The sequence below is a fragment of the Frigoribacterium sp. CF331 genome (assembly GCF_057787905.1).
In genome coordinates this window covers 2,038,082-2,265,886 of the sequence record NZ_CM173545.1, presented here as the reverse complement: position 1 = coordinate 2,265,886, position 227,805 = coordinate 2,038,082, and the positions used below count along the sequence as shown (strand labels likewise).

The 227,805-nt window shown below is 72.1% G+C and carries 212 protein-coding genes and 1 pseudogene (2 of these 213 only partly in view); 97 read left to right on the top strand and 116 right to left on the bottom strand.

Annotated features, from left to right (window positions below):
• The 3 genes in view from AC3CCI_RS10535 to AC3CCI_RS10525 are tightly spaced (each overlapping or abutting the next) and all read right to left on the bottom strand, a layout consistent with a single transcriptional unit that may run on beyond the window.
• Positions 1-1,438 carry the 5' portion of an FAD-binding oxidoreductase gene (locus tag AC3CCI_RS10535; protein WP_488627150.1) on the bottom strand. Its footprint begins 260 nt before the window's first position, so only the first 1,438 of its 1,698 coding nucleotides appear in the window; it begins with the start codon at positions 1,436-1,438; its stop codon lies beyond the left edge, outside the window.
• The gene (locus AC3CCI_RS10530; protein ID WP_354594839.1) at positions 1,435-2,394 is read right to left on the bottom strand and encodes a lysophospholipid acyltransferase family protein; all 960 of its coding nucleotides are present in this window, start codon (positions 2,392-2,394) and stop codon (positions 1,435-1,437) included. The genes AC3CCI_RS10535 and AC3CCI_RS10530 overlap by 4 nt, the downstream gene beginning before the upstream one ends.
• A complete protein-coding gene (locus AC3CCI_RS10525) occupies positions 2,391-3,170 on the bottom strand; it encodes an SDR family NAD(P)-dependent oxidoreductase (protein WP_354594840.1) in 780 nt (259 codons plus the stop codon). The genes AC3CCI_RS10530 and AC3CCI_RS10525 overlap by 4 nt, the downstream gene beginning before the upstream one ends.
• A 98-nt stretch (positions 3,171-3,268) precedes the next feature.
• Between AC3CCI_RS10525 and AC3CCI_RS10520 the strand changes: the two genes are divergently transcribed.
• Genes AC3CCI_RS10520 through AC3CCI_RS10505 form a run of 4 tightly spaced genes read left to right on the top strand, consistent with a single transcriptional unit; the run spans position 3,269 to position 7,613 of the window.
• On the top strand, positions 3,269-4,090 hold the full coding sequence (locus tag AC3CCI_RS10520) for a hypothetical protein (RefSeq protein WP_354594841.1): 822 nt from the start codon (positions 3,269-3,271) through the stop codon (positions 4,088-4,090).
• Positions 4,087-6,420 carry an SDR family oxidoreductase gene (locus AC3CCI_RS10515; RefSeq protein WP_488627149.1) on the top strand — a complete coding sequence of 778 codons (2,334 nt, stop codon included), beginning with the start codon at positions 4,087-4,089 and terminating at the stop codon, positions 6,418-6,420. The genes AC3CCI_RS10520 and AC3CCI_RS10515 overlap by 4 nt, the downstream gene beginning before the upstream one ends.
• Before the next feature lie 21 nt (positions 6,421-6,441).
• Positions 6,442-7,269, top strand: coding sequence for a ferritin family protein (locus AC3CCI_RS10510; protein WP_488627148.1), 828 nt, complete (start codon positions 6,442-6,444; stop codon positions 7,267-7,269).
• Positions 7,266-7,613 carry a helix-turn-helix domain-containing protein gene (locus tag AC3CCI_RS10505; RefSeq protein WP_354594844.1) on the top strand — a complete coding sequence of 116 codons (348 nt, stop codon included), beginning with the start codon at positions 7,266-7,268 and terminating at the stop codon, positions 7,611-7,613. Before AC3CCI_RS10510 ends, AC3CCI_RS10505 begins: the two co-directional genes overlap by 4 nt.
• Before the next feature lie 55 nt (positions 7,614-7,668).
• Here AC3CCI_RS10505 and AC3CCI_RS10500 read toward each other — a convergent pair whose 3' ends face one another.
• The 6 genes from AC3CCI_RS10500 to AC3CCI_RS10475 all read right to left on the bottom strand — a co-directional run bounded on the left by AC3CCI_RS10500 (position 7,669) and on the right by AC3CCI_RS10475 (position 13,266).
• Positions 7,669-8,007, bottom strand: a complete 339-nt coding sequence (locus AC3CCI_RS10500) for a biopolymer transporter Tol (protein ID WP_488627147.1) — start codon at positions 8,005-8,007, stop codon at positions 7,669-7,671.
• 41 nt (positions 8,008-8,048) lie between these two features.
• On the bottom strand, positions 8,049-9,215 hold the full coding sequence (locus AC3CCI_RS10495; protein WP_488627146.1) for an RtcB family protein: 1,167 nt from the start codon (positions 9,213-9,215) through the stop codon (positions 8,049-8,051).
• 384 nt (positions 9,216-9,599) lie between these two features.
• Positions 9,600-10,808, bottom strand: a complete 1,209-nt coding sequence (locus AC3CCI_RS10490) for a GAF domain-containing protein (protein WP_488627145.1) — start codon at positions 10,806-10,808, stop codon at positions 9,600-9,602.
• 130 nt (positions 10,809-10,938) lie between these two features.
• Positions 10,939-11,538, bottom strand: a complete 600-nt coding sequence (locus AC3CCI_RS10485) for a hypothetical protein (protein WP_354594848.1) — start codon at positions 11,536-11,538, stop codon at positions 10,939-10,941.
• A gap of 145 nt (positions 11,539-11,683) precedes the next feature.
• The gene (locus AC3CCI_RS10480; protein WP_354594849.1) at positions 11,684-12,250 is read right to left on the bottom strand and encodes a type 1 glutamine amidotransferase domain-containing protein; all 567 of its coding nucleotides are present in this window, start codon (positions 12,248-12,250) and stop codon (positions 11,684-11,686) included.
• Positions 12,251-12,366: 116 nt separating this feature from the next.
• Complete coding sequence (locus AC3CCI_RS10475) at positions 12,367-13,266, bottom strand: sugar-binding transcriptional regulator (RefSeq protein ID WP_354594866.1); 900 nt, start codon at positions 13,264-13,266, stop codon at positions 12,367-12,369.
• 192 nt (positions 13,267-13,458) lie between these two features.
• On the opposite strand from AC3CCI_RS10475, the gene AC3CCI_RS10470 reads away from it, so the two are divergent.
• Positions 13,459-15,207 carry a glycerol-3-phosphate dehydrogenase/oxidase gene (locus AC3CCI_RS10470; protein ID WP_488627144.1) on the top strand — a complete coding sequence of 583 codons (1,749 nt, stop codon included), beginning with the start codon at positions 13,459-13,461 and terminating at the stop codon, positions 15,205-15,207.
• Positions 15,208-15,408: 201 nt separating this feature from the next.
• Complete coding sequence (locus AC3CCI_RS10465; protein ID WP_354594851.1) at positions 15,409-16,068, top strand: GntR family transcriptional regulator; 660 nt, start codon at positions 15,409-15,411, stop codon at positions 16,066-16,068.
• Positions 16,069-16,160: 92 nt separating this feature from the next.
• On the opposite strand, the gene AC3CCI_RS10460 is transcribed toward AC3CCI_RS10465, so the two are convergent.
• The 11 genes from AC3CCI_RS10460 to hxlB all read right to left on the bottom strand — a co-directional run bounded on the left by AC3CCI_RS10460 (position 16,161) and on the right by hxlB (position 29,506).
• On the bottom strand, positions 16,161-17,201 hold the full coding sequence (locus AC3CCI_RS10460; RefSeq protein ID WP_354594852.1) for a hemolysin family protein: 1,041 nt from the start codon (positions 17,199-17,201) through the stop codon (positions 16,161-16,163).
• On the bottom strand, positions 17,198-18,580 hold the full coding sequence (locus tag AC3CCI_RS10455) for a hemolysin family protein (RefSeq protein WP_354594853.1): 1,383 nt from the start codon (positions 18,578-18,580) through the stop codon (positions 17,198-17,200). Before AC3CCI_RS10455 ends, AC3CCI_RS10460 begins: the two co-directional genes overlap by 4 nt.
• Before the next feature lie 161 nt (positions 18,581-18,741).
• Positions 18,742-19,482: a GntR family transcriptional regulator gene (locus tag AC3CCI_RS10450; protein WP_488627143.1), complete on the bottom strand. Its 741-nt coding sequence runs from the start codon at positions 19,480-19,482 to the stop codon at positions 18,742-18,744.
• Positions 19,483-19,498: 16 nt separating this feature from the next.
• Entirely contained in the window at positions 19,499-21,214 is a 1,716-nt protein-coding gene (locus tag AC3CCI_RS10445; protein WP_354594855.1) for a dipeptide ABC transporter ATP-binding protein, read from the bottom strand.
• Positions 21,198-23,141, bottom strand: a complete 1,944-nt coding sequence (locus AC3CCI_RS10440) for a gamma-glutamyltransferase family protein (RefSeq protein WP_488627142.1) — start codon at positions 23,139-23,141, stop codon at positions 21,198-21,200. The genes AC3CCI_RS10445 and AC3CCI_RS10440 overlap by 17 nt, the downstream gene beginning before the upstream one ends.
• Positions 23,142-23,148: 7 nt before the next feature.
• The gene (locus tag AC3CCI_RS10435; RefSeq protein WP_354594857.1) at positions 23,149-24,036 is read right to left on the bottom strand and encodes an ABC transporter permease; all 888 of its coding nucleotides are present in this window, start codon (positions 24,034-24,036) and stop codon (positions 23,149-23,151) included.
• Positions 24,033-24,986, bottom strand: coding sequence for an ABC transporter permease (locus AC3CCI_RS10430; protein WP_354594858.1), 954 nt, complete (start codon positions 24,984-24,986; stop codon positions 24,033-24,035). Before AC3CCI_RS10430 ends, AC3CCI_RS10435 begins: the two co-directional genes overlap by 4 nt.
• A 4-nt stretch (positions 24,987-24,990) precedes the next feature.
• Complete coding sequence (locus AC3CCI_RS10425) at positions 24,991-26,769, bottom strand: ABC transporter substrate-binding protein (protein ID WP_354594859.1); 1,779 nt, start codon at positions 26,767-26,769, stop codon at positions 24,991-24,993.
• A 296-nt stretch (positions 26,770-27,065) separates the two neighbouring features.
• Positions 27,066-27,998, bottom strand: a complete 933-nt coding sequence (locus tag AC3CCI_RS10420; protein WP_488627141.1) for a hypothetical protein — start codon at positions 27,996-27,998, stop codon at positions 27,066-27,068.
• A 168-nt stretch (positions 27,999-28,166) separates the two neighbouring features.
• A complete protein-coding gene (hxlA, locus tag AC3CCI_RS10415; protein WP_354594861.1) occupies positions 28,167-28,790 on the bottom strand; it encodes a 3-hexulose-6-phosphate synthase in 624 nt (207 codons plus the stop codon).
• A 98-nt stretch (positions 28,791-28,888) separates the two neighbouring features.
• The gene (gene hxlB / locus AC3CCI_RS10410; RefSeq protein ID WP_488627140.1) at positions 28,889-29,506 is read right to left on the bottom strand and encodes a 6-phospho-3-hexuloisomerase; all 618 of its coding nucleotides are present in this window, start codon (positions 29,504-29,506) and stop codon (positions 28,889-28,891) included.
• Positions 29,507-29,685: 179 nt separating this feature from the next.
• Here hxlB and AC3CCI_RS10405 point away from each other — a divergent pair, with 179 nt between their 5' ends.
• Positions 29,686-31,608, top strand: coding sequence for a GAF domain-containing protein (locus AC3CCI_RS10405; protein ID WP_488627139.1), 1,923 nt, complete (start codon positions 29,686-29,688; stop codon positions 31,606-31,608).
• A gap of 84 nt (positions 31,609-31,692) precedes the next feature.
• On the opposite strand, the gene AC3CCI_RS10400 is transcribed toward AC3CCI_RS10405, so the two are convergent.
• Both AC3CCI_RS10400 and AC3CCI_RS10395 read right to left on the bottom strand, forming a co-directional pair.
• On the bottom strand, positions 31,693-32,517 hold the full coding sequence (locus tag AC3CCI_RS10400) for a DUF817 domain-containing protein (RefSeq protein ID WP_488627138.1): 825 nt from the start codon (positions 32,515-32,517) through the stop codon (positions 31,693-31,695).
• Positions 32,518-33,049: 532 nt separating this feature from the next.
• Positions 33,050-33,364 carry a hypothetical protein gene (locus AC3CCI_RS10395; RefSeq protein ID WP_488627137.1) on the bottom strand — a complete coding sequence of 105 codons (315 nt, stop codon included), beginning with the start codon at positions 33,362-33,364 and terminating at the stop codon, positions 33,050-33,052.
• A gap of 320 nt (positions 33,365-33,684) precedes the next feature.
• Between AC3CCI_RS10395 and AC3CCI_RS10390 the strand changes: the two genes are divergently transcribed.
• The 4 genes from AC3CCI_RS10390 to AC3CCI_RS10375 all read left to right on the top strand — a co-directional run bounded on the left by AC3CCI_RS10390 (position 33,685) and on the right by AC3CCI_RS10375 (position 38,527).
• Complete coding sequence (locus AC3CCI_RS10390) at positions 33,685-34,473, top strand: DeoR/GlpR family DNA-binding transcription regulator (protein WP_354595622.1); 789 nt, start codon at positions 33,685-33,687, stop codon at positions 34,471-34,473.
• Between the two features lie 82 nt (positions 34,474-34,555).
• Positions 34,556-35,524 carry a 1-phosphofructokinase family hexose kinase gene (locus tag AC3CCI_RS10385; protein WP_488627136.1) on the top strand — a complete coding sequence of 323 codons (969 nt, stop codon included), beginning with the start codon at positions 34,556-34,558 and terminating at the stop codon, positions 35,522-35,524.
• Between the two features lie 33 nt (positions 35,525-35,557).
• Complete coding sequence (locus tag AC3CCI_RS10380; protein ID WP_488627135.1) at positions 35,558-37,624, top strand: PTS fructose transporter subunit IIABC; 2,067 nt, start codon at positions 35,558-35,560, stop codon at positions 37,622-37,624.
• A 126-nt stretch (positions 37,625-37,750) separates the two neighbouring features.
• On the top strand, positions 37,751-38,527 hold the full coding sequence (locus tag AC3CCI_RS10375) for a hypothetical protein (protein WP_488627134.1): 777 nt from the start codon (positions 37,751-37,753) through the stop codon (positions 38,525-38,527).
• 108 nt (positions 38,528-38,635) lie between these two features.
• Here the strand turns inward: AC3CCI_RS10375 and AC3CCI_RS10370 are convergent, their stop codons facing one another.
• Positions 38,636-39,640: a helix-turn-helix transcriptional regulator gene (locus AC3CCI_RS10370; RefSeq protein ID WP_488627133.1), complete on the bottom strand. Its 1,005-nt coding sequence runs from the start codon at positions 39,638-39,640 to the stop codon at positions 38,636-38,638.
• An 82-nt stretch (positions 39,641-39,722) separates the two neighbouring features.
• Here AC3CCI_RS10370 and AC3CCI_RS10365 point away from each other — a divergent pair, with 82 nt between their 5' ends.
• Complete coding sequence (locus AC3CCI_RS10365) at positions 39,723-40,475, top strand: gamma-glutamyl-gamma-aminobutyrate hydrolase family protein (protein WP_488627132.1); 753 nt, start codon at positions 39,723-39,725, stop codon at positions 40,473-40,475.
• A gap of 204 nt (positions 40,476-40,679) precedes the next feature.
• Here the strand turns inward: AC3CCI_RS10365 and AC3CCI_RS10360 are convergent, their stop codons facing one another.
• On the bottom strand, positions 40,680-41,285 hold the full coding sequence (locus tag AC3CCI_RS10360; protein ID WP_354595628.1) for a TetR/AcrR family transcriptional regulator: 606 nt from the start codon (positions 41,283-41,285) through the stop codon (positions 40,680-40,682).
• A gap of 292 nt (positions 41,286-41,577) precedes the next feature.
• Between AC3CCI_RS10360 and AC3CCI_RS10355 the strand changes: the two genes are divergently transcribed.
• From AC3CCI_RS10355 to AC3CCI_RS10315, 9 genes are all read left to right on the top strand, one after another.
• On the top strand, positions 41,578-42,807 hold the full coding sequence (locus tag AC3CCI_RS10355) for an MFS transporter (protein WP_354595629.1): 1,230 nt from the start codon (positions 41,578-41,580) through the stop codon (positions 42,805-42,807).
• A gap of 41 nt (positions 42,808-42,848) precedes the next feature.
• Positions 42,849-44,060, top strand: coding sequence for a family 1 glycosylhydrolase (locus AC3CCI_RS10350; RefSeq protein ID WP_354595630.1), 1,212 nt, complete (start codon positions 42,849-42,851; stop codon positions 44,058-44,060).
• Between the two features lie 52 nt (positions 44,061-44,112).
• A complete protein-coding gene (locus tag AC3CCI_RS10345; RefSeq protein ID WP_488627131.1) occupies positions 44,113-46,386 on the top strand; it encodes a glycoside hydrolase family 3 N-terminal domain-containing protein in 2,274 nt (757 codons plus the stop codon).
• A 42-nt stretch (positions 46,387-46,428) separates the two neighbouring features.
• Positions 46,429-48,966: a glycoside hydrolase family 2 TIM barrel-domain containing protein gene (locus tag AC3CCI_RS10340; RefSeq protein WP_488627130.1), complete on the top strand. Its 2,538-nt coding sequence runs from the start codon at positions 46,429-46,431 to the stop codon at positions 48,964-48,966.
• Positions 48,956-50,242, top strand: coding sequence for a metal-dependent hydrolase family protein (locus AC3CCI_RS10335; protein ID WP_488627129.1), 1,287 nt, complete (start codon positions 48,956-48,958; stop codon positions 50,240-50,242). Before AC3CCI_RS10340 ends, AC3CCI_RS10335 begins: the two co-directional genes overlap by 11 nt.
• Positions 50,243-50,282: 40 nt before the next feature.
• Entirely contained in the window at positions 50,283-51,512 is a 1,230-nt protein-coding gene (locus AC3CCI_RS10330) for an enterochelin esterase domain-containing protein (protein ID WP_488627128.1), read from the top strand.
• 101 nt (positions 51,513-51,613) lie between these two features.
• Positions 51,614-53,086, top strand: coding sequence for a glycoside hydrolase family 43 protein (locus AC3CCI_RS10325; RefSeq protein ID WP_354595635.1), 1,473 nt, complete (start codon positions 51,614-51,616; stop codon positions 53,084-53,086).
• Between the two features lie 76 nt (positions 53,087-53,162).
• Complete coding sequence (locus AC3CCI_RS10320; RefSeq protein ID WP_354595636.1) at positions 53,163-53,936, top strand: SDR family NAD(P)-dependent oxidoreductase; 774 nt, start codon at positions 53,163-53,165, stop codon at positions 53,934-53,936.
• Positions 53,937-54,011: 75 nt separating this feature from the next.
• Positions 54,012-54,248, top strand: a complete 237-nt coding sequence (locus tag AC3CCI_RS10315; RefSeq protein ID WP_354595637.1) for a helix-turn-helix domain-containing protein — start codon at positions 54,012-54,014, stop codon at positions 54,246-54,248.
• 93 nt (positions 54,249-54,341) lie between these two features.
• Here the strand turns inward: AC3CCI_RS10315 and AC3CCI_RS10310 are convergent, their stop codons facing one another.
• From AC3CCI_RS10310 to AC3CCI_RS10300, 3 genes are all read right to left on the bottom strand, one after another.
• Complete coding sequence (locus AC3CCI_RS10310) at positions 54,342-56,573, bottom strand: glycoside hydrolase family 3 C-terminal domain-containing protein (RefSeq protein ID WP_488627127.1); 2,232 nt, start codon at positions 56,571-56,573, stop codon at positions 54,342-54,344.
• A gap of 112 nt (positions 56,574-56,685) precedes the next feature.
• The gene (locus tag AC3CCI_RS10305; protein ID WP_354595639.1) at positions 56,686-57,909 is read right to left on the bottom strand and encodes a glycoside hydrolase family 1 protein; all 1,224 of its coding nucleotides are present in this window, start codon (positions 57,907-57,909) and stop codon (positions 56,686-56,688) included.
• Positions 57,910-57,939: 30 nt separating this feature from the next.
• Positions 57,940-59,337, bottom strand: coding sequence for an MFS transporter (locus AC3CCI_RS10300; protein ID WP_488627126.1), 1,398 nt, complete (start codon positions 59,335-59,337; stop codon positions 57,940-57,942).
• A 139-nt stretch (positions 59,338-59,476) separates the two neighbouring features.
• Between AC3CCI_RS10300 and AC3CCI_RS10295 the strand changes: the two genes are divergently transcribed.
• Positions 59,477-60,049: a TetR/AcrR family transcriptional regulator gene (locus AC3CCI_RS10295; RefSeq protein WP_354595641.1), complete on the top strand. Its 573-nt coding sequence runs from the start codon at positions 59,477-59,479 to the stop codon at positions 60,047-60,049.
• Between the two features lie 866 nt (positions 60,050-60,915).
• Positions 60,916-61,137, top strand: a complete 222-nt coding sequence (locus AC3CCI_RS10290; protein ID WP_354595642.1) for a hypothetical protein — start codon at positions 60,916-60,918, stop codon at positions 61,135-61,137.
• 298 nt (positions 61,138-61,435) lie between these two features.
• Here the strand turns inward: AC3CCI_RS10290 and AC3CCI_RS10285 are convergent, their stop codons facing one another.
• The 4 genes from AC3CCI_RS10285 to AC3CCI_RS10270 form a co-directional block, all read right to left on the bottom strand.
• Positions 61,436-62,215 carry an SDR family NAD(P)-dependent oxidoreductase gene (locus AC3CCI_RS10285; protein ID WP_488627125.1) on the bottom strand — a complete coding sequence of 260 codons (780 nt, stop codon included), beginning with the start codon at positions 62,213-62,215 and terminating at the stop codon, positions 61,436-61,438.
• Between the two features lie 333 nt (positions 62,216-62,548).
• Entirely contained in the window at positions 62,549-63,325 is a 777-nt protein-coding gene (locus tag AC3CCI_RS10280) for a DeoR/GlpR family DNA-binding transcription regulator (RefSeq protein WP_488627124.1), read from the bottom strand.
• A gap of 29 nt (positions 63,326-63,354) precedes the next feature.
• Positions 63,355-64,398, bottom strand: a complete 1,044-nt coding sequence (gene pdxA, locus AC3CCI_RS10275; RefSeq protein WP_354595484.1) for a 4-hydroxythreonine-4-phosphate dehydrogenase PdxA — start codon at positions 64,396-64,398, stop codon at positions 63,355-63,357.
• Positions 64,395-65,693: a four-carbon acid sugar kinase family protein gene (locus AC3CCI_RS10270; RefSeq protein ID WP_488627123.1), complete on the bottom strand. Its 1,299-nt coding sequence runs from the start codon at positions 65,691-65,693 to the stop codon at positions 64,395-64,397. Before AC3CCI_RS10270 ends, pdxA begins: the two co-directional genes overlap by 4 nt.
• A 157-nt stretch (positions 65,694-65,850) precedes the next feature.
• Here AC3CCI_RS10270 and AC3CCI_RS10265 point away from each other — a divergent pair, with 157 nt between their 5' ends.
• From AC3CCI_RS10265 to AC3CCI_RS10220, 10 genes are all read left to right on the top strand, one after another.
• The gene (locus AC3CCI_RS10265; protein ID WP_488627122.1) at positions 65,851-67,428 is read left to right on the top strand and encodes an ABC transporter substrate-binding protein; all 1,578 of its coding nucleotides are present in this window, start codon (positions 65,851-65,853) and stop codon (positions 67,426-67,428) included.
• A gap of 2 nt (positions 67,429-67,430) precedes the next feature.
• On the top strand, positions 67,431-68,366 hold the full coding sequence (locus AC3CCI_RS10260) for an ABC transporter permease (protein WP_488627121.1): 936 nt from the start codon (positions 67,431-67,433) through the stop codon (positions 68,364-68,366).
• Positions 68,363-69,364 carry an ABC transporter permease gene (locus tag AC3CCI_RS10255; protein ID WP_488627120.1) on the top strand — a complete coding sequence of 334 codons (1,002 nt, stop codon included), beginning with the start codon at positions 68,363-68,365 and terminating at the stop codon, positions 69,362-69,364. The genes AC3CCI_RS10260 and AC3CCI_RS10255 overlap by 4 nt, the downstream gene beginning before the upstream one ends.
• Positions 69,361-70,248, top strand: coding sequence for an ABC transporter ATP-binding protein (locus AC3CCI_RS10250; protein WP_488627119.1), 888 nt, complete (start codon positions 69,361-69,363; stop codon positions 70,246-70,248). The genes AC3CCI_RS10255 and AC3CCI_RS10250 overlap by 4 nt, the downstream gene beginning before the upstream one ends.
• Complete coding sequence (locus AC3CCI_RS10245; RefSeq protein WP_488627118.1) at positions 70,241-71,071, top strand: ABC transporter ATP-binding protein; 831 nt, start codon at positions 70,241-70,243, stop codon at positions 71,069-71,071. Before AC3CCI_RS10250 ends, AC3CCI_RS10245 begins: the two co-directional genes overlap by 8 nt.
• On the top strand, positions 71,068-72,063 hold the full coding sequence (locus AC3CCI_RS10240) for an aldo/keto reductase (protein WP_488627117.1): 996 nt from the start codon (positions 71,068-71,070) through the stop codon (positions 72,061-72,063). Before AC3CCI_RS10245 ends, AC3CCI_RS10240 begins: the two co-directional genes overlap by 4 nt.
• Positions 72,064-72,128: 65 nt before the next feature.
• Positions 72,129-72,929: an HpcH/HpaI aldolase family protein gene (locus AC3CCI_RS10235; RefSeq protein WP_354595492.1), complete on the top strand. Its 801-nt coding sequence runs from the start codon at positions 72,129-72,131 to the stop codon at positions 72,927-72,929.
• On the top strand, positions 72,926-74,203 hold the full coding sequence (locus AC3CCI_RS10230) for a sialidase family protein (RefSeq protein WP_488627116.1): 1,278 nt from the start codon (positions 72,926-72,928) through the stop codon (positions 74,201-74,203). The genes AC3CCI_RS10235 and AC3CCI_RS10230 overlap by 4 nt, the downstream gene beginning before the upstream one ends.
• Positions 74,204-74,206: 3 nt before the next feature.
• Positions 74,207-74,929, top strand: a complete 723-nt coding sequence (locus tag AC3CCI_RS10225; protein ID WP_488627115.1) for an SDR family NAD(P)-dependent oxidoreductase — start codon at positions 74,207-74,209, stop codon at positions 74,927-74,929.
• Positions 74,930-75,273: 344 nt separating this feature from the next.
• Positions 75,274-75,546 carry a hypothetical protein gene (locus tag AC3CCI_RS10220; RefSeq protein ID WP_488627114.1) on the top strand — a complete coding sequence of 91 codons (273 nt, stop codon included), beginning with the start codon at positions 75,274-75,276 and terminating at the stop codon, positions 75,544-75,546.
• A 192-nt stretch (positions 75,547-75,738) separates the two neighbouring features.
• On the opposite strand, the gene AC3CCI_RS10215 is transcribed toward AC3CCI_RS10220, so the two are convergent.
• From AC3CCI_RS10215 to tcuA, 7 genes are all read right to left on the bottom strand, one after another.
• Positions 75,739-76,866, bottom strand: coding sequence for a Gfo/Idh/MocA family protein (locus AC3CCI_RS10215; RefSeq protein ID WP_488627113.1), 1,128 nt, complete (start codon positions 76,864-76,866; stop codon positions 75,739-75,741).
• A complete protein-coding gene (locus AC3CCI_RS10210) occupies positions 76,863-77,666 on the bottom strand; it encodes a sugar phosphate isomerase/epimerase family protein (protein WP_488627112.1) in 804 nt (267 codons plus the stop codon). Before AC3CCI_RS10210 ends, AC3CCI_RS10215 begins: the two co-directional genes overlap by 4 nt.
• Positions 77,667-77,867: 201 nt before the next feature.
• A complete protein-coding gene (locus AC3CCI_RS10205; protein WP_354595498.1) occupies positions 77,868-79,424 on the bottom strand; it encodes a tripartite tricarboxylate transporter permease in 1,557 nt (518 codons plus the stop codon).
• 3 nt (positions 79,425-79,427) lie between these two features.
• On the bottom strand, positions 79,428-80,018 hold the full coding sequence (locus AC3CCI_RS10200) for a tripartite tricarboxylate transporter TctB family protein (RefSeq protein ID WP_488627111.1): 591 nt from the start codon (positions 80,016-80,018) through the stop codon (positions 79,428-79,430).
• Positions 80,015-81,058 (bottom strand): Bug family tripartite tricarboxylate transporter substrate binding protein, encoded by a 1,044-nt coding sequence (locus tag AC3CCI_RS10195; protein ID WP_488627110.1) that lies wholly within the window; start codon positions 81,056-81,058, stop codon positions 80,015-80,017. The genes AC3CCI_RS10200 and AC3CCI_RS10195 overlap by 4 nt, the downstream gene beginning before the upstream one ends.
• A gap of 94 nt (positions 81,059-81,152) precedes the next feature.
• Positions 81,153-81,872, bottom strand: coding sequence for a GntR family transcriptional regulator (locus AC3CCI_RS10190; protein WP_488627109.1), 720 nt, complete (start codon positions 81,870-81,872; stop codon positions 81,153-81,155).
• A gap of 3 nt (positions 81,873-81,875) precedes the next feature.
• Positions 81,876-83,408, bottom strand: coding sequence for an FAD-dependent tricarballylate dehydrogenase TcuA (gene tcuA, locus AC3CCI_RS10185; RefSeq protein ID WP_488627108.1), 1,533 nt, complete (start codon positions 83,406-83,408; stop codon positions 81,876-81,878).
• A 138-nt stretch (positions 83,409-83,546) separates the two neighbouring features.
• Here tcuA and AC3CCI_RS10180 point away from each other — a divergent pair, with 138 nt between their 5' ends.
• Positions 83,547-84,485 carry an endonuclease/exonuclease/phosphatase family protein gene (locus AC3CCI_RS10180; RefSeq protein WP_488627107.1) on the top strand — a complete coding sequence of 313 codons (939 nt, stop codon included), beginning with the start codon at positions 83,547-83,549 and terminating at the stop codon, positions 84,483-84,485.
• Position 84,486: 1 nt separating this feature from the next.
• The gene (locus AC3CCI_RS10175; protein ID WP_488627106.1) at positions 84,487-85,188 is read left to right on the top strand and encodes a DUF2238 domain-containing protein; all 702 of its coding nucleotides are present in this window, start codon (positions 84,487-84,489) and stop codon (positions 85,186-85,188) included.
• A gap of 225 nt (positions 85,189-85,413) precedes the next feature.
• Here the strand turns inward: AC3CCI_RS10175 and AC3CCI_RS10170 are convergent.
• Positions 85,414-86,175 (bottom strand): annotated as a pseudogene (locus AC3CCI_RS10170) (glycosyltransferase family A protein); the annotation flags it as partial.
• Here AC3CCI_RS10170 and AC3CCI_RS10165 point away from each other — a divergent pair.
• Positions 86,174-87,280: an ATP-dependent DNA ligase gene (locus AC3CCI_RS10165; protein ID WP_354595505.1), complete on the top strand. Its 1,107-nt coding sequence runs from the start codon at positions 86,174-86,176 to the stop codon at positions 87,278-87,280. The pseudogene AC3CCI_RS10170 and the gene AC3CCI_RS10165 overlap by 2 nt on opposite strands.
• A 274-nt stretch (positions 87,281-87,554) precedes the next feature.
• Here the strand turns inward: AC3CCI_RS10165 and ligD are convergent, their stop codons facing one another.
• On the bottom strand, positions 87,555-88,571 hold the full coding sequence (ligD, locus tag AC3CCI_RS10160) for a non-homologous end-joining DNA ligase (protein WP_488627105.1): 1,017 nt from the start codon (positions 88,569-88,571) through the stop codon (positions 87,555-87,557).
• Between the two features lie 262 nt (positions 88,572-88,833).
• Between ligD and AC3CCI_RS10155 the strand changes: the two genes are divergently transcribed.
• Entirely contained in the window at positions 88,834-91,464 is a 2,631-nt protein-coding gene (locus AC3CCI_RS10155; protein WP_488627104.1) for a lamin tail domain-containing protein, read from the top strand.
• Positions 91,465-91,587: 123 nt separating this feature from the next.
• Here AC3CCI_RS10155 and AC3CCI_RS10150 read toward each other — a convergent pair whose 3' ends face one another.
• Both AC3CCI_RS10150 and aztA read right to left on the bottom strand, forming a co-directional pair.
• Positions 91,588-92,574: a PhzF family phenazine biosynthesis protein gene (locus tag AC3CCI_RS10150; RefSeq protein WP_488627103.1), complete on the bottom strand. Its 987-nt coding sequence runs from the start codon at positions 92,572-92,574 to the stop codon at positions 91,588-91,590.
• On the bottom strand, positions 92,571-93,350 hold the full coding sequence (gene aztA / locus AC3CCI_RS10145) for a zinc ABC transporter ATP-binding protein AztA (RefSeq protein WP_488627102.1): 780 nt from the start codon (positions 93,348-93,350) through the stop codon (positions 92,571-92,573). The genes AC3CCI_RS10150 and aztA overlap by 4 nt, the downstream gene beginning before the upstream one ends.
• 51 nt (positions 93,351-93,401) lie before the next feature.
• Between aztA and aztB the strand changes: the two genes are divergently transcribed.
• The 5 genes from aztB to AC3CCI_RS10120 all read left to right on the top strand — a co-directional run bounded on the left by aztB (position 93,402) and on the right by AC3CCI_RS10120 (position 98,978).
• Positions 93,402-94,283, top strand: coding sequence for a zinc ABC transporter permease AztB (gene aztB / locus AC3CCI_RS10140; protein WP_488627101.1), 882 nt, complete (start codon positions 93,402-93,404; stop codon positions 94,281-94,283).
• A gap of 65 nt (positions 94,284-94,348) precedes the next feature.
• Positions 94,349-95,590, top strand: coding sequence for an ABC transporter (locus AC3CCI_RS10135; RefSeq protein WP_488627100.1), 1,242 nt, complete (start codon positions 94,349-94,351; stop codon positions 95,588-95,590).
• Entirely contained in the window at positions 95,587-96,501 is a 915-nt protein-coding gene (gene aztC, locus AC3CCI_RS10130) for a zinc ABC transporter substrate-binding protein AztC (RefSeq protein WP_488627099.1), read from the top strand. The genes AC3CCI_RS10135 and aztC overlap by 4 nt, the downstream gene beginning before the upstream one ends.
• Positions 96,502-96,530: 29 nt before the next feature.
• Positions 96,531-97,760 carry a zinc metallochaperone AztD gene (aztD, locus tag AC3CCI_RS10125; protein WP_488627098.1) on the top strand — a complete coding sequence of 410 codons (1,230 nt, stop codon included), beginning with the start codon at positions 96,531-96,533 and terminating at the stop codon, positions 97,758-97,760.
• A gap of 183 nt (positions 97,761-97,943) precedes the next feature.
• Positions 97,944-98,978, top strand: coding sequence for a helix-turn-helix transcriptional regulator (locus AC3CCI_RS10120; protein ID WP_354595514.1), 1,035 nt, complete (start codon positions 97,944-97,946; stop codon positions 98,976-98,978).
• Positions 98,979-99,109: 131 nt separating this feature from the next.
• Here the strand turns inward: AC3CCI_RS10120 and AC3CCI_RS10115 are convergent, their stop codons facing one another.
• Positions 99,110-99,559 (bottom strand): VOC family protein, encoded by a 450-nt coding sequence (locus tag AC3CCI_RS10115; RefSeq protein WP_488627097.1) that lies wholly within the window; start codon positions 99,557-99,559, stop codon positions 99,110-99,112.
• 197 nt (positions 99,560-99,756) lie between these two features.
• Between AC3CCI_RS10115 and AC3CCI_RS10110 the strand changes: the two genes are divergently transcribed.
• Positions 99,757-100,815 (top strand): hypothetical protein, encoded by a 1,059-nt coding sequence (locus AC3CCI_RS10110; RefSeq protein WP_488627096.1) that lies wholly within the window; start codon positions 99,757-99,759, stop codon positions 100,813-100,815.
• Positions 100,816-100,821: 6 nt separating this feature from the next.
• Here AC3CCI_RS10110 and AC3CCI_RS10105 read toward each other — a convergent pair whose 3' ends face one another.
• Entirely contained in the window at positions 100,822-101,121 is a 300-nt protein-coding gene (locus AC3CCI_RS10105; RefSeq protein ID WP_488627095.1) for a DUF1905 domain-containing protein, read from the bottom strand.
• A 37-nt stretch (positions 101,122-101,158) separates the two neighbouring features.
• A complete protein-coding gene (locus tag AC3CCI_RS10100) occupies positions 101,159-101,446 on the bottom strand; it encodes a hypothetical protein (RefSeq protein WP_488627094.1) in 288 nt (95 codons plus the stop codon).
• A gap of 334 nt (positions 101,447-101,780) precedes the next feature.
• Between AC3CCI_RS10100 and AC3CCI_RS10095 the strand changes: the two genes are divergently transcribed.
• The 8 genes from AC3CCI_RS10095 to AC3CCI_RS10060 all read left to right on the top strand — a co-directional run bounded on the left by AC3CCI_RS10095 (position 101,781) and on the right by AC3CCI_RS10060 (position 108,116).
• Complete coding sequence (locus tag AC3CCI_RS10095) at positions 101,781-102,386, top strand: hypothetical protein (RefSeq protein ID WP_488627093.1); 606 nt, start codon at positions 101,781-101,783, stop codon at positions 102,384-102,386.
• Positions 102,387-102,426: 40 nt separating this feature from the next.
• Entirely contained in the window at positions 102,427-102,999 is a 573-nt protein-coding gene (locus AC3CCI_RS10090) for a GrpB family protein (RefSeq protein WP_488627092.1), read from the top strand.
• Between the two features lie 183 nt (positions 103,000-103,182).
• Positions 103,183-103,782: a hypothetical protein gene (locus AC3CCI_RS10085; protein WP_354595518.1), complete on the top strand. Its 600-nt coding sequence runs from the start codon at positions 103,183-103,185 to the stop codon at positions 103,780-103,782.
• A 45-nt stretch (positions 103,783-103,827) separates the two neighbouring features.
• Positions 103,828-104,988, top strand: a complete 1,161-nt coding sequence (locus tag AC3CCI_RS10080) for a S26 family signal peptidase (protein WP_488627091.1) — start codon at positions 103,828-103,830, stop codon at positions 104,986-104,988.
• A 122-nt stretch (positions 104,989-105,110) separates the two neighbouring features.
• Positions 105,111-105,791: an SDR family NAD(P)-dependent oxidoreductase gene (locus tag AC3CCI_RS10075; RefSeq protein ID WP_488627090.1), complete on the top strand. Its 681-nt coding sequence runs from the start codon at positions 105,111-105,113 to the stop codon at positions 105,789-105,791.
• 81 nt (positions 105,792-105,872) lie between these two features.
• Entirely contained in the window at positions 105,873-106,613 is a 741-nt protein-coding gene (locus AC3CCI_RS10070) for a ZIP family metal transporter (protein ID WP_488627089.1), read from the top strand.
• Between the two features lie 92 nt (positions 106,614-106,705).
• A complete protein-coding gene (locus AC3CCI_RS10065; RefSeq protein ID WP_354595523.1) occupies positions 106,706-107,176 on the top strand; it encodes a MarR family winged helix-turn-helix transcriptional regulator in 471 nt (156 codons plus the stop codon).
• A gap of 334 nt (positions 107,177-107,510) precedes the next feature.
• Positions 107,511-108,116, top strand: coding sequence for a class I SAM-dependent methyltransferase (locus tag AC3CCI_RS10060; protein WP_488627088.1), 606 nt, complete (start codon positions 107,511-107,513; stop codon positions 108,114-108,116).
• Between the two features lie 6 nt (positions 108,117-108,122).
• On the opposite strand, the gene AC3CCI_RS10055 is transcribed toward AC3CCI_RS10060, so the two are convergent.
• Entirely contained in the window at positions 108,123-108,890 is a 768-nt protein-coding gene (locus AC3CCI_RS10055) for a helix-turn-helix transcriptional regulator (RefSeq protein WP_488627087.1), read from the bottom strand.
• Positions 108,891-109,003: 113 nt separating this feature from the next.
• On the opposite strand from AC3CCI_RS10055, the gene AC3CCI_RS10050 reads away from it, so the two are divergent.
• Genes AC3CCI_RS10050 through AC3CCI_RS10025 form a run of 6 tightly spaced genes read left to right on the top strand, consistent with a single transcriptional unit; the run spans position 109,004 to position 114,139 of the window.
• Positions 109,004-109,975 (top strand): ABC transporter substrate-binding protein, encoded by a 972-nt coding sequence (locus tag AC3CCI_RS10050; protein ID WP_488627086.1) that lies wholly within the window; start codon positions 109,004-109,006, stop codon positions 109,973-109,975.
• A complete protein-coding gene (locus tag AC3CCI_RS10045) occupies positions 109,976-110,968 on the top strand; it encodes an amino acid ABC transporter permease (RefSeq protein WP_488627085.1) in 993 nt (330 codons plus the stop codon). It begins immediately after the preceding gene.
• On the top strand, positions 110,965-111,777 hold the full coding sequence (locus tag AC3CCI_RS10040; protein ID WP_354594457.1) for an amino acid ABC transporter ATP-binding protein: 813 nt from the start codon (positions 110,965-110,967) through the stop codon (positions 111,775-111,777). Before AC3CCI_RS10045 ends, AC3CCI_RS10040 begins: the two co-directional genes overlap by 4 nt.
• On the top strand, positions 111,774-112,901 hold the full coding sequence (locus AC3CCI_RS10035) for an aminotransferase class V-fold PLP-dependent enzyme (RefSeq protein WP_488627084.1): 1,128 nt from the start codon (positions 111,774-111,776) through the stop codon (positions 112,899-112,901). Before AC3CCI_RS10040 ends, AC3CCI_RS10035 begins: the two co-directional genes overlap by 4 nt.
• Positions 112,898-113,314 (top strand): RidA family protein, encoded by a 417-nt coding sequence (locus tag AC3CCI_RS10030; RefSeq protein ID WP_488627083.1) that lies wholly within the window; start codon positions 112,898-112,900, stop codon positions 113,312-113,314. The genes AC3CCI_RS10035 and AC3CCI_RS10030 overlap by 4 nt, the downstream gene beginning before the upstream one ends.
• 9 nt (positions 113,315-113,323) lie before the next feature.
• Complete coding sequence (locus AC3CCI_RS10025) at positions 113,324-114,139, top strand: Fpg/Nei family DNA glycosylase (protein ID WP_488627082.1); 816 nt, start codon at positions 113,324-113,326, stop codon at positions 114,137-114,139.
• An 81-nt stretch (positions 114,140-114,220) separates the two neighbouring features.
• Here AC3CCI_RS10025 and AC3CCI_RS10020 read toward each other — a convergent pair whose 3' ends face one another.
• From AC3CCI_RS10020 to AC3CCI_RS10005, 4 genes are all read right to left on the bottom strand, one after another.
• Positions 114,221-115,474, bottom strand: a complete 1,254-nt coding sequence (locus AC3CCI_RS10020) for a hypothetical protein (RefSeq protein WP_488627081.1) — start codon at positions 115,472-115,474, stop codon at positions 114,221-114,223.
• 55 nt (positions 115,475-115,529) lie between these two features.
• The gene (locus tag AC3CCI_RS10015; protein ID WP_354594462.1) at positions 115,530-116,066 is read right to left on the bottom strand and encodes an RNA polymerase sigma factor; all 537 of its coding nucleotides are present in this window, start codon (positions 116,064-116,066) and stop codon (positions 115,530-115,532) included.
• A gap of 78 nt (positions 116,067-116,144) precedes the next feature.
• On the bottom strand, positions 116,145-117,866 hold the full coding sequence (locus tag AC3CCI_RS10010; RefSeq protein WP_488627080.1) for an endo-1,4-beta-xylanase: 1,722 nt from the start codon (positions 117,864-117,866) through the stop codon (positions 116,145-116,147).
• Positions 117,867-117,994: 128 nt separating this feature from the next.
• On the bottom strand, positions 117,995-118,735 hold the full coding sequence (locus AC3CCI_RS10005; RefSeq protein WP_488627079.1) for an SDR family oxidoreductase: 741 nt from the start codon (positions 118,733-118,735) through the stop codon (positions 117,995-117,997).
• Positions 118,736-118,866: 131 nt separating this feature from the next.
• Here AC3CCI_RS10005 and AC3CCI_RS10000 point away from each other — a divergent pair, with 131 nt between their 5' ends.
• The gene (locus tag AC3CCI_RS10000) at positions 118,867-119,691 is read left to right on the top strand and encodes a helix-turn-helix domain-containing protein (protein WP_488627078.1); all 825 of its coding nucleotides are present in this window, start codon (positions 118,867-118,869) and stop codon (positions 119,689-119,691) included.
• A 149-nt stretch (positions 119,692-119,840) separates the two neighbouring features.
• Positions 119,841-120,551, top strand: coding sequence for an ANTAR domain-containing protein (locus AC3CCI_RS09995; protein WP_488627077.1), 711 nt, complete (start codon positions 119,841-119,843; stop codon positions 120,549-120,551).
• On the opposite strand, the gene AC3CCI_RS09990 is transcribed toward AC3CCI_RS09995, so the two are convergent.
• Positions 120,548-121,261 carry a response regulator transcription factor gene (locus AC3CCI_RS09990; protein WP_488627076.1) on the bottom strand — a complete coding sequence of 238 codons (714 nt, stop codon included), beginning with the start codon at positions 121,259-121,261 and terminating at the stop codon, positions 120,548-120,550. The genes AC3CCI_RS09995 and AC3CCI_RS09990 overlap by 4 nt on opposite strands.
• Positions 121,262-121,433: 172 nt before the next feature.
• On the opposite strand from AC3CCI_RS09990, the gene AC3CCI_RS09985 reads away from it, so the two are divergent.
• The 4 genes from AC3CCI_RS09985 to AC3CCI_RS09970 are packed head-to-tail and all read left to right on the top strand — an operon-like array spanning position 121,434 to position 125,794.
• The gene (locus tag AC3CCI_RS09985) at positions 121,434-122,360 is read left to right on the top strand and encodes a bacteriorhodopsin (protein WP_488627075.1); all 927 of its coding nucleotides are present in this window, start codon (positions 121,434-121,436) and stop codon (positions 122,358-122,360) included.
• Entirely contained in the window at positions 122,344-123,618 is a 1,275-nt protein-coding gene (locus AC3CCI_RS09980; protein WP_488627074.1) for a lycopene cyclase family protein, read from the top strand. Before AC3CCI_RS09985 ends, AC3CCI_RS09980 begins: the two co-directional genes overlap by 17 nt.
• A 59-nt stretch (positions 123,619-123,677) precedes the next feature.
• A complete protein-coding gene (locus tag AC3CCI_RS09975) occupies positions 123,678-124,721 on the top strand; it encodes a Brp/Blh family beta-carotene 15,15'-dioxygenase (protein ID WP_488627073.1) in 1,044 nt (347 codons plus the stop codon).
• On the top strand, positions 124,718-125,794 hold the full coding sequence (locus tag AC3CCI_RS09970) for a sodium:calcium antiporter (protein ID WP_488627072.1): 1,077 nt from the start codon (positions 124,718-124,720) through the stop codon (positions 125,792-125,794). The genes AC3CCI_RS09975 and AC3CCI_RS09970 overlap by 4 nt, the downstream gene beginning before the upstream one ends.
• 115 nt (positions 125,795-125,909) lie before the next feature.
• Here the strand turns inward: AC3CCI_RS09970 and AC3CCI_RS09965 are convergent, their stop codons facing one another.
• Entirely contained in the window at positions 125,910-126,680 is a 771-nt protein-coding gene (locus tag AC3CCI_RS09965) for an SDR family NAD(P)-dependent oxidoreductase (RefSeq protein ID WP_488627071.1), read from the bottom strand.
• Between the two features lie 78 nt (positions 126,681-126,758).
• On the opposite strand from AC3CCI_RS09965, the gene AC3CCI_RS09960 reads away from it, so the two are divergent.
• On the top strand, positions 126,759-127,361 hold the full coding sequence (locus AC3CCI_RS09960; RefSeq protein ID WP_488627070.1) for a TetR/AcrR family transcriptional regulator: 603 nt from the start codon (positions 126,759-126,761) through the stop codon (positions 127,359-127,361).
• A gap of 178 nt (positions 127,362-127,539) precedes the next feature.
• Positions 127,540-128,385 carry an alpha/beta fold hydrolase gene (locus AC3CCI_RS09955; RefSeq protein ID WP_488627069.1) on the top strand — a complete coding sequence of 282 codons (846 nt, stop codon included), beginning with the start codon at positions 127,540-127,542 and terminating at the stop codon, positions 128,383-128,385.
• A 93-nt stretch (positions 128,386-128,478) separates the two neighbouring features.
• On the opposite strand, the gene AC3CCI_RS09950 is transcribed toward AC3CCI_RS09955, so the two are convergent.
• Positions 128,479-129,459 (bottom strand): zinc-binding alcohol dehydrogenase family protein, encoded by a 981-nt coding sequence (locus AC3CCI_RS09950; RefSeq protein ID WP_354594473.1) that lies wholly within the window; start codon positions 129,457-129,459, stop codon positions 128,479-128,481.
• 113 nt (positions 129,460-129,572) lie between these two features.
• On the opposite strand from AC3CCI_RS09950, the gene AC3CCI_RS09945 reads away from it, so the two are divergent.
• The 5 genes from AC3CCI_RS09945 (at position 129,573) to AC3CCI_RS09925 (ending at position 134,026) form a co-directional block, all read left to right on the top strand.
• Positions 129,573-130,181: a cysteine hydrolase family protein gene (locus tag AC3CCI_RS09945; protein WP_488627068.1), complete on the top strand. Its 609-nt coding sequence runs from the start codon at positions 129,573-129,575 to the stop codon at positions 130,179-130,181.
• Positions 130,182-130,205: 24 nt separating this feature from the next.
• Positions 130,206-130,646 (top strand): MarR family winged helix-turn-helix transcriptional regulator, encoded by a 441-nt coding sequence (locus AC3CCI_RS09940; RefSeq protein ID WP_354594475.1) that lies wholly within the window; start codon positions 130,206-130,208, stop codon positions 130,644-130,646.
• A gap of 190 nt (positions 130,647-130,836) precedes the next feature.
• Positions 130,837-131,334: a VanZ family protein gene (locus AC3CCI_RS09935; RefSeq protein ID WP_488627067.1), complete on the top strand. Its 498-nt coding sequence runs from the start codon at positions 130,837-130,839 to the stop codon at positions 131,332-131,334.
• A gap of 195 nt (positions 131,335-131,529) precedes the next feature.
• On the top strand, positions 131,530-133,053 hold the full coding sequence (locus AC3CCI_RS09930; RefSeq protein WP_488627066.1) for an MFS transporter: 1,524 nt from the start codon (positions 131,530-131,532) through the stop codon (positions 133,051-133,053).
• Entirely contained in the window at positions 133,046-134,026 is a 981-nt protein-coding gene (locus AC3CCI_RS09925; RefSeq protein ID WP_488627065.1) for an alpha/beta hydrolase, read from the top strand. Before AC3CCI_RS09930 ends, AC3CCI_RS09925 begins: the two co-directional genes overlap by 8 nt.
• Before the next feature lie 108 nt (positions 134,027-134,134).
• Here the strand turns inward: AC3CCI_RS09925 and AC3CCI_RS09920 are convergent, their stop codons facing one another.
• Positions 134,135-134,908 carry a hypothetical protein gene (locus AC3CCI_RS09920; RefSeq protein ID WP_488627064.1) on the bottom strand — a complete coding sequence of 258 codons (774 nt, stop codon included), beginning with the start codon at positions 134,906-134,908 and terminating at the stop codon, positions 134,135-134,137.
• A gap of 257 nt (positions 134,909-135,165) precedes the next feature.
• Entirely contained in the window at positions 135,166-135,531 is a 366-nt protein-coding gene (locus AC3CCI_RS09915) for a PadR family transcriptional regulator (protein WP_488627063.1), read from the bottom strand.
• A 515-nt stretch (positions 135,532-136,046) separates the two neighbouring features.
• On the opposite strand from AC3CCI_RS09915, the gene AC3CCI_RS09910 reads away from it, so the two are divergent.
• Positions 136,047-136,472, top strand: a complete 426-nt coding sequence (locus AC3CCI_RS09910; protein ID WP_488627062.1) for a hypothetical protein — start codon at positions 136,047-136,049, stop codon at positions 136,470-136,472.
• Between the two features lie 51 nt (positions 136,473-136,523).
• On the opposite strand, the gene AC3CCI_RS09905 is transcribed toward AC3CCI_RS09910, so the two are convergent.
• The 3 genes from AC3CCI_RS09905 to AC3CCI_RS09895 all read right to left on the bottom strand — a co-directional run bounded on the left by AC3CCI_RS09905 (position 136,524) and on the right by AC3CCI_RS09895 (position 139,003).
• Complete coding sequence (locus tag AC3CCI_RS09905) at positions 136,524-137,087, bottom strand: hypothetical protein (RefSeq protein WP_488627061.1); 564 nt, start codon at positions 137,085-137,087, stop codon at positions 136,524-136,526.
• A 65-nt stretch (positions 137,088-137,152) separates the two neighbouring features.
• The gene (locus AC3CCI_RS09900; protein ID WP_488627060.1) at positions 137,153-137,404 is read right to left on the bottom strand and encodes a hypothetical protein; all 252 of its coding nucleotides are present in this window, start codon (positions 137,402-137,404) and stop codon (positions 137,153-137,155) included.
• A gap of 855 nt (positions 137,405-138,259) precedes the next feature.
• Positions 138,260-139,003, bottom strand: coding sequence for an SDR family NAD(P)-dependent oxidoreductase (locus AC3CCI_RS09895; RefSeq protein ID WP_488627059.1), 744 nt, complete (start codon positions 139,001-139,003; stop codon positions 138,260-138,262).
• Positions 139,004-139,080: 77 nt separating this feature from the next.
• Between AC3CCI_RS09895 and AC3CCI_RS09890 the strand changes: the two genes are divergently transcribed.
• Entirely contained in the window at positions 139,081-139,680 is a 600-nt protein-coding gene (locus AC3CCI_RS09890; RefSeq protein ID WP_488627058.1) for a TetR/AcrR family transcriptional regulator, read from the top strand.
• Between the two features lie 308 nt (positions 139,681-139,988).
• Here the strand turns inward: AC3CCI_RS09890 and AC3CCI_RS09885 are convergent, their stop codons facing one another.
• Together AC3CCI_RS09885 and AC3CCI_RS09880 are read right to left on the bottom strand one after the other, a co-directional pair.
• Positions 139,989-140,732 (bottom strand): alpha/beta hydrolase, encoded by a 744-nt coding sequence (locus AC3CCI_RS09885; protein WP_488628683.1) that lies wholly within the window; start codon positions 140,730-140,732, stop codon positions 139,989-139,991.
• 284 nt (positions 140,733-141,016) lie between these two features.
• Entirely contained in the window at positions 141,017-141,613 is a 597-nt protein-coding gene (locus tag AC3CCI_RS09880; protein WP_488627057.1) for a TetR/AcrR family transcriptional regulator, read from the bottom strand.
• A 55-nt stretch (positions 141,614-141,668) separates the two neighbouring features.
• Here AC3CCI_RS09880 and AC3CCI_RS09875 point away from each other — a divergent pair, with 55 nt between their 5' ends.
• Positions 141,669-142,448: an oxidoreductase gene (locus AC3CCI_RS09875; protein WP_488627056.1), complete on the top strand. Its 780-nt coding sequence runs from the start codon at positions 141,669-141,671 to the stop codon at positions 142,446-142,448.
• 117 nt (positions 142,449-142,565) lie between these two features.
• The gene (locus AC3CCI_RS09870; protein ID WP_488627055.1) at positions 142,566-143,345 is read left to right on the top strand and encodes an SDR family NAD(P)-dependent oxidoreductase; all 780 of its coding nucleotides are present in this window, start codon (positions 142,566-142,568) and stop codon (positions 143,343-143,345) included.
• A 153-nt stretch (positions 143,346-143,498) separates the two neighbouring features.
• Here the strand turns inward: AC3CCI_RS09870 and AC3CCI_RS09865 are convergent, their stop codons facing one another.
• Positions 143,499-144,077 carry a TetR/AcrR family transcriptional regulator gene (locus tag AC3CCI_RS09865; RefSeq protein ID WP_488627054.1) on the bottom strand — a complete coding sequence of 193 codons (579 nt, stop codon included), beginning with the start codon at positions 144,075-144,077 and terminating at the stop codon, positions 143,499-143,501.
• A 100-nt stretch (positions 144,078-144,177) separates the two neighbouring features.
• Between AC3CCI_RS09865 and AC3CCI_RS09860 the strand changes: the two genes are divergently transcribed.
• Positions 144,178-145,059, top strand: a complete 882-nt coding sequence (locus AC3CCI_RS09860; protein ID WP_488627053.1) for an NAD-dependent epimerase/dehydratase family protein — start codon at positions 144,178-144,180, stop codon at positions 145,057-145,059.
• Positions 145,060-145,112: 53 nt separating this feature from the next.
• Here AC3CCI_RS09860 and AC3CCI_RS09855 read toward each other — a convergent pair whose 3' ends face one another.
• The 5 genes from AC3CCI_RS09855 to AC3CCI_RS09835 all read right to left on the bottom strand — a co-directional run bounded on the left by AC3CCI_RS09855 (position 145,113) and on the right by AC3CCI_RS09835 (position 148,204).
• Positions 145,113-145,379 carry a hypothetical protein gene (locus tag AC3CCI_RS09855; protein ID WP_488627052.1) on the bottom strand — a complete coding sequence of 89 codons (267 nt, stop codon included), beginning with the start codon at positions 145,377-145,379 and terminating at the stop codon, positions 145,113-145,115.
• A gap of 241 nt (positions 145,380-145,620) precedes the next feature.
• Complete coding sequence (locus AC3CCI_RS09850) at positions 145,621-145,950, bottom strand: hypothetical protein (protein WP_488627051.1); 330 nt, start codon at positions 145,948-145,950, stop codon at positions 145,621-145,623.
• A 373-nt stretch (positions 145,951-146,323) separates the two neighbouring features.
• Positions 146,324-146,710, bottom strand: a complete 387-nt coding sequence (locus AC3CCI_RS09845; RefSeq protein ID WP_488627050.1) for a hypothetical protein — start codon at positions 146,708-146,710, stop codon at positions 146,324-146,326.
• Positions 146,703-147,275 carry a recombinase family protein gene (locus AC3CCI_RS09840; protein ID WP_488627049.1) on the bottom strand — a complete coding sequence of 191 codons (573 nt, stop codon included), beginning with the start codon at positions 147,273-147,275 and terminating at the stop codon, positions 146,703-146,705. Before AC3CCI_RS09840 ends, AC3CCI_RS09845 begins: the two co-directional genes overlap by 8 nt.
• Before the next feature lie 212 nt (positions 147,276-147,487).
• A complete protein-coding gene (locus tag AC3CCI_RS09835) occupies positions 147,488-148,204 on the bottom strand; it encodes a TetR/AcrR family transcriptional regulator (protein ID WP_488627048.1) in 717 nt (238 codons plus the stop codon).
• A gap of 103 nt (positions 148,205-148,307) precedes the next feature.
• On the opposite strand from AC3CCI_RS09835, the gene AC3CCI_RS09830 reads away from it, so the two are divergent.
• Together AC3CCI_RS09830 and AC3CCI_RS09825 are read left to right on the top strand one after the other, a co-directional pair.
• Positions 148,308-149,165: an NmrA family NAD(P)-binding protein gene (locus tag AC3CCI_RS09830; RefSeq protein WP_488627047.1), complete on the top strand. Its 858-nt coding sequence runs from the start codon at positions 148,308-148,310 to the stop codon at positions 149,163-149,165.
• 121 nt (positions 149,166-149,286) lie between these two features.
• Positions 149,287-152,802 (top strand): TIM-barrel domain-containing protein, encoded by a 3,516-nt coding sequence (locus tag AC3CCI_RS09825; protein WP_488627046.1) that lies wholly within the window; start codon positions 149,287-149,289, stop codon positions 152,800-152,802.
• Positions 152,803-152,850: 48 nt separating this feature from the next.
• Here the strand turns inward: AC3CCI_RS09825 and AC3CCI_RS09820 are convergent, their stop codons facing one another.
• Both AC3CCI_RS09820 and AC3CCI_RS09815 read right to left on the bottom strand, forming a co-directional pair.
• Positions 152,851-154,245 (bottom strand): ABC transporter permease, encoded by a 1,395-nt coding sequence (locus tag AC3CCI_RS09820; RefSeq protein WP_488627045.1) that lies wholly within the window; start codon positions 154,243-154,245, stop codon positions 152,851-152,853.
• Positions 154,242-155,069, bottom strand: a complete 828-nt coding sequence (locus AC3CCI_RS09815; RefSeq protein ID WP_354594524.1) for an ABC transporter ATP-binding protein — start codon at positions 155,067-155,069, stop codon at positions 154,242-154,244. Before AC3CCI_RS09815 ends, AC3CCI_RS09820 begins: the two co-directional genes overlap by 4 nt.
• 143 nt (positions 155,070-155,212) lie before the next feature.
• Here AC3CCI_RS09815 and AC3CCI_RS09810 point away from each other — a divergent pair, with 143 nt between their 5' ends.
• Complete coding sequence (locus AC3CCI_RS09810) at positions 155,213-156,541, top strand: PP2C family protein-serine/threonine phosphatase (RefSeq protein WP_488627044.1); 1,329 nt, start codon at positions 155,213-155,215, stop codon at positions 156,539-156,541.
• 107 nt (positions 156,542-156,648) lie between these two features.
• Positions 156,649-157,140 (top strand): hypothetical protein, encoded by a 492-nt coding sequence (locus AC3CCI_RS09805; protein WP_488627043.1) that lies wholly within the window; start codon positions 156,649-156,651, stop codon positions 157,138-157,140.
• 625 nt (positions 157,141-157,765) lie between these two features.
• On the opposite strand, the gene AC3CCI_RS09800 is transcribed toward AC3CCI_RS09805, so the two are convergent.
• Complete coding sequence (locus tag AC3CCI_RS09800; RefSeq protein WP_488627042.1) at positions 157,766-158,665, bottom strand: SDR family oxidoreductase; 900 nt, start codon at positions 158,663-158,665, stop codon at positions 157,766-157,768.
• A gap of 144 nt (positions 158,666-158,809) precedes the next feature.
• Between AC3CCI_RS09800 and AC3CCI_RS09795 the strand changes: the two genes are divergently transcribed.
• Positions 158,810-159,373, top strand: a complete 564-nt coding sequence (locus tag AC3CCI_RS09795) for a TetR/AcrR family transcriptional regulator (RefSeq protein WP_354594528.1) — start codon at positions 158,810-158,812, stop codon at positions 159,371-159,373.
• 39 nt (positions 159,374-159,412) lie between these two features.
• Here AC3CCI_RS09795 and AC3CCI_RS09790 read toward each other — a convergent pair whose 3' ends face one another.
• From AC3CCI_RS09790 to solA, 7 genes are all read right to left on the bottom strand, one after another.
• Positions 159,413-160,393 (bottom strand): intradiol ring-cleavage dioxygenase, encoded by a 981-nt coding sequence (locus AC3CCI_RS09790; RefSeq protein ID WP_488627041.1) that lies wholly within the window; start codon positions 160,391-160,393, stop codon positions 159,413-159,415.
• A gap of 166 nt (positions 160,394-160,559) precedes the next feature.
• The gene (locus tag AC3CCI_RS09785; RefSeq protein WP_488627040.1) at positions 160,560-161,381 is read right to left on the bottom strand and encodes a glycoside hydrolase family 16 protein; all 822 of its coding nucleotides are present in this window, start codon (positions 161,379-161,381) and stop codon (positions 160,560-160,562) included.
• A 71-nt stretch (positions 161,382-161,452) separates the two neighbouring features.
• Complete coding sequence (locus tag AC3CCI_RS09780; RefSeq protein ID WP_354594531.1) at positions 161,453-163,240, bottom strand: hypothetical protein; 1,788 nt, start codon at positions 163,238-163,240, stop codon at positions 161,453-161,455.
• Positions 163,241-163,426: 186 nt separating this feature from the next.
• Positions 163,427-164,194 (bottom strand): amino acid ABC transporter ATP-binding protein, encoded by a 768-nt coding sequence (locus AC3CCI_RS09775; RefSeq protein WP_488627039.1) that lies wholly within the window; start codon positions 164,192-164,194, stop codon positions 163,427-163,429.
• Complete coding sequence (locus AC3CCI_RS09770) at positions 164,191-165,009, bottom strand: amino acid ABC transporter permease (RefSeq protein ID WP_488628682.1); 819 nt, start codon at positions 165,007-165,009, stop codon at positions 164,191-164,193. The genes AC3CCI_RS09775 and AC3CCI_RS09770 overlap by 4 nt, the downstream gene beginning before the upstream one ends.
• 70 nt (positions 165,010-165,079) lie before the next feature.
• The gene (locus AC3CCI_RS09765) at positions 165,080-165,910 is read right to left on the bottom strand and encodes an ABC transporter substrate-binding protein (RefSeq protein ID WP_488627038.1); all 831 of its coding nucleotides are present in this window, start codon (positions 165,908-165,910) and stop codon (positions 165,080-165,082) included.
• Between the two features lie 82 nt (positions 165,911-165,992).
• Positions 165,993-167,276, bottom strand: coding sequence for an N-methyl-L-tryptophan oxidase (solA, locus tag AC3CCI_RS09760; RefSeq protein WP_488627037.1), 1,284 nt, complete (start codon positions 167,274-167,276; stop codon positions 165,993-165,995).
• 98 nt (positions 167,277-167,374) lie between these two features.
• Between solA and AC3CCI_RS09755 the strand changes: the two genes are divergently transcribed.
• Positions 167,375-168,313: a LysR family transcriptional regulator gene (locus AC3CCI_RS09755; RefSeq protein WP_488627036.1), complete on the top strand. Its 939-nt coding sequence runs from the start codon at positions 167,375-167,377 to the stop codon at positions 168,311-168,313.
• A 12-nt stretch (positions 168,314-168,325) separates the two neighbouring features.
• Here the strand turns inward: AC3CCI_RS09755 and AC3CCI_RS09750 are convergent, their stop codons facing one another.
• Entirely contained in the window at positions 168,326-169,444 is a 1,119-nt protein-coding gene (locus AC3CCI_RS09750) for a hypothetical protein (protein ID WP_488627035.1), read from the bottom strand.
• Between the two features lie 207 nt (positions 169,445-169,651).
• Here AC3CCI_RS09750 and AC3CCI_RS09745 point away from each other — a divergent pair, with 207 nt between their 5' ends.
• Positions 169,652-170,986 carry a hypothetical protein gene (locus AC3CCI_RS09745; RefSeq protein WP_488627034.1) on the top strand — a complete coding sequence of 445 codons (1,335 nt, stop codon included), beginning with the start codon at positions 169,652-169,654 and terminating at the stop codon, positions 170,984-170,986.
• A gap of 106 nt (positions 170,987-171,092) precedes the next feature.
• Here AC3CCI_RS09745 and AC3CCI_RS09740 read toward each other — a convergent pair whose 3' ends face one another.
• Positions 171,093-171,695 (bottom strand): hypothetical protein, encoded by a 603-nt coding sequence (locus AC3CCI_RS09740; RefSeq protein WP_488627033.1) that lies wholly within the window; start codon positions 171,693-171,695, stop codon positions 171,093-171,095.
• Between the two features lie 76 nt (positions 171,696-171,771).
• Between AC3CCI_RS09740 and AC3CCI_RS09735 the strand changes: the two genes are divergently transcribed.
• Positions 171,772-172,368, top strand: a complete 597-nt coding sequence (locus tag AC3CCI_RS09735; protein ID WP_488627032.1) for a hypothetical protein — start codon at positions 171,772-171,774, stop codon at positions 172,366-172,368.
• Between the two features lie 25 nt (positions 172,369-172,393).
• Here AC3CCI_RS09735 and AC3CCI_RS09730 read toward each other — a convergent pair whose 3' ends face one another.
• Complete coding sequence (locus AC3CCI_RS09730; protein WP_488627031.1) at positions 172,394-172,963, bottom strand: GNAT family N-acetyltransferase; 570 nt, start codon at positions 172,961-172,963, stop codon at positions 172,394-172,396.
• A 209-nt stretch (positions 172,964-173,172) separates the two neighbouring features.
• On the opposite strand from AC3CCI_RS09730, the gene AC3CCI_RS09725 reads away from it, so the two are divergent.
• Positions 173,173-173,325, top strand: a complete 153-nt coding sequence (locus tag AC3CCI_RS09725) for a hypothetical protein (RefSeq protein ID WP_354594537.1) — start codon at positions 173,173-173,175, stop codon at positions 173,323-173,325.
• A gap of 141 nt (positions 173,326-173,466) precedes the next feature.
• Here AC3CCI_RS09725 and AC3CCI_RS09720 read toward each other — a convergent pair whose 3' ends face one another.
• Together AC3CCI_RS09720 and AC3CCI_RS09715 are read right to left on the bottom strand one after the other, a co-directional pair.
• On the bottom strand, positions 173,467-175,224 hold the full coding sequence (locus tag AC3CCI_RS09720; RefSeq protein WP_488627030.1) for an MDR family MFS transporter: 1,758 nt from the start codon (positions 175,222-175,224) through the stop codon (positions 173,467-173,469).
• A gap of 7 nt (positions 175,225-175,231) precedes the next feature.
• Positions 175,232-175,921 (bottom strand): TetR/AcrR family transcriptional regulator, encoded by a 690-nt coding sequence (locus tag AC3CCI_RS09715; protein WP_488627029.1) that lies wholly within the window; start codon positions 175,919-175,921, stop codon positions 175,232-175,234.
• A 213-nt stretch (positions 175,922-176,134) separates the two neighbouring features.
• Here AC3CCI_RS09715 and AC3CCI_RS09710 point away from each other — a divergent pair, with 213 nt between their 5' ends.
• Complete coding sequence (locus AC3CCI_RS09710; RefSeq protein WP_056261424.1) at positions 176,135-176,398, top strand: hypothetical protein; 264 nt, start codon at positions 176,135-176,137, stop codon at positions 176,396-176,398.
• Between the two features lie 9 nt (positions 176,399-176,407).
• Here AC3CCI_RS09710 and AC3CCI_RS09705 read toward each other — a convergent pair whose 3' ends face one another.
• Together AC3CCI_RS09705 and AC3CCI_RS09700 are read right to left on the bottom strand one after the other, a co-directional pair.
• Complete coding sequence (locus AC3CCI_RS09705) at positions 176,408-176,677, bottom strand: hypothetical protein (protein WP_488627028.1); 270 nt, start codon at positions 176,675-176,677, stop codon at positions 176,408-176,410.
• Between the two features lie 74 nt (positions 176,678-176,751).
• A complete protein-coding gene (locus tag AC3CCI_RS09700; protein ID WP_488627027.1) occupies positions 176,752-177,216 on the bottom strand; it encodes a MarR family winged helix-turn-helix transcriptional regulator in 465 nt (154 codons plus the stop codon).
• 314 nt (positions 177,217-177,530) lie between these two features.
• Between AC3CCI_RS09700 and AC3CCI_RS09695 the strand changes: the two genes are divergently transcribed.
• Positions 177,531-178,829 (top strand): NAD(P)/FAD-dependent oxidoreductase, encoded by a 1,299-nt coding sequence (locus AC3CCI_RS09695; RefSeq protein ID WP_354594542.1) that lies wholly within the window; start codon positions 177,531-177,533, stop codon positions 178,827-178,829.
• A 283-nt stretch (positions 178,830-179,112) separates the two neighbouring features.
• Here the strand turns inward: AC3CCI_RS09695 and AC3CCI_RS09690 are convergent, their stop codons facing one another.
• The 9 genes from AC3CCI_RS09690 to AC3CCI_RS09650 form a co-directional block, all read right to left on the bottom strand.
• A complete protein-coding gene (locus tag AC3CCI_RS09690) occupies positions 179,113-179,826 on the bottom strand; it encodes a hypothetical protein (protein ID WP_488627026.1) in 714 nt (237 codons plus the stop codon).
• 84 nt (positions 179,827-179,910) lie between these two features.
• A complete protein-coding gene (locus AC3CCI_RS09685) occupies positions 179,911-180,657 on the bottom strand; it encodes an NADPH-dependent F420 reductase (protein ID WP_354594544.1) in 747 nt (248 codons plus the stop codon).
• Between the two features lie 209 nt (positions 180,658-180,866).
• The gene (locus tag AC3CCI_RS09680; protein ID WP_488627025.1) at positions 180,867-182,744 is read right to left on the bottom strand and encodes a chaplin family protein; all 1,878 of its coding nucleotides are present in this window, start codon (positions 182,742-182,744) and stop codon (positions 180,867-180,869) included.
• Between the two features lie 98 nt (positions 182,745-182,842).
• Positions 182,843-183,895, bottom strand: a complete 1,053-nt coding sequence (locus AC3CCI_RS09675) for a hypothetical protein (RefSeq protein ID WP_488627024.1) — start codon at positions 183,893-183,895, stop codon at positions 182,843-182,845.
• Between the two features lie 186 nt (positions 183,896-184,081).
• Positions 184,082-184,783: a TetR/AcrR family transcriptional regulator gene (locus AC3CCI_RS09670; protein WP_488627023.1), complete on the bottom strand. Its 702-nt coding sequence runs from the start codon at positions 184,781-184,783 to the stop codon at positions 184,082-184,084.
• Between the two features lie 64 nt (positions 184,784-184,847).
• Positions 184,848-186,248, bottom strand: coding sequence for a LamG-like jellyroll fold domain-containing protein (locus AC3CCI_RS09665; RefSeq protein ID WP_488627022.1), 1,401 nt, complete (start codon positions 186,246-186,248; stop codon positions 184,848-184,850).
• A gap of 44 nt (positions 186,249-186,292) precedes the next feature.
• Positions 186,293-186,898, bottom strand: coding sequence for a hypothetical protein (locus AC3CCI_RS09660; RefSeq protein ID WP_488627021.1), 606 nt, complete (start codon positions 186,896-186,898; stop codon positions 186,293-186,295).
• Positions 186,899-187,080: 182 nt separating this feature from the next.
• Positions 187,081-188,793 (bottom strand): ABC1 kinase family protein, encoded by a 1,713-nt coding sequence (locus tag AC3CCI_RS09655; protein WP_488627020.1) that lies wholly within the window; start codon positions 188,791-188,793, stop codon positions 187,081-187,083.
• A 5-nt stretch (positions 188,794-188,798) separates the two neighbouring features.
• Positions 188,799-189,341: a PadR family transcriptional regulator gene (locus AC3CCI_RS09650; RefSeq protein WP_488627019.1), complete on the bottom strand. Its 543-nt coding sequence runs from the start codon at positions 189,339-189,341 to the stop codon at positions 188,799-188,801.
• Positions 189,342-189,731: 390 nt separating this feature from the next.
• Between AC3CCI_RS09650 and AC3CCI_RS09645 the strand changes: the two genes are divergently transcribed.
• The gene (locus AC3CCI_RS09645) at positions 189,732-192,005 is read left to right on the top strand and encodes an Ig-like domain repeat protein (RefSeq protein WP_488627018.1); all 2,274 of its coding nucleotides are present in this window, start codon (positions 189,732-189,734) and stop codon (positions 192,003-192,005) included.
• A gap of 154 nt (positions 192,006-192,159) precedes the next feature.
• On the opposite strand, the gene AC3CCI_RS09640 is transcribed toward AC3CCI_RS09645, so the two are convergent.
• From AC3CCI_RS09640 to AC3CCI_RS09620, 5 genes are all read right to left on the bottom strand, one after another.
• On the bottom strand, positions 192,160-193,866 hold the full coding sequence (locus tag AC3CCI_RS09640; protein ID WP_488627017.1) for a carbohydrate-binding protein: 1,707 nt from the start codon (positions 193,864-193,866) through the stop codon (positions 192,160-192,162).
• Positions 193,867-193,957: 91 nt separating this feature from the next.
• Positions 193,958-195,883 carry a glycoside hydrolase family 127 protein gene (locus AC3CCI_RS09635; protein WP_488627016.1) on the bottom strand — a complete coding sequence of 642 codons (1,926 nt, stop codon included), beginning with the start codon at positions 195,881-195,883 and terminating at the stop codon, positions 193,958-193,960.
• Between the two features lie 39 nt (positions 195,884-195,922).
• Positions 195,923-196,801 (bottom strand): carbohydrate ABC transporter permease, encoded by an 879-nt coding sequence (locus AC3CCI_RS09630; protein ID WP_488627015.1) that lies wholly within the window; start codon positions 196,799-196,801, stop codon positions 195,923-195,925.
• Complete coding sequence (locus AC3CCI_RS09625) at positions 196,798-197,784, bottom strand: carbohydrate ABC transporter permease (RefSeq protein WP_488627014.1); 987 nt, start codon at positions 197,782-197,784, stop codon at positions 196,798-196,800. Before AC3CCI_RS09625 ends, AC3CCI_RS09630 begins: the two co-directional genes overlap by 4 nt.
• Before the next feature lie 56 nt (positions 197,785-197,840).
• Positions 197,841-199,100, bottom strand: a complete 1,260-nt coding sequence (locus tag AC3CCI_RS09620; RefSeq protein ID WP_488627013.1) for a sugar ABC transporter substrate-binding protein — start codon at positions 199,098-199,100, stop codon at positions 197,841-197,843.
• Between the two features lie 165 nt (positions 199,101-199,265).
• On the opposite strand from AC3CCI_RS09620, the gene AC3CCI_RS09615 reads away from it, so the two are divergent.
• On the top strand, positions 199,266-200,291 hold the full coding sequence (locus AC3CCI_RS09615; RefSeq protein WP_488627012.1) for a LacI family DNA-binding transcriptional regulator: 1,026 nt from the start codon (positions 199,266-199,268) through the stop codon (positions 200,289-200,291).
• 173 nt (positions 200,292-200,464) lie between these two features.
• Here the strand turns inward: AC3CCI_RS09615 and AC3CCI_RS09610 are convergent, their stop codons facing one another.
• The 5 genes from AC3CCI_RS09610 to AC3CCI_RS09590 all read right to left on the bottom strand — a co-directional run bounded on the left by AC3CCI_RS09610 (position 200,465) and on the right by AC3CCI_RS09590 (position 207,146).
• Positions 200,465-201,250: an SDR family oxidoreductase gene (locus AC3CCI_RS09610; protein WP_354594553.1), complete on the bottom strand. Its 786-nt coding sequence runs from the start codon at positions 201,248-201,250 to the stop codon at positions 200,465-200,467.
• 265 nt (positions 201,251-201,515) lie between these two features.
• Positions 201,516-203,867, bottom strand: a complete 2,352-nt coding sequence (locus AC3CCI_RS09605) for a beta-xylosidase/alpha-l-arabinosidase (RefSeq protein WP_488627011.1) — start codon at positions 203,865-203,867, stop codon at positions 201,516-201,518.
• Between the two features lie 47 nt (positions 203,868-203,914).
• A complete protein-coding gene (locus tag AC3CCI_RS09600; RefSeq protein ID WP_354594555.1) occupies positions 203,915-204,820 on the bottom strand; it encodes a carbohydrate ABC transporter permease in 906 nt (301 codons plus the stop codon).
• Positions 204,817-205,851 carry a carbohydrate ABC transporter permease gene (locus AC3CCI_RS09595; RefSeq protein WP_488627010.1) on the bottom strand — a complete coding sequence of 345 codons (1,035 nt, stop codon included), beginning with the start codon at positions 205,849-205,851 and terminating at the stop codon, positions 204,817-204,819. Before AC3CCI_RS09595 ends, AC3CCI_RS09600 begins: the two co-directional genes overlap by 4 nt.
• Before the next feature lie 8 nt (positions 205,852-205,859).
• The gene (locus AC3CCI_RS09590) at positions 205,860-207,146 is read right to left on the bottom strand and encodes an ABC transporter substrate-binding protein (protein WP_488627009.1); all 1,287 of its coding nucleotides are present in this window, start codon (positions 207,144-207,146) and stop codon (positions 205,860-205,862) included.
• 148 nt (positions 207,147-207,294) lie between these two features.
• Between AC3CCI_RS09590 and AC3CCI_RS09585 the strand changes: the two genes are divergently transcribed.
• Genes AC3CCI_RS09585 through AC3CCI_RS09575 form a run of 3 tightly spaced genes read left to right on the top strand, consistent with a single transcriptional unit; the run spans position 207,295 to position 209,725 of the window.
• Entirely contained in the window at positions 207,295-208,302 is a 1,008-nt protein-coding gene (locus AC3CCI_RS09585) for a LacI family DNA-binding transcriptional regulator (protein ID WP_488628681.1), read from the top strand.
• Positions 208,299-209,003 (top strand): hypothetical protein, encoded by a 705-nt coding sequence (locus AC3CCI_RS09580; protein ID WP_488627008.1) that lies wholly within the window; start codon positions 208,299-208,301, stop codon positions 209,001-209,003. The genes AC3CCI_RS09585 and AC3CCI_RS09580 overlap by 4 nt, the downstream gene beginning before the upstream one ends.
• Positions 209,000-209,725: a hypothetical protein gene (locus AC3CCI_RS09575; protein ID WP_488627007.1), complete on the top strand. Its 726-nt coding sequence runs from the start codon at positions 209,000-209,002 to the stop codon at positions 209,723-209,725. The genes AC3CCI_RS09580 and AC3CCI_RS09575 overlap by 4 nt, the downstream gene beginning before the upstream one ends.
• A gap of 313 nt (positions 209,726-210,038) precedes the next feature.
• Here AC3CCI_RS09575 and AC3CCI_RS09570 read toward each other — a convergent pair whose 3' ends face one another.
• Together AC3CCI_RS09570 and AC3CCI_RS09565 are read right to left on the bottom strand one after the other, a co-directional pair.
• Positions 210,039-211,400 carry an SLC13 family permease gene (locus tag AC3CCI_RS09570; RefSeq protein ID WP_488627006.1) on the bottom strand — a complete coding sequence of 454 codons (1,362 nt, stop codon included), beginning with the start codon at positions 211,398-211,400 and terminating at the stop codon, positions 210,039-210,041.
• 132 nt (positions 211,401-211,532) lie between these two features.
• A complete protein-coding gene (locus tag AC3CCI_RS09565) occupies positions 211,533-212,894 on the bottom strand; it encodes a homoserine dehydrogenase (RefSeq protein WP_488627005.1) in 1,362 nt (453 codons plus the stop codon).
• Between the two features lie 169 nt (positions 212,895-213,063).
• On the opposite strand from AC3CCI_RS09565, the gene otnK reads away from it, so the two are divergent.
• From otnK to AC3CCI_RS09550, 3 genes are read left to right on the top strand one after another with little or no spacing between them, the layout of a single operon-like run.
• Positions 213,064-214,341, top strand: a complete 1,278-nt coding sequence (otnK, locus tag AC3CCI_RS09560; protein ID WP_488627004.1) for a 3-oxo-tetronate kinase — start codon at positions 213,064-213,066, stop codon at positions 214,339-214,341.
• Positions 214,338-214,988, top strand: a complete 651-nt coding sequence (locus tag AC3CCI_RS09555; RefSeq protein WP_354594562.1) for a class II aldolase/adducin family protein — start codon at positions 214,338-214,340, stop codon at positions 214,986-214,988. The genes otnK and AC3CCI_RS09555 overlap by 4 nt, the downstream gene beginning before the upstream one ends.
• 20 nt (positions 214,989-215,008) lie before the next feature.
• Complete coding sequence (locus AC3CCI_RS09550) at positions 215,009-215,794, top strand: DeoR/GlpR family DNA-binding transcription regulator (RefSeq protein WP_488627003.1); 786 nt, start codon at positions 215,009-215,011, stop codon at positions 215,792-215,794.
• Here the strand turns inward: AC3CCI_RS09550 and opgC are convergent, their stop codons facing one another.
• The 12 genes from opgC to AC3CCI_RS09490 all read right to left on the bottom strand — a co-directional run bounded on the left by opgC (position 215,795) and on the right by AC3CCI_RS09490 (position 226,139).
• Positions 215,795-218,341 carry an OpgC domain-containing protein gene (gene opgC, locus AC3CCI_RS09545; RefSeq protein WP_354594564.1) on the bottom strand — a complete coding sequence of 849 codons (2,547 nt, stop codon included), beginning with the start codon at positions 218,339-218,341 and terminating at the stop codon, positions 215,795-215,797.
• Entirely contained in the window at positions 218,329-218,748 is a 420-nt protein-coding gene (locus AC3CCI_RS09540) for an ATP-binding protein (RefSeq protein ID WP_354594565.1), read from the bottom strand. The genes opgC and AC3CCI_RS09540 overlap by 13 nt, the downstream gene beginning before the upstream one ends.
• The gene (locus AC3CCI_RS09535) at positions 218,741-219,073 is read right to left on the bottom strand and encodes an STAS domain-containing protein (protein ID WP_055977855.1); all 333 of its coding nucleotides are present in this window, start codon (positions 219,071-219,073) and stop codon (positions 218,741-218,743) included. The genes AC3CCI_RS09540 and AC3CCI_RS09535 overlap by 8 nt, the downstream gene beginning before the upstream one ends.
• A complete protein-coding gene (locus AC3CCI_RS09530) occupies positions 219,070-221,049 on the bottom strand; it encodes a glycosyltransferase (protein WP_354594572.1) in 1,980 nt (659 codons plus the stop codon). The genes AC3CCI_RS09535 and AC3CCI_RS09530 overlap by 4 nt, the downstream gene beginning before the upstream one ends.
• Positions 221,050-221,078: 29 nt before the next feature.
• Positions 221,079-222,158 (bottom strand): PP2C family protein-serine/threonine phosphatase, encoded by a 1,080-nt coding sequence (locus tag AC3CCI_RS09525; RefSeq protein WP_488627002.1) that lies wholly within the window; start codon positions 222,156-222,158, stop codon positions 221,079-221,081.
• Positions 222,159-222,411: 253 nt separating this feature from the next.
• Positions 222,412-222,825, bottom strand: coding sequence for a hypothetical protein (locus AC3CCI_RS09520; protein WP_488627001.1), 414 nt, complete (start codon positions 222,823-222,825; stop codon positions 222,412-222,414).
• Positions 222,825-223,886 (bottom strand): Asp23/Gls24 family envelope stress response protein, encoded by a 1,062-nt coding sequence (locus AC3CCI_RS09515; protein ID WP_488627000.1) that lies wholly within the window; start codon positions 223,884-223,886, stop codon positions 222,825-222,827. Before AC3CCI_RS09515 ends, AC3CCI_RS09520 begins: the two co-directional genes overlap by 1 nt.
• A gap of 97 nt (positions 223,887-223,983) precedes the next feature.
• Positions 223,984-224,586, bottom strand: coding sequence for an Asp23/Gls24 family envelope stress response protein (locus tag AC3CCI_RS09510; protein WP_488626999.1), 603 nt, complete (start codon positions 224,584-224,586; stop codon positions 223,984-223,986).
• A complete protein-coding gene (locus AC3CCI_RS09505) occupies positions 224,583-225,161 on the bottom strand; it encodes an Asp23/Gls24 family envelope stress response protein (protein WP_194596207.1) in 579 nt (192 codons plus the stop codon). Before AC3CCI_RS09505 ends, AC3CCI_RS09510 begins: the two co-directional genes overlap by 4 nt.
• Entirely contained in the window at positions 225,158-225,511 is a 354-nt protein-coding gene (locus AC3CCI_RS09500) for a hypothetical protein (RefSeq protein WP_354594973.1), read from the bottom strand. Before AC3CCI_RS09500 ends, AC3CCI_RS09505 begins: the two co-directional genes overlap by 4 nt.
• Entirely contained in the window at positions 225,508-225,696 is a 189-nt protein-coding gene (locus AC3CCI_RS09495; protein ID WP_054144850.1) for a DUF2273 domain-containing protein, read from the bottom strand. The genes AC3CCI_RS09500 and AC3CCI_RS09495 overlap by 4 nt, the downstream gene beginning before the upstream one ends.
• The gene (locus AC3CCI_RS09490; RefSeq protein ID WP_354594974.1) at positions 225,693-226,139 is read right to left on the bottom strand and encodes an Asp23/Gls24 family envelope stress response protein; all 447 of its coding nucleotides are present in this window, start codon (positions 226,137-226,139) and stop codon (positions 225,693-225,695) included. The genes AC3CCI_RS09495 and AC3CCI_RS09490 overlap by 4 nt, the downstream gene beginning before the upstream one ends.
• A 309-nt stretch (positions 226,140-226,448) precedes the next feature.
• On the opposite strand from AC3CCI_RS09490, the gene AC3CCI_RS09485 reads away from it, so the two are divergent.
• The 3 genes in view from AC3CCI_RS09485 to AC3CCI_RS09475 are tightly spaced (each overlapping or abutting the next) and all read left to right on the top strand, a layout consistent with a single transcriptional unit that may run on beyond the window.
• On the top strand, positions 226,449-226,988 hold the full coding sequence (locus AC3CCI_RS09485) for an RNA polymerase sigma factor (protein WP_488626998.1): 540 nt from the start codon (positions 226,449-226,451) through the stop codon (positions 226,986-226,988).
• On the top strand, positions 226,985-227,599 hold the full coding sequence (locus AC3CCI_RS09480; protein WP_488626997.1) for a hypothetical protein: 615 nt from the start codon (positions 226,985-226,987) through the stop codon (positions 227,597-227,599). The genes AC3CCI_RS09485 and AC3CCI_RS09480 overlap by 4 nt, the downstream gene beginning before the upstream one ends.
• Positions 227,596-227,805 carry the 5' portion of a hypothetical protein gene (locus AC3CCI_RS09475; RefSeq protein WP_488626996.1) on the top strand. 126 nt of this gene lie beyond the right edge of the window, so 210 of the gene's 336 nt are visible here — the first part of the coding sequence; its start codon is at positions 227,596-227,598; its stop codon lies beyond the right edge, outside the window. The genes AC3CCI_RS09480 and AC3CCI_RS09475 overlap by 4 nt, the downstream gene beginning before the upstream one ends.

Here is a 227,805-nt window from a genome sequence, read left to right as displayed (position 1 = left end):
CGTGGTACGAGTGCGACAGGTGGCCCATGATCCAGCCCTGCTTGCCGATCGAGTCGAAGGCCTGGTTCGCCGCGGCGTAGACGCGGGACGAGACGAGGCGCAGCTTCGACCACGGTGCGGCGGTCTCGGAGACGTCCGCCGCGCCTCCGTGGTCCATGAAGAAGTCGCGCAGGTAGGGCGTGTCGAACTTCTTCTGGTCGTAGAGCTTGCCGGGGCCCTTGCCGACGCTCATGCCCTTGTTCGCCTTGACGATCTTGCCGACGATCTTCTGCGTGTGGGCGACGTGCTCGGGGCTGCCCTCGTAGCCGATGAACGACAGGCACATCGCGTCGACGTCCCACCCCTTGGCCTTGAGCACCTTGGGCAGGGCGTCGGAGACGACCTTCGAGATGCCCGTGCTGGCCTTCGAGGTCGCGAACGAGAACGCGGTCTCGTGCGCGTCGCTGACGCGGGTGACCGAGGGGTGCGCGTCGCTCTCGGCGATGGCCTGCATGGCGGCGAGGCCGTCGTGCCAGGACGGGAACAGGTAGGCGAGGATCTCGCGCTTCTCGGGCAGGCGGTGCACCTGGGCCGTGACCTCGGTGATGACGCCCAGGCGCCCCTCGCTGCCGATGATCATCTCGCGCAGCGACGGCCCCGTCGACGCGCTCGGCACGGCGCGGATCGACAGCACCCCACCCGGGCGGACGACGCGCAGGCCCTTGGTGATGTCGGCGATGTCGCCGTACTTGTCGCTCTGCATGCCCGACGAGCGGGTGGCGACCCAGCCGCCCAGCGTCGAGTGGGTGAAGCTGTCGGGGAAGTGCCCGAGGGTCCACCCGCGGGCGTTCAGCTGCTCTTCGAGGTCGGGGCCCTGGCCGCCGGCCTGGATGCGGGCGAGGCCGCCGTCCTCGTCGATGTCGAGCACGCGGTCGAGGCGTCCCATGTCGAGCGACACGACCGTGCGCTCCTCGGTCGGCAGCGGCTCGAGGCTGCCGACGATGTTGCTGCCGCCGCCGAAGGGGATCAAAACGAGGTCGCTGGCCACGGCCAGGTCGACGATGCGCTGGATCTCGTCCTCGTCGGCCGGGTACACGACGACGTCCGGCACGCGCTCGAGGCGGCCGGCGCGGATGCGGATCAGGTCGCGGATGCTCTTGCCGTAGGTGTGCACGACGCGGTCGAGGTCGTCGGTGACGACCTGGCCGTCGCCCACGATCTGCACGAGCGAGTCGAGCACCTCGGTGCCGGCGCGCGAGGCGGGCACGTCGAGGTCGTCGAACGAGAGCCCGGTGTCGTGCCCCTGGGACAGCTCGACGCCGACGATCTTCTTCACGAAGGGAGCGAAGCCCGGCTTGTCGTCGTGGTGGAACGCGACGCCCTCGACGCCCCAGCCCCACCACTTCATGTGCTTGACGCCGTCGACGGCGGCACTCTTCTTCTGCTGGACGTCGGTCACGGGCGTTCTCCTTCGAGCGGGTCTGACGAGCCCAGGATGCGGGCGGTGTTGGCGTCCTTGAGACGCAGGATCTCGGTGCGCACGCGCGTCGAGAAGTCGGCGACGGACTCGCCGTCGCGGGGTCGCATCGGGTCGCCGAACGCGACGCCGACGGGCAGCCGCCCGGGACGGGGCCAGCTGCGGCCCCGGGGCTGCGCGATGTTCGCGCCGATCAGGGCGAGCGGCACGACGGGGACGCCGCAGGCCGACGCGAGCGCCGCGGCACCGGGCTTGAAGGCGGCCACCGTGCCGTCCTTCGAGCGGGTGCCCTCGGGGAAGACCAGCACGGGGTAGCCGCGCTGCAGCAGCGACCGGGCGCTCACGGTCGGCTGGCCGTGACGCCCCCGCGCGGCCGCCTTGGCCGCGGCCCGCCGACGGGCCGAGCTCTGCGGAGTCGACCCTGCCGAGGCCCCGGACGAGGAGGCGCGGGTCGCGTCGACCGCGGACGCCGCCGTCCCCGACCCCCGCTGCACCGGGAACGCGTTGAAGAACAGCTCGGTCAGCTGACGCCGCCACGGCACGTCGAAGAAGTAGTCGGCGGCGGCCCCGGTCGCGAGGTAGCGCGCGAGCTTGCGGGGCAGGGCGCCGAGGATGAGCGGGGCGTCGAGGTGGCTCGAGTGGTTCGCCACCACGATGAAGCCGCCCGTGAGGCCCTCGACGCGGTCGCGGTCGATGACCGTCACGTCGGTGATCGACCAGATGGTCGGCTTGAGCACCATGCGCTGGGCGACGTAGCGCGCCATCGCGTGGCGGCGCGAGCTGAACCGGTCGCGCACGTCGCTGGCCACGTCGCCTGCGCGCTGCGCCACGTCGCCGGCCCGCTGCGCGACGTCGGCGCGGACGTCGTCGACGCGCTGTGCCACGGCGTCGAGGCGGGCGTGTTCGCGGCGCCGGTCGCGGTCGTGCCGCACGCTCACCGTCCCACCGGCTCGCGGCGGCTCGACGAGATCGCCGCGGACGCCGCCCGGACGGCACCCTTGGGGGCGTGCCGGACCAATCCCATCAGCACCTTGTACCGAAGCGTGGGCATGGAGATCACCTTGCCTTTGTCGACGTCGCGCAGGCACGCGACGACCAGTTGTTCGGTGCTGAGCCACAGGGCGTTGGGTATCGACGACGACTTTATGCCGGCACGCTGATGGAACTCGGTCCGCACCCAGCCCGGCAGCAGCGCCGTCACGCCCACGCCGGTGCCCCGGAGCTCGACCGAGAGGCCCTCGCTGTAGGACGTGACCCACGCCTTGATCGCCGAGTAGCTGCCCATCGCCATGAGGCCGGCGGTGCTCGAGACGTTCACGATTCGGCCGTGCCCGCGCTCGCGCATGGCCCGCGCGGCGGCACCCGAGAGCACGAGCACGGCCCGGCACATGACCTCGAACGCGAGGTCGTGTGCGGCGACGTCGGGGGAGGTCAGCGGGGTGTGCATGCCGAAGCCGGCATTGTTCACGAGCAGGTCGACGGGGCGGGTCGGATCGGCCAGCCGCTCGGCGACCCGGTCGACGTCGTGGCGATCGCCGAGGTCGGCGGCGAGCACCTCGACGTCGCGGCCGAGGGCGCGCAGCGCGGTCGCCGTCTCGTCGAGTCGGGTGAGGTCACGGGCGACCAGGACGATGTCCCAGCCGCGCGTGGCGAGTTGGCGGGCGAATTCGGCTCCGATGCCGGACGTGCCCCCGGTGACGAGCGCTACAGCCATGCCGCTTACGATACGGTGCTGAGAGCAGACTGCGCGCATCGAGACACGTTCGAGGCCCTTCTCGCCTCGTCCCTTTCTGCCCCGGAGGTCCACCCGTCATGACGACCAGAGATGCCCCGCGCGCCGACCTCGACTTCGACATCCGCGAGTTCACCAAGACCGCCCAGGGCAACTGGCGTCCCGACCTCGACCTGTCCGGCTTCGTCGACGCCCCTCTCGGGGCGGACGCCCTGCGCCTGGTCCGCCACCTCGGCCGACTCGAGAGCGCGACGATGGAGAACCTGCGCAACCTGCTCGTCACGGCCACGCACAAGGACACTCGGGTGACGGCGTTCCTGGTCACCTGGGCGTTCGAGAAGTTCTGGCTGGCCGACGCCCTCGACGCCGTCCTCGAAGCCCACGACGAGCCCCGCAACCGCGACGTGCCCGAGGGGGCGAAGCGCCACGCCGCCTCCGAGGCGACCGAGCGCCGCGGTCCGATCACCCGGGCCCTGCAGGCCGTCACGGTCGGATCGCCGATCGTCGCCGTCCACACCACCACCGGCGCCGTCGACGAATGGGTGCTCCGAGAGGCATACGACCGTCTCGACGAGCTCGGCGCCCACCCGACGCTGACGACCGTCGTCGACCGGGCACGGGTGGTGAAGGCCCGTCACGAGCGCTTCTTCGCCAGCGAGGCCGACTGGCGCCTGCGCGACTCGCGCCGCGCGGTGAAGATGACCCGCGCCTCCTTGCTGACGGCCGTCTGGCCGGTCGGCGCCGTCGAGCGCGCCGACTCCGAGCGGACCTTCTTCGACGCCACCGTGTTCGGCGGGGCCGAGGGCCACGTGCGGGCCGACCGCGTGGGCGCCCTCGTCGCCGACCTGCCGGGCCTGGACGCCGCCGTCGCGGCGGCCGTGACCAGAAAGCTGACCGCATGAGCTCCACTCCCGGCCTCGCACTGCCCGACCGGACCCCCGGCGCCACCCGGGTCGACCTCGGCGACTCGCACGTCCTGCTGACCGGCGGCACCGGCTTCGTCGGCCAGGCGATCCTCGAGCGGTTGCTCTCGTCGCACCCCGGCACGACCGTGACCCTGCTGATCCGCCCCAAGGCGGGCACGTCGGCCGAGGGCCGCCTGCGGCACCTGCTGAAGAAGCCGGTCTTCGCGTCGTGGCGCGAGGCCGTCGGGCCCGAGGGCGTCGAGGGCGCGCTCACCGCGCGCCTCCGGGTGATCGAGAGCGGGCTCGGCGACCTGCCCGACCTGCCCGCCGACCTCGACGTCGTGATCCACAGCGCCTCGACGGTGTCGTTCGACCCGCCCATCGACCAGGCCTTCGAGACCAACGTGGGCGGCGCGGTCGGGCTGTACGAGGCCCTGGCGAAGACCGGCACCGACCCGCACGTCGTGCACGTGTCGACGGCCTACGTCGGCGGCATCCGCAAGGGCGTGTTCCCCGAGGCGTCCCTCGGCCACAGCGTCGACTGGCGGGCCGAGCGTGCCGCCGCCGCCGACGCCCGCGCCCGCGTCGAGGCCGCCTCGCGCCAGCCCGAGACCCTGCGCGGGTTCCTCGCGCAGGGTCGTGCGGCGCACGGCAAGACCGGACCGCAGGCGGTCGCGGCCGCGGCAGAGGAGGCGCGGGTCGCCTGGGTCAAGGCACGTCTGGTCGACTACGGGCGCACCCGGGCCGAGACGCTCGGCTGGACCGACGTCTACACGTTGACCAAGGCGTTCGCCGAGCGGGCCGCCGAAGAGCTGTGGGCCGGGGCCGGGCACCGCCTGTCGGTCGTCCGGCCGGCGATCGTCGAGAGCGCCCACCGCCACCCCTACCCCGGGTGGATCGACGGCTTCAAGGTCGCCGACCCGCTGATCATGTCGTACGCCCGTGGTCTGCTGCCCGAGTTCCCCGGGGTGCCCGACAGCGTGCTCGACGTGATCCCGGTCGACTACGTGGTCAACGTGATCCTGGCCGTCGCGGCCAACCCGGTCGAGGCCGGCAGCCCGCAGTACTTCCACGCGAGCTCGGGCGGGAGCAACCCGTTCTCGATCCTGCGCATGTTCGAGAACCTCAAGACGTTCTTCACGGCGAACCCGTTGCCCCGCGACGAGCACTCGTCGATCGAGGCCCCGCACTGGAACTTCCCGGGGGTGCGCAAGGTCGAGGGCGCCATCCGCACCGCGAACCGCGTCAACGACGTGCGCGAGGCCGTGCTCAGCCGCCTGCCGAGCACGCAGCGCACCCGCACGGCACTCGCCACGGTGCAGACCCGCCGGGCCGACCTCGAGTCGCTGCAGAGCCTCACCGACCTGTACCGCCACTACGTGCAGTCCGAGATCATCTTCGACGACCGCCGCACGAGGGCGCTGCACGCCGGGTTGCCCGTGGGGTCGCCCGCCGACGTCGGCTTCGACGTCACCGACCTCGACTGGGAGGCCTACTTCCAAGAGGTGCACTTCCCGTCGATCACCTCGATGACGCGGGCCTTCTCGGTGCGCCCCGCCGCGACCGCCGTCGTCGCCGACACCCGGGCCCTGCCGCGACGCGACGACGTCGTGGCCGTCTTCGACCTCGAGGGCACGGTGCTGTCGAGCAACATCGTCGAGCAGTACCTCTGGGTGCGCTCGGCCGGCTTGCGCAAGGCCGCGTGGCCCGGCGAGGTCGCCAGCCTGCTCACCTCGCTGCCCCGCTACCTGCGTGCCGAGGGCCGCGACCGCGGCGAGTTCATCCGCACCTTCTCGCGACGGTACGAGGGCATGCCGGTCTCGCGCCTGTCGGGTGTCGTGCGGTCGAAGGGCTACGCCGAGACCGTCCTGCGCCACACCCTGCCCGACGCGCTGGCACGGCTCGCCGAGCACCGCGCCGCAGGGCACCGCACGGTGCTGGTCACCGGCTCGATCGACACCCTGACGACGCCGTTGGCGCACCTCTTCGACGAGGTCGTCGCCAGCACGATGCACCACCGCGACGGGGTCTACACCGGCTACCTCGCCCAGCCGCCGCTCGTCGACGAGGCCCGTGCCGCCTGGCTGCGCCAGTACGCCCAGGCGAACGACATCGACCTCTCGGGGTCGTACGGGTATGGTGACTCGTTCGCCGACCTCGCCTGGCTCGAGATGGTCGGCCACCCGAACGCGGTCAACCCCGACAGCAATCTGGCACGCGAGGCGCTCCGAAGAAGATGGAGCATCCGCGACTGGACGCGCGGCGGCACCAGCAGCACGAGCGGCACCAGCGGCACCACAGCGAAAGGAGACGGAGGCAGGGCCTGAGCCCGCGCCTCCTGACATCACATGGCCTTCGACATCGACAAGTTCGCCGCGACCTCCGAACGACTGAGCTGGGACGACCTCGACCTCGACCACTTCCGCGAGAACCCGCTGTCGGCCGACTCGCTGCGCACCCTGCGCTACATGGCCGACGTCGAGTACCACACGGTCTGCTACACCCGTGACCTGCTGACGACTCCTTCTCACAAGGAGAACGAGATGACCACGTTCATGACGATGTGGAACCGCGAGGAGTTCTGGCACGGCGAGGCCCTCGCCGCCATCCTCGAGGTGCACGGCATCACGGTCGACTACGACCAGCTGCGGGCCAACCGCCTGAAGCTCGGTTGGCGCGAGCGCCTCGACCCGGTCAAGCAGGGCCTGCTCGGCAAGATCGTCGGCTCGGACTTCGTCGCCGTCCACATGTCGTGGGGTGCCGCGAACGAGTACTCGGCCGTGTCGGCCTACAAGCGCATGGCCGAGCTCGAGAAGGACCCCGTGCTGGCCGAGCTGCTCAAGCGCATCGCGAAGCAGGAGAGCCGCCACGTGGCCTTCTACGTCTCGCAGGCCCGCGAGCGCCTGCTCGCGAGCAAGAAGGCGCAGAAGCTGACGCGCTTCCTGCTGTCGAAGGTCTGGGCGCCGGTCGGCTCGTCGATCATGGAGGTCGACGACGTCAAGTTCGTCTTCGGCCAGCTGATGAGCGGCGAGGAGGGTCGCAAGGCGGCCGTCAAGCTCGACCAGAACATCTCGAACCTGCCCGGCATGAGCGGCCTGACGATCTTCCAGAAGGCCCTCGACGGTCTCGGCATCCGTGCCGACTCCCCCGCCGGCGGTTCGGTCGCCACGGCGTGAAGACGAGTCACCTGCGGCACTTCCTCGTCGCCGCCGAGGTGCTGCACTTCCCGGTGGCGGCCGACAAGCTCGGCATCTCGCGGCAGAAGCTCGAGTCGTCGATCGAGGCGCTCGAGCTCGAGTTCGGGGCCAAGCTCTTCGACCGGGACGTCACGCCCTACCGGCTGACGAAGGCCGGCAAGGCCGCGATCGTCGTCGCGGAAGACGAGCTGGCGAGCCCGTCGACCCCGACCCCGCCGCCACCCCCGCCCGCCGGGGGCAAGGCCAAGGCGTCCAAGGGCAAGGGGCGCACGCCCGCGGTCAAGGGCCAGCCGAAGCCGTTCAAGAAGCGCCAGGGCCGCTAGGCCAGCAGCCCGCCACGAAATGAACACTGCGCCATCGGATTGCGTGGCGCGGTGCTTAGTTCGTGGCGGCGTCAGGCCCGACCGTGGCGAACCAGTCCGCGTAGCGCGTGTTGCGTGCCATGCGGCGGGTCTCGTCGGGGGCGTCGTCCTCCCACCACACCGGGCCGCGTTCGCCGAGCGAGGTCTTCGCGGCGTCGACCCGGGCCCGGGCGGCCTCGACGGCGGCAGCGTCGTCGTCGGCCAGCGCCGTCTTCTTCGCGCGCCGCGCCTCCATCAGCTCGTGGACCAGGGAGGCGCGGGTCGCCTCGTCGAGGCGGGGGTCCGTCCGCCGCCACAGCCGGCCGCGCACCACGAGGTACCGCCCGTCGGGCGTGACCAGCGGTGCAGCACTCACGACCTCGAGTCTGCACCGCCGGCCCGCCCCGGGCGCAGCGGTCAGTCGCCCTTGACGTTGACGATCTGCCGCAGCGTGTGGCGGATCGTCACGAGCGACGCCGCGTCGGCCATCACCTGGTCGATCGGCTTGTACGCCGCGGGGATCTCGTCGAGGAACGCGTCGGTGTCGCGGTACTCGATGCCCGTCATGGCCTCGCGCAGCTGCTCGTGCGTGAAGGTCTTCCGCGCGGCGCTCCGCGAGTAGGCGCGACCCGCCCCGTGCGGGGACGACTGCAGGGCGACCGGGTCGCCCCGGCCCTCGACCACGTACGACGCGGTGCCCATCGACCCCGGGATCAACCCCGGCTCACCGGCGCGGGCCGAGATGGCGCCCTTGCGCGACAACCAGACGTCCTTGCCGAAGTGCCGCTCCTGCTGCGTGAAGTTGTGGTGGCAGTTGATGCGCTCCTGCTCGTCGACGGGTGCCCCGACCCAGTCGGCGAACTGCCGCACGACGCGGTCCATCATCTCCTCGCGGTTCAGCAACGCGAACCGCTGGGCCCACCGCAGCTCGGCGACGTACCGGTCGAACTCGGGCGTGCCCTCGACGAGGTAGGCCAGGTCGGGGTCGGGCAGCGTGATCCACCAGCGCTTCATGGCCGCCTGCGCGACCCTGATGTGCGTCCGGGCGATCTTGTTGCCGACGCCCCGGCTGCCCGAGTGCAGGAAGAGCCACACGGCGTCGGTCTCGTCGAGGCTGACCTCGATGAAGTGGTTGCCCGAACCGAGCGTGCCCAGCTGCAGCTGCCAGGTCTTCGCGTACGACGACGGGTCGAAGCCCGCGGCCTCGGCCAGGGCGGTCAGCTCGGCGACGCGCGGCTCGGCCGTCGCCACGACCTTCGCGTTGGCGCGTCCGGCCGAGGTCGGAACGGCACGCTCGATGGCCTCGCGCAGGGGCTTCCGGTCGTCGGGCAGGTCGCCCGCGACGAACTGCGTCCTGACCGCGATCATGCCGCAGCCGATGTCGACCCCGACGGCCGCCGGCATGACGGCGCCGAGCGTCGGGATCACCGACCCGACGGTGGCGCCCAGCCCGAGGTGGGCGTCGGGCATCAGGGCGAGGTGCGGGTAGATGAACGGCATCGTCGACGTCGTCCGTGCCTGCTGCTCGGTGTTCTCCTCGAGCAGGCTTGCCCAGCTGAACAGCCGGGACGTGATCTTCTTCATGGTCCTTTCGATTCTGTGAGGGGGTCGTCGGCCGGGGCGGGCGGACGTCCCCTCGTGCCGCGGCCGTCGAGCCTGCGGTGTCGGAGAGACGAGAACGCCCCGGGCCTCGTGGGCTCGGGGCGTCGGGTGACGTCGTCGGGCCTAGCGGAGGGGGTCGAGAGAGAGCCAGCGTCGCCCGCTATAGGACGTGCCCTCGACGGGCTTGCCGTCGAGCGGCTGCTGGCCGAGGAGGCGCGGCGTGCGTTCGTGCGACATCGCGGCCTCCTCTCGTGCTCTGTCTCGTCGTGCCGACGTGTCCGCACCGTCGGTCGGCGCGGAGGACCGAACTTACATCCCGGGCGTGTCGCGTGTCCAGTGCGACTTCGGTCGGAGGCGGGCCGCCGATCAGGGGCGGGCGACGGCCTGACGAGTGAGTTCGCGCTGCACGCTGAGGGCGAGCTCGCGCAGCATGACGAGGTCGACGCTCTCGACCGTGCGGGGCTCGGGGTCGGCGACGCAGAGGGCCCCGATGCGGACGCCGTCGGGGCTCTCGACCGGATAGCCGGCGTAGAACCGTGCCGGGGCGTCGACGCCGAAGCGCTCGTCCGCCCAGGCGTCCTCGACGACGAACGGTTGACCGCCGGCCACCGTGTGGGCGCAGAACGACAGGGCGGCCGGCATCTCGCGGTCGCCCCCGCCGACGAGCGCCTTGTTCCAGGTGCGATCCGCCGTGACGAGCGAGAACGCGGCGCCGGTCGCGCAGAGCAGGGTCCGCGCCCGTTCGACGATGTCGTCGAAGCGCTCCTCGGGGTCGGTGTCGAGCAGGCCGAGCGCCCGGATCGCCTCGATCCGGTCGACCTCGGCCTGGGGAGCGTGCCGACGCGCCCGCGCGACACCGCCCCCGGCGGACATCTGGGCGTCGAGCATCGGCGCGAGCAGCTCGGCCTGCGCCTCGCCCCAGCGCGCGTACTTGGCGATGAGCTGGTCGCGGTCGTCGTGGCCCGAGAGCGGCGACGGCGGCATCAGCACGTGCACGCGGGGGTGCGTCGAGCAGACGTCGCGGATGATGTCGTTCAGCTCGGCCGCGTGGCGGTCGACGAGCCCGCCGCAGGCGATGCGGAACACGGTGACCTCGCTGGGCGCCTGGATGCCGGTCACCAGCACGGGGCTGCTGGCCCCGCCGGTCTCGGTCTCGATGTGCACCAGCAGGTCGACGAAGGCGCGCCGCCACCTCGTGAGGTCGGTCATCTCGAGGGCGTCGTTGATGCCGGCCACCACGACCACGGCGTCGTACCGCGCGAGGTCGCGGTCGGCGAGCACGCGTCGAGCCGTGGTCACACGCATGGTGGGGTCCGCCAGCACGTCGACGTCGACCCCCCGACCCGTGGACTGCGACACGGCACGTGCGAGATGGCCGGCCAGGCCGAGGTCGTGGCTGCGGACGCCCCACCCCACGGCGGGACCGCTGCCGAACAGCAGCACGCGGTCGGGGCTGACGCCCGGCGCGTGCGCCCGGGCGACCCCCTCGGGCTTCGGCAGCCCGAGCCGACGGTCGAACCAGCGGTTGCGCTGCCGGATCACCCCGTGCAGCACGGGGGTCACGAGACGGTTCATGCCGGGCTCCTCCCACGACGGTGGCCTGATCGACGAGGGCTCTGCGTGGTGAGGGCCGAGCGGTGTCGCTCCATGGTGACCGCCGCGGTCGAGGGGTGCCAGCCCCAGGTCGGGGGCCGTCGCCCGGCGGTCAGACCGACCGCGGGGCGTCGGACCCCGGAGGGGGCTGCGCGAGCAGGCGGGCGATGTCCTCGTCGACGAACGCCCGGAGGCGCTGGTCGCGTTCGTCGTGGTACGCCGGGTCGACCGCCTCGACGGCCGACACCCGGGTGACGATCACGGCCCCGACGTCGCCCCAGGCGCGCTCGACGGCGGCGGACACGATCCCCCCGACGAACTCGTCGTCGGACTGCAGGTCGTCCAGCCTCTCGGCCACGGCCGTGTAGGTCTTCTCGCGGAACCACAGGGTGTCGTCGTCTCCGCGCCGGTAGTCGTGCTGGTGTCGCGAACGCCCCTTGGCCTTCAGGGCCTTGGCCCGTTCGCCACCGATGCGCTCGTTCTGCTCGCGCTGTTCGGCGGCGAGGCGACCGAGGATCGTCCGAACGGCCTCGCGGGTGCGCTCGTGGTCGAAGTGCTCGTGGTCGCGCAACGCACGGATGACGATGGAGTTCGCCACCGACACGACGGCGGCCGCCCGCGAGATGAGGATGCCCTCGGACACGGCGCGCTCGAGGGCCACGGGGTCGGGGGTCGCGGGTTCGGAGGGGAGGGCACGCGCCTTGCCGAACATCGTCGGACCCCTCTCTCGACCGGCCGGACGCCGAGGCGACCGGGTGCGGGCCGACGTCGGGCCCGAGGTCCCATTAAAGACCCGTGCGGGTGCCCACCGTCCCGTCCGGGGACGACGGACACCCGCTCGGGGTGCGGGTCGGGCGTCAGGCCGTCTCGGCCAGGGCCGTCGAGGCCTCGCGGACGAAGTCCTCGAGGTCGTCGGGGTCGCGCGACGTCACGAGCGTGAAGCCCTGCTCGACGTCGGTCACGACCGAGCGGTCCACCCAGGTGCCGCCGGCGTTGCGGACGTCGGTCTGCAACGACGCGAACGACGTGAGCTCCTTGCCCTCGACGAGACCGGCCTCGATCAGGGCCCAGGGCCCGTGGCAGATGGCCGCGATCGGCTTGCCGGCCGACGCGAACGCCTTGACGAGCTCGACGGCGTCGCTCTCGGTGCGCAGGGTGTCGGCGTTGATCGTCCCGCCGGGCACGAGCAGCATGTCGTGGTCGGCGGCGTCGGCCTCGGCGATGGTCGTGTCGGGGCGGACGGACTGGCCGGGGTCCTTGTCGCCGACGAGCGTCTCGACCGGCTCGGTCGAGACGCCGGCGACGACGACGGTGGCGCCCTGTTCGCGCAGCTTCGCGACGGGCACGACGAGCTCGTCCTGCTCGACGCCGTAGTTGGTGACGATCGCGAGGACGCGACGTCCGGTGAGATCGGTGCTTGCCATGGTGATGCTCCTCTCGGGGCCCGTCAGGGGCCCGGTGTGCGACCACCCCCGTCTACGCGGGCGGGCTGGGTCGCGGCTGGCGCGCTGTACCCCGACCGCGCCTCCTCGTCCCGGCGTCAGCTCGCGAGGAGGGCCCGCGCCGTCCCCTCGTCGAGGATGAGGTCGGTGACCAGGCCGGCGGCCAGGGCGCCCCGGACGCTGACGACCTTCGCCTCGCCGGCGACGACGCAGACGCGACGCGGCGTCCGTCGGATGGTGGCCAGGTCGGGCCCGGTGGCCCGCTGGTTGAGCTCGATGTCGGTCGACGAGCCGTCCTCGCGGAAGAAGACCGTCGCGACGTCGCCGACGACGTGGTCGTGGGCGAGGCTGTCGTGGTCGCTCTGCTCGAGGTAGCCCCCCGAGTAGACGTGGCTCGGCACGTGCGCCTCACGCGAACCGACGCCGAAGACGACGAGGTCCATCTCGCCCTGCAGCGACAGGACGCGGCGGGTGCTGCGCTCGCTCCACAGCGCACGCTTGGTGGCGGGGTCGTCGAAGAAGGCCGGCACCGGGAACTGCTGGATCAACGCGCCGTACGCGTGCCCGAAGCGACGGAGGATCTCGCTCGCGTACTCGATGCCGGTGGTGCGGGTGTTGGCCGCTCCGTTCAGCTGGACGAAGACGGTGTTGTGCGTCGTCTTGGGCACCAGGTACCGGCTGACCGCGCTCACGGTCGAGCCCCACGCGACGCCCACGACCATGTTCGAGTCGACGTACTGCGTGAGCGTTCGTGCAGCCGACAGGGCGACTCGGTCGAGGCGGTCGACGTCGCTCGTCTGGTCGGGCACCGGGACGACGTGCGCCACCACGCCGAAGCGCCGGTGCAGGCCGTCGCCGACGGCGGTGGGCTGGTCGAGGGGCGACTTGATCTGGATGTCGACGAGCCCCGTCTCACGAGCCGACTTCAGGAGGCGCGAGACGGACGACCGGGACGTCTGCAGCTCGTGCGCGATGGCCTCCATCGTGAGGTCCTGCATGTAGTAGAGATGCGCCGCGCGCAGCGCCTCCTGCGTGCGTTCGGACTGATCGGCAGCGACCACGGGGACCTCCTTGCACGTTCGTGCAGATACGTTGCACCCAGTGTGCATCGGGACGACGATGAATCTACCGGCCCGCAGGACGAGTCGGTCACCACCACCAGACATCGCATCTCGAAAGAAGCAGTGACCATGTCGAAGAAGACAGACTCGATCCGTCCCAACGTGCAGCGCATCGTCGACCGCCCGACGGCACAGGTGCTCGTCGTCGGCGGTGGCATCAACGGCATCGCGACCTTCCGCGACCTGGCCCTCCAGGGGGTCGACGTCGTGCTCGTCGAGCGTGCCGACTACGCCTCGGGCGCGTCCGCCGCCTCGTCGCACATGATCCACGGTGGCATCCGCTACCTCGAGAACGGCGAGTTCCGCCTCGTCCGCGAGAGCGTCGAGGAGCGCAACGGCCTGCTCAAGATCGCCCCGCACTACGTCAAGCCGCTGCAGACCACGATGCCGATCTTCTCGACGTTCAGCGGCATCATGAACGCCCCCCTGCGCATGCTCACGCACAAGCAGCGCTCCACGAAGGAGCGCGGAGCCCTGCTCATCAAGGTGGGCATGACGATGTACGACTCGTTCTCGCGCGACGGCGGCTCGGTGCCCCGCCACAGGTTCCTCGGGCGCAAGAAGGCCCTCGCCGAGATGCCGCACCTGAACAAGTCCCTCAAGTACACCGGCACCTACTACGACGCCTCGGTCCACGAGCCCGAGCGCCTGGCGCTCGACGTCCTGAAGGACGGCCTGGCCGCCGGCGACAACGCCCGCAGCGCGAACTACCTCGAGGCCGTCGGCACCGCCGACGGCGGCGTGACCCTGCGCGACGTCGTCAGCGGCACCGAGTTCACGGTCAGGGCCGACGTCGTCATCAACGCCTCCGGGCCCTGGACCGACCTCACCAACAAGGCCTTCGGCGCCGAGTCCCAGTACATGGGCGGCACCAAGGGCTCGCACATCGTCGTCGACAGCCCCGAGCTGCTCGAGGCCACCAACGGCCGCGAGATCTTCTTCGAGAACAACGACGGCCGCATCGTGTTGATCTACCCGCTCAAGGGCCGTGTGCTGATCGGCACCACCGACCTCGAGGCCGACATGGCCGAGCCAGCCGTCTGCACCGAAGAAGAGGTCGACTACTTCTTCGACCTGGTCAAGCACGTGTACCCCGACATCGAGCTGAACCGCGACCACATCGTCTACCGCTACTCGGGCGTCCGCCCGCTGCCGAAGCACGACGACCTCGCGGCCGGCTTCGTGTCTCGCGACTACCGCATCGTCGAGACCGAGGTCGCCGAGCTGCCCGGCACGACCGTGCTGAGCCTCGTCGGCGGCAAGTGGACGACCTTCCGCGCCCTGTCGGCCCACCTCTCGACCGAGGCCACGACGAAGCTCGGCGTGCGCCGCTCGGTCGACACGACCGGCATGGCGATCGGCGGCGGCAAGGGGTTCCCGACCACCGACGGGGCCCGCACCACCTGGGTCGCCGCGCACGCGGACGGTCTCGACCGCGACCAGGTCGACCGCTTGCTGACCCGCTACGGCACCCGCGCCTCCGAGGTCATCGAGGTGCTGCTCGACCAGCCGTCGCAGGCCCTCGACGCCGACCCGACCCTGACCACGGCCGAGATCGCCTACTTCGCCGAGCACGAGGACGCCGTCCACCTGACCGACGTCGTCCTGCGCCGCACCAACCTCGCCTTCGTCGGCGGCGTGACGATCGAGTTGCTGACCGAGATCGCCGACGTCATGGCCGACTCGCTCGGCTGGTCGTCCGAGCGGCGCGACGACGAGATCGAGCGCACCCTGACGACCCTGCGCGACGCGCACGGCGTCGAGGTCGCCTCGCAGCACGTGCCGGTGGCGGCACCCGCCACGGCAGCCGCCGAGTAGCGACGTCGGTCCCGGTTCGAGAAGCCCCGCCCCTCCACGGAGGGGCGGGGCTTCGTCGTGCCGTCGGGGCGTCGGGACGTCGACGCATCGGGGCGTCGGGGCAGAATTGACATTCTACTTTCACTGCCCATCGGGCAACGAAAGCGGAAATCGTATTAGTATGTCGGCTGGGCGCCCCGCCCCAGACCATGAGGAGGCCGCATGCCGATCCCCGTCTCTCCCCCCGCCGCCGAGCGGCAGCTCTTGCGCGACACGGTCCGCAGCCGCATCCGTGACGCGATCATCGACGGCACGCTCGAGCCGGGCGAGCGACTGCACGACGACGAGCTGATCGCCTGGTTGCAGGTCTCTCGCACCCCCATCCGCGAGGCCCTCGGCGACCTCGTCCGGGCGGGCCTGGTCGAGATGGCCCCGAACCGCTACACGAAGGTCGCCACCCCCAAGGCCGAGGAGGCCGTCGAGGCCGTGCAGACCCTGGGCGTGCTCTTCGCCGGCGCCGTCCGCCTCGCGGTGCCGAACCTGACGGCCGAGGTCACCCGCGACATCGTGCGGGCCATCGACGTCTGCCTCGACGACCTCGCCCGCGAGGACGGCCCGGCCCTCAACGCCCACGCCGTCGCCCTGTTCTCGACCTACGTCGAGCACTGCGGCAACCCGGCCCTCGTCAAGGTCTGCTCGGACGTCACCGACGGCCTCGCCTACAAGCTGCGGGTGCCCAACATCGTGCAGGTGCTCCACTGGGACTCGATGGCCCAGTCGTTCGTGGCCCTCCGCCGGGCGACCGAGGCGGGCGACCCGATCGCGGCCGAGTCGGCCGCCGCCGAGCTGCACGCCCTGCCCGGCCCGCACCCCCTCCCCTGACACGGCGCCCGTCGGCACCCGCCCCGGCAGACGCAGGCACCGGCCTCTGCCGCGGCAGACACCGGCACCGGCACCGGCACGGGCACCGGCGGTCAGGTCGCGATGACGTCGTCGACCTCGCCGACGAGCTCCTCGATGATGTCCTCCAAGAACAGCACGCCCGTGGTGACCCCGTCGGCCGAGACCGACCGGGCCACGTGCGCCCCGACCCGTCGCATCGAGGCGAGGGCGTCCTCGAGGTCGGTGTCGCGGCCGACCGCGCCCAGGCGACGGATGCGCTTCTCGGGCACGGGCGACGCGAACGACACGTCGTCCGTGAGGTCCATGACGTCCTTGAGGTGCAGGTAGCCCGTGGGCTGTCCCTCGCCGTCGGTGAGCACGTACCTCGAGTACCCGCGGGCCGCCACGGCCCGCTGCACGTCCGCCGGGGTCGACCCCGGAGCCAGGTGGACCATCTCGTCGAGCGGCACCTCGACGTCGCGCACCTTGCGGGTCGTGAACTCGAACGCGGCCGAGAGGGTGCCCGACGAGTCCGACAGGGTGCCCTCGCGGGTCGACTGCCGCACGATCGTCGCGACCTCGTCGAGGGTGTACGAGCTCGTCGCCTCGTCCTTCGGCTCGACCCGGAACAGCCGCAGCACGCCGTTGGCCACCGCGTTCAGCGACCAGATGACCGGCTTGAACACCGTCGCGACGAACACGAGCGGCGGCGCCAGGATCAGGGCGGCGCGGTCGGGCACCGAGAACGACAGGTTCTTCGGGATCATCTCGCCGACGACGACGTGCAAGAAGGTGACGAGCACGAGCGCCACGACGAACGCGACGACGCCGATCGCCTCGGCCGACAGGCTGGTCAGGCCGAGCGGGATCTCGAGCAGGTGGTGGATCGCCGGCTCCGAGACGTTCAGGATGACGAGAGAGCAGACCGTGATGCCGAGCTGGCTGGTGGCCAGCATCAGCGTCGCGTGCTCCATCGCCCAGAGGGTCTTCTTCGCCGCCTTGCTGCCGGCCTCCGCCCGCGGCTCGATCTGCGAGCGGCGGGCGGAGATGACGGCGAACTCGGCGCCGACGAAGAAGCCGTTGACGACCAGCAGCACGACGAGCCAGACGATGCCGGGCAGGTACTCGCTCATCGGGTGATCCCTTCTCGCAGCGACGCGACGACGCGGTCGTGCTCGGTCGTGGGTGCCACGGCGTCGAGGCCGTCGGCGGGGTCGGGGGCAGGCACGAACCGCAGGCGCTCGAGGCGCCCGTTCGCGACCCGCTCGACCCGCAGGCTGCCGCTGCCGCCCTCGAGGGCGACCTCGTCACCCACCTCGGGCAGGCGGTCGAGCCGGTCGATGACGAAGCCGGCCACCGTCTCGTAGTCGCCGTCGTCGGGAACCCGGATGCCGGCCCGGTCGGCCAGCTCGTCAGGCCGCAGCGACCCGTCGAACAGCACGGTGCCGGCCTGGCGCACGATGCCCACCCGGGCCCGGTCGTGTTCGTCCTCGAGCTCGCCGACGAGCTCCTCGACGACGTCCTCGAGGGTGACGAGGCCGGCGGTGCCGCCGAACTCGTCGCGGACGACGGCCATCTGCAGGCCACCGTGGCGCAGCAGGCCGAGCAGCGAGTCGGTGCCCATGCTCTCGGGCACGAACCGCGCCTCCTGCATGAGCGAGGTCGAGCCCACGGAGGCGCGCTCGGCGAGCGGGACGGCGAACGCGTGCTTCACGTGCACGACGCCGACGATGTCGTCGCTGTCGTCGCCGATCACCGGGAACCGCGAGAACCCCGAGGCCAGGGCGGCCTCGACCACGTCGGCGGCCGTGCCGGTCGAGGCGATGGTCGTCATGCGGACGCGCGGCGTCATCACCTCGGAGGCGTCGTGCTGCGAGAAGCGCAGGGTGCGGCCGAGCAGGGTCGCGTGGTCCTGGTCGAGCTGCCCCTCGAGCGCCGACCGGCGCACGAGCGAGCTGAGCTCCTCCGCCGAGCGGGCCCCCGACAGCTCCTCCTTCGGCTCGATGCCCAGGGCACGGATGGCGGCGTTGGCCGTGTCGTTGAAGAGCACGATGAGCGGCTTGAAGACGGTCGTGAACGCGACCTGGAACGGGACGACGAACTTCGCCGTGGCCAGGGGCAGCGCCAGCGCGAAGTTCTTCGGCACGAGCTCGCCGACCACCATCGAGAACAGGGTGGCGAGCACGATGCCCGCGACGCTGCCCACGACGGGCACCGCCCCGGCGGGCACGCCCACGGCGTCGAGGGGGCCGCTGAGCATCGAGCTGATGGCGGGCTCGAAGGTGTACCCGGTCAGCAGCGTGGTCAGCGTGATGCCCAGCTGCGCGCCCGAGAGGTGCGTCGAGGTGATGCGCAACGCCCCGATCGTGGGACCGAGGCGCTTCTCGCCCCGGTCGCGCCGCGCCTCCAGCTCGTTGCGGTCGAGGTTGACCAGCGAGAACTCGGACGCGACGAAGAAGCCGGTGCCGACGGTGAGCACGAGGCCGATGCCGACCATGACCCACTCATTCATGTCGCCCCTCCCCGTCCGTGACGACCGTGTGGGCGGTCAGGCGTGGGAGAGGCCAGGGCATGTGAGAGGGAGGTTCGTCCATGACCGAGAACAGTAAGCAGCCTCGCCGCCCGTCACCTGGGAACGTGCAGCCGGTGCACGACGGGCCGAGGAGGCGCGGGTCAGGTCGACGAGGACGAAGGGGCCGGGACGGTCGGCGACGGGATCGTCGGCGGCAGGGCCGGCGGGGTGGCCCTGAGGTCGGCCACGCGGTCGGCGGGTTCGGTGCGGGCGAGGAACCCGATGCGCGACTCGCGGACGTGCCAGCCCATCAGCTCGGCGGCCGCCGCCTCGTCGCCCGCGTCGATGGCCGAGAGGATGCGGCGGTGGTCGGGCCAGAGCCGCTTGCCGCGCGAGAACGTGTCGAGGGCGTACAGCCACTCGATCTTGTTCGAGAGCTGACGCAGCAGGGTGCCGAGCGTGGCGCTGCCGCTCAGGCGCGCGACGCCGACGTGGAACCGGTCGTTGAGCTCGACGAGCCGGTCGAGGTCGCCCGCCTCGACGGCCTCGTCGCCGTCGTCGAGCAGCTGCCCGAGCTCACGACGGGTGCGCCACCAGTCCTCGGGCGGGCTCGGTTCGCCGAACAGCCCCCGGGCCCGCAGGGCGGCCCGCCGGGCGGTCGAGATCTCGAGCGCCTCGCGCACGGCGAAGAGGTCGTCGGCCTCGTCGACCGGGATCGCCGCCACCCGGCTGCCCACGTTCGGCGTCGACACGACGAAGCCCTCGGCCTCGAGCGCGCGCAGCGCCTCGCGCACCGGCACCCGCGAGACGCCGTGGCGACGGGCGACCGACGCCTCGGTGATGCGGGTGCCCGGCACGAGGCTGCCGTCGACGATCTCGCGCCGGAGGGCGTCGACGAGCACGACGGGGGGCGTGCCCTCAGAGGGCGAGGCTGGCACCGGGGATGGCTCCCAACAGTTCGGTCGTGTACTCGGCACGGGGCGACAGGAAGATGTCGTCGACGCTACCCCGCTCGACCACGGCACCCTTGCGCATCACCACCACGTCGTGGGCGATCTGGCGGACGACCGCGAGGTCGTGGGTGATGAACAGGTAGCTCAGGCCGAGCCGTCGCTGCAGGTCGCCGAGCAGCTCGAGGATCTGCTCCTGCACGAGCACGTCGAGCGCCGAGACGGCCTCGTCGCAGATCAGCAGCTCGGGCTCGAGCGCGAGCGCCCGGGCGATGGCCACGCGCTGCCGCTGCCCGCCCGAGAGCTCGTTGGGCCGGCTCTGGGCGACCGAGCGCGGCAGGGCCACCTGGTCGAGCAGCTCGGCGACGCGCTGCCGACGCGAGGCGCGGTCGCCGACGCCGAAGATCCGCAGCGGCTCGTCGATCAGCCGCTCGACGCCGTACGAGGGGTCGAGCGAACCGTACGGGTCCTGGAAGACCGGTTGCACCCGGCGCCGCAACGCCCGTCGCGCGGCGCCCCGGCTCGCGGTGATGCCCTCGCCGTCGATCAGGGCCGACCCGCTCGTGGCCGACTCGAGGCCGAGCACGATGCGGGCGACGGTCGTCTTGCCAGAGCCGGACTCGCCCACGATCGCGGTCGTCGTGCCGCGCGGCACCTCGAACGAGACGTGGTCGACGGCCCGCACCTGCTCGCCACGGCGACCCCGGAGGCGGAACTCCTTCACCAGGTCGGTGACGGTCAGGATCGAGTCGACCCGCGCCTCCTTCGCGTCCGTGCCCTCGTCGAGGACGGTCTCGCCGCGACGCAGCGCGGTGGCCGAGGCCAGCGTGGGAGCGGCCGCGACGAGGCGCTTGGTGTACTCGTGCTGCGGCCGGCGGAGGATCTGCTCGGGCGTGCCCTGCTCGACGACGCGGCCCTCGAGCATCACGACGATGCGGTCGGTGCGGTCGGCGGCGAGCCCGAGGTCGTGGGTGATGAACAGCAGCGACGTGCCGCGGCTCTCGACGAGCGTCTGCAGGTGGTTGAGGATCTGCCGCTGGACCGTCACGTCGAGCGCGCTGGTCGGCTCGTCGGCGATCAGCAGCTGGGGCTCACGGGCCAGGGCGATCGCGATGAGCACGCGCTGGCGCATGCCGCCAGAGAACTCGTGCGGGAACTGCCCCGCCCGGCGCTCGGCCTCGGGGATGCCCGCCTCGGTCATCAGGGCGACGACGCGGCGCTGCACCTCGTCGTGACCGCGCAGGCCGTGGGTGCGCAGCGCGTCCGCGATCTGCGCGCCGACCTTCATCGACGGGTTCAGGTTGGTCGAGGGGTCCTGCGGCACCAGGCCGATGCGGGCCCCGCGCACCTGACGCATGGGGGCCTCGGTCGCCTGCGCGAGGTCGAGGGCGTCGCCGTCGGGCCCGGCGAGCACGATCGACCCGCCCGTGATGTGACCCGCCCCGGGCAGCAACCGCAGGATGGCCGCGACCACCGTCGACTTGCCCGAACCGGACTGGCCGACGATCGCGACCCGTTCACCGGGGCGGACGTCGAGGTCGACGCCGTGAACGGCGGGGGTGTCGCCGAACGAGACGCGCAGGTCGCGCACGCTCAGCAGCGGTCGAGGCGCCGTCGTCGACCCGGACGAGGAGGCGCGGGTCGGGTCGGTCGGCGGGGTCGCGTTCTCAACGTCCTGCGGCATAGGCCTGGGCTCCTCGGGGGTTGGCGGCGGCGGAGAGCACGCCGGTCTCGGGGTCACGGGACACGCTCGACAACCGGCCGAGCGACCAGTCGCCGGCGCGGGTGACGACGTGGCCGCGGGCGACCAACGCGTCGATGACGTCGTCGCCCAGGCGGTCCTCGACCACGACGCCGCCGGGCGTCCAGGTGCGGGGCCAGAAGCTGCCGGGGAACGACGTGGTGTGCAGGGCCGGGGCGTCGATCGCCTGCTGCGGGGTGTAGCCGCCGACGATCGTGCGCAGCAGGTAGAGCAGCTGCCACTGGTCCTGCTGGTCGCCGCCCGGCGAGCCGAGGGCGACGACGGGCTGGCCGTCCTTCAGCACGAGGGTCGGGGTCAGCGTGGTGCGCGGACGGGTGCCGGGCTCGAGCGTCGAGGCCGTGCCCTCGTCGAGCCACGACATCTGCAGCCGGCTGCCGAGGCAGAAGCCCAGCTCGGGGATCGTCGGCGACGACTGCAACCAGCCGCCCGACGGCGTCGCCGACACGACGTTGCCCCAGCGGTCGACCACGTCGAGGTGGCACGTGTCGCCGCGCGTCTCGCCGGTCGGCTCGGTGAACGGCTCGGCCAGGCGGTCGGCCGGAGGCGCGGTGCCGGTCGGCGGGGCGTCCTCGGCGGGCGCGGTGGCCCCAGGGCTCGACGCGGAGGCGGTGCCCGAGGCGCTCGAGGCGGTCGGCGCGGCGACCGTGGGCTCGCCGACGCCGGCGGGCGCCTCGCTGAGGGCCGGCGGCAGGTACTCGGTGCGCATCGTCGGCAGGGCGTACGGCTCACGCCCGGGGACGTCGCCGGGACGCAGCTCGTGCGACGCCCGCTCACCGATCAGCGCACGGCGATCGTCGGCGTAGGCCGACGAGAGGAGCGCGTCGAGCGGCACGTCACCGGGGCCGTACCAGGCCTCGCGGTCGGCCATCGCGAGCTTCTGCGCCTCGACGATCGTGTGGGCTCCGTCGGCCGTCGACGGGTCGAGCAGCTCGTCGTCGAGCGGTTCGAGCAGCGCCAGCACCTGCAGCAGGGCCGGGCCCTGACCCCAGGCGCCGGTCTTGGCGACGGTGTGGCCGCGGAACCCGACGGTGGTCGCCGGCTCGGTCGTCGCGCGGAAGGCGGCGAGGTCGGCGGCCGTGATGACGCCCGCGTGGTCGGTGCCCGACGAGTGACGGTGCGGAGTGCGGACGAACGCGTCGATCGCCTGCGCGACGTGTCCGCTGCCCCACTCGACCCGCGCCTCCTCGATCTTCGCCTCGCGGGTGGCGTCCGGGCCGAGCGCGTCGCCGGACGCGACCAGCTCGTCGAGGACGGCCGCGTAGGCCGGGTTCGTCAGCAGGTCGCCCTCGCGGGGCACCTCGCCGCCCGGCATCCACTGCGCGGCCGACGTGGGCCAGTGCTCGGTGAACAGGTCGGCGACGGTCTCGATGGTCGACGCGACGCGCGCCACGATCGGGTGGCCGTCGCGGGCGTAGCCGATCGCGTAGGCGAGGACGTCGGCGAGCGACCAGGTGCCGTGCTCGGCCAGCAGCTTCAGCCAGGCGTCGACGGCTCCGGGGACGGCGGCGGCCAGGGCTCCCGAGCCGGGGACCAGCTCGAGGCCCTCGGCCAGGTAGTGCTCGCGCGTCGCCGCGGCGGGGGCGGGGCCCTGACCGACGAGCACGGTCGGGGCGTCGGGCGCCTCGGCCGTCGCGTAGATCGCGGTGAGGTCGCCCCCGGGGCCGTTCAGGTGGGGCTCGACGACGTGCAGCACGAACGCTCCGGCGACCGCGGCGTCGAACGCGTTGCCGCCACGCTCGAGCACCGACTGCGCCGAGGCCGTCGCCAGCCAGTGGGTCGACGAGGTCATGCCGAAGGTGCCCCGCAGGTCGGGGCGGGTGACGAACTCGTCGGGGGTGGTGTAGCTCACGAGGGATTCACTTCCGGTCGCTGGCGGTGGGGTCGAGGGCGTCGCGCAGGGCGTCGCCGAACAGGTTGAAGCCCAGGCAGATCACGGCGATCGCGAGACCCGGCACGACGGCCGCGAACGGCGCCTTCGCCAGGTACTGCTGCGCGTCGCTCAGCATGATGCCCAGACTGGCCGTCGGCGGCTGGATGCCGAGCCCCAGGAACGACAGCAGGGCCTCGCCGATCACGGCGACCGGCATGATGACCGTCGCCTGGACGATGATCGCCGAGACGCAGTTGGGCAGCACGTGCTGGAAGATCACGCGGAGGCCCGTGGCGTCCATGGTCGTCGCGGCCAGCACGAAGTCGGTCGACTTGATCCGCAGCGTCTCGCCGCGCACCACCCGGATCATCGTCGGCACCTGCGCGATGCCGAGGGCGACGACGGCGTTGCCGAGGCTCGGACCGCTGATCGCGGCGAGCGCCACGGCGATGATCAGGAACGGGAAGGCCAGCATCACGTCGGTCAGCCGCGAGATGACGCCGTCGAGCCAGCGCCAGTAGCCGGCCAGCAGGCCGAGCGGCGTGCCCACCACGACGGCCAGGAGCACCGAGAGCACGCCCACCTGCAGCGAGACGCGGATGCCGTACACGGTGCGCGAGAGGATGTCGCGGCCGAGGTCGTCGGTGCCGAGGACGTAGCCGACCGTGCCGGGCACCTGGAAGGGCAGCTCGAAGTCCACCCGAGTCGGGTCGTAGGGAGCGATCAGCGGAGCGGCGAGCCCGGCGAGCAGGACGACGAGCAGCATCACGCCGCCCGCGATGCCGAGCCGGTTGTGCCGCAGCCCGCGCCAGACCCGGCCCCGGGCCGACCCGAGGCCCGCCCCCTGGGCGGTGGGTGTCTCGATGACGGTCACGATGCGCCTCCTACCCTGATGCGCGGGTTGATGACGGAGTACAGGACGTCCACCGCCAGGTTGATCACGATGTAGCCGACCGTGATGATCAGGACGACGGCCTGGATCACCGGGTAGTCGCGGGTGAAGACCGAGTCGAGGGTCAGCTTGCCGAAGCCCGGCAGCGCGAAGATCCGCTCGGTGACGACGGCACCCGAGATGAGGCCGCCGAGCTGCAGGCCGACGATCGTCACGACGACGATCATCGAGTTGCGCAGCCCGTAGCGCATCAGAACCCGGCCGCGGCCGAGGCCCTTGGCCCGGGCGGTGCGCACGTAGTCGGTCTTCATCGTCTCGATCATCGAGGCGCGGGTCTGCCGCATGATGACCGCGGCCAGGCTCGTGCCGAGGATCAACGCCGGCAGGGTCAGGTGGTAGAACGCGCTCGCCGGGTTCTCGGCGACCGGCACGTAACCCGACGCCGGGAAGAGGCCGAGGCCCGCCGCGAGCCAGAGGATCGCGAGGATGCCGAGCCAGAAGTTCGGCACCGACAACCCCACGAGGGCCGCGGCGTTGGCCATCCACTCGGGCCAACGACCGCGGTACCGCTCGGCGACGACGCCGAGCGCGACGCCCACGACGACGGCGACGGCGATCGCGTAGAGCGCCAGCCACAACGTGACCGGCAGGGTGGCACCGATCAGCTCGGTGACGGGCGTGCCGGTGCGGGTCGACTCGCCGAAGTCACCGCGGACGGAGTTGCCGACGAACCGGCCGTACTGCACGAGCAACGAGTCGTCGAGGCCGAGGTCGGCGCGGATCGCGGCCACGCGCTCGGGCGTCGCCTCTTCGCCGGCGAGCGCCAGGGCCGGGTCTCCGGGCAGTTGGCGGACGCCCCAGAACACGACGATCGAGGCGATCACCACCGTGACGGCCGATTGCCAGAGCCGGGTGAGCAGGTAACGGGTCATCGGGTCACTCCCCCTCGACGAACGCGGCGTCGCTGAGCCGCACGACGCCGTCGGCGTACGTGGACACCCCCGCCACCTCGGTCGTCAGCGCGGTCAGGCTTCGGGTGCGGTACAGGTAGATCAACGGTTCGTCCTCCTGCACCTGGGTCACGACCTCGCCGTACAGCGCGGCGCGCTCGTCGACGTCGATCGAGGCGGCGGCGTCGGCCAGCAGCTCGTCGACCCGGGCGTCGCTGTAGCCCGAGTAGTTGTTGCCGCCACCCGTCCGCAAGAAGTTGACCATGTTGCCGTTGGGGTCGACGCGGCCCGACCAGCCGAGCTGCAGGGCGTCGAAGTCGCCCCGCGACTGCACGTCGAGCAGGGTCGAGTACTCGACCGGCGTGATCGAGAGCCGGAACCCGCCGTCGGCGACCTGGGCCTGCAACGCCTGGGCGAGGCGCAGCGTGTCGGCGTTGTTGCTGACCTGCATCTCGATCTCGTAGGGCGTCGTCACGCCCGCCTCGGCGAGGAGGCGCTTCGCCCCTTCGGGGTCATAGCCCGGGCAGTCGTCGCTGGCGGCCGTCGCGAACGGACTGGTCGGCGGGATCGGCGAGCAGGCGGTGTCGTTCCAGCCCCCGAACACGCTCTGCACGAGCGAGTCCCGGTCGATCGACATGGCGAGCGCCTGGCGCACGCGCACGTCGCTCGCCAACGGGGTGTCGATCTGCACCGGGTCGGTGCCGACGCCGTCCTGGTTGCCGATGTTCACCGTCAGCCCCTGGTAGCCGAACGAGCCGACCTGCAGCACGGTGACGCCGTCGTCGGCCATCAGCGCGTCGACGTCCATGGTCGACATCGAGTCGGCCACCTGCACGTCGCCGGCCCGGACGTTCGCGGCGCGGATGCTCGCGTCGGTGATGATGCGGTACGTGATCGTGTCGAGGTGCACGTCGTCGGCGTCGTAGTAGAGCGGGTCGCGCTCGACCGTGATCGACGTCTGCGGCACCCGGTCGACGAACTTGAACGGGCCGACGCAGACCGGGGCGTCACCGAAGTCGTCGCCCTCGGCCTCGAGCGCGGTCGGCGACATGATCATGCCCGCCCGGTCGGCCAGGGCCGCGGTCAACGGCGCGAAGGGACGCTCGTAGGTCAGCCGCACCGTGTCGTCGTCGAGCGCCTCGACGCCGGTCACCGGGCCGAGCTCGCTGGCCCGCGACGAGTCCGGCTTGTCGAGGTGCCGACGCAACGTCGTGACGACGGCCTCGGCGTCGAACGGGGTGCCGTCGGCGAAGACCGCGTCCGTGCGGAGGGGGATGTCCACCGTGAGCCCACCGTCCGACAGGCTCGGCAGCTCGGTCGCCAGGAACGGCACGAGGTCGCCCTCGGCGTCGATGTCGTAGAGCTTCTGGCACATCGTCTCCATGACGTAGCGCGTGTAGAGCGACGACGACGTGGTGGGGTCGAGGGCGTCCGGCTCGGCCGACAGCGCCATCACGAGGTCGCCGCCCTCGACGATCGTCTTGTCGCCGATCGGGGCGGTCGTGACGTCCTGTTTCACCGGCGGGTTCGTGCCGGCGGGTTGCTGCGGGACGCAGGCCGTGAGGGCGAGCGCCGCCGCGGCCGCAAGGGCCGGCAGCACGAGGGCCCGGCGGCGGGACGCGCCCGCGGGGCGGGATGCGCCCGCGGGGCGTGACGCACCGGCGGGGCGTGACGCACCGGCGGCGCGGGACGCGCTCGCGGGGCGTGACGCACCGGCGGCGCGGGACGCGCTCGCCGTGCGGGACGGGCGGGGTGGGCGGGCCATCGGGCCTCCGATGCTCGGGTGGTATCGGTCTCGTCGACGCGGATTGCATACAATCGCGCCGCACGCCCCAGTTTTGTATACGAATTGTTTCGCGCGGGTAAAACGTCTGCCGGGCAATCCGTCCCTGCCTCCTTCGCCCCGCTCGCCCCGCTCGCCCCCGCGGGAGCGAGGTCGCACCACGTTCGCGTCATCGCACCACGCTCCGGGCTGGTTCGATGACGCGAGGGTGGTGCGACCCGGTGTCGGAGCACGGTCTGCATCGGGGCAGGGCACGGGCGACGTCGGCGGTGTCGGCGTCAGGGCAAGGGCAGACCGGCGAGACGGAGGTTCGCCGCCAACCGTGGCGGGTGCAGGACCTCGTCCCAGATGGTCCGTGCGAAGCCCCGCACCTCAGGGCGGTTGCGGATGCGGTCCTCACGGATCTTCTCGTCGACGACGACCTGCTGGGGAGTGCGCCCCTTCAACCATCGGGCGTGTCCGTACTTGACCCGCCCGTCGTACTCGAGGACGACGCCGAACTGCGGCCACCAGAAGTCGACGACGTCCACGAAGAGATCGTGGTCACCCCAGGGGAAGCGCTTCTGCAACACGGGCGGAGGGGCGCCCAGCTCGTGCAGGACCACACGCGTCAGCGACTCGCCGGGCGACTCCGCCTCGGGCGCGGCGAAGTCGACGGCTCGGCGAGCACTCGGCAAGCCCCTGACCGGGCCACGCCCGTCGAGCACTCGACGCACGTCGGCCTGGGTGACGAGACGCTTGCGGACCATCGCGTCCAGCGACACCACGGCATCGCGGAACGGCGACGTCAGCGCGAGGTCTGCGGCCGTCCGGACCGGGGCGGTGACGGTGAGCGGAGGGAGCGCGCGCGCCTCCTCGTCGGGAAGCGGCCCCGGGTGCCGGACGACGTTCGCCGTCATCTGGGTCGTCCTGCGGTCCGGGTCGACGACGTGGACCCGAGCGGGCAAGGGCGCGAGCAGAGGGACATCCCAGCAGGCGGCAGCCGAGACGTGGGAGACCACCACCCGCGGTGCGAGGCGAGGGACGACCGCCGCGAGACGGATGAGATGTCGTTCACGAGAGGACGCCGACCGCCAGGCCGCGGCGTCGACGGCGGCTCCTCGGCAGAGCCGGATCAGCTCTCCGCGCTCGACGGCTCGACGCACGGACTGGGACTCGCGACCACCGCGCTCGAGGCGCTCGGATCGGATGACGTGGGGCAGGTGTTCCATCACGTCTCGACCCTGACGCCTCGTGCTCGCCCGTCGGCAGTTGTCCACAGGCCGACGACGAAGTCGCACCACCTGAGCGTCGTCGAACCACCGTTTTGGGTGGTTCGACGACGCGAAGGTGGTGCGACCTCGGGGGCACGGCGGGCGGCGCGGGCCGCCCGGGCGGGGCTACTTGATGGCGGCGCGGATCTCGGCGGCGGCACCGGCGACGTCGTCGGCCGAGTAGATCGCGGCACCGGCGACGGCGACGTCGGCCCCGGCGTCCTGCACCGAACCGACGGACGACGCCTTCACGCCACCGGCCACCGAGAACGGGACGCCCGACGCCCTGCCGGCCTCGAGCAGCGTCTCGAACGTGAAGCCCTCTTCGGCCTGCTCGTCGAGCCCGGCGTGCATCTCGACGAACTCGGCGCCGAGCGCGACGACCTCCTTCGCGCGGGCGGCCTTGTCGTGCACGCCGATCAGGTCGACGACGATGCCCTTGCCGTGCTCCTTGGCGGCCTTGACCGCGCCGGCGATCGTGCTGTCGCCGGCGACGCCGAGCACGGTCACGAGGTCGGCGCCGGCCTTGAACGCCTCACCGGCCTCGAGCTCGCCGGCGTCCATCGTCTTGAGGTCGGCGAACACGATCTTGTCGGGGTGGGCGTCCTTGATCGCGGTGATGGCCCGGAAGCCCTCGGCCTTGATCAGCGGGGTGCCGAGCTCGATGATGTCGACGCTCGGGGCGGCGGCGGCCGCCAGCTCGAGGGCGGCGTCGGTGGTCAGGGTGTCCATGGCGAACTGGAGCTTCATGTCGTTCTTCTCTCTGTGGATCGGATGGTCGGGTCGGAAGGGTCAGGAGGCGCGGTACCCGTCAGGAGGCGCGGCACCGGTCAGGAGGCGCGGCGCGGCTACTCGAGGTTCGCGTGCCGCGGCCACAGCTCGTCGGCGTCGGCGCCCGAGCGCTTCCACAGGGCGTGGAAGACGGCGTCGCCTAGGAGGACGACGGTCTGTTCGAACAGTCCACCGGCGTACTGGGCCGACGCGGTGCCCGAGCGGTCCTGCTTGTCGGCCGCCGGGACGACGAGCACGGCCTCGGCCAGGTCGGCCAGGGGCGAGTCGGCCGCCGTGGTGATCGCGGCGACGCGGGCGCCGGCGTCGACGGCCGTGCGGGCCGCCGCGACGATGCCGGACGTGGTGCCCGAGCCGCTCGCGGTGAGCAGCACGTCACCGTCGGCGATGGCGGGCGTCGTGACCTCGCCGACGACGTGCACCTCGAGGCCGAGGTGCATCAGGCGCATGGCCGTCATGCGCAGGGCGAGGCCCGAGCGGCCGGCGCCGTGGACGAAGACCCGCTCGGCGTCGTCGACCAGGTCGGCGAACGCGTCGAGCTGGCCGGAGGTGTCGTCCTCGCCGGCGTCGGCGTCGAGCACGGCCGAGACGGCGGCGTCGACCTCGTCGGCCACGAGTTCGAGGGCGGTGGCGACCGAGCCCTGGTCGTCGGGGGGCGTGCTGTCTGTGTGGGTCACACGTCCCACCTTGCTCGCCCCGCGCCTCCGGACGTCCAGGTTCGTCCCGGACGCCGTCGGCCGGCCTGCGACCAGAAGGGGGGCCACCGCGCACCCGCACTGGGGGCAGCCCGGCGCGGACCGGCCTCCTAGCCTGGACCAGGGGGACGAGACACCGCGAGACACCCGAGGAGCACCACGTGACCAGGACGGTCGACACACCCGCGCACCCGACGCGCAGCTACGAACGACTGCGCCCCGCCATGCGCCTGTTCTACCTGTGGACGCTCTCGCGTTCGCGCCACGTGCCCTCGCCCCGCGGACGGCCCACCTACCGTGCGGACTCCCCCGACCCCGACACCGTGCTGCTGATCGGCACCGGCCCGACCCACGGCTTCGGCGTGACGAGCCACGAGCAGGCGCTCACCGGCCAGATCGCCAAGGAGACCTCGAAGGAGACCGGGCGCGCGTGCTCGGTCGACTACATCGGCGACGAGATGATGAACGCCGGGTCGGCCCGCTCGTGGATCGGCGACCACGACCTCAGCCTGTACGACACCGTCGTCGTGATGCTCGGGCTCAACGACGCGGTCATGCTGACCCCGCTCGACAGCTGGCAGCGCGACGTGTCGGCCCTCGTCACCGACCTCACCCGCCGGGTGCACCCCACCGCCCGCATCGTGCTGGTCGGCGTGCAGCCCGTGCGCTCGGTGACCCGGTTCGACAACCCGTTCGGCTCGGTCGCCGACCGGCACGCCGCCCGCATGAACGAGATCACCGAGCGGATCGCCTCGTCGCACCCGGCGACCTCGTACTTCCGCCTGCCCGCGGGCGAACTGCAGCCCGGACGCCCGCACGGCTGCGAGACGATGTACCGCCAGTGGGGCGCCGTGGTCGCCGACCGGGTCGCGCCGACGCTCGACGTGGTCCGTCGAGGCGAGACGGTCGAGCACATCGGACGCACCTCGGTCGCACCGGTCGTGCCCGAGCGGGTCGCCGCCCAGCTCGAGGGGGCGCGGCGCCTCGCGGCGTCGGTGGCCGCTCCGGCACCCGCCGTGGCACCCACGCCGTGGGCGGCCGCACCCGCGTCGCCGGCGGCGTCCGCGGCGTCCGCGGCGCCGCCGCCGGTCGACCCGATCGCGGCCCGGCTCGAGCACGCCCGGGCCGAGGTCGCCCGACTCGAGCAGGCCAGGGCCGCGGCCGACCGTGCCGTGGCACCCGCGCCCGCCGTCGAGGGGCCCGCCGGCCCGACGACCGCACCGGCGCCCGCGACCGACGCCGCGCCTCCTGCCCTCTCGACCGACGCCGCGCCTCCTGCGCCCGTCACCGACGCCGCGCCGGCGGCGCCCGTCACCGACGCTGCGCCGGCGGCCCGCCCGCGACGGGTGCTGCCCGAGCCGACCTTCGAGTGGTCCGGCGCCGAGAAGCTGGTCGAGCTCGCGAGCACCGGCGGCTCGGACACCCTGCAGGACCTGGCCCGCCGCGCCGAGAAGGAGTTCGGCGTCGACGTCGCCGTCGTCTCGCTGCTCGACGGCAAGAAGTTGTACTACGCCGTCAACACCGAGCTGCTGCCGGTGTCGATCCCCCGCGAGCTGACGTTCTGCGACGTGACCGTGGCCGCGGACGCCCCGGTCATCGTCGAGGACGCCCGCAAGGACGACCGCTTCAAGGACAACCCCTACCTCGACCTGAACCACGGCTACTTCTACGCGGGGCACCCGATCCACTCGTCGTCGGGCGAGGCGATCGGCACGTTCTGCCTGCACAACACGCGGCCCCGCAAGGCCAAGAGCGTGTCGAGCGAGAAGCTGGCCGAGTTCGCCCGCCTCGCCGAGCTCGAGCTGCAGAGCTACGAGACGGCCGAGGGCGGGCACGACCTGCCGCCGATGTACGAGACCCGGGAGGCGGCGGTCGCGGCGGCCCTGTCGGCTCGCGCTCCCCAGGCGGCCGCGCTGGCACAGGGCGTCGCCGACGCCGCGGTCGGCGTCTCGACGCCGGTCGCTGCCGAGGCGTCCGCCACCGTTTCTGCACCGGTCGCCGTCGCCGCACCGGTCGCCGTCGCCGCAGCGGCTGCCCCCGCCGCACCCGCCCCCGCACGCGTCGGCCGCCACGCCGCGCCCTGACGCCGGCCCCCGGCGAGGTCGCACCACGTCCGCGTCGTCGAACCACCCCCGAGCGTGGTTCGACGACGCGACGGTGGTGCGACCTCAGGCCGCCGGGGCCGTCGAGCCGCCCTTCCGCTGCTTCAACCAGAGCACCAGCACGAAGCTGAAGATCACGAGCACCATCCACGAGCCGATCTTGCTGGGGTGCACGAGGCTCCAGCCGTCGGCCTGCGAGGCGTAGGTCCAGGCCCCGAGCAGGGTCGCGACGTTCTCGGCGACCCAGATGAACACGCCGATCAGGGCGAACGACACGAGCAACGGCATGCGCCGGTCGACGCCCCGCACGCGGAAGGTCACCGACCGCCGCGCGATCAGCAGCGTGGCGACGCCGAGCAGCACCCAGCGCAGGTCGGTCACCCAGTGGTTGGTGAAGAAGTTGACGTAGAACCCGACCGCGACGGCCATGGTCGCCGCCATCGGCACGGGGTCGACGCGCAGGTCGAGCCGGCGCCACGCCTGGCAGACGTAGCTCGCGACCGCCGCGTACATGAAGCCGCTGTAGAGCGGCACGTCGCCCACGCGCAGGACGCCCGGTTCGGGGTACGACCACGATCCGACGGCGACCTTGAACACCTCGAGCCCGAGGCCCAGGACGTGGAAGACGCAGATGACGAGCAGCTCGTCACGCGTCTCGAGCCGCGTGACGACGAGGACGACCTGGACGAGCAGGCACCAGACCAGCAGGGCGTCGTAGCGCGGGACGCCCACGTCGACCACGCGGGTGACGGCGAGCCCGGCGAAGATCGCGACCGCGAACGCGCACGAGAGGGCCTGGGCGCGGCCGAAGGCCAGCAGGTCGAGCAGGCCCTCGCGCGTGCGGGCGACGCGACCCAGGTGGTGACGCGGCACGATCTCGACGGCGGACACCGCGCCTCCTCGGTTCGTCGTGGGCCCGTCCGACGGACCGCGGCGTCGCCCCGACAGGTGCGACCCCGTCCACGCTACGAAGCCCGCGGAGGCGCGACGTCCGTCCCGAGGACCACGCGCCTCCCCCGCGGGTCGCGTCCGCGACGCCGACGCCCCCGCGGACACGCGAGAGCCCCCTCACCGGGCGGGTGAGGGGGCTCTCGTGGGGTGCTCGTCGGCGTCCCGCGCTGCGGGTCGCTGGTACGCACCGTCGACGGGCCGGGCGTCAGCCCGTCCGAAGTCGTGCGCCGGGCCGGGGCCCGGGGTGGTCAGATCTGGTCGTCGTCGACCAGGCCCGCCACGAAGGGGTAGCGGTCGGCCACGTACTCGTGGAGGTCGGGGTGGACGAGGGTGTCGAGGGAGGGGAGCGAGGGGGTCATGGTGGGCCGTTCAGTCGAGGTCGTCGGTGTCGTCGAGGGCGGTGTCGAAGTACGACACGTGGTCGCCGACCTGGTCGGCGAGGATGCGCTGCGCGAAGGTCATCGAGCCTGCCTCAGGCCGACATCGCGTGGGCCGGGGCGGCCACGAGGAAGTCGGCGTAGGTGGGCTCGTCGACCGCGGCGACAGCCGAGACGGAGGCGGCGACGGGAGCGGCGAGCGAGACGGCCGCCGCGCGGGCACGACGCCGACGCGGGTAGGTCTCGATGCGGGCCGCGGGGACGCGGGGGTCGCGGCGGTAGAGGCCGGAGTCGACCCGACCGGTGGTGGCGCGGGTCGCCGTGGGGCGGGCCGAACCCACCGTGCCGCGGACGAGGGAGACGAGCTGCTCGTGGCCGAGGCCCTGGAGGGAGGTGCTGCTGATGGTCATGTTCTTCTCATTTCTGGTGACCCTGCGCCACCTGAGGAACCTGCTGGAACGTGGGACGCCGCCCGTGAAGTCGGTGCCCGTACCGCCGTGAACCGGTACGTCGACAACTCTGACAGGTGAGTAGCTAGATGATCTAGCCAGATCGTCGAGAGTGCGCATTGCGGACATGGCGGGCCCGGTCCAGCTTCGGATCTGTGTTCTTCTTCGTTTTTCTGCTTTTGTCTTGTTTTCGGCCCTGAAGCGTCGTACAGTCGGCGCAACGGCGGGTCGACCACAGCCGAACGGACATCAGCAGCACGGCGAGACGACGAGGAGGTCGCATGTACGCCACCGAACGCCACGAGTCGATCGCCGAGGCCCTGCGCTCCGACGGCCGCGTCTCGGTCAGCGACCTCGCCCTCCGTCTCGACGTCACGGCCGAGACCGTCCGGCGCGACCTCGACGCCCTCGAGCAGTCCGGTCTGCTGCAACGGGTCCACGGCGGTGCCGTCGCCGCGGGCCGCTCGAGCGTCACCGAGCTCAGCCTCAGCGAGCGCGAGACCCGGCACAGCCCCGAGAAGACCACGGTCGCCCGGGCCGCCGCCCACCTCGTGCCCCCGACCTTCACCGGGTCCATCGCCCTGGACGCCGGCACCACGACGGCCGCCGTCGCCGCCGAGCTCGCGCGCTGGACTCCCGCGACCCCCGGCACCGTCCTCACCGTCATCACGAACGCCGTGCCCATCGCGGCCCTGTTGCAGCACAGCGCGCACGTCGACCTGCACCTGCTCGGCGGTCGCGTCCGCGGCCTCACCAGCGCAGCCGTCGGCACGAGCACGGTCGAGCAGATCCAGGCGCTCCGCCCAGACATCGTCTTCGTCGGCGCCAACGGCCTGAGCGCCGGCTTCGGCCTGTCGACCCCCGACGAGTTCGAGGGGGCCGTCAAGTCGGCCTACGTGCGGGCCGGGCGCCGCGTCGTCGCCGTGGTCGACCAGACGAAGCACGGCGAGGAGGCGCTGGTGCGGTTCGCGCGCCTGGCCGAGGTCGACACGGTGGTCACCGACGCGACCCCCGCCCCCGACCTGGCCGACGCCCTCGAGCTCGCCGACGTCGAGGTGATCGTCGCGTGAGCGCCCCCGCCCTCGCCCCCGTCCGCACGACCCGCCCCCTCGTGCCCCCGCACGACCTCGTCCCGCCGCCCGGAGGCACCGCATGATCCTCACCGTCACCGCGAACCCCTCGCTCGACCGCACGATCGAGCTGCCGGGCGCGCTGCAGCGCGGGTCGGTGCAGCGCTCGGTGAGCACCACAGACGAGCCCGGCGGCAAGGGCGTCAACGTCTCGCGGGCCCTCGCCGCGTCCGGCGCCGAGACCGTGGCCCTGCTGCCCGGCGCGCTCGACGACCCGGTCCTCGCCGCCCTCCGCGAGCGCGGCGTGCCGACCGTCAACCTGCCGATCGCCCAGCGGCTCCGGGCCAACGTCACCCTGACCGAGCCCGACGGGACGACGACGAAGGTCAACGAGCTCGGCCCCGACCTCGGCGCCCACGTCGACGAGCTCACCGCCCTCGTGGTCGAGCACGCGGCGCTCGCCTCGTGGCTGGTGCTCGCCGGGTCGCTGCCCCCCGGCCTGCCGACGACCTGGTTGGCCGACGTCGTCCGAGCCGTGCGCGCCTCCTGCGGTGACGCCGCCCCGCGCATCGCGGTCGACTCGTCGGGCGAACCGTTCGCGGCGCTGATCGCCTCGGGCGTCGGCATCGACCTCGTCAAGCCCAACGCCGACGAACTCGCCGAGATCGTCGGCGGCGACCCCGTGGCGTACGAGGCCGACCCGGCCTCGGCCGTCGCCGGGGCCCGCCGCCTGCGCGAGCTCGGCGTCGAGACCGTGCTGCTCACCCTCGGCAGCGCGGGCGCCCTGTTGATCGACGACGAGGGGTCGTGGTTCGCCGCCGCCCCCGTCATCACCGCCCTGAGCACGGTGGGCGCCGGCGACTCGTCGCTGTCGGGCTACCTGCTCGCCGAGACGGCCGGCGCCCCCGCCCCGGCCCGCCTCGCCCAGGCCGTCGCGTCCGGGGCCGCCGCCGCGGCCCTGCCCGGCAGCATCGTCCCCCGCCTCGACCAGACCTTCCCTGACGACATCGACGTCGTCCCGGTGGCCCCCGCGGCCGTCGGGCACCTCTGAGCAGCGTCGCCCAACCCCAAGGAGCAGAACAGCATGTCATCCCTCATCAGCACCGACCTCGTCGGTCTCGACGAAGACCTGGGCGGCACGTCGACCGACGTCATCCGCGCCCTGGCGGCGCGCGTCGCGGCCTCGGGCCGCGCCGGCTCGGCCGACTCGCTCGCCGACGACGCCATCAAGCGCGAGGCGTCGGTCGGCACGGGCGTCCCCGGCGGCATCGCGATCCCCCACGCCCGGTCGGCCTCTGTGACCGAGCCGACGCTCGCCTTCTCGCGCCTCGCGCGGACGGTCGGCTTCGGCGCCCCCGACGGCGACGCCGACATCGTCTTCATGATCGCGGTGCCCGAGGGCGCCGACGGCGACCACATGACGGTGCTCTCGACCCTCGCCCGGGCGCTCATCCGCGACGACTTCACCGCCGCGCTGCGGGCCGCGAGGACGCCCGCCGACATCGTCGAGCTCGTCGACGACGAGGTCAGCGGCGAGGTCGCCGAGACGCGCGGCGCCACCGCGACCTCCGCGTCCGGCGCGAACGGCGCCTCCTCGGCCGACGGCGGCGCCCGCCGCCCGAAGCTCGTCGGCGTCACCGCCTGCCCCACCGGCATCGCCCACACCTTCATGGCCGCCGACGCCCTGGTCGCCGCCGCCAAGCGCCTCGGCGCCGACCTGCAGATCGAACCGCAGGGCTCTGGCACGGTCACCCCCCTCGACCCGACCGTCATCGCCGAGGCCGACGCCGTCATCTTCGCCGTCGACGTCGACGTGCGCGACCAGGGTCGCTTCGCCGGCAAGCCCGTCGTCCGCGGCCCGGTCAAGCGCGGCGTCGACGCCCCCGACGCCATGGTCAAGGAGGCGCTGGCCGCCGCGAACGACCCGAACGCCGCCCGCGTGGGCGGCACGGCCGCCGGAGCCGTCGCCGGCTCGACCGCCGAGAGGCAGGGCCTCGGCTCGTCGCTCAAGCGCTGGCTGCTGACCGGCGTCTCGTACATGATCCCGTTCGTCGCCGGTGGCGGCCTGCTGCTCGCCCTGGGCTTCCTGCTCTCGGGCTACGAGATCGCGGGCAACGCCGCGACCGTGCTCACCGACTACTCGCTCTTCAACCTGCCGCCCGAGGGCCTGATGTACTTCCTCGGTGCCGCGGCGTTCCAGATCGGCAACCTGTCCATGGGCTTCCTGGTGGCCGCCCTGGCCGGTTACATCGCCTACGCCATCGCCGACCGACCCGGCATCGCGCCCGGTTTCGTCGCCGGTGCCGTCGCCGTCTTCATGGGGGCCGGCTTCATCGGCGGCCTCGTCGGCGGTCTGCTGGCCGGCTTCGCCGCCTACTGGATCGGCAAGCCCGAGGTGCCCCGCTGGCTGCGCGGCCTGATGCCCGTCGTGATCATCCCGCTGTTCGCGTCGATCTTCGCCTCGGGTCTGCTGGTGCTCGTGCTCGGTGGCCCGATCGCGGCCCTGACGGTCGCCCTGACCGACTTCCTGAACGGCCTGAGCGGCACCGGCGCGATCGTGCTCGGCGTCATCCTCGGCCTGATGATGTGCATCGACCTCGGCGGCCCGGTCAACAAGGTCGCGTACTCGTTCGCCGTCGCCGGCCTCTCGGCGGGCTCGCTCTCCGACAACCCGGCCCCGCTGATGATCATGGCCGCCGTCATGGGCGCCGGCATGGTCCCGCCGCTGGCGATGGCCCTCGCCTCGACCGTCCTGTACCGCAAGGGCTTCTCGCAGGTCGAGCGCTCCAACGGCACGGCCGCCTGGCTGCTCGGCGCCTCGTTCATCTCGGAAGGTGCGATCCCCTTCGCCGCCGCCGACCCGCTGCGCGTGATCCCCGCCAGCATGGTCGGAGGCGCGGTGACCGGAGCCATCTCGATGGCCGCGGGCGTCACGTCGCAGGCACCCCACGGCGGCATCTTCGTGTTCTTCGCGATCGGCAACCTGGGCATGTGGGCGCTGGCGATCGTCGCCGGCACCGTGGTGAGCGCGCTGGTGCTCGTCGTTCTGAAGAAGTTCGTCCGCCGCGGTGCGGTGGCCGGGGCCGACGCGTCGGCCGAGGCCGCCGAGGCCGGCTCGGTCGTCGGACAGCGCAGCCCCGTCGCCGCGTAGTCGACGCGACCACACGAGGAGGCGCGCTCCGGGGAGACCCGGAGCGCGCCTCCTCGTCGTCACCGGACCGCGGACGGACGGCCGCGTCCTCTACCCTGGCGTGAGCAACCGATTGGACCCCACGCCGTGACCGACATGAGCCTGAGGCTCCCCACCACCCATTTCCGCGCCGTGTTCGACCTGGGCCCCCGCCCGGCGGCGCAGACGCCGCTGCCGACGGCGCTCGGCAAGCCGAACCTGTACGCCGAGTACGACGACGACGACCTGATCACGGCGCTCTACGTCGGCTACGAGACCGGGCAGGTGCACCTCGAGACCACGCCGTCCGGCGAGGTCGAGCACCACTTCCACCTCGCGAACGGCGACGACAGCGACCTCAGCCCGTTCGGCGTGGCCGACACGCGCGTGCTCGTCGAGTGGTCGACCCGGCTGATCGTCGACCTGCACCGGCGCATGCCCGACCTGCTCGACGAGGTCGACGAGGCCGCCGCCTGGCACGACGCCGGCTTCGACCTCTACGTCTGCGAGGTCGAGGAGCCCCGCAAGCTCGACCTGGTCGAGGTCGACATCGAGGGCGAGCTGCTGACCCTGCCGTGGCTCGGCTCGGGCGCCGTCGAACACGACCACATCGAGGGCGACGACCACCCGATCGCGCTCAGCTGGACGCCGCAGGGGGCGTCCGACGGCGTGCCGATCGCCGAGGCCTGGCTCGACCCGCGAACCGACCAGCCCGTCACGAAGGCCCTGCCGGGCGTCGACTGGGACGCCGTCGGCTGGGGGCGCGACGAGGTGCTGCCCTGGCTCGAGGCGATCTACATGAACCACCACGTGCTGCCCGACGCCGCCGGCACGATCCTTACCGGCGTGCTCGAACGGCTGGGCGGCATCGACGGCACCGACTAGGTCGGGCCGGTCGCGTCCACACCGCGTCCCGTGCACCACGCCGCGTCTCGACGCGGTGCTGTGCACGGGACGCGGTGCGACACCGGCCTCGAGGCGAGCCCGAAGGCGTCAGGGTGTGCGGGGACCGCCGAGCGTGTCGCTCGGTCGCTCGCCGAACTCGCGGGCGTAGCGCTCCGAGAACCGGCCGAGGTGGGCGAAGCCCCAGCGGCGGGCGACCGCGCCGACCGTCTCGCCCGGGCGCCCCTCGAGGGCGGCGAGCTCGTCGTGCGCCCGCTGCAGCCGCACGCCCCGCAGGTGCGCGGTGGGCGTGTGGCCGAGCTGCTGCCGGAACGTGCTCTGCAGCACCCGGGCGCTGACGCCGACGGCCTCGGCGACGTCGACCGCGCTGATCGGCCGGTCGGCGTGGGCGTGGATGTACTCGACGGCGGCGTCGAGCCGGGAGCGCCGGACCGAGCGCGCCGGGCCGGCACCCGTCCCCGACGCCGCACCCGCGCCTCCCGGGCCGCCGGCGGGCTCGGCGAAGGCGTCGAGCAGGGTGTCGGCGGCGAGGGCCGTGGCGTCGGCCACCGAGAGCGCGATGGCCGCGGCCGGGCCGAGCAGCGCCTCGGCGAGCGTCGCGGTCGCCTTCCGCCACGCGACGCGCCGGTCGCCGCGGAGCACGAGGTCGTGCCGCAGCCGGAGCGGTGCCGGGTCGCGCCCGTCGCGCACCGAGGCGTACCAGACCAGCCAGCGACGGTCGAGGTGCAACAGGTTCAGCCGGTAGGCGGCGTAGTCGAAGGTGAACTCGCGGTCGGACGGGAATGCGAAGGGCTCGCCGCTGCGCACGCCGACCTCGGCACGACCGACGTCGACGACTCCCCCGCCGGTCGAGAACCAGGCGGCGACGTAGTCGTCGGGCGGCCGCACCGTGCCCCGCAGGGACGCCCCGAACCGGCAGCTCACGAGCGACACCGGACCGGAGCCCACGGCGACGTGCTGCCACGAGAAGTCGTCGCCCGGGCGGCCGGGTTCGAGGTCGTGGCCCTCGTAGCCCAACTCGAAGGCCCGGACCGCCGTCTCGGGCCGGACTCCCCCGACCCGGAACCCGGCGGGAGGCGCGGCGTCGACGGTCATGCCGTCATCGTCGCGTGGGGCGGGGCGCCCGTCCAGCCCGGTTCGCATCCGGGCCAGCGTCGCGCGGTGCCAGGATGGCGGGATGAGCGACTCGCCCGCACCGCGCCTCCTGACGCTGTTGGTCCTCGACGTCACCGACGAGACCCGTGACGACCCCGCCTTCGAGCGCGAGCTCGACGACCTGTCGACCTCGGTCGTCGCCGCGGCCGGACGGGTCGGCTTCGCGGTGCGGCGGGTGCCGGCGAACCGGCTCGGCGACGTGCGCGCCGCCCTGGCCGAGGCCGACGCGGTGCTCGTCACCGGCGGCGAGGACGTCGACCCGAGCCACTACGGCGGCCCCGCCGACTACCCCGGCCGCGGCCAGACCTTCGCCGAGGCCGACCGGGTGCAGCTCGACGTCGTGCGCGGGTCCGTGGAGGCGCGGCTGCCGCTGGTCGGCATCTGTCGCGGCATGCAGGTGGTCGACGTCGCGCTCGGCGGCGACCTCGTGCAGCACCTCGAGCACCCCGGCCACGTGAACCCCGACAGCGTCGAGGACAGCATGGTCGACCACCCCGTCCGCCTCGCCGACGACAGCACGCTCGCGTCGGTGCTCGGCACGACGTCGCTGGTCGTGCGCAGCTCGCACCACCAGGCGGTGGGCCGGCTGGGCGACGGGCTGCGGGCCGTCGCGTGGGCCGACGACGGCACGGTCGAGGCGGTCGAGCACGACTCCGCGCCGGTGTGGTGCGTCCAGTGGCACCCGGAGGACCGCGGGGCGACCGGCACGGTGCTGACCGACCTGCTCGTCGCGGCACGCGACGCCGCGCTCGCGCGGGACGCTGCGCGCGCGTGACGCTCGGCAGAGCTGTTCCCGGCCGCCGATGGTGCTGAACATGTCGACGAACGGCCAGGTCTCACGGGCTCTTTCGCAGTAGGTCCTCGGCCGACCCCTGGCGCATGGTGACGATCACCACACCTCGCCACCGGCCTCTGAGCACCAGCTCATTCCAGGGCGCGAAAGACCCTGGCGCGTTCGCCCTGCGGGACAGGGTCCGACCTACGCCGCGTCACGCCTTTCCTCAGCGACGAAGAACCGCTCGGCAAAGTGATCCCAAACGGCCAGGAAGTCGACAGATGGGTTCATGACCCACTGGCGCTCCAGGCCAGTCCAGAACGACATCAGTTCCCGAGCCGCCAGCGCCCCGTCCCGCTTCCAGCTGAGGAACTGCTCGAGGTTCGCGTAGTTGGACACCTCGCGGTCGGCGAAGTACGCGTGGGCTGGGTGGGCCGGGTCGACCGCCTCGGCGCCGAGCACGACGTAGAGCCGCACCAACTCACGACGCTCGAGGTTCCGGACGACGACGTTCCGCAGTACGGCTGCCACAGCTTCGGGACTCGAGCCCCCCTGCGACACCGGGGTGTCCATCGTGTCCACCTCGTCTCGGCGCGCGAGGACGGCCGCGAGAAGGGCCTGCATCGATGGAAAGTGGTGAAGGACCGAGGGCCCCTTGATCCCGCACGCAGAAGCCACGTCCGTCAGCGACACGGCATTGAATCCCGCCCGCGAGATCAAGCGAGTGGCCTCATCGATGATCTGGCGTCGCCGAACTTCAGGCGCCAGGCGGACTTGTGGCTTCTTCGCTCGCGTCGTGACGACAGGCATGAGGCTCCCTACTGGACAAGCTCGGACTCCGACTGTAATCTACCGATCGCTAGACACAATCTAGCGGCCACTAGGTAAGAGCCGTCCGAGACAGACTCCGGAGAATCTATCTTTCTCATCGCACTCTCCATAGCTTGTTTCATCACAATGAGGTCATGAAATGTCGGATGTCCCCAACTCATCCCCTTCCAACTCGGCTGCAGCCTTCGAGGTAGCTTCCGAGGAAATCGGTGCAGCCGTTGCTGCCACCGAGGCACCCGGAGGACCAGACCGTCTTCCCAAAAAGCAGATCGTGCTGGCCCTGCTGGCTCAGCTCACGCTCTACATCGCGTTCGTCGCCCCCTCGTCGTTCTCTCTCGCGGTGCGCATCCAGGCACTGGCTCCGGACGCTCGGAACACGGCCCTTGCCTTCGCGATCGGCATCCCCTGCACCATCGTCATCTTCCTGACGCCGCTCGTCGGAGTCCTCAGCGACAGGACGCGATCCAAACTTGGCCGCCGACGGCCGTGGCTCCTGCTCGGAGTCCTCACCGGCATGGTGGGCGCTGCCATCATCGGGTTCCTTCCGAACCTCGGGGCCCTCATCACGGGCTGGACCATCGCCTACATCGGCTACACGATCACGGCAGTCATGATCCTGGCCTTCTTCGGTGATCGCCTGCCCGAGAACCAGCGTGGCCGCGTGGCCGGCATCAACGGCACCCTCACCTACATCGGCCCGATCGTCGGCATCACCCTGGCAAGCCAACTGACGGAGATGCCGGCTCTGATGTTCCTGATCCCCGGCGTCCTCGCGCTCCTCGGTGGACTCGTCTTCGTCGTCACCATGAAGGACGTTCCCGTGACGACCCCCCGTTCCGCCGTCCGGGCGAGCGAGATCTTCCAGGGGTTCTGGTTCAACCCGAGGAAGTACTCCAACCTCGGTTGGGTGTGGCTGAGCAAAGCGCTCGTCTTCCTCTCCCTCGCGTTCACGTCCATCTACGGCGTGTACCTCCTGACCTCTCGCGTTCAGCTCTCGGCAGCCGAGGTCGGAGGCATCGTGGCCCTTGCCGGAACTGCGGGTGTGGGCGTCTCGATCCTGGGCGCGCTCGGGTCCGGATGGCTCTCGGACAAGCTGGGGACGCGCAAACCGTTCCTCTGGACCAGCGCCATCGTGATCGGCATCGCTGCGGTGGTCACGGGCACCAGCACCGGCGTACCGCAGTACATCTTGGGCGGCATCATCCTGTCGTTCGCCGTCGGTGTCTACGGCGCCGTCGACCAGGCCGTGCAACTCGACGTCCTTCCCCAAGAGGAGGACCAGAACGGACGATTCCTCTCCACCCTGGGACTCGCGAACCAGATCCCCCAGGCCGTCGGCCCCTTCCTCGCCGGCGCCATCATCGCCGTCGCGGCGGGGAACTACTCGTCCGTGTACTACGTGGCCGGGGCCTCCGCCGTCCTCGGCGGTCTCGCGATCCTGCCCATCAGCCTCGGCAAGCGCGCCAACGAGTCGACCACCAGCATCAAGACGCCCAGTTGACCCGAGACGACGGCCCTGTCCCCGATCCTAGAAAGACGACGATGACCGACTTCCCCACGACGTTCCTCTGGGGCGCTTCGACCGCCCCGCACCAGATCGAAGGCAACAACGTCAACAGTGACTGGTGGTTCTATGAACAGGTCATGCCGCACTTCGGACCCAGCGGCGACGCCGTCGACAGCTACCACCGCTACCGCGAGGACATGACCCTCTTGGCCGACGCCGGCCTCACCACGTACCGGTTCGGCATCGAATGGGCGCGGGTGGAGCCGCTGCCTGGCCAGTTCTCGCGCGCGGCCCTCGACCACTACCGCCGCATGATCGATACAGCCCTCGAGCTCGGCCTCACACCGGTCGTGACCCTCCACCACTTCACCGCGCCGAAGTGGTTCGTCGAGGAAGGCGGCTGGATGGGCGACGACGCCATCCATCGGTTCAGCTCCTACGTGACCGAGGTGACCAAGATCCTCGACGGGGTCGAATGGGTCTGCACCATCAACGAGCCCAACATGCTGGGGCTCATGGTCCTCATGTCGGCGGCCATCAACCCGGACGCCAACGCCGGCTTCGCCACCCCCACGGTGCAGCAGGACCAGGGGGTCGTCATCCCGCCGCCTTCGCCGGTGGTCGGGCAGCGGCTCGTCGAGGCACACCGTGCCGCTCGGAGCATCTTGAAGACGAAGACACGTGCGCAGGTCGGCTGGACCGTGGCCCTGATGGGACTCTGGGCCACCAAGGAGAACGCCGACCACCTCGAATCGGAGCGCTCGGTGCGTGAGGACCTGTACCTCGAGGGAGCCCGGGGCGATGACTTCATCGGTGTCCAGGCGTACTCGACCCGAGAAGTCGACCAGAACGGTCTCGTCACCGCCGCGCCCAGCCCGAACAACACCCTCACGGGTGATGCTTTCCGCCCCGAGGCACTGGGGATCGCCATCCGCCGGGCCCACGAGATGACCGGTCTCCCGATCCTCGTCACGGAGAACGGCATCGCGACGGCAGACGACGAGCAGCGCATCGCCTACACCACGGGTGCACTCCAGGGGCTCCTCCGCACCCTCCACGACGGAATCGACGTACGCGGATACCTCCACTGGAGCGCTCTGGACAACTTCGAGTGGGGCCACTGGGAGCCGACATTCGGTCTCATCGGGGTCGACCGCAGCGACTTCTCCCGGCACCCGAAACCGAGCCTGGCCTGGCTCGGCGACATCTCCCGCACCAACGGCGCATCCCTTCCCGCCGACAGCTGAACGAGCCGACCTCCAGCAGACACGACCAGTTCTCCGACACCGAAAGATCCGCATGACACCCCACCCGTATCAGGACCCATCCCTCGACACATCCGCTCGCGTCGAGGACCTCTTGGGCCGGATGTCCCTGGAGGACAAGGCGGGACAGCTCAGCCAGTACTTCTACCTCGGCGCCGTGGGTGATGTGCCGGAGGACTTCGACTACGAGTCCCTGCCTCCGGAACACCAGGCGTTCGCCCGCCAACCAGCGGTGCTGAAGGCGGCGATCGCCAGCGGCGGGACCGGATCGGTCTTGTTCGTCACGGACCCGGCCACGACAAATGAACTCCAGCGATCGGCTGTCGAGCAGTCTCCACACGGCATCCCGCTGCTGTTCGGCTTCGACGTCATCCACGGGCTCCGGACGATCTTCCCGGCCTCGATCGGCATGGCTGCATCCTGGGACCCGGAGCTGGTGCGCGCCACACAGGCAGTGGCAGCACGCGAGGCCCGCGCGGTCGGCATCCGATGGACCTTTGCCCCGATGGTCGACATCGCCCGCGATCCGCGATGGGGCCGCATCATCGAGGGCGCCGGCGAGGACCCGTTCCTGGGATCGGCGATCGCCGCAGCCCACGTCCGCGGATTCCAAGGCAATTTCGGGCCCGAGAACATCCTCGCGGGCCCGAAGCACTTCGCCGGATACGGAGCAGCTCGAGGCGGCCGCGACTACGACGACGTGGAGATCTCCGACAACGAACTGTGGAACGTCTACCTGCCACCCTTCACGGCGGCGATCAACGCCGGGGCCAGCACCATCATGAGCGCCTACATGGATCTCAGCGGCGTCCCGGCGAGCGGCAACCATCACCTGCTCACCGACATCCTCCGCGACGAGCTCGGCTTCGACGGGTTCGTCGTGTCCGACAACAACGCCGTCAAGTCGCTCGTCACGCAGCACTTCGCATCGTCCTCGCCCGACGCCGCTGCCCGGGCAGTGACGGCTGGGCTGGACATGGAGATGTGCCTGACCGAACCCGCCTTCGCTTCCCTGCCCGAGGCCGTGGCAGAGGGGCTCATTCAAGAGGATCGGATCGACGCTGCCGTTCGCCGTGTCCTCACGGCGAAGTTCCGCCTGGGACTCTTCGAGGCCCCCTACGTCGACGAGACCGCAGCTCCCGGCGTCCTGGCCGACGCGTCACACCGGGACCTCGCGCGCACGTCAGCCGAGCGGTCCATCGTCCTCCTGAAGAACGACGGCGTCCTCCCCCTCCGGGATACGAACGCGAAGTCGATCGCGGTCATCGGTCAACTGGCGGACAGCAAGCGCGACACTCTTGGCCCGTGGGTCTTCGATCACGACACAGATGACACGGTCACCATCCTCGAGGGCATCACATCGCGCCTCCCTGACGGCGCGAACGTGCTCTTCGCGCCGGGGGCTGGCGTTCCGGCGAGGACATTCCCGTCCATGTTCGATGCGATGGACGCCACCGTCGTCGGCACGCCAGCGGATCACGACGACGATGTCGAGATCGATCGCGCCGTCGCGATCGCCGCCGAGGCGGAGGTCGCAATCGTCGTCGTGGGTGAGCGGCAGAACCAGATCGGCGAGAACGCGTCCCGGTCCACGCTCGACCTGCCCGGCCGGCAGCTCGAACAACTGCAACGGATCGTCGCTACCGGCACCCCGGTCATCGTCCTGGTGATGTCCGGCCGACCGCTCGATCTCCGGTGGGCGGACGAGCACGCGGCCGCCATCGCCGAGGTCTGGTACCCCGGCAGCCGTGGTGGCCATGCCGTCGCGTCCGTCCTGTTCGGCGACGTGTCCCCAGCGGCCAGACTCCCCTTCTCGTGGCCGCGTCACGTCGGACACGTCCCCCTCGTGTACTCACACCTCCGGACCTTCCAGCCCGAGAACCAGGGCACGCGCTACTGGGACGAAGAGTCCACCCCGCTCTACCCTTTCGGTCACGGCCTCAGCTACAGCACCTTCAGCTACCACGACCTCGGACTCGATCGGCCCGTCATCGAACGTGGTGAGACCGTCACCGTCTCACTCGATGTGACCAACGACTCCGACCATGCTGGCGACGACGTCGTGCAGCTCTACATCCACCAGCGACACGGGGCATCCTCTCGGCCCGTCAAAGAGCTGAAGGGGTTCCAACGCGTGAGCTTCGCGCCCAAGGAAACCAAGACCGTCACCTTCACACTCGGACCCGACGAGCTCCGTCACTGGAGTGCCGCCACCGGCGGCTGGACACAGGACCGCACCCACATCGATATCTGGGTCGGCGGCTCCTCCGCCGACACCGACCTCTCGACCATCCTCGTCGTCTCCTGAGCCCGCGACACGACCACCACCGCGACCACGGAAAGCAGTGACATGAGCATCACCTCCTTCAACCACTCATGGACCGTCCGTCCCAAGGTCAGCCCCTATGCACAACTGCAGGGCGCCCCCACAGCTGGCGAGCCGGTCACGCTTCCCCACGACGCGATCATCGGACAGCCGCGCTCAGCCGCCGAGACAGTAGGTGGCAGGAACGGTTACTTCCCGGGCGGTGTCTTCGAATACTCAAAGACCTTCGACGTCCCAGAGCACTACCGCACCAAGGTCGTCCGCCTCGAGTTCCAGGGGGTGTACCGCGACGCCATGGTCTACGTGAACGGCACCTTCGCCGCGCAGCGCCCGTCGGGCTACGCCACCTTCGTCGTCGACCTGAACCCGTTCCTCCGATACGGCGAACAGAACACCATCCGCGTCGACGCGCGCGCCCACGACGACTCCCGCTGGTACACCGGCACCGGCATCTACCGCGACACGCGACTCATCGTGTCCGACCTGACACACATCCCCCACGATCGCATCAGGATCACCACCCCCGACATCGACACCGACCGGGCCGTCGTCGAGGTCGTGACCCCGATCAACAACGACTCTCTGCACACCGTGACGCGCATCGTCGACACCGTCATCGTCGACCCCGACGGTGTCGTCGTGGCCGAGGCGTCCTCCCCCAGCACTGTCCGCTCTCGTGAGGGCGCACTTGTCCGGCAGCGACTCTTCGTCCAGGCCCCCTCGTTGTGGAGCCCGGACTCGCCATCCCTTTACATGGTGCGTTCCGTCCTCCGCGACGGGACGGACGTCCTCGACACCCACGACACCACCCTCGGCATCCGCACCCTGCAGCTCGACCCCCTCAAAGGTCTCCGGATCAACGGGGAGACCGTCAAGCTGCGCGGGGCGTGCATCCACCACGACAACGGCCCCCTGGGCTCCGCCACGATCGCCCGCGCAGAGGAACGACGTGTCGAGCTGCTGAAAGAGGCCGGCTTCAACGCCATCCGAAGCTCTCACAACCCGATGAGTCAGGCGATGCTCGACGCCTGCGACCGCCTCGGGATGCTCGTCATGGACGAGACCTTCGACATGTGGACCGAAGGCAAGTCCCCCTACGACTACTCCCTGGCGTTCGCGGAGTGGTGGGAACGGGACGTCGAGTCCCTGGTCGCGAAGAACTACAACCACCCCAGCGTGGTGTTCTACTCGATCGGCAACGAGATCCTCGAGACCGGCGACCCACTGGGATCGACGTGGGGTCGACACCTGGCCGAGAAGATCCGCAGCCTGGACTCCACACGGTTCGTCACCAACGGCATCAACGGCTTCGTCTCCGTCCTCCAGGACGTCGTCCAGATGATGCAGGCCAACGCCAGCCAAGCGGGCGGCGACGGGCAGGAGACCGGAGGCGGCGTCAACGACCTCATGAATTCCGCCGCCGACTTCATGAACCAAGTCAGCGCCTCCCCCCTCGTGACGGAGAAGACCGAAGAGTCCTTCGCACTCCTGGACGTGGCCGGCCTGAACTACGGCGACAGCCGCTACCTCATCGACAAAGATCTTTTCCCCGACCGGATCATCGTCGGAAGCGAGACGTTCCCTCCCGGCATCGCCCGCTACTGGCGCCTCGTCGAAGACAACGCTCACATCATCGGAGACTTCACCTGGACTGGCTGGGACTACCTCGGCGAAGTCGGCATCGGCCGGGTCCAGTACGCGGATGAGGCCCCCGTCTTCGAGGCCCCGTACCCCTGGATCGCGGCCTGGTCCGGGGATCACGACATCACCGGGCACCGACGCCCCATCTCCTACTACCGCGAAACCGTCTACGGTCTTCGCCACAGCCCCTACATCGCCGTGTTCCGACCCGAGAACCACGGCAGGGCCGTCCGTCCCGGCATGTGGGCCTGGAGCGACACCGAGTCGAGCTGGACCTGGAACGTCGCCGACGGCACAGCGACGTCCGTCGAGGTCTACAGCGACGCCGACGAGATCGAACTCATCGTCAACGGGACCTCGCTCGGAAAGAAGCCCGCCGGCCGCGACCACGCCTTCATGGCCACCTTCGACGCGACATACGCACGCGGTGACGTGACCGCGATCGCCTACGTCAACGGTGAGGAGACCGCCCGGACCACCCTCCACACGGCACAGGACGACGTGCGTCTCGCCATCGATGTCGACCGCTCGGTCATCCGCGCCGACGACACCGACCTCGCGTACGTCACCATCCATCTCACGGACGAGAACGGCGTCATCCACCCCGGCGCCGACCGAGACGTCCACGTGGTCGTGACGGGGCCCGGGGTTCTCCAAGCCCTCGGCAGCGCCCGGCCCGACAACGACCAGCCCTACGGCGGCACCTCCCACCGGACGTACCAGGGACGCGCGCTGGCTCTCGTTCGACCGACCGGCGCAGGGACGGTGACCATCACCGTGTCGGCGGACGGCCTCGGCGAACGACGGGTGGACGTCATCGCCGCCGACCAGGAAGACCGCTCAGCCGCGGACTCGTCCGGTGAGAACGGCTCGAGCGATGGAGCCGCGGTCGCGGGGACCGGAGAGGTCGATGTCCACTAGCCCGCCGAGGTCGACCGCCCCTGTTCCGCAGCTGATCGTGGCCGGAGGAGCAGTCCTCGACGTCACCACCGGAACCACTCAGACCGCAGACATCCGCATCGAGGACGGCACGATCACCGAGATCGGCACCGACCTCGACGCGCGCGGCTGGTCCCGGCTCGATGCCTCCGGCGCGGTCGTGATGCCGGGCCTGATCGACGCGCACGTGCACCTCACCGCCTTCAGCGCCGACTTCCGGGCCCTCGAACAAACCGCAGCGTCCTACGTCTACGCCCACACCGCCAAGGCCACGCGAGAGACCCTCCAGCGCGGTTTCACGACCGTCCGCGATCTGGGAGGCGCGGACCACGGACTCGCCCAGGCCCAGCAGGAGGGACTCGTCGTCGGACCTCGCGTCTTGTTCTGCGGCCACGCGATCAGTCAGACCGGCGGCCACGGTGACATGCGCCTCCCCGGTGAGGAGCACTCACCAGGCACACCAGGAAGCTGCGGTCTCGGCACTGTCGCAGACGGTGTCGACGCGGTGCGGGCGGCTGTGCGCAACGAGATCCGCAAGGGAGCGCACCACATCAAGATCATGGCCTCCGGCGGAGTCTCCTCGCCTACGGACCGGATCGACTCCACCCAGTACTCCCTCGGCGAGATCCAAGCCGCGGTCGACGAAGCCGACGCAGCGAACCGGTACGTCGCCGCCCACGCGTACACGGCCCGAGCCATCAACCGGGCGTTGCGAGCCGGAGTGCGCTCCATCGAACACGGCAATCTGCTCGACGACGAGAGCCTGGCCCTGTTCCGCGAGCGCGACGCCTTCCTCGTCCCCACCCTCGTCACCTACTGGGCACTGCAGGAGGAAGGCCGCGAACACGGCCTCTCGGAAGGCATGTGGCAGAAGGTCGACACGGTCTTGCAGACCGGACTGGATGCGATCCGACGGGCCCACGACGCCGGCGTCAAACTCGTCTACGGTTCCGACCTGCTCGGCGGCATGCAGCGACACCAGAACGAAGAATTCCGTCTCCTGGCCCAGGTGCAGCCCGCCATCGATGCAATCCGTTCAGCGACCGTGACTGCAGCCGACCTGCTCGGACGCACCGGTGAGCTCGGGGTCGTCGCAGAGGGTGCCATCGCCGACCTGCTCATCGTCGACGCCGATCCCAGCGCTGACATCGGGGTGCTCGCGGACATCGCAGACCATGTCGTCGCGATCATCCAAGGCGGTCAGATCGTCCACAGCACACCAAGGCTGCAAGTCCTCCGACGAGGGGGCGACCTGTGACCACCGACGGTTGCACCATCCTGAGCGAGGAGATCATCCGATGAGATACGAAACTGGCTGGCGCGAGCCCCTCTCGGGCGCTCGGATCGAGGAACTGCGCCAGGGCTTGCGGACATCCGCTGACCACGAGCGACTCCTGACGGACTTCTGGGCTGATGTCGAGAGGCGCGGCAGCCCTCTCGTGGCACCGATCGAAGGCGATGAGACAGGTGTCGCCGTCACGTTCCTGTGGCGGGACGAGACGGGCACGGTCGAGCACGTCGGGATCGGGGGCGGTCTCGTCCTGAACGACTGGGAGCAGCACCTCCTGCGCCGTCTTCCCGGTACGGACGTGTTCCACCTCACTTTGCGCCTCCCGCGGCACACCCGCGTGACGTACTACTTCGCACCCGACATCCACGGACACTGGGACCCCTGGCTGGAGACAGGTGAGCAGATGGAGACCCTGTACTCGTTCCGGCCCGACCCTCTCAACCCAACCTCCATCCTGGACCTGGACCCGACGCGGGATGCAGATCTCGTCGCAGCCCTCACCCAGCCGGCTCCCGGCACCCTGACGGAGCATTCCTTCCACAGCGCTCTCCTCGATGCCGAGCGGCGCTACTGGGTCTATCAACCGCCCGGTGATGAACCGGCAGAACACGTTTTGTGGGCCTTCGACGGTGCCGGCTGCCTCGCGGAGGTCATGCCCCCGCAGAACCTCGTCGCCCACCTCACATCGGCAGGTGACATCCCGCGGACAGCGATGGTGTTCATCGACAACCCCTTCGAGAGCCGTCAAGCCGAAGTGACGTTCGAAGTCCCGCTGGACCGGTTCGTCTGCGAGGAACTCGTGCCCGAGGTACGCGCCCGTCATGCGTTCCCCACCGACCGGACGCGGAACACCGTCTCGGGGTTCAGCGGCGGCGGCGAGGCCGCGATCCTCTCAGCTGCGCACGGCGCGGCCCACTTCGGGAAGGTCATTGCCGCCTTGCCAGGCATCGCCTACATGCAGCGAGGCCACGAACCTCGCGAGTGGTACGCCCGCTTCCGCGAGTCCCCCGCGCTCCAGGACATCAGGTTCGTCCTCACCGTCGGAGAGCTCGAGGTGGACCGCGTCTACGACATCCCCTCGCTGTACACGGCCGCGCACGAGTTCACGGACCTCCTGAAGGACCTCGACTTCGACGTGACGCTGCTGACCGGCCCAGTCGGTCACGACTACTTCTCATCGCAGATCTTGTTCGCCCACGGCCTCCGACACCTCACGACGTCGCTGCGTTCGACATGACGCACACCTGCTGACACCGGCCAGCCGAGTCCCGCCGTCCGGCGAAGCCCCCGCTGACCCCTCGACGTGCCGATCCAATCGGTCCCATCAGAAGGAGCACCATGCCTGCCACTCCGATCGTCTCGGGATTCCACCCGGACCCCTCCATCTGCCGAGTCGGTGAGGACTACTACCTCGTCACATCGTCGTTCGAGTACGCCCCAGGGGTGCCCATCCTGCACAGCCGCGATCTCGTGACCTGGACCCAGATAGGCAACGTGCTCGACCGAGACGATCAGCTGGATCTGGGTGGTTCCTTCGGCAGCTCCGGCATCTACGCCCCGACGATCCGCCACCACGACGACCGCTTCTTCATGGTCACGTCGAACGTCGGACGGTACATGGACGGGCACCTGATCGTCAGCGCCGAAGATCCTGCGGGACCGTGGACCACGCCCGTGTACACCGCCGGCGCAGTGGGCATCGACCCCGACCTCAGCTGGGATGCCGAGGGCGTCTGCCACCTCACCTGGTCAGCGGGAAGCGGCGCCACATCGATCATGCAGGTGCAGGTCGACCCCACCACCGGCCAGCTGTTGTCAGAACCGAAACAGATCTACGGTGGCGACGGTTTCGCACACGCTGAAGCCCCACATTTGTTCCATCGGAACGGCTGGTGGTATCTGTTGCTCGCGGAAGGTGGCACCGAGCGCGGTCACATGGTGACCATCGCACGCTCGCGCACGATGGACGGCCCGTTCACCGCGAACCCGGCCAACCCGCTTCTCACCCACCGCAGCACGGTCGAAGCAGTGCAGAACACCGGTCACGCTGACTTCGTCGAGAACGCCGACGGCACGTGGGCCGCGGTGTACCTCGGGGTGCGGCCGCGCGGCATGACTCCGCAGTTCCACGTCAACGGTCGGGAGACCTTCCTCGCCGGCGTCGATTGGCTGGACGACTGGCCCGTCATCGATGAGGACCGCTACAGCGTGCCCGTCGATACGACTGCTTTCGTGGACGACTTCACGAGCACGCCGTTGCACCCTCGATGGGTCAGCCCCGGCGTGCACCCGGCCGAACTGCTCTCGGCGACGGACGGTGGCATGACCATCGCGGCGTCGCCGAGGAAACCACTGTCGAGGCCACTCGTCGCCGTTCGGACGAAACACCAGCAGTGGAGGGCTGGCGCGTCCTTCACGTCCGGCACCGGCCGTCTGACTGTCCGGCTCGATGACGACCACTGGGCAGCGAGTGAACTCCGTGACGACACGGTGGACGCCCGTGTGAAGATCGGTCCGCTCGAGCAGATCATCGCGTCGATCCCTCGTCCCGGCTCGTCCTCGATCACCCTCGAAGTTCGGGCCGTGACGCCGCACGATGGTCCGTGGTCCCCCGCCCCGGACAGGATCGAGCTCGGTTTCCAGGAAGACGAGGACCGCTTCCACGTCCTCGCGACTTTCGACGGCCGGTACCTTTCCACCGAGGTAGCCGCGGGCTTCACCGGCCGCGTCGTCGGCGTCGAGCCCGTCGACGGCACCAGCAGCACGGGCCCGCTCCAGCTGTTCTCCTACGGCCCCGTCCTCGGCGACTGAGCCAGACCACGACCACGACCACGACCACGACCACGACCGACAATTTCCATCTGAGAACTGGATACGAGGAGAGAACATGACCACGACATCGACCACACCCCAGCGATTCGCCGGCAAGACCATCATCATCACCGGAGCAGGATCTGGGATCGGGCGCGCAACGGCCACCCGGGTCGCCCACGAGGGCGGCCGGGTCATCGCGACCGACGTCGTCGCGGAAAGACTGCACGACCTGCGCGCCGAGCTCGTCGACGGAGCGGGGCTCTCGGTCGAGACCGTCGCAGGAGACGTCACCGACGAGGCGACCATCGTCGCCCTGCTGGCCGCTGCGGGCCCTCAGATCGACGGCCTGGCGAACGTCGCCGGCATCATGGACGCTTTCCTCCCGCCGAGCGAGGTCGACGACGCCACCTGGGACCGAGTTTTCAGTGTCAATGTCACAGGTCCCATGCGCCTGACTCGGGCGGTGCTCCCCCAGATGATCGCCGCGGGTGAGGGGTCGATCGTCAACGTCGCTTCCGAGGCGGCACTCCGGGCCTCTGCCGCCGGCGCCGCCTACACATCCTCGAAACACGCCATCGCCGGGTTCACCAAGAGCGTCGCGTTCTTCCACGGCCCCCAAGGCATTCGGGCGAATGCCGTCGCGCCTGGAGCGGTCGCGACGAACATCGAGGCGCCGATGCGTAGCGAGTACGCCGCGTCGCGGGTCGGACCCATCATGCAGGTGAACATCCCGCCGGTAGCCCAACCAGGGCAATTGGCCGCCGCCATCACCTGGCTTCTGAGCGACGACTCCGCGAACGTCAACGGCGCCGTGCTGCCGAGTGACGGCGGTTGGTCCGTCGTCTGAACTACCGGCACCGTGGTCGTCAGAGCTACCCCTGCCGGCCACGATCCGGCCGGACCGGAGGAGGAGAAGTAAGCCTTGCCGAGCCCACTTTTCACAGATCGACGCCCCGCGGCCCGACTCGGACACCTCATACGAACCACACGCAGGGACCGGGGGCTTCGACAAGAAGATCTGGCCCGTCGTGCCAGCATCGCGACAGCGACCCTACGGCGCATCGAGAAGGGCGAGGTCACCGGTCCCAGCGTCTTCGTGGTCCTCAGACTGCTCACGGAACTCGACCTCGATGCAGGGCACCTCAGGGCGTTGACCTGAGGTCGAGGCCCGGCATCAGCTGTCGGCAGGACGGCGTTGCCGGGCCTCGCTGCAGAGAGCGAGCTGGCGTAGGTGCCCCTCGGGCGAAAACCGTCAGCTGCAGATGTCTGGAGCGTTTGCCATGTCGAACAACGGGGCGAACGCGGCCGCATCCACCACGGCAACGCCTCCGCTCATCGCACCGAGACGGTCGAGGGGGATGGCGTTGGTGAGGCTCTGCATGTCTGCGCCCATCCCGACCTCGGAGACCTCGCTCGTGTCGAGGCCACCTCCCATCGCCTGCCCGAATGCGGGTCCCGCGATCGGGTGGGCGAGGATCTCCCCCAAGGTCGATGCGGCGGTCAGGGGCACCCGCGGATCGTCTCCTTCGATCGTGACAATCACGCTCGAGCGCAGGTCGCGGCTGGAGGAAGCTGCCCACACGGTGTAGTGCCCGCCCTCGACGACCCATGCGTCGGTGCGGTCCTCCCAGTAGGCGAGGTCACCACGGCTGATGTGCGCTGTGGCGACAGACGTCTCCCCAGGTGCCAGGGTCACGGCGGCGAATGCCCGGAGCTCTCGAGGTGCACGCTGCACGCCGGAGTCGGACAGACCCGAGTAGAACTGGACGACCTCACGGCCGGCCCGCGAGCCCGTGTTCGTGATCGGCAGGGAGAGGGTGACACCGGAATCGTCGGTGGTCGCGGTGATCTCACCGTAGGAGAACGTGGTGTAGGAGAGGCCGTGGCCGAATGGGTAGAGAACGGGCACGTCGCGCGCGTCGTAGCCGCGGTAGCCGACGAAGATTCCTTCTCCGTAGGTGATCTGAGAGTGCTCACCGGGGAAGTTGAGGTAGGACGGCGCGTCCTGCAGACGCATCGGCACGGTCTCGGTGAGCTTGGCTGAGGGGTTGACGTCACCGAAGACGACTTCGGAGATGGCGTGACCGCCGCCCTGCCCGAGGAGGGCTCCGTCGACGATGGCTGGGGCCAGGCGGTCGACCTCGGTCAGGTCGACGACACCCCCGTGGCTGAGGACGACCACGGTCTCCGGTCGGGCTGCGACCACAGCGCGTAGCAACTCGAGCTGCTCGGCAGGAAGGCCGATGTCAGTTCGGTCGACACCCTCGGTCTCTTGATGGTCGGCAAGTCCGAGGAACACCAGGGCGACGTCAGCGCGAGATGCGGCCTCGACCGCTGACGCGAGCGCGCCGGGACCGGTGCCGGGTGAGTACGTGACATCGGCTGCTCGCTCGGCGATCTGCTCGAACGGGATGTCGACGTGGGCTGCGTTGACGTGCGAGCTCCCACCGCCCTGGAAGCGAGGCGTCATCGCGAACTGTCCGACGACGGCGATTCGGGACGTGGATGTGAGAGGGAGGATGCCGGAGTCGTTCTTCAGGAGCACGATGCTGTTCGCGGCCATGATGCGGGCGAGCTCGTGATGGGCGTCGAGGTCGAGGTCGGCGACGACGGACGCGGCTCCTTCGGTGACGCGGTCGATGAGTCGCGTGACGCGGTCGGCTGCCTGCTCGACGAGATCGGCCTCGAGCACGCCGGCACGCACGGCGTCGACGATGTCCTCATCGCCCGCAGCTGTGCCACCACCGGGCATCGTGAGATCAAGGCCTGCAGAGACTGCCGCGACGCGATCAGCCACGGCGCCCCAGTCCGACACCACGGCACCATCGAAGCCCCAGTCGCCACGAAGGACGTCGGTGAGCAGCCACTTGTTCTCGCTCGCCAGGATGCCGTTGATCTTGTTGTAGGAACACATCACCGTCCACGGTGAAGCGTCTTTCACCACGCGCTCGAAGGCACGCAGATAGATCTCCCGCAAGGGCCGAGCGGCGACGTTGGAACTCGTCCGCATGCGGTCCGTCTCGGAGTTGTTCGCCGCGAAGTGCTTTACCGACGCACCGATGCCGCCGCTCTGCAGGCCGCGGACCCAGGCGGACCCGAGGACGCCGCTGAGGTGCGGATCTTCGGAGTAGTACTCGAAGTTGCGGCCGCCTCGGGGGTCGCGGCGAATGTTGATGCCGGGCCCGAGCAGCACCCCGACGCCGTAGTGCCGCGCTTCCACGGCGAGGGCCGCCCCGACGATCCTGGCGAGCTCGGGGTCCCAGCTCTGTCCCAACCCCGCGGCCGGGGGAAAGCACGTCGCCGGCTCGCTCGCGGCGATGCCGAGGTGATCGGCTTGGCCTGCTTGGTAGCGGACTCCGTGCGGCCCGTCCGTGAGGAGGACCCGTCGGCCCTGGTCGTCTTCCTTGGTCGACCAGAACGTGCCGCCACTGGTCAGGGCCGCGTCATCGATGAGTGAAACTCCGCGGATCGCATTATGCGTCATGGTCGTGCTCCTTCAGGAGATGAGGTCTGCCGTCATGGCGTGGAAGTCGGTGTGGGCAGCCGGGCTGAGACAACCGGAGGTGGGTGGTGCCTACCGTGCCTTGCTCGTCTCGTCAGGCGTGAGTGGCGGGCAGGGATTCCTGGGTCGGCGTGCCCTGCCGGGCGACATCACCGAGCCACGCGAGGCTGGGCTTCGGGTGTCGCTCGAACGTGCTCCGGTCGACGGCGATGAGCCCGAAGGTCGCCTCCCAGTCTCCCCACTCGTAGTTGTCCAGTGCGGACCAGTGGCAGTAGCCGAGAACATCGATGCCGTCCGCCATGGCTTCTGCAAGATGCGACAGCGCAGCGGAGGTGTAGCTGATCCGACGTTCGTCGTCCGTGGTGGCGATGCCGTTCTCGGTGATGAGCGCTGGGACGCCCCTGGTGACCTCGGCGGCGTTGCGCACGGCGATTCCGAGGGCGTCGGGCCGGTAGGCCCATCCCGTGAGCGTGTTCCCGGGGTCTTCGGGGTGCGGGACGATCCCGGTACCGTCGATGAGCTGGCTGGTGTAGGCCTGGACGCCGATGAAGTCGTCGCCTCGGGCGGCCTCCAGGAACTTGTCTTCCCAGGCGTACTTGATCTCGGTGTAGCGCTCCTCGTTGCCGGGGGTGCTTTGGAACGCTTGGCCGGCGACGGTCCATCCGACCTTTCCGGACAGTGACGCGTGCAGGATCTCCCTGGCCGCCCTGTGTGCTTCGATGAGCCGGTCACCGATCTCCGGATGGGGCACCACTTTTGCCAGGCCTTCGGAGCGGCCTGCTGCTGCAGCTTCCGCGTCGAACGTGCCCTCACGCATGGACACCATCACCTGATCCATCAGCGACATCAAGGCCAAGACGTTCGGCTCGTTGATGGTGACGATGTAGGGCACGTCGTGGAGGATGTCGGTGCACGCCGTGACGTAGGCACGGAAGCGGTCGATGGCCCCGGGGGCGAGCCACCCTCCGGCCTCCTTGAACCATGCGGGCACCGAGAAGTGGTGGATCGTGACGATGGGGGTGAGCCCGAGTTGCAGGCACGTGTCGATCATGCGCCGGTAGTGCGCCAGTTCGGCGCGTGAAACGTGTCCCTCGACGGGTTCGATCCGTGCCCACTCGATGCCGAACCGGTAGGCGTTCAATCCCGCGTCAGCCAGCAGCTTCATGTCCTCGGCGTAACGGTGGTAGCTGTCGAGAGCGTCGCCGCTGGGCTGGAACATCTGCGGGAAGGCCTGTTCTTGGGCCCACCAGTCGCTGTTGAGGTTGTTTCCCTCGACCTGGTGGGGCGAGGTGCTGGCACCCCAGAGGAAGTCGGTCATCAGTTCGGTCCCTTCGTTGTGGGGGTGCATCTAGCGTGAGCCCTTGACCCGGGTCGAGATGGAGAGGGCCCCGAGGAGGGTGACGACCGCTGCGACGAGGAACAAGAGGGTGTAGTTCTTGTCCGTTCCGGTGACACCGATGAGGAGGATCGCTGCGGCGGCCAGAGGGGCCAGGGCCTGAGCGAGCGAGATCGCGATCTGGGAGATGCCGCTGTAGCGACCGGCTTCGGCTTCGCGGTTGGGCATGATGTCGAGCAGGATCGCGTTGTCGATCGAGGAGAAGATGCCGATCGCGAGCTGCGTTCCGAGGCCGGCGATCACGACCGTGGTGAGATCCGGGGCGAAGGCCATCACGGTGGCGGCGACGGCGAAGATGACGCCAGCGATGAGGATGAAGATCTTGCGGCGCTTGATGCGATCCGACAGCCATCCGCCGCCGAGGGCACCGAGGGCCGCGGCACCGACACCGCCGAGCGAGACCAGGGCGATGAGCCCCGCGATTCCGGCGATGTCCGTGCCGGCTTTCTGAGCGACGAAGAAGATCGTGAAGGTGGTGTTCAGGGTCAGACCGAACATGAAGAGAAAACGACCCAGCCAGTTCCAACCGAAATCAGGGTGGAGGCGCGGGTTGAAGACGTAGTTCGGGAGAACCGCAGCGAAGGTCAGACGCTCACCGGCGGGCTCGACGGCCCTCGGGTTCTCACGCGCGGCAGTCAATGCGAAGAGCACGATCAGTGCGAAGCCGATGCCACCGGGGACGAGGAAGACGAGGTAGTTGCTGAACACCAGCGCGGCGCCGATCACCGAGCCGAGGACTGGGGCGGCCATCTGGGCGAAGCCCATGAGACCGGCGACCGAGCCACGCTGCGATTCGGGGACGCGGTCGGCCTGGATGAACAGGAACGTCCCGGCGGCGGTACCCCAACCCAGTTGCGCGAACAGCCACCCCAGGGCGAGGACCGGAACGGAAGGCGCAGCCGCCATGACGACCAGGGCGCCGAGGCCGAGGATCGCTCCACCGATCATCCACGGGCTACGCCTGCCCAGGCGTGTCCTCGTGCGGTCGCTGAGCATGCCGGCGAGCGGAGCGGTCACGAGCGCGCCCGCTGCGCCAAGGCCGATGATCAGCCCCTGATACTCCTCGTTTCCTGGGGCCAACTGCTGCACTCGGAGCGCGATCGAGATGGCGATGGGTGTGATGAAGGCGATGTTCGCGCCGACGGCGGCGAGGACCATCAACGTGATGAACCCTCGTGACACCCGAGCGGTGGAACCATGCGGTTCAGCGATCACCTGGGCGCCTGCAGCTCCGGGCTGTTCGACAGCCCCAGCACCCACAGGGAGGGGAGTGATGGGGGCCCCGGGGGCACCTGGCGCCTGAGCGTCGTCCTCCATGGGGCTGTGGTTCATGCCATCGATCTGAGCCATGTGATCCTCCTTGATCCACCGGTGAACGCCTCATCGCGGTGTAGTTTTCGGAAGGTAGCATAAATCTCACAGCGCTGACAATTTCGTTTTGAGGAGAGTCATGGCAGGGCAACGAGGTCCGTACTCGAAGACTCCAGAAGTGAGAGCGCGCATCATCGATGCGGCGTCCGAGATGTTCGCGGCCTCCGGGTACCGAGGAACGACGATGAAAGACATAGCGGGCATGTGCGGCCTGACGGCAAAAGGTGTCTCCCACCATTTCGCGTCGAAAGACGAGCTCCTCATGGAGGTGCTGGCCGCTCGAGACCTCGAGGGGCGCAAGGTGGCCGACGAAGCGTCGGACGCCTCCGCGTCCTTCGAGATCCTCTTCGAGTCCCTCGCCGCCACACGCCACGAGCCACGACTGGTGGAGCTCTACGCCGTGCTGTCGGCTGAGGCGATTTCGCCGGATCACCCAGCTCACGAATATCACCAGCAGCGATACGGGCAGGTCCGCGATGAGTTCGAGTACCTGATCGAGAAGGTCGTCCGAGGACGAGAAGGAGACACGGCGCCCTCTGCGCGAGACCTGGCCTCGCTGCTCATCGCAGTCATCGACGGTCTCCAGCTGCAGTGGCTCTACGACGCCGACGCGATCGACCTCGAGAGACTCGTTCGCACCTTCGTCGCGCGCATCCTCAGTAGCGACCAGCTGCCGACTGCGGCCGGCTGACGTGCGCTCGCGTGGCCACTGAACGGCAAAGCACGACGAAGGCTCGCCTGATCCACCGCCGCTCAAGGCAACCGCGCCTTCCGCGAGACTTGCCCGAGCACGTCCAGGTCAGGGCGTCGACGTAGGGGCATCCGGATCGGCGTGCCCGGTGGCAAGTACGACGTCAGCGGCAACACTGGCGAGGCCGATTTCCCTCGACGGTACCCAGTCGAGCAAATCCGCGACGTGGTCGTCGAGCTTGGCAGGCCTGATGATCGCCGCCCCGTGTCGTCGATCCGGTCCACGGGGGCCTGCTCGAGGTCGCGCTCCGCGACGCCTCCGGTGAGGCCGAGGGAGTCGAACACGTCGGGGTCCTTGGCGAGTTGCCTGTGCCCCGACGGCAGTCGGCCGAGAGCTTGTCGGCCGATTGCCGGTGTCCCCGGCCAGGCCTGGGGAATGGCGCGAATGCACTTCCCACTCGACCTCCAGGACCCATTCATGCCCGGGAACTCCGCGCGCAGGTCATCCGCGAGCCGGCCCGACACGCCACTCCCCCGACCACTGGGCGCCTGGCGCTGGGACAGCAGGTCACCGATCGACCATCAGACCTCGACGAGTCTGGTGTCGACCTGCCGGCGCGCCTGCCTCCGGGCTTGGCGCGCTCGGGTCTCGAGGTCGGCGAGGACGTAGCTGTAGCCGTCGGGGACGAGCTGCTCTGGCAGGGGTTGGAGCCTGGGTGGCACCGACGGTTGACGCAGGAGCGGCCTCACAGATCGCTGTCCGGCCCTGAAACCGGGAAGCGAGGCCTGGCGGGCACGGTGCGACATTCAGGGCGACGCAGTGGCTCCCCGGGAGCGCGGCGACCTGCCGTGTGTCAGGGTTCGACCATGACTTCGTGGCCCGCTCTGCTCGTCGCTGCCCTCATGTCCGCGTTCGGGCTGGTCGCGCTGCTGAAGACCGACGACGTTCTTCGCGCGTTCGGGGACGACTTCATGACGATCCGTGGGCGACGAGGCGGGGATGCCGTGCGAGGCCCGTTCCGATTCTTCGGGTGGTCCGCCCTGGCCGTCGGCGTTGCTGCTTTGGCCGTCTTCTTCTTCACGGGATGAACACCCCCTCGGGTTCTTGGGAGGAGGCAGGTCCAAGCGCTCACTCGAGAGCGGCCTGCGCACACGAAGAAGCCCTCGCCCGACGGGGGGAGCCGTGCTGCGGGGCCGCTGCTGCTCAGCCGGACAAGAGCCGCCTGGCAGCTCTAGACCACCCCATCAGGGTAGGAGCTGGCCAGGCCAGGGTGTCACCCGTGGTCACGGCGGTCACTCTTCTGGCTCAGGGCGCGACCGCCAGGCGCGACGAGGACGCTTGCACGAAGCGCCGGACGTGCTCGTGGCCCTCGGCGGGGCCGGCGGCCTAGCGCTCGCGCACGATCAGCGCCGACGCCGCGGTCACGAGTCGACGCGGCAAGAAGCGGTGGGCCTGCGCGCCGATCGCGTTGCCGAGCCCGCTGACGACGACGGCGCGGCGGCGGCGCACGGCTCGCAGGGCCGCGGTGACGACCTGCTCGGGCGTCTGGCGACCGCTCGTGAGGAAGTCCCGACCGGTCGCGGCGAAGAACCCGGTCTCGGTCGCGCCGGGGCACAAGGCCGTCACGGTGACGCCCGAGCCGCGCACCTCGGCGTGCAGCGCCTCGCTGAACGAGAGCACGAACGCCTTCGTCGCGCCGTAGAGCGCCATCGTCGGGATCGGCTGGAAGGCCGCCGTCGAGGCGACGTTCACGACCGTGCCGCGTCGGCGCTCGAGCATGCCCGGCAGCAGCGCGCGCGTCAGCGCGACCACCTGGGAGCAGTTGAGCTGCACCTGCGCCAGCTGCGCGTCGGCGTCGGCCTCGGCGAAGGCGCCGTGCGAACCGACGCCCGCGTTGTTGACCAGCACGTCGATCGGACGGTCGGCGACCGCGGCCAGCACGGTCTCGACCCCCTCGGGGGTCGAGAGGTCGGCGACCACGGACGTGAAGGACCCGGAGGCGCGGGTCGTCGCGAGCTCGGCCCTCACCTGCTCGAGGCGTTCGCCGCCGCGCGCCACGATCACCACGTCGTGGTCGGGTGCGAGGCGGCGGGCGAACTCGGCGCCGATGCCGCCGGAGGCCCCGGTGACGAGGGCGATGGGCAGGGCGGCGGTGGGTGCGGGCATGCCGACCATCTTGCCCGACGAGGTCGCACCACCGTCGCGTCGTCGAACCACCCCGGAGCGCGGTTCGACGACGCGAGCGTGGTGCGACCCGAGCAGGAGGCGCGGGTCGGGGCGCGCGGGACGGTGCTGCCCCGGGAACGACGTGCGCCGACGGGCGGCGGCCGCCGCGCGGGCCGCAGCACCGGCGCGGTTCGACCTCCGCGGGGCAGCACGTCGGGTCCGCAGGCCCGTGAGCCGAGTCCGTGCCGACGTCGCACCGCCGAGTGGACGTCGCGCCGCCGAATGTGACGGTGCGACGTCCATCCGGCGGTGCGACGCAGGCTCGCCCCGGCGTCAGCCGGCGGGCGCGACCACCACGTCGACACCGGCGGCCGCGAACCCGGCCAGGGCCTCGGGCGTCGCCGTGGCGTCGGTCACGAGGGTCCAGCCGTCGGGCAGCTCGGCCCGGGCGTGGAAGGTCTCGCGGCCGAGCTTCGAGCCGTCGGCCAGCACGTAGACGTGCTCGGACTGCCGGCACATCAGCTCTTTCAGCCGGGTCTGCACGAGGTCGGCCTCGACCACGTGGCCCGACGCGAGCACGCCGTCCGCGCCGAGGAACACCCGGTCGAAGGTCATGCGTTCGAGCGCGGCCTCGGTCAACGGCCCGACGAAGCCCTGGCTCGCCGGGCGGAGCGTGCCGCCGAGGCACTCGAGGTGGATGCCGTCCGAGTCGGCGAGCTGCTGGATGACGGCGATCGAGGTGGTGGCGACCGTCGCGACCAGACCCGAGCGCGCCTCCCGGGCCAACGCCGCGACCGACGACCCGGCGTCGAAGAGCAGGGTCTCGCCGTCGCGGACGAGCATGCGGGCGCACCGGGCGATCTCGGCCTTGGCCACCCCGGCCTCGCGATTGCGTTGGCGGAAGGTCGGTTCGGCACCGGGCACGCCGAGCGGCATGGCGCCACCGTAGGTGCGCGCGATCTCACCCTGGCGGGTCAGCTCGGCCAGGTCACGCCGGATCGTCGACGGGGTCACCTCGAAGCGACGGCTGAGCTCGTCGACGCTCGCCAACCCCGTGGTGTGGGCCAGCTCGACGATGTCGCGGCGTCGCTCTCGCGCGGTGGTGCTCATGCGGTGACCGTCCTCGTCGTGCGGCGGGCTCAGGCCGACGGCGCCCCGACCCGGGCCGCGTCGGCCGGGCTGGGCGACATCTCGACCGCCTGGCGCAGCGCCTCGATCATGCTACCGACCGCCACGACGCCCGTTCCCGCGATGTCGAACGCCGTGCCGTGGTCGACCGAGGTGCGGATGACGGGCAGTCCGACGGTGATGTTGACGCCGGCCTCGATGCCGAGCACCTTGACGGGGCCGTGGCCCTGGTCGTGGTACATCGCCACGATGAGGTCGTAGTCGCCACGACCGCCGAGGAAGAACGCGGTGTCGGCGGGCAACGGCCCGACCGCGCGGATGCCGTCCGCCTGCAGCACCTCGATCGCGGGCGTGATCTTCTCGGCCTCTTCTCCGTGGCCGAAGAGGCCGTTCTCGCCGGCGTGCGGGTTGATCGCGCAGACGCCGATGCGGGGATCGTCGACGCCCGCCCGACGCAGGGCCTCCCAGCCGCGGCGCACGGTGCGCTCGACCAGGCCCGGCTCGATCTTGGCGATCGCGTCGATCAGTCCGATGTGGGTGGTCACGTGGATGACCTTGATCTTGGGCGTCGAGAGCATCATCGACACCTCGCCGACGCCCATGAAGTGGGCGAGCAGCTCGGTGTGCCCGGGGAACACGTGGCCGGCCTCGTGCAGCGCCGCCTTGTTCAGCGGCGCCGTGCAGATGCCCTGCACGAGCCCCGCCATGCCGAGCTCGCAGGCGATGCGGACGTACTCGTACGCGGCGTGGCCGGCCTCGGCCGAGACGGCTCCCCAAGGCAGGTCGGCCGGCAGGAGGTGCGGGTCGACGACGTTGATGCGGCCCGGCGTGAAGACGGCGTCGGCCGGCCCGTCCACCTCGACGATCTCGGCCTCGACCCCGAGGGCGGCGGCGCCGAGCCTCAACCGGTGCGCGTCGCCGACGACGACCGGTCGGGCGTCCCGGTAGGCGGCCTCGTCGAGCAGGGCGCCGACGGTGACCTCGGGTCCGACGCCGGCGCCGTCACCCATCGTGACGGCGATGAAGGGCCGGCTGTCGGGGGTCGTCGTGGTCATGGGGTTCTCCGTTTCGTGGGGGCGCCGGACGCGGCCGACGCGGCGAGGTCGTGGGGGTCGACCCCGGTGCGCGTGCGGAGCACCAGGTCGACGAGGTCGGCGAGCACGGTCGGCCCGCCGAAGCTGCCGGGCTTCGTGGCGACGAGTCGGCCGTCCGCGGTCGCGCTGAGCACGGCACCGTGCTCGACCTGGGCGAGCGGCCGGAGCGACGTCGTCGCGAGTCGGTCGAGGACGGCCCGCGCCGTCTCGCCGCCGGTCAGGACGAGGTCGACCGCTTCCGCCCCGGCGACGCGGGCGACGACCTGGGCGAGCGTCGTCGCGGCCGCGAGGGGGTCGGGCAGCCGTCGTCCGGTGACGGTCACGACCGCGAGCGGTGACCGGGCCAAGGAGGCGCGGGTCGCGCCGACGAGGTCGCCGACGGCCGCCGCCGGGTCGAGCACGTGCACGTCCGCACCGGTCGCGGCGAGCACGTCGACGTGCCCCCGGGCCACCTCGGCGGCCGAACCGACGACGACGAGGACGGGCCGCTCGGGCCCGGTCCACCCCCGGGGCCCGGCGTCTGCGGACGTGGGCCGATCGACGCCCTCGCCGACCGCGGGGTCGCCCCCGGGGCGGGTCGTGGGCTCGACCGCGTCGGCCAGGGCGGCGGCGAGCGCCGCACTGCCGGCGAGGGCGACCGGCCGGCGTGCCCCAGGGCGCGCCGCGAGCCGGAGCACGGCCGCGACCACGGCGGCCACGTCGTCGTCGGTCTCGGCGTCGACGAGGACGAGGGGTCCCCCGACGAGCGCGTCGTCGAGGCACCCGGCGAACGCGGACGGACCCGAGCGCACGACGTCGAGGCCGACGAGCACCGACGGCTGGTCGACCAGCTCGGCCAGCACCGCGGGGGCCGGGCGCGGCTCGAGGTGCCAGAGGGACGTCTCGGCCAGTGGCCGACCGTCGACCAGGGGGCGCCCGTCGACGACGGTGCGGCCGAGCGCGGGCAGCGCCCCGGCCACGACCACGTCGTAGCCGCGGGCGGCCAGGGCCTCGAGTTCGGGCCCGACGTGACCGCGCCACAGCGAGTCGGTCTTCTTCAGGACGAGGGCGCCGGGTGACAGGGGCAGCGCGTCGATCGCGACCCGCGCCTCCTCGGCGGTGCCCGCCCGGGTGCCGAGGTCGACGACCGTCACCGGCACGAGCGGGCCCGTGGGCACGCCGAGCGAGACCGCGGTCTCGTGACCGCGCAGCCGGAACTGCTCGGCGGTCTCGGCGGCGCCGGACAGGTCGTCGGCGATGACGGTGATCTGGGGCATGATGCGGTCATCCTGACACGGCTGCGCGTTTCGCGCCAGCAGTCTTGCGCAGAACGCGCAGTGATGGCACAGTGTCCCTCAGCCCGGACGAGGGCCTCGCAGCGCTGCGGTACCGGGCGTCGGGTCGACCTCGTCGAACCCCTGGATCGAGAGGTCGATGATGACCGTTCCGTTCGCGGACCACGAGATGTCGCGCCGCACCCTGCTGAGATGGGGTGCCGCGGCCGGCCTCTTCGTGACCACCACCAGCCTCGCCGGCTGCGCCGGTCCGACCGGCCTGCCGGGCCCGGGCACGCTGACGCTGGCCCTCAACCGCTCGTTGGTGAGCCTCGACAACAAGCTCAACCAGTTCGACGCCGCCGTCACCGTGCAACGTGCCGTGCGGCAGGCGCTCACGCGGATCGGCCCCGACATCACCCCCGAGCTCGTGCTCGCCGAGAGCTTCGAGCCGACGAGCGACACCCGGTGGACCGTCCGGCTGCGCGAGGGCGTGCAGTACTCGGACGGCACGCCGGTCACGGTCGAGGACGTCGCCACGGCCCTGCAGATGTACGAACAGGTGCAGGGCTCGTTCGTGGCCAGCTTCTTCCCCGAGTTCCCGACCGTCACCGCGATCGACGAGCGCACCTTCACGCTCGACTCGTCGCAGCCGATCCCCGTGCTCGACGCGCTGATGAGCAACATCCTGATCACCCCGGCGGCGGCCAACGCGCCGGAGGAGCTGCAGGACGGCGTGGGCAGCGGCCCGTTCGTCGTCACGCGCTTCAACCGTGGCGCGGGCACCTACAGCCTCACGCGCAACGAGCAGTACTGGGGCGAGGCACCGGGAGTCGAGCGGGTCGAGGTGAGGTTCCTGCCCGAGGAGTCCAGCCGCGTCATCGCCCTGCGCAGCGGCGAGGTCGACGTCATCGACTCGATCACCCCGGACTCGGCGACGCAGCTGCAGGGCCTGCCCGGCATCGCGCTCGAGGAGGCGTCGAGCCTGCGCATCAACCAGATCTTCTACAACTTCCGCAAGCCCGAGGGGCACCCGCTGGCCGACGCCCGGGTGCGCGAGGCGCTCAGCCACGCGATCGACGGCCGCGCCCTGGTGCGCGACGTGCTGACCGACTCGGTGACGCAGGCCGACGGCGTCGTGCCCTCGAGCCTGCTCGGCTACGCGAAGACCGGCGAGTACACCTACGACCCCGACCTGGCCCGCAGCACCCTCGCCGAGCTCGGGGCCAGCGACCTGACCTTGCGCATCATCTGGGAGACCGGCGAGTTCGCGGGCGACACCTTCATCATGGAGGCCCTCGTCGAGATGTTCGGGGCGATCGGCGTGCGGACCACCCTGCAGCAGTTCGAGCCGGGCGGGGACATCCTGCAGTGGCGTCAGGGCAAGGCCGGGGACTGGGACCTGCTGGGCAACGGCTTCTCGGCCCCGACCGGCCTGGCGCTGACCATCTTGCAGGGCATGTACGCGGGCACCGCCGAGAAGGAGCAGACCCGCGACACCTACCAGGGCTACGTGCAGCCCGACGTCGCCGAGGCCATCGCCCGGGCCTCGACCGAGCCCGACGCGACCCTGCGCCAGCAGCGGCTCGCCGAGGCGCAGCAGGCGGCGTGGGACACCTGGCCGTGCGCCTGGGCCTTCGTGCCCAAGTCGGTGCTCGCCCGCCGCGAGCGCGTCGAGGGCCTCGAGCTCGCGTCGTCGAACTCTTACCCGCTCTCGACCGTCCGACTGGGGGCCTGACCGTGGCGACCTACATCCTCAAGCGCCTCGGCCAGGGCCTGCTCACCGTGTTCCTCACGGTGTCGACGGTCTTCGTGCTGATCCGCCTCGCGCCCGGCGACCCCGCCGTCGCCTACGCCGGCCCCCTCGCCACGAACGAGCAGCTGGCCGCCGTGCGCGAGCAGTTCGGCCTCGACGATCCGCTGCTGCAGCAGTACGGCGTGTTCCTCCAGCAACTGTTCACCGGCAACCTCGGCACCTCGTACTCGTTCCAGGCCCCGGCCGTGCAGGTCGTGCTCGAACGACTGCCGTACACGCTGACCCTGTCGTTCGCGGCGATCCTGCTGGCCGCGGTCGTGTCGATCCCCCTCGGCGTCTGGATGGCCCGTCGCACCGACACCCGCCGCGAGACCGGCGTCAACGTCGTCGCGATCGCCGGCCAGTCGATGCCCGACTTCTGGACCGGCATCCTGCTGCTGAGCGCCTTCGCCGTGGTGATCCCGGTCTTCCCCGCCTCGGGGTTCGCGACCTGGGGCGGCCTCGTGCTGCCGACGGTGACGATCGCCATCCTGCAGGTGGCCCTCATCTCGCGGCTCGTCCGGCGCGAGATGGCGACGAACTTCTCGGCGCCCTACCTCACCGTGGCCCGCTCGCGCGGGGTCTCGGAGCGTGCCCTGACCTGGCGCTACGCCATGGGCAACTCGGCGATCCCCGTCTTCACGGCCCTCGGCACCCGCTTCGCGGCGATGCTGAACGGCGTCGTCGTGGTCGAGGTCGTGTTCGCCTGGCCCGGCGTCGGGTCGCTCATCGTGCGGGCGCTCGAGACCCGCGACTACCCCCTCATCCAGGCGACCGTGCTGGTCACGTCGCTGCTCGCCGTCGGCGTGCAGCTGCTGATCGACCTCGCCTACCCCCTGCTCGATCCGCGCGTGCGGCTCGGAAAGGCGAGTGCCGCATGAGCCGCATCGACACCACCGGGGAGGCGCGACCCACCGCGGTCACGCCCCGCCTGCTCTCCAGGTCGGAGGCGGCCCGGCGCTCCTCCGCCGCACGGGTCAAGCTGTGGGTCGGCGCGATCTGCGCCCTCGTGGTGATCGTCCCGATCGTGCTGGCCCAGGCCCTGCCGCTGCCCGACGCGAACGGCCAGGACCTCGGCAACCGCCTCGCGCCTCCGTTCACGGCCGGTCACCTGTTCGGCACCGACCAGCTCGGCCGCGACCTGCTGTCGCGGGTGCTGCACGGCGGGCAGGTCTCGCTCGCGATCGGGGTGCTCGCCGTCATCGTCTCGGGTGCCATCGGCGTCGTGCTCGGCTCGATCGCCGGCTTCTACGGACGCTGGGCCGACACCCTGATCAGCCGCCTGCTCGAGGCCCAGATGTCGCTGCCGCTGCTCATGATGCTGCTGCTCGTCGTGGCCCTGTTCGGCCCGTCGATACCCGTCATCACCTTCGTCATCGCGATCGCCCAGTGGCCGGAGGTCGCGCGACTGACGAGGTCGCTCGTCCTCGTCGAACGCGAGAAGCCCTACGTCTCGTCGGCCAGGACCCTCGGCCTGAACCGCTTCACCATCCTGCTGCGCCACGTCGTGCCCAACGTGATCAAGCAGGCGACGCTCGTCGTGCTGCTGCTGCTCGCGCAGGCGGTGCTGCTCGAGAGCGCCCTGAGCTTCCTCGGGGCGGGCCCGCAACGGCCCTTCGCCACCTGGGGCCGGATCATCTCGGACGGTCAGGACTACGTCACCACCGCGTGGTGGATGGTCACGATCCCCGGCCTGTTCATCGTGCTGCTCGTCGTCGGGGTGAACTTGCTGGGCGACGCCCTGCGGGACCGGCCGCGCCGGTCGGCGGCCTCGCGCCTCCGTCGGTTCGTCGGGCTGCGCCCCTCGACGCCCGCCGCCCCTCCGGCGTCCGCCGCCCGTCCGACGCCCGCCGCCCCCGAGAAGGGAACACCCGCATGAGCCTCGCGACCGCCGACGGCCACGACCCCGACCTGCTGCTCGAGGTGCGCGACCTGCAGATCGAGCTGATGACGGCGAACGGCGTCGTGCGCGCCGTCGACGGCGTCTCGTTCCACATCGCCCGCGGCGAGACCGTCACGATCATCGGCGAGTCCGGCTCGGGCAAGTCGACCACCGCCATGGGCGTGCTGCAGCTGCTGCCCGCCGACCTCGCCGTCGTCTCGGGGCACGTCCGCATCACCGGGCTCGACGTGCTCGCCGACGCCTCGGCGGTGCGGAAGGTCCGCGGGCGGGCCGTAGCCCTGATCCCTCAAGACCCCATGACCGCGCTCAGCCCGGTCCGGTCGATCGGCTCGCAGCTCGGCGAGGCGATCCGGATCGCCGGGGCTGCCAGTGGGCGCGCCGGCGTCACCGCGCGAGCCGTGCGACTGCTCGAACAGGTGCACATCCCCGACCCGACGGCCCAGCTCAAGAAGTTCCCGCACCAGCTCTCGGGCGGCATGCTGCAGCGCGTGCTGATCGCGATCGCGCTGGCCTGCGAGCCGCAGCTCATCGTGGCCGACGAGCCCACCAGCGCCCTCGACGTGACGGTGCAGGCCGGCATCCTCGACCTCCTGCTCGAACTGCAGGAGCAGCGCGGCATCGGCCTGCTGATGATCACCCACGACCTCGGCGTCGCGCGCCTGGTGTCCGACCGCATCCACGTGATGAGGGCGGGCGTGTTCGTCGAGTCGGGCGACGTCCGACAGATCGTCGAGCACCCGGCCGACCCCTACACGCAGGGGCTGCTCGCCGCGGTGCCCACCCTGGGCGCCTGGGACGAGACCCCCGGCGCGCCCACGACCACCCGCAGCAACGACCGCCCGGAGGCCACCCGTGTCTGACACCATCCTCGAGGTCGACGACCTGGTCGTCGACTACGGCAGCGGCACGGGCGCCCACCGCGCCGTCGACCACGTGTCGTTCTCGGTGCGCCGCGGCAGCACGTTCGCCATCGTCGGCGAGTCGGGCTGCGGCAAGTCGACGATCGCCAAGGCCGTCATGCGGCTGCTGCAACCGACCAGCGGGCGCATCGTGCTCGACGGCACCGACCTGGCGACCCTGTCGGAGGCGCGGCTGCGGCCCCTGAGGCACCGGTTCCAGATGGTGTTCCAAGACCCCTACGGCTCGCTCGACCCGCACCTCAGCGCCCGCGACATCGTCGCCGAGCCGCTGCGGCTGCGGGGCGTCCGGTCGGCTCAGGACCGCGCCGCGGAGGCCGCCCGCCTGATCGACCGGGTCGGGCTGCCCTCGACGGCGCTCGACCGTCGCCCGCACGAGTTCTCGGGCGGCCAACGACAGCGCATCGGCATCGCCCGGGCGCTGGCCTCGAGCCCCGACCTGCTGATCTGCGACGAGGCGACGAGCGCCCTCGACGTGTCGGTGCAGGCGCAGGTGCTCGAGCTGCTGCGCGAGATCCAGGTCGACACGGGCATCACCTACGTGGTCATCTCGCACAACCTCGGCGTCGTGCAGCAGATCAGCGAGAGCGTGCTGGTCATGAAGCAGGGGGCCGTCGTCGAGCAGGGTGACACCGCCCGGGTGCTCACCTCGCCCGCCGAGGACTACACGCGCCGCCTCCGCCGGGCCGCCCTCGACCCCGCGACCATGACGGGCGTCAAGCCGCGCCACGTGGTCCGCAGCCTCTCGACCGGAGTGACCGCATGACCCGGACCGACACCGTCACGACCGCCGACGAGGCCGGGACGCGCACCGCGCCTCCCCGGCTCGTGCTCGGCACGATGACCTTCGGCGACACCGTCGACGAGGCCACCGCCGGCCGCATGCTCGACACGGCGCTCGACGCCGGCGTCCGCTGGGTCGACACCGCCAACGCCTACGTGGGCGGCGTCACCGAGACCATGCTCGGCCGGTTGCTCGCCGGGCGACGCGACGACGTCGTGCTCGCCTCGAAGGCCGGCATGCCGCACGCCGACGCCGGAGGGCTGCCCCCGCTGTCGGCCGTCGCCCTGCGGGCGAGCGTCGAGGCGAGCCTGCGCCGCCTGGGCACCGACCGGCTCGACCTGTTCTACCTGCACCAGCCCGACCGGCTGACCACGCTCGACGAGACCCTGTCGACCGTCGCCGCCCTGGTCGACGAGGGCAAGCTGCTCGCGCTCGGCGTCTCGAACCACGCCGCCTGGCAGATCGGCGACGTCGAACGCGTGGCCGACGCCGTCGGGGCGCCCCGCCCGGTCGTCGCCCAACAGCTCTACAACCTCGTCGCCCGACGCCTGGACGACGAGTACCTCGAGTTCGCGGGCGTCCACGGCATCGAGACGATGGTCTACAACCCGCTCGGGGGCGGCCTGCTGACCGGTCGCCACCGGTTCGACGAGACCCCCGTCGCCGGTCGCTTCGGCGACTCGGCCCTCGCCGAGATGTACACGAAGCGGTACTGGGACGCCGGGCTGTTCGCCGCGATCGACCGACTGTCGGGCGTCGCCGCCGAGGCCGGGCTGTCACTCGTCGAGCTCGCCCTGCGCTGGGTCGCCCACCGCCCGGGGGTCGGCTCGGTGCTGCTCGGCGGGTCGCGCCCCGAGCAGCTGACCGCCAACGCCTCCGCGATCGCCGACGGGCCGCTGCCGGACGACGTGGTCGCGGCCTGCGACGAGGTCGGACGGTCGCTGCGGGGGCCGATGCCTCCGTACGCCCGGTGACCCGCACCTCCTGACCCCCGCCTCCCGACCTTCCCGCACGCACGCCCCGCACGAGAGAGAGAACCATGAGCACCGCCAGCGACTTCGCCCGGACGATCCGCCACCGCGAGAAGGCGGTCGGCTACTGGGTCACCCTCGACGCCCCGCCGGCGACCGAGCGCATCGCGCGACTCGGCTACGACTACGTCTGCCTCGACGCGCAGCACGGCCTCTTCGGCTACCAGGGCATGATGACCGGCCTGCTCGCGATCGACGCCGGGCAGACCTCGGCCGGCCTGGTGCGGGTCGAGGCGAACGACATCACGCCCATCGGCAAGGCACTCGACGCGGGCGCGGCCGGCGTCATCGTGCCGCTCGTCGACACCGCCGAGGACGCCGCGGCCGCCGTCCGCAGCGCCAAGTACCCGCCGCACGGACGCCGCTCGTACGGGCCCATGCGGTCGAGCCTGCGCATCGGCCCCGTGCCCGCCGAGGCGGACGACACCACGCTCGTGCTCGCCATGATCGAGACGCCCGACGGGCTCGCGAACGTCGAGGCGATCGCCGCGACCCCCGGGCTCGACGGGCTCTACGTCGGCCCGAGCGACCTGTGCATCGCGGTCGGCGGCGCCTACCCCGGCGACCCGGCGGTGCAGGAGGCCTTCGACGCGGCACTCGTCCGCGTGGCCGCCGCGGCCGAGGCGGCGGGCGTCGCGGCCGGCATCCACACCCCGCACGGCGACGTCGCCCGACAGCGCCTCGCTGCCGGTTACACGTTCGCCACGGTCGCCGGCGACCTCAACCACCTCGAGGCCGCGGCGCGCGACCACCTGCAGCGCGCGCTGGCGGGCGACGACGCGGACGCGACCGCGGGAGGCGCGGCGTGAGCACCGAGGACGCCCCCGCGGCCGACACGGCGTCGGTCGGCCCGGACGGCTTCGTCGCGGACGGTCGGCTGCGGCCCGACGAGGACGGGCGTGCCTGGGCGTACCTGCCGACGGCCACGGTCCAGTCGCACGCGGCCAACCTGGCCGAGCTGCCCGACGGCCGCCTGGCCTGCGTCTGGTTCGGCGGCACGCAGGAGGGCGTGTCCGACATCCACGTCTGGTCGTCGACGCTCGACGGCGACACGTGGTCCGAGCCCGTCCGCCTGAGCGACGACCCGGCACGCTCCGAGCAGAACCCCGTGCTCTTCGTCGCCCCGTCGGGCGACGTCTGGCTGCTCTACACGGCGCAGCGGGCCGGCAACCAGGACTCCGCCGAGGTGCGCCGCCGGGTCTCGACCGACGGCGGCAGCACCTGGGGCGAGCCCTCGACCCTCTTCGCCGCGGACGAGGTCGGCGGCGTCTTCGTGCGCCAACCGCCGCTCGTGACCCGCGGCGGCGACCTGCTCGTGCCGGTCTTCCGCTGCGTGACGACCCCCGGGCGCGCGTGGGTGGGCGACCACGACACGAGCTCGGTCATGACCTCCCGGGACGGCGGCGCCACGTGGGGTGAGGTCGCCGTCCCGGGCAGCACCGGAGCCGTCCACATGAACGTCCACGAACTGCCCGACGGGTCGCTGCTCGCGCTGTTCCGCAGCCGCTGGGCCGACGCCGTGCACGAGTCGCGCTCGACGGACGGCGGCCGCACCTGGTCGCGGCCCGTCGCGACCGAGCTGCCCAACAACAACTCGTCGGTGCAGTGGGTGCCGCTCGCCGACGGTCGCCTCGCGATCGTCTACAACCACCGCCGTGCGGACGCCACGACCGAGCGCCGGCTCGGGCTCTACGACGAGATCGACGAGTCCGGCATCGTCGAGCAGGCGACGCCGCCCGGCGTGGACGCCGACGCCGATGCCGACGGGGGCATCGTCACCGACCAGGAGGCGCGGGCCGGCGACGGCCGGACGGCGTTCTGGGGCACCCCCCGAGCGCCGATGTCGCTGGCCGTGTCGTCGGACGGCGGCCGCAGCTGGCCGCACCGCGTCGACCTCGAGGACGGCGACGGCTGGTGCCTCTCGAACAACTCGCGCGACGGGCTCAACCGTGAACTGTCGTACCCGAGCATCACGCAGACGAGCGACGGCGCCGTGCACGTGGCCTACACCTGGCACCGCCGGGTGATCCGCCACGTGCGCCTGTCGCCCGCCGACCTGCCCGGCCCGGGCCGGGTGGACTGAGACGTGGCCGACGCAGGGACGGATGCCGTGCCGACGGGGGTCGGGACAGGTGCCGGCCGGCACGCCGTCGTCACGGGCTGCAGCTCGGGCATCGGGCGGGCTATCGCCGAGTACCTGCTGGCCGGGGGCTGGCACGTCACCGGCCTGAGCCGTCGTCCCGTCGACCTCGGCGACGGGTTCGCCTGGATCGGCTGCGACCTCTCGGTGCCGGCCGCCGTGCGGGCCGCGGTCGCCGACGTGGGGCCGGTCGACGCCGTCGTGCACGCCGCCGGCTTCCAGGTCGCCGCGCCGCTGGGCCGGCTCGACCCGGCCGCCCTCGAAGGCATGTGGGCCGTGCACGTCGGGGCGGCGGCCACCCTCGTCGACGCGCTCGTCGACCGGCTCTCGGACGGCGGCCGCATCGTGCTGATCGGCAGCCGCACCGCCGTCGGCGTCGCGGGCAAGAGCCAGTACGCGGCGACCAAGGCGGCGCAGGTCGCGCTGGCCCGCAGCTGGGCGGCCGAGCTGGCGCCCCGCGGCGTCACCGCCAACGTCGTGGCACCGGGCCCCACCGACACGCCGATGCTCGCGGACCCGGCCCGCGCCTCCTCGGCTCCGGTCGTGCCGCCGCTGGGCGCGCTCGTCGACCCGGTCGACGTGGCCGCGCTCGTCGCGTTCGTGCTCGGGCCGCACGGGCGGAGCATCACGGGGCAGGCGCTCGTCGTCTGCGGAGGCGCCTCGCTCTGAGGCCCGGGCGGGCCACGACGTCACGGGGCGTCATCCGTCGGCCGCACGGGTCGCGGGGGCCGCGGGGGCCGCACCACCGCCGCGTCGTCGAACCACCCTCCGGGGTGGTTCGACGACGCGAGCGTGGTGCGACCTGCCCCGGGTAGATGTCCGGAAACCGATGCGCAGCCCCACCGTTGTTTTGATTCATTCAAAAGAAGGCGTAGAGTGGTGTCCACGCCGACGGAGGCCAGGGCCACCGTCGAGAACCTCGGCGACGCCCTCCCCCGCCGGTCACCGCCCGCTCGATCGAACCGATCGCGAGCCCCCGACCAGCAGCACCCACCCAGCCCCGAGGAGTCACCGTGAACACCAGCACCACGACCACCCGCACCGCCGTCACCCCCCTCGGCGGCCGCTACGTCGGCTCGACCGACCTCTCGACCGTCGGCTCGTACGTGGGCCCGGTCGCCGCCGACGTCGCGCCCGGCGCCTACGTCAGCACGGCCGCCCGTCGCGACCTCTCGATCGGCCGCTACACGGCGAGCGCCCTGCGCCGCCTCTCGACCGTGACGTCGTCCGTCCGCACCGCCACGGGGTCGATCCACACGGCGACCGGTTCGGTCCGCACCGCGTAGTCCCCGCCACCCCGTCCGGTCGCACGACCTGAACCCGTGCGACCGTGCCCCGAGGAGGCGCGGGTCGCGTCCACGAGGACGCCCCACCCCCTCACACGACATGCCGCCCACCTCGAGAGGTGGGCGGCATGTCGTGCGTCGTGTGACCGGCGACCGGCGCCACACGTCAGGCGTCCGGCGAGTCGCTCCCCGCTACAGCGTCGCTGCCGACGGGTCCCAGCCCTCGTCGAGCGGCACGGGCTGCTGCACGGCCGACTCGACGGCGACGGGCGAGCCCTGCTCGGCGGCCGACGAGATCGCCAGCAGGACGTCGAGCACGTGCGAGGCGACGGCCCCGCTGGCCCGCTCGGCGTCCCCGCCGCGGATGGCCCGGGCGAGGTCGAGCACGCCCGACCCCCGGCCGTAGGTCGAGCCCACGGCCGTCAGGGTCTCCGGCTCGTCCCGGCCGAAGCGCCAGAGGCTCGAGTCGCCCTCGAACGTGTTCGGATCGGGCAGCACGAGGGTGCCCTCGGTGCCGCTGATCTCGACGAACCCCATGCGCGGCAGCGCGTTCTGGAACGAGAACGTCGACTGCGCCGACTGCCCGCCCGCGAACTCGATCAGGGCCGCGTGGTGCGTCGGCACCTCGACGGGGAAGGTCTGACCGGCGCGGGGGCCGCTGCCGACCGTGCGCGTGTCGAACGACTTCGACGACACGGCGCTGACCCGGCTGGCCGAGCCGAAAGCGTGCACGAGCGTCGTCACGTAGTACGGCCCCATGTCGAACAGGGGCCCCGCGCCGATCGCGAACAGGAAGTCGGGGTTGGGGTGCCACGACTCGGGCCCGGGCACGTGGAACATCGTGGTCGCCGTCAGCGGCTGGCCGATGTCGCCGCGCGCGATGGCGCGCATGGCGGTCTGGACGCCGGCACCCAGGACGGTGTCGGGCGCGCAGGCCACGCGGACGCCCGCGGCCTCGGCCGCCGCGAGCAGGTCGCGGGCCGACTCGTGGTCGAGGGCCAGCGGCTTCTCGCTCCAGACGTTCTTGCCCGCGGCGACGATCCGCCGCCCGACCTCGGCGTGCACGGCCGGGATCGTCAGGTTGACGACGATCTCGATCTCGTCGATCGCGAGCAGCTCGTCGACCGTGCCGTGACCCGGGACGCCGTACGTCTCGGCCTGCGCCTTGGCGCGGTCGAGGTCGAGGTCGGCGACGAACAGCACCTCGAGGTCGGCGAACCGCGTCATGTTCTCGAGGTAGGTGCCGCTGATGACACCCGCGCCGATCACGCCGACGCCGACGCGACCCGTGCGGGGGGCCGCGGTGTCGAGGCCGCTCACTTGTCGTTCTCCTGCAGCCAGGCGAACGACTCGGCGACGCCGTCGAAGACGTCCGCCGCGTAGTCGTCGAACTCGACGACGCGCAGCGCGTGCGGCGCCGCGGCGAGCACGGCCGCCACGTCGACGTCGCCCTGGCCGGCCGGGGTCTGGTTCTTGAAGGCGGCGGCGAGCGCGTCGGGCACCTCGAGGGCGCTCTCGCTGCTCGGCAGGGCCGTGGCGATGTCGCCCGAGATCTTGCCGTCCTTGACGTGCAGGAACTGCACGCGGTCACCCAGCGAGCGCAGCAGCGCCGGGGTGTCCATGCCGCCGACGGTCGACCAGAACGTGTCGATCTCGAGGACGACGTCGTCGTTCAGGCGCTCGAGGAAGAAGTCGTAGACGGGCCGGCCGTCGACCTGGTTCGCGAACTCCCACTGGTGGTTGTGGTACCCGAAGCGCAGGCCCGACGCCGCGGCGAGCACCTGCAACTCGTTGACGCGGTCGGCGATCGCCCGGGCGTCGTCGGCGGTCTGCCAGCGGTCGCTCGGGATGAAGGGGTCGATGACGGTGCCGATGCCGAGCTGGACCGCGGCGGCGAAGGCCCGCTCGGGCTCGTCGGAGTCGATGACCGGCGCGTGGCCCGAGGGTGCGATGACGCCCGAGTCGGCGAAGGCCTTCTCGAACTCGTCGGCGCGCTCGACGAACGAGTACGGCTCGACCTTGGTGAAGCCGATCTCGGCGATGCGGGCGACGGCGCCCTGCAGGTCGGCCGAGACGGCCTCTCTGACCGTGTAGAGCTGCACGGAGGGTGACGAGGTCATGGGGGGACTCCTTTGTCGTGGTGACGGCGGGTGGCTCGCGTCAACTCTGCCACTTGTGTCGACCGTTGACAAAAGATCGACGCGAATCGACACCGAACGTATCTGCACGACGGTCGTCGCCCATCGGTCTCGGCGGCACCTGCGACCGCGGGAGGCGCGGGTCGGGAGGCGCGGACGGTGGCCGACCCGCGCCTCCCGGGTTCACCGCCGGCCGGCCGTCTCGCGGTCGTCGACCGTGCGCACGGCGCCGGTCTCGACGCGCTCGGCGAGGATGCGCCGACGACGACGGCCGAGCGACAGGGCCCCCGGCACCACGAGGACGACGGCGATGGCGATCCAGAGCCCGACGGTCAGCGGGCTCGACACGAGGATGCCCGGGTCGCCCTCGGACAGGATCATCGCCCGACGCAGCTGCTGCTCGAGCAGCGGCCCGAGGATGAGCCCCACGACGGCGGGCGCGACGGGGATGTCCGCGATGCGCAGCAGCAGGCCGAGCGCACCGATGCCCGCCAGCAGGAAGAGGTCGGTGGTCGACCCGCCCGCCGAGTAGGCGCCCAGGCAGGCGAACACGACGACCGCGGCGTAGATGGCCCACGCCGGGATGGTCAGCACCCGGGCCCACACCTTGACCAGCGGCAGGTTGAGCACGAGCAGCATGACGTTGCCGATGTAGAGCGACGCGATGAGGGCCCAGACGAGGTCGCCGGACTCGGCGAACAGGGTCGGTCCGGGCTGCAGGCCGTACGACTGGAACGCCGTGAGGATGACCGCGGCCGTGGCCGAGGTCGGCAGCCCGATGGTCAGCAGGGGCACGAGCACGCCCGCCGCGGCGGCGTTGTTCGCGGCCTCGGGCCCGGCCACGCCCTCGATGGCGCCGTGGCCGAACTCGTCCTTGTGCTTCGAGAGCCGCTTCTCGGTCGCGTACGACAGGAAGGTCGGGATCTCGGCCCCTCCGGCCGGCAGCGACCCGATCGGGAACCCGAGGGCCGTGCCGCGCAGCCACGCGGGCCACGAGCGCTTGAACTCGTCGCGGGTCAACAGCGCCCGACCCTTGACCGGCTGGACGGTCGTGCGGCCGGTCTTCGCGAGGACGTGCCCGAGCGCCTCGCTGATCGCGAACAGGCCGACGACCACGAGCACGACGTCGATGCCGTCGAAGAGGCCGCCGTTGCCGAAGGCGAGCCGGGCCTGGCCGGACTGCGCGTCGATGCCGACGAGTCCGATGGTGAGGCCGATCAGCAGGCTGGCGGCGCCCTTCAACAGGCTCGGGCCGAGCAGCGCGGACACGGTCACGAACGCGATCACCATGAGGGCGACGTACTCGGGCGGCCCGAGCTGGACGGCGAAGTCGGCCACCCAGGGGGCGACGAACGTGATGGCGATCGTGCCGACCGTGCCGGCGACGAACGAGCCGAGTGCGGCGGTGGCGAGGGCCGACGCGGCGCGACCGGCCTTGGCCATCTTGTTGCCCTCGATGGCCGAGACGATCGAGGCGGACTCCCCCGGGGTGTTCAACAGGATCGACGTCGTCGACCCGCCGTACATGCCGCCGTAGTAGATGCCGGCGAACAGGATGAGCGCCGCCGCCGGGTCGAGGCGGAACGTGATGGGCAGCAGCAGGGCGACCGTCAGGGCCGGCCCAATGCCGGGCAGCACGCCCACCGCGGTGCCGATGGTGACGCCGAGCAGCGCCCAGAGCAGGTTCTCGGGCGTCAGCGCCGCCTCGAAGCCCTGCATCAGCAGGTTCAACTGGTCCATGGTCTAGAACCCCCAGGGTCCGGCCGGCAGCGCCAGGCCGATCACGCGGTCGAACAACAGGACGATGACGCCGGCGAGCACGAGCCCGTAGAGCGCCAGCCGCCACCACGGGCGCGGCGAGCCGAGCACGAGGGCCCCGGCGACGAACAGGGCGACCGAGACGACGGTGAAGCCGACGAAGGGCAGCAGCAGCCCGTAGACGACGATGCCGGCCAAGAGGCCGAGCACGCTCCAGAGGCGCGGGCTGACCGGGCCGACGCCGCGACGCACGACGACCAGGACGAACCGCAGGTTCACGACGACGAGCGCGGCACCCACCAGTGCGAGCAGCACCCCGATGATGGTCGGGAAGGCCGCGGGCCCGAGGGGCTCGCTCGTCGGGCGCAGCGACGCGGCGTCGCTCAGCACGACGACCGCGGCCACGACGAGCAGCAGGCCCACGACGGCCGTGACGGCGCCGCTGACCACCGCCGGGTGGTCGACGGCCCGCGCGGCGACGGACGACGGAGGCGCGGCGCGGCGGTCGCGGACCGTCCGCACCTCGGTGGTGTCGAGGCCGGGCGGCCCCGACTTCTCGCGCCGGCGGGCGCTCATCGGTCGCCTCCCAGCCCGATGTCGTCGAGGACCGTGCCGATGGTCTCCTCTTGCGCGGCGACGAACTCGTCGAACTCGGGGCCGGTCAGGAACTCGTCGCCCCAGCCGCGGGTCTGGACGATGTCGCCCCAGGCCTCGGTGTCGTGCATCTCGGTGAGCATGGTGACCAGCGCCTCCTCGTCTTCTTCGCTGATGCCGGGGGGCGCGGCGACGCCGCGCCAGTTCTGCAGCTCGACGTCGAGGCCCTGCTCGTGGAAGGTCGCCACGTCGGGCAGGTTCTCGACCCGCTCGGGGCTCGACACCGCGAGCGCCCGCACCGAGCCGTCGGCGATGTAGGGCGCGATCTCGCTGATGCCCGAGATACCGGCGGTCGACCGACCCGAGAGGAGGGTCGTGAGCGCCTCGCCGCCACCCGAGTGGGCGACGTACGAGACCTCGGCCGGGTCGGCACCGGCCGCCTGCGCGAAGAGGCCGGCGAGGATCTGCTCGACCCCGCCCGCCGAGCCGCCCGAGATGGACTGGGCGCCGACGTCGTCGCGCATGAGCTGGGCGAACTGGTCGAGGGACTCGATCTCGGAGTCGGCCGGCACGACGAGCACGAGGTACTCGGTGCTCAACCGGGCCAGCATCGTGACGTCCTGCAACGAGTAGGGCGACTCGTTCGTGATGACGGCGCCGATCATGATCGCGCCGGTGGCCATCAGCTGGCTCGCGTCGCCGCGGTGCTGGACGAACTGGGCGAGGCCCGGGGTGCCGCCCGCGCCTCCGACGTTGTAGACCTCGCTGCGACCGATCACGTCGGCGAGCGAGGACTGCATGGCGCGCGCCGTCTGGTCCCAGCCGCCGCCGGGGTTGGCCGGCGCCATGATGCGCAGCTGCTGGCCCCCGAGGGCGGCCTGGATGGCGGTCGCCGGGCTGGCGCTGCGGGTCAGGTTGGTCGTCACGAGGGCGACCACGACGGCGATCGCGAGGGCCACGACCACCCCCAGGCCGATGCGGTCTCGGAGGCCCCCGCCGGGGGCACGTTCGTCTTCGGGCACCGTTGCTCCTGATCGATCGTCGACGTCTTCGTCACACTCTGTATACAGTGACGAGCCCCCGACGTCAACGAGGAGGCGCGCTCGGCCGGGCGGGTCAGCCCAGTTCGGCGTCGACCTCGAGGCGCAACAGGTCGAGCCGGATCTCGCGGGCGCGCTGCATGTGCCGCCGGGCGACGGCACCGGCGCGCACGGCGTCGCGCTCGCGGATCGCCGCCACGATCAGGGCGTGCTCGTCGAGGGCCTCGACCCAGCGGTCGCCCACCGACAGGGTCGAGCTCGGGGTGTGGATCAGGTGGACCGACAGCCGTTCGAGCAGGTCGAGCAGCACGGGGTTGTGCGCGGCGTCCCACAGCGCCGCGTGGAACTCGAGGTTCGTCGTCATGCGCAGGCGGTCGGAGGGCTCGACGAGAGCGCGGTCGCGGGCCAGGAGCCCGTCGAGCCGCTCGAGGTCGTGGTCGTCGCGGGTGGTCGCGGCCTGCGACGCCACCTCGGCCTCGAGCATGATGCGCACGTCGTAGACCTGCACGACCTCTCGCGCGTCCACGCGCTTGACGAAGAGGCCCCGGGCACCGCGCTCGAGCAGGCGTTCGTGCTCGAGTCGCCCGAGCGCCGCCCGCACGGGCGTGCGCGAGACGCCGAAGCGCTCGGCCAGCACGACCTCGCGCAACGCGGCACCGGGCGGGATGGTGCCCGAGAGGATCTGGGCGCGCAACTCGTCGTGGATCGAGTCGCCGTCGTGTCGCATGGGCCGCTCGGCCCCGTCGCCGCGCACGTCGTCGGCCGCGGCCGCACCCGCGGCGCCGGTCGACCTCACCGGCTAGGCGGCCAGGCCGGCCCGCCGGCCGAACACCGCCCCTGCCGCCAGGCCGGAACCCCCGGGGTAGTTGCCGGAGAAGAGCCCGCCGAGCGCCTCGCCGACGGCGAAGAGCCCCGGCACGGTCGACCCGTCGTCGCGTCGCACCCGGCCGTCGACGTCGCCCGCCAGTCCGCCGAAGGTGAAGGTGATGCCACAGGTCACAGGGTAGGCGAAGAACGGACCCGTCTCGAGGGGCGTCGCCCAGTTGCTCTTCGGGGGCGTGACGTCGGCCCGCCGGCCGTCCTTGACGGTCGGGTCCCACGGCACCGAGAGGTCGATCGAGGCGTTGTACTCGCGGATCGTCGCGACGAACGCGTCCGCGTCGACGTCGAGCGAGGCGGCGAGCTGCTCGAGCGTGTCGGCCTGCACGACGCTGATGCCGGGCATGTCGTACTCCTCGGTGCGCAGCATCGGACGCAGCGTGGCGTCGAAGACCTGGTAGGCGATGCCGCCGGGTTGTCCGAGGATGCGCCCGCCGAACTTGGCGTACGTGTAGTTGCGGAAGTCCTCGCCCTCGTCCACGAAGCGCCGGCCCTCACGGTTCACGATGACCCCGAGCGGGTAGCTCTGGCGGGTGAAGCGGTTGGTCAGCTCGCGGTTGCCCTCGTTGTCGGGGTGGAAGGCGTCCCACTGCACGCTGTGCGCGGTGGTCCAGTCACCGCCACGGGCGGCCCCGAGGTCGAGGGCGGCCTCGATGAGCTCGCCCGTGTTGAGGGGCGTGCCGCGCACGACGGCCGAGCCCCAACCCGGGCCGAGGTGGCGCTCCCGCAGCTCGGGGCTCGACTCGAACCCGCCCGACGCGACGACCACCGACTCGGCCCGCACCTCGTGCTCGCGACCCTCGGCGTCGACGCAGGTCACGCCCGTGACCGACACCGGCGCCGCGCCTCCCGCCGCCGCGTCACCGACCTCCGCCGCGCCTCCGTCGGGCGACGTGACGAACCCGGTGACGCGGACCCCGTAGGCGACCCGGTAGCCGAGCCGATCGGCGACCGCGCGGTGGTCGGCGATCAGCCCCTTGCCCCCGTCGACGTTGCCGAGGTGGAGCCCGCCCCAGAACAGGTAGCCGCCGCCGTCGCGCTCGTAGGCCTGGCGCTCGTACATGAGGCGGTAGCGGAGGCCCAGGTCGTGCAGCCAGGCGACGGCGTCGCGCGACTCGTCGACGAGCACGGCCGTCAGGTCGGGGTCGTTGCGGCCCGAGGTGACCTTCCGGAGGTCGGCCGCGTACTCGGCGGCGGGGTACGGCGGCACCTCGGTGACGTCGTGCCGGTCGTCGGGCTCGACGATGTCGACCAGGTCGGCGAGTCCGTCGTGCGCGATGCGGGTCGCCCCGGCGGTGTAGTAGCTGTTGCCGCCCGACTCGGCTTCGCCGCCCCGTTCGAGGAGCAGCACGCTCCGGCCCCGCGAGGCGGCGGCGTGGGCCGCCGTGAAACCGGCGTTGCCACCACCCACCACGACGACGTCGACGGACTCGGGCAGGGACGTGTCGGGCATGGGTTCTCCTCGTCGAGACGGACCATTAGTGTATACACTAACTAGCCCCGGTGTCGACCCCGGGGGCCCGAGGCACGAGGGCGTCCGGTCCCGCCGACCGGGCACGTCACCCGAGGACGGCCTACCGTCGCCCGTGTCATGACGCCCCCGACCGACCCGACCGCCCCCTCCCCCGCCACCTCCGATGCGGACGGCGTCCGGGTCGCCCCGACGGTCGGCCCGGTCGACGCCCCCGACCTGCACCTCATGACCTACAACATCCGTCGTCGCATGCCCCAGGTGCTCTCGACGAGGCACGCGCGGGCGGACCGCTGGGCGTCCCGGCTGCCGGCCCTGCGCCTCCTGCTCGAGGCCGAGGCCCCGGCGGTGCTCGGCATCCAGGAGGCGCTGCCCGACCAGTCGGCGCAGCTCTCGGAGGCACTCGGCGAGCGGTACGCCTCGGTGGGGACCGGGCGCGACCGCGACCGTGGCGGCGAGCGCGTCGAACTGCACGTCGACACGACCCGGCTCACCATCGTGCGGCACGAGTCGTTCTGGCTGTCAGCGACGCCCCGCGTGCCGGGCTCGCACACCTACGGCAACATGATCCCCCGCACGGCCGTCCACGCCGAGCTCGAGGACCGGGCGACCGGTGCCCGGCTGCACGTCGTCGTGACCCACTTCGACCACCTCTCGGCCCGGTCGCGGCGGCACTCGGCCGTGCAGCTGCGCACCTTCACCGACGCCCTCGAGGGTCCCGTCGCGGTGATGGGCGACTTCAACGCCGTCGTCGGCTCGCCCGCGCACCGCGAGCTGACCCGCGGACGACTCGTCGACAGCCGCGAGGTCGCCGGCGAACGCCTCGACCCGGGCTGGGGCTCGTACTCGGACTACGGGCCGCCGCGCGTCGGCGGCCGTCGCCTCGACTGGCTGCTCGTCGACGGCGCGGCCCACGTCGACCGGGCGGGCGTCGGAGCCCTCCGCCCCGGCGGCGTCGCCCCCTCCGACCACGACCCCGTGCACGCCGTCGTGCGCTGGCCGTCCGGGCAGTCCCCGTCCGAGCAGTCCCCGTCCGAGCACCGCCCCCAGGAGGCCTGAGATGCCCACCGTCGCCGAGGCCTTCCTCCGCCGCCCGCACGGCACGCTCGAGTACGTCGCCGACGCCGTCCGGGTGGTCGCCGCCCTGAGCGTCGTCGTGGTCGGCGTCGGGTGGGGCGTGGTCGAGATCGCGGTGCTCATGCTGGCGCTGCTCGGCACCCTCGTGCCCCGCATGCTGGGCCTGCGCGCCTCGGTCGACCTGATGGTCGGCGTCGCCGTCCTCGGGGCCGCCTGGAGCAGCGTCTTCGAGCTCTACACCCGCGTCGCCGGCTACGACACCGTCGTGCACTTCGTGCTCAACGGCCTGCTGGCCGCGGTCGTCGTCGTGCTCGCCCGGCGCGTCGGCTGGGTCGTCTCGCCGGACGACGCCGGACGAGGAGGCGCGGGGCGTTCCGCCCGCGTCGGCTCAGTCGTGCTGACGGTCGCCTTCGGCCTCGCCGCGGGCACCCTGTGGGAGATGGGCGAGTGGGCGGGCCACACCCTCGTCGACTCCGCGATCTTCGTGGGCTACGACGACACGATCGGCGACCTCGCCGCGGGCGGCCTCGGGTCGCTCCTGGCCGGGCTGGCGATGCCGTTCGTCGTGGGGGGCGACGTCCGCGGGCGTGTCGCGCGCGCCTCCTCGTCCGGCGTCGACGGTGGCGCGGTCGGCGTCGGGCCCGACGCCCTCGGACACGGCCGCCCGCGCGTCCACCACCGGTGACGGTGCCCAGCCGAGGCGCGTGAACACGCCGGCCGGGTCGGCCCGCAGCCAGCGCGACCAGGGCAGGCCGTCGGTGCCGTGCACCGTGAACGAGTGCAGCGCCCGGTAGGTGCGCAACCACGGCGCGTTGCCCGGGTCGAGCGGCCGGGCCGAGATGCCCGTGACAACGTCGCGGCGGTAGGCGATGCGCCCCCGGCCGGCGAGCTGACGGTCGCCGAGGTGCAGGGCGAGGTCCATGTCGTCGTGCAGCAGGGTCTCGTGCCGGTGCACCTCGTCGCGCACGTCGAGCCAGGCGGTGCGACGCATCATCATCGTCGAGCCGAACAGCGGCCAGTGCGCCAGGGCGGCCCCGATCACGAGGTGGTACGCACCGACGTACAGGGCCGAGAGCAGGCGCTCGACCCCGACCGGCGCGTCGTAGAAGCGGGCGTTCGTGCTGACGGCGAGCACGTCGGCGTCGTCGGCGAGGGTGCCCACCAGGTCGGCGACCCAGGTGCGGGGCAGGACGCTGTCGGCGTCGACCCGGCCGATGAGGTCGGCGGGCGGGTGCGGGGTCGGGGAGGCCGCGGGGCGCCCGTCGGGGCCGACGCCCGCGGCCGCGTCGTAGCCGGTGCTCGCCGCGGCGGCGATGCCCACCTGGGGCTCGGTGACCACGCGGGCACCGTGCCGCAGGGCCACCTCGACCGTGTCGTCGGTGCTGCCGTTGTCGACCACGATCACCTCGTCGGGCACGCGGGTCTGCCGGGCGAGCGACCGGAGGCACGCGTCGAGCAGGGCTCCGTCGTCTCGGACGGGGACGACCACGGAGACACGCACCAGCCCATCCAACCCGGTCGAGCACGTTCCCGTCGACCGCCGACACCCCAGGACGTCGCCGAGACCCCCGCGCGCGCACGCGGGTCTCGGCGACTTCCCGGGGTCTCGGCGCTCCGCGGGGTCCGCGGGGTCCGGCCGCGCGTCCGCCCGCCGGGAGCAGACTCGGCACATGATCCCGACCGCCGCCGAACCGATCGTCCCGATGCTCGCCAAGGCCGTGGCCGAGGTGCCCGAACCCGACTCCGTCGAGGGCGGGCTGAGCTACGAACCGAAGTGGGACGGGTTCCGCGGCATCGTCTACGCCACGCGGGCCGAGGCCGACTCCGCGGGCGACGCCGAGGCCGACGCCCCGGGCGACGCCCGGCTGACCGTCGAGATCGGCAGCCGCGGGTCGAAGATGCTCACGCGGTACTTCCCCGAACTCGTCGAGGCCCTGGCGCGCGTGCTGCCCGGGCCCTGCGTCCTCGACGGCGAGATCGTCGTCCGCACCGGCGAGCCGGGCCACGAGCGGCTCGACTGGGAGGCCCTCGGCCAGCGCATCCACCCCGCGGCCTCGCGCGTCGCCACGCTCAGCGTCGAGACCCCGGCGACGTTCGTCGCCTTCGACCTGCTCGCCCTGGGCGACCGCGACCTGCTCGACTCCCCCTTCGCCGAGCGTCGCGCGCTGCTGCTCGAGACCGTGGCAGGCGCGGGTCACCCCCTCCACGTCACGCAGGCGACCGACGACGTCACGACGGCCCGTCGGTGGCTGACCGAGTTCGAGGGCGCCGGGCTCGACGGGGTCGTGGCGAAGCCGACCCGCGCCTCCTACGCCCCGGGGAAGCGGACGATGCTGAAGGTCAAGCACCACCGGACCGCCGACGTGGTGGTGCTCGGCTACCGCGTCCACAAGAGCGGTTCGGGGGTGGGGTCGCTGTTGCTCGGCCTGTACGACGACGAGGGCGAGCTGCACGGCGTGGGAGGCGCGTCCGCGTTCTCGGACGCCCGTCGCCTCGAGCTCGTCGACGAGCTGGCGCCGTACGTCGACCGCGACGAGGACGGCGAGGTGCGGCACGCCGAGACCGAGCGCAGCCGCTTCTCGTCGGGCAAGGACGTGTCGTTCGTGCCCCTCCGCCCCGAGCGCGTGGTCGAGGTGCGCTACGACCAGATGGAGGGCACGCGCTTCCGCCACACCGTCCAGGTCGAACGGTGGCGCGACGACCGCGAGGCCCGCTCGTGCGGCTACGACCAGCTCGAGGTGCCCGCGGCGTACGACCTGGGTGAGGTGCTCGCCTAGGCGACCCGCGCCTCCTCGGTGCCACCGCACCGCGTCTCGTGCACCGCACCGCGTCTCGTGCAGCGCACCGCGTCTGGTGCACGGCGCCGCGTCTCGTGCACCGCACCGCGTCTAGGCGCGGTGTGATGCACGAAAGGCGGTGCCGCGCGGCGCGGGTCAGTCGGCGGCGGGCTTCCGCACGCGGCTGGGCTGCGTGCCACCGCACCGCGTCTTGTGCAGCGCACCGCGTCTAGGCGAGGTGTGATGCACGAAAGGCGGTGCCGCGCGGCGCGGGTCAGTCGGCGGCGGGCTTCCGCGCGCGGCTGGGCTGGACGCGCGGCGGCTCACCCGGCATCTTCGGGAAGTCCGGGGGGAAGGGCAGTTCGCCGAGGCCGTCGGCGACGTCGCGCTCCCACCAGGCGAGCAACGTGTCGATGCGCCCGGGCGACTCGTGCATCGACGCCCACGGGTCGCCGTGCGTCTGCAGCCGCTCGGGCACGGTCAGCACGGTGTGCTCGGCGGGGTCGACGCCGGGCAGGTCGTCCCACGAGACCGGCAACGACACGGAGGCGCGGGGCAGCGCCCGAGGAGACCAGGCACCCGCCATGGTCCTGTCGCGGTTGGCCTGGTTGTAGTCGACGAAGAGGCGGTCGCCGCGCTCCTCCTTCCACCAGGCGGTGGTGACGCGGTCGGGCGTGCGACGCTCGAGCTCACGGGCGGCGGCGATCACGGCGTGCCGCACCTCGAGGAACTCGTGCGTCGGTTCGATCGGGGCGAAGACGTGCAGGCCCCGGTTGCCGCTGGTCTTGACGAACGCGGTCAGCCCCGCCTCGTCGAGCACGGCCCGCAGGTCGAGCGCCGCGGTCACGGCGTCGGCGAAGCTCGTGCCCGGCTGCGGGTCGAGGTCGATGCGCAGCTGGTCGGGCAGGTCGGGCTGCTCGGCGCGGCTCGCCCAGGGGTGGAAGACCAGGGTGTTCATCTGGGCCGCCCAGACGGCCGCGGCGGGCTCGTCGATCACGAGCTGGGGGTGCACCCGGCCGCTCGGGTAGGTGACGTCGACGGCCCGGACGTAGTCGGGGGTGCCGCGCGGCGGGTTCTTCGAGAAGTACTGGTCGCCGTCGACGTCGCCACCGAAGCGCTGCAGCGAGATCGGCCGGTCGCCGTTGGCCGCGACGAACGGTCCGCCGACCTCGACCAGGTACCGGGCCAGGTCGAGCTTCGTCACGCCGAGGTCGGGCCAGAGCACGCGCGACGGACTGCTGATGCGGACGTCGCGGTCGCCCACCCGCAGGGTCGTCGCCTCGGATGCCATGCCCGTGACGCTAGTCCCGCCGGGCCGGTCCGGGTCGGCGCGGGGCGGCGCGGGGCGGCGCGGGGCGGCGCGGCGCGGGTCGGCGCGGGCCCGCCGAACCCCGTTCGCGAAGAGGAACCCCGTTCTTCCGTGGTTCGTCTTCGTGGACGGGGTTCGAGGCGGGGCGCCCGCCCTGACGGCGAACCCCGTTCACGGCTCGTTCACCTGCACGTCGCCTCCGTCCGAGATGGTTCGGTCCACACCCGACGAAACGGACCCCCGCATGCGCACGCCCCTGCTCCGCCTCGGCGCCCTGACCCTGGCCGGCTCGATCGCCGCCGCCGGGCTCGTGGCCACGAGCGCCCTGCCCGCCCTCGCGGCCGACGCCGACGTCGTCGTCAACGAGATCGACACGACCGACGACTGGGTCGAGCTGCTCAACACCGGCCAGGCCTCGACCGACGTGTCGGGCTTCGTGCTGCGTGACAGCAACGACACCCGCACGCTGGCCCTGCCCGCCGGCACCGTCCTGGCCGCGGGCGAGCGGCTCGTCGTCGACGTGGCCGACGACGCCGTGTGGGGCACCGCCGCCTACGGGCTCGGACGCGACGACGCCGTCCGGCTGTACGCCGCCGACGGTGCCACCCTGCTCGACTCGTACGCCTGGACGAAGTTCCCGACGACGACCTACGGCCGGTGCGCCGACGGCACGGGCGAGTTCACGACCACCGCGGCGGGCACCCGGGGTGTCGCCAACTCGTGCGTGACGGCGCCGGCCCCGACCGACCCCACCACGCCGACCGCCCCCGACCCCGTCCCCGCCGAGCCCGCCACCACCGACGTGGTGGTCAACGAGGTCGAGTCGAACGGCGACGACACCGACTGGGTCGAGCTGACGAACGTCGGCACCGCTCCCGTCGACGTGTCGGGCTACACGTTCCGTGACGAGGACGACGTCCGCACCCCCTTCACCCTGCCCGCGGGCTCGGTCGTCGACCCCGGCGCGTTCTTCGTGATCGACCAGGCCTCGGGCTCGAACCCGGTCGGCTTCGACTTCGGGCTCGGCCAGCCCGACTCGGCACGCCTGTTCGACACCGCCGGCACGCTCGTCGCCTCGTACGCCTGGAGCGTCCACAGCACCGTCAGCTACGGCCGCTGCCCCGACGGCACCGGTGACCTCACGACGACGACCGCCTCGACGAAGGGCGCGGCGAACGACTGCTCGTCGCCCGTGCGCGTCAACGAGGTCGAGAGCCAGGGAGGCGCGCCCGGCGACTGGGTCGAGCTCACCACCGTGGGCACCACGTCGGTCGACCTCGGCGGCTACGTGCTGACCGACTCCGACCCGACGCACCGCTACGTGATCCCGGCCGGCACGGTCGTCGCGCCCGGCGGGTTCGTCGTGCTCGACGAGGCCACCCCGACCACGGCCGGCTTCGACTTCGGGCTGGGCGGCGCCGACTCGGTGCGCCTGTTGCTGCCGGACGGCACGACGGCAGCCGACGGTTCGACCGTCGCGGACGAGTACTCGTGGACGACGCACGCCGCCACCACCTACGGCCGCGGCCCCGACGGCACGGGCGACTTCGCCGTCACGTCGGCCCCCACCAAGGGCACGACGAACACCTTCGCAGGCGTGACCGTGCCGTCGGCCTGGCCCGGTGGACCCGACGAGGTCCCCCTGGACGACGAGGGCACCTTCACCGGCGACCTCAGCGGCCTCGACTACGAGCCGACCGGCACCGCGACCCCCGGCACGCTCTGGGCCGTGCAGAACGGCGACGGCCTGCTCTACCGCATCGTCTCCGACGGCACCGACGGCACCGACGGCACCGGCGGCTTGGCGCCGCAGACGACCGACGGCTGGGCCGCGGGCAAGAGGCTGCTCTACCCGAGCGGCGTCGCGTCCGACGTGGTCGACGCCGAGGGCGTCACCGTGGCCGACGACTCGTCGGCGGGCGGTGTCTACGTCTCGACCGAGCGCAACAACGCCTCCGGCTCGGTCAGCTGCCCCTCGGTGCTGCGCTACGACGTGACCGCGGCCGGATCGGCCACGACCCTCGTCGCGACGGACGAGTGGAACCTCGCGGCGGACTTCCCCGGACTGGGAGCGAACGCGGGCCTCGAGGGCATCACCTGGGTGCCCGACGCGTGGCTGACCGAGGCGGGCTTCGTCGACGAGGCGACCGGCGCCTCCTACGACCCGGCCACCTACGCCGGCCACGGCGACGGGCTGTTCTTCGTCGGCGTCGAGGGCACCGCGAGCGTCTACGCCTACGCCCTGATGGCCGACGGGTCGTTCGAGCGGGTGGCCACGGTCGCCACGTCGTTCGCCCTGGTCGCCGACCTGCAGTTCGACGCCGACCTCGACGCGCTCTGGGTCGTCTGCGACGAGGCCTGCTCGGGTCGCACCGCGCTGTTCTCGGTCGACGAGGCGGGCGCCTTCGCCGAGGACGTCGTCTACGACGCCCCGGCGAACGCCGACCGGGGGCTCGCCAACGAGGGCTTCGCCATCGCCCCGGCGGCGACGAGCGTCGACGGGTCCCGCCAGACCTTCTACGCGGACGACAACGACACCGACGGGTTCTCGCTGCGCGCCGGGACCTTCCCCGGCGTCGCGGCCGAGCCCGGCACGCCCGGCGACCCCGGCACGCCCGGCGACCCCGGGACGCCCGGCGACCCGGGCACGCCCGGTGCCCCCGGGACGCCGATCGAGCCCGGCGCCCCCGGGTCGCCGGCCGACCCCGGCACCGGCGTGACGCCCGTCGGGCAGGGCTCGGGCCCCGCCGGGGTGGACGGGCAACTCGCCTTCACCGGGTCCGACGCCCGGTGGGCGGCGGCTGCGGCCCTGCTGTTCGTGCTGGCGGGGGCGGCGACCCTGGTCGTGCGCCGTCGTCGACTCACCCGCGACTGACCCGCGACGCGCCTCGAACCCCGTTTCGAACGATGCACCCGGAAACATCCGGGTTCGTCGTTCGAAACGGGGTTCATCGTCGTGCGGCGCCTGAGCGACGGCCCGGCAGGACGGGTCAGCCGCTCAGCGGGCCGGCGCGTCGGGCAGGGGCGTCGCCGTGCCCGTCACGGTGATGCCGCCGGTGACGGGCACGTCGACCACGAGCAGGCTCGGCCGGCCCACGTGCCGGCCCTGCCGCACCACGACCCGGGCAGGAGGCGCGATCAGGTCGAGCGCGCGGAGGTACCCGCCCAGCGACGCGGCCGCCGAGCCCGTGGCAGGGTCCTCGGTGATCGAGCCGACCGGGAAGAGGTTGCGCGCCTCGACCACGGTCGCACCGGACTCGTCGACGCCCTGGTCGCAGAACACCGTGACCGTGCCGGCCCAGCCCTGCTCGTCCATCAGGGCCCGGAGGGCGGCCGGGTCGAAGCCGAAGCCGTCGAAGACCCGCTGCTCGCGGACCGCCACCACGGGGTGACGGTTGCCGGCGAACGACTCCCGCAGGGGACGTCGGTCGTCGAGGTCGGTGCGCACGAGACCGAGGAGCGCCAGCAGGCGGTCGGCGACGGCCGGGTCGAGGTCGCGCACGACCGGCTCGACGCTCGTGAAGGACGCCGTCACCGGGCCCCGGGCACCGTCGCCGGAACCGTCACCCCGCGCCGTCTCGATCACGACCGGCCCGACCGCGGTGTCGAGCGTGAACGCCCCGACCCCTCGTCGCTCGGCCAGGGCGACCGCGGTCGCGATCGTCGCGTGCCCGCAGAACGGCACCTCGGCCCCGGGTGAGAAGTAGCGCACGGCCACGCGCCGGTCGTCGCCGGCGACGGACGCGTCGACCACGAAGGCCGTCTCGGCGTGGCCCACCTCGGCCGCGATCCGCAGCATGTCGACGGCCGTCAGGGCCGACGCGTCGAGCACCACGCCGGCGGGGTTGCCACCTCCGGGGCCGACGGCGAAGGCCGTCAGGTGCAGGACGTCGGCGGACGGGGCCGACGACGGGTCGGCGGACGGGACCGAGGACGACGGGTCGGCGGACGGGAGGGGCTCGGGCGCGGGTCTGCGGTCGGTCACGACGCCACTGTGCCGCACCGCGCCTCCTCGTCGCCACCGCCACCTCGCACCCGGTGGCCCGGGGCCGACGGGGCGGCGCCGCCCTCGTCCGCGACGGGACGCCCGGTGTCCCCGTCGCCCCCGTCGCCCGGACCGGCGACGACGCGACCCGCCCCGAGGCGGACGACGCGGTGCGCGGCACCGATCAGCGTCGGGTCGTGCGAGACGACGAGCACGGCCGTGCCGTGGGCCGCCTCGTCGAACAGCGTCGTCAGGATGCGGGCGGCACTGGCGGCGTCGAGGCCCGTCGTCGGCTCGTCGAGCAGCAGCAGGCGGGCACCGCGGGCGAGGCCGTGGGCGAGGAGCGCCCGTTGCCGCTGGCCTCCCGACAGGGCCGCGAAGGGGCGCCGGGCGAGGTCGGCCACGTCCAGACGGACGAGCGCCTCGTCGACGGCGGCCCGGGCGCCACGATCCAGGGGGCGCCACCGGCCGACCCGGCCCCAGGCGCCGACCGAGACGACGTCCCGCACGGTCAGCGGCAGGCGGTCGGAGACCGACGTGCGCTGCGGCACGAAGGCGGCCGTCGCGGTCACGGCACGCGTCCCCGAGGTCGGCGGTCGGACGCCGGCGACGACCTCGAGCAGGGTCGACTTGCCGGCGCCGTTGGGTCCGGCGACCACCGTGACGGCACCCGCGGGCACGTCGAGGTCGACGTCGGCCAGGGCGACGCGGTCGCCGTACGAGACGCCCACGCCCCGGAGGCGCGCGAGGGACGAGGGACGGGTGACGGTCGGCATGCCACCACCCTAGTTGATAAGCGTTCTCATTCTCAGCTACGGTCGTGTCTCGTGCCCTTCCTCTCCCCCGCCGTCCTCGAGCCGTTCTCGTTCGACTTCGTGCAGCGCGCCCTCGTCGGCGGCGGCCTCGTCGCCGTCCTCTGCGGCGTCGTCGGCACCTGGGTCGTCGTGCGGGGCATGGCCTTCCTCGGCGAGGCCCTCGCCCACGGCCTGCTGCCCGGCGTCGCGATCGCCACGGTGCTCGGCGCGCCGGTCCTGGTCGGCGGCGCGGTCAGCGCCGTCGTCATGAGCCTCGGCGTCGCCGCCCTGCAGCGCCGCGGGCGGCTGTCGTACGACACGAGCATCGGCCTGTTGTTCGTCGCGATGCTCGCGCTCGGCGTCGTCGTCGTCTCGCACTCGGGCAGCTTCGCGACCGACGCCACGTCGATCCTGTTCGGCGACGTGCTCGCGATCTCGGCCACCGACCTCGCCCTGCTCGCCGCGGCGACCGTGGTCGGCGTGGTCGTGGCCGCCGTGTTCCACCGCCCGCTCGTGGCCCTCGCGCTCGACCCCCGCCTGGCCGCCGTGCTCGGGCTGGGGCCGCGGTCGGCGCAGGCCGTCCTCGTCGGGCTCGTCACCCTCGCCGTCGTCGCCTCGTACCAGGCCGTCGGCTCGTTGCTGGTCGTCGGCCTGCTGCTCGCACCGGCGGTCGCGGCCGGCCCCTGGACGACGCGCCTGCCCGCCCGCATGGCGCTCGCCTCCGGGGTGGGGGTGCTCGCCGTGGCCGTGGGTCTGCTCGTCTCCTGGCACGCCGCGACGGCCGCGGGAGCGTCGATCGCGGCGACGTCCGTCGCCTTCGCGGGGCTGTCGGGGGCCGGCCGCGCCGTCGTGAGCCGACGGCGGTCCGGACGACCCGGCCCGCACCTCCCGGCGACCGACGCCGTCACGGCCTGACCCACCCCGCCCGTGGGCGCCGCACCCACCTGTCCAGCCCACCCACCCGCTCCCGGAAGGACCGCATGCGATCCCCCCTCCTCTCGACCTGCGTGGTCGGCGCGCTCGCCCTCGGGCTCGTCGCCTGCTCGACCGGCCCCGCCGCCGACGGCACCGGCCCCGCCGCGGACGCCCCGACCGGCGGGTCCGGCGACGGCCACGGCGCCGTGGCCGGTGCCGAGGAACTGCCCGAACCGCGCCTCGGCCTGACCACGATCGACCCCTCGGGCACCGTCGGCCACCTCGACCTGCTCGACGGGTCCGTCACCGGGCTCGGCTCGGTCGGCGCCCCGACCGCCGTGTCGACCGACGGCCGGTACCTGTTCGCCGAGACCGGGGACGGCGTCGAGGTCATCGACAGCGGCGCGTGGACCTGGGACCACGTCGACCACTTCCACTACTACCGGGCCGAGCCACGCCTGCTCGGCACCGTCGAGGGGGACGGCCCGGCGACCGTCGCGACGACGAACCTCTCGACCTCGGGCTCGACCGGCGTGCACTTCGCCGGCTCGGGCGACGCCGTCCTGCTCGACACCGAGGCCCTGTCGCGTGGCGAGCTGCGCGAGCGGTTCCGCCTCGACGGCGAACCGGGCGACGGCATGGTCGTGCCCGTCGGATCGTTCGCCCTGGTCACCGAGGGCCGCGGCGACCGGACCACGCTGGTCGGCCGCACCGCCGACGGCGACGAGACCGGCCTCCGCGAGACCTGCCCCGACGCGGCCGGCACGATCACCACCCGCGTCGGCGCCGTCATCGGCTGCAGGGACGGCGCCCGGCTCGCGACGGTCGTCGACGACGAGCTCGTGGTCGAGCGCATCCCCTACCCGCAGGGCGCCACCGCGGCCCCGGCGACGGCCTTCGACAACCGGGAGGGGCGACCCACCGTGGCCGCGCTCGCCGGCTCCGAGGGCGTCTGGCTGCTCGACACCCGGGCCCGTGCCTGGACGCTGCTGCCCGCACCGACCCCGCTGGCGCACGTGACCGCCGTGGACGACGCCGACCAGCGCCTCCTCGCCCTCGCCCGGGACGGCCGGGTGCTCGTCCTCGACGGCGGCACCGGCGCGATCGTGGCCGAGACGGCGCCGCTCGTCGCCGACTCGCTCGCCGTGGGCCACACCCCGACCCTGATCGCCGACCAGCAGCGGGCCTACCTCTCGGCCCCGGTCGAGGGGATGCTGCACGAGATCGACCCCGCCGACGACGCGCGCGTCGCCCGCAGCTTCGAGACCGGGACCGAGCCGGCCTTCGTCGCGGAGACCGGCCGGTGAGCCGGTCGCGAGCCCTCGTCGCCGGTCTCACCGCCGCCGCCGTCCTGGCCCTCACCGCCTGCGCACCCGCGGGCGACGACCGCCCCACCGTCGTCGTGTCGACGAACATCCTCGGCGACGTCGTCGGCGAGCTCGTCGGCGACCAGGCCGAGGTGGTCACGCTGATGGCGCCGGACGCCGACCCGCACTCGTTCGAGATCTCGGCACGGCAGGCGGCCCGCATGCGGGCGGCCGACCTCGTCGTCTCGAACGGCCTCGGCCTCGAGGAGGGGCTGCAGCAGCACCTCGACGCGGCCGTCGACGCAGGCGCGCCCGCTTTCGTCGCGGGAGACGCGATCGACGTGCTCGAGTACCGCGAGGGAGACGCGGCCGGCACGCCCGACCCGCACCTCTGGACCGACCCCGGACGCATGCTCGACGTCGTCGACGCGCTCGAGCCGGTGCTCGCCGAGGTCGACGGCGTCGACGACGCCCTCCTCGCCACCCGGACGGCCGACTACCGCGCCGCCCTCGACCGGCTCGACGCCGAGATGAGCACGGCCTTCGCCGCGATCCCGGCCGACCGCCGCGCCCTCGTGACGAACCACCACGTGTTCGGCTACCTCGCCGAGCGTTTCGACTTCGACGTCGTCGGTGCCGTGATCCCCGGGGGCACGACGCTCGCGGCCCCGTCGGCGTCCGACCTCGCCGACCTGGTCGACGCCGTCGAGAGGACGGGCGTGCCGACCGTCTTCGCCGAGTCGTCGTCGCCCGACCGGCTCGTGCAGGCCCTGGCGAGCGAGGCGGACGTCCACGTCGACGTCGTCGAGCTGTTCACCGAGTCGCTCACCGCGGCCGACGGCGACGCCCCCGACTACCTGACCATGATGCGCGTCGACACCGAGCGCATCGCCACCGGGCTCTCCCCCTGAGCGCCCGTCCACCAGAAAGAGGAACTCCCATGCGCACCCCCCACCTGCGACGGACGGGCGGCACGTTGCTCGCCCTCGGCGTCGCCGCGACCCTCGTCGCCTGCTCGACCGGCGGGCCGGGCACCGCGTCCGACGCCACGGACGGCGCCGACGCGACCCGCGCCTCCTCGTCAGGCCCCCGCCTCGCCGTCTCGTCCGAGGGCCGCGTCGTCGTGCTCGACGGCGAGACCCTCGAGCCGGTCGGCGACTTCGGGTCCGAGGAGTTCACCCGCCTGAACGCGGCCGGCGACGGTCGTCACGTGCTGGTGACCACGAGCGCCGGCTTCCAGGTGCTCGACACCGCGGCGGGCAGCGCCGACGAGCCCGCGCTGACCGACCTCGTCTTCGACGCCGACACGGCCGGCCACGTCGTCCGGCACGGCGGCACGACGGTGCTCTACGCCGACGGCACCAGCGACACGACCGTGTTCCGGTCGGCCGACCTGACGGCCGCCGTGGCCGACGGCGAGCTGCCCGTCACCGAGACCGTCGAGGGCGTCGAGGCGCACCACGGCGTCTCGGTCGTGCTCGAGGACGGCACGTTCCTGACGACGGTCGGCGACGCCGACGGGCGCACGGGCATCGAGGTGCGCGACGCCGACGGCGCGGTCGTGGCCGAGAGCGACCAGTGCCCCGGCGTCCACGGCGAGGGCACCGCGGCCGACGAGGCCGTCGTGTTCGGCTGCGAGGACGGCGCGCTGGTCTACCACGACGGCACGATCACCAAGCTGGACTCGCCCTCGCAGCCGTACGGGCGCATGGGCAACGCGTACGTCAGCGAGACCAGCCCGGTGGTGGTCGGCGACCACAAGGACGACCCCGACGCCGAGGGCTACCTGCTGCACGCCGTCACCCTGATCGACACCGAGGCGGACACCCTCGACGTCGTCGACCTGCCCGAGGGCGTCGAGTACACCTTCCGGGGCGTCGCCCGCGGCCCGGGCGACCTCGCCTACCTGATCGGCACCGACGGCGCCGTGCACGTGCTCGACCCCGCGACGGGCGAGCTGACGGCGTCGTGGCCCGTGATCGAGGCGTGGGAGGGGCCGGTCGACTGGCAGGACGCCCACCCCGCGATCGTCGTCGCCGGCGACGTCGGCTACGTCACCGAGCCGGCCACGAACGGCGTGCACGCGGTCGACCTGACCACCGGCGAGGTGCTGACGTCGACCGAGCTCGACGTCACGCCGAACGAGGTCGCGGTGGCGACGGCCGACTGACGCGACCACCCACGGGACGAGGTGGCGCGGCGCGACGGCACCGCGCCTCCTCGTCGTCGGGGGCTGCGCACGGCTCGCGCACCCCGGCACGACTTTTTCGTGACGTTCCGGCCCCGGCGACCGTCCTCATCGTGTGCCGTCCTCCACCATGGCGGCAGCGCACGACGGATCGAGAGGACCACCATGCCGAGCTTCTACGTCAGCGAGCCCGACGGAGAGCCCGACGCGACCGGTGGCGTCACCCCGGCCCCCGTCGACCTGACGGGCGGCACCGAGACGACCTACCGGCGCGTGCAGGACGGCGGCACCGACCTGCGCGAGGCGACCAGGCGGCTCGAGACCCACTACCGCGGCCGACGGTTCGAGTCCGAGGCGACCGACGCCCCCTTCGAGTACTCGTACGTTCTCGCGGGCGACGACCGGCTCGTGCTGCAGACCTCGTCGTTCTCGGCGCCCATGCGGGGCGAGATCCCCTTCCCCGGGCAGTACATCGTCGCGTGGAACCGCAGCGGTCGCACGACCCTGCACCAGCGCGGGCACACCTTCACGAGCGACGGCGCCACGCCGTTCCTGATGCCGGCGGAGGAGGCCTTCTCGTTCGAGTCGACGCCTCGCCGCAACAGCATGGTGCAGCTGGGCACCGCGTTCCTCGAGCAGACGGCCGCCGAACGACACGGCGGCCCCTCGCAACGGATCGTGTTCGACTACGCCGTCACGCCCCGCCCCGAGGCCGTCGCCGCCTGGCGCGCCACGGTCGGCTCGAGCGCCGCCGCCGTCGTGGCCGAACAGGCCTCGCCGATCATGCGGCTCGAGGCACAGCTGGCCCTGGCCCGGTCGCTGCTCGACCTGTTCCCGTGGCGCGCCGTCGACGTGCCGGTCGGCCTGCGCACGCAGGAGGCCGCCCGGGTGCGGCACGCGGTCGAGTACATCCACGCCCACGCCGCCGAGCCGTTGACCCCGGCCGACATCGCCGCCGCGTCGGGCATGCACACCCGCACCCTGCAGACCTCGATGAAGGAGCACCTCGGCACGTCGCCGGCGGCCTACCTGCGGCAGGTGCGGCTCGACCGCGCCCACGACGAGCTGCTCGCCGCCGCCCCGACCGAGACGCGCGTGTCGGACGTCGCCCGCCGGTGGGGGTTCGGCAACTTCGGCCGCTTCGCGGGGGCCTACGCCGAGCGCTTCGACGAGTACCCGCGCGACACGCTCGCGCGCTGACCGCAGCCGCGAGGCGCCCGTCGAGTGGGCGGAAGACGTCCTTCGTCGAGTGGGCGGAAGACGTCCTTCACCGGCGGTCGAAGGACGATTCCTGCCCCCTCGATCGTCGGGAGCGGGCACCGGACGCGGCGTCAGCCCGGGTCGGGGGCGCCCTGCTGCTCGGCGTAGGCCTCGGGGCCCTGTTCGGCGGCCTGAGGGTCCATCCAGCCGAACTCGAGGATGTTGCCGTCGGGGTCGGTCAGCTGGCGCTGGTACATGAAGCCGTGGTCGGTGGCCGGGCGCGCCTCCGTGCCTCCGGCGCCGAGGCCGGCCGTCACGGTCGCGTCGACGTCGTCGCGGGAGTCGAGCATCACGGCGGTCGCGACGGACGCCGCGGCCGTCGGGTCGCCGACGGGCAGGTCGGTGAAGGTCTGGAAGAACTCGCGGGTCAGGATCATGAACGCGCTGTGGTCCTCGTCGACGATCACGCAGGCCGCGTTGTCGTCGGTGAAGAGCGGGTTGATGGTGAACCCGAGGGCCGTGTAGAACGTCTTGGCACGGTCGAGGTCGGTCACGGGCAGGTTGACGAAGATCATGGCCATCGGGTCCTCCTTCGGACGGTCGTCAGGTGGTGACGCACACAGTGGCCCTGCCCCGGTTAGCCGTCAAGACCCGGGTGCCCGACTCGACGCGGCCCCCGCGACCGGCCCGACCTCGGGACCGGCGAGCCGGTAGGTTGTCGAGGAGTCGTCAGCATCGGTGCCCGAGCCGTGCGCGACCGCCCGAAAGGTCCCGACCCGTGCGCATCGCCGCCTTCATCGTCTCCGTCCTCGTCTCGAGCGCGCTCGCGCTGGGAGGGACGCTCCTGGTCGTCTTCGCCGCGCCTCCCCGGGTCGACTGGACCCTCTTCCTCGCGACCGTGGGCTTGGTGGCCCTCGTCTTCGGGCCGCTGACGCTCGGCTCGCTCACCGCGTACTGGGACTTCGGGGGCGACCCGGCCCGCCGACGCCTCCTGAGGCGGTGGATCGTCGGGGTCGTGCTGGCCGAGCTGTCGGGCGTCGCGGCCGTCGTGGCCTACGCCGTGCTGAACGGGTCGCCGTGGTGGCTCGTGGTCGTCTTCGCCGGAGGCGGCGCCCTCCTGACCGCCGTCGCGCTCGTCGTCGGGCCGGCGCTGCAGCGACGGGACGACGCGTCGCGCGACCCGAGGCCGACCTGGGTCCCGATCACCCGGCGCGAGATCACCCGCAAGGTCGTGACGGTGGCCGCCGTGTTCGCCGGGGCGCTCGTGGTCGGCCTGGTGGTCGCCGTCGTGGTCTCCACCACCGTCGACGGGCTGTCGGACATCCTGCCGAGCGGCCTCGGTTTCGCCGTGGCGCTGGCGTTCTTCGCGGGTGCGATCACCTGCGTGACGACGACGCTGTCGTTCAACCGGGCCCTGCGGGAGGCCACGGGCCGCGACCCCGCACTCGTGCAGAAGGTCGGCAGGGTGGTCCTCCGGGGCAAGGCGGTCGACCTCGATCCCGGCGAGCGGGTCGCCGCCGCGCGGTACGCCCAGGTGGTCGCCGTCACGCTCCCGTTCCAGCTGGCGTACCTCGTCATGCTCTACGCCGGACTCGCCATCCAGCAGGTGCAGGGGCTGCTGTCGGGCACCAGCCCGTTCGCCCTGCCCCTGCTGGTCCTGCTCGTCGTGGTGCTGGTCGCGTTCTTGCCGTGGACCCTCATCCGCATCGCCCGGGCGCGGCGGTACGCCCGAGCGCACGCGGCCGAGGCCGACGCCGCACCGCGGGCCGGCTTGCAGGCGCAGGCCGAGACCCCGCAGGAGGCGCGGGCCGACTCCGACGCGGACGCCCGGCCCTGAGGCGGCTCAGAAGTCGAGCAGGCGCAGCGTCACGCTGACGGTGTCGCCCACCCCGACGCCCAGGGCGTCGCGCACGGCCCGCTTCACCGGCAGGGCGTAGGCGGCGTCGTCGCCGAGGGGGAAGACCGACGTGGCGAACGTGGACGACCCGATCCGCGCCTCCACGCGGACCGACCCCCAGCCGCGCAGCAGGTCGCCGGCCACCATGAGCACGTGGTCCTCGACTTCGGGCGGCAGGCTGACGAACGTGTAGAAGGCGCGCCGGCTCTCCCACCGCCACAGGTCGCCGTCGAAGCGGAACTCCATCGTCGTCCTCTCGTCGGCGGGCCGTCCCGGACCGAATCTACGGCGTCCCGTCCACGCGTGTGCGGGCGCCGCTCCTGCTCTGACGGGACCCGGCGTGCCGGTGGACGCTGCGCACGACGAACGCGTGCCCGAGCCACCCGATCAGCCCCACCCAGAGTCCGACTCCCGCGGCGACGGGGACGGCCCAGGCTGCGAGGAGCATCCAGACGACCATGCCGAGACCCTGCGGCGAACCGGACAGGACGCCGTCGAGCTGCGTGTCACCGAGTGAGGGGACGACGAAGACGACGAACGGGACGACTGTCCCTGAGACGGCCCCGAGCATCGCCGCGCCACCGACGACGCCGGCGAGCGACCATGGGCTCCGCGACCGCCGCGCCGCAGGCTCGGAAAGCACTGCCTCGTCCCTGGCCACCCCCATCGCGGCCCCTCCCTCGTGCGCATCGTCGACCGCCCTGATCCTGACGGTCGAAAGGACGAGCCGGAATCCCCCGACCGGGGACCGACGTCGTCGACGGACGGCGCGCAGGCCCACCCCACCCCCGGCACGGCGCCTCAGCGATCGCGAACCGAACCGTGCACTACGGTCGACCCGTGACGGTGCACCCAGCACCGAGCACCCACGTCGGACCGGACGTTCGTCACCCGGAAGCGAGACCATGACCGCCATCGACGACCTGCTCGCCATCGCGGGCCCGCCGCTGGGCGCCGACGACGCGAGGCCGTCGACAGGACACGACCACCTCGACGCGCTGCTCGGTCGGAGGAACGGTTTCCACGCCTTCGAGTCGGCCCTCCACGTCTTCCCGACCGGCCCGTCGGCGGTCACGTCGCTCGAGGAGTGGAACGCCGCGTCCCTCTGGCGTCACGAGTACGGCGACCTCGCCTCGGGCCTGACGTTCTTCGCCGAGGACGTCTTCGGCGTGCAGTTCGCACTCGACGGGGACGCCGTCTGGACCTTCGACCCCGAGACAGGAGCGAGGGAGCACTTCGAACCCACGGTGGAGTCGTGGGCCGCTGCCGTCCTCGCGGACCACGAGTCGACCACGGGTCATCCCCTGGGCCATGCGTGGCAGGTGGCGAACGGGCCCCTGCCCCTGGACCACCGCCTCGTCCCTCGACAGCTCTTCGTGCTCGGCGGAGCGTACGAGGTCGAGAATCTGGCGAACCTGCCGGCCGCCGAGGGCATGGGCTTGCGCGGATCGATCGCGCGTCAGATCGCGGACCTGCCCGACGGGGCGCAGATCCGCCTCGTCGTGGACTAGACCGGGCATCGGTGTCCGTTCCGTCTGGCAAGATCTCCTGATGCCCGCCGACCGAACGCCCCGCCGCCCCGACGTCACGACCCTCGACCTCGTGGGCGGTGCCGAGCCGGTGCGCATCACCTTGCACGACTACGACGAGCGCTGGCCCGCCGCGTTCGAGGCGCACCGCCGCCGCATCGTCGAGGCCCTGGCCCCGTCGGGCGGCGACGTCCAGGTCGAGCACATCGGCTCGACGTCGGTGCCGGGGCTCGCCGCCAAGCCGATCGTCGACGTCGTGGTGGTGGTGCCCGACATCACGGCCGAAGAGGACTACCTCGACCCGCTGCTCGCGACGGGCTACGAGTTGCGGGTGCGTGAGCCCGGGCACCGGCTCGTGCGGACACCCGAGCGCGACGTGCACGTCCACGTCTACGAGCGCGGGGCGACGGCGGTCGACGAGTACCTCCTTCTGCGCGACCACCTGCGCGCCGACGCCGCCGACCGCGACCTGTACGCGTCGACGAAGCGCGAGCTGCTCGACCGGCCCTGGGACGACATGAACGACTACGCCGACGCCAAGACCGAGGTGATCACGGCGATCAAGGAGCGTGCCCGCGCCGCCCTCGACCACTGACGCGACAGGCTCTTGCCTCCCGGTCGAGTGTCACTTATCTTTGTGACCGAACCACCCGGCAGACGTCGAGGGCCAACCACCCTCGAGCGGCCCGGTCGTCCGCGATCTCACCAGTCGCGCCCGACCGCTCCGTGCTCCCGCCGCCTCGCCGTCACCGTCGTTCCAGGATCAGGAAGCACCGCCATGCCCATCTCCACGCCCCGCGCCGCCCGTCTCGCCGCCTTCGTCGGCGTCCCCGTCGCCCTCGTCGTCTCGGGCGTGCTCGTCTCGGCCGCGTCGTACTCGGCGTTCTCGGCGACGACGACCAACCCGACGAGCAACTGGACGGCCGGCACGGTCGCCCTCGCCGACGACGACGCGAACGCCGCGCTGTTCACGGCCACGAACCTCAAGCCCGGCTCGACCGCCTCGAACTGCATCAAGGTGACGTCGACGGGGTCGCTGCCCTCGAACGTCGTCCTCTACGGCACGGGCGGCACGGCGAACACCCCGCTCGGGACGGCCCTCACCCTCACGGTCGAGCAGGGCACCGGAGGCGGCTTCGGCTCGTGCACCGGCTTCACGCCCGACGCGACGAACGGCACCGCCTACACGGGCACCCTCGCCGCCTTCGCCGGCAGCCGCACGTCCTTCGCCACCGGAGTCGGCTCGTGGACCACGACGGGCGCCGCGAGCGAGTCGAAGGTCTACCGCATCACGTACGCGCTGCCCACGAACGCGGCGAACTCGCTGCAGTCGGCCACCACCTCGCTCGGCTTCACCTGGGAGGCCCAGAACAACTAGTCCGCCACCCGGACCCGCTGCACCCGCACCGGACGAGAGGCCGTCGTGAGCACGCACCCCGCGCACGCCCTGCCGAGGCGCCACGCCTCGGCAGGCGCGTCCGGGCTGGCCGCCGTCGGCACCGGGGGGTTCGCCGACTGGTCGCGCATCGTCGTGGCGACCGTGGCCCGCGGGGTCGTCGCCGCCCTGCTCGGCCTCGCGTTCTGGGCCGTCGCCCCGGCGGTGCTCGGCTGGCAGCCCACCACGGTGATGACCGGCTCGATGGCGCCCCGCATCCCCGTGGGCGACGTCGTCGTCTCGCGACCCGTCGACCCGCTCTCGCTGCACCAGGGCCAGGTGCTGCTCTTCGACGACCCCGACCAGCCCGGCCACCTCCGTCTGCACCGGTTCGACGCCCCCGGGGTCGACGGGGCCATCGTCACCAAGGGCGACGCGAACCCGTCGGCCGACTCGAGTCCCGTCGCGCGCGACGCCGTGCACGGGGTGGCGATGGTCCGCGTCCCCGCCGTGGGGCTTCCGGTCGTCTGGGCGCGCGAGGGCGACTGGGCGCACCTCGGCCTCGCGGCGGCGGCCCTCGCGGTGCTGCTCGTGCTGACGACGCTCGACTCCCCGCTGCGTCGCCGCGCCTCCGAGGCGACCGGCGTCGACGACGACGGGACGCCTCCGGGCGGGGGCGGGCGTGCGGGCCAGGACGAGGAGGCGCGGCGCGAGAACCCGACGCCGCCCCGGCGCCTGCACCGCCGGCTGCACCGCCGGGCCCGACGGCGTCGGACGACCGCGGCCGTCTCGGCCGTCGTGGTCGCCACGTCGACCATCGGACTGATGCTGCCGGCCGAGGCCGTCGCCGCCTCGTTCCTGGCGACGACGACGTCGCCGCAGAGCTCGCTCACGGCGACGACGGTCGTCGCGCCGACGGCCCTGACCTGCACGAACACGAGCGGCTCGAGCGGCGTCGTGATCGGCTGGTCGTACTCGGGCGAGGCCCCCGACAAGTTCGAGCTGATGTACGGCAGCACGGTCCTCGCGACGACGACGGCGGGCACCCAACGTTCGGTCACCTACGACCAGGGCGCCCTGCTCGCCCTCGGCAACCGCTACACGCTCACCGTCCGCACGACGCTCGCCGGCTCGTGGACCGCCACGTCGACCTCGACGACCTCGGTCCAGGTGACCGCCCTGGTGCTCGCCTCGGCGGTCCGCTGCTGACGCCCCCGGCCCGCGGCAGCCCGTCGGCCCCGACCCCGCCTCGGCCCCGCGAGGGTGGTACCGGCGGTCCTCCCGTCGTGCGGGGCCTGGTCACAGTGGGTGTCGGGGCGCAGCATGGCTCCATGACCACCACACTGATCACCGGGGCCAACAAGAGCCTCGGCCTCGAGACCGCCCGGCGCCTGCTCGACGCCGGCCACACCGTCCACGCCGGCATGCGCGACCTCGACTCGGGCGACGCCGTCCGGGCCCTCGGCGCCCACGCCGTGCAGCTCGACGTCACCGACCAGGCGAGCGTCGACGCCGCCCTCGCCTCGCTGCCCGAGCTCGACGTGCTCGTGAACAACGCGGGCGTCCTCGGTTCGTCGTCCGGCGTCGACGACCTCACGCCCGAGGCGATGCAGGAGGTCCTCGACGTCAACGTCGTCGGCATCGTCCGCGTCACCCAGGCGGCGCTGCCCCTGTTGCGACGGTCCGACCGGCCCGTGATCGTGAACGTCGCGTCGGGCGTCGGCTGGCCGCGCTGGCTGAGCACCGAGGGCCACGACGAGTTCCCCGTCGCGGCGGTGCCCTACGCCGCGTCGAAGGCGGCCGTGATCGCCCTCACCGTGCAGTACGCGAAGAACCTGCCGACCTTCCGGGTGAACGTCAGCGACCCGGGCTACACCGCGACCGACTTCAACGGGCACGGCGGCCACCAGACCGTCACCGAGGGCACGGACGCCACGGTCGCCCTCGCCCAGCTCGGCCCCGACGGGCCCACCGGCGAGTTCCACGACCGCCGGGGCCGCATCGACTACTGAGCCGCGACCCGAGGAGGCGCGGTGCCGGCCATCGAGACCGGCACCGCGCCTCCTGCGTCCCCGAGGACTAGACCTGACCTCGTGCCGTCACCGCTCCTCCTCGCCTCGCTCGCCGGTCTGCTCTCGGGTCTCTCGCTCGTGGTCGGGGCGGTGGTGTCGTGGTTCGTGAAGGTGCCCCGCGAGGTCGTCGCGCTCGTGATGGCCTTCGGCGCCGGCGTGCTGATCTCCGCCCTGTCGTTCGACCTCGTCGACGAGGCGACGAGCAGCGGCGGCCTCGTGCCGACCCTCGCGGGGTTCCTGGCCGGTGCCGTCGTGTACGTCGTCCTCGACCAGCTGCTCGAACACGGGGGCTTCCGCCGCAAGCGGCACAGCCAGGGGTCGGCCGGGTCGGGCACCGGCCTCGGCATCGCGCTCGGGGCGTTGCTCGACGGCGTGCCCGAGACCGCAGTGCAGGGCGTGAGCCTGACGGGCGGGGGTGCGCTCAGCGTCGCGGTGCTCGTCGCCGTCGTCATCTCGAACTTCCCCGAGGGCATGTCGAGCACGGCCGACCTCAAGTCGTCGGGCCGGTCCGCCCGCTACGTCTTCGGGCTGTGGTCGGGCATCGCCGTGGTCTGCGCCCTCTCCGCGCTCGGCGGGTACGCCCTGCTGGGCGGCGTGCCCGAGGGCGGCCAGTCGTTCGTGATGGCGTTCGCGGCCGGGGCGATCCTCGCGATGATCTGCGACACGATGATCCCCGAGGCGTTCCGCAAGACGCAGACGCTGACCGGACTGGTCACGGTGCTCGGCTTCGTCGCGAGCTACGTGGTGCACCAGGTCGCCTGACGCCCGGCGACCCCGCCGGGGGCCCCGAACTGGGTCATCCGTTCTGCGACGGTGCCGCACCCCGCGGGTCGGCGCTCGAATATCCTGCATCGGTGAGCCCCGACCTTCCCGCCACCCCGGAGAACCATCCGGAGTCCGTCCGGCTGCTCGCATCGACCCTGCGGACCCTCGACGAGGCGCACCGGCGCTACCGGCTGCACGCGGCGAAGGTGATCGGACTGGGTCACACCGAGCTCTCGGCCCTCGTGGCCATCGGCGAGGCACCGGGCCTGACGCCCGGCACCCTCTCGCACGAGCTGCTGCTCAGCACGGGCGCGACGACCGCCGTCGTCGACCGGCTCGAGAAGTCGGGCCACGTCGTCCGCACCCGGCACCCGGACGACCGCCGCAGCCTCTTCCTGCACCTGACGGCCCTGGGTGAGGCCACCACGGGCACCCTGACCGAGGCCTACCAGTACGTCCTCTCGACGACGGGCACCGACGAGACGATCGCCGACGCCCTCCCCCAGCTCGACGCCATCGCCGCGGCGCTCGACGCCGCGTCGCGTGAACCCGCGTCCTGACCCGCGCGGCCGGGGTGCGCGCCCGCCGACCCGCGCCTCCTCGGGGTGTGCGCCCGCCGACCCCGCGCCTCCTCGGGGTGCGCGCCCGCCGGTGCCGCGCCTCCTCGGGGTGCGCGCCCGCCGCACCCGCGCCTCCTGCCCGTGTCGCACCGCCCTGTGAGCGTCGCACCGCCCCATTCGGCGGTGCGACGTCCACCTGGCGGTGCCACACCACCCCGCCGCCCTTCGCCGCCCAGGTCGCACCACCGTCGCGTCGTCGAACCACTCCGGAGCGTGGTTCGACGACGCGAACGTGGTGCGACCTCGGGCGGGGGCGGCCTCCTAGGCTTCGGGCATGGGATCGGACGCCAGGGCGCGCTACGCCGAGCGGGCCGACGAGTACGCCCGGCACCTCGGCTCGATGTCGTCGGTGCACCCGGCCGACGAGCACCTGGTGACGTCGTGGGCGAGGGCGGTCGGCGGCCCCGTGCTCGACGCGGGCTGCGGTCCCGGCCACTGGTCGGGGCACCTCGCCGCCCGGGGCGTCGACGTGCGCGGCGTCGACCAGGTGCCCGAGTTCGTCGAGTACGCCCGCCGTGCCCACCCCGCCGTGCCGTTCGACCTGGGTGACGTCGACGCCCTGCCGTACGGGCCGGGCGAGTTCTCGGGCGTCCTCGCCTGGTACTCGTTGATCCACCACGAACCGAGCACGATCCGTCGACCCCTCGACGAGTTCGCGCGGGTCCTCCGACCCGGCGGCGGGCTGCTCGTCGGGTTCTTCGCCGGGGCCGCCGTCGAACCGTTCGACCACGCGATCACGACCGCCTGGCGCTGGTCGCCCGACCTGCTCGCCGACGCCCTTCGCGCCTCCGGGTTCGACGTGCTCGAGATCCACACGCGGACGGGCCCGCCCTCCGGGCCGAGACCCCACGGCGCACTCGTCGCCCGGCTCGACCGGTAGGCCCGCTCAGCCGCCCTGGCGCACCTGTCGCACGTACCGGTACACGGTCGGCTCGGACACGTGCAGGGCCTCGGCCACCTGGGCCACCGCGCCCTTGAGCAGGAACACCCCCGCCCGTTCGATCTCGCGCACGGCCGCGACCTTCTCGTCGGGCGTCATGCGGTGCGGTTCGACGCCCTGGGCGGCGACGATCCGCGCGACGCCGTCGAGCGCGAGTTCGTCGACGTTCATGCTCAGCCGCTCGGCCACGGGCGCCGCCGCCGGGTGCGCCGTCGACCCCGTCGCCGCCCCGGACGCCCCCGTCGCGGCCCCGGGCCCACCGCCCGGCCCGGCCCCCTTGACCAACCCGGTCGTCGCCGTGATCGCCACGAGCAGGTCGCGGGCCCGGGCCAACGGCTCGTCGTCGATGTTCAGGCAGAGCATGCCCACGACGTCGCCGCCGGCGTCGCGGATGAAGAAGGTCGACGAACGGAACGTGCCGCCCGTGCGCGACTCGGCCAGGTAGTTCGCCAGGTAGTCGCGGTCGTCGTGCTCGTGGTTCTGCAGCACCTTGAGCACCAGGTCGGTCGCCGGCCCGCCGACGCTGCGACCGCTCACGTGGCCGTTGGTCAGGGCGACGATCGAGCGGCTCAGGTCGCTCGTGTCGTGCAGCACGACCTCGGTCCGGGGCCCGAGCAGCTCGGCGAAGAAGTCCATCAGCGGCAGGTAGGGCTCGAACTCCGCCCGCAGGACGCGACTCGGGTCGACCACGGTGGCGCTGCTGGCTCTCGTCATGAGCCCAGGTTACCGGTGTGTAACAAGTTCCTCGCGCTGTGATAATTTCTTCTCACCCTGCCGACGACTCGGCTAGCTTGCGATGACCGACGACGCTCACGAAAGGCTCGACCATGACCCGAACCCGCTCCCGCTCCGCTCTCTGGGGCACCGTCGCCACGGGCGCCGTCCTGGCCCTCGGTCTCACCGCCTGCGGCGGCCCGAGCGCCCCGCAGCCCGGCGACGCCACCGGCGACGCCACCTCGTCGTCCGCGTCGAGCATCCCCGACACGAGCGCCCTGCTCGACGCCGTCCAGGTCGACGACACGCTCGCCGCCGAGGTGCCCGCCGACATCAAGGACGCCGGGACGCTCGTCGTGGGCTCGAACGTCCAGTCGGCGCCGAACAACTTCTACGCGGCCGACGGCTCGACGGTCGTCGGCTCGGACCACGACCTCATCACGGCCGTCGCCAAGAAGCTCGGCCTCGACGTCGAGTACCAGAACCAGGACTTCGGCTCGCTCATCACCAGCCTGCAGTCCGGCCGCGTCGACGTGACGATCGCCGCGATGAACGACACCGCCGAGCGTCAGCAGGCCATCGACTTCGTCGACTACCTCACCTCGGGCATCACCCTGATGGTGCAGAAGGGCAACCCGGCCGACATCACCGGGCCCGACACCCTCTGCGGCAAGTCCATCGCGGTGGTGACCGGCACGAGCCAGCAGGAGTTCGCCGAGGCCACGAGCACGCAGTGCGAGACCGACGGCGACGAGCCCCTCGACATCACCGTGACCGACAGCGACAGCCAGAACCAGACGCAGCTGCGCACCGGCCGCATCGACGCCATCGTCAACGACCTGCCGAGCGCGGTCTACATCTCGAAGACCGCCCAGGACGGCCAGGCGTTCGAGGTCGTGCCCGGCGACGTCATCGACGGCGCCCCCTACGGCATCGGCGTCAACAAGGACGACCCCGCGCTGCGCGACGCCATCGCCTCCGCCCTCGACGAGCTGATCGACGACGGCACGTACGGCAAGGTGCTCGACGCCTGGGGCATCACCTCGGGCAGCGTCACCGAGGCGACCGTCAACGGCGGCAAGTAGGTGGCGACCGCACGACCGACGGGCGCCGGCGCCGGCGACGCGACCCGCGCCTCCTCGTCCCGCCCGCCCGAGCGCCCCGGGCGCGAGCTGCTGCCGCAGGTGCGCCTGAAGCACTGGGGGCGGTGGGTGAGCGCCGTCGTGATCGTGGTGCTGCTCGTCGCCCTCGTGTACGGGGCGTCGCAGGGCGACATCTCGTACAGGGACATCCCGTACTACCTGGTCTCGCCGATCATCCTGCAGGGCCTCGTCGGCACCATCGTCCTCGCCGTGGTCGCGCAGGTCAGCGCCGTCGTCATCGGCGTCGTCATCGCCCTGATGCGCATCTCGAAGAACCCGGTCGCCCAGGCCTTCGCGGCCGGCTACACCTGGCTGTTCCGCGGCCTGCCGGTGCTGCTGCAGATCCTGCTCTGGTACAACCTCGCGCTGATCTTCCCGCGGCTGCAGCTCGGGGTGCCCTTCACCGACGTGGTGTTCGTCGACGTCAGCACGAACGACGTCATGACCACGTTCGTCGCGGCGTTCCTCGGCCTCGCCCTCAACGAGAGCGCCTACATGGCCGAGATCGTGCGGGCGGGGCTCAAGAGCGTCGACCGCGGGCAGATCGAGGCCGCGCAGTCGATCGGCCAGACCCCGGCGCAGCGCATGGCGCGCATCGTGCTGCCCCAGGCGATGCGCATCATCATCCCGCCGACCGGCAACGACTTCATCAACATGCTCAAGGGCACCGCGATGGCGTCGGTCATCGGCTACCTCGAACTGATCAAGGCCGCCAACAACATCGCCTCGTTCAACCTGCAGGTGATGGAGACCCTGATCGCCGCGGCCATCTGGTACATGGTCGTCGTCAGCGTCGCGAGCGTCGGCCAGTACCACCTCGAGCGCAGCTTCGACCGGCAGGACCGCCGCCCCGGCGGTCCGCCGAACGCCCGCGCCCTCCGCCGCAAAGTCGCCGCCGACCTCGGCCGCGCACCCCTCGTCAGGAGCACCCCGTGACCACGACCGACACGACCCCAGGAGGCGCGGTGCCGGCCGCCGGGGCCGCCCCCGTCCTCGAGGCCGTCGGCATCGGCAAGTCGTACGGTAGCCACGAGGTGCTGCGCGACGTGTCGATGACCGTCAGCAGCGGCGAGGTGGTCTGCATCATCGGACCGTCCGGCGCCGGCAAGTCGACGTTCCTCCGCACCCTGAACCGGCTCGAGGAGCCCGACGCCGGCGAGGTCTGGGTCGGCGGCGAGCCGATGGGCTTCGAGCTGCGCGACGGCGTGCTGCACGAGCTCAGCGAGCGTCGGCTGTCGGCGCAGCGGGCACGCACGGCGATGGTGTTCCAGCACTTCAACCTGTTCCCGCACCTGACGGTGCTGGGCAACGTGCTCGAGGGCCCCGTGCGCGTCCAACGTCGGTCGGCGAAGGAGGCGCGGCGCGAGGCCGTCGAGATCCTCGAGCGGGTGGGCCTCGGCGACAAGGTCGACGCCTACCCCGGCCAGCTCTCGGGCGGGCAGCGGCAGCGGGTGGCGATCGCGCGGGCCGTCGCGATGAAGCCGCTCTTCCTGCTCTTCGACGAGCCCACGTCGGCCCTCGACCCCGAACTCGTGGGCGAGGTGCTGAAGGTGATGGGCGACCTGGCCCGCGACGGCATGACCATGCTCGTCGTGACGCACGAGATCCAGTTCGCCCGCGAGGTCGCCGACCGCGTCGTCTTCATGGCCGACGGCGGCATCGTCGAGCAGGGCCCGGTCGAGCAGGTGCTCGGCGCCCCCCGCGAGGCCCGCACGAGGCAGTTCCTGCAGCGGGTGCTGGCGTGACGTCCGACCCGGCGCTCGACGCGTACCTGGCGTCGTTCTCCGAGCCGGTCGGGTACCTGAACTTCGGCAGCTACGGTCCGCCCTCGCGCGACGTCGTCGAGACGATCGGCCGCCTCGCCTCCGCGGCGAGCGCGGGCGTCCCGTCGTCCGGCCTGCACGCCGAGGACGACCGGGCGCTGGCCGCGGTGGCGCGCCTCACCGGGTTCGACCGCGCCGGGGTCGCCCTCACCGGCAGCACGTCGCTCGGGTTGATGCAGGTCGCGTTCGGCCTGCCGCGGGGCGAGGTCGTCGTGAGCGGCGCCGAGTTCCCGTCGAACCTCTACGCGTGGTGGCGCTCGGAGGAGGCCGGCCTCACCACCGTGCGTCCGTTGCCCGAGGTGCCCGGTCAGCCGCTGGCACCCGTCACTCCCGAGCGGGTGGCCGACGCCGTCGGGCCCGACACCGTCGCGGTCGCCGTGAGCGCGGTCGACTTCCGCACCGGCGCGGTCGCCGACCTCGCCGGCCTGCGGGAAGCCGTCGGCGACCGCCTGCTCGTGGTCGACGGCATCCAGGGCTTCGGCGTCGTCGACGCCGACTGGACGCTCGCCGACGCCCTCGTCGTCGGCGGCCAGAAGTGGCTGCGGGCGGGGTGGGGCACGGGGTTCGTGGCGGCGTCCCCGCGGGCCCTCGCGCGCCTCCGTCCGGTGCTCGGCGGTTGGACCGGCGTCGAGGGCGCCTCTCGCTACGACGGCGTGCGACACGATCCGCTGCCCGGGGCTCAGCGCCTGTCGGTGACGAACGGCTCGCCGTTCGCCTCGGGCGCCCTGGCCACGGCGCTCGAGCAGCTCGAGTCCGTCGGGGTCGGCGCCGTGGCGGCCCGCGTGGCCGACACCGCGGGCGACCTGGTCGCCCGACTCGAGGCGGCCGGCGTGCCGGTGCTCTCCCCCGTCGAGCGCCACCGGCGGGCCGGACTCGTCGTGGCGGGCGTGCCCGCGGGCGAGGCCGCGCGCGTCGGCGCCCGGCTCGAGGAGGCCGGCGTCACGGCCACGATCCACGGTGACGACCGGGTGCGCCTGAGCGTCCACGCCACCACAACCCCGGCCGCACTCGACGCGGCCCTGAGCGTCCTGGGAGGACGACGATGACCCTCGAGACGAACCCCCTCCGGGCCGTGCACACCGACACGGCCCCGGCGGCGATCGGCCCCTACTCGCAGGCCGTCCGCGTGGGCGACCTCGTGTTCGTGTCGGGCCAGCTGCCGATCGACCCCGCGACCGGCGAGTTCGCCGGGCCCGGCGTCCGCGACGAGGCGCGTCAGTCGTTGCGCAACGGCGCCGCGGTGCTCGAGGCCGCCGGCTCGGGCGTCGACCTCGTCGTCAAGACGACGGTGCTGCTGGCCGACATCGCCGACTTCGCCGTCGTCAACGAGGCGTACGCCGAGGTCTTCGACGGCGGCGTCCTGCCGGCCCGCGCCGCCTACCAGGTCGCGGCCCTGCCGAAGGGCGCCCGGGTCGAGATCGAGTTCGTCGCGGCGGTCGCCCCGGGGCACGCCGGGTAGCATCGCGGCATGCCGGAGGGTGACAGCGTCCACCGACTCGCGGCGCGCCTCCGTCCCTCGCTCGTCGACCGGCTCGTCGTCGACGGCGAGCTGCGGTCCGGCGGCCGGGCGGGCGACTCGCTCGCCGGCCGGCGCGTCGTCGAGCTCGACACCCACGGCAAGCACCTGCTGACCCGCTTCGACGACGGCACCACCCTGCACACCCACCTGCGGATGCAGGGCTCGTGGACCCTCACCCGACCCGGCCGGGTCCTGCCGTCCCGGCTGCAGCGACAGGTGCGCGTGCGGGCGCGGCTCGACGACGGTCACACGCTGTGGGGCGTCGACCTGCCCGTCGTCGACCTCGTGCCGACCCGCGACGAGCACACCCTGATCGGCCACCTCGGCCCCGACCCGTTGCGCCCCGACTGGGACCCCGAGGAGGCGCGACGTCGCCTGGCCGCACGCCCCGACGTCACGGTCCGTGCGGCCCTGCTCGACCAGCGTCCGATGGCCGGCCTGGGCAACCTCTGGGTCAACGAGGTGGGCTTCCTGCGCGGCGTGCACCCCACGACCCCGGTCGGCGGGGTCGACCTCGTGAAGCTCGTCGACGTCGCCGCGCGGGCCCTGCGGTTCTCGGCCACGACGCCCGGCGCGTACCAGGTGACGACGGGGCGCACCCGCCGCGGCGAGACGCACTGGGTGGTCGGCCGGGCCGGTCGCCCGTGCCTCCGCTGCGGCACCCGCGTCGAGGCCCGCGACGACCCGCCCGGCCCCGACGGTCGCTCGCGGCGGGCGTGGTGGTGCCCGCGGTGCCAGCCCGCGGCGGGCGTCCGCGACGGGTGACCGCCCCGCGCCCGAGGCACCCCGGGTCCGAGGCACCCCCGCGCCGGAGGCGCCCCCGCGCCGGGTGGACGCCGACGCGGTTCAGGGGCGAGCGGCGATGATCGTCTCGGCGACGGCGGTGAGCAGCGGGGCCTGCTCGGGCGAGAAGCGGTTGGGGTAGCCGACCTGCATCCAGGAGTCGTCGACGAGCACGTCCAGCCAGCACGAGAGTCCTTCGGCCGACGAACAGCGCAGCGTCGCGTCCTGGGCGCCGGAGACCACCACGGGGGTCGCTCCACCGGCCGGGTCGTCGCCGTCGCGGAACGTGTCGGACGCCGACTCGTAGGCCCACCGTGCGCCGGGGGCGATCTCGACGTCGATGCCTCCGACGGCACCGTCCGGCACCTGCACGCCGTCGGGCATCGACCACCGACACTCGTACGTGTCGGACTGGGTCCGCTCGATGCCGTCCTTCGTGCCCGGCAGCAGGTCGATCGCCACGTCGGACAGGCCCGGGGTGCCGAGGACGTCGCTCATCGGCCGGGCGGTGGCCAGGGCCGGGCACCCGCCCGACGGGTCCCACCGAGCGGACGACTCGGGCGCCACCCACGGGCGGGCCGGCGTGAGGGGGACCACGACGTCGACGACGCGGGAGAAGAAGCTCGTCAGCAGAGCCGTCGCGTCCGGGGCCAGGGTCGGGGACTGGTGCCACCTGAACTCGATCCAGAACGACCCGGCCACGATGCTGCCGTCGCACTGCCCGATGGTGTCGTCGCACGACAGCACCGACGCGTCGCCGAGGCCGGCGGCGGCGGCCCCGGCGGCCCTGCGTTCGTCGATCCACGTCCGACCCGCGTCGACGTCGGACGAGACGTCCATGATGAGGGAGGCGGACGCCGAGTCGGTCGACGACCCCCACATGCAGGTCCGGACGCCCGCCTGACGCAGACCCGCGATGTCCGGCATGAAGACGTCGGGGAAGTCGTTGAACTGGTCCGGCGCGCGCAGCAGCGAGCCGAGGGACGCCTGATCGGCGACCGCGGCGCAGTCCAGGGGCAGCGACGGGACGGGAGCGGCGAAGTCGGGTGCCGGGGCGTTCGTCGGCGTGCTCGTGGGCGACGGGGTCGGGCTCGGCGTGGGCGTCGGGGTGACGGACACCGCGGCGGGTGGGGCCTGCTCCTCGGGCTCGTCGAACGGTGACGGGATGAGCCCCAGGGCGACGCCACCGCTCGCGAGGCCGAGGCCCACCAGGGCCAGGACGCCGAGGCTCCCGCCGACGACCCGGCCTCGGCCGCGACGGCCCCGACGGTCGCCCGCGACCCCCTCGAGGACGCCTCGCCTCACCGAGACGGTCATGGTGGTCAGCTCGTCGGCGGTCGGAGGGACGTCCCTCCACCCGCCTCGATCGTCGTCAGCGTTCACCGTCGATCACCGCCTTCCGGAGTCTCGTCCTGGATCTCAGGACACGTTGCTTCACGGCGCCGACGCTGACGCCGACGAGCTCGGCCGCCTCCGAGTACGAGCGACCGTCGACGAGACAGAGCTCGCACACGCGACGGTCGGTCTCCGAGAGCGTCTCGATCTCGGCCCGGACGAACCTCAGGCGATCCCTGGCCTCGTCGTGGTCCGCGGGGGCGGCCAGGTCGTCCGGCAACTCGTCGCTCGCGTGACGCATGTTCTTCCGGTTGAGGTTCAGGGCGTGGTGGCGGCAGGTCACGAGGAGCCACGGGAGCAGCGACTCGGTGCCGGCGACCGTGTCGGCCTTGCGCCAGAGGGTGAGGAACGTGTCCTGCACGACTTCCTCGACGTCCATGCGTCGTGACGTGATCGCCCACGCGTACCGCGTGACGGCCGCCGTGTACCTGTCCAGCACCGTCGCCAGCGCCGTCGTGTCCCCTCGGGCCACCTGCCTCAGCAGGTCCTGGTCCGGACTCGTCGTGTGATCCACGTCCACCCCCTCCACCCCGGCAATGTCGTCGACGTCGCGAAGGTCACAAAATCGTCCTGCCCGGCCGGGGCGCCGCACTCAGCCAGTGAGGACCGTCCTCAGGGCGTCGTACGCGGGGGTGGGCGCACCGTCGTCGAAGAGCAGGTCGTGCCCCTGCTGCGGGCGGCCCTCGTCGTCGACGAACCAGTCGTACCGGTCGTCGACACCCCAGGTCGTGTACGAGACGCAGGCCTCGGAGCGGAAGCAGGCCGCGAGGACGGTGGCGTACTGCTCGGCCTGGGCGTCCTGCCCCTCGTCGTCCGTGACGTCGTTCTCCGAGATGCGGACGAGCAGTCCCGCGTCGTCGAAGGCGTCGAACGTCTCGGCGAGGTCGTCGGCCGAGATCGCGTCGGTCCCGAGGTCGTAGACGTGGGCCTGGAGGCCCACGCCGTCGACGAACCCTCCCCGCTCGTTCGTGTCGAGGGCCAACTGCAGCAGGGCGTCCTGGCGCGGGCCCGGCACGTCGGCGCCGTTCTCGTTGACGAACTGCCGGACGTCCGGGTCGGCGTCGTGGACGGCTCGCGAGACGACCACGGGGTAGGTCGGCCCGAAGACCCGGTACCAGACGTTCTGCTGCAACTCGGTCCCCTGGTCGACGTCGAACGGTTCGTTGACGACGTCGAGCGAGTCGAGCCGACCCCGGAAGTGCGTGACGACCGTGGTCACGTAGTCGAGCAGGGCGTCGGCGCTCGACCGTCGCTCCTGCTCGGTGTCGGAGGGGAGCTCTCGCATCCAACGGGGCATCGCCTCGCTGAACGCGATCGTGTGGCCGTGCACCGCCATGCCGTGGTCCTCGGCGAGGTCGAGGAGCGCGTCGGCCTCGTCGAAGAGGTACTCGCCCCGACGAGGCGAGATCGCCTGCGGTTTCATGGCGTTCTCGAGGGTGAGGGCGCCGAAGTCGCCCACGAACTCGTCGGCGTACCGGGGGTCCGAGGCGAGCGGGCCGAGCGCCACGGCGGCACCGACGACGAAGTCCGGGCGGGAGCGGGCGGCGAGCGCCTGCAGACCGTCCGGCGAGGCCTCGGCACCCGCCCAGGCGGGGCCCGCGGCGGACAGCGAGTCACCGGCCGGGGCCGTCGCGGTCAACGAGCCGACCCGGAAGGTCCCCTCGTCGCTCGACAGGCCGAGCCAGAGCTCGCCGGACCCGAGGACGCCGCCCAGGGGCGCCGAGAACACCGTGTCGCCGTCGTCGACCACCTCGAGCAGGTCGCCGGACCGACGCACCGAGAACTCGGCCTCGGGGTCGCCGATCGTCACGTGCTCGTCCACGACCGGCCGGGGGTCGGTCGCGTCGTCCGGCGGCGACCCGTCGAAGACGGCGATGCCGAGGTCGTCGCCACGGAACGTGAGCCGGACGCCGGCCGGTTCGAGGCGGAACTCGTCGGCGACCACCGGTGGGCTGTCGTACACGGCCAGGGTGGCGTCGGCGGTCACGTCCGCGAACGAGGCATCGAGGCTGACGTCGCCCGGGGCCACGAGGTGGGTCCCCGCGAGGTCGAGCGGCGGGTCCGGCTGCCCGCCCGACCCGTCCTGCCGAACGATGCTCCGTCCCGTGGCCGCCACCCGCAGGCCGTCGTCGTCGGCGACGACTCCGGGCACGTGCCGCCAGTCCTGTCGGAGGACGTCCACGACCGTCCCCTCCTCGGGTCGCGGGGGCGACGACGTGCACCCCGTCACCAGGAGGCCGACGGCCACCAGCGCCACGACGCACCGCCGCCGGGCGGTCCGTCGCACCGCGGACTCGGGCGCGTCGGGCTCCATGCACCACACCGTAGCGTCGAGGCGGGACGAGGAGGCGCGGGTCGGCCCCCGAGCTCTGGCCGGCGCCGGAGGGACTGCGTCATCCGTCTCGCGAGGCCGCCGTCCGGCGACGGCGATCCGGCGTCGGGTCAGCGACCGGGCAGGGTGTCCAACGCGCGCGCTCGTGCCGCGAGCAGGTCGGCGTAGGTGCCGTCGCGTTCGGCCCGGCGCAGCCGCTGCGCGGCCCGGACGACGATCTCGTCCGGGGTCGGGTCCCGGGTCAGGAGGTCGACGACCTCGTCGAGGTAGTCGTCTAGCGGCAGGGCCGCCGGGTTGACCTTCTCCTGGCCGGCCGTCGCGACGGCCGGCGGTACGAGTTCGCTGACGCCGACGCCCGTGCCGGCGAGCTGCGCCCGGAGCGACTCGGTGTACGCGTGGACGCCCGCCTTCGACGCACCGTAGGAGGGCATCAGCGGGAACGGGAGGAACGCGATGCCCGACGAGACCGTGATGACGTGCCCGCCACCGCGACCGACGAGGTGCGGGGTGAACGCGTCCACCACGCGGATGGTGCCGAGCAGGTTCACCGCGATGGTCGTCTCCGCGGCAGCGAAGTGGGCGGGGTCACGGAGGTCCTCCTGGAGCAGGACGCCGGACATCGTGACCACAGTGTCGAGGCCCGGATGCGCCTCCAGGACGTCGTCCCTGGCCCTGGTGACGGAGTCGGGGTCCGTGACGTCGATGCGGACGGTCTCGAGGTCGTCGACCTTGTCGGTGTCGCGTCCGGCGACGACGACGGTGCTGCCGGCGGCGGCGAGGCGACGGGCGAGGCCGAGGCCGATGCCCGAGGTGCCGCCGACGACGAGTGCGGTACGGTCGCTGATGTCCATGGTGTCTCTTCCTGTCTCTGGTCGGGTACGGGACCACACTCACCGCCGACGGCCCGGACGGGCAGGTCCCGGCTGATCCGGGGAGTGACGGGACCCCCGCTCGGGCGGCGGCCGCTGGGTATGGTCGGGCCATGGACCCGGACACGCGGACGAACGCCCTCGGCGAGTACCTGCAGGCCAGGCGCGCCCTCGTCCCGCCCGAGCACGTGGGCCTGCCCGGCGGGTCCCGCCGACGAGTGCCCGGACTCCGGCGCGAGGAGGTCGCCCTGCTCGCGGGCATCAGCGCCGACTACTACCTCCGACTCGAGCGCGGCCGCGACGCCAACCCCTCCCCGCAGGTGCTCGAGGCGCTGGCGCGCGTCCTGCAACTGGACGACGTCGAGACGGCCTGGCTCCACGACCTCACGGCGGCACGACCACGCACGAGGCGCGCCCGACCTGCCGAGCACGTGCCCGAGCGACTGCACCACCTCCTCGCCGCACTCGACGTCCCCGCGTTCGTCGAGGGTCTGTACTTCGACGTCCTGGCCTCGAACGATGCCGCGGTGGCGTTGTCCCCGCGGCTGGTCGTCGGCGAGAACCGTCTGCGATCGCTCGTGCTCGACCCCGGGGAACGAACGTTCCACCGGGACTGGGAGGCCGCGGTGGAGTCGTTCGTCGGAGTGGCCCGACGGACCCTCGGTCGCGACGCGAACGACCCCCGGGCGGTGGAACTCGTCGGTGAGCTGTCGTTGGCCAGCGCCCGGTTCCGCACCCTCTGGGCCCGGCACGACGTCCGGGTGCTCGACGGCGGCACCGTGACGATCGACCACCCCCGGGTCGGTCCGCTCGTGCTGCACCGCGAGAAGCTGCCCGTGGGCGAGGTCGTCCTCGTCATCTACTACCCGGACGCCCGGGGTGAGAGTGCCGACGGGTTGCGCCTCCTGTCCACGTGGGACGCCCGGGCGGGCGGCTGATCCGGCGTCGCCGAGCCGGAGCGGGATCGCCGCCTCCCCCGACCGGGCCAGTTCGCAGACTCCGGTCCTAGTGTCGGGCCACGCGGTCTCCCACCGCTGGAGCAGGGCACGACCGGCCACTTCGAATCATCGAATCCTGGAGTGCCCCCGTGGCCGCCCACCGTGAACGACGCCTGCTGTACGCCATCGTGCGCCTGATGGGCGACGCGACCGGTCCCGGTGGCCGCGACGACCGCCTCCAGGTCCTCGTGGACGAATCCGTCGCCCTCTTCGACGCGCACGCGGCGGGCCTGATGCTCTTCGGGCGATCGGGTGAACTGCAGATCGCCGCGTCGACCGGGCACCACAGCGGCCTGCTCGAGCTGCTGCAGGTCGAGACGGACCAGGGGCCCTGCCTCGAGGCGGCCCGGACCGGCCAGGTCGTCGCCGTGTCCGACGTGACCGCGGTCGAGGCACGCTGGCCGCACTTCAGCCGCAGCGCCACCGACGCCGGGTACGCCTCGGTGCACTCGATCCCGCTGCGGCTGCGCGACGACGTGATCGGGTCGCTGAACCTCTTCGGCGAGGAGGCCGGGGCCCTCGACCCGGACGACGTCGCCGCCGCCCGGGCGTTGGCCGACATCGCCACCATCAGCATCGTGCAGCAGCGGGCCGTGGACGACGGTGAGGTCGGCCGGGCCCAGCTGCAGGCCGCCCTCGACAGCCGCACCGTGATCGAGCAGGCCAAGGGATGGATCGCCAACCGCAACGCGATCAGCCCGGAATCCGCCTTCGGCCTGCTGCGGGACCACGCCCGGCGCAACCGGCTGCCCCTGACCGAGGTCGCCCTCGGCGTGCTGGCAGGGCGCATCGTCCTCTAGCCGTCACCGCTTCGACCGCCGATCGTCCCGGGTCGTGCCGGTGACCCGACGTCGCCCTGTGTGAGCCGGACGCTCTGGTGGTCGGGGCGGAACCCGTGGTCGGAGCCCCAGAGCACCGCGTCGACCCGGTTCACCGCACCGATCTTGCTGTACAGCGTGCGGATGTGGGTCTTGATGGTGTTCGGGCTGAGATGGGCGAGGAGGGCGATGTCGGCGTTGCTCTTGCCCTGGGTGATCAGCGCCAGGATCTCGGACTCGCGGTCCGAGATGCCGAGCGCCCGACCGGGCCAGTCGACCGCCGGTCCGCTCCGGACGCGGGCACGCGCCCCGTGGACCACGCTCTCGCCGGCGGCGACGCGCTCGAGCCCGTCGACGAGGTCGGCGGCGGCCAGGCTCTTGGGGAAGTACCCCCTGGCGCCCCGCGCCAGGGCGGCCTCGATGAGGTCGTCGTCCATCTTCCAGGTGAAGACCGCCACGTGACGGTTGAGCGGGTTGGCGACGAGGCGTGAGACGTCCTCGTCGTCCGGCTTCGGCTGGGCGAAGGTGTCGTAGAGGGCGACGTCGACCACCGTGTCCACCCGCTCGCGCGCGTTGATCTCGACGATCTCGATCCGCTCGGCGAAGGGCTCGAGGACGCGGGCCAACCCCTCGACGACGATCTCGTAGTCGTTGACGAGCGCGATCCTGGTTCGTTCCGTGACGGGGGACATGCCTCCATGAATTCACCCCCAGGGGTGACACGACCGCGATCCCCGGGTGCTTGTGTCGAATGAGTCAGCGAACTCGCAGCCTCCGGGCCGGGACCGCGACCCGGGCCGCCACTCGACCGCCCGACCACCCCGGGCCCCCCTCTGCGCGCCCACCCCCGGAAGGAACACCCCCGTGTCCGATGCCCTAGCTCCCTGGAACGCGTCCCTGACGCTGGCCGAGCACTCGATCATCGTCTATTCGCTCTCCGTCGCCGGCCTGGCGCTCTTCGCGTTCTTCGTGAAGTCGCTGGTGTCGACGAAGGAGATCACCCAGCGCTACCGCCCGTCCGTCTACGCGGGCATGTGCATCACCGGCATCGCGTTCCTGTCGTACCTGCTGCTGGTCCTCGCCTTCGCCTTCGGGTACGAGCGGGACGGCGACAGCTGGGTGCCGAACGCCACGGCGATCCTGTCGTGGGCTCCCCGCTACTTCGACTGGACGGTCACCGTCCCGCTGCTCGTCATCGAGCTGCTCGCCGTCGCCACCCTCGCCGGTGCCGCCGCCCGCCGGGCGCGCACCGTCGGCATCGCCGCGGCGTTCCTCATGATCAGCACCGGCTTCGTCGGCGGCGTCGTCATCGACTCCGGGACGAACATGGGCGCCCTCTGGCTGTGGGGCGTCATCTCGGGCCTGTTCATGGTCGTCCTGTACGTGCTGGTGATCTACGTCGTCGTCAAGGGCAGCCGTGACCTGGCCGGCACCGCCGTCCCCGCCACGCTCCGCAACGCCGGAATCCTGCTCATCGTCACCTGGCTCGCCTACCCGATCGTCTTCGGCCTGCAGGGCTGGGGCCACGGCGGCGCGGTCATCACCTGGATGCAGGTCGTCCTCTCAGCCGCCGACATCGTCGCCAAGGTCGGCTTCGGCTCGATGATCCACAAGATCGCCAAGATCCGTTCGGCGATCGACGTGGAGCAGGGAGTCGACACCCACCCCGAGTCGATCTGGATCTCGTCCGAGAAGCTGTCCGACGCCGCCCCCGCCGCGTCGGCCCCGGCCCGCACCGTCCCCGCGACCGACGCCTCGGGCGCGCGTGGCGGACGTGCAGCCCGTCGCTGAGCCGACGAGCAGCCGCTCGGCGGGGGTGCGGGACGCTCGCGTCCCGCACCCCCGCGCCGTCGGCGCCGATCGCCTGCCGCCCCGCACGGTCGACGTCGCCGTCGTCGGGGGCGGCTGCTCGGGGCTCGCGGTCGCCGGGGAGCTGTCCCGGCGCGCGCCAGAGCTCGAAGTGCTCGTCCTCGAAGGGCGCACGCGGCCCGACCCCCGGGTCTGGTGCTCGTGGGACGACGGCTCCGACCCCGTCCCGGAGGCGCGCTCGGCTTCGTGGGACCGCTGGGAGGTCCGCACCCGCGCCGGCATCAGCACGGGAACGGACCCGGACCACCCGTACCGGATGGTCCGCGCCGAGGACCGCCGCGAGGCCGTCGACCGCCGCCTCGCCGAGAGCAGGGTGGCCGTCGTCGACGGCGCGGCCGTGCACGACTTCGACCGCCGTGCCCACGACGGTCGGCACGTCCTGCAGACCGGGGCGGGGACGGTGGAGGCGCGGCTCGTCGTCGACGCGACCGGTCACGACCCCCTCCCCTCCCCGCAGCACGGCGCGGTGCTGCTGCACCAGCGCTTCGTCGGCCTCTGGATCTCGACCGCGAGGCCGGTCTTCGACCCGACGACGGTCACGCTGATGGACTTCACCGACGCCCCCGACGACCAGGTCCGGTTCGTCTACGTGCTGCCGGTCTCCCCCACCGAGGCCCTCGTCGAGAGCACCGTCTTCACCCCGGAGCGTCGCTCCTCGATCGACTTCCGCGCCCACGTGCGCGACTACGTCCACCGTCGGTGGGGCCTCGAACCGCACGAATGGACCGTGACCGGGTCGGAGAGCGGATGCGTCCCGATGACCGACGCCGCGCCTCCTCGGCCCGGGGGCGACGCGACGATCGCGACCGTGGCCGGCGTGGTGCGCCCGAGCAGCGGGTACGGGTACGCCCGGGCACACCGCCACGCCCCCACCGTGGTGGACCACCTGCTCGACGGCACGCCGGCCCCGGCCTTCCGCGACACCTGGCGCACCCGTGCCCTCGACGCCGTGTTCCTGCGCTTCCTGCGCGACCGGCCCGACGCGGCGCCCGAGGCCTTCCGACGCCTCTTCACCCTGCCGGGACCGCTCGTGGTGAGGTTCCTCACCGAACGCTCCACGCCGAGGGACGAACTGCGCATCGTCCTCGTCCTGCCCAAGGCGCCGTTCGTCGCGGCCCTGCTCAGGACGGTCCGCGAGACGTGCGTCGCGCGGTGGCGCCGGTCGGCGTGCCGCGCGTGACCGCGACGGCAGCCGCTGGTCCCGCGTCGAGGGAGACCTCGACCGAGGTGGGGACGGTCGTGGCACGACGCGTCCTGGCACCGGTGACGGCGGCCCTCGCCGTCGTGACCGTCGTCGTGGGACTCGTCCGCGCAGGGGGCGTCGAGATCCCGCTCGAGGTGCAGCTGGTGCCCTTCGCGGTCAGCATCCTGGTGTTCGGGCTGCCCCACGGAGCCCTCGACCACCTCGTCCCGGCGCGGCTCCGCGGCGACGGCCGCGTCCTGCGCTCGGTCGCGGTCGTCGTCGCGCTCTACGCCGTGCTCGGCGCCGCGACCGCCGCCCTCTGGCTCGTCGCGCCCCTCGCCGGCATGCTCGCCTTCATCGCCCTGACGTGGTTCCACTGGGGTCAGGGTGACCGGTGGATCGACCACCTGATGGGCGACGGGACGGTCGGGGGCGCCGCCGCCGCCCTCACGATCGCCGCACGTGGCGCCCTGCCGATGCTCGTCCCCCTCGTGGCGCACCCCGCCGACTACTCGTCGGTCGTGGGCGAGGCGGCCTCGGCGGTGGGCCGCGCCTCGAGGGCCCCCGTGGGCGCCCTGTCGATCACGACGGGGTGGCGCGTCGTGGCCGGCGTGATCGTCCTCGTCCTCGTCACGGCCCTCGTGGCAGCCGTCCACCGGGCCCGCCGGCCCGTCGCGCGGACGGTGACCGAGGTGGTCGTGCTGGCGGCCTTCTTCTGGGTCGTCCCGCCCGTCCTCGCCATCGGCCTCTACTTCACGCTCTGGCACTCGGTCCGTCACGTCGTGCGGCTCGAGCTCACCGACCCGGCCGGGGCGCGCGATCTCGCCGCAGGCCGGCTGTTCCGGCCCTTCCTGCGCTTCCTGCGCCAGGCCTGGCCGATCACCCTCGTGGCCCTCGCCATCCTCGTCGGCACCGGGGTGCTGCTGGGCGACGACGGTCTCGGCGTCTACCTCGTCGTCCTCGCCGTCCTCACGACCCCGCACGCCGCGGTCGTCACCTGGATGGACCGGGTGCAGGGCGCCTGGACCGGCCGGGGCCCCACCGGCACCCGGACCGACGACCACCACGTGCCGGAAGGCACACCCCGAGGAGTTGCATGACGATCATGGACACCCTTCCCCTGTGGCTCCTGGCCGTGATCTTCGTCGCCGGCGCCGCCGTCATCTGGGTCGCCGGCATCCAGCTGTCGAAGACGACCGACGTCCTCGACTCCCGACTCCACCTCGGCAGCGCGCTCGGCGGACTGATCGTCCTCGCGGTGGCGACCAACCTGCCCGAGATCGCCATCACGGTCAGCGCCGCCGTCTCGGGCTCGCTCGAGGTGGCCGCCGGCAACATCCTCGGCGGCATCGCGCTGCAGACGGTGGTCATCGTCGTGCTCGACGCCTTCGGCAAACGGGGCTCGTCGGCCAAGCCGCTCACCTACCGGGCGGCCTCGCTGGGGCTGCTGCTCGAAGCACTGGTCGTGGTGGCGGTCCTCGCCGTGGTCATCGCCGGAACCCAGCTGCCCACGTCGCTCACGGTGGCCCGCCTCACGCCGGACGTCGTCCTCATCGCCGTCATCTGGCTCGTGGGCCTGTTCCTCGTCCGGCGTGCCGGCAAGGGCCTGCCGTGGCACGAGGCCGGAGCGGCACCCGACACGTCGACGCCTCGACCGAGCGGACACCGGACGCGCTCGAACCCGTCGCCGACGACCATGAGCACGAAGAAGGCCGCGGTCGTCTTCGGCCTGTCGGCCCTCGCCACGCTCGTCGCCGGCGTCGTGCTCGAACGCGCGGGCGATGCGGCCGCGTCGCAGATCGGGTTGTCGGGGGTGCTGTTCGGCGCGACGGTCCTGGCACTGGCGACGAGCCTGCCCGAGATCTCGACCGGGTTGCAGGCCGTCAAGCAGGGCGACGACAACCTCGCCGTCAGCGACATCTTCGGCGGCAACGCGTTCCTGCCCGTGCTCTTCCTCGTCGCCACCCTCATCTCGGGGCAGGCGATCCTGCCCCGGTCGAACACCAGCGACATCTACCTGACCGCCCTCGCCGCGCTGCTCACCCTCGTCTACGCCGTCGGCCTGCTCTTCCGGCCGCGACGACGCATCGTGGGCATGGGCGTCGACTCGTTCGTCGTGCTCGTGCTCTACCTGATCGGCATCGGCGGTCTCGTCGCCATCACGATCGGCTGACGCCGGCGGCCCGGCGCGTCGTGTGAGACCGTGTTCGGACTCGACCTCGGGGTCCCCTGGCCCCCGCGCCTCGCCCCACGTCCGTCACGGTCGATCTCGGCCTGTCCGGGGTGTTTCACCAGGGTGCGCGGGTGCCGTCCCACGACCAGAGGGCACCGGTCGGGCCGTCGTCGGGCAGGAGGGCCAGACGGACGATCCCGGCCGCCGCTTCGGCCGGGTCTCCTCCGACGGACATGCCCGGGACGATGCCCGTCCTCCTCAGGCCGGGTGCGACCGCGTTCACCTTGAACCGGTCGCCGAGTGCTTGGGCGGTGAGCAGCGTCACGCCGTTCACGGCGGTCTTCGAGGTCCGGTAGGCCAGCCCACCACCCTTGACAGCAGCCCAGTCGAATTGCGGATTCGGTCCGGCGTTCCACGTCAGCGACCCCGTGCCGCTGGAGACGTTGACGATGCGCGGGTGCGCCGAGCGGCGCAACGCCGGCAGGAACGCCTGGGTGACTCCGATGAGGCCGAACACGTTGGTGTCGTACGCGGTGCGGAGCTGCTCCAGTGTCGTGCCGTCGATGTCCTCTCCGCCCGGATTCACCCCCGCGTTGTTGACGAGCACGTCCAGCTCGCCGACCTGCGCGGCGGCGGCCTCGACCGACACGGCGTCCGTCACCTCGAGTTGCACGACTCGCGCGGACGGACCCAGGGAACGCGCCGCCCGCTCACCCTTCTCGACGTCGCGGGCTCCCAACCAGACGGTCACGCCGTGTCGGATCAGCTGGCGCGCGACGTCCAGGCCGATGCCACTCGTCGCACCGGTCACCAGGGCCACGGCCCCAGGGTGAGCGTGCTGGCGAGTCTCCGGTAGGCGTTCGATCTGCATGTCGTTCCATCCCATCTTCCAACTCCAACGCTGTAGTTGGAGAATAGCAGTGGCCCTCCGGAATGCCAACCGCGGCGTTGGTATCGTCGTCGGATGGCTTGGGACACAGAGGGGACGCGTCGCCGACTCCGGGAAGCGGCACTGACCGAATTCGCTCGATCCGGATTCGACGGCACCACGGTGGCGGCCGTCGCCGATCGGGCAGGGGTGAACAAAGAGCGCCTGTACAGCTACTACGGCGACAAGAAGTCCCTGTGGGACCTCGTGCTCGGGACGGAACTCGAGCGCCTGGCGGCGGCGGTGAGCGTCTCGGGGACCGATCTGGAGGACATCGGCGAATTCGCCGGGGCCTTGTTCGACTACCACGCAGCCCACCCCGAGCTCGGTCGTCTGCTCCAGTGGGAGGGCTTGCGGGGCGGACCGCCTGCCGACGCGATCGCTCGAAGGGCGCACTACCAGGACAAGATCGAGCAGTTCCGCTCCGCCCAACGAGAAGGTGCTCTCGATGCAGCCCTGGACCCGGCCCATCTGGTCTTCGCCCTCATCGCCCTGGCCGCCTGGTGGCAGACCGTGCCGCAACTCGCGGAGTTGATCACGGGAGCCTCGCCTGACGACGAAGAACGAGCTCGCCGCCGCCAGTTCGTCGTCGAAGCAGCTCGACGACTCTGTGCCACGACTCCGGTCCGAGGCGGATGAGACCGAGGCCCCCGGGCGTGGCGTCGGTCCCGCCGGTGAGGAGCGCACGTAGAGGCCGATGCCCCCGCCCCGACCTACCGCCGGACTCCTGGGCCCTGTTCAGCGTCCGACGGCCGGAGCCCCTGTCGGACACGCGAGACCTCCCCGCCGCCCGAACGACGCAGTAACGTCTGGCCCCATGGACGCACACGCACGAGCCGTCGACACGACAGACGGTGGACGACTGGCCGTCACCCATTGGCGGGCAGAGGGGCCGACCGTCGTGCTCCTGCACGCCGGCGTCACCGACCAGCGGTCGTGGACCGCCGTCGCGGGAGACCTCGCCCACGAGCAGGTCGACGTCGTCGCGTACGACAGGAGGGGCTTCGGGGCCAGCCCCGCAGCCGAGACGACATCCACCTTCACCCATGTCGCGGACCTGACGGAGGTGCTCGATCACCTCGCCCTCGATCGGGTCCTGCTCGTCGGCAACTCCCTGGGCGGCGCACTGGCACTCGACGCCGCGCTCCTGCACCCTGACCGCGTGACGGGGGTCGTGCTCATCGGAGCAGCCGTGTCCGGGATGACCGACGACGACACCCCGTTCGACTGGCGACCGGACACAGCCACCGCACACCTCATCGACGAAGCCGACGACGCATCCCTCAGCAACGACGATCGACTTCGAGCCCTCGCCCACCTCTGGCTCGACGGTCCGGCAAGCACCGAGGGAAGGGTCGGCGGTGGAGCCCGAACCCTCTTCTCCGAGATGAACCGAGACATCGTCGACGTGGACGAGACCGGTCCGACAGGTGACGCCGGTGTCGATGCATGGACGCGCCTCGCCGAACTGACCGTGCCCGTCCTGAGCACGTGGGGAGAGCTCGACCTACCGTGCGACATCCCGTTCTACGAAGAAACCGCCCGACGCATCGCCCAGCGCCCGGGCCGCGTCCTCCCGAAGGTGGCGCACCTGCCAGGGCTCGAGCAGCCACGACTGGTGGCCGATCTCATCGGGAACGAGCTCCGTCGCCTGCAGCGATGACAGGGACTCCTCACGCCGACTCGTGCCGTGGAGCGAGCGCCTCGCAGCCCGCTCGGCGATCCCCTGTCGGACGCACTCGGCGGACGATCGGCATCACCGGACCGTCACGACCAGCTTCCCGGGTGCCGCACCGGACTCCATGTCCGAGTGGGCCTGCACGATGGCGTCGAACGCGTACACGCGGCCGATCGGCACGGTGACCCGGCCGGCCCCGACAGCGTCGAGGAAGTCCTGCAGCACGGCCGCCGGCAGATCGCTGGCCTCGCCCGAGTAGGCGGTGAGGCGGACCCCGTTGGGCAGGTAGTCGATGGGGTAGAAATCCGGCACCGTCCACTGATCACTGAGCATGCCGGTGAAGCAGACCGTGCCGTGGACGGCGGTCGCCCGGAGGGTGTCGCGGAGCGTCGGCGCGCCCACCAGCTCGACCGCGCCGGAGACCCCCTCGGGGACGATGCGGCGCACGGCATCCGTGATGGCTCCGTCGTCGATGACGACGTGGTCGACGCCCGCAGCCTCCAGGACGGCGGACTTGGCGGTGCTCCTGGTGGTGGAGATCACCGTCATGCCTCGCTGCTTGGCGATCACGGCGAGGGCGAGGCCGACCGAGGAGGTGCCGCCCCGGATGAGCAGGGTGTCGCCCGGCTGCGCGTCCACACCGGTCACCAGGGAGCCGTAGGCGGTCTGCAGCATCTCGGGGATCGCGCCGATCACGCTCCAGTCGAGGGAACTCGTGAAGGGGACGACGGAGGCGGCAGGCACCGTGACGTACTCGGCGTAGCCTCCGTCGATGGTCCGCCCCATGCCGCCCATCAGGGCCGCGACCTGGGTGCCGGGCTCGAACTCCCCGCCTGGCGCCTCGACGACGACACCGACCGCCTCGATGCCCGGGACACGCGGGAACGACCCGAACGACCCGAGGCCCTGTCGGAAGTGCAGCTCGGAACGGTTCAGGCCGAACGCCCGGACCTCGATCAGCACCTGGCCTGCTGTGGCGCCAGGACGCGGGACATCGCGGATCTCCAGGACGTCCGGGGCGCCCGGTCCGTCGAGGACGATCGCTCGCATGGTGCTCATCTCGCGCCTTCCTGACTCCCGGATCGTCCCGGGGAGTCGCACAAAGTAGTTGACGAGGAATATAGTTCCTCGGAGTGCACATCCGCACCGACCACCCGATGGAAAGCTGCATCATGTCGACCACCCTCGGCCCCACGACCACCGCGGTCCTCGTCATCGACATGCAGAACGACACCGTCCACGCCGACGGGGCCTACGCCACCTCCGGCGCAGTCGAGCACGCGCAGTCGCAGGACGTCGTCGCGAACGTCGGCTCCGTCGTCGACGCCGCCCGCGCCTCCGGGGCCCCCGTCTTCTACAGCCGCATCGTCGTCCACCCGATCGCGGGCATGAGCGGCACCAACGCCCCGATCTTCCAGATGCTCGCCCCCGACACGTTCAAGCTCGACAGCTGGGGCGCCCAGATCGTCGACGAGCTCACCCCGGTCGCCGGCGACGTCGTCCTCGACCGCACCCGGATGAGCGTCTTCAACGGCACCGCGATCGACAACATGCTCCGCAACCTCGGCATCGAGACCCTCGTCGTCGTGGGTGCGTGGACGAACATGGCCGTCGAGCACACCATCCGCGACGCCGCCGACCACGGCTACCGGGTGACCCTCGTCGAGGACGCCACCTCGAGCCTCAGCGCCGAGTGGCAGCACGCCGCGACGAGCTTCGCCCTGACGAACATCGCCACCGTGAGCGACACCGCCACGGTCACCGCCGCCCTCGTCGGCTGACCTGTGACGATCCGCCCTGACGACATGAGCCTCTACGACGTGTTCTTCGACCTGACCCGCGCCGAGATGCACCTCTGGGACCGCATCGACGACGCCCTCCGCGCCGAGATCGACGTGCCGTTGGGGCGGTTCGAAGCCCTCCTCGTCCTCCGCCGGCTCGGGCCCTGTCGCATCCTCGACGTCTCCCGCGAGCTCGCACTGACCGTCGGCGGGACGAGCAAGCTCGTCGACAAGCTCGAGACCACCGGCCTGTGCCTGCGGGCACCGAACCCCGACGACCGGCGGTCGTCCCTCATCACCCTCGCCGAGGCCGCCCGGGCCGTCGTCGACCGCGGTGAAGCAGTGATCGACGTGACCCTTCGAAGCCACCTCGGCGTCCACCTCAGCAGCGACGAGCTCAGCGCACTGAGGCGCGCGCTCCACGTGCTTCGCCAGGCGAGCAGGGCTGACACCTCGCCCGTGTAGCCCTCGTTCCCCGAGGGCCGCACCGACGCCAGCGCATGTCGGGCGATCGCGTCCGACGAGCTAGCCGTCGTCGGCGGAGGAGCTCCACCGAGGATCTGCGATGCGACGCCAGGCATCGGAGCGGCTGCTCGGTCGGGATCAGCCGGCCGTCGATGCACGCTCTGCCCGTCGGCGTCACTACGGTTGTCCGGTGCTCTCCACGCTCCTGGCCCAGGTCTCCTGGCTCCCCGCGGTCGTCCTGCTCCTCACCGTCCTCGTCGGCCCGTTCGTCGGGACCGCGATCGTGCGACGACCGAAGCTGCTCAGGGTCCTGTGGCTCGTGTCCCTCGTGATCCTCGCGGGCCTGACCCTCTACCCCGAGGGCGGAGCCGGGCGCGACGTCGCCTGCACGATCGAGGCGCCCTACTTCTCGTTGCGGGCCGCCGAGACGCTGGCGAACGTGCTGCTGTTCATCCCCCCGGTCGGCCTCACCGGTCTGCTCTTCCGACGCCCCGCCCTCGCCGCCCTGGCGGGCAGCGTCGCGTCGGCACTGATCGAGCTCGGCCAAGCGGTCGTCCCGGCCATCGGACGCGCCTGCGACACCGGGGACTGGATCACCAACACCACGGGCGCCGTCCTCGGCGGCGTCATCGCCGCCACAGCCCTGTCACTCGCTCGCCGGCGCCAGGGCCACGCCACCGGCCGCTGAGACCCGGCCCCCTCCGCACGACGACCCCGACTCGCCACGGCTCCGGGCGGACGGACCCGCGACGGACGGAGTCCTTCTCCGGCGCGAGTCCGTGTATCGTGCTCATCACCGAGGTAAAAGGCGCCGCGCCCTGCGACGCACCCGCACGCGGCATCGAACGAGTCGCCACTTCTTCCCTCGAAGGAGTGCGCCCCCGTGACCCCCAGCCCCTCTCTCCCCCGCCCTCGGCTGCGCGCCGGCGACGCGCCTCCACGGTTGTCCGACGCGTGGATCGCCCTGGCCGGGTTGTCCGCGGTGTTCCTGTTCGAGATGCTCGACACCTCGGTGCTGAACGTCGCCCTGCCGACGATCGGCCGTGAGCTCGGCTCGTCGACGACGGGCCTGCAGTGGGTGTCGGGCGCCTACGCGGTCGCCTTCGGGGGGCTCATGCTGCTCTGCGGCGCCGTCGCCGACCGGGTGGGGCGCCGCCGCGTGATGCTCGCGGGCCTCTCGCTGCTGGCCGTGGCGAGCCTCGCCACCGTGGCGGTCACGACGACCGAGCAGCTCGTCGCCGTCCGCGTGCTGACGGGCGTCGCCGCAGCGATGACCACCCCGGGGTCGATGGCGTTGGCGTTCCGGCTGTTCGACGACGAGGGCCTCCGCGTCCGGGCCCTGACGGTGATCTCGACCGCGGGGCTCGTCGGCCTCGCCGTCGGCCCGACCGTGGGCGGGTTCGTGCTCGCCGTCGCTCCGTGGCAGGTGCTGCTGCTGGCCGACGTGCCGATCGCCGTGCTGGCGTTCGTCGGCATCCGGTGCGGTGTCGCCCGGGACGACGCCGAGGGGCTGCGGCGAGACCCCGTCGACGTGGGCGGCGCACTGCTGGGCACCGCGACCGTGGCGGGGCTGCTCGTGACGCCGACCGTCCTCGTCGGGCCGGCCAGCGCCTCCTCGTGGGGGTGGGCCGTCGGCGGGCTGACCGTCGTGTACGGTGCCGCGTTCGTCGTGCGTCTGCGGACGGCGCGGCATCCGGTGGTCGACCCGCACCTCCTCGCCCGTCCCCTGGTGTCGAGCGGCCTCGCGTTCAAGGCCGCCTCGGGCCTGGCCGTCGCCGGGCTGTCGTACCTCGTGACGCTGCAGCTGCAGTTCGCCTGGGGTTGGCCACCGGCCCTCGCCGCGGTGGGCACGCTGCCGCAGGTCGTCGTGCTCCTGGCCGGGGGTCGTCTCGTGGGGCCGTTCGTGCAGCGGGTCGGCCTCGGCCGGGCGGCGTGGATCAGCGCGGCCGCCGTCGTGTCTGGACTCGCGATCTTCGGCGCCCTCAGCCGTCACGGGTACGCCTGGGTGCTCGTCGCCCTCGTGCTCGTCGCGGCCGGCATGCGCGTCGTCGGCGTCGTCGCGGGAGCCTCCGTGCTCACGGGGCTGCCCGCCGACCGCACGTCCGTAGGCGCGGCCCTCGTCGACACCTCGAGCGAGCTCGCGGGAGGGGCCGCGGTCGCCGCCGCGGGCACCATCGTCGCGGCCTTCGTCACCGGCAGCATCACGACCATCCCGTGGACGCCCCAACGGCTCGGGGACTTCGAGGACGCCCTCACCGTCGCCGGGCTCGGCCTCGCCGCCGTCGCCGCCCTGCTCGTCGTGGTCGGGACGTTCCGGGCACGGACCGCCGCCCCTGCCACCAGCGCCGCCGCACCTGCACACTCGACCACTCCCACCCCCACCACCCAGGAGCCCTCTCGTGCCTGACACCACCACCCTGCCCCGCCCGCCGTTCGACCCCGAGTTCGTGCCGTTCCTCGAGGCGATGGACGCCCGCGGCCGCTTCCACCTCGAGACCGCGATGCTGCCGCGCATGCGACAGCTGGAGACGACGGAGGCGCAGCTCGACGAAGGACTGCGCGCCCGCGGCCTCGAGAGGCGCAGCATCACCGTGCCCGGGCACCTCGGCGACCCGGTCGCCCTGGCCGTGGTCCAGCGGGTCGGCCGCACCGGGACGGCGGCCTGCGCCTACGCGGTCCACGGGGGCGGCATGATGTTCGGCCACCACCTCGGCAACCTCGACTCGTACGACGACTGGCTGCTCGTGCACGACGTCGTCCTGATCAGCCCGGACTACCGTCTCGCCCCGGAGCACCCCGACCCCTACCCCGTCGAGGACTGCTACGCCGGGCTCGTCTGGGTCGCCGAGCACGCCGACGAGCTCGGCGTCGACCCCGCGCGGATCGTCCTCGTCGGCCAGAGCGCCGGGGCCGGACTGGCCGCGGGTACGGCGCTCCTCGCCCGCGACCGACAGGGGCCGGCCGTCGCCGGGCAGGTGCTCGTCAGCCCCATGCTCGACGACCGCGACGCGACCGTCTCCGCCCGGCAGTTCGACGCGGTGGGCGTCGCCGACCGAGAGATGACCCGGTTCGGTTGGGACGCCTACCTCGGCGACCGTCGCGGCGGCGACGACGTGTCGATCTACGCGGCACCCGGCCGCGCGAACGACCTCTCGCTTCTGCCGCCGGCGTACGTCGACTGCGGCAGCGCCGAGGTGTTCCGCGACGAGACCGTCGCCTACGCCAGCGCGCTCTGGGCGGCCGGCGTGCAAGCGGAGCTGCACGTGTGGCCGGGGGCGTTCCACGGGTCGACGAGCATGATGCCTGGAGCGACCCTCTCGCGCCGGGCCGTCACCGCCCTGCGCGACTGGACCGGGCGCCTCCTCGACCCCACGCCCTGACGGCACCCGGGGCGGGCATCCGAGATCGCCCGCTCCGGGCCCGCACCGGGCGGACTCGACAGCGAGTCATCCGGTTCCACGGCTTGCGTCGGTGGCAGGTCGATGTCGTCAGGCCGCATCTGGGGCTCCGTGAGGCCGCCCCTCGTGCCGCGCTCGGGGTCGCACCGTGAGGGCCGCGATCGACAGGGCGACCCACACCCCGACCATGGACACAGCCAGGACGACGGCCGAGGCGTCACCCCCGAGGAAGGTCGCCCAGTTGACCAGGACGCTGGCTGCCCAAGGCACGACCGTCAGGACGAGTGTTCCCGAGAAGCGGTCCCCCGTGACTCGGAAAGCGACGGCGGCGGCCAAGGCGACCACGATCATGATGCCCACCACACCGGGGGCCAGCAGCCCGCCGGCCCAGAGGTACCGGTTGAAGAAGTCGTACCAACTCGGCCGTCCCGCCGCCGAAGGGACCGATGCCGTGTCGAGCTGGTTCATGATCAGCAGCGCCCCGGACAACGCGGCGAACCAGCCCGTGGCTGAGGCGGCCGTGGTCCACTTCCGGTGCGGCTTGCCCACGGCAGCGACGAGGCCGAGGCCTGCGAGGAGGACGAACGTCACCCGGTCAGGGCTCGGGTACACCACCGCGTACTCCGGTGACGACGGGGTCTGCGCGACGACCAGGACGACGGCGAGGACGGCGGCACCCAGAGTGCTCAGTCTGGCGGCCGTGCTTCGCCTGGCGAGCACGAGTGCACCGGCCAGGACCCACAGCACCGTGACCAGGACACCGGCACTGTTGAACGGGCCGAACGGGTCGAGAGCGAAGGCATGAGCCCCGGGGTTCCAGGGCATCCAGTCCTGCACGATGAAGTAGACCAGTGACCACGCCACTCCTGTGGCAAGGGCGAAGCTGGCAGCCTGGTCCCGGGAAGTCGCCGGGAACACGGCAGAGAGGCGGGCACCGAGCCCGTGGGCAGCCAGGTCGAGCATCTCTGCTCGGCGCGGGCGCACACGCCCTTCTTCCTCGGCCATGTCGAGCAGTGTCCCCACCACCGCGTCCTCGTTCTCTCGTCGCCAACGCCCCGGGTACCACCGGAGCTGCCGCCGATATCGCTGCTCCAACTGCTGCAGATCCACGCCGACGACGCTCACGAGACACCTCCGACGCGCGCCTGGCCGGCGATGCCCCGTGGCCGCCATTCGGAGATGCGGGCGCGGGCCGCCGCGGCGTTCGCTTCGAGACGGCTTGCCGTGGCGCGGAGTTCGTCGATGCCTTCGGCGGTGACTTTGAAGTACCGGCGGTTCCTCCCGTCGACCACTTCGTCGCCAGCCACGGCGACGAGCCCCTGCTCGACGAGCCGGTCGAGTGCGGCGTAGAGGGTGCCCACCTTGAGCTGGACTCGGCCCCCGGAGAGTTCTGCCGCATCGGCGATGAGTGCGTAGCCGTGCTTGCGCCCGCCGGCGAGTGAGGTCAGGACGAGCATCGTCGGCTCGCGCATCTCAGATCGGGTCATGCGTCCACTATATTCAATTGCTCGCAATATTCAAGTGACCATGCTCTGCTAATGTCGCGCAGCTCGTGATCTCAGGAGGATTAGCGCACCTGGTCGGGGGGATGCTCATGCCTGGGTGCAAGCCCTAGCCTCTGGGTAGAAGGGAGTCATCATGAGCGTTGCCGTGGAGCAGCTGGTGCACGCCCCGCGCTCAGATGTGCGCGTCTTGGTCGGCACGGGGGCGATGGTCGGGGCCGGATGTGCGCTGCTCCTGCCTATCTCTTGGATGGTCGTCTGGGGTGCCTTCGCCGGACTCGACGGCGCTGGAATCGCGGAATGGGTCGTGATCTCACTCGTCTACGCAGTCCCCGCTGCCGTGGTGTTCACCCTCATCGGAGCGGCTGCCGGACTCGTCAGCGCGTCGCTGTGGCGGCAGCGTCACCGCTGGGGCAGAGCGAGAAGCCAGGCATCAGCCGTGTCGGCCACGGCGGCATTCATCGGCGTACCAGCAGGCCTGGCCGTAGGCCTCCTCATCGGTGATCCTCTTTCCGGAACCACCGTCGGCCTTGTCGCCGCATCAGCTGCCGGCGTCACGGCCGGACTGTGCCTGCGCCGACTGGCACGGCGAGAGGCGCCGCCCGTTCGGTAACCGGTCGGCCATTCGCCACCTGCCTCGTACTGCGGGGCCGAAGCACATCCATGCTTGTCGTGAAGGCAAGATCTTCGACCGCCTCATGACCCACATCGAATCCACCCAAGGTGACCAGGTCACGCTCCCTGAGGACTACTTCGACCCACTCCCCGCCCCTGGCCTCTACAACGTCCTCGAAGACGCACCAGACCCCACCATCGGCCAGCTGACTGAATCGCTGGACAGCCTGCGCCGTGGCGACGACACGATCACCTACGAACTCGTGTGGCTCGGCGACGTCCTCAAGGCCGTGGGGCACCTCGCCATCTGATGGCCCTGCGGCATCGTCCATCGGGACGCTGCCCTCAGATCGTGTTCGGCCCTAGGGAACGTCTTCTCCAAATGCCAGGAGGGACCAGGGCTCCAGGCCGCGGGTCTCCAGGACCGCTTCAGGGAGCGCCCGGGGCGTGCCGAACTCGCGCGCTGAGTAGTCCAGCAGGTTCGTGCCGAAGACGATGACATCCGTCTGGACGACGGAGAAGACCGGGGCCCCTGGGCCGAACGGCGCGGCCGGCAGGTAACGGTGGCCGTACAGAGGTACGAGCTGCGGCCATGTGGTGACCTGTTGCTTCACGACCTCGAAGCGCGCCGCGACGGAGTCGGGGCGCGCACCCCACGACGCCGGCCAGAAGACGTTGTTCTCGACATCGAACAAGACGCCCTCGAAGGGCGCTCGGATCGCTTCGCGAACACGCTTGTCTGCCCTCGCCCGCCAGTTGTACCAGCCATCAGCCACGGGAAGCGCGAGGGCGAGGAGTTCGCGGTGATCGGGGGCGAAACGGACGCCGTACCGGCGTTCAGCACGACGCAACTCAGCCTCGGAAAGCCCTGCCTCGAGGGCGACACGTCGTTCTCGAAGGAGCTCGACGACCTCGGCAGCAGACACGTCGTCAGCATAGATGCGACCTGTTCGACAGACGATCCCTCATCTGACGGCACTCCCGATGAGAGCTACTGGGGAGGAGGAGGCGGAAACACGTCGGTGAAGGCGTACAGCACGATGAGCGTCGAGATGATGAGCATGCCCATCCCGCCGACGATCATCAGTCCTGGCGACTGGGTCTGGGGGCCGATCCGGCGCCCCTGATCCTCGTAGGCCTTGCGTGCGGCGTCGGAGATGTGCTGGTGGAACACGATGAAGCAGACCCCACAGATCGCGAACAGGGGCGCGAAGACCACGGCGGCGCCCTGCAGCTCTGTCATCGCTTCATCCTGGCCGTGAACGAGCCCGCGGGTCCAGTCAGCTGCGGACGCAGGACGATCGGCTACCGGGACACTGTGGGCCATCGGCTCTTCACACTGATGTCGGGTTTAGGGGATTTGGATAATGCCGCTAAAAGCTCCAATTCTCCTCCGCGGCCGGCCAACGGTCCCCTATCGGGACACCCGATCACGGGTCGATCACGACGCAACCGTGAGCACGAGGCGCGTGCCCTCGCGTGCTCTCCGCAGCACGGAGAGCACGCCGGCCTGGACCTGTCACAACGGATCAGGTGCTGTGACAGACACCAGCCCATGTCGGGGAACCACCCTCGACACGGCGACCATGGGCGCATCATGTCTTCGCTCCTAGGACTCAGGTGCGTTCGGGGTGGCCGACCCGAAATCGATCCACCCCGAGGCGAGCTACCACGCCCGCTTACCCAAGGACGATGCAAACGCATCTAAGACGTTTGGACCCCACCCCTCTTCGGGGCTCCCTCAGAAAGTGGACATTGCCCTCAAGGCGCCCTCCCGAACCCGAACCAGAAGGGCGCCGCCCCCTCTTGTCATCAAGACATCACGGGCACCTGTTGGCAGCACGGGTGTACTTTCTGCGCGAAGCGGGCGGCAGGAAGTCGACGTTTTCCGGGGTACAGGATTCGGGTCCGCACCTCGCAGGTGGGGTCGCAAAATAGAGGCATGCGACGCCGGCCCCACCGTCTCCGCCCTACAAGCCGCTCCACTGAACGATCCTCTACCGGGGCACCGCCGGCCGAGGGGCCCACTTTCCCCGAGGAAGTCCGGCAGGCCCTACGGCGTCGCTACATCTCACTTGCAGCGGAGGAGGGATCTCGGTCAGACGGCGATGCGGCCGCCGTCGACGGGCAGGACGGCGCCGTGCACGAACGACGCCGCGTCCGTGGCGAGGAACACGATCGCCTCGGCGACCTCGGCTGCGGTGCCGGGGCGTCCGGCCGGGCCGGCCGCTGCGAGCTGGTCGAGAGCCTCTCCCATCGCGGCCGTCCCCTCGGTGCGGGTCGGGCCTGGGCTGACTGCGTTCACGCGCACCCCCGACGGACCGAACTCCGCGGCCCACGACTTCGTCAGCAGCACCAGAGCGGCCTTGCTGGCCCCGTAGATGCCCATGCCGGCCGCCCCGAACTCCGCGACCATCGTCGTCACGTTCACCACAGCCCCCTCACCTCGCTCTGCCATCGCCGGAGCGAGGGCGGCGACGAGGAAGTAGGGCGCCTTCACGTTGATGCCCATGACGTCGTCGAAGCCCTGCTCGGTCGTCTCGGCGGTCGGTCCGAACGGGAAGATGCCAGCGCTGTTGACGAGGACGTCGACGCGGCCCCCGCCGAGCTCCATCGCGCGGGCTGCGAGCTCGCGAGCCCCGGCCTCGTCGCGGAGGTCGGCGGCGACGAAGTCCGCGCTCCCCCCCGCTTCGCGGATGCCCCGCACGACAGCGTCTCCGCGCTCGGCATCCCGTCCAGAGACGATGACGTGGTGGTCTCGCGCTGCGAGCTGCTCGGCCGTGGACCGGCCGATCCCGCTGGTGGCTCCGGTGACGAGGGCGATCTTCTGGTCGGTGGTCATGACGACATCCTTATCTGAACAGTTCTGTTCGGGTTGGTGTCGTTGACTGTACAGAGCTGTTCAGGCAGAATGCAAGTGTGACCGCAGCACCTGCTCCTCAGACCCGCAAACGACCTGCGAGGCAGCGGGCCGTCGCGTCGGCGGATCGCCTCTTCTACGAGAGAGGCGTCCACGCGGTCGGAGTCGACCAGATCACGGAGGACGCCGGCATCTCGAAGGCGTCCCTGTACACGCACTTCCGCACCAAGGACGACCTCGTCGTGAACTACCTCGTCGGGCGGAGCGACGCCTGGCAGGAGCACGTCGAGGCCGAGTTGCCGAAGCGCGCCACCACACCGGGCGACAGGGCTGTCGCCGTCTTCGACCTCCTCGGGGAGTGGTTCGACGAGCCCGGCTACCGCGGATGCCCGTTCATCAACGTCGAGGCCGAGTTCGGCCACGACCACCCCTCGCACGACGTGACCCTCGCGCACCGCACCTGGGTGCGCGAGCTCTTCACCTCACTCCTCCGTGAGGCCGACGTCGACGAACCAGAACTCGACGCACTCGAGCTGTGCCTGCTGTACGACGGAGCGATGGCTTGTGCGCAAGCCGATCCCAGCCGCCCCTGGGCACAAGCCGCCGGTCGAACAGCTCGACGCATCCTTGCCCAGCAGGGAACACCGGCCAGCAAGTAGCCGAAGCCACAGTTTGAGAGCCGTGCGCTCGCGTTCCCGCTAGGGCGTCGCCTACTGGACCCACCCCCGACTTAGCGCGTGATGGTGGCGAATGCTTCGTTGAGGAGCTGCCCAACGGGTGTTGCGCCGTCGCGGCGCGACAGCGCCGCGTGGACGAAAGCCTGGTCGCTTCGTCGTGTGACCCAGCCAAGGGTGTCCGATAGAGGATCGGTCACCGATCAACGACGGAGGCTAACCACTACCCCGCAGCTACGGGCCGCCGGCTGTCTCGACAAGTCAGTCCGAAAGGGATCTCGGTGACCGATGGGCTACTGAGGCACCTCCCGCGCGCCGGACGCTGCCAGGAACGTGGCCATCCGATCCAGCGCGTCGCTGATGACGGGTCGGTCGCTCCCGGCGATGAAGTCGTGGTCAGCGCCGGGGTACTCGTTGTACTCGACGCGCGTGCCCGCGGCTCGGAGCGTGGCGGCGAGTGCTGCGCCTTCCGGGGCGAGGGTGTCGTTCGAGCCGGTGAGGATCAGCGTCGGCGGCAGCACCCTGGCCAGGGTGTCATCGAACAGGGGCGACGCCAGGGGCTCGCGACGACGAGCGACGTCCGGGAAGTACGCCCACCCGACGAAGCGCTGCACGAAAGGACTGATCGCCGGGCGGCGAATGCTCGAGGTCCGATCCGTTCGAGTGACGTCGATGACGGGGACGACGAGCGCGAGGGCTTGAGGGCCGGGGAGGCCGGCTCTGCGCAGTTGCTGACACACGTTGATCGCCAGCTTCGCTCCCGCACTGACCCCGGACAGCGCGAGGGCAGCACCGTCCCAGTTCGGGTCGTCAACGTTCTGTACCCACCGGACGACGTCGAGCATCTGCTCCTCGGCAACCGGGTACTGCACCCGGGGTGCCGTGTCATAGTCGGGCAAAACGACCGTCGCGCCGCACTTGACGGCGAGGTGCCGGGCGACGTGCAGATCCTGCTCCGGGTAGCGGTTCACGAACCCGCCCCCGTGCATGTGCATCACCACTGGTCCACGCGACGCTCCGGGCCCCGGGCGTTGCACGAGGACTCGCACCGTGCCATGCCGTGTGGAAACGTACTCCGTCGTCGGATTCGGAAGGCGCTCACTTCCGGCGGTCAGACCGGTAGGCGCCTTGGCCCTGATGCGGGAACCGAGCTGAGCGAGTGACCAGAACAGCGGCTGGAAGGTACGAACGACCACGCCTCACCGTAGCGATCAACCGTGAACACCAGCCCGCGACCTCGTGCGAACACCGACAGGTCACCGCACTCGGATCGTACCGCCGACAAAGGTGAACCGGACAACCAAGCGTTTCGCTCGCGACGTCAGCGATCGCCTCCAGCGAGGACGTCGACGGAGATACTGGCAATCGCTGCGTCGGCGATGCGGTTCCGGGTGGCCGGGTCGACCCCGGCTTTCGCGAGTGCTTCCAGACCACGGTGCGTCGTCAGGATGAGGCCGCCCAGGGCCGCCGCGTCCGCCTCCGGATCGACGAGTCCGGCGCGCTGCGCCTGTTGCACGAGCTGCCGGCAACTGTCGAGCAGGGTGTCGTATGCGGCTAACGAACGAGCGGCTATTTCTTCGTCCTCGGAGGCGAGTTCAGCAGTCCCCTTCGCAAGGAGGCAGCCATGACGACTCGTGATCTCCGGTGAGTGCAACCAGGCCCGCAACCGGAGGAGCGCTTCATCCTCGGGACCGTCGATGCGGGCGGCGGCCATCGCGTCAGACCCTGCGCAGTAGTCGTCGAAGACGCGCTGAAACAGGGTGTGCTTGTCGCCGAACGCCCCGTACAAGCTGCCCTTGCTCAAACCGGTGGCCTGGGACAGGTCATCCACTGAGGTTCCGTGGTACCCGGTCTCCGTGAACTGCTGACGGGCGGCGTCGAGCACGTCGCTCTCGTCGAACTTCCTCGGTCTTGCCATGAACTGAGAGTACACCGTTCTGGACAAACGGTCCAGAACAAGTATTGTGGACCGTATGTTCAGAACTAACGCAGCCCCAGACCCTTCCGAATTCGCCGGAAAGCGTGTCGTCGTCACCGGCGGCTCCCGCGGCATCGGAGCAGCCATCGTCCAGCGCTTCCTCGACGGCGGCGCGAGCGTCGTGACCACCGCGCGAACCGCCACCGACGAGACCCCATCCGGTGCCACCTTCATCCAAGGCGACGTCAGCAGCAACGGCGGCGTCCAGGCTTTCGCCACGGCCGCCCTGGATTCCCTCGGCGGTGTCGACGTCATCGTCAACAACGCCGGCGCAGCCCGCGCTCACCTCGGAGGAATCGGGTCCATCCCGGACGAGGAATGGATCGATGCCCTCGACCTCAATTACCTTTCCGCCGTCCGCCTCACCGGCGCTCTCTTGCCCGCCCTGCGCGAGGCCGGCGCCGGCAGCGCGGTCGTCAACATCTCTTCCGGTGCCGCAGTCACCCCGCAGGGCCCGATGGCGCACTACGGTGCCGCGAAGGCCGCCCTCGCCGCCTACGGCAAGGCGCTCGCCTCCGAACTCGCCCCAGCCGGCATCCGGGTCACCACCGTCACTCCGGGCAACGTCCTCACCCCGGGCGCCGACGCTCTGCGTCAGACGATCGCCGACGCGATGGGGGTGCCCCTCGAAGCGACGACCGCGGGCGTTCCCCTCGGCCGCCCCGGCGATCCGCGCGACGTCGCCGAAGCGGTGGCGTACCTGGCCTCCGACCGTGCCCAGTGGGTCACCGGCGCGAACCTCGTCGTTGACGGCGGCGAACTCCCCACCTTCTGACACGTCCGGACCCTGACCGGTCCGACGACCTCCCGGCCGGAGGTGCAGGGCTCGACCCGCACCTCCGGCCTCCCTCCTCACGAGAACGTCGGGGCACCGCCCCGCGAAAGGCATCCGATGAACATCACCACCTCCAACTCCACCTGCACCACCGGTCGCCTCGCCGGTCGACGCGCCCTGGTCACCGGTGCATCCCGCGGCATCGGCGCGGCCATCGCCCGAGCCCTCGCGGCCGACGGCGCGTCCGTCGTCATCACCTACTGGTCCTCTGCCGACGCCGCCGACGAGCTCGTCCGGGGCATCCGCAACGCCGGCGGCCAGGCCGACGCGATCCGCGCAGACGCCGGCGATGCCGCAGACGCCGTCCGCAGCGTCCAGCGCGCAGTGGAGATCTTGGGCGGCCTCGACATCGTCGTCCCGAACGCCGCCACCGCATGGAACGAAGCCTTCGCGGACGCCAGCGCCGAGCACATCGAGAAGACCCTCGACCTCAACCTCCGCGGTCCCGCGTACACCGTCCAGGAAGCGCTCCGACACATCAGCGACGAGGGCCGCATCATCCTGATCAGCTCGCTCAGCGCGCAGATCAGCCCGTTCCCCGGCCAGACGGTCTACGGGATGAGCAAGGCCGCGCTCACCGCCCTCGGCCGGGGCCTCGCCCGAGACTTGGGCGCCGCCGGCAGCAAGGTCACCGTGAACGTGATCCAGCCCGGCCCGATCGACACCGACGGCAACCCCGCCTCGAGCGACTTCGCACCCGTCATGTCCGCCCTCACCACCCTCGGCCGGTACGGCACACCCGACGAGGTCGGCAACCTCGTCGCCTGGCTCGCCTCCGAGCAGTCCTCCTACATCACCGGCAGCGTCATCAACATCGACGGAGGTGTCACCGCCTAGACAGGACGGGGTTTCGCTCTCCGACGGCCGGCCTGATGACGATCATCTGTTCGGACTCCTGCTCAGGCGGCGAAGATCCCGCTCGTGCATGGAACTCGCCGTGTCCCCGGGGTAGTGAACGGCTCCCGAACGGGAACGGCTTTCCGTAGCGGTTCAGGCGAGCGATGCCGCCGCGCTGCGCAGACCCTCGAGTGCTCTAAGCACATGGGGCGCGAGCCCTGCGTCCTCGGACCCGTCGCCGTCCGACCACCGGGCGTATCCCTGCTTGAACGCCAGCACGCCCATCTCGCTCGCGAGGTGCGCCGTCGCCTCGGGCACTCCGCGAGCCTCGAGGGCGGCCGTCATCGCCGCGGCCATGCCGACACTCTTGAGCGCATCCCTCTCCTGCAGCTCACTGCTTGCCGCGACGGCTGCCTTCAAGCGGGGACCGAGGGCGCGGTTGCGTGGCCCCATCTCGGCGGAAGCGCGCTCGAGTCCGGCAGCGACGGCCTCGAGAGGGGTCACGTCGGCGGGTGCCTCGGTGATGCCGTCCGCCAACAGCTTGCTGAGGCTCTCCTGCCCGGCAACGAGCAGCTCGCGCTTGTCCGGGAAGTGACGGAAGAACGTGCTCTTGGTGACCCCGGCCCGCTCGCTGATCTGGGCCACCGTGGTGTCGTCGTAGCCGCGCTCGACGAAGAGGTCGACCGCGGCGACGACGAGCCGCTCACGCGCTCCCGGTTCCCATCTGGACATGAGGCCATCCTACGTGACGAGACACTTGTCCCGTCAGAAGTGCTACGGTGACGGGACATGAGTCCCATCAGGGGGCCGGCCGACCCACGAGGAGCACCCCATGCACGTATTCGTCACCGGAGGAACCGGCACCATCGGCACGCCCGTCGTCGCCGAACTGCTGGCCAACGGCCACACCGTCCTCGGACTGGCTCGCTCGGAGGATTCCGCGGCAGCACTGGAGAAGGCTGGTGCGACGACGATCCGGGGCGGCCTCGCTGACCTCGGCGCGCTCCGGGCAGGCGCTGCGCAGGCGGACGGCGTCATCAGCCTGGCCTTCGGCAGCGACTACAGCACAGCCGATGCCCTGGCGCTCAGCATCGCCGAAGAGGCGACCGCCATGAGCACCCTCGGCGAGGCCCTCGTCGGCACCGGCAAGCCATACGTCGTCGTCTCGGGCACGCCGTCGGCTGCCGGTCGGTCGTCGATCGAGTCCGACCCGCTGCCCCACGAGGGGCCGGTGGCTGGCCGGGCTCTGTCGGTCGAGGCTGCACTGGCCCTGTCGTCACGCGGCGTCCGTGCGTCCGCGGTCCGCATGCCGCGCACCGTCCACGAAGACGGCATGGGCGGGTTCGCCGGTCTGCTGGCGCAGGCGGCCCGTGCCGCTGGGGTCGCCGGCTATCCCGGCACCGGTACCCAGCGCTGGCCGGCTGTCCACGCCCGTGATGCCGCGGTGCTGTTCCGGCTCGCGCTCGAGAAGGCGCCTGCCGGGACCGCGTGGCACGCCGTGGCCGACGAGGGCGACGCCGTGATCGACATCGCGACGGTCGTCGGGCGTCGCCTCCGCCTGCCGGTGAAGAAAGTCCCTGACGAGACGTTCGGACCATTCGGACCGATCTTCGCGGCCGACCAGCCGTCCTCGAGCGCGTACACGCGAGAGGCGCTCGGCTGGAAGCCGAAACACCCCAGCCTTCTCGCCGACCTGGAGAACCTCCAGCCCTAGACCCAGCGGGCCGCCCGACAAGGCATCGTCTTACGGGCGCTGTTTCGCCTTCGTCACTTTTTACGTTCTTGCATGTACACGCGGATGACCACAGCGCAGGTGACGAGGACTGCGATGACGATCCATGTATATCGAATCCAGCCGGCGGGGAAAAGAAGGGTGGGCGCCAGCAAGCAAATGCCCCAAAGCGCTCCCACGAGTTGCACCTTGATCATCCGGTTCGTGTCGCGGTCACGAGCGTCTTGGGCTGATCGGCGCACCTTCGCTTGAGCCTCGACGCCTTCGAAAGCGTCGTCCTCGTCACGAAGAGGGCTGGTCATGGACCCAGCCTCTCACTGCGGTGGCAGCTTTGCGTCGATGAGCAATCGGCTACGGCGACGAAGACGAGCTCCTCGTCCGACTGCCGCTAGCGTGCAGCTGTGTGGACCTACCTCATCGACCTCGCACTCTCGCTGGCCCAGTGGTTTGCTGATCCCCGACGCCTGTGGCGTCGCCGCCCCTGAACCGCACGGCTGGGTCCACAAGACCGGTCGACGATCCCCTATCGGGCGTCGTGGCTGACTAGGTCCAGTCGTCGGGCAGGCTTGTCCCAAGCCGCTTCTCGGACTTTCGCGATGATGAGGTGCGTTTCTGCCGTTCCTGTTCCTCGAACTTCTCGTTCCAAGCTGCTTGTTCTGCCCGGTTTAGACGAGCGTCCTTGATGCCTCTGTAGATGAAGCCAACGAGCAGGACGACGAAGACGCCTAGCCAGAGCATCCACGAGGCAAAGGTGGGCACGTCGAAAATGGCTCGGTACAGGAATGTCCCCTGCACGCCCATCGCAGCCATGGTCAAACCAGCAGTACGAACCCCGCGCTGAGTTTTTCCCGGAAGAGGGTCGTACTTGTTCATGGCCACCTCCGAGTATCGGACCACTTTGTGCCCAGCTCCCTGGACGATCCCCTATCGGGCCCCGCCCTTCGGCCTCGACCACGCTGTCGAAGTTCGCTAACTTCAGACATCACTACTTCTCGGAGGCGCTGTGCTCTCGATTGTCATCGTCCCAGCGGCTCTCATCATCGTGCTGGCCCTGCTCGGGATGGCCATCCTCGGGACTGCCAGAACGAGTCCTACCCAGAAGCGCCAGGATGCTGAGGCGAGAGAGCGTCGGCAGGCCCGTGCAGATCGAGGGAGGACAGGTGACGCGACCGCGAACACCGCTGGGACCTTGGGCTCTCCAGGCGACGAGGCGGTCCGCTAGCCGATCCCCTACCGGTCAGGCCTGTCACCTGGGCACGGCGTAGGCCTTTATGAGACGGGCTTGAAGGGTACGAAGGGTGCGGAGGGTTTCGCCGTCGTCCAAGCTGGTAACTGTCTCCCATTCGTAGCCGGCACCCACGACGTCGGACATGAACACGATTTCTGTGGCGAGGAGAACCCGTTTCCAGTCGATTCGGCGCAACGGAGCCTTTTGCTCCAAACGAGCCTGTAGCTCCTTGGCTTCAACGAAGAAGTCGGCCTTGCTCGCGAAACCCATCGCGATGGCCATCGGGTCTTTCAGACTCGCCGGGCCACCCCACTGGAAGAGCCCTTGCTGGAGGACTCGCCGCTCGTAGTCCGTCAGCTCGACATGGACTAAGTCGGAATCAGCCCGGCCCTGATACTCATTCATGATTGTTCCCTCGTTGGATCGCACGATAAACAGTCGAACGGGCGACCCCGAACAGTTCCGCGATCTCGCTCGTCGTGTGCTCGCCAGTGCGGTGCAGCTGCACGAGGTGCTTCTCCTGCGAGGCAGTCAGTTTGGGCTTGCGGCCGCGGAGCTTGCCGGCGGCCTTCGCGATCGCCATGCCCTCCCGGGTTCGGGCACGGATGAGGTCGGCCTCGAACTCGGCGACCATGCCGAGGACATTGAACAGGAGCCGGCCGACCGGGTCGGTGGGGTCATAGACCGCTCCCCCAAGATTGAGGGCGACGCCCTTCTTCGTCAGCTCGTCCGCGATGTCCGTCGCGTCGCGAAGTGACCGAGCGAGCCGGTCGAGCTTCGTCACGACCAGAACGTCGCCGGCACGGCACGCAGCGAGGGCCTCGCGGAGGCCCGGCCTGGCTCGAGTTGTACCCGACAGGCCGTGGTCAACATGCACGTGTTGATCGTCAACACCTAGCGCTGCAAGCCCGTCGCGCTGTGCTGCGAGATCCTGTCCGGACGTTGAGACGCGGGCGTATCCGATGAGCATGCGACGACTGTAGCGTTTAGACCCCCGTCACCGGGCATTTTTGCGGGACAGGCATACGCGAATCCGCAGGCCAGGCCCCAATTGACCTCGGGGGGGCGAGAACGTATCCGAAATGGTGTCCCGATGAACGACCGTCAATCGGCCACGACTTCATCAGCCCTTCAGCACAACCGCTTTCCGCCAGATGCGGCACCCGTGCCGACCGCCGGGCGTCAGCGCCGGTCGTCGACGACCCGGTCGAGCCACTCGCCGAGCAGTCGGCGCTCCGGACCGGTCAGCTGGTCGAGTTCGGGGGCGACGGCTCGGAACGCGACGACCGTCGCCAGGTGCCCCGTCCGGTCGGCGACGGGCGCGTCGGTGAGGATCTGCGCGAGGAGCCCCTCGAGGGCCGCCTCGGCGAGCCCCGGGTCGCGGTCGTCGACCGGCGTCCCGAGCAGCGTCGTGATCACCCCCACCCCCGAGGTCTGGACGAGCCCGACGGCACGCTGCTCGGAGACCCTCAGACGGCCGGCCGCCGCCACCCGGTGGACGCGAGCCTCGAGCACCGCCCTGCCTCGGCGTGCGGCGGATGAGCCCGCGACGCGGTTGGGGTCGCTGAGCAACGTGAAGAGAGCCGGGTTGTCGAGGCCGAACGCGACCTGGCTGCGCCACCCGTCGCGGAGGTCGTCGACCGGGTCGACGTCCGCCTCGGTGGCGGCCTCGACGACCGACGCCTTGGCCGCAACGAACGACGACATGACGTGTTCGGCCACCGCCTCGAGCAGTCCCTCCTTGTCGCCGAAGAGCCGGTAGATCGCCGGCGCCTGCACCCCGGCCGCCTGCGCCACGCCCCGCGTCGTGACAGCAGCGGGGCCGTCGTCGCGGAGGAGGCCCGCGGCGACGTCGACGATGCGGGTGCGGGTGTCGGGGGAAACGGTGGCATCGGTCACGAGATCAACGATAGCGACCTCTTGCTATCGCTGTGATTCCAGCGCTACCGTATTGTCAGTACCGCCGATAACAGGTCCGCGATCCCTCGAGAGGCTCACCCCCATGATCATCGTCACCGGCGCCACCGGCGCCCTGAACGGCTCCACCGTCGAGCACCTCCTCGAGGCGCTTCCCACCTCCGACCTCGCCGTCGTCGTCCGCGACGCGTCGAAGGCCCGCGGGCTCGCCGACCGCGGCGTCGAGGTGCGGACGGGCGACTACGCCGACCCGGCGTCCCTCCCCGCCGCGTTCGCGGGAGCCGACCAGCTCCTCCTCGTCTCGTCGAACGACCCGCACGCCGACGCCGTCGCCCTGCACCGCAGCGCCGTCGAGGCCGCCGCCGCCGCGGGCGTCGGCCGGGTCCTCTACACGAGCCACCAGGGGGCGGCGCCCGACACGCCCTTCGGGCCGGGCCGCGACCACGCCGCCACGGAGGCGCTGCTCGCGGACTCGGGACTCGCCTGGACGTCGCTGCGCAACGGCTTCTACGCCCACAGCCTCAGCTGGTTGCTCGGGGACTGGCGCGAGACGGGCGTCATCACCGTCCCGGCCGACGGGCCGGTGTCATGGACGGCCCGAGAGGACGCCGCCGAAGCCGCAGCCCGCATCCTGCTGTCCGACAGGGCGTTCGAGGGGCCGACGACCCTCACCGCAGCCGACGCACCCACCTTCACCGAGATCGCCTCGATCGCGGCCGAGGTGGCAGGCCGACCGGTCGCGACCGAGGTCGTCGGCGAGGACGAGTGGGTCGCGCGGGAGGTCGCCGCGGGTCGCCCCGAGACGACGGCCCGGTTCGTGCTCGGCATGTACCAGGCGGCGGCCGGCGGCTTCTTCGCCGGCACCGATCCGCTGCTCGGCGAATTGCTGGGTCGCGAACCCCGGTCGGTGCGCGATGTGCTGAGCGGTGATCGCCCCGCCTGAGACGTGCCGCGCGGGTGGCGTCGACACACCCAGCCGCGATCGCCCGCCTGTCGGTGCTCATGGAAATTGCATAGGCTGCACGAAGCAACTCGCCAGACGATGACGTCCCTGAGGAGAACACATGCGCCCGACCGCTGCGAACCGGACCCGGAGGTCGCGACTCCTCGCGACCGCACTGGCCGCCCTCACCGCGGTGGGGGCGATCGGGTTCGCGGCGGTGCCGGCCCAGGCCGACGACGCGGCCGGGCGGGCGGTGGTGTCGGGTGAGGCTCGCTTCGAGGTGCTCTCGCCCACGCTGATCCGCACGGAGTACGCCGGTGACGGTCGCTTCACCGACCGCGGCACCTTCACCGTCGTCGGCCGCGACGACTTCGGCCCCACCCCGTTCAGCCAGACCCGAGCCGACGGCTGGCTGACGATCGACACCGGCAAGATGGTCGTCCGCTACCGCGAGGGCACCGGTGCCTTCACGAGCGAGAACCTGTCCGTCGCCCTGACGACCGACACGGGCCAGGACGTCACCGGTTCGCCGTGGACGTCCGCCGAGGTGCCCTCGTGCGCGGTCGGCGTGCTGTGCGAGGCCGAGGACGCCGGGCTCGAGGGCATCGCCCCCGCGACGAACCACACCGGCTTCACCGGGACGGCCTTCGTCGGCGGCTACGAGGCCGTGGGCGCCGCCCTGCAGTTCGACACCACGGTCTCGACCGCGGGGCCACTCGACCTGACCCTCCGCTACGCGAACTCGCAGGGCGGCGACGGCCAGGTCACGACCCGCTCGCTGAGCGTCGTGGTCGACGACGGACCGGCCGTGCCCCTGAGCTTCGCCCCCGGCACCGGCTGGGACGACTGGCGCACCACGACGGCGGGTCTCGACCTCTCCGCCGGGCCCCACAGCATCCGGATCGAGCGGAGTGCCGACGACTCCGGCCAGGTGAACGTCGACAGCTTCGCCCTCACCACGCCGGGAGCCGCCTACCCGGCACCCGCCGTGACGACCGCGGGCGCGGACTGCCCCTTCGGCGAGATCTGCGAGGCGGAGGACGCCGGCAAGACCGGCACCGCCACCCGGGCGACCGACCACAACGGCGCCTCCGGCGACGCCTTCGCCGCAGGCCTGTGGAGCGACGGCGCAGCCCTGACCACCCACCTGGTCGACGTGCCCGCGGAAGGCGACTACCGCCTCCAGGTCCGCTACGCCAACGGCGGCACCGGCACGCCGACCCTGTCGACCGACGCCGGGACCGACACGGCGGCGCTGCCGCCCACGAGCGGGTGGGACCACTGGGACACCGTGAGCCTGCCCGTCCACCTGGGCGCCGGGGCGAACGACCTCCAGCTCGACTGCCCGACGACCGCGGGCAACTGCAACGTCAACGTCGACACCGTCGCGGCCGTCACCGCCGACAGCCCGACGCTGGCGCCGCACGCCGCGCTCGGCGGCTACCGACGCGACCTCGACACCGCGAACGGCGACGTCGCGACCAACCCCGGCCTGCTCTACCAGGACGGCTGGTCGCTGCTCGACGACACCGACTCGGCCCTGTACGACCAGGCGGCCGACGTGGTCACCCCCCGCCCCGACCGCGCGGGGACGGCGATGCAGGACGGCTACGTCTTCGGCTACGGGTCCGACTACCGGACGGGCCTGGCCGACCTCTCGACCCTGACCGGGCCGACGAAGCTGCTGCCGCGCTGGGCGTACGGGGTCTGGTACAGCGAGTACTACGACCGGTCGCAGGCGGACTACGAGGCCATCGCCCAGGAGTTCCGCACGAGGGGCGTGCCGGTCGACGTCATGGCGATCGACACCGACTACAAGATCGGCAGCACGACGAACGTCGACGACAGCAAGTGGGACGGATGGAGCGTCGACCCGGCCCGCATCCCCGACATGCGGGCCCTGCTCGCCGAGTGGCACGACGAGGGCATCCACAACACCCTCAACATCCACCCCTCCATCTCGGGCAGCGACCCGAAGTTCGCCCAGGCGCAGGCCACCGCCGGCGGCAAACTCACCAAGGGTGACGGCGACCGCTGGCTCTTCGACTGGTCGGATCCCGACCAGCTGCGCGCCTACTTCGACCTGCACGACGACACGCAGGCCCAGGGCGTCGACAACTGGTGGCTCGACTGGTGCTGCAGCGAGAACTCGCGCTACTCGGCCAACGGCGTCACCCCCGACGCGTTCATCAACCAGCAGTACGCCGGCCAGACCGACGCGGCGAACGACGGCCGGGGGTTCGCGTTCTCGCGGGCGTACGGCTCGCTGACCGCCGGCGGCTACGGCAACCCCCAGCCCGTCTCGACCGGGCCGTGGGCCGACAAGCGGACCACCCTGCACTTCACGGGTGACACGACCTCGTCGTGGCAGATGCTGAAGACCCAGGTCGGCTACACCCCGGGCGAGTCGGCGGCGACCGGCCTCGCGTCGATCAGCCACGACATCGGTGGACACAACGGGGCCCAGTACGGCATCACGGGCGCCGAGCCCGGGACGACGCAACTGCCCGAGGACCTCTACGCCCGGTGGGTGCAGCTGGGCACCTTCCAGCCCGTCGACCGCCTGCACAGCAACCACAGCGACCGGCTGCCCTGGCAGTACCCGGCCGCGGCGGACGAGTCCGCGACGCAGTTCCTGAACCTGCGCGAGGACCTGCTGCCGTTCACCTACACGCTCGCCGCCGAGGCGACCGCGACGGGCACCCCGATCGTCCAGCCGCTGTACCTGCAGTACGCCGACCAGCAGCAGGCGTACTCGGCCGCCGGCTCGGAGTACCTGTACGGTCCCGACGTGCTGGTGGCACCCGTGACGACCCCGAACGGCGACGCGGGCACCGCGACGACGTCGGTCTGGTTCCCCGCCGGAAGCTCGTGGACCGACTGGTTCACGGGCACGACCTACGCCGGCGGCACCACGGCCGACGTGACGACCGACCTGACGGCGATGCCCGTCTTCGTCCGGAGCGGCGGCATCGTGCCGACCCGCTCCGAGCACGTCGCGAACGACGGCTCGGCGCCGCTCGACGCCGTGACCCTGACCGTGGCCACCGGGGCCGACGGCGCCTTCTCGCTGTACGAGGACGCCGGCACCTCGGCGACCGCCTCGGCGAGCACGGCCGTCACGTACACGCAGCGACCCACCGGGGGCCTGCTCGAGATCGCGCCGGCCGACGGCAGCTTCGACGGCCAGGTCACCGACCGAACGTGGACGGCGACCTTCACGGACGCGGACGAGCCGGCGAGCGTCCTCGTCGACGGCGCACCCCTCGCCGCGACGGACTGGACGTACGACGCCGCGACCCGCACGATCTCGGTGCCCACCACCGCCAGGGCGGTCTCGGCGGGCACCACCGTCGAGTTCTCCTCCGTCGCGGCCGTCGACCCGACACCGGCACCGACGCCGGGCGACGGCGCGACTCCGTCCGCTCCCCCGACCGCCACGGTGCCGGGGACGGGTGACGGCGGCACCGGCGGCGGCGACGGGACCACCCCGGCGGCCGACCGGCCGACCGACCCCTCGTCCGGCGGCCCCCTGGCCTTCACCGGCGCCGACGTCGTCCCCCTCGGCCTGGTCGCCCTCGGCCTCGTGCTCGCCGGAGGGCTCCTGCTGTGGCGACGACGCCGCCCTGCCGAGTGACCGCGAGGACGAAGGAGGCGCGGCGCCGGCCGTGCGGACGGCCGGCGGTCAGCGGGCGGCGAGCGCCTCGACCGGGGTGACCGACGTGGCACGCCGGGCCGGGACGAGCGCGGCGACCCCGGCGAGCACGGCGGCGGTCAGGGCGAGGCCGACGAGCAACGGCACGGGCACCGTCGGGGCGATCAACGCCCCGTCGTTCGCCGAGCCGAGCAGCGCCTGGGCTCCGGCCCAGCCGTAGACGACGCCGAGCACGACACCGACGACGATCGCCGTCGACGCCATCTGCGTCGCCTCGAGCAGGATCATGCGACGCACCTGACCCGCGGTCGAGCCGACCGCGCGCAGCAGACCCAGCTCGCGCCTCCGTTGCAGGACGCTCAGCGACATGTCGTTGACCATGCCCACGGCCGCGATGACGGCGGAGAAGCCGACCAGGCCCGCGACGACCAGCAGCGTCGTGCTGAAGAACCGGTCGAGCTCGGCGGCGTACGTCGGGTCCTGCTCGAGGGTGTGGATGAACGTCCGCAACGTCTCGAGCGCGACCGACAGGGTGGTGACGAGGGTCACGCCGATCACGACGCCGATCGTGGCGCGGGTGCTGCGCTCGGGCTGGCGCACCGCGTTCTCGGCGGCGAGGCGGGCCACCTGGCTCGGGCCGAAGGCCCGGCCGACGGCGTGCAGCACGGCGGGCATGAGCGCGTGCGATCCGACGACGACCCCGGTGAACGACAGCACCCCGCCGGCGAACGCGACCAGCACGCCCGTCACGTCGGCCAGGCCGACGACGACGCCGGCGACGAGCGACAGGCCCCCGCCGACGACCAGCAGGGCGGCGAACACCGTCCGCACGACGCGGCGGTTGCGGCCGGACAGCGGAACGTCCTGCGCGGCGTCGGTGGCCTGCAACGGCGTCACCTGCAGCACGCGGCGCGAACCGACCCAGGCCGCGGCGACCGTGGTCAGCACGACCGCGACGGCCGGGACGAGCCCGCCGACCGAGACGTACGAGTAGGCGAGGTCGGGCAGGTGACCCTGCGCGACGAGCACCCGGACGGCGACGACGACGAGCGCGATGCCGACCACGACGCCGATGACGGCCCCGGCGAGGCCGACCAGGAGCCCCTCGCGGGCGACGGCCCGACGCTGGTCGCGCGCCGACGAGCCGAGCAGCCGCATCAGCGCGATGGTCGGCGTGCGACCGGCGACGACCGTGGCGAAGGTGTTGGCGGTGACGATCGCGCCGACGTAGAGGGCCAGGCCGACGAAGACCGACGCGACGGCGCCGAGGAGCGTCGAGACGGTGCCGCTCGAGGCGACGGCCGAGTCGGCGACGACCTGCTCGAGAACGTGCGTGACGCCGAGCAGCCCGACGCCGAAGGTCGTGCCGAGCCCGGCGACGACGATGCTCGGGCGGTGCTCGAGCAGCTGGTCGCGGGCGCTCACGCGACACGCTCCAGGTCGAGCATGACGCCCGAGATCTCGGCCGCGCTGCTCCGGTCGATCTCGTGCACGATGCGGCCGTCGGCGAGGAACACCACGCGGTCGGCGTAGCTCGCCGCGACCGGGTCGTGCGTCACCATCGCGATGCTCTGGCCGTGGTCGGTCGTGGCGGTGCGCAGCACCTCGAGCACGTCGCGTCCGGCCTTCGAATCGAGGGCGCCCGTGGGCTCGTCGGCGAAGACCAGGTCGGGCCGGGTGGCCAGGGCGCGGGCGATGGCGACGCGCTGCTGCTGCCCGCCCGAGAGCTGGTGGGGGCGGTGGGTGAGCCGGGCACCGAGGCCGAGGGTGCCGACGAGCCGGTCGATCCAGGCGCGCTCGTCGGCGGTGGCGCGACGACCGTCGAGACGGAACGGCAACTCGATGTTCGCCGACACGTCGAGGGTCGGCACGAGGTTGAAGGCCTGGAAGACGAAGCCGATGCGGCGTCGCCGCAGCAGCGTGAGCTGGGTGTCGTCGAGACCGGTGATGTCGGTGTCGCCGAGCAGCACGCGCCCCGAGGTGGCCGAGTCGAGACCGGCCGTGATGTGCATCAGCGTCGACTTGCCCGAACCGCTCGGGCCCATGACGGCCGTGAACCGACCGGCGGGCAGGTCGAGCGAGACGCCGCGCAGGGCGTCCACGCGGCCCTCGCCCTCACCGAAGGACTTCGTGACGTCACGGACGCGGGCGACGGGCGCCGCGCCTCCTGGGGTCGGGTCGGCGAGCCGGGTGGTCGGGTCGGACGAGGAGGCGCGGGTCGCGCCGGTCGCGGAGGTCGTGTCGTTCATGTCGTCCATCGTCGCCGCGAGCCCCGGTGCCGGGACATGACGCCCGCCCACGGACTCCGGCGGGGGTTATCCCCCGCCGTCGGCGCCCGTGACCCGCGAACGGGCGCTGTCCGCCGAGGCGACCCGTCGGTATCGTCCGGCTCATGACCTCCGTCCTGCACCGGTCGGCACCGACGCCGACCGCCCCTGCCGACAGCGCCACGGCCGACTTCGTCCGTCCGACGCTCGTCCGTTCCGGGACGCGCGCGGCCCCCCTGACGAACCAGGCGGTCGTCGCCGCCGTGGCCGGGGTGGCGGCCCTGTGCAGCCTCGTCCTGCCCGGGGTGACCATCACGGACGCCGTCAGCATGTGGACGGGCGTCGCCCTCGCCTTCCTGGGCCTGGCCTTCACGGCGCTCCTGTCGCTGCGGCCGGGTCTGGCCCGGTACGAACTGCTGGTCCCGGCCCTCGACTTCGTGGCGATCGGCCTCTTGCGCTTCGGCACGGGCGACGCCAGGTCGCCGTTCCTCGCCGCGGTGCTGCTCCCCGTCATCTGGATCGCGGCCCGGCCGGGACGGAAGAACATCGTCTACCCGCTGATCGGCACGGCAGGCACCTTCCTCGTCCCCATGGTCCTGACCGACGCCGACCCGGGCGCCTCCGAGACGGTCCGCCTCGGCTTCGTGCTGCTGGTCTTCACGGCGGTCGCGTGGGTCACCAACGAACTCGCCCGCCAGGCGGCGAACCGCCTGCAGCACGTGCAGGAGAGGCGTCGGGTGGCCGAGGACGAGATCGGGCAGGCCGCCGTGGTGCAGCGCTCGCTGCTGCCCACCTCGACCGCCGGCATCCCGCCGCGGTTCACCGTCCGCGGGGTCTGCCTGCCGACCCGGTCGGTCGGTGGCGACTTCTACGACTGGTTCCCGACGACGACCGGCGCCGCCTTCACGCTCGGCGACGTCATGGGCAAGGGGGTCGGGGCGGGCATGATCGCCGCCGGCGTCCGCTCGGTGCTGCGGGCGACGACGCGCGCCGGCTCGCCCTCCGAGGCCGTCGGCCGGGCGGCGATCGGCGTCGACACGGCGGGCGACGGCTCGTCACCCGAGCAGTTCACCACGTGCTTCCACGCGCACGTCGACACCGACGGCCGCGTGCACTGGGTCGACGCCGGCCACGGCCTCGCCATGGTCGTCCGCCACGACGGCGGCCTCGACTGGCTGCGCGGCGACGACCTGCCCATCGGCGTGGGCACGACCTGGACGACGCACGAGACCTCGCTCCACCCGGGTGACGTCCTCGTCACCGTCAGCGACGGGGTGCTCGACCTCTTCGGCGACGACCTCGACGAGCTGGCGGCGTGCGTCCGGGCCCACCCCGACCCCGACGACCTCGTCGCCGAGATCGGGCGGCGGGGCCGGGACGCCCACGCGGACGACGACGTCACCGTGCTCGCCGTGCGCTTCGAGGCGCCCGCCGGCCCGGCCACGGTCGCGTAGGAGGCGCGGGTCGACACCCAGCCCCTATTCTGGACCGCAGGTCCCGGCACACCGACGTCCGGGCGGACGACCGGCGGGTGCTCCCCACCGGTGACGAGGGGGGCATCATGACCGACGGCCGACGACCGGGACGGGCTGACACCACGACCAGGGTCGACACCACGACCAGGGCCGTCGAAGCGCGCGGCGCGCTGACCGCCACCCCGTTCGTGACGATCATTGCCCTCTCGCCGATCGTCGCGATGGCGCTGACCGTCGTCGTCATGCGAGGTGCGCTCGAACAGGCCGTGCCGGGCCGGACGGGTGTCGACGCCGGCGACCTGGCCCTCGTCCAGGTCGTCGCCCTGGTGCTCTGGCTCGGCATCGTCGCGCTCGCCTGGCTCGATCACCGCACGCTGCGCGGTCGGGGTCTCGAGCGACCGTTCGCGTGGGGCTGGGCCCTGCTGGGCCCCCTGGTCTACCTGATCGGACGCAGCGTCGTCGTGCGCCGCCGGGTCGGCGGCAGTGCCGCTCCGCTCTGGCTCTACCTCGGGCTGACCGTCCTCGGGTCGATCGTCGCCACCATCGTCGTCGTCTCGTCGGGCGTGCCGACGCCGTGACCGTCGGGGACGCGGTCGTCGTCGCCACCCTGCTCGTGGTCGTCGGGAGGAACGCAGCCTGACCCGCGCCTCCTTGTACGCCTCTGGCGAGGGTCCGTCAAGGGGTGCGACGACGTGCTCGACAACGTCGGTGCCACCGTCGTATCGTTCACCGACCGGTCCGCCGGGCTCTCGAGCCGCCGACCGCGCCACGAACCACCCGTCAGCCCGGACCTCGCTGATCAGGCCGCACGACTTGCGCCCACGAGGTCCCACCCGTTGATCTCGTGGGCGCAAGCAGCCCCACCCGACGGGGCTGCGCATCGGCGGACACCTGGTCCCCGAATCGCCAGGTGTCCGCTCCCGCTGCCGCGGGGCCGCACCCGCGACCACGCGACGCTCGTCACGGCGCGCGCGGCGAACCTGGGAACACCCTCGGCGGCGGGCGCGTAGCGTCCAACGGGTCGAAGGCGTTTCTTGCGTCTTCATTGGCCGGTGTTGCCTCGCATCCCTGCCCGTGAAGCTCATGCGACAACATCGGCATCTGGGGCACGGCTGCGGACTCTTCCGCGGCCGTGCCCCTCTCTCGTCCCGACCCATCCCCCGGGCCCCGTACGGCCCCGGGCCCAGGGCGCCCGGCGGGAACTCAGCGCGTCGAGCCGTAGGCCCCCGCGTCGATGTCCTCGATCAGGGTCGGGCCCGTCGGGGCCCAGTCGAGCAGTCGACGCGTGGCCTCGGACGACGCGGCCATGTCGAGGCCGAAGAATCCGCCGATCCAGCCGAAGTGCTCGGCCACCCGCTCGGCCGGCACCGACTCGACCGGGAGGCCGTACGCGCGCCCGATCGCCTCGGCGACCTCGCGCGTCGGCACGCCCTGCTCGGCCACGACGTGCAGCACGTCGCCCGCTGACGCTTCGGCGAGCCCGAGCACCACGGCGCGGGCGGCGTCCGAACGGTGCACGGCCGGCCACCGGTTCGACCCGTCGCCCGGGTAGGCCGACACCCCCTTCTCGCGGGCGACCGCGACGATCGACGCGACGAACCCGTGGTCACCCGTCCCGTGCACGGTGGGCGCGAAGCGGAGGCTCACCGCGTGGACGCCCCGGGCGACGGCGTCGAGCGCGAGGTTCTCGCTGCCGCCCCGCGGCGCCTCCGGCCCGTGGAACGGCGAGCGGTCGGCCTCGGTCGCCGGGCGCCCCTGCGCGAGGCCCGCGGTGCCCGAGGCGAGCAGCAGCGGACGGCCGGTCCCCTCGAGCACCGCGACCAGCGCCTCCACGGCCCCGCGCTCGGCGCGGTTCGACGCCGCCGGGTCGGACCAGTCGTGCTTGTTGGCGAGGTGCAGCACGGCCTCGGCCTCGGCGGCGCCCGCCCGGATCGCGTCGAGGTCGTCGAGGTCGCCCCGGCGGACCGCGACGCCCTTCGCCGCGAGCGACGCCGCGGACGCGTCGGACCGCGCGAGACCCGTGACCTGGTGGCCTGCGGCGATCAACTCGTCGACGACGGCCGACCCGATCCAGCCGGATGCTCCGGTGACGAAGACGTTCATGGGTGCTCCTTCCTTCGGTGACCACCGAGTGCTCGACGCACCACCCGGTCACGATGTCAGCGACTGTCATCAGCCGCGAAAACGACGGTACACCCGATGTCAGTGACTGACAACAGACGTGCCGGAACCCGTAGACTCGGGCGCATGGTCCGCTGGCAACCCGACACCCGAGCCCGCCTGCAGGCGGCGGCCCTCGGACTGTTCGTCGACCGCGGCTACGACGAGACCACCGCCGCCGACATCGCCGAGGCCGCGGGCGTCACCGAACGGACCTTCTTCCGGCACTTCGCCGACAAACGCGAGGTGCTCTTCGACGGGCAGCAGTTCTTCTCGGGGGCCTTCGTCGACGGCGTCCGAGCCGCCGGGCCCGACGACCCTCCGCTCGCCGTCGTCGCCTCGGCCCTCGACGGTGCCGCCGCGTTCTTCCCCGACGAGCGTCGTGCGTGGTCACGCAGCCGGCAGGCGATCATCGACGCCCACCCCGCCCTGCAGGAGCGTGAGCTGCTCAAGCTCTCGGGGCTCGCCGTCGAGGTGGCCGCCGCCCTGCGCGACCACGGGGTCGACGAGCCCGCCGCCACCCTGGCCGCCCAGTCGTGCCTGACGGTCTTCGGGGTCTCGTTCGCCACCTGGATCGCCGACGGCGAGAACCGCCCCTTCGCCGAGATCTCACGCGACACGTTGGCGCGGCTGCGAGCTCTCACCGGCTGACGCGCGCCCGTCCCGGCGGGTCGCCGGGGTCTCGGCGGTTCAGCGCGAGCCGGGGCCGGCGCCGCCACCCGGTGCCGAGCCCGCGGTGGGCGTGGTGCCCGTGTCGACCCGGACGGTCAGGGCCAGCGCGTAGCCCGAGGTCGCGTCGCCGGTCACCGTCGGCAGCTGCAGCGCACCGCTGTCGTCGCTGAACACGTTGTCGCTCGCGAGGCTGACCCGGTCGAGGTTCGCCGTCGAGCCGTCGTACTCCGAGAGGGCGTAGACCGTGCGGCAGACGTCCTCGGGCAGGGCGAGCTGCGACGTGGCGATCGCCTTCGTCGAGTCGGTGATCGACCCGACGTCGGGGTAGACCTCGAAGTGGACGTGCGGCCACCGGCCCGAGTAGCAGGCGGGGAACACCGACGAGAACGCCACGGTGCCGGTCCGGTCGGCAACCTGGACCCCGCGGAGGTAGGTCTCGTCGGTGATGCCGTCCGAGTACATCGAGTACCCGCCGGCGGCGTCGCAGTGCCAGACGTAGACGGCGACGTCGGTGAAGGGGACGTCGCCGGCCGCCATGTCGAGCACCGTCATGCTCAGCGTGATCGGCACGCCCGCCGCGGTCGTGCCGCCGTCGAGGCTCGACCGGATGTCGCTGCGCACGATGCCCGACCGTTCGAGCACGTCGGCACCGTTCGACCCGTCACCCGGGTAAGGCCCGGCCGTCTCGTCGGGGATCTCGCCCGCGGGCAGCGTGCCCGCACCCCCGGTGGCGCTCGCGCCCGGCGTCGCGGTCGCCGACGACGAGGCGCCTGCCCCGCTCGAGCCCCCCGCCGACGTGCACGCGGCGAGGACGACGCTGCCCGCTCCGAGTCCGATCAGGCCGAGGATGCTGCGGCGCGAGACGAGCGTCCGCAGGTCGAAGGCGACGCCCTGGTCGACGACCTCGTCGTCGACGCGGTCGAGCAGGCGGCCCTCGTAGGCGGGCCCGTCGGGCGTCCGGTCGGGTTCGGGGATGCGGGTGGGGCGCTGGTCGTCCATGGTCTCGCTCTCGGCTCGGGCGGGTCGCCTCGGAGCAGGTCGCTCCGAGGTGTCGCTGTCAGCCTGACGGCCGTCCCGATGACCCGGCACTGCGCCTCCTGTGGGCCGCCCATGAAGGAGGCGCGGTGCGAGAGGTCCTCGCACCGCGCCTCCCGGGGGCGTCGGCCTACTGGTAGACGCGCACGTAGTCGACCTTCATCTGCTGCGGCAGCTGGGTGCTGCCGTCGGGGTAGCCGGGCCAGGCACCGCCGACCGCGACGTTCAGGACGAGGAAGAACGGCTTGTCGAACACCCACGGGTCGCCGCCGGTGCTGGCCGGGGTGACCCGGTGGTAGACCTGGCCGTCGACCGACCAGGTGATCGAGCCGGGAGCCCAGTCGACGGCGAAGGTGTGGAAGTCGTCGGCGAACGACCAGCCCTGGGGGTGCTGGTACGTGCTCGTCAGCCCCTCGCCGCCCGAGTACCCCGGGCCGTGGACGGTGCCGTGCACGCGGTGCGGCTCGAAGCCGACGTTCTCCATGACGTCGATCTCGCCCGCGCTCGGCCAGCCGGCGTTCGGCAGGTCGGCGCCGAGCATCCAGAACGCCGGCCAGATGCCCTGGCCCCGCGGGATCTGGATGCGCGCCTCGACCCGGCCGTACTGCGCCGTGTACTTGTTCTGGGTGGTCAGGCGCGCCGACGTGTACGACCCGTCGCCCTCGCGCTTCGCGGTGATGACGAGGTTGCCGGCGCCGTCGAGCGCCGAGTTCGAGCGTGAGTTCGTGTAGTTCTGCAGCTCGCCGTTGCCCCAGCCACCCCCTCCGGTCTCGAGGTTCCAGACCGAGGGGTCGGGCGCGCTGCCCGCGCCCCCGTCGAACTCCTGCGACCAGACGATCGCCTGCTGGGCCGAGGTCGAGGCCTCGGCCGGAGCGGGTGCGGCGGCGACCGTGGTCGCGGCCAGTGCTGCGGCGGCGGCCAGGCCGACGCCGGTCAGGATGCGTCTCTTCACGGGTCTCTCCGTTCTCTCGGTGCGTGTGGTGGTGCGTGCGGTCGTGCGCGCGGTCGTCTTCTCTCCTGCGGTCACGGGTACGTCACCACCCGGCTCGGCACGGTGTTGCCCGCGGGCGTGGGCACCGAGTCGCCGACGCCGTTGATGACGCTCGAGATCGTGCCGACGTCGCCGAGCGAGACCGTGAAGACGCCGTGGGCCTTCACGCCCGAGGTGCGCGGCACCTCGAACGCCTGGGCCAGGCGCACCTGCGGGTTGACGTTGAAGAACGAGTACACGCCACCACCCCAGATCTCGTGGCTGGTCACCCCGTCGGCGACCTTGTAGGCGGCCCATCCCTCACCGGTCGGGCTCCGCCACGAGGCGTTGTCCGGCACGTCGTAGGGCAGCTCGTTCTGGAAGAAGATCGTGCGGCCGCGTTCGCCGTTCCAGACCACCTGGTACTGCTGGTAATGCTCGACGAACAGGCCGGTGGCGAGCACGTCGTCACCGTTCACCTCGACGCCGGTGGCCCCACGGTTGACCGTCCACCCGGTCGGGGCACCGCCGTGGTCGGCACGCCAGGCCCAGATGTGGTCGACGATCGTGTCGTCCGAGTTCACCTGCAGCGTGGTCGTCGCGTTGCCCTGGATGCTCGAGCCGACGCGGAAGTACACGTCCTGCACGCTCTGCGGGTTCGCCGCGTGGTCGACGTGCGAGCCGGTCGTGCCGAGGCGCATCAGCTGGTCGCTGTTCCGCGTGCCGGCGTCGACGACGAGGCCCGAGACGTTCACCCCGGCCACGTCCGCCGTGGTGAGCACGGCGTTGCCGCTGGTCGGCACGAGCGTCGGGAACCCGATGCCGGTGACGACGGTGTCGGCCCGCGTGACCTCGATCGCCTGGTCGAGCGAGTAGGTGCCCGGCGTGAAGAACAGGTTCAGCCCCTGGGCCAGCGCGCCGTTCAGGGTCGCCGCCGAGTCGCCGGGGTGGGCGACGTAGAAGTCGCGCATCGGCAGGTCGCTGCCTGCCGTGTCGGGCCAGGTGACGCCGGACGAGTCCCGCTGCAGCGACGGCACGAACACGTGGTAGTCGCCCGAGTCGTCGACGTAGAGGTACGGCTTCTCGCGCGTGACCGGGGTCGTGGCGAGGGTCGTGTAGCTCTTCGCGAAGTCGTTCGCGGGGGCGCCCTGCACGCCCGAGAAGGTCATGTTCCAGTTGCCGCCCTGCCACGACCCGAGGGTCGAGTCGCGGGTGTACCACTGCTGCTGCGAGCCCGAGGTGACGGTGCCGTCGACCTTGCTGTCGGCGATGTAGCCGCCGGACGAGTAGCCCTGGCCGCCGTCCTGGTTCGACGGGCCCATGGTCAGGTCGCCCCTGATGTGCACGCGGCGCATGGGCGCGGCCTGCGACACGGCCCAGCGGTCGACGCCCGACTCGGGCTCGACGGCCAGGTTCTCGACCGAGCGCCAGAAGTTCTGGGTCGCGTTCTTCTCGTCGCCGTAATTCCAGCCCGAGTCGACGTTGACGGCACCCTGGATGGTGACGTCGTCGGGGTTCTTGCCGAGCCCCTGCAGTGCCGTGTAGAAGCCCAGGTTCGCGAACACCCGGCCGTAGGTGCCGGGCTCGAACAAGAAGGCGTGGCGCTGGTCGCCGAACTGCGCCGTGGGGTTGCGCAGTTGCGCGTCGAAGGCCGCGTCGATGTCGGCCTGGATGGTCGAGGCCGGCACGCTCGGGTCGTACACGGTCACGTTCGGGCCGAAGTCCGGCCGGTCGCTCGTCGCCACGGCGGTCGTGCCCCCGGCCGCCGCCTGTGCCGCGAGGGCCGGCAGGACCGCCCCCACGACGCTCGCCGCGACCCCCGCCGCGATCACTGTCCTCATCCGTCTGTGCATGATCTTCTCGTCTCCGGTGGCGTCGTTGCCACCCGTCCGGACGCTACGCCCGCATCGCGGACGAAACAAGACCCCCCTGTCCATCACGCGAACGGGGGGTACGAGAAAGTGCGGAGACCGCCGGAGGCGCGGTGCCGGTCGCGCCGGCACCGCGCCTCCTGCGGGCCCCTCGGTTCAGAGCACCTGGTCGAGGAACGTCTTGAGCCGGTCGGTGCGGGGGTGGTCGAAGAGCTGCGCCGGCGGCCCGGACTCGACGACGACGCCGCGGTCCATGAAGACGACCTGGTCGGCTGCCTCCCGGGCGAACCCCATCTCGTGGGTGACGACGACCATGGTCATCCCCGCTCCGGCCAGGCCCTTCATCAAGGCCAGGACTCCCTTGACCAGCTCGGGGTCGAGGGCCGACGTGGCCTCGTCGAAGAGCATGACCTCGGGGCCGAGTGCCAGGGCCCTGGCGATGGCGACGCGCTGCTTCTGGCCGCCCGAGAGCGACGCGGGTCGCACGTCGGCCTTCTCGGCGAGCCCGACCTCGGCCAGCCGGTCGAGAGCCACCTGCCGCGCCTCGCCGGCCGACACGCGGCGCACCCGTCGCAGCGGCAGCACGATGTTGTCGAGCACCGTGCGGTGCGGGAACAGGTTGAAGTGCTGGAACACCATGCCGACCCGGCGGCGCAGGGCGTCCTCGGAGCCGTGCAGCACGTCCGTCCCGTCGAGCAGGACCTCGCCGCCCGAGGGTTCCTCGAGCCGGTTGACGCACCGCAACACCGTCGACTTCCCCGAGCCCGAGGGGCCGATGATGCAGGTCGTCGTGCCGGCGGGGACGACGAGGTCGATGCCGTGCAGCACCCGGGTGGCCCCGAAGTCCTTGGTGAGCCCCCGGATCTCGAGGGCGCCGGCGGTCCGGACCGAGGGGGCGACGTCGGGTGCGGTGAGGGTGGTCATCGGGGGGCTCCAGACGTGGCGGGGGCGAGGGGTTCGGCCGGTTGCGTCGAGGCGGACGGCCCGGACGCGCGGGATGCCCGGTCCGCGTCCGCCGGGGACGACGCGGCCGCCCCGGGCGGGGTGGCGGGTGGGACGGTGCCCGAGGGGCGCCGCCCGAACGACCGCCCCTCGCGCAGCCGTCGGTCGATGACGTTGACCAGGTGGGTGAGCGGCACGGTGATGATCAGGTAGAACACGCCCGCGAGCACGAGCGGCGAGAGGTTGCCGTTGGTGATGGCGGCGTCCTGCCCGATGCGGAACAGCTCCCTCTGCGACGTGATCAGGCCGAGGAAGTACACCAGCGACGAGTCCTTGACGATGGCGATGAACTGGTTCACCAGCGACGGCAGCACCTGACGGACGCCCTGCGGGATGACGACCAGCCGCATCGAGTCGCCGTGGCTCATGCCGAGTGCCCGCGAGGCCTCGAGCTGGCCGCGGTCGACCGCGAGGATGCCGGCGCGGAAGATCTCGCCGATGTAAGCGCTGGCGATCAGGCTGAGCGCCAGGATGCCCAGCGGGTAGGGGTTGCCCCGCGTGAAGAGGTTGAACAGGGGCGACAGGCCCGTGCCGATCAACAGGATGGTGAGGATGGCCGGCAACCCGCGGAAGACGTCGGTGTAGATGCGGCTGAGCACCCGGGGCAGGCGGTGTCGACTCGTGCCCATCACCGCGAGCAGCAGCCCGACCACGATGCCGATCGCCGTGGCGCACAGCGCCAGCAGCAGGGTGTTCCACACCCCGTAGGCGAGCATGTCGGGCAGCGTGCGGAGCATCGCCTCGCCGTCGAAGAAGCTGCGGCCGATGTTGGCCAGCGCGTCGGAGAAGTTCACGGTCTCGCCCCGCTCACTCGCTCGGCTGGAACTCGTCGGGCACGGGCTGGTCGGGGAAGAACCGCTGGTCGATCTCGAGCCAGGTGCCGTCCGCGACGATGTCGGCGACGGCCTGGTCCACGGCCGCCTTGAGCTCGGTGTTGCCCTTGGCGATGGGGAAGCCCACCGGGAACTCGGGGACGGCGACGTTGATCGCGATGACCTGCGACCCGTTCGACGCGGCGGCGTACTCCTCCGCCACCGGGAAGTCCAGGAAGTGTGCGTCGATCGTGCCCGAGCCCAGGGCGGCGACGGCGCTGTTGTTGTCGGGGAACCGCACCAGCTCGGCGCCGGTGAAGTTCTCCTGGGCGTAGCTGTCCTGGATCGTGCCCTGGACGATGCCGAGGCGCTTGCCGTCGAGCGACGACGCGTCGTCGGTGATGCCGGAGCCCTCGGCCGCCAGCACCGAGATGTACCCGATGAAGTAGTGGTCGCTGAAGTCGACGGTCTTCTCGCGCTCGGCGGTGTCGCTGATCGAGGCGGCGGCCATGTCGAGCTGTCCGTTGGCCACGGCGGGCAGCAGCGCCGAGAACTCCTGGGTCACGAACTCGGTCTCCAACCCGAGGCGCTTCGCGACCTCCTTCGCCATCTCGACGTCGAAGCCCTGCAGCTCGCCGTCCTCGGTGTAGGCGTACGGCTTGGTGTCGCCGGTCGTGCCGATGCGGAGCGTGCCGGCCGAGATGGTGCCCAGGTCGTTCGAGGCGTCGGCCCCGGCGCCGCCGGACGAGCAGGCGGTCAGGGCGAGGCCGAGCGCGGCGACGGCGGCGAGCGCGGCCGTCACTCGGGTGGTCGTTCGTCTGGTCATGGTTCTCTCCTGTCGGGGACGGTGCGGGGTGGGTGGGGCGGTGCGGAGGGTGGGGCGGTCCGGGAGGCGCGGGTCGGGCCCGTCAGGACGGCACGGTCAGCCGGTCGTCGGCACGGGTCGCCGCGTGGTCGTCCTCGTCGAGCCACGACGTGCCGTCGTAGGCGCGGTCGGGGCTCATGAAGCCGATGTCGGTGAAGGGCTCGTCACCCACGGCCAGCTGGGCGAGCAACTCGCCGATGGCGGGCGCGTGCTTGAAGCCGTGGCCGCTGTCGCCGCCGGCGACGACGACGCGGGTGTCACCGCCGGGGTGGCCGACGACGAACTGTCGGTCGGGCGAGTTGGTCACCATGCAGGCGATCGCCTTGGCGGGCGTCGGGTCGAGACCGGGGAACGCCCGCGCGACGGCTGCCGAGAGCTTTCCGTAGTCGGCGGCGGGGTGGATGTACCGGTCGACGGTGTCGGCCTCGGCGTCCTCGAAGGCGCCGCCGGAGTCCTCGAGGCCGATCTTCACCGCGTAGCCGTCGCCGTCGGTGCGGTCGGCACCGTGGCCCCACAGGGTGGTGCCGTCGGGCAGTTGCCGGATGAACACGGGGAAGGCCGCGAGGTCGAAGTCGCCACCGGGCGCCGTGGCCTCGGGCCCGGAACCCTCGAACCAGAACAGCGGCGTCCGGCGGGCGACGAGCGGGTGGTCGACGAACTGAGGCGTCCAGGCACCGAGCGTCACGACGACGCGGGCGGCGCGCAGCACCCGTCCGCCGGCGGTCACCTCGACTCCCCCGGCGACCGGGTCGATCGCGGTGACGCGGGTGTCGGCGAGCACCGTCGCCCCGAGCGACCGGGCGACGTCGACCGCGGCGCGCACGCCCTTCTCGGGGTAGCTGATGCCGGCGGCAGGGTCCCACACGCCGATGTCGTCGGGCCCGAAGCCGGCGTACTGCGGAAAGCGGGCGACGAGTTCGTCGTGCTCGAAGACGGTCGACTCGAGCCCGGCCTCGTGCACGGCCCGCAGCGTGCCGGCGACGACGTGGCCGTCGCGCGGGCCGACCATGACGCCACCGGTCTGACGCAGCAGGGTCTGCCCCGTGCGCTCGCCCAGGTCGTACCAGAGGTCGCGGGCGCGGGTCGCGATCGGGGCCAGGCCGGGGTGCTCCATGCAGGCGATGCGGAACAGCCGCGTCGCGCCGTGGGTCGACCCCATCGAGTGGCCGATGCCGAACCGTTCCACTCCGATGACGCGCTGCCCGCGCTCGGCCAGTCGCCAGAGCGCCTGGGCGCCCCAGGCGCCGAGGCCGACGACGATGACGTCGGCGTCGAGGGACGGGTCGATGGTCGCATCGGTCGCGGAGGCGGGGGTCACGTCGTTCATGGACCCTGTCTATCGACCCGGCGCTTGCGCCCTCCAATACCAAAAAGGGATCATCTGATACGCACCGCGTATGAGACCCGTCGACCGGAGGCCCCCTGATGGAGATCCGAGAACTCACCTACTTCATGGCCGTCGCCGACGACCTGTCGTTCACGAAGGCTGCGGCGCGGTTGCAGATGAGCCAGCCGCCGCTCAGCCAGGCGATCTCGCGACTCGAGGCCAAGCTCGGCACGCGACTGTTCGAGCGCCAGGCCCGCACCGCCCCGCGCCTCACCCCCGCGGGCGAGCTGCTCAAGCGCGAGGGCAAGCGCATCCTGCACCAGATCGAACAGACCGAGTCGTTGCTCGACTCGGTCGTGGCCGACGTGCAGCCGCTGCGGGTGGGCAGCATCAGCTCGGTGCTCGCCGGGCTGCTGCCGACCGTGGTGCGGGCCTTCTCGGCGTCGCATCCCGGCGCCCGGGTGCTCGTCGAGGAGAGCGAGGAGCAGGCGATCCTCTCCGACCTCGTGCGGGGTTCGGTCGACCTCGGCTTCACCCGCGTGCGCTCGATCGACGACCGCTTCGAGGTCGAGCAGCTGGCGCTCGAACCCCTGGTCGTGGCCCTGCCCGACACGCACCGCCTCGCGGGCCGGACCTCGGTGCCGCTCGGCGAACTGGCCGACGACGACTTCGTCATGTTCAACCGTGACGACGCCCCGCAGGCCTACGACCGCATCGTCATGTCGTGCGTGCGGGCCGGCTTCAACCCGCGCATCCCCATCCACGCGGTGAACGACCTCTCGATGCTGAGCACGGTCGCCTGCGGCCTGGGCGTCTCGTTGATGCCCTACCTCTCGTCGTACATCCCCATCCCGGGCGTCCGTTTCGTCACGATCGCCGAGGACTGGGCCCGCACCGCCCTGTCGATGCTCTGGCTCTCGGGGCGACCGAACCCGATGACGACCGCCTTCACCACGCAGGTCCGGGCCGGCCTGACGGCGATGCGCGACCGAGACCTGCAGGCGGGCCGCATCACGCTCGACCTGATCGGCGGGTGACCCCGAGGCTCGTCAGGCCGTGGCCGCCGCGCGGGCGACGTAGCCCTCGGCGAGCCGACCGCTCGCCGCCTCGGCGTCGGGCACCGTCCCCGGGTAGACCGTGAGCCGCACCCAGTCGTCGCCGAGCACGAGGTCGGTGACGCAGGCGTCGGCCGAGCACGACCGGTAGGCCCGGTCGCCGTCGGCGAGCCCGGGCACGCTCACGGCCGTGTCGGGGTCGACGAGCCCGAAGTCGATGCGTTGGTCGAGGGCCCAGGCCCCGCCGGTCAGGACGCTCTCGTCGCTGTAGGGCGTCGTGTCGGCGAGGATCGAGCACGACGTGGCCACCGCCCGGCTCCAGGCCGCGGCGTAGACCGACCAGCCGCCGCCCGGGGTGAGCACGAAGAGGTCGTCGCCCGCGCCGAAGGCCTCGCGCTCGAGCGCGGCGTCGGCCACGCACGACCAGGGCCGGGCCGGGCCGCCGAGCGGCCACGGGTCGTCGGACACGTCGGCGGACGAGACGACCTCGGTCACCTCGGCGACGACCGGCGAGAAGCGTTGCTCGGCCGTGGCCTCGGCAGAGGGGTCGAAGCCCGAGGCGAGGATCGACACCCAGGTGTCGCCGACCAGCTGGTCGAAGGAGCAGCCGCGGAAGGTGTCGTCGCCGAAGCACCGGCCGTCGGGGTCGTCACCGTAGATCTCGACGAACTGCGGCCAGACGTCACCGGCGTGCGGGAGCACCTGCACGAGCAGGCCGCTGTAACCGCTGCCCTCGGTCGGGTTGTTCTTGCCGTCCGACGAGGCACCGTCGTTCCAGGTGCACGACAGGCCGCCCTCTTGGGCGATCGCGTAGTCCGAGGGCATGACGGTGTCGCGGTCGTAGTGGTCACGCGGGGCCCACGACGCGTCGAAGGCCGTGGCGGTGCCGGCCGCCAGCAACCCGGCGCAGTCCACCCCGAGCTCGGTGACCGGCGAGTCGGCGGCGGGTGGCGGCGTCGTCGCCGGCCCCGAGGTCGCCGGCGTCGTCGACCCCGCCGTCGGCACCGCGTCGTCGTCCGGCGACCCACCGCCGCTCGTGCACGCCACCAACAGCACCGTCGTCGCGAGTGCCCCCGCCAACGCCGCCCCGACCCGACCCGTCATCGTCCCCATGGTTCGACGCTATCGACCGCAGGAGGCGCGGGTCGTCTCGATCGTGCAACGGCCGTACCCGAACGCCGCGCGGCGGGGGACAACCGCATCACGGTCTCATCACGACGCACCTCCGGCGTCCCTCCGCCCCCCGGTCGGGCCGACCGGGCTGTCTACAGTCGACCGACCGCGCGCACGATGCGCGGCACCACTCGTCCCGGGGGAACCATGTCCAGATCTCGCCGTCTCGGCGCCACCACCGCCCTGCCCGCCGCCGCGCTCGCCGCGGCCCTCGTCCTCGCGCCGACGACGGCGTTCGCCGCCGAGGGTGACCCCGTGGCCGTCGACGCCCCCGCGGCCGACGCCGCCCCGACGGGCGCGCCCGTCGCCGTCGACCCGACCACGGTGGCACCGACCCCGACGGACGCCCCGGCGACGTCGACCGGCGACGCGGGGGCCGTGACCTCCGGCGACGGCGCGACCGGCGCCTCCGGGTCCGGTGCGACCCCCGCCGACACCGACGCGCCGACCGGAGACGACGCCCGGCCCGCCGACGACGCGATGTCGGTAGACCCGGTCGCGGTGGCCCCCGGGCCGGTCGAGACGTCGGCGCCCGCCGAGGTCGCCGAGGTGTCCCCGGCCGACGAAGTGCCCGTCGACGAGCCGGTCGTCTACGGCGACGACTTCCAGATCCACCCCGGCATGGGCGTGTCCGTGTTCCCGTTCGGCTTCACGCCCGGCGACCTCGTCACCGCCGAGGTCGCCGGGGACGACGTCGAGGACGGCGACGGCTGGTCCTCGCTGTCGCCCCTCGAGGTCTTCGACGCCGACGGAGCCGCGACGTTCTTCGTCACGGCCCCGGCCGACCTGCCCGTCGGAGGGACCGTCACCGTCACCGTGTCGGACGAGCACGGACGCGTCGCGTCGACCGACTTCGCGGTGACCACGTTCGCTCCGGCCCCGCACCTCGAGGCGCCCACGGATGCCACGGCGGGCGTCGTGACGATCGCCGGCGAGAACGGCGTCGCCGGCGGATACGCCTTCGTCGAGGTCTACGACGCCGAGGACCTCCCGACCGACGAGGAGCCCCTCCTGCGGGCCGCGGCCGCCGACGAACCGGCCGACGAGCTCGAGGCGATCCCCGTCGACGTCGACCCGGTGCCCTACGAGACCAGCGGTGGCGCCGTCACCCTCGTCCCCGTCGACGCGACGGGTCGCTTCGCGGCACGGTTCGTGCTGCCGGCGGGCGACTTCGCCGCCGAAGCGTTCTCGTTCGACGCCGCCCAGACGACGGTGAGCGGCTTCTCGGACACCGTCCTGCTCTCGGTCGCCCCCGCCGTGACGGCCCCCGTGGTCTCGACGCCCGGCTCGGTCGCCCCGGCCGCGACCCCGGTGCGACCGGTCGTCGCCGCGACGCCCACCCGTCCGTCGTCGCTCGCCTACACCGGCTCCGACCCGTCGGGCGCCCTGGGCTGGGCGGTCGCGTCGGTCCTCGCCGGGGCGGGTGCCCTCGTCGCCGGGCGCCTGCGCCTGCGTCGCCGCCTGCGTCTGCGTCGCCGCTGAGTCGACACCCGTCGGCCACCACGCCGCCACGATGTACACAGCCCGCCACGAGATCTCGTGGCGGGCTGTGTACATCGTGGCGGCGTCGGTCGCACCGGTGCCGGCGTCAGGGCGCGGGCTCGCCGGGTGCCGGAGGGTCGCGGACCACCTGCTCGGCCCCGGCCTTGTCGAGCATCCCCGGGAAGTTGAACCGCGCGAACCTGCCCGTCGGGTCGTGCGGGCTCACCGGTCGGGCGATCGAGGAGGCGCGGATCACCTCGACCAGCAGGTCGCGTCGGGCGTCGTCGAGCACGGGCGTCGACCGCTCGCGCAACAGGACGGACACCGACGGGCGGCGACCACGCGAGAGCTTCAGGAGCAGCCCGGCCTCGTCGTCCTGTACCGGGACGAGTTCGGCGCGGGTGATCTCGGCGAAGGGCACGACCCGCCGCCCGATGCGCAGCCGCCGACCCCGCAGGTCGACGGCGAAGGGCGCGTTCAGCCAGAGCACGACGTTCCAGACGACGGCGGCGATCGTGGCCCAGAGCACGAACCAGATCGGCACGGCGATGAGGCCGAAGAGGTCGACGGGCGAGTCGCCCGACGACTTCGAGAAGAACGCGCTGGCGGTCCCGAGCAGCACGGCGGCCGGCATCGCCACGCGCATGACGCGGACGAGCAGGCGCAGCTTGGGCTCGTCGTCGAAGACGACCCAGGTCTCGTCGGGCATGCCGTCACCGTACCGGGCCGACGCCCCGGGATGTCGGCGAGCGCCCGCCCCCTCCCCTTGGAGTAGACAATCCCTCATGGACAAGGCCGCCCTCGACCCGCCCCGAACCCCGTCCGAGAAGGCGCTGCAGTCCCGTCAGCTGTTCCAGGTGGCCGTGCAGGTCCTGCTGGTCCTGCTCTTCGTCGCGCAGCTGAGCTTCCGGGCCGAGACCCGGGGCCACGACGGCATCTGGTTCGCGATGCTCGCCTTCGTGGTCGCGTTGGCGGCGGCCGACGTCGTGCTGGTGGTGCGCCTCCTGGCCGTGACCTCGTGGCGGAGGCTCCCCGTCGGACCCGACGAGCGCCTCCTCTGGGGCACGTTCGCCGAGCGGGTGCTGCCATCGGGAGGCGCGGCCCACCCCGGTCGCCTCGCCCTGTCGACGGCACGGTTGCGCTACCTGCCCGACCCGATCTCGCGCCTCCGCGGGGCACGGGTCGAGGAGTGGCCCGCCGCCGGACTGCACGACGTGCGCATCACCCCGGTCGACGAGTGCCGTCACCGCCGCGGCGGCCGGTGGGTGATGGTCGACGTCGAGGGCGGCGATCCGATCACGCTGATGTCGTCCGAGGCGCACCTCGTGGCGGACGAGTTGTTCGAGGCCCTGAGCGTCGCCACCCCGGCGCCGCGCGACTGATCCGCCGACCCCGCCGCCGGTCCCCTCAGGCGAGTCGCGCCTCCAGGCCGGCCCGCGCGTCGGGCCACTCCGAGCGGACGATCGAGAAGTAGGCCGTGTCGCCGACCGTGCCGTCGGCGGCGACCCGGTGCGATCGCAGCACGCCCTCGGGCACGGCGCCCAGCCGCCGGATGGCCGAGGCGCTGCGGAGGTTCCGCGCGTCGCAGCGCAGTGCCACCCGGTTCAGCCCCAGGGCGTCGAACGCGTGGGTGAGCAGCAGCAGCTTCGTGGCGGGGTTCGTCCGTCCGCCCCAGAACGCGCGGCCGTACCAGGTGCTGCCGATCTCGACCCGTCCCTGCGCCGGCACGAGGTCGTAGAGGGTCGTCGTGCCTCGCACCTCGCCGTCGTCCGCGCCTCTCACGGTGAAGGCGAGGGTCGTCGGGGCGGCGAGCTGCGCCTCCACGTGGTCGGCGTAGGCCGCGACGCTCGCCGGTCGGGGCGTGACCATGCCCGCCCAGAGCTCGTCGTCGGTCAGCGGCCACAGCGCGTCCGCGTCGCCGACCTCGAGCGGGTCGAGACGCACGCCGCCACCGGCCAGCCGCACGTCGTGGATCACCGGACTCCGCCTCGCGCACTCATGGCCACCACCCTACGAAGGGCCGCATCGGCACCGCCACCCGGGCGTCCCGCCCCCTTCGCGCCACCGCGCGAATCCGCTACGGTGATGCCGCGGCCGCCCACGAACTGGGGGCCGCGGCACGACCCCACCGTGCCGCACCATCGTCAGACGCGCCCGACCCGACGGGCCCGCCCGAGGAGACACCCATGAGCACCCACGGCACCCCCACCCGCCTGCGCGAGGACGACGTCGACGGCGTCGTCTGGGACGCGGCCCAGGAGGCGCGGCTCGCGTCCGCCGCCGCCCGCACCTCCACGGCGGCCGCGAGCCTGCCGGCCCCGGGCCCCGCGGCCGTCTGACCCGGCGCGCCCGCCCCGGCGCCCCTGCCTGCGCCTGCCCCTGCCCCTACCCCTGCCCGGACGAAGAACACCGTCGAGTGGACAGGGCACCGGCGCAGGACGCGGTGCGCCGTCCATTCGACGGTGTCTTGATCCGGTCGGCTACGGCCGGTCGGCATCCTCCCGGCCGTCGTCTCGCGCGTCGACGCCGTCGAGCGGCGCGACGGGAGCCCCCGTCGCCACCGCACCGGCGGTCGCGGCCTCCGACGCCGTCCCGGCACCGCGCCTCCCGGCACGCCCCTCGCCACGACCGTGTGCGGCCCGCGCGGCGGCCTCGAGCTGCTCGGCCTCGTCGCCCGAGAGCGCCTCGCCGCGCGACACCATGCCCGCCACGTCCGACAGCTCGATCTGGGGCAGGAAGAGCGAGAGCACGAACGCCACCGCGATGAACGGGATCAGGTAGGCGAAGACCGGCGCGAGCGAGTCGGCGTAGGCCTCGACGACCAGGCGACGGACCTGCTCGGGCAGCTGGTTCAGCGTGGCCGGGTCCAGGGTCGCCGTGGCCTGCGAGGCGTCGTCGGCCGAGGCCCCGGCACCGGTGAAGACGTCCGTGAGGTTCGAGGTGAGCCGACTCGTGAACAACGCGCCGAAGATGGCGACGCCGAGCGCGGCACCGACCTCGCGGAAGTAGTTGTTCGTGCTGGTCGCCGTGCCGACGTTCTGCGCGTCCACCGAGTTCTGCACGACGAGCACCACGACCTGCATGATGAGGCCGAGGCCGGCGCCGAACAGGAAGAGGAAGACGCAGATCAGCCAGAGCGGTGTGTCGGCCGTCAACGTCGTGAACAGCGCCATGGCGATGCCCGTGAGGACGGTGCCGACGACGGGGAACACCTTGTAGCGACCGGTCTTGGTGATCAGGTTGCCCGACACGATCGACGTGCCGATCAGGCCGACCATCATCGGCAGCAGCAGCAGGCCCGAGACCGCGGCCGAGGCGCCCGACGACATCTGGAGGAACGTCGGGACGAACGCGATGGCCGAGAACATGCCGATGCCCAGCACGAAGCCGACGGCCGTGGCGAGGACGAACACCTTGTTGCGGAAGAACGACAGCGGGATGATCGGGTCGTCGGCGCGCGACTCGACGAGCACGAAGAGCGACGCGGCGACCACGACGCCGGCACCCCAGAGCCAGGTCTCGGGGGCACCCCAGCCGTGCTCGTCCTGGCCGCCGAACTCGGTGAAGAAGATCAGGCAGGTGGTCGCGGCCGACAGCAGCACGACCCCGAGCACGTCGATGCGCTTCGTGGCCTTCTTGCTCGGCAGCGTCAGGGCGGCCCAGGTGATGGCGAACGCCACGATGCCGACCGGGATGTTGATGTAGAACGCCCACTGCCAGGTCAGGTGGTCGACGAAGAAGCCGCCGAGCAGGGGTCCGCCGATCGCCGAGAGGCCGAAGACCGCGCCGAGGGGGCCGAGGTACTTGCCGCGCTCGGAGGCGGGCACGATGTCGGCGATGATCGCCTGCGACAGGATCATCAGGCCGCCGCCGCCGAGACCCTGGATCGCGCGGAAGACCACGAACGCCCAGAAGTCGGTCGCGAAGGCGCACCCGATGCTGGCCAGGGTGAAGATCGCGATCGCGACGAGGAAGAGCGAGCGGCGCCCCAGCACGTCGCCGAACTTGCCGTAGATCGGCATGACGATCGTGGTGGCCAGCAGGTAGGCCGTGGTGATCCAGGCCTGGTGCTCGACGCCGCCGAGCTCGCCGACGATGGTCGGCATGGCCGTCGACACGATCGTCTGGTCGAGGCTCGAGAGCAGCATGCCCGAGATCAAGGCGCCGAAGATGATCCAGATGCGTCTCTTCGTCAGGAGGAAGGGCGCGTCGGCCTTCGCGGCGGTGGTGGTCGTCATGGCTGGGTCACAGCGCCTTTCGGTCGTGGTCGGCAGGGAGGGTCGGTGAGGGTGCCTGGGTCGGCGACGCGGAAGGGGTCGACGCCGCGAAGAGCCCGCGGGCGATGGCGAGTTGGGCGTCGAGGACGGCGTCGAAGCGCTCGTCGGCCCGCCCCTCGGCGGAGAAGAACCGTTCGAAGGCGCGCTGGACGAGGCCCGTGAGCAGGGTCACCGCGACGTCGATGCGGGGGTCGCCCTCGTCCAGCCCCTCGTGCGAGGCGACGGCCGCCACGATGCGCCGCCGCTGCTCGTCGCCCTGCCGCATCATGGCCCCGAACAGTCGGGGTTCGCGGTCGAGGGCGGCCTTGAAGTCGGCGGCCTGCCCGCGGGTCAGGCCGACGTTCTCGACCCGTTCGACGACCAGGGCGCCCAGGTCGTCGAAGACCGTCGAGAGGACCGGGAGGCGCGGGTCGCGTCGCGAGGACGCGTACCCGTCGAGTGCCTCGTCGTCGTCGTCGAGCGCGACGCCGACGACGACGTCCTCCTTCGAGGCGAAGTGGTTGAAGAAGGTGCGACGCGAGATGCCCACCGAGGCGCAGAGCTCTTCGAGGGTGAACCCCGAGAGCCCGTGCTCGGCGGTGAGCCGCCTCGCGGCGGCGGTCAGCTCGAACCGGGTGCGCTGCCGACGCTGGGCGGTCTTGCCGGTGGCGAGGGCCATCGCGCGCCTCCTCGGTCTCGTCGCGGTTCGTGGTCGGCGACGTCGCCGGGGCCTGCTGGCCGAGATCGATGATTGCACTCCGAGGCCAGGAGTGCAATCCTGCTCCCTGTGAACCTGCCGGGTGCCGAGCCTGCCTGGGGGTCACGCGGCAGAACGGTCAGCGTCCGCTGGGAACGCCGTCGATCGGCGGCACCCGTTGCCTACGCTGGCCCGATGAGTGCACCGAGAGCCCGCCGCGTCTGCCTGTCGGTCGCCGGTTTCGCCCTCGTGGCGATCGGCCTGGCCGTGCTGGCGTTCACCTTCGACTGGGACGCCCCGACCATGTTCGGCCTGCCCGCCGGTCTCGCCGGCTTCTCGCTGATGATCGCGGGCGCGATCGTCGCCGAGGTCGGGTTCCGCGGTGCGGTGAAGGCCAGGAGGCGCGAGGTCGCGATCCGCAGGCGCGCCCACGTCACCGACCTCGAGCGCACCTCGTAGCGCGTCGGGTCAGACCGTCATCCACTTGATCGCGGGGTAGAGCACGCGGGCGATCTTGCGCGGGCACGGGAACGACGTCCGCGTGCCGTCGTGCTCGGCCAGCGTGATGACGGGCTGGTCGGCACCCGAGGCGTAGTCGACCGTGGCGAGGGATTCGGCCGTGATCTCGTGCGTGCTCGGCCGGCCGGCGGTGTCACGCAGGACGTAGACGAGACGGTCGTCGTGCACCTGCATGCCGTGCTGCGCGTCGCCTGCCGTCCAGGTCACCGAGAGTCTCACGAGCCGACCTTATCGGGTCGCGGGCCCACCGGTCCCGGCCGGTCCGCCCGGACGAGGAGGCGCGGGGGCGTCCGTCAGGCGACGAGCGACCCGAGGGCGGTGCCCAGGTCGCGGAAGACCGCTTCGGCGACGGACCGGCGCGAGGCGGGCAGCGCCTCCTCGACGGCCCGGCCGTAGAGGGCGCCGGCGTCGTTGACGCCCGCCTCACCGTCGGCGGTCAGGGCGAGGACGAAGCTGCGCCGGTCGGTGGGGTGCTGCGACCGGTTCACGAGTCCGGCGGACTCGAGGCGGTCGGCGAGGGCCGTCATCGCCCCCGACGAGAGCCCGAGCGCCTCGCCCACCTTCTTGGGCGGGGTGTCGCCCTGCACCGACAGGTGCACGAGGGCGAGGAAGTCGGTCGACCCGACGCCGATGCGCTTGGCGAGCTGGTCGTTGGCGAACGCGATCTGGGTCTGCAGGTGCTGGAGCGCGATCAGCACGGCGGCGATGTCGCCGGTCTGGGGCTCGACGTGCGTCGAGGCCGTGGGTGAGGGGGTCATGGGGTCTCCGGGGGTTCGGGTGCCACCGCGATCGGGTCCGCTCGTGTGGACGACACATGTCGCTTTGCTGACGAGCAACTCGACCAGCGAGTAGTTCGATGAACGTAACATCTGCTCGGGCGGGCGACAAGACCCCCGGACGGGTCGGGACCCGTCTCGGCGGACCCCGCCCGAGGCCGTGCCCGGGGACCTCGCACCGGGGGTACGAGCGGGCCCACGAGGCGAGTAAACTCGCCGCGGACTCGCCGCCAGGGTCCGGCCAACCGGGGTCGACGACGATCCGACGACACGATCGACACCGCAGGAGCACCCCCATGACCGCAGACACCCGCCCCCACGTCGTCATCGTCGGCGGCGGCTTCGCCGGCATCGCGGCGATGAAGTCCCTGCGCGACGCGGACGTCCGCATCACCCTGATCGACCGTCACGTCTACAACATGTTCCAGCCGCTCATGTACCAGGTGGCGACCGGCGGCCTCAACGCCGGCGACGTCACCTACTTCCTGCGGAGCCTGCGCTCGAAGCAGTCGAACGCCGAGTTCCGCCACGGGCTGCTCACGACGGTGCGCGCCGACGACCGCATCATCACCCTGCGTGACGGCGAGGAGATCGCCTACGACGCCCTCGTGCTGGCCAACGGCGTGAACACCAGCTACTTCGGCACGAAGGGCGCCTACGAGTACGCCTACTCGATGTACTCGCGGTCGCAGGCGCTGCGCATCCGTGACGAGCTGTTCACGCAGCTCGAGAACGCCGCGGCCTCGCAGGGCAGCGGCGAGGTGCGGGTGGTCATCGTCGGCGGTGGCGCGACCGGCGTCGAGATGGCCGGCGCCCTGGCCGAGCTGCGCGACCAGGCCCTCAAGGACGCCTACCCCGAGATCGACGCGTCGAGCATCACGATCACCCTCGTGCACCGCAGCGGCGAGCTGCTCAAGCCGTTCTCGCCGCGCCTGCGCAAGTACGCGGCCAAGGTCCTGCGCAAGCGCGGCGTCGACCTCCGCCTCGACACGGGCGTCGAAGAGGTCCGCCCCGACGGCGTCGTCACGGCGGACGGCGAGTTCGTCCCCGCCGAGCTGGTCGTCTGGGCTACCGGCGTCGCCGCCCACGCCGAGGTGGCCGGCTGGGGCGTGCCGCAGACCCACGGCGGGCGCATCCAGGTCAACGACGACCTCACGGTCAAGGGCCTGGACCGCATCTTCGCGGCCGGCGACATCGCCGCCACCGACGACGCCCTCGCGCAGCTTGCCCAGCCCGCGATCCAGGGCGGCGAGCACATCGGCGAGCAGATCGTCCGGATGCTCGCGGGCAAGAAGCCGACGCCCTTCAAGTACCACGACAAGGGCACGATGGCCACGGTCGGCACGAACGCCGCCGTCGTGCAGCTGCCGAGCGGCATGACCATGACCGGCCCGCTCGCCTGGCTGCTCTGGGTCTTCGTCCACATCACGAGCCTGCTCGGCAACGGCAACCGCCTGTCGACCCTGACGCACTTCTTCGTGCGGTACCTCTGGGCGTTGCGCAAGCGCGCGATCCCCATCGTGGGCGACGTGCGCCCGGTCCGCCCCAACGGCGACCGTGCCCCCGAGCAGTGGCAGACCGAGAAGGTCGAGTAGCAGGCCGGCCCTGCCGGGTCGGGTGGGCGGCCCTGCCGGGTCCGGTGGGCGGCCCTGCCGGGTCGGGTGGGCGGCCCTGCCGGGTCCGGTGGGCGGCCCTGCCGGGTCGGGTGGGCGGCCCTGCCGGGTCGGCGGCGGCTCGCGTGAGGTGACCCGCGCCTCCTGACCGTCCGAGACCGAACGCGAAGAACCCCGTTTCGAACGATGAACCCGGAAGGGACGGGGTTCATGGTTCGAAACGGGGTTCGAGGCTGATCCGGCACGGGCCGGATCAGGTCCGGAGCTACTCCGTGGCGACGGTGATCTTCGCGACGCCGACGAGCATCTCGTCCTGGACCGCGTCGGTCTTGAAGGTCTGGTTCAGCAGGGCCGCGGCGTCGGGGCTGATGTGGACGGTGGTGCCCTCGAGGACGGCGTTGGTGCCGTCCATCTGCAGGGGCTTCAGCGTGCCACCCCAGAGGTTGAACAGGTAGGCGTCCTCGGCGGCGACCTGGCCGTTGGCCGTCACGGTGCCGTAGAGCTTGCTCTCACCCGGGTCGATGCGGAAGTCGGTCAGCTCGACGACCGTGCCGTCGGCGGCGGTGAGGCTGATGCCCGAGCCGTCGTGGTCGATCTCGCCCTGGACGTACGGGCGGACGTCGCTGTCAGGCCCGTAGTAGTCGACGTTGCCGCCCGTGATCGGGAACGCGAAGGTGCCCGTGGTGGAGTCGAACGTGGCCGAGCCCACGACGCCGGGGGTGAGGCTCAGGCTGGTCAGGGCCGAGACGAAGGACGCGTCGACGGCGACCTGGGTGTCGACGCCCTTGCTGAGGTCGGCGATCGACGCGGCGGGCGTCGACGCGGCGGACGGCTCGGACGAGGCCGACGCGGACGACGACGAGGTGTCGGTCGACGAACCGGAGTCCATCGAGCACGCCGCGAGGCTGAAGACGAGGGCGCCCGAGGCGACCAGGCCCAGCGTGGTCTTGGTGATGTTCTTGCGGGTGAAGGCGTTCATGGTGGTGCTCCTTGTCGTTGGTCCCGGTGGGGATGTACAGGGTTCGCGACCACGGCCGAAACGGATTGGAACGCCCTCGACCCGTCACCCGGCGGGTACCTCGGAGGGGTCCTCGGCGAGGTGCTCGGTGGCTCCCCCGACGGGTTCGGCCCACCCGCGGGCCCGCGCGACGGTCAGGCCTCGCTGGGAGGTCCAGAAGCCCCGCACCGTGTCGATCAGCTCGGCCGCCCCGACGTCGGCGCCGAACGCCAGCGAGCCCGGCTCGAGCGCGATGCCGTCGGCCAGGGTGGGCAGGGCGACGGGGTCGAAACCGACGGCGTCGACGAGCGCGGCGACGACGTCGAGGGCCGCCCGGTCGTCCGACGCGAGGGCGATGGCGCTGCGGTCGGGGTCGCCGGCCGGCAGGGCTCCCTCGTCGAGGTCGTGGTAACCCATGTGGTTGAAGCCCTTGACCACGCGGGACGCCGGCAGGTGGCGCTGGACGAGCTCGCTCGTCGAGGTGCGGACGTCCGAGAGGTCGTCGCGGAGGCCGTCGGTCTCCCACCAGTAGTTCATGGCGTCGACGACCACCTTGCCCGCGAGGGCCTCGACCGGCACGGAGTCGAGCTTGCCGAGCGGCAACGCCAACACGACGACGTCGGCGTCACGGGCGGCGTCGGCCGACCGGACCGCCCGCGCACCGGGCGCGATCACGTCGACGATCAGCCGGATGCGCTCGGGGTCGCCCGAGCCGGCGAGCAGGACGGGGTGGCCGGCGGCGTGGAACAGGCGGGCGAGGACGGTGCCGACCTTGCCCGCGCCGAGGATGCCGATGGTGGGTGCAGACGTCATGTGTCGTGCAACCGAGCGGGCGGCCCGTCGATTCCGAGGTGACCCGCCGGGGAGGCCGCGCGCCCGTGAACGCCCCGAGGCGTCACCTCGACGGCACGCCCGCGCGCACGGCGATGCACCGCAGGCCCCTGAACCAGGTCTGCGGTGCACCGTCGGTGTGGAGCGTCGCTCAGGTGCGAGCGGCGCGGGTGCGGGTCAGGCGCGAGCCGTCAGGCGCGGGCCGAGCGGCGGCGGGCCGCCACGAGCAGGCCGAGCCCGGCGAGCAGCGCCAGCAGGCCGCCCACGAGCGGGGCGGTCGCGTCGGCACCCGTGAAGGCGAGCGACGAGTCCGCCGCGACGGCCGAGGAGGCGCGGGCCCCCGAGGCGAGGACGCTGCGGTCGGTCGCGGCCACCGTCACGAGCGCGACGCCGGCGGTGCCGGTGGTCCCGGTCGTGACCTCGGTGCCGTCGGTGCCCGGCGTGGTCGTGCCGTCGTCACCCGGGGTGGTGGGCGTCGTCGGGTCGACCGGGTCGGTCGGGTCGAAGGGCTCGGCCGGGTCGACGGGGATCGTCGGATCGGTCGGGTCGGTCGGGTCGGTCGGCGTGGCGGGGTCGGTCGGCGTGGTGCCGGTCGTCCCTCCGGTGGTGTCGCTGTCGCCGATCACCGAGACGGCGTTGCCGCCGATGGTCACGGGCAGCCCGACCGAGGGCACGACCTGCGTGCCACCGAGGACGCCGTCGTCACCCGACGTCGTGCCACCGGTGGTGCCGGTGCCGGTGCCGGTCGAGCCGGAACCCGTGGTCGTCCCCGTGCTGGCCGAGTCGCCGACCACCGAGACCGCGTTGCCGCCCACGGTCACGGGCAGTCCGACCGAGGGCACGACCTGCGTGCCACCGAGGACGCCGTCGTCACCCGACGTCGTGCCACCGGTGGTGCCGGTGCCGGTGCCGGTGCCGGTCGAGCCGGAAGCCGTCGACGTCCCCGTGCTGGCCGAGTCGCCGACCACCGAGACGGCGTTGCCGCCGACGGTCACGGGCAGTCCGACCGAGGGCACGACCTGCGTGCCACCGAGGACGCCGTCGTCACCCGAGGTCGTGCCACCGGTGGTGCCGGTGCCGGTGCCGGTGCCGGTCGAACCGGAACCCGTGGTCGTCCCCGTGCTGGCCGAGTCGCCGACCACCGAGACGGCGTTGCCGCCGACGGTGACCGGAGCGGTCACGTCGGGGATCACCTGGCTGCCGCCCGCGACCGAGTCGTCACCGCTGGTGACGGCACCGGTCGAACCGCTGCCGGTCGAACCGGCACCGGCCGAACCCGTGCCGGCCGCGGGGGCCGTCGTCGTGTCCGTGCTGCTGCTGTCGCCGACCACCGAGACGGCGTTGCCTCCGACGGTCACGGGCAGCCCCACCGACGGCACGACCTGCGTGCCCCCGAGGATGCCGTCGTCACCGTTCGTGGTGCCGACGCCGGCGGTGGCGTCGTCCGCCGCGCCTCCTGCCGGAGCACCGGTCGTGCCACCGGTGCTGGCCGAGTCGCCCAGCACCGAGATCGCGTTGCCGCCGACCGTGACCGGCACGGTCACGCCGACGACGGCCTGCGAGCCCGACCCGACCGAGTCGTCACCCGAGGTCGCGGCCGGGGCCGCAGCAGGGGCCGCAGCAGGGGCGGCAGCCGGAGCCGCGGCGCCGGTGCCGGCCGAGTCGCCCAGCACCGAGACGGCGTTGCCGCCGACCGTCACGGGCACGTCGACCGAGACGATGCCCTGGCTGCCCGAGAGCAGGCCAGAGTCGCCGCTCGTCGTCGTGACGGGTGCGACCGGTGCCGCCGGAGCGGCGGGTGCGGGTGCGGCAGGCGCCGGTGCCGCAGGTGCCGGTGCCGGTGCGGCGGGCGCCGCGGCCGGGGCGGCCGTGCTGCTCGAGTCGCCGAGCACGCTGACGGCGTTGCCGAGGGCCGAGACCGGGGCCTCGACGACGGCGCCGACCTGGGTGCCCGAGAGCAGCCCGTCGTCGCCGGTGGTGGTCGCCGCGTTCGCGGCTGTCGTTCCGAGGGCCCAGATGCCCCCGACGAAGAGTGCTCCCATGAGCCCTCTCGAGACGTACTTGTTCACGATGTTCTCCAAGAGATGAGGTGTGTGGTGCCGCGTGGTCGCGGCGGGGTCGCTGATGTCGCCGGCAGCAGGGGGCTGCAGGGGCGACGCGACCGGCCTCAGTCGGGAGAAGAGTCGGTGTCGTACGCAGGCGTCGACGGGAGGTCGTCGTCGCCGTCCGCGGACCCCGTCGAGACGGCGAGTCCGGGAAGCTGGGAGGCGCGGGTCGCGTCGACCGCGACGGCACCGCCGGTCGCGCCGCCGCCCGAGGCCTGGCCGTTCGCGCTGCCGCCGGTGGCCGAGGGCAGGGCGGGTGCGCCGTGGTCGTCGCCGGCGGGCGAGTGGGCCGGACCGGGGGCGGGAGCCAGGGGCGCGGTGGTCGAGTCGACCGGGGTCGACGCCGTGGCCATGCGGTCGCGGAGCGTCGAGAGAGCGTCGGTCGGACCGACCGCCGAGGACGACGACGCGTCGGCCACGACCGCCGCGTCGGCCGTGCCGGCTGCCGCATCGCCGTCGAGGGAGCCGACGACGCCGACGGCGTCCGGGGTCGTCCCCGCGAGCGCGCCGTCCGCAGGGACGTCGCCGCCCGGCCGGGGCGTGACGCCCCCGGGCACGACCGGCGGGACGATCGGGGTGGCCGGGGCCGCCGCCGAATCGCCGACAGCGGCGAGGCCATCGTCGACGACGCCGGTCAGCGGGTCGGTCACGGTGGAGACGGGTGCCGGGCCGGCGACGGCCGGGACGACGGGGACGGCCGCGACGACCTGGTCGACGGTTTGCGCGACGGGCGCGACGACCGACGAGACGGGCGCGGCGGCCGCGACGTGCTGGACGACCTGGGGCACCACGGGTGCGGCGGCCTGGACGACCTGCTGGACCGGGGGTGCGACGGCGGTGGCCTGGACGGCGACGTCCGTGACCTGCGACACCGCGCCTCCTGCGGTCTGGCCCACGGCGGCCACGGGGGCGTCGAGCGAGCCGGCGACCTGGCCGACGGCCGAGGTCACGCCGCCGAGGAGCGACGAGGGGGCCTCGTCGGCCGAGGCCGACGTCGACGAGAAGGCGAGCCCGAGACCGACCAAGCCGATCGCGGCGAGCCCCGAGAGGCCGAGGAGGCGCACGAGACGGAGCGGGGCGGGTCGCCTCGTCGTCGTCTCGGCCGTCTGATCCACGGCGCACCTTCTTCGGTCGCGTCTCCAGCCGGGTCGGTCGGGCCCGGCGGCGGGGAGTCTCACCCCTTCACCGCGCTGGTAAGACGCGATGTGGGGTTCTTTCTACGCCGATGAGGCGGGGTTGTCCATGAGTTCGCCTCAGATGTACCCCGATCCCCACCGGCGGCCCGGACCGCGCGGGGCGCCTCAGACCAGTTCGAGGTCCCAGGCCGGGGGGACGTAGACCGAACCCCAACCGGCGCGGAGGCGCGTGACCGCCCGGTCGAAGGACGCGACGACGTCCATGTCGCGTCGGACCATCGACTGCAGCTGCAGCCCCTCGTAGAGGGCGATCAGCTGCTCGGCACCGCGCGACGGCTGCATCGTGTCGGGCTCGCGTCCGAGTTCGACGTCGCGGGCCAGCGAGGCGTGGACCAACCGGTAGAACTGCTGCCACTGGTCGTGCAGCAACGGGGCGGCCGGGTGGCCCGGGGTCGACGCGACGTTGACGACGGCGCTGAGCAGTCGCATGAGCGCGGGTTCGGCGGCGTTGGCGGCCACGATGGCGCGGAGCAGGGCGATCGTGCCGTGCGTCTGGGCGAGGGGCATCAACGGTCGGGTGCGCCGGCCGACCCAGAGGTCGACGGTCGCGAGGACGAGGCCGTGCCAGTGCGTGAACTCGTCGCGGACGGTCTTGACCGGGAGGCCGGCGGCCTCGGCGACGAGTTCGAACGAGGCCTCGTGGAACGCGTTGTCGGTGAAGACGCGCATGGCCGCCTCGACGATGGCGATGCGCCGCCCGACGGCGGCCGAGGGGGCGCCGAACGGGGTGGTGGGGGTGCTGGGGGTGCTGGGGGCCGTCGACCCGGCGGGTGTCCGGGCCGGTTCGGGATGGGTCTCGTGGATCACGGATCGACGTTACGGACTCCGCTCGCGGCGGTCGACGCCCAGTCCGGGGCACACCGGGCCGCGGTCAGCGGCCTGCCGAGTACCGGGCGCTGACCTCGGCCGGCGTCGAGGCCACGTCGAGGACCGTGGTGTCGTCGAGGTCGCCCTTGTAGTACCTGCTCGTCGGCATGGACGGCCAGGCGCCGTTCATCCCGTCGTAGCCGATTCGCCAGTAGCCCCGGAAGTTCTCGGCGGCGGACTGGGTCGACGAGGCGACGCTGGCGCCGTCCACGTAGAGCACCATGCCCGACGGGCCCAGGGTCACCGTGGCGAGGTGCCAGGCGCCGTCCGTGTAGGCCCGCGGGCTCTCGATCGAGAAGTAGCCGGCGTTGTAGACGCCGAAGATCAGGGTGCCCTTGTCGGTCAGGTAGAGGTGGCGGTCGTACTGGGTCGACGCCCCGGCCTGGCTGTTGCCGAAGCTGATCAGCTTGCCGCCCGTGGTCGTGGTCGTGCGGAACCACGTCTCGACGGTGAAGACCTGGGGTCCGACGAGGCTCTCCCCCGTGGTGATCTGACCGGACACGCCGTCGAGCCGCACGAAGGGGCTGTTGCCGGCCGCACAGGTGCCGTCGCGGATCGTGGCCCCCTGCGTGAGCGTCCCCGCGCGCCCGTTGCCGCTGGCGTCGCGGGCGGTCGTGCCGGCTCCGTCGTTGAACTGGTACGCGAACCGGGCCTGGGCGGCGACCGGACGGTCGAGGCAGGCGAAGCGTGAGGTGGCGAGGGACGCGCGCGTCGACGTCGTGGCCGAGAAGGCGGCGTGGCTCGACCCGACCACGGCGAAGAGCACGGCCACCCCGGCGACCACCGTGAGCACCGCGCCCGAGGCCCGCGCCACGCGGGTCCGCCCCGTCGGGGGCGTGCGCGCTCGGTGACGCGAGAGGGCGAGCGGGTCGGCGACGCCGTCGGTCGTCGGCTCGAGCCGGGTCGCGGCGAGCAACAGCAGCACGACGAGCGACACGACGAGCACGCCCAGGACGCGGTCGCCGCCCTGCCACAGCATCGCCGAGCCGATCGCCGGCACGAGCAGCACGCCCACGCCGCGGACCGCCTCGGTCGGGACCAGGCTCGAGTCGACGTCGGCGTTGGCGTCACCCCGCAACCGCAGCCCGTCGTCGGTGGTGTCGACGAGGCGGTGCAGGCGCAGCGCACCGGCGCGGTCGGGGTCGTCCACGAGCAGCACCTGGCCCGCGTCGAGGTCGTCGGTGGCGACGGGCATCGCGACGACGACGTCGCCGGCGACGATGGCGGGCGCCATCGAGCCCGACACGACGGTGGTCGGCGACCAGCCCCAGAGCGCCGGGACGGCCGCCCAGAGCAGGAGGCACACGGCCGTCGCGAGGACGACCCGCGCGGTCGTCGCCAGGCACAGCGCACCCCAGAACGACAGAGCGGTCCGGCTCTGCTCTTCGGCGGTGGCGGTCGTCATGGCGGCGTGGCCGGCTCGGAGGTCGACGAGGGTCGACGACCGGGTCAGCGCGTCTGGGCCTCCCAGGTGAACGCGATCGCGGCCCGGGAGTCCTGACCGGAGTTCGGCGTCGACTGGTTGAGCGTGTACGAGAACTTGAACGACCGCGACTCGGCGGTCGTGCCGGCCGGCGACCACGTGGGGGCGCCGTCGGCGTAGCCGGTGCGCTGGCTCGCGAAGTCGGCCAGCGTGCCCGAGAAGACCTGCGCGTTCTGCGAGGCGGGGGTGAACGAGTCGCACGAGGTGCTCGAACCGCCGGTGCCCTGCTGGATGGTCAGGTCGAGGTACGACGAGAGCGAGTTCGTCGTCGTCGCCGACGTGCCGTAGAGCCGGACGGCCGAGGGCGCGCTGCCCTTCGACGTGACCGTGATGCACTTCGTGCCGCTGTCGCCGGGCACGAGGTTCGAGGCCGAGAACAGGGCCACGTCGGCGTCGTCGTCCGTGAGCTGCACGGTGCCGGTCGACCAGTTGCTGGTCGGGTTCGAGGTGGTGGCGGAGAAGGCCGAGTACGAGGCCGTCGAGATGATGGCTCCGGAGGCGATGACGGCGACGGGCACGGCGGCCCAGCGGGCACGGCGCGTCCAGCGGGCGCGACTGATCGATCGGGACATGTCGGGGAGTCCTTCGGGTGGGGTGCGTCGGGCCCCCGTGGTGCGGGTCGGAAGGGGGCACGGACGAGTCGGCACGGTGCCGATGATGCGAAAGTACCGACGAATCGTCACGTCGGTAAGGGTCCCGGTGTCCCCAGTGAGGGGGAACCCCCTGTACCCCGTTCGGGCCCCGAGCCGCGCCGTCAGCGCCCGCGGCCGGCCAGCAGGGCGTGCAGCAACGGCACCGCCGAGGCGACCATCAGCACGGTGCCGAGCACGTCGTCGCCGCTGCGCAGCACGGCCCCGGCGACGAGCAGCGCCCCGAAGAGCACGGCCGAGACGACGCGGCGCGCCACCCGCTCGATGCGCCCGAGCTGCCGCTCGATGCGCGGGCTGCCCACCTCGAGCGACCCGTCCTGCAGTCGGTCGACGAGACCGTCCAGGCGGCCGGGCAACCGGGCGGCGACGGACGCGGCGTCGAGGGCGCGCCGTGCGACGTCCTGCACCGCGTTGCCCCTCTCGTCACGGATCAGCTGTGCCGCGTACGGCTCGACCGAGTCCCAGAGGTTGAAGCTCGGGTCGAGGGCGCTCGCGACGCCCGACGTCAGCGTCATCGCCCGCAGGACGAGCAGGAAGTCCTCGGGCAGCTGGAACGGCAGCGATCGGATGAGGTCGCCGAACTGACCGGCGAACTCGCGGTACTCGCGGGGGTCGACCTGACGCAGCTCGGCGAAGCCCATGCCGCCGAACCGGGCGAAGGTCGCGCTCACGGCCCGTTCGAGCCCGACGGTGTCGGCGTTCGGCAGCAGGACGCCGAGATCGCGCATCGCGGCGACCATGCCCGAGCCGTCGCGCGACGCCGCGGCGATGAGCAGCTTGCGGAGCCCGTTGCGGGTGCCCGTGGGCACCTCGCCCATCATGCCGAAGTCGATGAAGGTGAGCTTCCACGGTCGCGCCCCGTCCACCGCGTCGGGCACAGGGGTCACGAAGATGTTGCCGGGGTGCGGGTCGGCGTGGAAGAACCCGTGGGTGAAGAGCTGGTCGAACATCACCTCGGCGAAGACCGGCGCGACGTCGGCCGGGTCGATGCCCGCCGCGGCCAGCGCCTCGACGTCGGTGATCTTGATCGCCGAGACGTCGTCGAGCACGAGCACCCGCCGCGTCGTGCGCTCCCAGACGACCTCGGGCACGCTGACCCGGTCGTCACCGGCGAAGTCGGCCGCGAAGCGGGCCGAGTTGGCCGCCTCGTTGAGGTAGTCGATCTCCTCCAGGCTGGTGCGGGCGAACTCCTCGACGAGCGCGGGGGCGTCGACCCGGTCGGACACGAGCCGGACGTGGCTGAGCCAGCCGCCCACGCGACGCAGGGCCGCGAGGTCGACGTCGACGATCGCGTCGATGCCGGGCCGCTGGACCTTGAGCACGACGGCGTCCAGTCCGGTGTCGGCCGAGTCGGCCGGGCCGAGCGTCGCCCGGTGCGCCTGACCGAGCGAGGCCGCGGCGATGGGCGACGGGGCCACCGAGGTGAAGACCCGCTCGAGGGGTCGACCGAGCTCGGCCTCGGCGAGCGCCCTGATGCCCTCGAACGGCACGGGCGTGACCTCGTCCTGCAGGCCCTCGAGCTCTTTCGTGATCTCGGGCGGCAGCACGTCGAGGCGCGACGACAGGTACTGGCCGACCTTGATCATCAGACCGCCGAGGTCGAGGGCGAGGGTGTGGAACCCCCGTGCGAAGCGGCGCATGCGCCGCGCCCTGGTGCGTTCGGCCACCCGCCTCAGGCCGAAGCGCGGCAGCACGAGCTCGAACCACCAGGTGACGGCCAGGTGGCGCGAGGCGAAGCGGAGGATGCGGCGGTATCGGGCGCGACCCGCGGCGTCCTGGAACGCGGGACGGGACGGATCGTGTCCGGCGGACGACACCCGCGTCAGTCTCGGGCGAGGATCGAGTAGATGCGACGCCGGGCGTCGTCCAGCACCGCCACGGCCTCGTCCACCTGCTCGGGCGAACCCGAGCGTCCGACCTGCGCCGTGGCGCGGGCGAGGTCGACGCCGGCCTTGGGCAGCGCCGTGTACCGGTCGCTCGACGACGGTCCGGCGGCACCGAACGGCCTGGAGTCGTCGGCTCCGGCGACGGCACGGCCGGCCTCGGTGAGCGAGTGCACCTTGCGACCGTCGGTCTCCTCGGCGGTGACGAGGCCCTCGTCGATGAGCAGCTGCAGGGTCGGGTAGACGGAGCCGGCGCTGGGCTTCCAGTCGCCGCCGCTGCGGTCCTCGATCTCGCGGATGATCTGGTAGCCGTGCATGGGCCGTTCGGCCAGCAGCGCGAGGATCGCGGCGCGCACCTCGCCCCGCGGCGCGCGGGTGCCCTCACGGCGGTCGAAGGTCGACCGCAGCTGCTCCATGGCCTGCCACATGCCGTCGAGGCCGGTGCCCGTGCCGAAGGTGCCGGCGGATGACGTCTTGTTCATGGGGTTCTCCTTCTCGAGGGTGGAACGGGGTCGAACGACACCCGGACGATATACCCCGGCGCCCCGACGGTCAGGGCTGACACCCAGACAGGGGAGGCGCGTCCGCCGTGGTTCCGAACGCTCCTGTTCTGGGGGTGCCCCGTCCTCGGACGGGGGGTTCGCGACGGGACACGACGGTGGTTGTGTTCCATGCACGGGCATGAACCCCCGTCGACGGCTCAGGCCGTCACCCCTCCGGCGTTCCCCGACGTCCGCCGGAGGAATCCCTGCCGCCTCGGCGTCCCCCGACGTCCGTCGAGGCGGCAGGACCTCCGGCGTTCCCCGACGTCCGCCGGAGGCCCACCACCCTCGGTGACGACCCGCGCGCCGAGACAGCCCCGGAGTCCTCCCATGTCCTCGTCCCCGACCCGCCGCCTCGCGGCGACGACCGCCGTGGCCGCACTGCTGCTCACCGCCCTGGCGACCACCCCGGCCCAGGCCGCGTCCTCACCCACCGACGACGCGCCTCCCGTGGTGGCGGCCGCCGCCTCGCCCGCCGGCGTGACGGCCGACCTCTCGGACGACATGGTCGAGGTCCCCGCCGCACCGTTGATGCGGGCGCAGACCGACGACGACGCGTCGCGCGCCTCGACCGTGACGACCCACCCCGTCTACGTGAGCGTCGCCACGGTGACGGCCACGACCTCGGACGACTCCGCCACGCCTCCCGACGAGGCCTCGATCCGCACCGCGGTCGCCCAGCTGCACGACTACTGGTGGGAGGAGTCCGGGCACACCGTCGACGTGACGCTCGGCGGCATCGAGACGCGCCCGCTCGACCAGGCCTCGTGCAACCCCTCGACGGTGCTCAACACCGTGCACACCTCGGCCTTCGACGGCCGGTTCGCCCGGTACGCCTGGGCCGGCACGAACGAGCACCTGCTCGTCCTGACGCGGGAGACCTGCGGCACGACCGCGTTCGGCACGGTCGGCGGGGACGGCGGCGAGATCTTCAGCTCGTACGGCACGGGCACCGCACTCGGCGTCCCCGTGCTGCTGCACGAGTTCGGCCACAACCTCGGCTTCGGCCACGCCGGCGCCGGCATGTGCCGCAGCACGACCTCGTTCGACGGGGCGGCCGGCGACTACCGCTACGCCACGTCCACCGACACCCCGGCCGCCTGCCCCGTGCTCGAGTACGGCGACTTCCTCGACATCATGGGCTACTCGGTCTCGTCGGCCCGACCCCACCTGTCGTCCGTGCAGCGGGTGCGGGCCGGGTACCTGACCGACGTCACGACGCTCAGCGGAGCGGGCACCACCCGCCAGGTCGTCGTCGGTTCGCTCGACGGCGCCGCGACGGGTCGGGCCGTCAAGGTCGTCGACCCGATCAGCGGGCAGGACTACTACCTCGAGTACCGGACCGCCTCCGGCCAGGACGCCACCAGCGCCGAGTTCGGCGGCCGCTCGCCGTCGTGCGCGCTCGTCGCACCGGGCTTCACCCGCTGTGCGCTGACCAGCGACAAGGCCACGGGCAGCGTGCGCGTGCTGCGCCCCCTCACCTTCTCGGGCTCCGTCACCTCGACCGTCGCCCTGGCCGTCGGCCTCGACGCGAAGGCCGACCCCAGCCGTCGCGACACGCACCTCGACGCGGGCGAGTCGTTCACGAGCGCGGACTCCGGCTTCACCGTGTCGGTCCGGTCGATGTCGCCGTCCGGAGGCGCGGTGCTCGACGTCACGCTCGCGGGCGCCGCGAAGCAGACGCCCACCGTCGCCCCCACCCCGGCGCCCGCCACCGCCACGACGAGCACGCTGTCGGTCGACCGCACGCGTCAGACTTACGGCTCGCCGACGCGCGTCACGGCCACGACGCGGGTGACGACCGCCGACGGGTCCGTCCCGGCCGGCACCGTGACGGTGCGGGACGGCTCCACCACGGTCGGCTCCGTGCGGGTCGGCACCGACGGACGAACTGCGGTGACCCTGCCGGGGACGACCGCCGCGGGCGCCCACCCGCTCCGCGCCTCCTTCGTCCCCGACACCGCCGCCCAGGCCGGGTCGGACTCGGCGACGGTGACGGTCACGGTCGACAAGGCCTCCTCGACCGCGAAGCTGACGCTCAACCGCAGCACGCAGCCCTACGGCACGTCGCCGGTCACCGCGACGGTCGCCGTCACCGGCGTGGCCGGGGTCGCACCCACCGGCACGGTGGCCGTGTCGCTCGACGGCCGACGCGTGGCGCAGGTCGCGGTCTCGGGCGGCAAGGCGAGCTACGCGGTGCCCGCGACGACGGCCGTGGGCACGCACCGCCTCGTGGCGACCTTCACGCCGCGCGACGCGTCGATCGCCGCGTCGACGAGCGGCACGGCGACCCTGACCGTGACGAAGGCGCCGTCGACCAGCGCCCTCGCGACGGGGACGACCTCGGTCAAGAGGAACACCGCGCCGAGCGTCACCGTCACGGTGGCGGCCAAGGGCGTGCGCAACCCCACCGGCACCGTCACCGTGAAGGTCGGCACCCGCGTCGTGGGCAGCGCGAAGCTGCCGGCGACCGGCGCGGGCAAGGTCACCGTGCCCGTGTCGAAGTTCACCAAGGCGGGCACGTACTCGCTGTCGGCCTCGTACGCGGGGACCGCCACGGTGTCGACGAGCGTCTCGAAGGCGGTGAAGGTCACCGTCCGCTGACGCGGCGGCGGCGGCCGAGGAGGCGCGGCGGACGCAGGAGCGGTGGACGCAGGAGCGGTGGGTCGCGGTACCGGACCACGACCCACCGCCCGGCCCGACGGGAAGAGCCGTCGGGCGACCGGGCCTTCTCAGGAGCCCGGGGATCTCACGCCGCCTACCGGGGCGTCACCGTGACGGAGTCGAGCTCGGCGAAGCCGGTCCCGCCCGCGAAGCCGGGCGAGCCCTTCGCCAGTCGCACGACGTTGAACCCGGCCTTGAGGGTGACCGGCGTCGACACCGAGCCGAAGGTCGCCCAGGCACCCGTGCTCGGGTACGACAGCGTCGAGAACGCTCCGCCGTTGGAGGCGAGGCCCTGCGTCGACGTGGCCGCGCCTCCGTTCGCGTAGCGCACGCCGAGCGTGTAGGCCCCCGCGGTCGGCACCTCGACGGTGAAGTCGACGTAGCTCTGGCTGCGCATGTCGGCCTGACCGTCGATGCGCCCCACGTACGAGCCGTTCGACGCGGCGGACGACGAGAGGATGCGCGCGTTCACGACGGTCGCGTTCTCGGCCTCGTACGTCTGCTGGTACGACGTCGTCGGGCCGCCGACCGGCGTGACGACGAGCTGGTAGGCCTGACGCTCGTCCATGCCCGTCACCGGGATGTCGACCGTCCCGTTCGTCACCGCGAGGGTCCTCGTCGACAGGGTCGTCGGTGCCGCGACCTGGGTGGTGCGACCGCTGCCCGGGGTCGACGAGAGGACCACGCGGACGCTGCTGCCGAAGCCCTGAAGCCCGGTCATGCGGACCGCGTCGTCGCCGTAGTCGCCGCCGAACACGGTGTTCACGACCTTGCGGGTCGAGTCGAGCGACGCGATGCCGTCGAGGTCACCCGAGGCGGTGACCGGCAGCATCGTGCCGCTCATCTCGCCGTACCACTTGTACATCCAGTACGAGGCGGTGGGCTTGCCCTGGTACAGCAGGCCGTTCATGGTGCCGGACTCGTACCAGTAGGCACGCTCGGCGTCCCGCACGCCGGTCCGCTCGAACTGCGAGATGTAGTGCAGCGCGGCACTGGGCACGTCGACCTGGTCGGTCCAGGCGTACTCGTTGATCGAGATCGGTCGGGGCGAGATGCCGAGCGAGCGCTCGATGGCGCGGTAGTCCGCCACGTGCTCGTCGATCTGCTGCCAGCCCTGCGACAGCTCGTGCCAGACCATGACGTCGGGCAGCGTGTTCGTCGCCTTGGCGTTCTCGAGGAACGATCGGATGAAGCTCGGGTTGTAGATGGTCGTGCCGGGGCCGACGATCGGCGTCACCGCGTCCTTCGCGCGGATGGCCCGGTAGGTGCGGGTCCAGCCGTCGTTGTAGGGGCCCGCCTTCTGGGTGTCCCAGGTGCCGTCGGGTTCGTTCCAGATCTCCCAGCCGTTGATGCCGGTGGTCGACGTGGCCGCCAGACGGGCGTCGACCATGGCGTCCACCTTGCCCAGCCAGTCGTCCCAGCTCACCCACTTGTACGGGAAGTCGGGGTAGACGTCGGGCATGCGGACGTACTGCTGCCCGCCCGTGTCGACCACGCTCGACGCCACCTTGAGGGCGTCGCCGGTGGGGGTGGTCGCCCCGTTGCCCAGCTGCTGGACGCCGGGGGCCGGCTGCGTGTGCTGCTTGAGTCGCAGCGGCCGCAGCACGGCGGGGTCGGGCACGGTGTTCGTGGCGAAGCCGTAGAGCCCGCCCGCGGCCACGTGGGTGACGGGCCGCAGGCTCGACCCGGCGTCGACGACGAGCGTGTTGCCCCCGGCCGACGCGGGCGCCACCCCGAAGGCGACGCTCCCGGCGACCAGGCCGACGGTGATCGCGCCGGCCAGTGTTCGTGTGATCCTCATCCGAAGCTCCCTTGCATGGATGTCGGTGTCCGGCATCCGATCGGGTGCCGGTCGCGCGCCAGCGGCGCGACGTCTTCGTGGGCTCTCGTGCTCAGCCCTGGTGCGCCTCCTCGGCGACGGGCAGCCAGACGCGCATGGTCGAGGGCCCGCGGTTGGCCCAGGTCGCGTAGGGCACGAGCCCGACGGGACCGAGCGGGCGCCGGTCCGCGCCGCCGGGACCGTACGGCCAGGCGCCCACGGCGTCGGTGTTCCGCGACACCGTGACGGTCGCCCCGCGGTCCGTCGTCACGGGGTCGACCGTGGTGTCGACGGCCACGTCGTTGACGTCGCCGTCCGGCAGGTCGGTCGACTCGAGTGCCATCACCAACGGTCCGCGCTGGACGGCGACCTGTCCGCGCACCGCGTCGATGCGCGGGTCGGGGGTCACCCAGCGCGCCTCGACCGGGAACTCCACCGTGACGACGTCACCCGCCCGGAACGCCCGGCGCACCGTCGTCGCGCGTCCCGTCCGGGTCGACGGGGTCGCGTCCGGGCCACCGACCACGGCGGACCCCGCCCACGACGGGATGCGCAGGTCGAGGTCGACCTCGCGCCCGGCGTCGCCGCGCCACGTGACGGTGACGCCGCCGGCGTACGGGTAGCCGCTGCGCACCGAGACCGCGACGGGCGTCCCGTCGGCCAGGGTCGTGTCGACGTCGTAGTCGCCGTACTGGTGCAGCTGCAGGCCGTCCGCCGTGGTCGTCGCGAAGGTCGACTCGACGCTGGCGAGGGTCCTGGCGACGTTCGTCGGGCAGCACGACACCTCGAACCACGGTGCCCGCAGGCTCGACAGGGCGCGGGCGTTCAGCTCGTCCTCGTCGGGGGCGACGCCGTCGGTGCGCTGGTGCAGCGTGTTCGTGTAGAAGAACGCCCGGCCGTCCTCGCGCGGCGACGCCATCACGGCGTTCAGCAGCGTGCGCTCGATGAGGTCGGCGTACCGCGGGTCGCCGTCCTGCAGCAGCAGGCGCCACGACAGCATGTTCGAGGCGATGCCGGCGCAGGTCTCGGCGTAGGCGCGGTCGGGCGGCAGCTCGAAGTCGGCACCGAACGCCTCGTCCTGGTGGTGCGAGCCCATGCCACCCGTGACGTGGGTGCGCCGCGCGACGGTGGCCTCCCACTGGCGGCGGACGGCGTCGGCGAGCTCGTCGTCGCCGGTCTCGACGGCCACGTCGAGGGCGCCGGCCGCGAGGTAGAGGGCCCGGACGGCGTGACCTCGCAGCACGTCCGCGTCGCGCACCGGCACGTCGTCCTGGAAGTACTCCTGGCCGTACTCGATCGGTGCGAGCAGACCGTGGCCACGGCGCTCGACGAACAGCCGGGCGAGCTCGACGTACCGGGGTTCGTCGAGCGCCCTGCCGAGCTCGACGAGGGCGACCTCGATCTCGGGGTGGCCGCAGACCGCCACCCGCCCCTCGGGGCCGAAGGCCTCCCAGAGATGGTCGGCGAGCCGACGCGCGACGTCGACCAGAGCGCTCTCGACGCCCGTGCGGGCGGCGGCCACGGCGGCCTGGATCAGGTGCCCGAAGCAGTAGAGCTCGTGACCCCACTCGAGGTTCGAGTACCGGGCGGGCTGCCACGGTCGCCCGAAGCTCGTGTGCAGGTAGCCGTCGTCCTCCTGCGCCGAGGCGACCCGGTACACCAGGCGGTCGTAGCGCGCGGCGAGGTCGTCGTCGTGCGACCGGCCGAGCTCCCAGGCCATGCCCTCGAGCAGCTTGTAGACCTCGCTGTCGACGAACTCGATGCCCGCGTGCTCCCACCCGACCTCGTGCGACGCGGCCCGGTCGAAGTTGCCGGTCCAGCCGATGCGCTCCATCCAGTCCTCGCAGTGGCGCAGCACGACGTCGGCGTTGAGGCGTTGCTTCTCGCCCCAGTATCCGCCGGTGAGTCGGATCTCGGAGGCGTCGAGCGGCCTGAGGGCGGACCGGCTGGGCGAGACGGGCCCGGCGAAGGTCGCCGTCGAGGGGTGGGTGGTGGTCACGGGCGTGCTCCTCGGAAGGTGGGTGGTGGTCATGTCGGGTCAGTCCTTGACGGCACCGGCGGTGACGCCGGCGGCCACGTAGCGCTGGGCGACCACGAGCAGGACGGTGGCGGGGATCGACGCGACGACGGCGGTCGCCATGATCGAGTTCCACTCCTGGTTGTTGTTGCCGATGTAGCGGTAGATGCCGAGGGTGATGGTCTGCGCCGACCCGCCGCTGTTCAGCGTCGACGAGAAGACGAAGTCCGACCACGCCCAGAGGAACGCGAAGAGCCCGACGGTGACGGCCGAGTTGCGGCTGACCGGCAGCACCACCGAGACGAAGGTGCGCCACGCGCTCGCACCGTCGAGCTTGGCGGCGCTCATCAGCTCGTCCGGGATGCCGCTCATGAAGGCCGTGAAGATCAGCACGCCGAACGGCACCGCAAGCGTCGAGTCGGCGATCACGAGCCCCCACCACTGGTTGAGGATGCCGAGGTTGAGGTAGATCGCGTAGAAGCCCATGGCCATGATGACCTGGGGGATCATCTGCGCGACCAGGAGGACGAAGCTGAGCGCGCCTCCCCCTCTGGGCCGCAGCTTGGCCAGCGAATAGGCGGCCGGAGCCGACAGCGCGATCGTCACGACGACGGTGCCGAGGCCGACGAGCAGGCTGGTGCCGAGGTAGGGCAGCTGTTCCGACACGACGGCGGCGTAGCCCTCGAGGGTCGGGTTCGTCGGGAACCACGACGGCGGGCTCTGCCGCATCTGGGCGGTCGGCGTCAATGAGACGTTGATCATCCAGTAGATCGGGAACAGCATGATCGCCGTGAACACGACGCCGAGGACGGTCGTGGCCAGGCTGCGCCGGCCGGCACGACGCGAGGAGGCGCGGCGCGCGTCCGATCGCGGTGCCGCCGCTCGAGGGATGACGGTCATGACTGGTTCTGCTTCCTCTGCACGCGCAGGTAGACGAATCCGCAGACGAGGGCCATCACGATCAGCAGGTTGCCGACGGCCGCGGCGGGACCGAAGTCGGGCAGCGTGGAGCCGAAGCCCAGCTGGTACGACCAGATGGCGAAGGTCGTCGAGGCGTCGCCCGGACCACCGCGGGTCATGATCCAGATGATGTCGAAGACCTTCAGCGTGTAGACCAGGCCGAGCAGGATGGTGATGGCCGACACCGGGCGCAGCAGCGGGAAAGTGATGCGCCAGAACTTCTGCCAGGCGCCGGCCCCGTCGAGCGACGCGGCCTCGTAGAGGTCGGCCGAGATGTTCTGCAGCCCGCTGTAGAGGATCACCAGGTTGAACGGGATGCCGATCCAGATGTTGGCCACGATCACGCTGGTCAGTGCCCACTGCGGCGAGGTGAGCCAGTTCACCTGGCTGCCGCCGAGGGTCTCGATCACCGAGTTCACGACGCCGCTCTCGCTGTTGAGCATCCACGACCAGGTCGACGCGCTCACGATGAGGGGCAGCAGCCACGGCACCAGGAAGAGCGCCCGGAGCGTGGACGACAACGGGAAGCGCTGGAAGAAGAACACGGCGAGGGCCATGCCGATCGAGAACTGGAAGGCGATGGACACCCCGGTGAACAGCAGGGTGTTCGTCAGGGCCGGGCCGAAGGTGGGGCTGGTGACCACGTCGGTGAAGTTGTCGAGCCCGATGAACGGGGCCGTGCCGTCGATGAACGACCGCACCGTGTAGTCGCGGACGGACAGGTCGAGGTTGCGGATCAACGGGTAGGCGTAGAAGACGGCCAGGTAGGTCACGACCGGCGCGATGAACGCCCAGGCGGTCAGTTGGCTCGCGTCGGGGCGACGGCGACGGCGCGGGGGGCCGGACGTGCCGGGCGGGACGTGCGTCCCGCCCGGCCGCCCCTCGGACACGGCCTCACGACGTTCCAGGGTGTCGGTGCTCATGGTTCTGCTCTCTCCGGGTGGTGTCGTCGGAAGCCGGCCTGCGAGGGGTGGATCGCTCAGTTCGTGGCGGACTCGGCGGCCTGCTGGGCCTCGTCGAGCGCCTCCTGTGGCGAGGCCGAGCCGCTGAGGCTGTTCTGCACGGCCTTCCAGAGCTGCTCCGAGATCTTCGGGTACTTCGTGCCGAGGTCGTCGCTCGTGCGACCCTTGGCGTCGCCGACGGCGGTCACCCACGGTTCGAGGTCGGGGTCGGCCTGCACCTGCTGCTCTTGCGCGTCCTTCGTCGGCGCGACGTACGACAGGGTCGTGTCGGTCGCGACGAGGTTGTCGGTGCTGGTCAGGCACGACTGGATCTTCTCGCTGACGGCGTAGCGGGCGTCGTCGTCCTGGACGGGGACCGTCAGGACTTCGCCCCCCGTCGGGGCCGGCGCCGCGCCTCCGTCCTTCGCCGGGATCGAGATGATGCCGTAGTCGATGCCGGACTCCTTGACGCCGGCGAGCTGCCACGTGCCGTTCTCGCCGAAGGCGAAGTCGCCGGTGAGGAACTCCTGCCAACTCGTGGTCTGCGTGTTGCCGATGACCGAGTCGGGCGCGTAGCCCTGGTCGACCCAGTCGGTCCACAGGCTGAGCGCCGAGACGGCGTCGCTCGACGAGAGGTCGGTCAGCTCGGCACCCGAACCCCAGTACCAGGGCAGGAACTGGAAGCTGCCCTCTTCGGTGCCGATGCCCGAGAACGTGATGCCCTTCCCGCCCGCGGCCGTGACCTTCTCGAGCGCCGAGGTCAGGCTGTCCCAGTCGGTGATCGACGTGGGGTCGACGCCGGCCGCGTCGAGGACGGATTTGTTGTAGTACAGCGCCAGGGTGTTGGCGCCGATCGGCACCCCGTAGGTCTTGCCGTCGATCTGGCCGGCCGCCAGGATGTTCGGCTCGACGTCGGTCGTGTCGGCGCCGGTCTCGTCGGTGTCGGTGAGCAGGCCCGCCTCGGCGAGGGTCGAGACGACGGGGTTGTCGACGAGCAGCAGGTCGGGCGAGTTGCCCTGCTGCCCGGCGAGCAGGGCCTTGCTCGTCAGGTCGGACGTGTCGTAGCCGGTGCGGTCGACGGTCACGCCGGCCTCGGTGCCGCACGCCTGCACGAGCTTCGCCCAGTCGGACGAGTCGTCGAACTGGGGGTACGGGTCCCAGAAGGTGTACGTGCCCGAGGCGGCGGACGTGCTGCCACCCGACCCCGAACCGCCGGCGCAGCCGGTGAGTGCGAGGGACGCGGCGGCGATGCCGACGACGGCGACGGCCGTCCTTCTGCTGCGGATGAACGAGATCACAGGGATTCCTCTCTGAATGCTGCGGGTTCCTCGCCCAGAGAGCGTCGTGCGATGCAGGTGCACGACCGTCTCGTCGTCGAGAACTTGGAACCGAAACCGGTTTCGGGTTGAAAGCTACATTCGGCACAGTTGCTTGTCAACACGTTCGTGAACTATTTTCGCTACATGGGTACAGGCAGCGGCGGACGGGGTACGGGGGCACCCGTCACGCTCGCCGACGTGGCGCGCGCCGCCGGCGTCTCGGTCGCGACCGCCTCGAAGGCGCTCAACGGGCGGGCGCAGGTGCGCGAGAGCACGCGCGTCAAGGTGCAAGAGGCGGCGGCCGCCCTCTCGTTCACCCCGAACTTCTTCGCCCAGGCGCTCAACTCGCAACGGACCGGCACGATCGGCATGGTCACCAGCGACCTCGACAACCGCTTCGTGCTGCCGGTGCTGCTCGGCGCCGAGGACGCGTTCGGCTCGGGGTCGCTCTCGGTGCTGCTGGCCGACGCGCGCGACGACGCCCTGCGCGAGCAGCTGCACCTGCAGAACCTGCTCACCCGACGCGTCGACGGCCTGCTGATCGTGGGGCGCACCACCAACCCCCGGCCGCCCGTCCCCCTGGCGTCGGACGTGCCGGTGGTCTACGTCTACGCGCCGTCGACCGACCCCGCCGACGCGTCGTTCACGCCCGACAACGTGCAGGCCGGCCGCCTCGCGGCCGAGCACCTCATCGCCAAGGGGCGTCGTCGCATCGCCCTGGTCAACGGCGAGTCGTCGTACGCCGCGTCACGCGACCGGGCGGCGGGGGTCGTGGCGGCCACGCAGGCGGCCGGGCTCGAGCTCGTCGGCGGTGCGGCCCTCTACGGGCAGTGGGGCGAGGCCTGGGGGCGGGACTGCGCGCGCCTCCTCGTCCGCGGCGACGAGACGGTCGACGCCGTCATCGCCGGCAGCGACCACATCGCGCGAGGGGTGCTCGACGCACTGCGCGACGAGGGCCGCTCGGTGCCCGACGACGTCGCCGTCATCGGCTTCGACAACTGGGACGTCCTCGTCCGCGAGTCCCGCCCGACGTTGACCAGCGTCGACATGAACCTCGAGCAGCTCGGCCGGGCGGCCGCCCAGCACCTGGTCGACGCGATCGGCGGCTCGACCTCGGCGGGCGTCACCTACGGCGCGGTCCGGGTGCACGAGCGCGAGTCGACCGGCTGACGCGCTGCTCGTCGGCACGACGACATGATGCACGACGACGAACCCCGTTCACGAAGGCGAACCCCGTTTTCTCGGGGTTCATCGTCGTGAACGGGGTTCGACGGCGCAGGAGGCGCGGGTCGGCAGCCGGCGGAGGCGCGGGTCGGCAGCCCCCCGAGCCCCCGGCCCGGGCGTCAGTACTTCGCGGACTGCCCGCCGTCGATCGGCACGACCGCCGCGTTGACGTACGTGGCGTCGTCCGAGAGCAGGAACGCCACGACCGAGGCGATCTCGGCGGCTTCGCCGTAGCGCTTGGTCGGGTTGACCTGGATGAACTGCTCGGCGGCGCCCTTGGGGTCGTCGGCGTCGATCTGGCGCATCGAGGCCTCGACCATGGGGGTCCAGATCGCGCCGGGCGCGATCGCGTTGACGCGGATGCCGAACTCGCCGTACTCGACGGCCGAGTTGCGGGTCAGGCCGACGACGCCGTGCTTGGCGGCGGCGTAACCCGACTGGTTGCCGACGCCACGGATGCCACCGACGCTCGCGGTGTTGACCACGGCACCGCCGTCGCCCTGGGCGCGCATGACGCCGAGCACCTTCTCGAGGCCGAGGAACACCCCGCGCAGGTTGATCGACACGACCTTGTCGAACTCGTCGGCGCCGAACCGCTCGGTGAGGTTCTGCCTGCCCTCGATGCCGGCGTTGTTGAAGAACCCGTCGATGCGGCCGAAGCGCTCGACGGTGGCCGAGACGTAGCGGGCCACGTCGTCCTCGCTCGAGACGTCGGCCACGACGGTCAGCACCTCGGCGCCCGCGACGGCCTCGAGCACGGCGGCCTCGGAGTCGGCGAGGCCCTTCTCCGAGACGTCGACGAGGGCGAGCTTCGCCCCCTCGCTCGCGAGGCGGACGGCGGCGGCACGGCCGAGGCCGGACCCCCCGCCGGTGACGAGGACGACCTTGTCGGTGAAACGCTGCATGGGACGGGCTCCGGTTCTCTCGTGTGCGGGGCCCGACACGGCGCCGGGCCAGTCGCCGTGCGACGGTGCACGGTCGGCGGTAACGCTACACGTGTCGCCTTACTGTGCCCTGACCGGGGTCGCCGCACCGCGCCTCCCGCCTGCTCCCCCGCAGCCCACGATGGACACGGTTCCGAGCCGTGAACCCGAGAGCGACGGGGTGCACGGTTCGGAACCGGGTCCTCGAGCGCAGGAGGCGCGGGTCGGCCACCCGAGGAGGCGCGGCTCAGGCGCCGGCGAGCGCCTCGATCTCGACGCCCACGATGCGCTCGTCGGCGATCGTGACCGGGTACGCCTCGCCCGTGATCCGCACGGCCGCCTCGGTCTCGCGCTCGGCGCACGAGCCGCCGACCCAGAGCTCGACGTCGCCGGGCTCGACGACCCGCCGGTGGTGGCGGTCGGTCAGCGCCAGGCGGGAGGTCGGGACGCGGAAGGCGACCCGCGCCTCCTGGCCGGGCTCGAGGGCGACGCGGGCGTAGCCGAGCAGCTGGGCGACCGGTCGGGTCACCGAGCCGACGACGTCGTGCGCGTAGAGCTGCACGAGGTCGGTGCCGGGGCGGTCGCCGGTGTTGGCGACGGTGACCGACGCGACGAACGAGCCGCCGGCCGGCACGTCGACCGAGTCGACGACCAGGTCGGAGCGGCGCCACGAGGTGTACGACAGGCCGTGGCCGAACGGCAGCACCGGCGTGCTGTCGGCGCTCGTCACCTCGGACGGCCCGCCGAGCACCGGGTGCAGGTACGAGAAGGGCTGCGCCCCGGCCGAGCGCGGCAGCGACACGGGCAGGTGTCCGGACGGCTCGACGCTGCCGGTCAGCACGCCGGCGACGGCGGCGCCGCCCTCCTCCCCCGGGAAGAACGCCTGCACGACGGCCGCGGGAGCGGACGCGCCCGAGATCGCCCAGCCCACGGCGTAGGGCCGGCCCGAGAGCACGACCACGACGGTGGGCGTGCCCGTCGCGACGACGGCCTCGACGAGCTCGCGCTGCACCCCCGGCAGCTCGAGGCTCTCGACGTCGTTGCCCTCGCCCACGGTGCCGCGGCCGAAGAGGCCGGCCCGGTCGCCGACGACGACGATCGCGACCTCCGAGGCGCGGGCGGCCTCGACGGCGGCGGCGATCCGGGACCGGTCGTCGCCCTCGACGTCGCAGCCGCCCTCGACGACGACCTCGGCCGCGGGCAGCTCGGCCCGCAGCGCGTCGGCCACCGTCGGCAGCTCGATGCCGAGCGGCACGCCGGGGTGGTGCGCGAGCACGTGGTTGACGAACGAGTAGCAGCCCATCAGGGCCTCGGCGCTGTCGCCGTTCGGCCCGACGACGGCGATCGACGCGGGAGCCGCACCGACGTCGCCCCCACCCCGGACCAGCGGCAGCACCCCGTCGTTGGTCAGCACGACGACCGACTCGTCGGCCAGTCGGCGCGCCACCGCGCGGTGCTCGGCGGAGTCGAGGTCGATCGAGGTCGGCGGCGGCGTCTCGAACGTCTCGTCGAGCAGGCCAAGGTCCTCTTTCTCGGCGAGGACGCGCAGCACCGCCCGGTCGACGAGCGCCTCGTCGACCTGCCCCGAGCGGACCCGCTCGGCGAGGGGCTCGAGGTAGGCGTCGCCGGTGGGCAGCTCGACGTCGATGCCGGCCTCGAGGGCCAGGGCGGCGGCCTCGCCCCGGTCGGCGGCGACCGCGTGCATCACCTGCAGGAAGGCCACCGAGAAGTAGTCCGACACGACGACCCCGTCGAAGCCCCACCGTCGACGCAGCACGTCGGTGAGGTACGACGGCGTCCCGGCGACGGGCACCCCGTCGATCTCGGCGTACGAGTTCATCACCGAGCGCACGCCCCCGTCGAGGACGGCCATCTCGAACGGCGGGAGCAGGACGTCCTCGACGAAGCGCGGCCCGACCTGCGCCGGGGCGTGGTTGCGACCCGCCGCCGAGGTCGAGTACCCGACGAAGTGCTTGAGCGTCGCGTGGACGCCGGCCGCCTGCAGCCCCGTGACGTAGGCCGTGCCGATCGTGCCGACGACGTAGGGGTCCTCGGCGATGCACTCGTCGACGCGTCCCCAGCGCGGGTCGCGGATCACGTCGAGCACCGGCGCGAGGCCCTGGTGCACGCCGAGGTCGCGCATCGAGCCGCCGATCAGGCGGGCCATGCGCTCGACCAGCTCGGGGTCGAACGACGCCCCCCAGGCCAGCGGCGTCGGGAACGTGGCGGCCTGCCAGGCCGCGAGCCCGGTCAGGCACTCCTCGTGCACCAGCGCGGGGATGCCCAGACGGGTCTCGTCGCGCAGGCGGCGCTGCTCGCGCCACAACCAGGAGGCGCGCTCGGCCGGGTCCACCGGCCGCGTCCCGTAGACCCGCGTCAGGTGGCCGAGCCCGTGGCGGGTGGCCTGCTCGTAGTCGCCCGAGGACGCCATCTCGCCCTGCATCGGGGCCACGTTGTCGGCCCCCTGGTCGACCCACCAGCCCACCAGCTGGGCCAGCTTCTCGTCGAGGGTCATCTCGGCCAGCAGCGACGCCACCCGGTCGGAGGCGCGGGGTTCGCCGACCTCGAGGGCCTGCGGTCGGTGAGCGGTGTCGGTCATGTCGGCTCGCGCCTCCTGGTCTGTGACGGTCGCGGCGTCGGTGGCGGTCATCCCTTGACCGCCCCGGTGAGCCCGCCGACGATGCGGCGTTCGAAGAGGCTGAAGAAGACCAGTGCCGGCAGCATCGACAGGGCCGTGAAGGCCAGCACCCGGGCGGTGTCGACCGAGTACTGCGACGAGAACGCCTGCACGCCGAGGGGCAGCGTGAACGTGGACGGGTCGTTGAGGATGAACAGCGGCAGCAGGTACGAGTTCCAGGCTCCGATGAAGGCGAGGATGCCCACCGTGATCACGCCGGGCAGCGACAGCCTCACCACCATGCGGAAGAAGAAGCCGAGGCGGCTGCAGCCGTCGATGAAGGCGGCCTCCTCGATCTCGTCGGGGATCGCGCGGAGGAAGGGCACGAGGATGATGATCGTCGTCGGCAGGGCGAACGCGATCTGAGGCAGGATCACGCCGGCCAACGAGTTCGTCAGCCCGAGGTCGCGGATCACCAGGTACAGCGGCGTGATGGCCACCGTCATGGGGAACATCAGGCCCGCGGCGAAGAGCGCGTAGAGCACGCCGCGGCCGGCGAACCGGTAGCGGGCGAGCACGTAGCTGGCCGCGAGGCCGAGGGCGACCGTGCCGATCGTGGTGGCGCCCGCCGAGATCAGCGAGTTGCCGACCTGACGCCAGAACGTGCCGCCGGTGAGCACGTCGAGGTAGTTGCCGACCTGCCACGGGCTCGGGAACCCCGACGGGTCCGTGGTGATCTGGGCGTTGGTGCGGAAGCCGCCGATCACGATGAACGCGACGGGCGCGAGCATCGCCACGATGACGACCGCCGCGACCACGTACGCGACGCCGCGGCCGGGGTCGGCGATGCCGCGCCTCCTCCGCCTCGTCGGCCGGGGTGCGGCCGGGACGGCGGCGCCGCCGCGGGGGCGGGCGGGCAGGGTGCTGGCGGTCATCGTTCTTCTCCTGCCGTGGTGGCCGAGGTCGTGACGGCCCCGGCCGTGTCGCGTCGCAGCACGAAGCGCTGGTAGACGAGGGCGACGACGAGCGAGATGAGGAACAGCACGACCGCGACGGCGTTGCCGTAGCCGTAGCTGCCCGAGGTGCGACCGTTGGCCACCATGTAGGTCGCCATGGTCGAGGTGCCGGCGGTGGCCGCGATGTACTGGCCCCAGATGATGTAGACGAGGTCGAACAGCTGCAGCGAGCCGATGATCGACAGGAAGGCCCAGATGCGCAGGGTCGGTCCGAGCAGCGGCAGCGTGATGCGGCGCTGGATCTGCCACCAGCTCGCGCCGTCGATGGCCGCGGCCTCGCTGAGCTCCTCGGGCACGCCCTGCAGGCCGGCGAGGAAGAGGATGACCGCGAAGCCGACGTACTTCCAGGTGATGATCACCAGCAGGGTCCAGATGGCGATGTTCGGGTCGGCGAGCCAGTCGGTGGCGAACGAGCCGAGGCCGACCTTCGTCAGCAGGTCGTTGACGGCGCCGCTGCCCTGCAGCATGAGGCTCCAGCCCGTGCCGACGACGACCTCGCTGATGACGTACGGCACGAAGATCAGCACGCGGATCAGCGACTGTCCCCGCAGCTTGCGGTTGAGCAGCAGCGCCAGGCCGATGGCGACCGGGCCCTGCAGCACGAGCGACAGCACGACGATGGTCGCGTTGTGCCGCAGCGCGTCGAGGAAGGAGGGGTCCTGGAAGATCGTGACGTAGTTGCGGAACCCGACGAAGTCGGTCGGCGGGCCGAAGCCCTGCCAGCTGAAGAAGCCGTAGTAGGCGGCCATCACGATGGGGAACACCACGAAGGCCAGGAACACCACGAGGGCGGGTCCGACCAGCAGGGCGATCTCGAGGGCGCGGGCGCCACGCCCCTTCCGGGACACGGCCCGGGAGGCCGCCGGGGGCGACGCGACTGCGTCGCCCCCGGCGGTGGCGTGAGCCCGCGACGGTGCGGCGGGCCGCACGGCGGGTTCGCGGAGGCTCACGACGGGGCCTACGCCTTCTTGGCGGCGGCGTCGACGGCGTCGACGAACTGCTGCGGCGTGCCGTCGCCGGACAGCAGGTCGACCACGGCGACGTTCATCGCGTTGCCGACGTTCAGGCCGTAGACGGTGTCGAGCCACTGCGAGACGAACGGGGCGTCGTTGTAGGCGCTGAGCACGTCCTGCAGGTAGGGCTCGGTGACCGACTCCTGGGCGACCGTGTTCACGGGGGGCGCGTTGAAGGCCTTGTAGTAGGCCGTCTGCACGTCGGGGGTCGCCAGGTAGTTCAGGAAGTCGACGCACGAGTCGGGGGCACCGGCCGAGCACGAGTACCCGTCGACGCCGCCCATGATGGCACCGGCCTCGCCGTCACCGCCGTCGACGGCGGGGAAGGGGAACCAGCCCAGGTCGGGCAGGGGCTGAGCGTCGGGCGTGAGCGACGCGATGACGCCCGGGTCCCACGCGCCCATCAGTTCCATGCCGGCCTGGTGGTTGGCGATCAAGCCGGCCGAGCTGCCGGCGCCCTGCTGGGCGGCCGTCGTGAGGAACCCGTCGTTGAACGGCTCGGTGTCGCGGAAGTCGGCGAGGTCCTGGGCGGCCTTGACCCAGCAGTCGTCGCTGAAGTCACGGTCGGCCGCGGCCTGCTCGAGCACGTCCGAGCTGCACGAACGCAGCGCGAAGAAGAAGTACCAGTGGGCGGCCGGCCAGGCGTCCTTGCCGCCCAGGGCGACGGGCGAGACACCCGAGCCCTTGAGCGCGGTGACGGCCTGGTCGAGCTCGTCCATCGTCTTCGGGGCCTCGGTGATGCCGGCCGCGTCGAAGAGGTCCTGGCTGTACCAGAACCCGCCGGGCAGCACGGCGACGGGCATCGAGTAGACCTTGCCGTCGATCGAGCCGGACCCGAAGGTGCCCTCGCTGATGTCCTTCTTGGCGTCGGCCGAGATGACGTCGGTGATGTCCTTCACCTGGCCGGCCGCGACCATGGCCTGCAGCTTGCCACCGCCACGCTGCAGGAACACGTCGGGCGCGTCGCCCGAGTTGAGGGCGGTCTGCAGCTTGCCGTCGAAGTCCTCGTTCTGCACGGTCTGGACGTCGATCTTCACGTCCGGGTTGGCCTTCTCGAAGTCGGCCGCGGTGGCCGTCCAGAAGTCCTGGCCGGGGCCGGTCGTCGAGTTCTGCCAGAGGGTGAGCGTGCCGTCGTCGGCCCCGCCCCCCGCCCCGCCGCTGCAGCCGGTCAGCAGTCCCGCTCCGATCAGCAGGGCCGCAGACCCGGCCAGGAGCCGTCGAGATGTGGTCATGGTTCCACCTTTTCCTCTTCGTTGAGCGGCCGTGGTCGACCGAGCGTGCCGTGCTCCGATGCGCGGCGTGGAGTCAGTGTGAAAAATCGCGGGACGGGTGTCAAACGTTTTCGAAAACCATTTCGGTCGGCGCTAGGCTGCCGACGTGATGACGCCCCGAGTGACGATCCACGACGTGGCACGGGCGGCCGGGGTCTCGGTTGCGACCGTGTCGAAGGCCGTGAACGGCCGCTACGGCGTCTCGGCGCAGGCGGTCGAGCGGGTGATGGCCGCCGTCGACGAGCTCGGCTACGAGTCGAGTCTCGTCGCCAGCAGCATGCGGGCCCGGCGCACGGGCGTGATCGGCGTGCTCGTGGCCGACTTCGAGCCGTTCAGCTCGGAGGTGCTGAAGGGCGTCGGCGCGGCCGTCCGCTCACGGGGGGCCGAGTACGACCTGCTGGCCTACAGCGGCGCGCACCGCGGCGAGAACACCGGGTGGGAGCGCCGCTCGCTCAGCCGCCTGAGCGGCACGCTGATCGACGGGGCGATCCTCGTCACGCCGTCGGTGCTGACCACGACCGTCAGCATCCCCGTGGTGGCCGTCGACCCGCACACCGGGCGGACCGACCTGCCCTCGGTCGAGGCCGACAGTCGCGGCGGCGCCCTGCTCGCGGTCGAGCACCTGATCGGCCTGGGCCACCGTCGCATCGGCTTCCTGGCCGGGCGCCCCGACCTCCGCTCGGCGTCGTTGCGCGAGGCGGGCTACGTGCAGGCGCTGCGGGCGGCCCGCATCACCCGTGACCCCGGCCTGACCCGCAACGGCGACTTCGAGCTCACCGCCTCGCGACAGGCGGCTCGTTCGCTGCTGACCACCGCCGAGCGGCCGACCGCGGTCTTCGCCGCCAACGACCTCTCGGCCATCGCCCTGCTGCGCACCGCCCTCGACCTCGGCCTGCGCGTCCCCGACGACCTCAGCATCGTCGGCTTCGACGACATCCCCGAGGCCTCGCGCGAGTCACCGCCGCTGACCACCGTCCAGCAACCGATGCAGCGCCTCGGCAGCGCCGCCGCCGGGATGCTGTTCACGATGCTCGACGGAGGGACGCCCCCGACGCCCGAGGTGCAGCTGCCGACGCGGCTCGTGGTGCGCGGCACGACGGGGCCGCCGCGGCGGTGACGTCGGCGTCGTCGACATCGTCTTTACACTTCGGTACGCTCGGACGTACCATTGTGCGCATGGCTGAGGAGAGCGCCGCGGACTACGCCGACAGGAACGGCCTGTCGGTCCGTCGGGTACAAGCCCAGGCGGCACGCGGTGCGCTTCCCGCCCGTCGGGTGGCCGGCCGGTGGCTGATCGACGACTCGCTGGAACACCGGCCGATCGCGCGGCGCGCTCTCGCCCTTCGCATGCGCGCTGCCCTCGCCGCCCGGCTCGAGAACGACGGTGTCGATCTGACGTCCACCGAGAGGGTGCGTCTCGACAAGCACCTCGACGAATTGAGGACAGCCGATCGACCTGCCGATCTCATCTGGGCCTGGTTCCGCCCTCGCCCTCCCCTCCGACTCGACGGACTCGCGAGCGACGTCGCCGATCTGGCGCACGACGAGCGCATCGTTCCCTCCGGGATCAGCGATTCCCGTTCCGGGATCGCCGCCGTCGGGGTGCTCGAGGCGCACGTCGGTGAGGACGACCTCGAGACCGTCCTCGACGACTTCGTCCTCGAGCCGTCCGACCGGCCGACCGTCTTGTTCCACGTCGACGCCGTCCGACCGCGCCGCCCCGTGCCGCTCGACCTGCTCCTCTCCGATCTCGCACAGAGCCCGGGGCCCCGCGAGAGGGCACAAGTCGGTCGGCTCATCGCGGAGCACCTGTCGTGACCGTCGTCGCACCCGCCATGACCGAAGCCCAGGCCGCAGCCTGGCATGCACTCTTCGCGGTCCATCGTCGGCTGCCGACCGACTGGTGTCTTGTCGGCGGCCAGATGGTGCACTCGCTGTGCTGGGAGAACGGCATCACCGCTTCCCGGCCGACCGAGGACGCCGACGCGGCACTCGACGTCCGCGCCCACCCTCAGATGCTGTGGGACTTCACGAGCGCTCTCCGCGACCTGGGCTACGCACCCGACGGCGAGTCCTGGACGGGCCACCACCACCGCTGGGTGAAGGGGCGAGCTCAGGTCGACATCGTGGTCCCCCGGTTCCTGGGCCGACGAGCCGATGGACGACGAGGCGTGTCGGGCGGGACGACCATCGCCTCGGCCGGCGCCCAGGGCGCCCTGAACAGGGCCGAACCGGTGCAGCTCGAGGTGGCCGGCGTCGTCGGGACCGTGCTGAGGCCGACCCTGCAAGGCGCCTTGTTCGCCAAGGCAGCCGCCCTCGTCAACGACGACCCGAATCCGGATCGTCATCTCCTCGACATCGCCCTGCTCGGCACGGCCGTGGGCAGGACGGTCCGTCTCGGAGACGGGGCGAGCGACCTCGAGAAACGAAGGTTGCTGACGGCCCTGGATCGGCTCGATCGTCGCCCAGCCCTCACCGCCGGCATCGACCGAGGCCCGGGCGTCACAAGACGCCTCCGCCTGGCGCTCGACCGCGCCTGAGCCCCCGCAGACCCCGGTGTCGCCCTTGACACCAGAGCCCCGTGTCGGAAGTCCGGGCTCCCGACGGTGCCAGCGGTTCGGGCCGCTGACGGCGTGCCACGGCGGGTCGGGCACGGGGTGCCCTAGGCGGCACCCGGGCATGTCTTCGGAGCCACCCGCCTCCCCCGTTTGGGTGTCGTCGCGACGGAGTCCGGGGGCCGTCGTCGCAGTCGAGACGGAGACGCAGGAGGCGCGGGTCGCCCGACCCGCGCCTCCTGCGTCCTCGAGGCCGTCAGGCCCGAACCGTCAGGCCCGACCTCTCAAGCCCGACCTCTCAGGCCCAGAGGAACGGCACCACGAACAAAAGCAGCGTGACGACCGGCCCGATGACGACCATCGACAGGCCCCACCGGGTGAGGTGCCGGTAGAGGCGGGGGCGCTCGTCCTCGACGCCCGAGGCGACGATGGTGGCTCCGGTCGTGCCGAACGGTGCGCAGTCGACGAGCGAGGCCGAGATCGCCAGGGCGTAGATGAAGCCGGTCATCTCGAGCCCGCCGCCGGGCACGAGCAGCGGCACGGCGAGGGGGATGAGCGCGCCGAGGATGCCGATGGTCGAGGCGAAGGCCGACACGAGACCCGCGATGACGCAGATGACGAACGCGGCGAGCAGCGGCGACGAGACCGACCGGGCGACCTCGCCGAGCTGGTCGATCGCACCGAGTCGCGTCAGGACGCCGACGTAGGTGATGATGCCGCCGAGCAGCAGGATCGTGTTCCAGTCGACGCGGGCCAGCGAGGCGCGGCCGACGTCGGGCTTCACGAAGGCGAGGAAGACCGCGAGCGTCAGGGCCACCGCGCCGAGGTTCAGGTCGACGTCGAGCAGCGTGATGGTGAAGAAGCCGACGATCAGCACGGGGATGCTCACCAGCACGACGACCTGGTACGCGCCGAGACGGGTGGTGGTGGCCTGCTCGGTCACGACGGCGGTGCCACCCCGACCGCTCCGACCGACGACGCCGCCGCCGGCACCGGTGCCCGTGCCGCCGACCCCGCCGGCCGACGACGCCGCCCGGGCGGCGCCCGCAGCACGGGTGCGGGCGATCAGCTCGCGTCCGCCGAAGAGGAAGAACGCGACGAGCACGACGAGCGTGTTGATGCCGACCGAGAGCCCGAACATCAGGCCCGGGTTGTACGCGATGCCCGACGCCCGCGCCACGGTCATGACCGTGATGCCGTTGATGCTCGTCGGGGCGAGGGCGCCACCGACGATGGCCGAACTCATGACGATGCCCATCATCGTCGAGTGGATCTTGTGCTTGTGGGCCAGGCTCATCGCGATCGGCACGATCGTGAACGCGGCGTGCGACGTGCCGAGGCAGGCGACGAGGGTGCCGATGACGAACATCGCCCACGGGATGAGCGCGACGCGGTCGCCGATCAGCCCGACCGAGCGATCGACGAGCCAGTCGACCACCCCGGTCTCGCGGGCGATGCCGAACAGGTAGGTGATGCCGAGCAGGATCAGCAGGGCGTCGACCGGGAACCCGCCGAGGACGTCGTCGAGGCTCTCGCCCACGACGAGCACGCCGACGAGCAGGGCGGCGACGAGCGCCAGGGCCCCCATGTGCACGTTGCGGATCGCCGAGAGGGCGAAGACGGCCACGAGGACGACCAGGGCGACGAGCTCGACGCTCACGAGGTCGCCGCCGGGGTCGGGTCGGTCGGGTCGGGGGTGTAGGGCATCGTCGTCGATCTCCTGGTTCGGGGTCTGGCGGGGTCGGGGGAGGGGGGGAAGAGCAGAGGAGGCGCGGGTCGGCGATCCGGGAGGTCAGCGACCCAGCGCGAGCCCGGCCCGGTAGGCGGCCAGCGCCGCCTCGGGCACGTCGGCGAGGTCGTCCAGTCGGACGAGCGCACCATGGGCGACGTCGGCCACGAGCCGTGCACCGCCGAGCAGGTAGTAGGGGGCGACGCCGGCGTCGTCGGGGTCGACGATCACGGGGGCGACGCCCGCGATCTCGTGGTGGTGCCCCTCGACGCGGAAGTCGGTGCCGGCCGACAGCGCACCGGTGGCGCGGGCGGCGAGGACGGTGTGCTGGCGGGGCTCGGGCAGGCGGGAGGTCCCGTCGACGGCCGCGGCGACGGTCAGCGGGGTCTCGACGCCCATGAAGTGGTACGGCCAGTAGATGCAGGCGTGACGGCCGTCGCGACTGACGACGTGGCCCTTGCCGCGCAGCGTCTCCCACGTGACGGGGTCGCCGGTGCGGACGATCACGAACACGCCACCGGCGAAGCTCGCCTCGCCCGGCAGGCGGAGCATCGAGAACACGTCGACGACGCCGGTGCGCCCGAGCAGGCCGCCGTCCTCGCGTGCCGTGTAGAGGTCGGCGAGCTCGTCGGGACGGGCGACGGGGTAGTGCATGGCCTCGACGTCGGCACGGGCGCCCGTGTAGAGCGACACGACGGCCATCTCGCACGAGTCCGCGGCCGCGGCGCGCTTCAGGCCGGCCACGGCGGCGGAGCGTGCCTCGACGGTGGCGACCGGGTCGTCGCCCAGGTCGAGCAACGACGCGAGGGCCGGCGCGTCGACGGTCGTGCCCGCCTGGTCGACGACGCCCGTGGCGGGGTCGAAGGCGAGGTCGTACTCGCCCGACTTGCCGAGGGCCACGACGTCGAAACCGCACTCGAGCACCCACGCGACCAGGCGCAGCAGGTTCGCGGGCTGGTCGCCGTCACCCGGCAGGTAGCGCAGGCCGGCGGCGCGGGCCTTCGCGCTCAGGGCGACGCCGGCGACCGACTCGACCTCCTTGCTGACCATCACCACGTGGACGCCGTGGTCGAGTGCGGTGTCGGCGTAGGCGTGACCGGCCTCGATGCGACCGGTGGCCTCGACGAGCACGTCGACGCCGTCCCAGTCGACGGCGGTGGCGTCGGCGATCACGGCGACCGACCCGGCAGCGACGGCGTCGGCGGTGGCCGCCGACGAGGTCGGCGTCGCCACCGACGCGCGGGGCACCCCCAGGTCGTCGAGCATCGCCGTCACACCCGCGACGTCCGGGTCGACGAGCTGCGTGGCCGTCATGTCGGGCAGACGGCGCAGCTGGTCGAGCAGCGTCCGGCCGTACCCGCCGTTGGCACCGGTCAGGAGGACCCGGATCGGAGTCGCGCGAGTCGTCGTCGAGTGGAGGATCACCGTTGTTCCCGTTCGTTCAAGAGCCCGGCAGCGGCCCGGGCGAGCATGGCAACTGTAGCGAGACTTACCAAATTGTCAAACATCCCACCAAATAGTCACATAGACTGGTCGCGCCCTCGGCGGCGCACCGTCGACGTCCCCGAGCCCTCCCGCCACCGAAAGGTCCGCCATGTTGATAGGTGCCGTCGCCGACGACTTCACCGGAGCCACCGACCTCGCCTCGGGGTTGCGCAGCCGTGGTCTCGAGACGGTCGTCGTCGTCGCCCCCGCGGCGGTCGACCCCCGGTCGCACGCGGGCGTCGACGCCGTCGTCGTCGCCCTGAAGACCCGCACGGCCCCGGTCGACGTGGCCGTCGACCAGTCGACCACCGCCCTGTCGTGGTTGATCGAGGCCGGTGCCGAGCGCCTCGCCCTGAAGTACTGCTCGACCTTCGACTCGACCGACGAGGGCAACATCGGGCCCGTCCTCGACGCCTTCCGCGACCGGCTCGGGGTCGACCGGGCGATCGTCGTCCCCGCCTTCCCCGCGAACGGCCGGACCGTCCGCGACGGCCGCCTGTTCGTCGGCGACGACCTCCTCGAGGACTCGCCGATGCGTCGCCACCCGTTGACGCCCATGACGCGCTCCCGGCTCCGCGACCTCCTCTCACCCCAGACGCCCACCCCCGTCACCGAGGTGCCCCTCGGCCGCGTGCGCGCCGGCGTCGACGCCCTGACCGCCGCCCTCGACACGGCGCCCGCGGGCTACCTCGTCGTCGACGCGGTCGACGACGACGACCTCGTGACCATCGGCCGGGCGGCGTCGCACCACCGCCTCGTCAGCGGTGGCGCGGGCCTCGCCCTCGGGTTCGGAGCCGACGACGCACCGTCACCCGGCCTGCCCGACGCGTTCGCGCACGTGACCGGACGCCGCCTCGTCGTCTGCGGGTCGGCGTCGGCGGCGACCCGCGGCCAGATCGCCCACGCCGCGGCCACGCACCCGACGCGCAAGGTCGACCTGACGGCCGCCACGACCGACCCCGCGGCCGAGGTCGCCGCGCTGGCCGCGTGGGTGCGCGGCCTCGACGCCGACTCGGTGCCGGTCGTGTACTCGGTCGGCGAGCCGTCCGACGTCGTCGCCCCCGGGGCCGAGCGCGCGCCCGCCGACGGCGAGCCGGGCCAGGGCCGGGCACCCGCGGCCGTCGTCGAGTCGGTCCTGTCAGCCCTCGTGCACGACCTCGTCGCCGACGGCACCGTCGGCCGCGTCGTCGTCGCCGGCGGAGAGACCAGCGGCGCGGTCGTCACGGCGCTCGGCACGACCGCGCTCGTGATCGGCCCGCCGCTCGGCCCCGGCGTCTGCTGGAGCGCCGCGACGACGAGCGCCGGCCGACCGGTCGCCCTCGTGCTCAAGAGCGGCAACTTCGGTGCCGCCGACCTGTTCTCGACCGCCTGGGAGGCCCTCTCGTGACCGCAGCCGAACGACTCGTCGACGCCGGGCGGGCCCTCGTCGCGGCCGGCCTGAGCCCCGGCAGCTCGGGCAACGTGAGCGTCCGCGACGGTGACCGCCTGCTGATGACCGGCACCGGCACGATGCTGGGCTCGCTCACGGTCGACGACCTGTCGGTCCTCGCCCCCGACGGCACGCTGCTCGCCGGCCCGAAGCCGTCGAAGGAGGTCGCGCTGCACCGGGCGCTCTACCTCAAGAACCCCGAGCACCGGGCCGTCGTCCACGTCCACTCGCCGTCGGCCGTCGCGCTCTCGTGCCTCGAACCGTGGTCGGACCATTGCGCCGTGCCACCCCTCACGCCCTACTCGCTGATGCGCGTGGGCCAGGTGCCGCTGCTGCCCTTCGTCGCACCGGGCGACCCGGCGATGGGGTCGCTGGTCACCGACAGCCCGCTGCCGTTCCGGGCCGCGCTCCTGTCGAACCACGGCAGCGTCGTCAGCGGAGAGGACCTCGACCGGGCCGTCCTCGGCGCCGTCGAGGTCGAGGAGGCCTGCCGCATCGCCCTGCTGACGCACGGCGCCGACCGCCGGCTCATCCCTGCGGACCAGGTGACCGCGATCACCTCGGCCCACGGCATGCCGTGGACGGGGCCCGCCGCACTAGGCTGACCGACGCGAGAAAGGCCGACGTGTCCCCCACAGCCCCCCTCATCCCCGAGCAGCGGCGCGAGAGCATCGTCGAGCACCTGCAACGCGAACGCGTCCTGAGCTACCGACAGCTGACCGACCTGCTCGGCGTCAGCCAGATGACCGTCCGTCGCGACGTCGCGACGCTCGAGGACGAGGGCCGCGTGACGGCCACGCCCGGCGGCGCGAAGCTGACGCCGCGGCTGCTCGTCGAGGCGAGCCGCGAGGTCAAGCAGGACGTCGACGTGGCGCAGAAGCGCGCCATCGCCCGCGAGGCGGCCGCCCTCGTCCGCGACCACATGACCGTCTACCTCGACGCCGGCACGACCGTCCAGGCGATGCGCGAGCACCTCGACGACGTCACCGGCCTGACGGTCGTCACGAACGACCTCGCCACGGTCCGCTCGTTCGCCGACCACCCCGACGTCGACCTCATCGTCGTCGGCGGCCGGGTCGACAGCGCGAACCAGTCGACGGTGGGGCGCCTGACGCGGCTGACGTTGACCGAGCTCTCGCTCGACCTCGCCTTCATCTCGTCGAGCTCGTGGGACCTCACGCACGGCGTGACGACCCCGGTCGAGGCCAAGGTCGAGGTCAAGCGGGCCGCCCTCGAGGTCGCCGAACGCTCGGTGCTCGTCGCCGACAGCTCGAAGTACGGCCGCTTCGGCAAGTACCGCGCCCTGCGACTCGCCGAGCTCCAGGCCGTCGTCACCGACGACCGACTCGACGCCGAGGCGGCGTCGGCCCTCGTCGACGCCGGGCTCGACCTCGTCGTCGCCGCCCCCTGATCAGCGCGGCACGACCGAGAACAGGAACTTCTTCTTCACCATCACCCACAACAACAGCACCGAGACCGTGTGGACGATCGTGCCGACGAGCACGCTCGACCGGTCGAGGCCCGGGATCGACGCGACGGCCAGCACGAAGAACACCTGCCAGATGAACACGTAGAGGCTCGCCTGGCCGAGGGGCACGTACAACCAGCCGAACGCCTTCGACAGCGGCACCCAGAACACCGTGAGGACGGCGTAGACGCAGACGACCACCAGGGCGACGTCGACGAGCCGCCCCCACTGCATGTCGACGCGCTGGTAGCCGGTCGCGTACAGCGTGTCGTACAGGCCGGAGGGGATCGGCCCGGGGCTGAACCCGTAGGCGTGCCCGGCCCAGATCAACGCCAGGAACCCGGCGTAGCCGACGACCCCGACGCCGACCAGCACCTTGCCGAGCCGGGTGGTCAGCGCCCGCACGATCTGCCGCCGGTACCAGCCGATCACGAGGCCGTGGGTGAAGAGCACCTGCCAGGCGAAGAGCGGGAACACGGCCTCGAACTGCGACGGCAGCAGGTGGAACCCGGGGAAGACCACGCCGACCGCGTAGAGCGCCCAGCTCACCAGCAGCACGGCCCACCAGGCACGCCGCCTGATCGCCCACGTCAGCGCGGGGATCGTCAGGCTGAGCACGACGAACAACCCCATGATGTTGAACGGCCACGGCCCCATCTCGAGCAGCAGGAACTGCCGCACCGCGTACCACGGCGGCGGGTAGTCGAGCAGTCGGTCGGCGTTCGGGTAGAGGTCGTAGACGCGACCCTCGGCCGAGGTGCCCGTCGACCCGGTGCCGCGGTCGGTGAACGTCGTGATCGCGTCCGTCGCCAGGAACGGCACGAAGCTCAGGGCGAAGACGATCAGGATGACGGCGAGCGTCACCACGTACTGCTTGCGGGCCCGGACGAACGCCCCGATCGCCGCGGCCTTCTCGCCGTGCTTCTTCACGCCGAGCGGGTAGACCATGCCGAGCACGATGCCGCTGAGGAACACGAACATCTCGGCTCCCGTGATCGCGCCGACGGCCTTCAGGGTGACGAACGAGAACGGCCCCGCGACCTCGATGTGCGTGATGACGACCGCCAGGATGATGAACCCGCGGAAGAGGTCGATGCGCAGGTCGCGCCCGGGCGAGCCGTCGTCGGGGTAGCGCCAGCGGGGCAGCAGCCGGCCGACGAGTCCGCTCACCAGGAAGGCCAGGGCGAGGGCCCCGGCGCAGGCCACGATCCAGCCCATCTCGTCGCCGCCGCCGGCGTCGCGCACCTGGACGGTGGCGGCGTCGCCGTCGGTCGAGGTGACCCGGTCGGTGACCGGGCCGAGGTCGATGCGGTCGTTCGCCTGCAGGTCGGTGCGCAGCGACCCCGCGATGCCCGGCTCGGCCGTGGCCCGCCAGTCGACGGGTCGGTCGCCGGCCTCGGCCTCGTCGCGCTCGACCTCGAGCCAGGTGACGCCCGCGATGCGGGGGTGGGCCGGCAGCGCGGCCAGCACCTGACGCCACCAGCCCTGCTTGACGTCGAGCTCGGCGGCGCCCTCGAGCTCGTGGGCGTAGAGGGCCCCGGTGTCGAGCAGCATCGGCCGGTCGCGCCCCTCGGCGAACCGGTCGTAGAACGACGACGCCTGCGCCTCGGCGTACCCCCAGGTCTCGTCGAAGCGCCCCTCGACCTCTCCGGCGGCCGGGGCCTGGTTCTCGACCAGCGGCACCGACGTGCCGGCCGCGGTCGAGGCGCTGCCCTTCGCGAAGTAGAACATCGACTGGCCGACCCAGTCGACCGCGTCGTCACCCGGGTAGTAGGGCCCGTACGGGTCGTCCGACTCGGTCACGCGGCCGTCGTCGTTCGTGTCGAGCAGGCCGACGTCGCCGGCCGGGGTCTCGGGCAGCCGTCCGTCGGCGTCCGAGAACGGGTAGCCCGCGCCGTACGACGGAGCCCACACCGTCTGCGCCTGCGACGTGCCCGCGTGCACCACGTCGGCCAGCTCTCGGAAGGCTCCGACGAACGCGGTGGGCTGCTGTCCCCAGCGCTGCCAGTTGCCGTTCATCTCGGGGGCGAAGCGGACCAGTTGGAGCGTGCCGTACTGCTGGTCGATCTCGGTCAGCAGGTCGTCGGCCCGGCGGGCGTCGGCGGCGTCGAGGTCGGAGAGCCGACCGGTCGGCTCGAGGCTCACCACGAGCACCGCGCCCTGGGCGGCGGCGGCCCGTGCCGAGCGACGCCACTCGTCGCCGGCCCGTCGGTCGAGCGGGTAGTCGACGTTGACGCCGTACAGCGACGGCGTCGCGCCCAGTCGACCGGCGTAGCCGTCGGGGCCGTCCGAGCCCCAGTCGAGGTCCGGGCCGAACCAGGCCCCCGCGGGCTCGGGAGGCGCGGCCGCGGCGGACGCGCTCGTCGCGTCCCCGAGCACCGCGGGCCCCGACGCGAGCGACAGCACGGCCGCCACCGCCAGCAGGAAGGCGCCGACCCGCCGGGCGGACCGTCGGCCCGGACGCGCCGCCCGGTGGGTCAGCGTCGGCACACGAGCGTCCACACGTTCTTGCCGTCGACGTGCTCGTAGTCGAGGCTCTCGAGGCTGAGCAGCGCCAGGGCGAGCCCGCGGCCGTCCTCGTCCTCGAGGTCGGCCATCGAGACGGCGCTGAGGTCGATCTCGCTCGGCATGCCGTTGTCGTGGAAGACGGCGGTCAGCCGGTCCTCGGTGGCCGAGAGCTCGAGGGTGAACCGCCGACCGTGGTCCGCGTCGGACCGACGTGAGTGCTCGACGACGTTGGCCGCGATCTCGACGATGGCGGTCTCGAACGAGAAGCGGGTCTCGAGCGAGTCGTCGCCGAGGGAGGTCCACCACGTCTCGAACGCATTCTGCACCAGGTCGATGCTCTCGGGCTCGACGGCCACGTCGATGACGACGGAGCCGGGTCGCTCAGTCATCGAGGGCGGCCGCGACCGAGGCGCGGGGCTTGAGGATGCGGTCGAGGTTCGTCAGGCGCAGCACCATCGAGACCTGCTCGGTGGGGGCCACGAGCCGCAGGTCCCCCCCGGCCTGGCGTGCCGACTTGAGGCACGACACCAGGGCCCCGAGACCCGAGGAGTCGACGAAGGTGGTGCCCGACAGGTCGACGACGATCAGCCGGTCGCCGGCGGCGAGCCGGGCCGCCACCTCGTCCCGCAGCTGGGGTGTCGAGACGACGGTGAGCCTGCCCTGCGGCGAGAGGACGCAGCCGCCCTCGACGGCTTCGACGGTGACGGTCATCATGATGGCTCCTTGTCGTGGGGTGCCGGCGGCCCCGGGTAGAGGACGGCCCGGACGATGATGCTGAAGATCACCAGGTCGAAGAGCACCCAGGCGATGTTGACGAGCGGCGCGACGCCCTCGGCCTGCCCGGTGGCGTAGCGGACGCCCACGAGCACGAGGGCGGCCACGAGGCACGCCACGGCCCAGATCTGGGGACGCACGAGGTCCCAGCGGGGGCCCGTGGCCGCCTGTCGGGTCTTGGGGGTCACCGAGAACCCCAGCGCCCGGCCGCGGTACACGTTCTGGAACGCCGTCGTGACCGAGGCGATCCACACCGGGAAGAGCGCGAGCGAGTACTGCTGGCCGCGCCAGGTCGGTCGTCCCGCGGCCACCACCCAGAACAGCAGCTGGTTGAGCACCAGGAAGGGGATCAGCCGCGCGAAGAAGTCGACGCTGTAGGCCTGGACGGGCACGACGCCGAACGAGAGGCACAGCACGGGCGCGGCGATGTAGACCACGGCGGCGAAGCCCGAGAGGTAGCTCCACATCGTCGAGAAGTACATGAGGCGCTGTCCCCACGACAGTCCCTTCTGCACGAGCGGGTTCTCGCGGAAGAACACCTGCATGGTGCCCTGCGCCCAGCGCAGCCGCTGGGTCATCATGGTCGACAGGTCTTCGGGGGCGAGCCCGACCGCCAGGATCTCGTCGTGGTAGGCGGACTTCCAGCCCAGTCCGTGCAGGCGCATCGCCGTCGCCATGTCCTCCGTGACCGAGATCGTGGCGAGCGGCATGATGGCCTGGGCCTCGGAGCCGCGGTCGACGTCGAGCGCGCCGACGAGCAACGAGATCGACTCGATGGCGGCGAGCGGCGAGGACGACCGCTGGGCCAGCAGGTCGAGGGCGGCCTCGTCGAGGGCGTCGAAGGTGTCGGGGCCGAGCGACAGGGCGGCGAGTTCGGCGAGGTCGTCCTTCATGGCGGCGAGGTCGGCGTCGGCGAAGCGGAAGGCGATGGTGTCGATGCCGCGCTGGAACCGGTAGGTGACGTCGCCGATCGACTCCCCCGCGGCGAATTCGGCCCTGGCCCGTTCGACGACCGTCTCGGCGTCATCCAGCGCCTCGAGCACTCGGGGCTGGCCCACGGCCTCCTCACGGGCCCGGGCGAGCAGCTTGCGCGAGGTGCGGACGGCGCGACGCACGGCCGCCTCGACCTCGGTGACGTACCGAGCGACGCCCAACTGCATCAGCGCCTCCCGACGGAGGACGGCGTTCGAGCCGCAGAAGAACGCGCTGTTCCAGCCGTCCTTCGACTGCTGGATCGGCCCGTAGAACAGGGGCGCCTGGCTGCCGAGCGGGTCGGACTCGGGCACGTTCTCGAACCACTGCGGGGTCTGGACGAGCGCCGTCCGGTCGTCCTTGAAGTAGCCGAGGGTGCGGTGGAGGATCTCGGGCTTCGGCACCTGGTCGGCGTCGAGGATCAGCAGGAACTCGCCCTCGGTCGCCAGCAGGGCGTTGTTGAGGTTGCCCGCCTTGGCGTGGCGGGGGCGGTCGGTCCAGTCGTCCGAGCGGGTGATCACCCCGATGCCGGCGGCCTCACCGGCGGCGCGGATCTCGGCACGGCCGCCGTCGTCGAGTATCCACGTCGTGTGCGGGTAGCTGATGCGCTGTGCCGCGAGGGCCGTGCGCATCACGAGGTCGACCGGCTCGTCGTACGTGGTCACGAAGACGTCCACCGTGACCCGGGTCTCGAGGTCGTCGGGGTCGGGGGCGGTCGGCGGCTCGCCGCGCTCGCGCAGCCGCCAGGCGCCGAGGCCGAAGAGCAGGGAGTCGACCACGCTGTAGGTCTCGGCGAGGATCAGCGGCACGGCGATCCACCACGACGACCAGTTCACCGACGCGGCCCAGCGCCACACGATGTAGTTCAGGCCGGCCAGCGACGCCAGCAGCACGACGACCCGGATGGCGACGAGGCGTCGGCCCGGGGTCGTGCGGTCGAGCAACCGCTGGTCGCGACGGCTGAGGGCGAGGGTCACGCGTGCCGGTCCATCACGACGACGGTCACGTCGTCGCGCGACGACCGGCGGTGCGTCAGGGCGGCGATCGAGTCGAGCAGTCCGGGGCCGTCGGTCCGGCTCGCCAGGCCCCCGACCTCCAGAGCCCAGTCGAGGTCGTCGTCGAGCACGTCGAGCACGCCGTCGCTCATCACGACCAGCCGGTCGCCCGGGTCGAGCCGGGTGGTCTCGGTGACGTGCTCCTGCTCGTCGAGGCCGAGGGGCAGCCCCGTGCCCGCGAGGTGCTGGACCGTGCCGTCGGCGCGCACGACGAGCGACAGGCCGGCACCGGCGTCGACGTACGAGAGCTCGCCCGTGTCGAGGTCGAGGACGGCGTGGAAGTAGGTGACGAACGAGCTCGTGCGCTGGAGGTCCCGCTGCACGGCCCGCTCGATGCGGTCGACCGCCAGGCCGAGCTCCCGGCCGGTGGTGACGTGCGGAGAGGCGGCGCGGCAGGCGGCCCGGACCGACGAGCCGATGATGGCGGCCCCGACGCCCTTGCCCATGACGTCGCCGACCGCCACGTGCACGAACCGACCGACGAGCCCGTAGTCGAAGTAGTCCCCGCCCACGCTGAGCGACGGCAGGCACACCCCGTCGACCCGCACGTCCTCGACCTCGAGCGGCCCGTCGGGCAGCAGGGCCTGCTGGGTCGCCCGCGAGGCGGAGGCCTCGGCGTCGGCCAGCAGCTCGGCCTGCGCCCACGCGGCCAGGTCGTGGAAGTCGACCATCTCGTCGTTCGTCAGCTGGCGCGGTTCGGCGTCCATCAGGCAGAACGACCCGACGACGTTGCCCGAACCGTCGCGCAACGGGTGCCCGACGTAGAAGCCGAGCCCGTTGTCGTTGAAGGCGCCGAGGTCGGCGAAGCGGGGGTCGACGCGGGCGTCGTCGGTCGTGATGACCTCGCCCGTGTCGGTCACGAGGCTGCAGGGGGTGTCCGAGCGAGCGGACTCGGGGTCGTCGAAGCCGGCCCGGCCCACGTACAGCGCCCGGTCGTGGTCCATGACGGTGACGGACGACAGCGGCACGCCGAAGACGGCCCGGGCGACGCGGGTCACGCGGTCCAGGCGGTCCTCGTGGCCGGACTCGACGATCCCCAGACTCTCGACCGCCCGTTGACGGCGTCCTTCGCGGGATTCGTCCCTGACCACACGGCTCCCCTCGCACGCCACGCCTGGTGGGGGCGCGCCTTTTCCGAACGCCTCAACGATGCCACAGACGCCGCCTCTGGTCATGACCACCAAAAGGGGGACAGCACGAAGGAGGCGCGGTGCCGGTCGCCCGGCACCGCGCCTCCTCGGGGTGGTCGCGTCAGCTGCCCGGCCAGAACCTCGCGACGAGGTCCTGGATGAACGGGATCACGTCCTGCACCTGGTCGACGCCGGCGATCGCGACGGCCACGAGGGGCCACAGCGACACCATCAGCGTCGAGATCACCGCGGCCACGCCGAGCACCCAGGCGAGGGCGCCGTTGCGCACCTTGACGATGAGCAGCAGCAACAGCAGCGCCAGCACGTAGCCGATCGCGATCGCGGCCGCGATCGAGCCGACGGGCACGTCGAGGGCGCCGGCCGTGCCGCCGTCGGCCGCGCCGATCAAGGTGAGGACCGGCAGCAGCACGCCGACGACGATCAGCCCGCAGAGCACGACCGAGGTCACCAGCGCGGCCCAGACCGCGCGCGGGCGCGGGCGTCGGGTCGTCGTCGTGGTGCGTCGGCCGAACATCACTTCTCCGTCGTCGGGGCGTCGGCTCCGTCGACCACGACGTGGGCGTCGCTGTCGGCGTCGACCTCGACGGTCACGGTGCCCCCGTCGACGGTGACGACCACGTCGGCGTCACCGTCCGCGTCGTCACCGGAGGCCCGGTTCTCGTCGACCGCGTCGGCCACGCCGTCGACCGCGTCCGCGGCCTTCTCGCGGGCCCCGGCGACGACGTCGGACGTCGCGTCGAGGGCAGCGTCCGTGGCGTCCGCGGTCTTCTCGCGGGCGTCGGCCCCGGTGTCGACGGCGGAATCGCGGGCGTCCGAGGCAGCCTCCTTCGCCTGGTCGGCCACGTCGCGCGCCTTGTCGGCGACGTCGTCGGCCTTGTCGGCCGCCTTCTCGCCGACCTCGGCAGCGGTGGCCTCGGCCTGCTCGGCCACCTCGCCGGCCTTGTCGCCCAGCTGGCGGGCCTTCTCGGACAGGTCGTCCGCCGCGGCACGCGCCTTGTCGGACAGGTCGCTCGCGGCGGCTCCGGCCCGGTCGCGCGCCTCGCCGGCGGCGGCCTTCGTCTTCTCGCCGGCCTCCCTGGCACGGTCGCCCGCGGCCGAGGCGGCGGCGCCGACCTTGTCGCCGGCGTCCGAGACGGCCTGCTTGGTCGCGTCCGCCGCGGCGTTCACCTTGTCGGCGGCGTCCTCGTCGGCGTCGAACGGGCCGTGCACGTCGGTGACGGTCACGTTGACCGTGACCTCCTCGCCGTCGAGCTGACCGACGGCGTGCTGCACCTGGGTGCGGACGGTGTCGGCGAGCGTCGTGACGTTCGTGGGGTACTCGGCGACGACGGCGATGTCGACGACCAGGCCCTCGTCGGTGGTGCCGGCCCGCACGCCGGGCACCGAGCCGGTGCCGATGGCGGTGCGCAACGCGCCCGCGAGGCGCTGGGTCGACGTGCCGAGGGCGTGGACGCCCGAGACGCCGAGGACGGTGACGCCGATGGTGTGCTCGAGGACCTCTTCGGGCGAGGTGGCCCGGGTGGACGCCGCGGCGTCGATGTCGATGGGGGTGACGTGGTGGGTGGACTCGCTCATGAGACCGGCCTTTCATCGTGGTGCGTGGGGTGGAGCGACGGACGGCCCCCGTCCTCGATCGAGGGCGAGGGCCGTCCGCGCGGTGGGTCGACGGTGGTCAGTCGAGCCGGGTCGCGGACGACATCTGGCTGCGGAGGCCGCCGTTGATCTGGATCACGACGGGGGTCTCGGTGCCGAGCAGTCCGTCCCAGTGGGCGACGGCTTGGTCGATGCTGCGACGGATGTCGGTCGGCGAGACGCCACGGCGGGCGTTCGCGGTGACCCGCAGGACCGACTCGCGCTTGACGCGGAAGGCGGTGACGTCCACCGAGACGATGCCCGGGGTGTCGGCCAGCGCCTCCTCGAGGACCTGTTCGGCGACCTTGGCGTCGATGACCAGACGACCACCGGTGGTCTGGTCACCTCGCGATCCCTCGTCGACGGTGAGCAGCGTGCCGGTCTGGCCGTGCCCCTGACGCAGGGCGAACCAGGCCAGCAGGACGATCAGCACGAGGCAGGCGACCGCGACGACCCAGAGGATCCAGGGCTCCTGGTCGAGGGCGTCCGTGGTGGGGCCCTTGGCGTCGGAGGCACCCTGTGAGACCGTCTGCTGGACGTCGGGCAGGAGGGCACCGACGGCGACCGCTCCACCGGCGAGCAGCAGCACGAGGCCGATGACGAAGACGACGATGCGGTTCAGAGCGCGGTTGGTGCTGTTCATGCTCCGACCGTTCCTTTCTCGGACAGCTTGACCTTGTGACGCAGGGCCGGGCTGAAGTCGTAGGCGTCGAGCTCGTCGCGGACGGCCTCGTCGATGCTGCGCACGTCGGTCTGACGACCGGAGGTGCGGGTCACCTCGATGAGGGCGCTGCGCTTTCCGACGCTGACGCTGACCTGCGAGGGGTCGACGTCACCGGCGTAGCTCGCGGTGCGGGCCAGCGAACGGGCGATGACCCGGTCGTCGACCACGGCCACGGTGCGGTCGGCCTTCGCGCCGCGACGACCCCGGCGACCGGGGGCGAGCGAGACGACGATCAGGACGAGCCCGATCAACGCGACGACGACCGCGACGGCGGTCAACGCGCCGACGGGGGCGCTGGCGGCGTCCAGCGTCGCAGCGACCAGGTCGGTCGGTGCGAGCAGCAGGGGTGCCTGGCCCACGGCCTCGAGGACCGACTCGGTGCCGATCCAGGCGAACACGACGATCAGCAGCACGGCGAGCGTGATGGCGATGCCGGCTCGCGACGAGTGCGTCTCGCGGCGCACGATGCGCTTGTACAGCGATGCGGTGCTCATGCGACGCGTTTCCTCTCTCGGACGTCGGCGCTCGTGATCTGCAGGTCGACCTTGTCGATGCTCGACCCGGTCAGCTGCAGGACGCGTTCACGGATGGTGGTCTGGGCCGTCGTGAGACGGTCCAGCAGGGTGCCCGAGCGACGCTCGGTCACCCCGAGGGGCGAGACGCGGATGGGCGTCCTGGCGATCACGCTGAGTGCGCCGTCGTGGTCGGCCAGCTCGACCGACACCTTCGACGCGGAGACCTCGAGGGCCTCCGCGGTGACGGCCGAGACGACCCGACGCACGGCACGTGACGTGATCTTGTTCCGGCCGTGGAGGGCCTGGTCGGCCGTCACCGCCGCGGTCACGACGACCGCCGCCCGCGGAGAGCGTCGGCGAGGCCGCGGATGTCGAGCTTGCCCTCGACGACGCGTCCCACGCCGAAACCGATCGCCATGGCGATCGCGACGAACACGAAGGCCCAGAAGCCGAAGGCCAGGGCGGTCAGCGCCAGGACGGCGCCGACCAGCATGCCGGTGGTCGTGGCGGTCACTTGACGCGGCTGTCGTCGGCGTCGTCCTTGTTGTCGTCCTCGGAGGGGATGTAGACGTCCGAGATCGTGACGTTGACCTCGGTGACCTCCATGCCGACGACCTGCGAGATGGCCTCGGTGACCGACGCGCGGACGTCGTCCGCGACCTTCTGGAGCTCGACGGGGTACTCGGCGACGATGACGATGTCGGCGGCGACCTGCTTCTCGCCGACCTCGACCGAGACGCCCTGGCCGCGGTCCTGCTGGTTGATCACGTTGCGGATCGCGCCGATGGCACGAGCGGCACCGTTGCCCAGGTCGTGCACGCCACGCACCTCGCGCGCGGCGATGCCGGCCACCTTCGAGACGACGCCCTCGGCGATGGTGTTCTTGCCGGCCGCGTCGTGCTGCGTGTTCTTGGCGGCAGCGGTGCTGGTGCTGGTGGCGGGGGTCACGTTGCTCATGGTTTCTCCTTGCGCTGGGGCCGGGGGTGAGCCCGACCGGTGTCTGCGTGCCCGTGAAGCGGGACACATCATTCAGACGCATCGGCCGCACCGCATGTCATGGTGGGTCAGCCAGCTTTCAGGGAACGATCCGGCGGCACTCACTAATCGGCCATCACGTCCCCCGACCCCGCCGCGGGGTGGTAGTCACTTACCCAGGGACGAACGCGTCCCGGCACACCGTCGATCCGATCCGAGGAGGTCGTCATCTCCACCGACGACCCCCGCCCCGCCGACCCCCCGGCCGACGACCCCCGCCCCGCCGACCCCTTGCTCGTCGCGGCCGACGCGACCCTGGCCGTCCGGGCCCGCGACGGCGACGTCCACGCGTACGAGGTCATCGCCCGGCGACACGGGCCGCTGATGCGGGTCTACGCGGCGCGGCTCCTGGGCTCCGAGCTCGAGTCGGACGACGTCGTCCAGGACGCCTTCCTGACGGCGTGGCGGCGCCTGTCCGACCTGGACGACCCTGCGCGCGTGCGCAACTGGTTGATGCGCATCGTCAGCAACAAGGCCGTCGACCGGTTGCGGGTCCGGCGCGACCACGACGACGTCGACCGGCTCGAGGTGTCGGCGCCCCGACACGAGGCACCCGAGCGCGTCGTCGAGGCCCGACTGCAGCTCGACGCCATGTGGGCCGCCCTCGACAAGCTGCCCCTCGACCAGCGACGGTGTTGGCTGTTGCGAGAGACGGCCGACTACTCGTACGCCGACATCGCGGAGGCCCTCGACCTGCCCGTCTCGACGGTCCGCGGCAAGATCGCGCGGGCCCGGGCGTTCTTGATCACCGAGATGGAGGCGTGGCGATGAACACCGACGACCGCGCCTCCCTCGACGCGCCCGAGCCCGACGACGGCGACACCGTCGACGGCGTCCCCGTCGACCGCCTGGGCGACTACCTCGACGCCGGCCGCACGCCTCGTGATCCGGCCATCGAGGGGTCGGCCGCGTGCCGCCTCTACCTGCAGTCGTTGACCCGGGTGCGCGAGCTGTCCCGCGCCTCCCTCGAGCACGAGGCCGCCCGCCGGCCCGACCGCGACGGCGCCTGGATCGACGGCCTGCTCGACTCGATCAGGCGCGAGGTCGTCCGGGGACGCGAGATCCCCGTCAGCCACCCCGACGCCTCCGTCCGCCTGAGCGTCACCGAGGCCGCCGCCCGAGGGCTCGTGCGACGAGCCGGCGACGCACAGCCGGGCGTCGTGCTCGGCTCGACGACCTTCGAGGGCGACCTCTCGACCGCGGGTGCCGACGTGGCCGTCCGGGTGACGGCCGCCGCCCGCTTCGGCCTCGACCTCGGCGCGGTGGCCGACGAGCTGCGCGCCCGCATCGCCGACGCACTCACCCGACACACCGGGCTGACCGTCACCCGCGTCGACGTCCTCGTCGACGACGTCTTCGTGTCCGGGGAGGACGACCGATGAGCGACGACTCGCTGTCCCGTGAGCTCACCGACGTGCTGCGCCGGGTCGCCGGGGTCGTGGACGTGTTCGACGCGCACCCCGTCGTCGAGGGCGCCGTGCGCGTCGTCGCCGCCGGACTCGACCTCGCCGGCTCGACCGGCCTGGTCGAGGTCGAGCGCTCGGGGGCCTCGGTCTCGGTCACGGCCCACGTGGCGACCGCGCTGGAC

Coding starts and splice junctions, on each gene's coding strand:
- AC3CCI_RS10525 (WP_354594840.1), bottom strand. CDS start 3,170: ATGGCTGTAGCGCTCGTCACCGGGGGCACGTCCGGCATCGGAGCCGAA.
- AC3CCI_RS10520 (WP_354594841.1), top strand. CDS start 3,269: ATGACGACCAGAGATGCCCCGCGCGCCGACCTCGACTTCGACATCCGC.
- AC3CCI_RS10515 (WP_488627149.1), top strand. CDS start 4,087: ATGAGCTCCACTCCCGGCCTCGCACTGCCCGACCGGACCCCCGGCGCC.
- AC3CCI_RS10510 (WP_488627148.1), top strand. CDS start 6,442: ATGGCCTTCGACATCGACAAGTTCGCCGCGACCTCCGAACGACTGAGC.
- AC3CCI_RS10495 (WP_488627146.1), bottom strand. CDS start 9,215: ATGAAGAAGATCACGTCCCGGCTGTTCAGCTGGGCAAGCCTGCTCGAG.
- AC3CCI_RS10490 (WP_488627145.1), bottom strand. CDS start 10,808: ATGAACCGTCTCGTGACCCCCGTGCTGCACGGGGTGATCCGGCAGCGC.
- AC3CCI_RS10485 (WP_354594848.1), bottom strand. CDS start 11,538: ATGTTCGGCAAGGCGCGTGCCCTCCCCTCCGAACCCGCGACCCCCGAC.
- AC3CCI_RS10480 (WP_354594849.1), bottom strand. CDS start 12,250: ATGGCAAGCACCGATCTCACCGGACGTCGCGTCCTCGCGATCGTCACC.
- AC3CCI_RS10475 (WP_354594866.1), bottom strand. CDS start 13,266: ATGCAGGACCTCACGATGGAGGCCATCGCGCACGAGCTGCAGACGTCC.
- AC3CCI_RS10470 (WP_488627144.1), top strand. CDS start 13,459: ATGTCGAAGAAGACAGACTCGATCCGTCCCAACGTGCAGCGCATCGTC.
- AC3CCI_RS10465 (WP_354594851.1), top strand. CDS start 15,409: ATGCCGATCCCCGTCTCTCCCCCCGCCGCCGAGCGGCAGCTCTTGCGC.
- AC3CCI_RS10460 (WP_354594852.1), bottom strand. CDS start 17,201: ATGAGCGAGTACCTGCCCGGCATCGTCTGGCTCGTCGTGCTGCTGGTC.
- AC3CCI_RS10455 (WP_354594853.1), bottom strand. CDS start 18,580: ATGAATGAGTGGGTCATGGTCGGCATCGGCCTCGTGCTCACCGTCGGC.
- AC3CCI_RS10445 (WP_354594855.1), bottom strand. CDS start 21,214: ATGCCGCAGGACGTTGAGAACGCGACCCCGCCGACCGACCCGACCCGC.
- AC3CCI_RS10430 (WP_354594858.1), bottom strand. CDS start 24,986: ATGACCCGTTACCTGCTCACCCGGCTCTGGCAATCGGCCGTCACGGTG.
- AC3CCI_RS10425 (WP_354594859.1), bottom strand. CDS start 26,769: ATGGCCCGCCCACCCCGCCCGTCCCGCACGGCGAGCGCGTCCCGCGCC.
- AC3CCI_RS10420 (WP_488627141.1), bottom strand. CDS start 27,998: ATGGAACACCTGCCCCACGTCATCCGATCCGAGCGCCTCGAGCGCGGT.
- hxlA (WP_354594861.1), bottom strand. CDS start 28,790: ATGAAGCTCCAGTTCGCCATGGACACCCTGACCACCGACGCCGCCCTC.
- AC3CCI_RS10395 (WP_488627137.1), bottom strand. CDS start 33,364: ATGACCATCAGCAGCACCTCCCTCCAGGGCCTCGGCCACGAGCAGCTC.
- AC3CCI_RS10390 (WP_354595622.1), top strand. CDS start 33,685: ATGTACGCCACCGAACGCCACGAGTCGATCGCCGAGGCCCTGCGCTCC.
- AC3CCI_RS10385 (WP_488627136.1), top strand. CDS start 34,556: ATGATCCTCACCGTCACCGCGAACCCCTCGCTCGACCGCACGATCGAG.
- AC3CCI_RS10380 (WP_488627135.1), top strand. CDS start 35,558: ATGTCATCCCTCATCAGCACCGACCTCGTCGGTCTCGACGAAGACCTG.
- AC3CCI_RS10370 (WP_488627133.1), bottom strand. CDS start 39,640: ATGACCGTCGACGCCGCGCCTCCCGCCGGGTTCCGGGTCGGGGGAGTC.
- AC3CCI_RS10365 (WP_488627132.1), top strand. CDS start 39,723: ATGAGCGACTCGCCCGCACCGCGCCTCCTGACGCTGTTGGTCCTCGAC.
- AC3CCI_RS10360 (WP_354595628.1), bottom strand. CDS start 41,285: ATGCCTGTCGTCACGACGCGAGCGAAGAAGCCACAAGTCCGCCTGGCG.
- AC3CCI_RS10350 (WP_354595630.1), top strand. CDS start 42,849: ATGACCGACTTCCCCACGACGTTCCTCTGGGGCGCTTCGACCGCCCCG.
- AC3CCI_RS10345 (WP_488627131.1), top strand. CDS start 44,113: ATGACACCCCACCCGTATCAGGACCCATCCCTCGACACATCCGCTCGC.
- AC3CCI_RS10340 (WP_488627130.1), top strand. CDS start 46,429: ATGAGCATCACCTCCTTCAACCACTCATGGACCGTCCGTCCCAAGGTC.
- AC3CCI_RS10335 (WP_488627129.1), top strand. CDS start 48,956: ATGTCCACTAGCCCGCCGAGGTCGACCGCCCCTGTTCCGCAGCTGATC.
- AC3CCI_RS10330 (WP_488627128.1), top strand. CDS start 50,283: ATGAGATACGAAACTGGCTGGCGCGAGCCCCTCTCGGGCGCTCGGATC.
- AC3CCI_RS10325 (WP_354595635.1), top strand. CDS start 51,614: ATGCCTGCCACTCCGATCGTCTCGGGATTCCACCCGGACCCCTCCATC.
- AC3CCI_RS10320 (WP_354595636.1), top strand. CDS start 53,163: ATGACCACGACATCGACCACACCCCAGCGATTCGCCGGCAAGACCATC.
- AC3CCI_RS10310 (WP_488627127.1), bottom strand. CDS start 56,573: ATGACGCATAATGCGATCCGCGGAGTTTCACTCATCGATGACGCGGCC.
- AC3CCI_RS10305 (WP_354595639.1), bottom strand. CDS start 57,909: ATGACCGACTTCCTCTGGGGTGCCAGCACCTCGCCCCACCAGGTCGAG.
- AC3CCI_RS10300 (WP_488627126.1), bottom strand. CDS start 59,337: ATGGCTCAGATCGATGGCATGAACCACAGCCCCATGGAGGACGACGCT.
- AC3CCI_RS10290 (WP_354595642.1), top strand. CDS start 60,916: ATGACTTCGTGGCCCGCTCTGCTCGTCGCTGCCCTCATGTCCGCGTTC.
- AC3CCI_RS10285 (WP_488627125.1), bottom strand. CDS start 62,215: ATGCCCGCACCCACCGCCGCCCTGCCCATCGCCCTCGTCACCGGGGCC.
- AC3CCI_RS10280 (WP_488627124.1), bottom strand. CDS start 63,325: ATGAGCACCACCGCGCGAGAGCGACGCCGCGACATCGTCGAGCTGGCC.
- pdxA (WP_354595484.1), bottom strand. CDS start 64,398: ATGACCACGACGACCCCCGACAGCCGGCCCTTCATCGCCGTCACGATG.
- AC3CCI_RS10270 (WP_488627123.1), bottom strand. CDS start 65,693: ATGCCCCAGATCACCGTCATCGCCGACGACCTGTCCGGCGCCGCCGAG.
- AC3CCI_RS10265 (WP_488627122.1), top strand. CDS start 65,851: ATGATGACCGTTCCGTTCGCGGACCACGAGATGTCGCGCCGCACCCTG.
- AC3CCI_RS10255 (WP_488627120.1), top strand. CDS start 68,363: ATGAGCCGCATCGACACCACCGGGGAGGCGCGACCCACCGCGGTCACG.
- AC3CCI_RS10250 (WP_488627119.1), top strand. CDS start 69,361: ATGAGCCTCGCGACCGCCGACGGCCACGACCCCGACCTGCTGCTCGAG.
- AC3CCI_RS10240 (WP_488627117.1), top strand. CDS start 71,068: ATGACCCGGACCGACACCGTCACGACCGCCGACGAGGCCGGGACGCGC.
- AC3CCI_RS10235 (WP_354595492.1), top strand. CDS start 72,129: ATGAGCACCGCCAGCGACTTCGCCCGGACGATCCGCCACCGCGAGAAG.
- AC3CCI_RS10210 (WP_488627112.1), bottom strand. CDS start 77,666: ATGACCTCGTCACCCTCCGTGCAGCTCTACACGGTCAGAGAGGCCGTC.
- AC3CCI_RS10205 (WP_354595498.1), bottom strand. CDS start 79,424: ATGGACCAGTTGAACCTGCTGATGCAGGGCTTCGAGGCGGCGCTGACG.
- AC3CCI_RS10200 (WP_488627111.1), bottom strand. CDS start 80,018: ATGAGCGCCCGCCGGCGCGAGAAGTCGGGGCCGCCCGGCCTCGACACC.
- tcuA (WP_488627108.1), bottom strand. CDS start 83,408: ATGCCCGACACGTCCCTGCCCGAGTCCGTCGACGTCGTCGTGGTGGGT.
- AC3CCI_RS10180 (WP_488627107.1), top strand. CDS start 83,547: ATGACGCCCCCGACCGACCCGACCGCCCCCTCCCCCGCCACCTCCGAT.
- AC3CCI_RS10175 (WP_488627106.1), top strand. CDS start 84,487: ATGCCCACCGTCGCCGAGGCCTTCCTCCGCCGCCCGCACGGCACGCTC.
- AC3CCI_RS10165 (WP_354595505.1), top strand. CDS start 86,174: ATGATCCCGACCGCCGCCGAACCGATCGTCCCGATGCTCGCCAAGGCC.
- ligD (WP_488627105.1), bottom strand. CDS start 88,571: ATGGCATCCGAGGCGACGACCCTGCGGGTGGGCGACCGCGACGTCCGC.
- AC3CCI_RS10155 (WP_488627104.1), top strand. CDS start 88,834: ATGCGCACGCCCCTGCTCCGCCTCGGCGCCCTGACCCTGGCCGGCTCG.
- aztA (WP_488627102.1), bottom strand. CDS start 93,350: ATGCCGACCGTCACCCGTCCCTCGTCCCTCGCGCGCCTCCGGGGCGTG.
- AC3CCI_RS10135 (WP_488627100.1), top strand. CDS start 94,349: ATGCGATCCCCCCTCCTCTCGACCTGCGTGGTCGGCGCGCTCGCCCTC.
- aztD (WP_488627098.1), top strand. CDS start 96,531: ATGCGCACCCCCCACCTGCGACGGACGGGCGGCACGTTGCTCGCCCTC.
- AC3CCI_RS10120 (WP_354595514.1), top strand. CDS start 97,944: ATGCCGAGCTTCTACGTCAGCGAGCCCGACGGAGAGCCCGACGCGACC.
- AC3CCI_RS10115 (WP_488627097.1), bottom strand. CDS start 99,559: ATGGCCATGATCTTCGTCAACCTGCCCGTGACCGACCTCGACCGTGCC.
- AC3CCI_RS10105 (WP_488627095.1), bottom strand. CDS start 101,121: ATGGAGTTCCGCTTCGACGGCGACCTGTGGCGGTGGGAGAGCCGGCGC.
- AC3CCI_RS10100 (WP_488627094.1), bottom strand. CDS start 101,446: ATGCTCGGGGCCGTCTCAGGGACAGTCGTCCCGTTCGTCGTCTTCGTC.
- AC3CCI_RS10095 (WP_488627093.1), top strand. CDS start 101,781: ATGACCGCCATCGACGACCTGCTCGCCATCGCGGGCCCGCCGCTGGGC.
- AC3CCI_RS10090 (WP_488627092.1), top strand. CDS start 102,427: ATGCCCGCCGACCGAACGCCCCGCCGCCCCGACGTCACGACCCTCGAC.
- AC3CCI_RS10085 (WP_354595518.1), top strand. CDS start 103,183: ATGCCCATCTCCACGCCCCGCGCCGCCCGTCTCGCCGCCTTCGTCGGC.
- AC3CCI_RS10075 (WP_488627090.1), top strand. CDS start 105,111: ATGACCACCACACTGATCACCGGGGCCAACAAGAGCCTCGGCCTCGAG.
- AC3CCI_RS10060 (WP_488627088.1), top strand. CDS start 107,511: ATGGGATCGGACGCCAGGGCGCGCTACGCCGAGCGGGCCGACGAGTAC.
- AC3CCI_RS10055 (WP_488627087.1), bottom strand. CDS start 108,890: ATGACGAGAGCCAGCAGCGCCACCGTGGTCGACCCGAGTCGCGTCCTG.
- AC3CCI_RS10050 (WP_488627086.1), top strand. CDS start 109,004: ATGACCCGAACCCGCTCCCGCTCCGCTCTCTGGGGCACCGTCGCCACG.
- AC3CCI_RS10030 (WP_488627083.1), top strand. CDS start 112,898: ATGACCCTCGAGACGAACCCCCTCCGGGCCGTGCACACCGACACGGCC.
- AC3CCI_RS10025 (WP_488627082.1), top strand. CDS start 113,324: ATGCCGGAGGGTGACAGCGTCCACCGACTCGCGGCGCGCCTCCGTCCC.
- AC3CCI_RS10020 (WP_488627081.1), bottom strand. CDS start 115,474: ATGACCGTCTCGGTGAGGCGAGGCGTCCTCGAGGGGGTCGCGGGCGAC.
- AC3CCI_RS10010 (WP_488627080.1), bottom strand. CDS start 117,866: ATGGAGCCCGACGCGCCCGAGTCCGCGGTGCGACGGACCGCCCGGCGG.
- AC3CCI_RS10005 (WP_488627079.1), bottom strand. CDS start 118,735: ATGGACATCAGCGACCGTACCGCACTCGTCGTCGGCGGCACCTCGGGC.
- AC3CCI_RS10000 (WP_488627078.1), top strand. CDS start 118,867: ATGGACCCGGACACGCGGACGAACGCCCTCGGCGAGTACCTGCAGGCC.
- AC3CCI_RS09990 (WP_488627076.1), bottom strand. CDS start 121,261: ATGTCCCCCGTCACGGAACGAACCAGGATCGCGCTCGTCAACGACTAC.
- AC3CCI_RS09970 (WP_488627072.1), top strand. CDS start 124,718: ATGACGATCATGGACACCCTTCCCCTGTGGCTCCTGGCCGTGATCTTC.
- AC3CCI_RS09965 (WP_488627071.1), bottom strand. CDS start 126,680: ATGGGATGGAACGACATGCAGATCGAACGCCTACCGGAGACTCGCCAG.
- AC3CCI_RS09960 (WP_488627070.1), top strand. CDS start 126,759: ATGGCTTGGGACACAGAGGGGACGCGTCGCCGACTCCGGGAAGCGGCA.
- AC3CCI_RS09955 (WP_488627069.1), top strand. CDS start 127,540: ATGGACGCACACGCACGAGCCGTCGACACGACAGACGGTGGACGACTG.
- AC3CCI_RS09950 (WP_354594473.1), bottom strand. CDS start 129,459: ATGAGCACCATGCGAGCGATCGTCCTCGACGGACCGGGCGCCCCGGAC.
- AC3CCI_RS09945 (WP_488627068.1), top strand. CDS start 129,573: ATGTCGACCACCCTCGGCCCCACGACCACCGCGGTCCTCGTCATCGAC.
- AC3CCI_RS09940 (WP_354594475.1), top strand. CDS start 130,206: ATGAGCCTCTACGACGTGTTCTTCGACCTGACCCGCGCCGAGATGCAC.
- AC3CCI_RS09915 (WP_488627063.1), bottom strand. CDS start 135,531: ATGACCCGATCTGAGATGCGCGAGCCGACGATGCTCGTCCTGACCTCA.
- AC3CCI_RS09900 (WP_488627060.1), bottom strand. CDS start 137,404: ATGACAGAGCTGCAGGGCGCCGCCGTGGTCTTCGCGCCCCTGTTCGCG.
- AC3CCI_RS09895 (WP_488627059.1), bottom strand. CDS start 139,003: ATGACCACCGACCAGAAGATCGCCCTCGTCACCGGAGCCACCAGCGGG.
- AC3CCI_RS09880 (WP_488627057.1), bottom strand. CDS start 141,613: ATGGCAAGACCGAGGAAGTTCGACGAGAGCGACGTGCTCGACGCCGCC.
- AC3CCI_RS09875 (WP_488627056.1), top strand. CDS start 141,669: ATGTTCAGAACTAACGCAGCCCCAGACCCTTCCGAATTCGCCGGAAAG.
- AC3CCI_RS09870 (WP_488627055.1), top strand. CDS start 142,566: ATGAACATCACCACCTCCAACTCCACCTGCACCACCGGTCGCCTCGCC.
- AC3CCI_RS09865 (WP_488627054.1), bottom strand. CDS start 144,077: ATGTCCAGATGGGAACCGGGAGCGCGTGAGCGGCTCGTCGTCGCCGCG.
- AC3CCI_RS09860 (WP_488627053.1), top strand. CDS start 144,178: ATGCACGTATTCGTCACCGGAGGAACCGGCACCATCGGCACGCCCGTC.
- AC3CCI_RS09855 (WP_488627052.1), bottom strand. CDS start 145,379: ATGACCAGCCCTCTTCGTGACGAGGACGACGCTTTCGAAGGCGTCGAG.
- AC3CCI_RS09850 (WP_488627051.1), bottom strand. CDS start 145,950: ATGAACAAGTACGACCCTCTTCCGGGAAAAACTCAGCGCGGGGTTCGT.
- AC3CCI_RS09845 (WP_488627050.1), bottom strand. CDS start 146,710: ATGAATGAGTATCAGGGCCGGGCTGATTCCGACTTAGTCCATGTCGAG.
- AC3CCI_RS09840 (WP_488627049.1), bottom strand. CDS start 147,275: ATGCTCATCGGATACGCCCGCGTCTCAACGTCCGGACAGGATCTCGCA.
- AC3CCI_RS09830 (WP_488627047.1), top strand. CDS start 148,308: ATGATCATCGTCACCGGCGCCACCGGCGCCCTGAACGGCTCCACCGTC.
- AC3CCI_RS09825 (WP_488627046.1), top strand. CDS start 149,287: ATGCGCCCGACCGCTGCGAACCGGACCCGGAGGTCGCGACTCCTCGCG.
- AC3CCI_RS09815 (WP_354594524.1), bottom strand. CDS start 155,069: ATGAACGACACGACCTCCGCGACCGGCGCGACCCGCGCCTCCTCGTCC.
- AC3CCI_RS09810 (WP_488627044.1), top strand. CDS start 155,213: ATGACCTCCGTCCTGCACCGGTCGGCACCGACGCCGACCGCCCCTGCC.
- AC3CCI_RS09805 (WP_488627043.1), top strand. CDS start 156,649: ATGACCGACGGCCGACGACCGGGACGGGCTGACACCACGACCAGGGTC.
- AC3CCI_RS09800 (WP_488627042.1), bottom strand. CDS start 158,665: ATGAACGTCTTCGTCACCGGAGCATCCGGCTGGATCGGGTCGGCCGTC.
- AC3CCI_RS09795 (WP_354594528.1), top strand. CDS start 158,810: ATGGTCCGCTGGCAACCCGACACCCGAGCCCGCCTGCAGGCGGCGGCC.
- AC3CCI_RS09790 (WP_488627041.1), bottom strand. CDS start 160,393: ATGGACGACCAGCGCCCCACCCGCATCCCCGAACCCGACCGGACGCCC.
- AC3CCI_RS09780 (WP_354594531.1), bottom strand. CDS start 163,240: ATGAGGACAGTGATCGCGGCGGGGGTCGCGGCGAGCGTCGTGGGGGCG.
- AC3CCI_RS09775 (WP_488627039.1), bottom strand. CDS start 164,194: ATGACCACCCTCACCGCACCCGACGTCGCCCCCTCGGTCCGGACCGCC.
- AC3CCI_RS09770 (WP_488628682.1), bottom strand. CDS start 165,009: ATGCTCCGCACGCTGCCCGACATGCTCGCCTACGGGGTGTGGAACACC.
- AC3CCI_RS09765 (WP_488627038.1), bottom strand. CDS start 165,910: ATGACCAGACGAACGACCACCCGAGTGACGGCCGCGCTCGCCGCCGTC.
- solA (WP_488627037.1), bottom strand. CDS start 167,276: ATGAACGACGTGACCCCCGCCTCCGCGACCGATGCGACCATCGACCCG.
- AC3CCI_RS09755 (WP_488627036.1), top strand. CDS start 167,375: ATGGAGATCCGAGAACTCACCTACTTCATGGCCGTCGCCGACGACCTG.
- AC3CCI_RS09750 (WP_488627035.1), bottom strand. CDS start 169,444: ATGGGGACGATGACGGGTCGGGTCGGGGCGGCGTTGGCGGGGGCACTC.
- AC3CCI_RS09745 (WP_488627034.1), top strand. CDS start 169,652: ATGTCCAGATCTCGCCGTCTCGGCGCCACCACCGCCCTGCCCGCCGCC.
- AC3CCI_RS09740 (WP_488627033.1), bottom strand. CDS start 171,695: ATGCCCGACGAGACCTGGGTCGTCTTCGACGACGAGCCCAAGCTGCGC.
- AC3CCI_RS09735 (WP_488627032.1), top strand. CDS start 171,772: ATGGACAAGGCCGCCCTCGACCCGCCCCGAACCCCGTCCGAGAAGGCG.
- AC3CCI_RS09725 (WP_354594537.1), top strand. CDS start 173,173: ATGAGCACCCACGGCACCCCCACCCGCCTGCGCGAGGACGACGTCGAC.
- AC3CCI_RS09720 (WP_488627030.1), bottom strand. CDS start 175,224: ATGACGACCACCACCGCCGCGAAGGCCGACGCGCCCTTCCTCCTGACG.
- AC3CCI_RS09715 (WP_488627029.1), bottom strand. CDS start 175,921: ATGGCCCTCGCCACCGGCAAGACCGCCCAGCGTCGGCAGCGCACCCGG.
- AC3CCI_RS09710 (WP_056261424.1), top strand. CDS start 176,135: ATGAGTGCACCGAGAGCCCGCCGCGTCTGCCTGTCGGTCGCCGGTTTC.
- AC3CCI_RS09700 (WP_488627027.1), bottom strand. CDS start 177,216: ATGACCCCCTCACCCACGGCCTCGACGCACGTCGAGCCCCAGACCGGC.
- AC3CCI_RS09695 (WP_354594542.1), top strand. CDS start 177,531: ATGACCGCAGACACCCGCCCCCACGTCGTCATCGTCGGCGGCGGCTTC.
- AC3CCI_RS09690 (WP_488627026.1), bottom strand. CDS start 179,826: ATGAACGCCTTCACCCGCAAGAACATCACCAAGACCACGCTGGGCCTG.
- AC3CCI_RS09685 (WP_354594544.1), bottom strand. CDS start 180,657: ATGACGTCTGCACCCACCATCGGCATCCTCGGCGCGGGCAAGGTCGGC.
- AC3CCI_RS09665 (WP_488627022.1), bottom strand. CDS start 186,248: ATGACGACCGCCACCGCCGAAGAGCAGAGCCGGACCGCTCTGTCGTTC.
- AC3CCI_RS09660 (WP_488627021.1), bottom strand. CDS start 186,898: ATGTCCCGATCGATCAGTCGCGCCCGCTGGACGCGCCGTGCCCGCTGG.
- AC3CCI_RS09650 (WP_488627019.1), bottom strand. CDS start 189,341: ATGAACAAGACGTCATCCGCCGGCACCTTCGGCACGGGCACCGGCCTC.
- AC3CCI_RS09645 (WP_488627018.1), top strand. CDS start 189,732: ATGTCCTCGTCCCCGACCCGCCGCCTCGCGGCGACGACCGCCGTGGCC.
- AC3CCI_RS09640 (WP_488627017.1), bottom strand. CDS start 193,866: ATGAGGATCACACGAACACTGGCCGGCGCGATCACCGTCGGCCTGGTC.
- AC3CCI_RS09630 (WP_488627015.1), bottom strand. CDS start 196,801: ATGACCGTCATCCCTCGAGCGGCGGCACCGCGATCGGACGCGCGCCGC.
- AC3CCI_RS09625 (WP_488627014.1), bottom strand. CDS start 197,784: ATGAGCACCGACACCCTGGAACGTCGTGAGGCCGTGTCCGAGGGGCGG.
- AC3CCI_RS09615 (WP_488627012.1), top strand. CDS start 199,266: ATGGGTACAGGCAGCGGCGGACGGGGTACGGGGGCACCCGTCACGCTC.
- AC3CCI_RS09610 (WP_354594553.1), bottom strand. CDS start 201,250: ATGCAGCGTTTCACCGACAAGGTCGTCCTCGTCACCGGCGGGGGGTCC.
- AC3CCI_RS09605 (WP_488627011.1), bottom strand. CDS start 203,867: ATGACCGACACCGCTCACCGACCGCAGGCCCTCGAGGTCGGCGAACCC.
- AC3CCI_RS09600 (WP_354594555.1), bottom strand. CDS start 204,820: ATGACCGCCAGCACCCTGCCCGCCCGCCCCCGCGGCGGCGCCGCCGTC.
- AC3CCI_RS09590 (WP_488627009.1), bottom strand. CDS start 207,146: ATGACCACATCTCGACGGCTCCTGGCCGGGTCTGCGGCCCTGCTGATC.
- AC3CCI_RS09585 (WP_488628681.1), top strand. CDS start 207,295: ATGACGCCCCGAGTGACGATCCACGACGTGGCACGGGCGGCCGGGGTC.
- otnK (WP_488627004.1), top strand. CDS start 213,064: ATGTTGATAGGTGCCGTCGCCGACGACTTCACCGGAGCCACCGACCTC.
- AC3CCI_RS09540 (WP_354594565.1), bottom strand. CDS start 218,748: ATGACTGAGCGACCCGGCTCCGTCGTCATCGACGTGGCCGTCGAGCCC.
- AC3CCI_RS09535 (WP_055977855.1), bottom strand. CDS start 219,073: ATGATGACCGTCACCGTCGAAGCCGTCGAGGGCGGCTGCGTCCTCTCG.
- AC3CCI_RS09520 (WP_488627001.1), bottom strand. CDS start 222,825: ATGTTCGGCCGACGCACCACGACGACGACCCGACGCCCGCGCCCGCGC.
- AC3CCI_RS09515 (WP_488627000.1), bottom strand. CDS start 223,886: ATGAGCGAGTCCACCCACCACGTCACCCCCATCGACATCGACGCCGCG.
- AC3CCI_RS09510 (WP_488626999.1), bottom strand. CDS start 224,586: ATGAACAGCACCAACCGCGCTCTGAACCGCATCGTCGTCTTCGTCATC.
- AC3CCI_RS09505 (WP_194596207.1), bottom strand. CDS start 225,161: ATGAGCACCGCATCGCTGTACAAGCGCATCGTGCGCCGCGAGACGCAC.
- AC3CCI_RS09490 (WP_354594974.1), bottom strand. CDS start 226,139: ATGAGCAACGTGACCCCCGCCACCAGCACCAGCACCGCTGCCGCCAAG.
- AC3CCI_RS09480 (WP_488626997.1), top strand. CDS start 226,985: ATGAACACCGACGACCGCGCCTCCCTCGACGCGCCCGAGCCCGACGAC.